General features: G+C 70.1%; 184 protein-coding genes, 2 tRNA genes, 8 pseudogenes and 3 riboswitches (2 of these 197 running past the window's edge). Of the genes and pseudogenes, 100 read left to right on the forward strand and 94 right to left on the reverse strand.

Annotated features, from left to right (window positions below):
• On the reverse strand, nucleotides 1-383 hold the 5' portion of the coding sequence (locus tag AB5J53_RS39320) for a glycosyltransferase (RefSeq protein ID WP_369250377.1). The gene continues 2080 nt to the left of window position 1, outside the view; only the first 383 of its 2463 coding nucleotides appear in the window; it begins with the start codon at nucleotides 381-383; its stop codon lies beyond the left edge, outside the window.
• 414 nt (nucleotides 384-797) lie between these two features.
• On the opposite strand from AB5J53_RS39320, the gene AB5J53_RS39325 reads away from it, so the two are divergent.
• A complete protein-coding gene (locus tag AB5J53_RS39325; RefSeq protein ID WP_369250378.1) occupies nucleotides 798-1169 on the forward strand; it encodes an ANTAR domain-containing response regulator in 372 nt (123 codons plus the stop codon).
• Nucleotides 1170-1226: 57 nt separating this feature from the next.
• On the opposite strand, the pseudogene AB5J53_RS39330 reads toward AB5J53_RS39325, so the two are convergent.
• Nucleotides 1227-1433, reverse strand: a pseudogene (locus AB5J53_RS39330) (DUF2254 domain-containing protein); the annotation flags it as partial.
• 301 nt (nucleotides 1434-1734) lie between these two features.
• Here AB5J53_RS39330 and AB5J53_RS39335 point away from each other — a divergent pair.
• Nucleotides 1735-1819 (forward strand) — tRNA-Leu (locus AB5J53_RS39335).
• A gap of 424 nt (nucleotides 1820-2243) precedes the next feature.
• Here the strand turns inward: AB5J53_RS39335 and AB5J53_RS39340 are convergent.
• Both AB5J53_RS39340 and AB5J53_RS39345 read right to left on the reverse strand, forming a co-directional pair.
• A pseudogene (locus AB5J53_RS39340) lies at nucleotides 2244-2609 on the reverse strand (hypothetical protein); the annotation flags it as partial.
• 61 nt (nucleotides 2610-2670) lie between these two features.
• A complete protein-coding gene (locus AB5J53_RS39345; protein ID WP_369252737.1) occupies nucleotides 2671-3879 on the reverse strand; it encodes an Ig-like domain-containing protein in 1209 nt (402 codons plus the stop codon).
• Between the two features lie 238 nt (nucleotides 3880-4117).
• Here AB5J53_RS39345 and AB5J53_RS39350 point away from each other — a divergent pair, with 238 nt between their 5' ends.
• Both AB5J53_RS39350 and AB5J53_RS39355 read left to right on the forward strand, forming a co-directional pair.
• The gene (locus AB5J53_RS39350; protein WP_369250379.1) at nucleotides 4118-4471 is read left to right on the forward strand and encodes a CocE/NonD family hydrolase; all 354 of its coding nucleotides are present in this window, start codon (nucleotides 4118-4120) and stop codon (nucleotides 4469-4471) included.
• 253 nt (nucleotides 4472-4724) lie between these two features.
• On the forward strand, nucleotides 4725-5138 hold the full coding sequence (locus AB5J53_RS39355) for a CoA-binding protein (protein ID WP_369252739.1): 414 nt from the start codon (nucleotides 4725-4727) through the stop codon (nucleotides 5136-5138).
• Between the two features lie 2 nt (nucleotides 5139-5140).
• Here the strand turns inward: AB5J53_RS39355 and AB5J53_RS39360 are convergent, their stop codons facing one another.
• Together AB5J53_RS39360 and AB5J53_RS39365 are read right to left on the reverse strand one after the other, a co-directional pair.
• On the reverse strand, nucleotides 5141-5371 hold the full coding sequence (locus tag AB5J53_RS39360; RefSeq protein ID WP_369250380.1) for a hypothetical protein: 231 nt from the start codon (nucleotides 5369-5371) through the stop codon (nucleotides 5141-5143).
• A 79-nt stretch (nucleotides 5372-5450) separates the two neighbouring features.
• On the reverse strand, nucleotides 5451-6365 hold the full coding sequence (locus AB5J53_RS39365) for an RNA repair domain-containing protein (RefSeq protein WP_369250381.1): 915 nt from the start codon (nucleotides 6363-6365) through the stop codon (nucleotides 5451-5453).
• A gap of 275 nt (nucleotides 6366-6640) precedes the next feature.
• Between AB5J53_RS39365 and AB5J53_RS39370 the strand changes: the two genes are divergently transcribed.
• Nucleotides 6641-8839: a hypothetical protein gene (locus tag AB5J53_RS39370; protein ID WP_369250382.1), complete on the forward strand. Its 2199-nt coding sequence runs from the start codon at nucleotides 6641-6643 to the stop codon at nucleotides 8837-8839.
• Between the two features lie 210 nt (nucleotides 8840-9049).
• Here AB5J53_RS39370 and AB5J53_RS39375 read toward each other — a convergent pair whose 3' ends face one another.
• The 3 genes from AB5J53_RS39375 to AB5J53_RS39385 all read right to left on the reverse strand — a co-directional run bounded on the left by AB5J53_RS39375 (nucleotide 9050) and on the right by AB5J53_RS39385 (nucleotide 17197).
• Nucleotides 9050-11419, reverse strand: coding sequence for an FUSC family protein (locus tag AB5J53_RS39375; protein ID WP_369250383.1), 2370 nt, complete (start codon nucleotides 11417-11419; stop codon nucleotides 9050-9052).
• Between the two features lie 105 nt (nucleotides 11420-11524).
• On the reverse strand, nucleotides 11525-12898 hold the full coding sequence (locus AB5J53_RS39380) for a hypothetical protein (RefSeq protein ID WP_369250384.1): 1374 nt from the start codon (nucleotides 12896-12898) through the stop codon (nucleotides 11525-11527).
• 222 nt (nucleotides 12899-13120) lie between these two features.
• Nucleotides 13121-17197 (reverse strand): discoidin domain-containing protein, encoded by a 4077-nt coding sequence (locus AB5J53_RS39385; protein WP_369250385.1) that lies wholly within the window; start codon nucleotides 17195-17197, stop codon nucleotides 13121-13123.
• 369 nt (nucleotides 17198-17566) lie between these two features.
• On the opposite strand from AB5J53_RS39385, the gene AB5J53_RS39390 reads away from it, so the two are divergent.
• The 12 genes from AB5J53_RS39390 (at nucleotide 17567) to AB5J53_RS39445 (ending at nucleotide 30984) form a co-directional block, all read left to right on the forward strand.
• Nucleotides 17567-19609, forward strand: a complete 2043-nt coding sequence (locus AB5J53_RS39390; RefSeq protein WP_369252741.1) for a glycoside hydrolase family 27 protein — start codon at nucleotides 17567-17569, stop codon at nucleotides 19607-19609.
• A 116-nt stretch (nucleotides 19610-19725) separates the two neighbouring features.
• Nucleotides 19726-21012, forward strand: a complete 1287-nt coding sequence (locus tag AB5J53_RS39395; RefSeq protein ID WP_369250386.1) for an ABC transporter substrate-binding protein — start codon at nucleotides 19726-19728, stop codon at nucleotides 21010-21012.
• 1 nt (nucleotide 21013) lies between these two features.
• The gene (locus AB5J53_RS39400) at nucleotides 21014-21949 is read left to right on the forward strand and encodes a carbohydrate ABC transporter permease (protein WP_369250387.1); all 936 of its coding nucleotides are present in this window, start codon (nucleotides 21014-21016) and stop codon (nucleotides 21947-21949) included.
• Nucleotides 21949-22797, forward strand: a complete 849-nt coding sequence (locus AB5J53_RS39405; RefSeq protein WP_369250388.1) for a carbohydrate ABC transporter permease — start codon at nucleotides 21949-21951, stop codon at nucleotides 22795-22797. Before AB5J53_RS39400 ends, AB5J53_RS39405 begins: the two co-directional genes overlap by 1 nt.
• Nucleotides 22794-24872: an alpha-galactosidase gene (locus tag AB5J53_RS39410; protein ID WP_369250389.1), complete on the forward strand. Its 2079-nt coding sequence runs from the start codon at nucleotides 22794-22796 to the stop codon at nucleotides 24870-24872. The genes AB5J53_RS39405 and AB5J53_RS39410 overlap by 4 nt, the downstream gene beginning before the upstream one ends.
• Before the next feature lie 70 nt (nucleotides 24873-24942).
• On the forward strand, nucleotides 24943-25716 hold the full coding sequence (locus tag AB5J53_RS39415; RefSeq protein WP_369250390.1) for an SDR family NAD(P)-dependent oxidoreductase: 774 nt from the start codon (nucleotides 24943-24945) through the stop codon (nucleotides 25714-25716).
• 35 nt (nucleotides 25717-25751) lie between these two features.
• Complete coding sequence (locus AB5J53_RS39420; protein WP_369252743.1) at nucleotides 25752-26489, forward strand: FadR/GntR family transcriptional regulator; 738 nt, start codon at nucleotides 25752-25754, stop codon at nucleotides 26487-26489.
• Entirely contained in the window at nucleotides 26486-27631 is a 1146-nt protein-coding gene (gene dgoD / locus AB5J53_RS39425) for a galactonate dehydratase (protein WP_369250391.1), read from the forward strand. Before AB5J53_RS39420 ends, dgoD begins: the two co-directional genes overlap by 4 nt.
• The gene (locus AB5J53_RS39430; RefSeq protein WP_369250392.1) at nucleotides 27628-28449 is read left to right on the forward strand and encodes a hypothetical protein; all 822 of its coding nucleotides are present in this window, start codon (nucleotides 27628-27630) and stop codon (nucleotides 28447-28449) included. Before dgoD ends, AB5J53_RS39430 begins: the two co-directional genes overlap by 4 nt.
• Before the next feature lie 29 nt (nucleotides 28450-28478).
• Nucleotides 28479-29111: a bifunctional 4-hydroxy-2-oxoglutarate aldolase/2-dehydro-3-deoxy-phosphogluconate aldolase gene (locus AB5J53_RS39435; RefSeq protein WP_369250393.1), complete on the forward strand. Its 633-nt coding sequence runs from the start codon at nucleotides 28479-28481 to the stop codon at nucleotides 29109-29111.
• Nucleotides 29108-29998, forward strand: a complete 891-nt coding sequence (locus tag AB5J53_RS39440; protein WP_369250394.1) for an SMP-30/gluconolactonase/LRE family protein — start codon at nucleotides 29108-29110, stop codon at nucleotides 29996-29998. Before AB5J53_RS39435 ends, AB5J53_RS39440 begins: the two co-directional genes overlap by 4 nt.
• Entirely contained in the window at nucleotides 29995-30984 is a 990-nt protein-coding gene (locus AB5J53_RS39445; protein ID WP_369250395.1) for a sugar kinase, read from the forward strand. The genes AB5J53_RS39440 and AB5J53_RS39445 overlap by 4 nt, the downstream gene beginning before the upstream one ends.
• Nucleotides 30985-31090: 106 nt before the next feature.
• Here the strand turns inward: AB5J53_RS39445 and AB5J53_RS39450 are convergent, their stop codons facing one another.
• Complete coding sequence (locus AB5J53_RS39450; RefSeq protein WP_369250396.1) at nucleotides 31091-33088, reverse strand: BTAD domain-containing putative transcriptional regulator; 1998 nt, start codon at nucleotides 33086-33088, stop codon at nucleotides 31091-31093.
• A 167-nt stretch (nucleotides 33089-33255) separates the two neighbouring features.
• Between AB5J53_RS39450 and AB5J53_RS39455 the strand changes: the two genes are divergently transcribed.
• A complete protein-coding gene (locus tag AB5J53_RS39455) occupies nucleotides 33256-34134 on the forward strand; it encodes an alpha/beta fold hydrolase (protein ID WP_369250397.1) in 879 nt (292 codons plus the stop codon).
• Nucleotides 34135-34260: 126 nt separating this feature from the next.
• Here the strand turns inward: AB5J53_RS39455 and AB5J53_RS39460 are convergent, their stop codons facing one another.
• Nucleotides 34261-35040 (reverse strand): SDR family NAD(P)-dependent oxidoreductase, encoded by a 780-nt coding sequence (locus AB5J53_RS39460; protein WP_369250398.1) that lies wholly within the window; start codon nucleotides 35038-35040, stop codon nucleotides 34261-34263.
• A 195-nt stretch (nucleotides 35041-35235) separates the two neighbouring features.
• On the opposite strand from AB5J53_RS39460, the gene AB5J53_RS39465 reads away from it, so the two are divergent.
• The 4 genes and pseudogenes from AB5J53_RS39465 to metE form a co-directional block, all read left to right on the forward strand.
• Complete coding sequence (locus tag AB5J53_RS39465; RefSeq protein WP_369250399.1) at nucleotides 35236-35838, forward strand: cation transporter; 603 nt, start codon at nucleotides 35236-35238, stop codon at nucleotides 35836-35838.
• 286 nt (nucleotides 35839-36124) lie between these two features.
• Nucleotides 36125-37033 (forward strand): Clp protease N-terminal domain-containing protein, encoded by a 909-nt coding sequence (locus AB5J53_RS39470; protein WP_369250400.1) that lies wholly within the window; start codon nucleotides 36125-36127, stop codon nucleotides 37031-37033.
• A 189-nt stretch (nucleotides 37034-37222) separates the two neighbouring features.
• On the forward strand, nucleotides 37223-37792 hold the full coding sequence (locus AB5J53_RS39475; protein WP_369250401.1) for an NUDIX hydrolase: 570 nt from the start codon (nucleotides 37223-37225) through the stop codon (nucleotides 37790-37792).
• A gap of 31 nt (nucleotides 37793-37823) precedes the next feature.
• Nucleotides 37824-39595 (forward strand): annotated as a pseudogene (gene metE / locus AB5J53_RS39480) (5-methyltetrahydropteroyltriglutamate--homocysteine S-methyltransferase); the annotation flags it as partial.
• A 62-nt stretch (nucleotides 39596-39657) separates the two neighbouring features.
• Here the strand turns inward: metE and AB5J53_RS39485 are convergent.
• Nucleotides 39658-40230 carry a histidine phosphatase family protein gene (locus tag AB5J53_RS39485; RefSeq protein WP_369252745.1) on the reverse strand — a complete coding sequence of 191 codons (573 nt, stop codon included), beginning with the start codon at nucleotides 40228-40230 and terminating at the stop codon, nucleotides 39658-39660.
• A 68-nt stretch (nucleotides 40231-40298) separates the two neighbouring features.
• Nucleotides 40299-40454, forward strand: a riboswitch (cobalamin riboswitch).
• 32 nt (nucleotides 40455-40486) lie between these two features.
• On the opposite strand from AB5J53_RS39485, the gene AB5J53_RS39490 reads away from it, so the two are divergent.
• From AB5J53_RS39490 to AB5J53_RS39500, 3 genes are all read left to right on the forward strand, one after another.
• The gene (locus AB5J53_RS39490) at nucleotides 40487-40711 is read left to right on the forward strand and encodes a CbtB domain-containing protein (RefSeq protein WP_189192273.1); all 225 of its coding nucleotides are present in this window, start codon (nucleotides 40487-40489) and stop codon (nucleotides 40709-40711) included.
• A 57-nt stretch (nucleotides 40712-40768) separates the two neighbouring features.
• The gene (locus AB5J53_RS39495; RefSeq protein ID WP_369250402.1) at nucleotides 40769-41533 is read left to right on the forward strand and encodes a CbtA family protein; all 765 of its coding nucleotides are present in this window, start codon (nucleotides 40769-40771) and stop codon (nucleotides 41531-41533) included.
• Nucleotides 41534-41691: 158 nt separating this feature from the next.
• On the forward strand, nucleotides 41692-41913 hold the full coding sequence (locus tag AB5J53_RS39500; RefSeq protein WP_369250403.1) for a hypothetical protein: 222 nt from the start codon (nucleotides 41692-41694) through the stop codon (nucleotides 41911-41913).
• Here the strand turns inward: AB5J53_RS39500 and AB5J53_RS39505 are convergent.
• The 4 genes from AB5J53_RS39505 to AB5J53_RS39520 form a co-directional block, all read right to left on the reverse strand.
• Nucleotides 41868-43313, reverse strand: coding sequence for a carboxylesterase/lipase family protein (locus AB5J53_RS39505; RefSeq protein ID WP_369250404.1), 1446 nt, complete (start codon nucleotides 43311-43313; stop codon nucleotides 41868-41870). The genes AB5J53_RS39500 and AB5J53_RS39505 overlap by 46 nt on opposite strands.
• Nucleotides 43314-43394: 81 nt before the next feature.
• Nucleotides 43395-44291, reverse strand: coding sequence for an MBL fold metallo-hydrolase (locus tag AB5J53_RS39510; RefSeq protein ID WP_369252747.1), 897 nt, complete (start codon nucleotides 44289-44291; stop codon nucleotides 43395-43397).
• Between the two features lie 143 nt (nucleotides 44292-44434).
• Complete coding sequence (locus AB5J53_RS39515) at nucleotides 44435-45403, reverse strand: SMP-30/gluconolactonase/LRE family protein (RefSeq protein WP_369250405.1); 969 nt, start codon at nucleotides 45401-45403, stop codon at nucleotides 44435-44437.
• Nucleotides 45404-45587: 184 nt separating this feature from the next.
• Nucleotides 45588-46487: a helix-turn-helix domain-containing protein gene (locus tag AB5J53_RS39520; protein ID WP_369250406.1), complete on the reverse strand. Its 900-nt coding sequence runs from the start codon at nucleotides 46485-46487 to the stop codon at nucleotides 45588-45590.
• Nucleotides 46488-46629: 142 nt separating this feature from the next.
• Between AB5J53_RS39520 and AB5J53_RS39525 the strand changes: the two genes are divergently transcribed.
• The 3 genes from AB5J53_RS39525 (at nucleotide 46630) to AB5J53_RS39535 (ending at nucleotide 51989) form a co-directional block, all read left to right on the forward strand.
• Nucleotides 46630-47130: an SRPBCC family protein gene (locus tag AB5J53_RS39525; RefSeq protein WP_369250407.1), complete on the forward strand. Its 501-nt coding sequence runs from the start codon at nucleotides 46630-46632 to the stop codon at nucleotides 47128-47130.
• 1367 nt (nucleotides 47131-48497) lie between these two features.
• The gene (locus AB5J53_RS39530) at nucleotides 48498-49322 is read left to right on the forward strand and encodes an intradiol ring-cleavage dioxygenase (protein WP_369250408.1); all 825 of its coding nucleotides are present in this window, start codon (nucleotides 48498-48500) and stop codon (nucleotides 49320-49322) included.
• 336 nt (nucleotides 49323-49658) lie between these two features.
• Nucleotides 49659-51989: a LuxR C-terminal-related transcriptional regulator gene (locus AB5J53_RS39535; protein ID WP_369250409.1), complete on the forward strand. Its 2331-nt coding sequence runs from the start codon at nucleotides 49659-49661 to the stop codon at nucleotides 51987-51989.
• A gap of 42 nt (nucleotides 51990-52031) precedes the next feature.
• On the opposite strand, the gene AB5J53_RS39540 is transcribed toward AB5J53_RS39535, so the two are convergent.
• From AB5J53_RS39540 to AB5J53_RS39555, 4 genes are read right to left on the reverse strand one after another with little or no spacing between them, the layout of a single operon-like run.
• Nucleotides 52032-53153, reverse strand: coding sequence for an ABC transporter ATP-binding protein (locus tag AB5J53_RS39540; RefSeq protein ID WP_369250410.1), 1122 nt, complete (start codon nucleotides 53151-53153; stop codon nucleotides 52032-52034).
• Between the two features lie 3 nt (nucleotides 53154-53156).
• The gene (locus AB5J53_RS39545; protein ID WP_369250411.1) at nucleotides 53157-53963 is read right to left on the reverse strand and encodes an ABC transporter permease; all 807 of its coding nucleotides are present in this window, start codon (nucleotides 53961-53963) and stop codon (nucleotides 53157-53159) included.
• A gap of 10 nt (nucleotides 53964-53973) precedes the next feature.
• Nucleotides 53974-54852, reverse strand: a complete 879-nt coding sequence (locus tag AB5J53_RS39550) for an ABC transporter permease (protein WP_369250412.1) — start codon at nucleotides 54850-54852, stop codon at nucleotides 53974-53976.
• Complete coding sequence (locus tag AB5J53_RS39555) at nucleotides 54852-55937, reverse strand: extracellular solute-binding protein (RefSeq protein ID WP_369250413.1); 1086 nt, start codon at nucleotides 55935-55937, stop codon at nucleotides 54852-54854. The genes AB5J53_RS39550 and AB5J53_RS39555 overlap by 1 nt, the downstream gene beginning before the upstream one ends.
• Before the next feature lie 774 nt (nucleotides 55938-56711).
• Between AB5J53_RS39555 and AB5J53_RS39560 the strand changes: the two genes are divergently transcribed.
• Nucleotides 56712-58157 carry a gamma-aminobutyraldehyde dehydrogenase gene (locus AB5J53_RS39560; protein ID WP_369250414.1) on the forward strand — a complete coding sequence of 482 codons (1446 nt, stop codon included), beginning with the start codon at nucleotides 56712-56714 and terminating at the stop codon, nucleotides 58155-58157.
• Nucleotides 58158-58243: 86 nt separating this feature from the next.
• Here AB5J53_RS39560 and AB5J53_RS39565 read toward each other — a convergent pair whose 3' ends face one another.
• The 5 genes from AB5J53_RS39565 to AB5J53_RS39585 form a co-directional block, all read right to left on the reverse strand.
• Nucleotides 58244-58921, reverse strand: a complete 678-nt coding sequence (locus tag AB5J53_RS39565; RefSeq protein ID WP_369250415.1) for a response regulator — start codon at nucleotides 58919-58921, stop codon at nucleotides 58244-58246.
• A complete protein-coding gene (locus AB5J53_RS39570) occupies nucleotides 58918-60252 on the reverse strand; it encodes a sensor histidine kinase (protein WP_369250416.1) in 1335 nt (444 codons plus the stop codon). The genes AB5J53_RS39565 and AB5J53_RS39570 overlap by 4 nt, the downstream gene beginning before the upstream one ends.
• A gap of 160 nt (nucleotides 60253-60412) precedes the next feature.
• Entirely contained in the window at nucleotides 60413-61261 is an 849-nt protein-coding gene (locus AB5J53_RS39575; RefSeq protein WP_369250417.1) for an ABC transporter permease, read from the reverse strand.
• Complete coding sequence (locus AB5J53_RS39580; RefSeq protein ID WP_369250418.1) at nucleotides 61258-62193, reverse strand: ABC transporter ATP-binding protein; 936 nt, start codon at nucleotides 62191-62193, stop codon at nucleotides 61258-61260. Before AB5J53_RS39580 ends, AB5J53_RS39575 begins: the two co-directional genes overlap by 4 nt.
• Nucleotides 62194-62383: 190 nt before the next feature.
• Nucleotides 62384-63223: a helix-turn-helix transcriptional regulator gene (locus AB5J53_RS39585; RefSeq protein WP_369252749.1), complete on the reverse strand. Its 840-nt coding sequence runs from the start codon at nucleotides 63221-63223 to the stop codon at nucleotides 62384-62386.
• 161 nt (nucleotides 63224-63384) lie between these two features.
• On the opposite strand from AB5J53_RS39585, the gene AB5J53_RS39590 reads away from it, so the two are divergent.
• From AB5J53_RS39590 to AB5J53_RS39610, 5 genes are all read left to right on the forward strand, one after another.
• Entirely contained in the window at nucleotides 63385-64146 is a 762-nt protein-coding gene (locus AB5J53_RS39590) for an SDR family oxidoreductase (protein WP_369250419.1), read from the forward strand.
• 142 nt (nucleotides 64147-64288) lie between these two features.
• A complete protein-coding gene (locus AB5J53_RS39595; RefSeq protein WP_369250420.1) occupies nucleotides 64289-65125 on the forward strand; it encodes a DUF429 domain-containing protein in 837 nt (278 codons plus the stop codon).
• A gap of 141 nt (nucleotides 65126-65266) precedes the next feature.
• Nucleotides 65267-66499, forward strand: a complete 1233-nt coding sequence (gene frc / locus AB5J53_RS39600; protein ID WP_369250421.1) for a formyl-CoA transferase — start codon at nucleotides 65267-65269, stop codon at nucleotides 66497-66499.
• 228 nt (nucleotides 66500-66727) lie between these two features.
• Entirely contained in the window at nucleotides 66728-69022 is a 2295-nt protein-coding gene (locus AB5J53_RS39605; protein ID WP_369250422.1) for an FdhF/YdeP family oxidoreductase, read from the forward strand.
• Between the two features lie 130 nt (nucleotides 69023-69152).
• Nucleotides 69153-69704: a beta-class carbonic anhydrase gene (locus AB5J53_RS39610; protein ID WP_369250423.1), complete on the forward strand. Its 552-nt coding sequence runs from the start codon at nucleotides 69153-69155 to the stop codon at nucleotides 69702-69704.
• Nucleotides 69705-69824: 120 nt separating this feature from the next.
• On the opposite strand, the gene AB5J53_RS39615 is transcribed toward AB5J53_RS39610, so the two are convergent.
• Nucleotides 69825-70517: a GntR family transcriptional regulator gene (locus tag AB5J53_RS39615; protein ID WP_369250424.1), complete on the reverse strand. Its 693-nt coding sequence runs from the start codon at nucleotides 70515-70517 to the stop codon at nucleotides 69825-69827.
• A gap of 204 nt (nucleotides 70518-70721) precedes the next feature.
• On the opposite strand from AB5J53_RS39615, the gene AB5J53_RS39620 reads away from it, so the two are divergent.
• Nucleotides 70722-71516 carry an acyl-CoA dehydrogenase family protein gene (locus AB5J53_RS39620; protein WP_369250425.1) on the forward strand — a complete coding sequence of 265 codons (795 nt, stop codon included), beginning with the start codon at nucleotides 70722-70724 and terminating at the stop codon, nucleotides 71514-71516.
• A 27-nt stretch (nucleotides 71517-71543) separates the two neighbouring features.
• Here AB5J53_RS39620 and AB5J53_RS39625 read toward each other — a convergent pair whose 3' ends face one another.
• Nucleotides 71544-72233: a GntR family transcriptional regulator gene (locus tag AB5J53_RS39625; protein ID WP_369250426.1), complete on the reverse strand. Its 690-nt coding sequence runs from the start codon at nucleotides 72231-72233 to the stop codon at nucleotides 71544-71546.
• Nucleotides 72234-72594: 361 nt separating this feature from the next.
• Here AB5J53_RS39625 and AB5J53_RS39630 point away from each other — a divergent pair, with 361 nt between their 5' ends.
• The 5 genes from AB5J53_RS39630 to AB5J53_RS39650 all read left to right on the forward strand — a co-directional run bounded on the left by AB5J53_RS39630 (nucleotide 72595) and on the right by AB5J53_RS39650 (nucleotide 79509).
• Nucleotides 72595-73074, forward strand: coding sequence for an NAD(P)H-dependent oxidoreductase subunit E (locus tag AB5J53_RS39630; RefSeq protein WP_369250427.1), 480 nt, complete (start codon nucleotides 72595-72597; stop codon nucleotides 73072-73074).
• On the forward strand, nucleotides 73071-74684 hold the full coding sequence (locus AB5J53_RS39635; protein WP_369250428.1) for a formate dehydrogenase beta subunit: 1614 nt from the start codon (nucleotides 73071-73073) through the stop codon (nucleotides 74682-74684). Before AB5J53_RS39630 ends, AB5J53_RS39635 begins: the two co-directional genes overlap by 4 nt.
• The gene (gene fdhF, locus AB5J53_RS39640) at nucleotides 74681-77497 is read left to right on the forward strand and encodes a formate dehydrogenase subunit alpha (protein WP_369250429.1); all 2817 of its coding nucleotides are present in this window, start codon (nucleotides 74681-74683) and stop codon (nucleotides 77495-77497) included. The genes AB5J53_RS39635 and fdhF overlap by 4 nt, the downstream gene beginning before the upstream one ends.
• Nucleotide 77498: 1 nt before the next feature.
• Complete coding sequence (locus AB5J53_RS39645; protein ID WP_369250430.1) at nucleotides 77499-77711, forward strand: formate dehydrogenase subunit delta; 213 nt, start codon at nucleotides 77499-77501, stop codon at nucleotides 77709-77711.
• Between the two features lie 382 nt (nucleotides 77712-78093).
• Nucleotides 78094-79509, forward strand: coding sequence for an OFA family MFS transporter (locus AB5J53_RS39650; RefSeq protein WP_369250431.1), 1416 nt, complete (start codon nucleotides 78094-78096; stop codon nucleotides 79507-79509).
• Between the two features lie 262 nt (nucleotides 79510-79771).
• Here the strand turns inward: AB5J53_RS39650 and moaA are convergent, their stop codons facing one another.
• From moaA to AB5J53_RS39670, 4 genes are all read right to left on the reverse strand, one after another.
• Entirely contained in the window at nucleotides 79772-80761 is a 990-nt protein-coding gene (gene moaA / locus AB5J53_RS39655; protein ID WP_369250432.1) for a GTP 3',8-cyclase MoaA, read from the reverse strand.
• Between the two features lie 87 nt (nucleotides 80762-80848).
• Nucleotides 80849-82237 (reverse strand): NAD(P)(+) transhydrogenase (Re/Si-specific) subunit beta, encoded by a 1389-nt coding sequence (locus AB5J53_RS39660; RefSeq protein ID WP_369250433.1) that lies wholly within the window; start codon nucleotides 82235-82237, stop codon nucleotides 80849-80851.
• Nucleotides 82230-82541: an NAD(P) transhydrogenase subunit alpha gene (locus AB5J53_RS39665; RefSeq protein WP_369250434.1), complete on the reverse strand. Its 312-nt coding sequence runs from the start codon at nucleotides 82539-82541 to the stop codon at nucleotides 82230-82232. The genes AB5J53_RS39660 and AB5J53_RS39665 overlap by 8 nt, the downstream gene beginning before the upstream one ends.
• Complete coding sequence (locus AB5J53_RS39670) at nucleotides 82541-83656, reverse strand: Re/Si-specific NAD(P)(+) transhydrogenase subunit alpha (protein WP_369250435.1); 1116 nt, start codon at nucleotides 83654-83656, stop codon at nucleotides 82541-82543. Before AB5J53_RS39670 ends, AB5J53_RS39665 begins: the two co-directional genes overlap by 1 nt.
• A gap of 112 nt (nucleotides 83657-83768) precedes the next feature.
• Between AB5J53_RS39670 and AB5J53_RS39675 the strand changes: the two genes are divergently transcribed.
• Entirely contained in the window at nucleotides 83769-84782 is a 1014-nt protein-coding gene (locus tag AB5J53_RS39675; RefSeq protein WP_369250436.1) for a 2-dehydropantoate 2-reductase, read from the forward strand.
• Nucleotides 84783-84973: 191 nt separating this feature from the next.
• Entirely contained in the window at nucleotides 84974-85906 is a 933-nt protein-coding gene (locus AB5J53_RS39680; protein WP_189190875.1) for a LysR family transcriptional regulator, read from the forward strand.
• A 15-nt stretch (nucleotides 85907-85921) separates the two neighbouring features.
• On the opposite strand, the gene AB5J53_RS39685 is transcribed toward AB5J53_RS39680, so the two are convergent.
• The gene (locus AB5J53_RS39685) at nucleotides 85922-87514 is read right to left on the reverse strand and encodes a FadD7 family fatty acid--CoA ligase (protein WP_369250437.1); all 1593 of its coding nucleotides are present in this window, start codon (nucleotides 87512-87514) and stop codon (nucleotides 85922-85924) included.
• A gap of 267 nt (nucleotides 87515-87781) precedes the next feature.
• On the opposite strand from AB5J53_RS39685, the gene oxc reads away from it, so the two are divergent.
• The gene (gene oxc / locus AB5J53_RS39690) at nucleotides 87782-89533 is read left to right on the forward strand and encodes an oxalyl-CoA decarboxylase (RefSeq protein WP_369250438.1); all 1752 of its coding nucleotides are present in this window, start codon (nucleotides 87782-87784) and stop codon (nucleotides 89531-89533) included.
• Between the two features lie 89 nt (nucleotides 89534-89622).
• Complete coding sequence (gene frc / locus AB5J53_RS39695; protein WP_369250439.1) at nucleotides 89623-90879, forward strand: formyl-CoA transferase; 1257 nt, start codon at nucleotides 89623-89625, stop codon at nucleotides 90877-90879.
• Nucleotides 90880-91495: 616 nt separating this feature from the next.
• On the opposite strand, the gene AB5J53_RS39700 is transcribed toward frc (AB5J53_RS39695), so the two are convergent.
• On the reverse strand, nucleotides 91496-94405 hold the full coding sequence (locus tag AB5J53_RS39700; RefSeq protein WP_369250440.1) for a SpoIIE family protein phosphatase: 2910 nt from the start codon (nucleotides 94403-94405) through the stop codon (nucleotides 91496-91498).
• A gap of 799 nt (nucleotides 94406-95204) precedes the next feature.
• Nucleotides 95205-95805, reverse strand: a pseudogene (locus AB5J53_RS39705) (transposase family protein).
• Nucleotides 95806-95930: 125 nt separating this feature from the next.
• On the opposite strand from AB5J53_RS39705, the gene AB5J53_RS39710 reads away from it, so the two are divergent.
• The gene (locus AB5J53_RS39710; protein ID WP_369250441.1) at nucleotides 95931-96638 is read left to right on the forward strand and encodes a PRC-barrel domain-containing protein; all 708 of its coding nucleotides are present in this window, start codon (nucleotides 95931-95933) and stop codon (nucleotides 96636-96638) included.
• Between the two features lie 445 nt (nucleotides 96639-97083).
• Here the strand turns inward: AB5J53_RS39710 and AB5J53_RS39715 are convergent.
• The 3 genes from AB5J53_RS39715 to AB5J53_RS39725 form a co-directional block, all read right to left on the reverse strand.
• Nucleotides 97084-97154 (reverse strand) — tRNA-Arg (locus AB5J53_RS39715).
• Nucleotides 97155-97595, reverse strand: a complete 441-nt coding sequence (locus AB5J53_RS39720; protein ID WP_369250442.1) for a PAS domain S-box protein — start codon at nucleotides 97593-97595, stop codon at nucleotides 97155-97157. It lies immediately after the preceding tRNA gene.
• Between the two features lie 74 nt (nucleotides 97596-97669).
• Nucleotides 97670-98356: a DUF2848 domain-containing protein gene (locus tag AB5J53_RS39725; protein WP_369250443.1), complete on the reverse strand. Its 687-nt coding sequence runs from the start codon at nucleotides 98354-98356 to the stop codon at nucleotides 97670-97672.
• 218 nt (nucleotides 98357-98574) lie between these two features.
• Between AB5J53_RS39725 and AB5J53_RS39730 the strand changes: the two genes are divergently transcribed.
• From AB5J53_RS39730 to AB5J53_RS39740, 3 genes are all read left to right on the forward strand, one after another.
• A complete protein-coding gene (locus tag AB5J53_RS39730) occupies nucleotides 98575-99930 on the forward strand; it encodes an MFS transporter (RefSeq protein WP_369250444.1) in 1356 nt (451 codons plus the stop codon).
• Nucleotides 99931-100005: 75 nt separating this feature from the next.
• Nucleotides 100006-100809, forward strand: coding sequence for a carbon-nitrogen hydrolase family protein (locus AB5J53_RS39735; protein ID WP_369250445.1), 804 nt, complete (start codon nucleotides 100006-100008; stop codon nucleotides 100807-100809).
• Entirely contained in the window at nucleotides 100806-101159 is a 354-nt protein-coding gene (locus AB5J53_RS39740) for a cupin domain-containing protein (RefSeq protein WP_369250446.1), read from the forward strand. Before AB5J53_RS39735 ends, AB5J53_RS39740 begins: the two co-directional genes overlap by 4 nt.
• Nucleotides 101160-101243: 84 nt before the next feature.
• On the opposite strand, the gene AB5J53_RS39745 is transcribed toward AB5J53_RS39740, so the two are convergent.
• Together AB5J53_RS39745 and AB5J53_RS39750 are read right to left on the reverse strand one after the other, a co-directional pair.
• Nucleotides 101244-101870 (reverse strand): GntR family transcriptional regulator, encoded by a 627-nt coding sequence (locus tag AB5J53_RS39745; RefSeq protein WP_369252751.1) that lies wholly within the window; start codon nucleotides 101868-101870, stop codon nucleotides 101244-101246.
• A 74-nt stretch (nucleotides 101871-101944) separates the two neighbouring features.
• A complete protein-coding gene (locus AB5J53_RS39750) occupies nucleotides 101945-102523 on the reverse strand; it encodes a TetR/AcrR family transcriptional regulator (protein WP_369250447.1) in 579 nt (192 codons plus the stop codon).
• A 324-nt stretch (nucleotides 102524-102847) separates the two neighbouring features.
• Between AB5J53_RS39750 and AB5J53_RS39755 the strand changes: the two genes are divergently transcribed.
• Nucleotides 102848-104299, forward strand: coding sequence for an MFS transporter (locus AB5J53_RS39755; RefSeq protein ID WP_369250448.1), 1452 nt, complete (start codon nucleotides 102848-102850; stop codon nucleotides 104297-104299).
• A gap of 125 nt (nucleotides 104300-104424) precedes the next feature.
• On the opposite strand, the gene AB5J53_RS39760 is transcribed toward AB5J53_RS39755, so the two are convergent.
• On the reverse strand, nucleotides 104425-105384 hold the full coding sequence (locus AB5J53_RS39760) for an ABC transporter substrate-binding protein (protein ID WP_369250449.1): 960 nt from the start codon (nucleotides 105382-105384) through the stop codon (nucleotides 104425-104427).
• A 343-nt stretch (nucleotides 105385-105727) separates the two neighbouring features.
• Here AB5J53_RS39760 and AB5J53_RS39765 point away from each other — a divergent pair, with 343 nt between their 5' ends.
• The 4 genes from AB5J53_RS39765 to AB5J53_RS39780 are packed head-to-tail and all read left to right on the forward strand — an operon-like array spanning nucleotide 105728 to nucleotide 109944.
• Nucleotides 105728-108415, forward strand: coding sequence for an ATP-binding protein (locus AB5J53_RS39765; RefSeq protein WP_369250450.1), 2688 nt, complete (start codon nucleotides 105728-105730; stop codon nucleotides 108413-108415).
• 2 nt (nucleotides 108416-108417) lie between these two features.
• On the forward strand, nucleotides 108418-108891 hold the full coding sequence (locus AB5J53_RS39770; protein ID WP_369252753.1) for a roadblock/LC7 domain-containing protein: 474 nt from the start codon (nucleotides 108418-108420) through the stop codon (nucleotides 108889-108891).
• A gap of 59 nt (nucleotides 108892-108950) precedes the next feature.
• The gene (locus AB5J53_RS39775; RefSeq protein ID WP_369250451.1) at nucleotides 108951-109382 is read left to right on the forward strand and encodes a DUF742 domain-containing protein; all 432 of its coding nucleotides are present in this window, start codon (nucleotides 108951-108953) and stop codon (nucleotides 109380-109382) included.
• A gap of 34 nt (nucleotides 109383-109416) precedes the next feature.
• Nucleotides 109417-109944, forward strand: coding sequence for an ATP/GTP-binding protein (locus AB5J53_RS39780; protein WP_369252755.1), 528 nt, complete (start codon nucleotides 109417-109419; stop codon nucleotides 109942-109944).
• Between the two features lie 41 nt (nucleotides 109945-109985).
• Here AB5J53_RS39780 and AB5J53_RS39785 read toward each other — a convergent pair whose 3' ends face one another.
• Genes AB5J53_RS39785 through AB5J53_RS39795 form a run of 3 tightly spaced genes read right to left on the reverse strand, consistent with a single transcriptional unit; the run spans nucleotide 109986 to nucleotide 112500 of the window.
• Nucleotides 109986-110660, reverse strand: coding sequence for an ABC transporter permease (locus AB5J53_RS39785; protein ID WP_369250452.1), 675 nt, complete (start codon nucleotides 110658-110660; stop codon nucleotides 109986-109988).
• Nucleotides 110657-111364, reverse strand: a complete 708-nt coding sequence (locus AB5J53_RS39790; RefSeq protein ID WP_369250453.1) for an ABC transporter permease — start codon at nucleotides 111362-111364, stop codon at nucleotides 110657-110659. Before AB5J53_RS39790 ends, AB5J53_RS39785 begins: the two co-directional genes overlap by 4 nt.
• Nucleotides 111361-112500: an ABC transporter ATP-binding protein gene (locus AB5J53_RS39795; RefSeq protein ID WP_369250454.1), complete on the reverse strand. Its 1140-nt coding sequence runs from the start codon at nucleotides 112498-112500 to the stop codon at nucleotides 111361-111363. Before AB5J53_RS39795 ends, AB5J53_RS39790 begins: the two co-directional genes overlap by 4 nt.
• A gap of 140 nt (nucleotides 112501-112640) precedes the next feature.
• Here AB5J53_RS39795 and AB5J53_RS39800 point away from each other — a divergent pair, with 140 nt between their 5' ends.
• Nucleotides 112641-113759, forward strand: coding sequence for a serine hydrolase domain-containing protein (locus AB5J53_RS39800; protein WP_369250455.1), 1119 nt, complete (start codon nucleotides 112641-112643; stop codon nucleotides 113757-113759).
• Between the two features lie 67 nt (nucleotides 113760-113826).
• On the opposite strand, the pseudogene AB5J53_RS39805 reads toward AB5J53_RS39800, so the two are convergent.
• The 5 genes and pseudogenes from AB5J53_RS39805 to AB5J53_RS39825 form a co-directional block, all read right to left on the reverse strand.
• Nucleotides 113827-114798 (reverse strand): annotated as a pseudogene (locus AB5J53_RS39805) (RNA polymerase sigma factor); the annotation flags it as partial.
• Nucleotides 114799-114863: 65 nt separating this feature from the next.
• A pseudogene (locus AB5J53_RS39810) lies at nucleotides 114864-115455 on the reverse strand (excinuclease ABC subunit A); the annotation flags it as partial.
• 4 nt (nucleotides 115456-115459) lie between these two features.
• Nucleotides 115460-116341: a DNA-3-methyladenine glycosylase gene (locus tag AB5J53_RS39815; protein WP_369250456.1), complete on the reverse strand. Its 882-nt coding sequence runs from the start codon at nucleotides 116339-116341 to the stop codon at nucleotides 115460-115462.
• Between the two features lie 262 nt (nucleotides 116342-116603).
• The gene (locus tag AB5J53_RS39820; protein WP_369250457.1) at nucleotides 116604-117446 is read right to left on the reverse strand and encodes a glutathione S-transferase C-terminal domain-containing protein; all 843 of its coding nucleotides are present in this window, start codon (nucleotides 117444-117446) and stop codon (nucleotides 116604-116606) included.
• 95 nt (nucleotides 117447-117541) lie between these two features.
• Nucleotides 117542-117607: a putative leader peptide gene (locus AB5J53_RS39825; RefSeq protein WP_369252757.1), complete on the reverse strand. Its 66-nt coding sequence runs from the start codon at nucleotides 117605-117607 to the stop codon at nucleotides 117542-117544.
• 36 nt (nucleotides 117608-117643) lie between these two features.
• Nucleotides 117644-117791, reverse strand: a riboswitch (SAM riboswitch).
• Nucleotides 117792-117919: 128 nt separating this feature from the next.
• Nucleotides 117920-118028, forward strand: a riboswitch (SAM riboswitch).
• Between the two features lie 333 nt (nucleotides 118029-118361).
• Here AB5J53_RS39825 and AB5J53_RS39830 point away from each other — a divergent pair.
• The 9 genes from AB5J53_RS39830 (at nucleotide 118362) to AB5J53_RS39870 (ending at nucleotide 129469) form a co-directional block, all read left to right on the forward strand.
• A complete protein-coding gene (locus tag AB5J53_RS39830) occupies nucleotides 118362-119342 on the forward strand; it encodes an amino acid ABC transporter permease (protein WP_369250458.1) in 981 nt (326 codons plus the stop codon).
• A complete protein-coding gene (locus AB5J53_RS39835) occupies nucleotides 119339-120127 on the forward strand; it encodes an amino acid ABC transporter ATP-binding protein (RefSeq protein WP_369250459.1) in 789 nt (262 codons plus the stop codon). The genes AB5J53_RS39830 and AB5J53_RS39835 overlap by 4 nt, the downstream gene beginning before the upstream one ends.
• A 62-nt stretch (nucleotides 120128-120189) precedes the next feature.
• Entirely contained in the window at nucleotides 120190-121224 is a 1035-nt protein-coding gene (locus AB5J53_RS39840) for an ABC transporter substrate-binding protein (RefSeq protein ID WP_369250460.1), read from the forward strand.
• A gap of 183 nt (nucleotides 121225-121407) precedes the next feature.
• Complete coding sequence (locus AB5J53_RS39845) at nucleotides 121408-121575, forward strand: putative leader peptide (protein WP_369250461.1); 168 nt, start codon at nucleotides 121408-121410, stop codon at nucleotides 121573-121575.
• Nucleotides 121576-121683: 108 nt separating this feature from the next.
• Entirely contained in the window at nucleotides 121684-122907 is a 1224-nt protein-coding gene (locus tag AB5J53_RS39850; protein ID WP_369250462.1) for an LLM class flavin-dependent oxidoreductase, read from the forward strand.
• A 20-nt stretch (nucleotides 122908-122927) separates the two neighbouring features.
• Nucleotides 122928-124304, forward strand: coding sequence for an NtaA/DmoA family FMN-dependent monooxygenase (locus tag AB5J53_RS39855; protein WP_369250463.1), 1377 nt, complete (start codon nucleotides 122928-122930; stop codon nucleotides 124302-124304).
• A 36-nt stretch (nucleotides 124305-124340) separates the two neighbouring features.
• Nucleotides 124341-125078: an alpha/beta hydrolase family protein gene (locus AB5J53_RS39860; RefSeq protein WP_369250464.1), complete on the forward strand. Its 738-nt coding sequence runs from the start codon at nucleotides 124341-124343 to the stop codon at nucleotides 125076-125078.
• A gap of 169 nt (nucleotides 125079-125247) precedes the next feature.
• Nucleotides 125248-128964 (forward strand): choice-of-anchor D domain-containing protein, encoded by a 3717-nt coding sequence (locus AB5J53_RS39865; RefSeq protein WP_369250465.1) that lies wholly within the window; start codon nucleotides 125248-125250, stop codon nucleotides 128962-128964.
• A gap of 49 nt (nucleotides 128965-129013) precedes the next feature.
• Nucleotides 129014-129469 (forward strand): hypothetical protein, encoded by a 456-nt coding sequence (locus AB5J53_RS39870; protein ID WP_369250466.1) that lies wholly within the window; start codon nucleotides 129014-129016, stop codon nucleotides 129467-129469.
• Here the strand turns inward: AB5J53_RS39870 and AB5J53_RS39875 are convergent.
• Nucleotides 129426-130199, reverse strand: a complete 774-nt coding sequence (locus tag AB5J53_RS39875) for a CDP-alcohol phosphatidyltransferase family protein (protein WP_369250467.1) — start codon at nucleotides 130197-130199, stop codon at nucleotides 129426-129428. The two genes, AB5J53_RS39870 and AB5J53_RS39875, sit on opposite strands and share 44 nt — an antisense overlap.
• A gap of 106 nt (nucleotides 130200-130305) precedes the next feature.
• On the opposite strand from AB5J53_RS39875, the gene AB5J53_RS39880 reads away from it, so the two are divergent.
• The 5 genes and pseudogenes from AB5J53_RS39880 to AB5J53_RS39900 form a co-directional block, all read left to right on the forward strand.
• Nucleotides 130306-131286 carry a zinc-binding alcohol dehydrogenase gene (locus AB5J53_RS39880; RefSeq protein WP_369250468.1) on the forward strand — a complete coding sequence of 327 codons (981 nt, stop codon included), beginning with the start codon at nucleotides 130306-130308 and terminating at the stop codon, nucleotides 131284-131286.
• 137 nt (nucleotides 131287-131423) lie between these two features.
• Nucleotides 131424-131822 carry a 6-pyruvoyl tetrahydropterin synthase family protein gene (locus AB5J53_RS39885; RefSeq protein WP_369250469.1) on the forward strand — a complete coding sequence of 133 codons (399 nt, stop codon included), beginning with the start codon at nucleotides 131424-131426 and terminating at the stop codon, nucleotides 131820-131822.
• Nucleotides 131819-133021: a glycosyltransferase family 4 protein gene (locus tag AB5J53_RS39890; protein ID WP_369250470.1), complete on the forward strand. Its 1203-nt coding sequence runs from the start codon at nucleotides 131819-131821 to the stop codon at nucleotides 133019-133021. Before AB5J53_RS39885 ends, AB5J53_RS39890 begins: the two co-directional genes overlap by 4 nt.
• Before the next feature lie 23 nt (nucleotides 133022-133044).
• The gene (locus AB5J53_RS39895; RefSeq protein WP_369252759.1) at nucleotides 133045-133971 is read left to right on the forward strand and encodes a class I SAM-dependent methyltransferase; all 927 of its coding nucleotides are present in this window, start codon (nucleotides 133045-133047) and stop codon (nucleotides 133969-133971) included.
• A gap of 596 nt (nucleotides 133972-134567) precedes the next feature.
• Nucleotides 134568-135452, forward strand: a pseudogene (locus AB5J53_RS39900) (lysylphosphatidylglycerol synthase transmembrane domain-containing protein); the annotation flags it as partial.
• 137 nt (nucleotides 135453-135589) lie between these two features.
• On the opposite strand, the gene AB5J53_RS39905 reads toward AB5J53_RS39900, so the two are convergent.
• Nucleotides 135590-136399, reverse strand: coding sequence for a creatininase family protein (locus AB5J53_RS39905; protein ID WP_369252761.1), 810 nt, complete (start codon nucleotides 136397-136399; stop codon nucleotides 135590-135592).
• 39 nt (nucleotides 136400-136438) lie between these two features.
• Here AB5J53_RS39905 and ribA point away from each other — a divergent pair, with 39 nt between their 5' ends.
• The 3 genes from ribA to AB5J53_RS39920 are packed head-to-tail and all read left to right on the forward strand — an operon-like array spanning nucleotide 136439 to nucleotide 139325.
• Nucleotides 136439-137146, forward strand: a complete 708-nt coding sequence (gene ribA, locus AB5J53_RS39910) for a GTP cyclohydrolase II (protein WP_369250471.1) — start codon at nucleotides 136439-136441, stop codon at nucleotides 137144-137146.
• A complete protein-coding gene (locus AB5J53_RS39915; RefSeq protein ID WP_369250472.1) occupies nucleotides 137143-138156 on the forward strand; it encodes an ornithine cyclodeaminase family protein in 1014 nt (337 codons plus the stop codon). Before ribA ends, AB5J53_RS39915 begins: the two co-directional genes overlap by 4 nt.
• A gap of 23 nt (nucleotides 138157-138179) precedes the next feature.
• Nucleotides 138180-139325, forward strand: a complete 1146-nt coding sequence (locus AB5J53_RS39920) for an NAD(P)/FAD-dependent oxidoreductase (RefSeq protein WP_369250473.1) — start codon at nucleotides 138180-138182, stop codon at nucleotides 139323-139325.
• 9 nt (nucleotides 139326-139334) lie between these two features.
• Here AB5J53_RS39920 and AB5J53_RS39925 read toward each other — a convergent pair whose 3' ends face one another.
• Genes AB5J53_RS39925 through AB5J53_RS39935 form a run of 3 tightly spaced genes read right to left on the reverse strand, consistent with a single transcriptional unit; the run spans nucleotide 139335 to nucleotide 142574 of the window.
• Entirely contained in the window at nucleotides 139335-140504 is a 1170-nt protein-coding gene (locus tag AB5J53_RS39925) for a serine hydrolase domain-containing protein (protein ID WP_369252763.1), read from the reverse strand.
• Entirely contained in the window at nucleotides 140386-141999 is a 1614-nt protein-coding gene (locus AB5J53_RS39930) for an MFS transporter (RefSeq protein WP_369250474.1), read from the reverse strand. The genes AB5J53_RS39925 and AB5J53_RS39930 overlap by 119 nt, the downstream gene beginning before the upstream one ends.
• Nucleotides 141996-142574: a TetR/AcrR family transcriptional regulator gene (locus tag AB5J53_RS39935; protein ID WP_369250475.1), complete on the reverse strand. Its 579-nt coding sequence runs from the start codon at nucleotides 142572-142574 to the stop codon at nucleotides 141996-141998. Before AB5J53_RS39935 ends, AB5J53_RS39930 begins: the two co-directional genes overlap by 4 nt.
• A gap of 74 nt (nucleotides 142575-142648) precedes the next feature.
• On the opposite strand from AB5J53_RS39935, the gene AB5J53_RS39940 reads away from it, so the two are divergent.
• On the forward strand, nucleotides 142649-143089 hold the full coding sequence (locus tag AB5J53_RS39940; protein WP_369250476.1) for a PPOX class F420-dependent oxidoreductase: 441 nt from the start codon (nucleotides 142649-142651) through the stop codon (nucleotides 143087-143089).
• A gap of 56 nt (nucleotides 143090-143145) precedes the next feature.
• On the opposite strand, the gene AB5J53_RS39945 is transcribed toward AB5J53_RS39940, so the two are convergent.
• On the reverse strand, nucleotides 143146-144363 hold the full coding sequence (locus AB5J53_RS39945) for an MFS transporter (RefSeq protein ID WP_369250477.1): 1218 nt from the start codon (nucleotides 144361-144363) through the stop codon (nucleotides 143146-143148).
• 423 nt (nucleotides 144364-144786) lie between these two features.
• On the opposite strand from AB5J53_RS39945, the gene AB5J53_RS39950 reads away from it, so the two are divergent.
• The gene (locus AB5J53_RS39950; protein WP_369250478.1) at nucleotides 144787-145137 is read left to right on the forward strand and encodes a VOC family protein; all 351 of its coding nucleotides are present in this window, start codon (nucleotides 144787-144789) and stop codon (nucleotides 145135-145137) included.
• Nucleotides 145138-145237: 100 nt separating this feature from the next.
• Here the strand turns inward: AB5J53_RS39950 and AB5J53_RS39955 are convergent, their stop codons facing one another.
• On the reverse strand, nucleotides 145238-146587 hold the full coding sequence (locus AB5J53_RS39955; RefSeq protein WP_369250479.1) for an MFS transporter: 1350 nt from the start codon (nucleotides 146585-146587) through the stop codon (nucleotides 145238-145240).
• A gap of 268 nt (nucleotides 146588-146855) precedes the next feature.
• The gene (locus AB5J53_RS39960; protein WP_369250480.1) at nucleotides 146856-147521 is read right to left on the reverse strand and encodes a TetR/AcrR family transcriptional regulator; all 666 of its coding nucleotides are present in this window, start codon (nucleotides 147519-147521) and stop codon (nucleotides 146856-146858) included.
• A gap of 207 nt (nucleotides 147522-147728) precedes the next feature.
• On the opposite strand from AB5J53_RS39960, the gene AB5J53_RS39965 reads away from it, so the two are divergent.
• Nucleotides 147729-148610 (forward strand): shikimate dehydrogenase, encoded by an 882-nt coding sequence (locus AB5J53_RS39965; RefSeq protein WP_369250481.1) that lies wholly within the window; start codon nucleotides 147729-147731, stop codon nucleotides 148608-148610.
• A 181-nt stretch (nucleotides 148611-148791) separates the two neighbouring features.
• Nucleotides 148792-150606, forward strand: a complete 1815-nt coding sequence (locus AB5J53_RS39970) for a bifunctional sugar phosphate isomerase/epimerase/4-hydroxyphenylpyruvate dioxygenase family protein (RefSeq protein ID WP_369250482.1) — start codon at nucleotides 148792-148794, stop codon at nucleotides 150604-150606.
• 155 nt (nucleotides 150607-150761) lie between these two features.
• Here the strand turns inward: AB5J53_RS39970 and AB5J53_RS39975 are convergent.
• Nucleotides 150762-152624 (reverse strand): annotated as a pseudogene (locus tag AB5J53_RS39975) (TIM-barrel domain-containing protein); the annotation flags it as partial.
• A gap of 949 nt (nucleotides 152625-153573) precedes the next feature.
• Between AB5J53_RS39975 and AB5J53_RS39980 the strand changes: the two are divergent.
• A complete protein-coding gene (locus AB5J53_RS39980) occupies nucleotides 153574-155058 on the forward strand; it encodes an APC family permease (protein ID WP_369250483.1) in 1485 nt (494 codons plus the stop codon).
• A gap of 10 nt (nucleotides 155059-155068) precedes the next feature.
• Entirely contained in the window at nucleotides 155069-156031 is a 963-nt protein-coding gene (locus tag AB5J53_RS39985; protein ID WP_369250484.1) for a hypothetical protein, read from the forward strand.
• 7 nt (nucleotides 156032-156038) lie between these two features.
• Here AB5J53_RS39985 and AB5J53_RS39990 read toward each other — a convergent pair whose 3' ends face one another.
• Nucleotides 156039-157418: a hypothetical protein gene (locus AB5J53_RS39990; RefSeq protein WP_369250485.1), complete on the reverse strand. Its 1380-nt coding sequence runs from the start codon at nucleotides 157416-157418 to the stop codon at nucleotides 156039-156041.
• Nucleotides 157405-160293, reverse strand: coding sequence for a peroxidase family protein (locus AB5J53_RS39995; protein ID WP_369250486.1), 2889 nt, complete (start codon nucleotides 160291-160293; stop codon nucleotides 157405-157407). The genes AB5J53_RS39990 and AB5J53_RS39995 overlap by 14 nt, the downstream gene beginning before the upstream one ends.
• A 375-nt stretch (nucleotides 160294-160668) precedes the next feature.
• On the opposite strand from AB5J53_RS39995, the gene AB5J53_RS40000 reads away from it, so the two are divergent.
• Nucleotides 160669-161961, forward strand: a complete 1293-nt coding sequence (locus tag AB5J53_RS40000; RefSeq protein WP_369250487.1) for a lipase family protein — start codon at nucleotides 160669-160671, stop codon at nucleotides 161959-161961.
• A gap of 17 nt (nucleotides 161962-161978) precedes the next feature.
• On the opposite strand, the gene AB5J53_RS40005 is transcribed toward AB5J53_RS40000, so the two are convergent.
• The 8 genes from AB5J53_RS40005 to tkt form a co-directional block, all read right to left on the reverse strand.
• Nucleotides 161979-162434 (reverse strand): tellurite resistance TerB family protein, encoded by a 456-nt coding sequence (locus AB5J53_RS40005; RefSeq protein ID WP_369250488.1) that lies wholly within the window; start codon nucleotides 162432-162434, stop codon nucleotides 161979-161981.
• Nucleotides 162435-162516: 82 nt separating this feature from the next.
• Entirely contained in the window at nucleotides 162517-163122 is a 606-nt protein-coding gene (locus AB5J53_RS40010; protein WP_369250489.1) for a histidine phosphatase family protein, read from the reverse strand.
• 5 nt (nucleotides 163123-163127) lie between these two features.
• A complete protein-coding gene (gene gnd / locus AB5J53_RS40015) occupies nucleotides 163128-164006 on the reverse strand; it encodes a phosphogluconate dehydrogenase (NAD(+)-dependent, decarboxylating) (protein WP_369250490.1) in 879 nt (292 codons plus the stop codon).
• Between the two features lie 6 nt (nucleotides 164007-164012).
• Complete coding sequence (gene pgi, locus AB5J53_RS40020; RefSeq protein WP_369250491.1) at nucleotides 164013-165662, reverse strand: glucose-6-phosphate isomerase; 1650 nt, start codon at nucleotides 165660-165662, stop codon at nucleotides 164013-164015.
• Nucleotides 165655-166590 carry a glucose-6-phosphate dehydrogenase assembly protein OpcA gene (gene opcA / locus AB5J53_RS40025; RefSeq protein ID WP_369250492.1) on the reverse strand — a complete coding sequence of 312 codons (936 nt, stop codon included), beginning with the start codon at nucleotides 166588-166590 and terminating at the stop codon, nucleotides 165655-165657. Before opcA ends, pgi begins: the two co-directional genes overlap by 8 nt.
• Complete coding sequence (gene zwf, locus AB5J53_RS40030; protein WP_369252765.1) at nucleotides 166587-168152, reverse strand: glucose-6-phosphate dehydrogenase; 1566 nt, start codon at nucleotides 168150-168152, stop codon at nucleotides 166587-166589. Before zwf ends, opcA begins: the two co-directional genes overlap by 4 nt.
• 500 nt (nucleotides 168153-168652) lie before the next feature.
• Complete coding sequence (gene tal / locus AB5J53_RS40035; protein WP_369250493.1) at nucleotides 168653-169798, reverse strand: transaldolase; 1146 nt, start codon at nucleotides 169796-169798, stop codon at nucleotides 168653-168655.
• Between the two features lie 19 nt (nucleotides 169799-169817).
• Nucleotides 169818-171905 (reverse strand): transketolase, encoded by a 2088-nt coding sequence (gene tkt, locus AB5J53_RS40040; protein ID WP_369250494.1) that lies wholly within the window; start codon nucleotides 171903-171905, stop codon nucleotides 169818-169820.
• 145 nt (nucleotides 171906-172050) lie between these two features.
• Between tkt and AB5J53_RS40045 the strand changes: the two genes are divergently transcribed.
• Nucleotides 172051-172938 carry an AraC family transcriptional regulator gene (locus tag AB5J53_RS40045; protein ID WP_369250495.1) on the forward strand — a complete coding sequence of 296 codons (888 nt, stop codon included), beginning with the start codon at nucleotides 172051-172053 and terminating at the stop codon, nucleotides 172936-172938.
• Between the two features lie 47 nt (nucleotides 172939-172985).
• Here AB5J53_RS40045 and AB5J53_RS40050 read toward each other — a convergent pair whose 3' ends face one another.
• The 3 genes from AB5J53_RS40050 to AB5J53_RS40060 form a co-directional block, all read right to left on the reverse strand.
• Nucleotides 172986-173282 carry a hypothetical protein gene (locus AB5J53_RS40050; RefSeq protein ID WP_369250496.1) on the reverse strand — a complete coding sequence of 99 codons (297 nt, stop codon included), beginning with the start codon at nucleotides 173280-173282 and terminating at the stop codon, nucleotides 172986-172988.
• Between the two features lie 15 nt (nucleotides 173283-173297).
• Complete coding sequence (locus AB5J53_RS40055; RefSeq protein ID WP_369250497.1) at nucleotides 173298-174707, reverse strand: glycoside hydrolase family 16 protein; 1410 nt, start codon at nucleotides 174705-174707, stop codon at nucleotides 173298-173300.
• A gap of 220 nt (nucleotides 174708-174927) precedes the next feature.
• The gene (locus AB5J53_RS40060) at nucleotides 174928-176175 is read right to left on the reverse strand and encodes an Ig-like domain-containing protein (protein ID WP_369250498.1); all 1248 of its coding nucleotides are present in this window, start codon (nucleotides 176173-176175) and stop codon (nucleotides 174928-174930) included.
• Nucleotides 176176-176416: 241 nt separating this feature from the next.
• On the opposite strand from AB5J53_RS40060, the gene AB5J53_RS40065 reads away from it, so the two are divergent.
• A complete protein-coding gene (locus AB5J53_RS40065) occupies nucleotides 176417-179098 on the forward strand; it encodes an FAD/NAD(P)-binding protein (RefSeq protein WP_369250499.1) in 2682 nt (893 codons plus the stop codon).
• A gap of 317 nt (nucleotides 179099-179415) precedes the next feature.
• On the opposite strand, the gene AB5J53_RS40070 is transcribed toward AB5J53_RS40065, so the two are convergent.
• A complete protein-coding gene (locus AB5J53_RS40070) occupies nucleotides 179416-181569 on the reverse strand; it encodes an MMPL family transporter (protein ID WP_369250500.1) in 2154 nt (717 codons plus the stop codon).
• A 584-nt stretch (nucleotides 181570-182153) separates the two neighbouring features.
• On the opposite strand from AB5J53_RS40070, the gene AB5J53_RS40075 reads away from it, so the two are divergent.
• Nucleotides 182154-182951, forward strand: a complete 798-nt coding sequence (locus tag AB5J53_RS40075; protein WP_369250501.1) for a carbon-nitrogen family hydrolase — start codon at nucleotides 182154-182156, stop codon at nucleotides 182949-182951.
• A gap of 69 nt (nucleotides 182952-183020) precedes the next feature.
• Here the strand turns inward: AB5J53_RS40075 and AB5J53_RS40080 are convergent, their stop codons facing one another.
• The 4 genes from AB5J53_RS40080 to AB5J53_RS40095 form a co-directional block, all read right to left on the reverse strand.
• A complete protein-coding gene (locus tag AB5J53_RS40080) occupies nucleotides 183021-183689 on the reverse strand; it encodes a response regulator (RefSeq protein WP_369250502.1) in 669 nt (222 codons plus the stop codon).
• Complete coding sequence (locus AB5J53_RS40085; protein WP_369250503.1) at nucleotides 183686-184948, reverse strand: sensor histidine kinase; 1263 nt, start codon at nucleotides 184946-184948, stop codon at nucleotides 183686-183688. Before AB5J53_RS40085 ends, AB5J53_RS40080 begins: the two co-directional genes overlap by 4 nt.
• An 85-nt stretch (nucleotides 184949-185033) precedes the next feature.
• Nucleotides 185034-185801: an IclR family transcriptional regulator gene (locus AB5J53_RS40090; protein WP_369250504.1), complete on the reverse strand. Its 768-nt coding sequence runs from the start codon at nucleotides 185799-185801 to the stop codon at nucleotides 185034-185036.
• Nucleotides 185798-186226 (reverse strand): MarR family winged helix-turn-helix transcriptional regulator, encoded by a 429-nt coding sequence (locus tag AB5J53_RS40095; protein ID WP_369250505.1) that lies wholly within the window; start codon nucleotides 186224-186226, stop codon nucleotides 185798-185800. The genes AB5J53_RS40090 and AB5J53_RS40095 overlap by 4 nt, the downstream gene beginning before the upstream one ends.
• A gap of 319 nt (nucleotides 186227-186545) precedes the next feature.
• On the opposite strand from AB5J53_RS40095, the gene AB5J53_RS40100 reads away from it, so the two are divergent.
• Genes AB5J53_RS40100 through AB5J53_RS40115 form a run of 4 tightly spaced genes read left to right on the forward strand, consistent with a single transcriptional unit; the run spans nucleotide 186546 to nucleotide 190377 of the window.
• Entirely contained in the window at nucleotides 186546-187463 is a 918-nt protein-coding gene (locus AB5J53_RS40100) for an SDR family NAD(P)-dependent oxidoreductase (RefSeq protein WP_369250506.1), read from the forward strand.
• Nucleotides 187464-187474: 11 nt separating this feature from the next.
• Nucleotides 187475-188347, forward strand: coding sequence for an amidohydrolase family protein (locus AB5J53_RS40105; RefSeq protein ID WP_369252767.1), 873 nt, complete (start codon nucleotides 187475-187477; stop codon nucleotides 188345-188347).
• A gap of 51 nt (nucleotides 188348-188398) precedes the next feature.
• Nucleotides 188399-189907 (forward strand): o-succinylbenzoate--CoA ligase, encoded by a 1509-nt coding sequence (gene menE / locus AB5J53_RS40110; protein WP_369250507.1) that lies wholly within the window; start codon nucleotides 188399-188401, stop codon nucleotides 189905-189907.
• Nucleotides 189908-189921: 14 nt separating this feature from the next.
• Nucleotides 189922-190377, forward strand: a complete 456-nt coding sequence (locus AB5J53_RS40115) for a MaoC family dehydratase (protein WP_369250508.1) — start codon at nucleotides 189922-189924, stop codon at nucleotides 190375-190377.
• 18 nt (nucleotides 190378-190395) lie between these two features.
• Here AB5J53_RS40115 and AB5J53_RS40120 read toward each other — a convergent pair whose 3' ends face one another.
• The 8 genes from AB5J53_RS40120 to AB5J53_RS40155 are packed head-to-tail and all read right to left on the reverse strand — an operon-like array spanning nucleotide 190396 to nucleotide 201997.
• A complete protein-coding gene (locus tag AB5J53_RS40120; RefSeq protein WP_369250509.1) occupies nucleotides 190396-191244 on the reverse strand; it encodes a hypothetical protein in 849 nt (282 codons plus the stop codon).
• Nucleotides 191244-192911 carry a histidinol-phosphatase gene (locus tag AB5J53_RS40125; protein ID WP_369250510.1) on the reverse strand — a complete coding sequence of 556 codons (1668 nt, stop codon included), beginning with the start codon at nucleotides 192909-192911 and terminating at the stop codon, nucleotides 191244-191246. Before AB5J53_RS40125 ends, AB5J53_RS40120 begins: the two co-directional genes overlap by 1 nt.
• Nucleotides 192912-192930: 19 nt before the next feature.
• A complete protein-coding gene (locus AB5J53_RS40130; protein ID WP_369250511.1) occupies nucleotides 192931-194799 on the reverse strand; it encodes a LamG-like jellyroll fold domain-containing protein in 1869 nt (622 codons plus the stop codon).
• Between the two features lie 60 nt (nucleotides 194800-194859).
• Entirely contained in the window at nucleotides 194860-197808 is a 2949-nt protein-coding gene (locus AB5J53_RS40135) for a glycoside hydrolase family 2 TIM barrel-domain containing protein (RefSeq protein WP_369250512.1), read from the reverse strand.
• Nucleotides 197808-198644 carry a carbohydrate ABC transporter permease gene (locus AB5J53_RS40140; RefSeq protein WP_369250513.1) on the reverse strand — a complete coding sequence of 279 codons (837 nt, stop codon included), beginning with the start codon at nucleotides 198642-198644 and terminating at the stop codon, nucleotides 197808-197810. The genes AB5J53_RS40135 and AB5J53_RS40140 overlap by 1 nt, the downstream gene beginning before the upstream one ends.
• 12 nt (nucleotides 198645-198656) lie before the next feature.
• On the reverse strand, nucleotides 198657-199619 hold the full coding sequence (locus AB5J53_RS40145) for a carbohydrate ABC transporter permease (RefSeq protein WP_369250514.1): 963 nt from the start codon (nucleotides 199617-199619) through the stop codon (nucleotides 198657-198659).
• A gap of 1 nt (nucleotide 199620) precedes the next feature.
• Complete coding sequence (locus AB5J53_RS40150; protein ID WP_369250515.1) at nucleotides 199621-200907, reverse strand: ABC transporter substrate-binding protein; 1287 nt, start codon at nucleotides 200905-200907, stop codon at nucleotides 199621-199623.
• Between the two features lie 43 nt (nucleotides 200908-200950).
• Nucleotides 200951-201997 carry a carbohydrate kinase family protein gene (locus tag AB5J53_RS40155; RefSeq protein ID WP_369250516.1) on the reverse strand — a complete coding sequence of 349 codons (1047 nt, stop codon included), beginning with the start codon at nucleotides 201995-201997 and terminating at the stop codon, nucleotides 200951-200953.
• A gap of 126 nt (nucleotides 201998-202123) precedes the next feature.
• Between AB5J53_RS40155 and AB5J53_RS40160 the strand changes: the two genes are divergently transcribed.
• The 4 genes from AB5J53_RS40160 (at nucleotide 202124) to AB5J53_RS40175 (ending at nucleotide 208444) form a co-directional block, all read left to right on the forward strand.
• Nucleotides 202124-202873, forward strand: coding sequence for a DeoR/GlpR family DNA-binding transcription regulator (locus tag AB5J53_RS40160; protein WP_369252769.1), 750 nt, complete (start codon nucleotides 202124-202126; stop codon nucleotides 202871-202873).
• Between the two features lie 52 nt (nucleotides 202874-202925).
• Nucleotides 202926-204263 carry a 6-phospho-beta-glucosidase gene (locus AB5J53_RS40165; protein WP_369250517.1) on the forward strand — a complete coding sequence of 446 codons (1338 nt, stop codon included), beginning with the start codon at nucleotides 202926-202928 and terminating at the stop codon, nucleotides 204261-204263.
• 28 nt (nucleotides 204264-204291) lie between these two features.
• Nucleotides 204292-207384 carry an alpha-mannosidase gene (locus AB5J53_RS40170; protein WP_369250518.1) on the forward strand — a complete coding sequence of 1031 codons (3093 nt, stop codon included), beginning with the start codon at nucleotides 204292-204294 and terminating at the stop codon, nucleotides 207382-207384.
• 175 nt (nucleotides 207385-207559) lie between these two features.
• Nucleotides 207560-208444, forward strand: coding sequence for a sulfotransferase (locus AB5J53_RS40175; RefSeq protein ID WP_369250519.1), 885 nt, complete (start codon nucleotides 207560-207562; stop codon nucleotides 208442-208444).
• A 4-nt stretch (nucleotides 208445-208448) separates the two neighbouring features.
• Here the strand turns inward: AB5J53_RS40175 and AB5J53_RS40180 are convergent, their stop codons facing one another.
• The 3 genes from AB5J53_RS40180 to AB5J53_RS40190 all read right to left on the reverse strand — a co-directional run bounded on the left by AB5J53_RS40180 (nucleotide 208449) and on the right by AB5J53_RS40190 (nucleotide 212538).
• Nucleotides 208449-209435: a D-cysteine desulfhydrase family protein gene (locus AB5J53_RS40180; protein WP_369250520.1), complete on the reverse strand. Its 987-nt coding sequence runs from the start codon at nucleotides 209433-209435 to the stop codon at nucleotides 208449-208451.
• Nucleotides 209436-209539: 104 nt separating this feature from the next.
• Nucleotides 209540-211228, reverse strand: a complete 1689-nt coding sequence (locus tag AB5J53_RS40185) for a carbohydrate binding domain-containing protein (RefSeq protein ID WP_369250521.1) — start codon at nucleotides 211226-211228, stop codon at nucleotides 209540-209542.
• A 125-nt stretch (nucleotides 211229-211353) separates the two neighbouring features.
• The gene (locus tag AB5J53_RS40190) at nucleotides 211354-212538 is read right to left on the reverse strand and encodes an ATP-grasp domain-containing protein (protein ID WP_369250522.1); all 1185 of its coding nucleotides are present in this window, start codon (nucleotides 212536-212538) and stop codon (nucleotides 211354-211356) included.
• 299 nt (nucleotides 212539-212837) lie between these two features.
• Between AB5J53_RS40190 and AB5J53_RS40195 the strand changes: the two genes are divergently transcribed.
• Both AB5J53_RS40195 and AB5J53_RS40200 read left to right on the forward strand, forming a co-directional pair.
• Entirely contained in the window at nucleotides 212838-213746 is a 909-nt protein-coding gene (locus AB5J53_RS40195; protein ID WP_369250523.1) for a metallophosphoesterase, read from the forward strand.
• Nucleotides 213694-214383, forward strand: coding sequence for a 4'-phosphopantetheinyl transferase (locus AB5J53_RS40200; protein WP_369250524.1), 690 nt, complete (start codon nucleotides 213694-213696; stop codon nucleotides 214381-214383). The genes AB5J53_RS40195 and AB5J53_RS40200 overlap by 53 nt, the downstream gene beginning before the upstream one ends.
• Nucleotides 214384-214469: 86 nt before the next feature.
• On the opposite strand, the gene AB5J53_RS40205 is transcribed toward AB5J53_RS40200, so the two are convergent.
• Nucleotides 214470-214706 (reverse strand): hypothetical protein, encoded by a 237-nt coding sequence (locus AB5J53_RS40205; RefSeq protein ID WP_369250525.1) that lies wholly within the window; start codon nucleotides 214704-214706, stop codon nucleotides 214470-214472.
• Nucleotides 214707-214943: 237 nt separating this feature from the next.
• On the opposite strand from AB5J53_RS40205, the gene AB5J53_RS40210 reads away from it, so the two are divergent.
• Entirely contained in the window at nucleotides 214944-215987 is a 1044-nt protein-coding gene (locus tag AB5J53_RS40210) for an alpha/beta fold hydrolase (RefSeq protein ID WP_369250526.1), read from the forward strand.
• A gap of 83 nt (nucleotides 215988-216070) precedes the next feature.
• On the opposite strand, the gene AB5J53_RS40215 is transcribed toward AB5J53_RS40210, so the two are convergent.
• Genes AB5J53_RS40215 through AB5J53_RS40230 form a run of 4 tightly spaced genes read right to left on the reverse strand, consistent with a single transcriptional unit; the run spans nucleotide 216071 to nucleotide 220001 of the window.
• The gene (locus AB5J53_RS40215; RefSeq protein WP_369250527.1) at nucleotides 216071-217549 is read right to left on the reverse strand and encodes an FAD-dependent oxidoreductase; all 1479 of its coding nucleotides are present in this window, start codon (nucleotides 217547-217549) and stop codon (nucleotides 216071-216073) included.
• Complete coding sequence (locus tag AB5J53_RS40220; RefSeq protein WP_369250528.1) at nucleotides 217533-218768, reverse strand: MAB_1171c family putative transporter; 1236 nt, start codon at nucleotides 218766-218768, stop codon at nucleotides 217533-217535. The genes AB5J53_RS40215 and AB5J53_RS40220 overlap by 17 nt, the downstream gene beginning before the upstream one ends.
• Before the next feature lie 13 nt (nucleotides 218769-218781).
• Entirely contained in the window at nucleotides 218782-219312 is a 531-nt protein-coding gene (locus AB5J53_RS40225) for a toxin-antitoxin system, toxin component (RefSeq protein ID WP_369252771.1), read from the reverse strand.
• Between the two features lie 32 nt (nucleotides 219313-219344).
• Entirely contained in the window at nucleotides 219345-220001 is a 657-nt protein-coding gene (locus tag AB5J53_RS40230) for a helix-turn-helix domain-containing protein (protein WP_369250529.1), read from the reverse strand.
• 245 nt (nucleotides 220002-220246) lie between these two features.
• Here AB5J53_RS40230 and AB5J53_RS40235 point away from each other — a divergent pair, with 245 nt between their 5' ends.
• Nucleotides 220247-220903 (forward strand): hypothetical protein, encoded by a 657-nt coding sequence (locus AB5J53_RS40235; protein WP_369250530.1) that lies wholly within the window; start codon nucleotides 220247-220249, stop codon nucleotides 220901-220903.
• Between the two features lie 29 nt (nucleotides 220904-220932).
• Here AB5J53_RS40235 and AB5J53_RS40240 read toward each other — a convergent pair whose 3' ends face one another.
• A complete protein-coding gene (locus AB5J53_RS40240; protein ID WP_369250531.1) occupies nucleotides 220933-221712 on the reverse strand; it encodes a cache domain-containing protein in 780 nt (259 codons plus the stop codon).
• Nucleotides 221669-222475 (reverse strand): FadR/GntR family transcriptional regulator, encoded by an 807-nt coding sequence (locus AB5J53_RS40245; RefSeq protein ID WP_369252773.1) that lies wholly within the window; start codon nucleotides 222473-222475, stop codon nucleotides 221669-221671. Before AB5J53_RS40245 ends, AB5J53_RS40240 begins: the two co-directional genes overlap by 44 nt.
• A gap of 125 nt (nucleotides 222476-222600) precedes the next feature.
• Here AB5J53_RS40245 and AB5J53_RS40250 point away from each other — a divergent pair, with 125 nt between their 5' ends.
• The 4 genes from AB5J53_RS40250 to AB5J53_RS40265 are packed head-to-tail and all read left to right on the forward strand — an operon-like array spanning nucleotide 222601 to nucleotide 226599.
• A complete protein-coding gene (locus AB5J53_RS40250; protein WP_369250532.1) occupies nucleotides 222601-223638 on the forward strand; it encodes an ABC transporter ATP-binding protein in 1038 nt (345 codons plus the stop codon).
• Nucleotides 223639-223663: 25 nt separating this feature from the next.
• The gene (locus tag AB5J53_RS40255) at nucleotides 223664-224875 is read left to right on the forward strand and encodes an ABC transporter substrate-binding protein (protein ID WP_369250533.1); all 1212 of its coding nucleotides are present in this window, start codon (nucleotides 223664-223666) and stop codon (nucleotides 224873-224875) included.
• A gap of 7 nt (nucleotides 224876-224882) precedes the next feature.
• Nucleotides 224883-225773: an ABC transporter permease gene (locus AB5J53_RS40260; protein ID WP_369250534.1), complete on the forward strand. Its 891-nt coding sequence runs from the start codon at nucleotides 224883-224885 to the stop codon at nucleotides 225771-225773.
• Nucleotides 225774-225783: 10 nt separating this feature from the next.
• Nucleotides 225784-226599, forward strand: coding sequence for an ABC transporter permease (locus tag AB5J53_RS40265; RefSeq protein ID WP_369250535.1), 816 nt, complete (start codon nucleotides 225784-225786; stop codon nucleotides 226597-226599).
• A 45-nt stretch (nucleotides 226600-226644) separates the two neighbouring features.
• Here the strand turns inward: AB5J53_RS40265 and AB5J53_RS40270 are convergent, their stop codons facing one another.
• Nucleotides 226645-228054: an aminopeptidase P family protein gene (locus tag AB5J53_RS40270; protein ID WP_369250536.1), complete on the reverse strand. Its 1410-nt coding sequence runs from the start codon at nucleotides 228052-228054 to the stop codon at nucleotides 226645-226647.
• A gap of 113 nt (nucleotides 228055-228167) precedes the next feature.
• On the opposite strand from AB5J53_RS40270, the gene AB5J53_RS40275 reads away from it, so the two are divergent.
• The 3 genes in view from AB5J53_RS40275 to AB5J53_RS40285 are tightly spaced (each overlapping or abutting the next) and all read left to right on the forward strand, a layout consistent with a single transcriptional unit that may run on beyond the window.
• Nucleotides 228168-229325, forward strand: a complete 1158-nt coding sequence (locus tag AB5J53_RS40275; protein WP_369250537.1) for an NAD(P)/FAD-dependent oxidoreductase — start codon at nucleotides 228168-228170, stop codon at nucleotides 229323-229325.
• Nucleotides 229322-229621, forward strand: coding sequence for a (2Fe-2S)-binding protein (locus AB5J53_RS40280; RefSeq protein WP_369250538.1), 300 nt, complete (start codon nucleotides 229322-229324; stop codon nucleotides 229619-229621). Before AB5J53_RS40275 ends, AB5J53_RS40280 begins: the two co-directional genes overlap by 4 nt.
• Nucleotides 229614-230686, forward strand: the 5' portion of a protein-coding gene (locus AB5J53_RS40285; RefSeq protein ID WP_369250539.1) for an FAD-dependent oxidoreductase. It continues 415 nt past the right edge of the window; the window shows 1073 of its 1488 coding nt (coding positions 1-1073); the start codon lies at nucleotides 229614-229616; its stop codon lies off the right edge, out of view. The genes AB5J53_RS40280 and AB5J53_RS40285 overlap by 8 nt, the downstream gene beginning before the upstream one ends.

Here is a 230686-nt window from a genome sequence, read left to right on the forward strand (position 1 = left end):
TCCATGACGAGGACCCAGTCACCGCGCGCGACACGGATGCCGGCGACCACCGCACCCGACAGACCTCCTCCGCGCAGACCCGGCGGGCGGTGCAGCAATCGGATCGGGACACGGCTGCCGGGCGCGAGGGCGGCGAGCTCCTCGACCGTGCCGTCGTCACTGTCGTCCACGAAAAGGATCTCCGCGCCGAGCGGCGCGACCGCGGGTGAGAGCCGGTCGAGGAGCAGCGGAACGCTCTCCTGCTCATTGCGCGTGGGCACCAGGACGGTCAGCCGGGGCGCGGCACCGTCGCCGTGCGCACCGCCGCCGAGATCCTGGACACCGGGATGTTCCGGACGGTCCCCCTCGCGGGCATCCGTACGGGAATTGATGACATGCGCCATGGAGTCCCCCCTGTACGCGTGCCCGCCGGCGGTACAGCGCGACGGACACCGAAACCGCCCGAGGGCACGGGCGGAGAAGTGAGCGGTGACCCTCGCGGCGTACGGTCTCGACGCGGCGCGGGGAGGTACAGGACGTGCCAGAGGTACGGGACGTACCTGGCTCCACGGTCAGGAGCGGAAGCCAGAGGCTAGCAGCGGGCGTGGATGGTTCGCCCGGCATTCGGCTCGCATCCGAGGGCAATTAGCCTGCTGTTAACCATAGTTGCTTCCCGATTGCCCCTTGAGTCGCTCGCCGTCCCACCTGCCCCGGTCAGACGTAGTCAGATCTACGCATCTATTGCATGGAGGTGAAAGTCTGCGCATTCTTCATGGAGGCCCTGCTGAAGCCACGGTTCCGCGACAACCATGGCCCGCATGCCTTCCGACGAAACAGCATCCATGCCGGAGGCCCCCACCGGTGCGCCCGGGGGCGCGCCGCCTTTCTCCACGCGGGACCACACGGTCACCCTGATGGACGCCATGCGTGCGGTCCTGGCCATGATCGACGACCTGGAGGCGCTGAGAACCGAGAACCGCCAGCTCAAGGAGGCCCTCGAGGGCCGCGCTCTGATCGAACGCGCCAAGGGCATCCTCATGGCCCGCCGCGGCTGCGACGAGGCGACCGCCTTCCAGATGCTCGTCGCCCTCTCCCGCGAACAGCACCGCAAGGTACGGGCGGTGGCGGCGGACTTCGCCGAGGGGTTCGGGACGGGTGGGGTGGATGTTGGGGTGCATCCGCTGACGTGACGCCGGGCCGCGACGCGGGGCCAGGGCTGGGGAGCACCCCGACTGGCTACAGGCCGGCTACCCGATGCCCTGTCGGTCGGGTCGCAGGGCGAAGGCGCGGTCCGCCGCCGCGGGGACCGTGCGCTCCAAGGTCTGTGTCAGCAGCTCGCGATGGCGCATCAGTGGCTCGCGCCGGTCCGCGGGAGCCACCAGCAGCAGATCGTCGAGCCCGGCGAGCATGCGCCGCGTGACCTGGGGACTGCCGGCCGCGCAGCCCCGGATCTCGGTGTCGACCTCCGACGCCACCGCCCACACCACGAAGACCAGCACCATCGCCGCGGTGGGCGCGAACCAGAACGTGTCCCGAAGATGCTCCCGCCACGGCGACAGCGCCCTGGGTCGCCGCCCTCCCCGCAGGCCCGTCGTAGTCAGCCAGTCACCCATGGTGAGACTGTAGGCGCACCCCCACCTCGTCCCGCGCATCCTCTCTGGCGACCCGGATACGCAGGTGAAAGGCACCCCGAAACCTTGGTATTGTTGTCCACGTCGCCGCGGGGAACGCCCCCGTCCAGGCGACAGACACCTAGTCCGGGTGGCGGAATGGCAGACGCGCTAGCTTGAGGTGCTAGTGCCCTTTATCGGGCGTGGGGGTTCAAGTCCCCCCTCGGACACTTGTAGTAACGGAATCGAGGGCCTCGACCTTACGGTCGTGGTCCTCGTTGTTTTGTCGTAGGTGATCGTGATGCCCAGGGCGTCGTAGAGGGGCTCTTTCGTGTCGGCGTCGGCGGTTTGGATGTGTTGTGCGTCGTTGATCCACCCCGTGACGACGGCTGGGTCGGCTCCGGCGTCGAGGGCGGCCTGGTAGCGGGTGAGCCGTCGCTCGCACTCTCTTGTGGCCTGGCGGGCTTGGGTCTGCTCGAGGGTGTCGGTCTGTGCGGCACTGGCTGCGATGCTCGCGTGACTGAGTGCTTCGTCGCTGGGGTTGTGGGTCATGGTGGTGCGGTGGCCGAGGGTGACGTCGTCGACGTCGATGAGGCGTTCTTCCTTGCGTTGTTTGTTCCAGACTTCGTAGCCGGTGTAGCGGGGGTTGATGAGGATCGCTCTGACCGCACCGGCCTGCCATCCGGTCTTCGTGCGGTGCGCATTCCTGGCCGCGTCGTGGGCGGAGTGGCAGGAGATGCCCTCGCGGTTGAGCAGGATGGCGATGGCCTCGTCACTCATGCCGTCGACGTACATGGTGAACAAGCGCAGCACGACGGGGTCGGTTGCGGGGTCGAGTTCGAGTTTGTGCAGGTGTTGTCCGGCCGCTGCCTTGGCGGGGTTGGGGTGGGGGCCGGCGTCGGTGACCTGGTAGCCGTAGGGCGGGCGCCCGCCGAGGTGTAGCGGCCTTGTACGGCGTGCGAGGACTCCCCGGGGCGAGGGCTGTTCGAGCGCCCTGACGCCGCAGGCGGCGGCCGACATGGTGTCGGACGCCGCCTGGCGAGAGGGATTCAGGTTCAGATGCCTGCAGAGTGACGTGGCGTCAGCTGGTCGCGCTCCCCGCGACCCACTCGCTCCACGGCATGTTCCAGTCGCTGAGGCCGTTGTCCGGGGCCAACATGGTCTTGTCCGCGGAGTTCTTGATGATCACGACGTCACCGATCATCGAGTGGTCGAAGAACCACGCGGCGGGCTGCCTGCTGTCGCCGCCGCTCCTGACGTCCTTCAGGCCCACGCAGCCGTGGCTGGTGTTGACCTTGCCGAAGACCGAGTCGGCACCCCAGTAGTTGCCGTGGATGAACGTGCCCGAGTCGGTCAGGCGCATGGCGTGCGGTACGGCCTTGATGTCGTACGAGGGCTTGCCGTCCTTCTCCGTGAGGCCGACGGTCGCACCGTTCATATGGATGTGCCTGAACTTCTCGGAGATGACCATCTGACCGTTGTACGTCGGGTGCTCGGGGCTGCCGGACGAGATCGGGATGGTCCTGATCGTCTTGCCGTCCCGTACGACGGTCATCTGCTTCGTCTTGGCGTCGACCGTGCTGATCTGGCTCCGGCCGATCTTGAACGTGACCGTCTTCTGGATGCCATAAGGGTTGAGCGTGACGGTGACGGTGGAGCCGGGCTTCCAGTAGTTCTTGGGGCGGAAGTCCAGGCGGCTGTCGTTGAACCAGTGGCCGACGACCTGCTGGCCGCTGCTGGAGCTGACCTGGATCTTCGACTCCATGGCGGCCTTGTTGCTGATCGCGTTGTCGAAGTTGACCGTCACCGGCATGCCCACGCCGACGGTCGAGCCGTCCTCGGGGGACAGGTGCCCGATGAAGTTGTTGGCCGGGGAGACCGTGGTGATCGTGGCGTTACCGGTGACGGAGCGACCCTTGGCGTCCTCGGCCTCTGCGGCGACCTGATACTTGGTGGCCCGCTCCAGCTGGCCGTTCGGCTTCCAGGACATGCCGTCCGCGGACAGGGTGCCCGGCACCTCGGCACCGGTCGCGACGGCGGTCATGGTCACCTTGGTGAGCTTGCCGTTGCTCACCGTGACTTTGACGGGGCCGTTGATCCCGACGTCGTAGGCACCTTGACCGGGCGTGATCTTTATTCGGGCGTCGGAAGCGTCCTGGGCGCCCGTCTGATCTACCTGCGCCTGCGATTTCGGGTCATTCCCAGGGTCGTTGTCGCTGGTGGCAGCGTTGCTGGTACCGCCTAGGGCCGTGAGTGCGAGTACGCCGCCAAGTACGCCGGCCGTAGCCATCAGCCCGCTGCGTCGCTTACGTACCGTGATCAAACGCTTCTCCCATGCCACTGGTCGTTGAATCCTCGGAGCTGGTTACCGGAGGAGTGCAACCAGCTCTAAAGAACTATTTATGCATTCGTCCGTCCTTAAGGGAGTAAATTGTGGCGAATTCCACGCGCGGTGAGAGCGTCGCCGAGGCTCTGCTCGAAGGCCGGATGGCGCGTAGTCGATCTGCTCTCGCCGATCGGTGCAGGCCATGGCAGGGACGCTGCGATGGGTGTGGTGCCGGTCACGGGCGACAGCCCGCACAGCTGGAGCCCGGCGTCGAGGGCAGCGGCAACGCCTTCATGAACGGTGCGCGCCGCCGCCCCAGGGTCAGGAGCTGTACTACCTCATCGAGTGGGTTGTCGCGCAGCCGTGGTGTGACGGCGACGTCGGCATGGTCGGCATCCCCTACTTCGGCTCCATGCAGGTGCCTGACTCGGCGACGCTGCTGCGACGGGGTCCTGACCTTGTAGTTCTGGGGTGCCGCCCGTCCATCGGCGCAGGCGTCGGCGACTTCGGGGGCCGGGGCTTGCTGCTGGCCTTCGGCGTGCCGGCCGCTGTGTAGAGAACCGTGCCCCGGGCCACCCATTCGACCGCACCCGCACCGGTCACTCACGCGCCTTGGGCTCACCCTCGCGGCCTGGATCAACCACCAGGATCGGGCTGGGTGCCCGAGGTGCTATTGCATACAGTATTCCGCCGAGTTAACGTCTACTCATGCGACTGACGAAGGCCACGGACCTGGCACTGCTCATGATCATGCGGTTGGCGGTAACTGGTGCGGAACTCACCACGGCACGGCGGTGCCGGGCATGACGATTTATGGCGATGACGCGACAATAGGGAAGATTCTCACCGCTGCCGGAGACACCTGGGCCGTGGTGGGCCTGTCCGGCAACCCCGAACGGGCCGCTTACCGCGTGGCCGAGAAGCTGCAGCGCATCGGCAAGAGGGTGGTGCCAGTGCACCCGAAGGCCGAGACGGTGCACGGTGAGCAGGGCTACGCCTCTCTTGCGGAGATCCCTTTCCCGGTGGACGTGGTGGACGTGTTCGTCAACTCCGCCCTCGCCGGAGGCATCGCCGACCAGGCTGTGGTGATCGGCGCCAAGGCGGTCTGGTTCCAGCTGGGCGTCATAGACGAGGCCGCCTACGACAGGACTCGCGAGGCCGGCCTGCTGATGGTGATGGACCGCTCCCCGGGACGGGAGATACCCCGGCTGGGGCTGGGCTGACGCTACCCAGCCAGCCACTGCCCGATCACACGGTGTTCGGCGGCCGGTCGGCCGCCGAGGCAGTCGTCGCAGGTCACCGAGGGTTGGGCGCCAGCGCGGCGGTTGACCAGGACGTACGGGACACCGTGCGTGACGATCTCGTCGAGGAACCGGCCGTCCGCATGGGCGTCGCCAAAGATCATGTGGATGGTGGCGAGCACCAGGTCGGACCGGCGGGATACGAGGCCCCCCACAGGTCCGCCGTACCGCCGAAACCGATGACAGCGGACGCGGCCTGGTCTGGGCCGGGCAACCTCTGCCGTGGCTATTGCCTCACCTGTCGGTGATCTCTGAGAGCCAGGCCGTGTCCTCCGGGCCCGGCGCTTCGGGGTCGGGCGCGGGCAGCCGGCGGACTGTTCCCGTGCGCAGGGCGACCGTGGCCCGTGGCCGCATCGGCCCGTCGCCCCTGCGTGAGAGCAGGACGAGTTCCCAGACTGTCGCCGTCATGGCGTCGAGCCGGGTGGCGCAGTCGGCGGTGACTCGCCGCGGATCCCGGGTCCGGCCCAGGGACAGATGTGGGGCGAAGTTCTTGGCGGACCCACGACAGCGCGGGAAACGCTGCTGCAGCACGCGGTGCAGGTCCGCCCACGGCGCCTTGCCGGCCGCCGTCGGGTCGAGCCACACGGTGAAGTACGCCCTGTGCCGGAAGGTACGCACCCCGTCCAGCCGGGCGGTGAAGACCGGCGTCTCGGCCGTCGCCGCGGCGAGCAGCGGGGCAGCCCGCTCGAAGTCGGACTCCGGCACGAAGCCGAAGAGCACATTGATGTGCGGCGGCCAGCGGTGGATCTGCGGATCGTAGTCCTGGCGGATGTCCTGGATCGGCGGCCACAGCTCCGCAGGCGGAATCCAGGCCACCGCCGTGCGGGCCGTCGGGGGCACGTCGAGGGTGCCGCCGGGCAGGCCCCAGCCGGGGCTCGTGTCGAAGCTCAGGTCCGCTTGCGGGTCCCGCACCCGGCCGGCGCCCGACGCGTCGATGCGGTCCACACCCGTGGCCCGGTCCCAGACCACCTCGCCGTCCGCCTCGATGAACACCACCCGGTGCCACGGGATGTCTCCCCCGGGCACGAAGGAAGGCAGCGGGATGCGTTTGAGGGCATCCCCGCGCTGGCTGATCCCCAGCACGAAGCGGGCCGGGTCGAACCGCGGGTCCCACCGGACCCGGTGATAGATCTCGTCGCTGGTCCGCATCACGCCTCCTCTCCCGCGTTCACACCTTCTCTTCCTCCAGGGTGCCGCCCACCCTGTCCTCGATGGTTGTTCCGCTCGCACCGCGACGCATCAGGTGCGGTGCCTGACGGGGGACGGCAGAGAGAACCGGTGCGCCTGTGTGGTGAGGACCCGCGGCAGTGCTGCGGCACCCGTTCCCGGTGTGCTGTCGGTTCTGGGACCGGCTTGTTCGTCATGGCCGGTAGCGTGGGCAACGAGACAAAGCCCTGCGAAGACAAGAGCGGGAAACCATGCGGATGATCTTCAATCCCGCGGAGGAGAACGAGTACGAGGCCGTTCGTGGTCTTCTTGTCCACCGGTTCGAACGGTGGGCCTGGGAGAACGGGATCGACGCCGATCCGTTCGTCGTCGAAGCCGCGCTGGACTACCGCCATCTCGGTACGCCGGACGGCAGGCTGGGGCTGTGGGACCAGCGGCACATCGAGGAGTTCCTGCTCGACTGGGTCCCGCGGACGGTGACCGTACTTCCCGACGAGGAGCCCGCCGATGCGCCGGGCACTCTGCGGTGCCTGCTGCGGTATCTGGACGACGTCCATCTCACCGATCCCCGAGGGGCGTCCCTGCCCGAGGTGCTGGAGGCCGTCGACGCGGCGGCGCCCCGCTACGCGGAGGCGATGGCCGACCGCAGCCTCTGGGGCCTGGCGAAGTTCTGGATCACCACTGCCGCGGAGCAGGGCGTCGACGTCTACGACGGGCAGGCGTTGCAGGACTTCGTGGGGCGGGCACAGGGTGGCCAGGTGCCCTACGACCCGGAGGTGCATCAGACCATCGTCGAGCGGCACGTGCGGAGTTCCGAGCCCGTACGGTCCGAGCCTCAGCTTCCGGTCGCGCTCCCGGGCGACGACGTCCTGCGGGAGCAGGCCGGCCGGTCACCGGTTCTTCGGCAGTTGCGTGGCCTGGCCGAGTGGGCGGGGCGCGACCGCAGAACGCTCACCGGTTCCGGCAGGCTGCGTCTGTCAGATGCCCGGGAACTCGTAGAGCGGCTGGACACCGGAGACGATACGGACTCGGTCCGCTCGTCCGCGGACCTGCCGCGCCTCAACCTCCTTGTGGAGTGGGCGAAGAGAGCCAGGCTGATACGAGTCGCCAAGGGGAGGCTGTACGCGGTGGCCAAGGCCGAGCCTGTGCTGAACGACCCGCTTGCACTGTGGCGGCGCGCGTTCGACGCGTTCCATGAGCTGCCCAGCCCAGTGAGGGGCGGGCGCGGCGGCAGGTACGGAGGATCCGTGCCGTTCGACGAGTACGACGTGTACGACATCGTCCTGCCCGACGTACTGGCAACCCTCTACAGCCTGCCGTACCCCATGCCCTGGCCCGGGCTGCGGGACACCGTCCGCCTCGCCTACCGCTCGAGTTCCCCGCTCGAGGTCTTCGCCAGGGGCTCCATCGGGTTCGAACAGGCCGATGACGATCTGCGCACCGTGCTGGGTGTTTTGGAGGACCTGGGGGCGATCGACTGCCGCCAGGGGATGGCCGACCCCGTCTTTGCCGATCTGGCGATGAGCGAGAACGACGTCGAGGAGTGGACCGGAGTACCGACCGAGGACGATGACGACCTCGAGACGCCGTCCGGCATACTGCCAGGGATGCCGACCGGACTTGCCGGGCTGCTGGACGACGCCCTGCTGGACGAGACCCTGTCGGGTGACGCCCTGTTGGACGGCGCCGCGCCAGACGACGCCCTGTTGAGTGACGCTCTGCTGGACAACGAGGCCACCCAGCGGGCCCGCAAACTGAAGTCCGAACTGAGCTCGGGCCCGGTCGAGTTGATCCGTCTCACTGACCTCGGAACGGACTCCGTGCGCCGTCGGCTGCTGGCCGAAGGCCGGGATGCACCCCTGATCGGCGAGCTTGCCCAGGCCTCGCCGGCCGGTGTGCTGGGCGTCCTCTCCGATCACTACGATCCGGAGTCCGCCCGGGCGGAGCTCGCCGCGTGGATCGCCGTCCGCGGCGACCGGTCCGCGGCGCTGGACCAGCTCGTCCGCGCGGTGCGGTCCATGCCGTTCCGTACCCGGGCCGAGGCCATGCTGGACGTCCTCGCCTCATCGCTCGACGACGGGGAGCTCCTGCTGCGAAGCCTGCGTTCGGACCCCTCGCTGGCTCCCACCGCGCTGAGCCTCCTGGCCCGCCGGGAGATTCTCACCCCCGAGGACCTCACGGAGCCGGAAAGCCTGCTCATGGTCGCTGAAAGCCTGTTGCAGCTCTTTGAGGCGACCGGCGCCGACGGGGTGAGGGAGGTACTACGCCAACAGGGTCGCGAGGCCGAAGAAGCCCTCCGGGCGGCTCTGACCTCCGCTCACCCGGACCTGGTGGGCCTCGCGGACCTTCAGGCCCTCGCCGAGGGTGTGGCCCGGGAGCGCAAGGCCCACGTCGGCCTCGTTCAGCAGCGCGGCCACCGAAAGAACGGCAGACGGGGCGGCGGACGGCGCCGCTGAGGACTTGGGGCTCAAGGGCGATGTCTGCGTCCGAGTGACCACATGACTGGGATGCCGGCTGCCTTGAGGGACTCCGCCCGCGAAGGGAGCTCAGTAGCGGTCGGCAGTGTCACCGGCTCATGCTCAGCCGGTGACGAACCAGTCCAGTGCCGCGATCGGTTCCGCCGGCTCGGCCGAGCAGCGGCAGCAGGCTGCCGAAGCTTTCCCTGTTCAGGACGGACCGTCCGGCCTCGCAGCCGTGGCCAGGCTCGGTTGGAGGCGGCGGGCGGCGTTGAGGTGGTCCGCGGTCCAGATGATGCGGACGGCGGTGTCCGTGGCCTGCCCGCTTTCGTCCCACAGATCGCGGCGGAGCGAGTCGACCAGGCGTGCCTCGGCCGCAGGGTTGCGTGGCAGTGGATCCGGGAGTGCGGTCTGCCGGCCCAGGCTCGCGGCCAGGTCGCGGTACCAGGCGGACACTCGATCGGCGAAACCCAGAAGTACGAGGCGAGCCTCGGCCCGGTCCGCTTCGGCGTGCTGCTCGCCGCTGCGTTGCCATAGTCCCAGCACCGCGTCGGCGGCGAGGCGCAGTCCGACGATGCCGGTGACCAGGGTGGTCATGTCAGCGAGCGGCAGGCTCTTGGGTCCGCGTTCGGCGAGGTAGCTGCGGAAGGCGTCGTCAAGTCTTCGGGCCGCGGCGGCCGCTTGGCGTTTCTCCTCCAGGGGGACATCGGCCGGCACGGGGCTGAAGCCGCAGCGGCCGACCGCGTACTCGACCGCGCCGGTCAGATAGCGGGCGCTGTCGGTGTACGCCTCGGCGAGCGCCTGGGTCACGGCGGCCGCGGCGCCGCGCGGCCAGAAGAACAGGCCCACCAGCACGCTCACCGCGCAGCCGATGGCGATGTCCTGGATGCGCAGCAGCGCGATGTGCCAGTCCGGGTTCTGGCCGATGTTGAACAGGATGACCAGGGTGATGGTGAAGGCTGCCTGGCCGGCGGCGAAGGAGATGACGGTGGGGGCGATCCCCGCGACCAGTACGGCGAGGGGGAGCAGGAACCACAGCGCGGTGCCGTGCCGGCCGATGAGGTGCAGCAATCCGGCCCCGATGAGCGACCCGACGATGGTGCCGCCCACGGCGCGCACCGCGTTCTGCCCGGTGTTGAGCGCGTTCGAGCGCAGCACCGAGAGGGTCCCCAGGAGTACCCAGAATGAGTGCTGAACGCTCGTCAGATTCGCCAGGGCGACCGCGATGCCCAGGCCGACCGCTCCCCGGAGGCTGTTGTGCAGCCAGACCGAGTGCGGCTCCAGGTGGGCGACGGCCCGTTCGCGGGCCGAGGCCAAAGGGCGGGTCAGGGCGCCGGGCTCGCGGCCGAGCATCCGGTCCGGCCAGCTGCGTCGTTGGGCCGCCGCGGCCAGGTCCACGTTGCCCGCGATCTGGAGGGTCGCGAATCCCAGTTCCTGGGCGCGGAATGACAGGTCCAGGACTTCGATGAAGGCGCGGGGCTCCCACTGCGTGCCAGGTCCGGGTGGGTGCATGGGCAGGCGGGTGGTGGCGCTGCGTTCCATGCCGGTCATGGCCTTGTCCAGGTCCGCCGACGCGGTACGGAGCGCGTCGGGTGCGCCGTAGGGATCTTCGAGCAGGTCGGCCGCCTGGTCCAGGACCGCGGCGGCGACCCGCCGTACGGCGTACGCCTCGGGGTCGCACGTCACGTGGTCGCTGTCCGGGGGGCCGCTGTCGGCCACGATGGTGCACAGCCAGGTGAGTTCGTCGACCAGGCGGACCAGGGCGCGGGAGCTGGTGGACAGTCCGGTGGGGCGGTACGGGGTGGCGTCGAAGGCAGTACGGAGGTCGGACGCCGCGGCGGTGGCCTGATCTGCGGTGGCCTCGCACTGCTGGGCGCTCGGTGCGTCGGGCTCTCCCGCCAGATGAGATGCGTCGGCGCGTAGCTGCGCTGCGGCCGTGCGGCAGACACGGGCGGCGGGCGCGCAGAGCGGGTCGGCCGTGGGCCGGGGCCACAGCAGGGAGATCGCGAGCATGGAGCCGGCGGCCGCGAGGCCCGCTCCGGCGAGCCGGTCGGGCAGCTGCGACAGCGGCGCGGGCGAGGTCACCGGCAGGATGAAGGCCAGCAGCAGGGCGGTGGCCGCCCCCGCGAGGACGGAACTGACCACGCCCGAGAAGAGCACAAGGAAGCCGACCACGACGGTGACGGTGACCGCGAGCCAGGTCTCGCGGGCCACGAGCGTGCCCAGGCAGATGAGCGCCGCCCACGCCACCGCGAGGCCCACGTGGGCGCGCAGCCGCTGCACCATCGGGCCGGTGAAGTCGACCAGCAACAACATCGAGAACGAACCGAAGGCCGCGTAGGTCGCCATGGTCGGCGCGTGCAGCACCTGGCTGCACAGGGCGAACAGGGCAGGCATCACGAGCGCAGTGCGTGCCGCTCGGCGGGTCGCAGCCAGCTCCGGATCGCGCGTACGCAACCAGGTGAGGCCCCGGCCAGATGTCCGCATCCGCTCGCACACCTCCTGCCGCCCGGCACCCGCGTACCCCATCCTCGCGAGTATCTGCCCGCGCCGGGGCTTGCGCAGGGTCAGTGACGCCAAGCAGGGCAAGCGACCGCCGCCGGTCGGGTGATCGGCGTGGCGGGGCCGCCACTGGGCGCGTCTCGCCGCTTGACGCGTCGGCGCACCCTCCCGGGGCGTGACGTCCTACGGGGCTATGCCGACACCTTCGATACGGCTCCAGGCTCTCTCCTGTGCCGAGGTCATGGCCGGCCAGTCGAGGCCGCCCGGGCGGGCGGCGACGCGTGAGGCGTAGGGCGAGGGGTGGAAATCCGGGTCGTAGAAGCATCCGGTGCCGTAGACGCTGTCGAACGTCGCGCACGACGCCGCGATCGACTTCGGGGTTGGCTTCTTCCCGGTACGCCCCCACGTGTCCAGGGCCGAAATGGAGTCGGCGTATTCGGAGTCGCTCAGTTGACTGTGGTCATGTTCCCCGGTGAACGTCTGCACCAGGTACTTGTCCCGGTGGCTGCCTTGCAGGGTGGCGCGGTAGGCGGCCTCGTGTTCGACGAATGCCGTCGGGTCGTCGATCGCGTGGAGCGTGAGGACCGGGATGTCGACCTTGCCGGTGAGATCGCTGTCGTAGGACAGGTCCCGAACGGCGGTCGGGTCGGCCGAGAAGCGCTCGACACCCGCGTTGAGGGCCTTGTCGTCATGGGAGCCGGAGTACCGAACGCCCTGGTTGCTGAAGGGGTTACGGCCGCCGAGGCGGTTGTGGACGATGTCGCGGAAGGTGAAGGTGGCGAAGCGCAGGTGGGACTCCAGGGTGCGCTCCGGAATCTTCGTGACGGCGAGGATGTCATCGAGGTTGCGCTGCTGCTGTGCGGTCCGCTCCTGCGGGGCGGAGGAAAAGCCGGTGCACTCCTGGAGGCGGGCGCGCAGACCGTTGGTGGTCATGGTGGAGTCGACCCGCAGCCCTTGCCACAGTGGGTACTGCGCTTCGGTGGGCCTGGGATGGTTCCGGCAGTAGTACTGGTAGACCACTCGCAGGTCGACACGGTAGTCGTAGCCGCGGGAACCGCCGGCGAGAACCCCATTGGTGAGCAGGGCCCCGTCGTAGGGGCCGTTCTTCTTCCCATAGAGTTCGACGACTTTGGCCGCGACGTCTCCGCCCCAGGACTGGCCGTGCACGTAGGTCCGCTTCGGCGTGCCGAAGTGCGAGACGAACAGGCGGCGCACGTTCTCGGTGTCGGCGGCGGCCATGCGAGTGCCGTAGCCGCCGCGGCGGTAGGACGAACCGGCCCAGGCGTAGCCCTGGTCGACCATGACCGCCCAGCGGCCCAAGTCGTCGAGACTGCGCCCGGGGTCGGAGCCGTCGCCCAGGTCGGGCCCGCCATGGGCATGTACGACGAGTGATCCGTTCCAGTGCTCGGGGACGGCGATGGCGTAGTAGGCGCCGTCCGCGCCCTGCCCGGTGTAGCACTCGACGCTTTCATCGAGACCGGACGGGCACGCGACGGTCGCGGGGCCTTCGGTGTCTGCTGCCGAAGGCGTTGTGCCGGCGAGCGCGCCGATGGTCATGCTCAAAGAGACGGCGGCCAAGGCCGCGCGAAGTCCCCTGCGTCTCTTACCTGCTTGCCGTGATGGGTTTCGCCTGATCAAGGTCGGCCCCTTGCGTTCGTTGGCGCGTCTTTGCGCTGCGATGCTAGGAACGGGGGTCGCACCGGACCATGGCTCGATCAATTCTGTTCATAGTGTTCGGACAGTCCTCGGGCGACTGGGGCGCGCTCTGTGCGCTCGGCATCAGGGCCGTGCCGAGGTCTGTCTCACGTTGTAGCCCTCCAGACGGAGTTTCGGGTTGTTCGACGTAAGAGCGTCGGCGGGCCATGACGCGGTGATGGTCCTGGACTCCCCGGGGAGCAGCCACAGGTAGTTGTCGCTGTAGAGAGTCGGCAGCACCCGGTGATCGGTCCCGGCGTCGCGCAGTGAGACACGCACCATGGCCGCGACCGACGAGCCTGCGTTGCGCAGCCGGGCCGTGAGCCCATGGCGATCGCCCGAGTGGTCCGTTTCGGTGATGTCGAGGAACACCCGGGCCTTTTCAAGGTCGTTCAGCGCCCGCATGTCGCGGGCACTCCGGTAGCGCCAGTACGTGTTCTCGGACAACGATCCGCCGCGTGCGTCGGTGAGGCGTACCCGCAGCACATGGAAGTCGGGCAGGTCATCCGTCCAGCCGGCGGTGAACGCATACGTGGTGGCAGAGGGGGCGATGTCGACGGTCTTGTGCTGTTCCGGGGCGAGCGGGCGGCCGGAGAGGTCGTAGCAGCGTGCGGAGACCGTGGCGCCGGCGATGGCCGTCGGCGTGTGGTTCACCGCGATCACTCGTCCGTCCGTGGGGCCGGCCTGCACGTGGACGGGCTCGCCCGCCTTGCGGGCGCCGTAGTAGGTGCCGTTGACGTCGAAGTCGTAGTCGTACGTCTGCCACACGGTGCTGTACCAGGCGGGGTGGGACATCCACAGCATCAGCCCGCTGGCGTCGTCCCACAGGTGCGCGTTCCAGGCCTCGAACATGGCGCGGGTGTTCTCGTAGTTGACGAACTGCGCCTTGCGGCAGAAGTCCTCGAGGTCCGCTGCGACATCGAGCCGGCTTTCGATGGCGGCCCGGTAGTTCTGCGGCGCCTGGTTCCCCCTGGTGCTCCAGTCGTGGTAGTACCAGGGGCCGCCGATGGGCCACTCGGGCTCGTCGCCGACGAGGCGGCGCATCGTCTCCGCCGTCGACACGACCGGCATGCCGATCTCGGTGTGGAAGCCGAAGCTCCCGCTGCCGTACGTGGACGCGGAGTAGTACCGCTCCGGCTCGATCCAGCCGTAGGGGCCGCCGCCGGAGACGATTCCGCCGGCCGAGTTGTTCTGGTAGAGCAGATCGGGTGCTTCGGCCCGCACCGCGGCCCGCATACCGTCGTCGACCGGGCCCGGAGGGTTGCCCTCGTTCGCCCCGCACCACACGACGATGCTGGGGTGGATGCGGTAGCGCCGCACGGTGTCCTGCGCAAGGTCGACGAAGGCCTTGTGGTCGGGTGGGTCCATGGCCCAGGCGTTGGGGAAGTCGTTCCACACCAGAAGGCCGTGCTCGTCGCAACTGGCGTAGAACTCCTCGCGGTTGCTGCTGCCCACCCAGTTGCGGATCATCGTGAAGTTCATGTCCCGGTGCATCCGGACGGCGGTGTCCATCCGCTCGGCGGGCATGCGCCGCAGCAGTTCGTCCCAGCCCCAGTTGCCGCCGCGGCAGAAGACGCGGACCCCGTTGACACTGATCTTGAGCGGCACGGGGGAGTTGTCGACCGACTTCACATCCGTCCAGCTGTCGCCGTCGTCGGAGACCTGGATGGTGTACGTCTTGGCGTAGGCCTGCTCCCACAGGATGACGACCCGGTCGAACGAGACCCTGGACCCCAGGTCGAGCTGGACCCACTGGTCGTCCTCGAAGGCCGAGGACCAGCGGGTCGCGGGATTTCCGTCCACCGCGTTGCCCGGCTGGTTCCCGGGGTCGTCCACGGAGGACGCGGTGGCAGGCTTGTGGAGGGCCAGATCCGTGTCCGGCGAAGCGCTGTCCACGACCGACAGCCCCCACATCGACGATCCCCAACTGGTCGCCCGCGTACGGCAGAAGATGCGCAGATGCCGTGCGGTGGTGGCGGCGAACTCCACACTCTGCAGGCTCGCGGAACCCGACGTCCGGAAGGGAAGCGGCACCGCGGTGTTGTCGACCGCCGCCGCATCCGTCCAGGTGTCGCCGTCGTCCGAGACCTGGACGGTGTACGTCTTGGCGTAGGCCTGCTCCCATGTGAGGACGACGCGGTCGAAGGACAGCGAGGACTCGAGGTCGACCCGGATCCACTGGTCGTCCTCGAAGGCGGAGGACCAGCGGGTGCCGGCATCGCCGTCCGTCGCGTTGCCGGGCTGGTTGGCCGCGTCGTCGACGGAGGAGGCGGTGGCCTTCTTGTGCAGGGCAAGGTCGGTGTCGGGTGCGGAGCTGTCCGAGACCGTCAGACCCCACATCGACGCCCCCCAACTGGTGGCGCGCGTACGGCACATGATCCGGACGTAACGGGCCTTCTGACGGGCGAAGGTCACGGTCTGCGCGTACGCGTCGCTGCCGGACTGGAACGTCAGCGGCACGTCGTACTCGTAGCCGTACTGACGAATCCCGAAGCGGGTGGTCCGCCGGTCGCTCTCCTCGCCCGCGAGGGAGGCGGCGAGGGTCAGCTTGTGCAGGGCGGGGTCGCCGTAGCCGTTGGGCCACCACAACTTGGGGTTGTGCAGCCGAAGTTGGAGGTGAGTCGCGGCGGTGAAAGTGACGTCGACGCTCTCGCCCGCCGGAACGGTGACCGACTGGCTCAGTCGTATGCCGTCGAAGGCTGCCGACACGGTGACGCGTCTGGGCTCCGCGTCGGCGTTGCGCACGGGAACCACGATCGTCAGTTCGGCCGCGTGGGTGTCGGGCAGGTCCGGGAGCCTGGTGTCGACGCGGGGGTCGCCGAGGACGGCCGCTCCGGTGGAGCGCAGCCGGACGTGGTTCCAGATGCCGGCGGCGCGGTCCCGCACGGCCGGCATCCAGTCCCAGCCCGACGAGGCCAGGTAGGTGGGTGAGTTGCGGTTCATCATGTTCGCGCCGGCGTCCACGAAGGCGAGGCCGGCCGGGCCCTTGTCGCCGGGACTGCCCGGGTACGGCATGGGGGTGATCTGCACGGCGAGGGCCTGCTCGCCGTCGGTCAGCAGCTCGGTCACGTCGTACACGGCGCGGGCGAAGGGGAACTCGAGCTCGCCGACCCTGGTGCCGTTGAACCAGATGTCGGCGGTGTGGTTGATGCCCTCGAACTCGAGCCAGATGCGGCGTCCCTCGCCGGTGCGCAGGTCCTTGGGGAGGCGGAAGGCGCGCCGGTACCACCAGGCGTGGCGCGAGAGGGCCTCCGGGATGTGCAGGTTGTTGAACCCGGCGACCGGATCAGGCAGATGTCCCTGGTCGACGAGCGAGGACAGGACGGTCCCGGGGACGGTCGCGGGCAGCCAGCGGCTGGTGTCCGCCGACGGCCCGGACAGCGCGGCGCCGTCGCCGCCCGCCCAGTCGTCCATGGTCAGGTCCCAGCCGGACTCCAGCGGTACGGTGCCGTCCTCGGCGATCTCGAGAGCCGGAGGGGTCCGGTGGTGGGTCCCCCAGTCGGTCCAGCCGGTGGCGTCGGGCCGGGCGGTGCGGCAGGATCCGTACACCTGAAGGCCGTTGAGGCCCAGCGGGTTGGTGTTGGAGCGCTTGTACACGGTCATCCGCACCCAGCGGGCGGTCACGGGCTTCGCCAGGGTGATCTCCATGACCCCGCCCGTACCGGAGTCGGTACGGTGGACGGCCGTCCACGCCTTGTGGTCCCGAGAGGTCTCGATGACGAAGTCGACCGCGCAACTGGACAGGATCTCCTGCCCCGTCGTGTTGTCCCGCGGGTTGCCGCCGGGGGCGTCGACGTAGGGCGGGTCGCCCGCCGTCGCCTCGAAGGTGAGGCGCAGCGACTCGACCTCGCACGGTGCCTGGAGGTCGACGGATATCCACTGGGGGTCGCCGGAGGCGGCGCGCCAACCCGTGCCGCGCACTCCGACGGTGTCGACCCTGTCGACCACGAACTCACCCGGTGTGGGGGCGTAGTCGGTGGAGGACACCGAGATGGGGCGACAGGCCGCGAGTTCACCGGGCGCGGCGGGCCGGTTCGGCTGTCCGGATTCGGCCGCGAATCCTTCGGCGGGCAGGGCCATACCGAGCCCGAAGCCCGCGAGCAGGGTGGTGCCGGCGGAGAGGACGGTGCGACGGGACGGTCGGGGCGACTGATCAGACATCAACTATGGCTCCGATCAGGGAAGTTCGGGGAGGAGGGGAGACCTGCAACAGGTGGAAGACAACGTTGCCACAGCGGCTCTGACAACGTTGCCGAACACTGCACCCCGGGACGAGGGCTGTCAAGGATTCCGGCGTGAGCGCGAGAGGTCTTTGAATAAATTAGTAATAAATATTGACAGGGTTTCGGCCGCGCGCCACAGTCTTCGCCGTGACGCCGACGGCCCCCGTTGCAGCGCGGCCCGCGTCACGTCCTCCTGCTTCCCAACCCTCGGGAGAGGCAAGTGACTTCACACCCGCAGGCCCGCACATCCGCAGGTCGCAGACATACGCGCCGTGCCACCACGGCCGCGATCGCGACGGTCCTCGCCGTGACCGCGGCCCCCACCGCCACGGCACGGACCGCCGTCGACCAGGGCGCGCCCGACTACTACGACAGCGGTCTCGCGCCGACGCCCTACATGGGCTGGAACACGTACTACGGGCTGGGCGCGCCCACCGAGAAGGAGGTACGGGCCGTCGCCGACAAGCTGGTCAGCAGCGGTCTGCGCGACAGCGGCTACAACATCGTCTGGCTCGACGGCGGCTGGCAGGCCGACAACCCCCGTGACACACAGGGGCGGTTGGTGGCCAACCCGGACCGCTTCCCCTCCGGCATCCCGGCGCTCGTGTCCTACCTGCACAAACGCGGTCTGCGGGCGGGCATCTACACCGATGCCGGCACCTACGACGGCGGCAGGAGCTGCGGCCTGGGCAGCCGCGGCCACTACACCGAGGACGCACGGCAGTTCGCGGGCTGGAAGATCGACGCGATCAAGGTCGACTTCCTGTGCGGAATCGGCGCGAAGCTCGATCCGGGGCCCGCGTTCAAGGAGTTCGGCGACGCGGTCGCCAAGTCCGGCCGACGGATGCTGCTGAACCTGTGCAACCCGCTCACCGACGACTGGGGCCTGCCGCACACGCCCGAGCAGGACGCGCACAACACGTACGTCTACGCCCCGACGATCGCCGACTCCTGGCGCACCGGCACCGACATCGCGTGGGGCACCCCGAGTCCCGGCCAGTGGCCCAACGTGCTGCGCAACATGGACGCCAACGCCTGGCATCCCGAGGCGCAGGGACCAGGACACTACAACGACCCGGACTACCTCATCCCCATGCGCCGCATGACCGACGGGTCGTACGAACTCACGCAGGAGGAGTCCACCACCCAGTTCGTGATGTGGGCCGAGATGGGCTCGCCGCTCGTGCTCGGCTCCGACCCGCGCACCCTGTCCGACGCGATGATCGGCACGCTCCGCAACCCCGAGATCATCGCCGTCGACCAGGACCCGCTCGCCGTCCAGGGCGTACGGGTGGCGACGGACTCGGTCGGCGACGCGTACAGCAAGGTCCTCCAGGGGCACGGACGGCGCGCGGTCGTGCTGCTCAACCGCTCCGACCAACCCGCCGAGCGCACGGTGCGGTTCGCCGATGTCGGGCTCGGCGGGCCGGTCCAGGTCCGCGACCTGCGGGCACGCGCCGACCGGGGCACGCATACGGGGTCGTACACCGTCGAGGTTCCCGCGCACGGCACCGCGTTCCTGAAGCTGACCGGGGCGGACACCCTGCCCGGTACGAGCCTGGGCGAGAAGGCCACGGCAAGCCCGGCCTTCGTGCGCGACGGCGACACGCTGACCACCTTCCTGCGGGGACCGCACGGCTCGCTCGTCCAGCAGACCGACGGCAGGACGAGGGACCTCGGCGGTCCCGCGCAGGGCGGGATCCTGGGCCAGCCCGCCGCGTACGCCTCCGCCGACGGCCGGATCGACGTCTTCGTGCGCGGCGCGGACTCCCGGGCGTACCGGCGGGTCTTCGTCGACGGGCGCTGGGGTCAATGGGAGGGCCTGGGTGGGCAGTTGACCGACGCGCCGTCCGTCGCCTTCACCGACCCCGCGCACTGGACGCTGTTCGCGCGCGGTGCCGACGGGCGGATCGTGCAGCGTGGGCCGACGTCCGGCTGGTCGTCGCTCGGCGCGCCAGGCGATCGCCCGACGTACGGCAGGCCGTCCGCCGTCGTCGACAGTCAGGGCCGCGTGCAGGTGGCCGTGCGCACCGCGGCGGACGACGTATGGACGCGGACGCGGGAGACGTCGGGGGAGTGGTCGGCATGGAGCTCGCTCGGCGGGACCGTCAGCGGCAGTCCGACGCTGGTCGCCGTGGGAGACGGCGTGGTGCTGTACGCGCGAGCCGCCGACTACACGCTCTGGCAGCAGCGCTACCACGACGGCGCCTGGCAGGGCTGGACCAAACGGCAGGAGTTCCCCAGTGCCGCCTTCGACGGTGCGCTGGGTGCGGTTGCCGGGCCGGAGAGCACGGTCGACGCCGTCTTCCGTGGCGTTGACGGCTACGTGTACCGGACCCAGTTCAAATAAATTAGTAATTATTCTTGACGTGGCCGGAGTGCCACGCGAATCTGGATCCGCCGCGAGCGGGGCCCCGGCCGTCAGGGAGGGCCGGCCCCGCCGCGCGGAGCCACAGGGAGTCCTCCATGACGAACCATCAGCCCAGCCGACGCCGGCTCCTCGCCGGACTCGGTGCCGCCGGGACGGCGGCACTGCTCAGCGGCTGTGTCACCTCCACCTCCTCCGGCAAGAGCTCCTCCAAAGGCGCGGTGACCCTCCAGTCCAACCTCTCCGCTCCGCAGGCCAAGGCCGCGATGGAGGACATCGTCGCCGCCTACGCCAAGCAGGGATCCGGGCACGCCAGCCTCAACACCGTCGCCGCGGAGACCTTCCGCACCCAGCTGCCGACGTATCTGACCTCTGCCAACCCGCCGGACGTGTACACCTGGTACCCCGGCTCGGTGGCGGACGCCTACGCGAAGAAGAACCTGCTGCTCGACCTCGACGACGTCTGGGCCTCGCCCGACCTCAAGCGCTACTCCAAGGCGCTGCACTCGCTGTGCACCGCGAGCTCGGGCAAGAAGGTCTTCGTGCCCACCACCTACTACTGGTGGGGCATGTTCTACCGGAAGTCGAACTTCGCCAAGTGGGGCGTGAGCGAGCCGAAGAGCTGGGACGACTTCCTCGACCTGTGCGACAAGCTCAAGAGCAAGGGCATCGCCCCCATCGGGCTCGGCGCGGGCGGCAACACGGCCTGGGTGGCCTCGGCCTGGTTCGACTACCTCGACATCCGGATCAACGGTGCCGACTACCACCGTCAACTCCTGGCCGGGAAGCACCGGTTCGACGACCCCGAGGTGCGCAAGGTCTTCGACCGCTGGCAGGAAGTGCTGCCGTACTTCGACCCGGACGGCACCGCCGTCGCCTTCCAGGACGCCACGACCTCGCTGCTCAACGGCCGCAGCGGCATGATGCTGATCGGCACCTTCTTCGCCGACGCCGCCCCCAAGGACGCCCTCGACGACATCGACTTCTTCCGCTTCCCCGTCATCGATCCGAAGGTCCCGCTCGCCGAGGAAGCGCCCACCGACGGCTACTTCGCCAGCGCCCGCACCGGCCGCCACGACCAGGTCGTCGACCTGATGCGCTACCTCGCCACGGCCGAGGCCCAGGAGATCTACATCAAGGGATCGTCGGGCACCGTCCTGCCGTGCCACCCCGACGCCAAGGACGCCGGAACCGCCCTGGTGAAGAAGGGCCGCAAGCACATCGAGGAGGCCGTCGAGATCACCCAGTTCTTCAACCGGGACTCCAGCGACGCTCTCCAGCCCACCGCGGACACCGCGCTGACCAAGTTCCTGGCCAAGCCGAAGTCCATCGGCTCGATCCTCACCGACTGGCAGCGCGACGCCGAGAAGATCTGGCAGGCCTGACGTGGCCGTCCTGACCGCCCCCGAACGGAAGACCCCGGCCCCGCCGCGCCCTCGTGGCAAGCGGGCCCGGGGCCCGGGCCGCACACCCCCGCTGGTGCTCGCCTTCGTTCTCGTCCCGCTGCTCGCCGAGGCACTGTGGGTGTTCTGGCCCGCCCTGCAGGGTTTCTACCTCGCCCTCACCCAGTGGGACGGCGTCTCGGCGCCGCAGTTCATCGGCCTGGACAACTTCCGGGAGATGGCCCACGACGACACCTTCCGCAGCGCGGCCGGCCACACCGTGCTGTGGCTGGTGCTCTTCGGCGGCCTGTCCGCGCTCCTCGGCCTGGCCGCCGCGCTGCTGCTCCAGCAGGAGCGGCGCGGCGTCGGCTTCTACCGGGCCGCCCTCTTCCTGCCCGTCGTCTTCTCCCTGGTCGCCACCGCCCTGGTCTGGCAGGCGATCTACCAGCCCGACGGCGTCCTCAACCAACTCCTGGAGTCGGTGGGCCTCGGCAGCCTGCGCCACGCCTGGCTCGCCGACCAGGACACCGCCCTGTACGCGGTGATCGTGCCCGCGCTGTGGCGCCAGATCGGCTACGTCATGGTCCTCTACCTCGCCGGCCTCAAGGGCATCGACCCGGCCCTGTACGAGGCGGCCAAGGTCGACGGTGCCGGAGCGTGGCAGCGCTTCCGCCACGTCACGCTGCCCCAGCTGCGCAGCGTCAACGCCGTCGTCCTGTCCGTCATCGTCATCGACTCGCTGCGCTCCTTCGACGTCGTGTGGTCGCTGACCCGCGGCGGCCCCTACCACTCGTCCGAGCTGCTGAGCACGTACATGTACTCCACCGCCTTCCAGTCCCTGCGGCTCGGCTACGGCTCCGCCCTGGCCGTCGTCATCTTCGTCCTGGCCTTCGGTGTCATCTGCTCCTACCTCGTCCGCGCCTTCCGGGAGGCCGACTGATGTCCGCCACGTCCACGGCGCTGCGCCGCAAACGAGCCGCGACCGCGGGCTTCCACCTGGGCGCCGGCACCCTGGCCGTCCTGTGGCTGCTGCCCATAGCCCTGGTCCTGGTGACCAGCCTGCGCTCCTTCGACGACATCGCCGCACATGGCCTGGGCAGTTGGCCCCGCTCCTTCACCCTCGGCAACTTCCGCCAGGCCTGGGTCGACGGCGGCCAGCAGCGGGCCCTGATCAACAGCCTGGCCGTCACCGTGCCGTGCGTCCTGGTGACACTGGCCCTCGCCGCCATGGCCGCGTTCGCCCTCAGCCGCTACGAACTGCCCTTCCGCCGCTCCCTGTTGCTGCTCATGCTCGGCGGCAACCTGCTCCCACCGCAGATCCTGCTCATCCCGGTCTCCAAGCTGAGCGAGCTGATGGGCATCTTCGACACCCTGCCGGCCCTCGTCGGCGTGCAGATCGGCTTCGGCGTCGGCTTCTACGTCTTCGTCCTGCACGGCTTCATGCGCGCCATACCGCCCGAGATCCAGCAGGCAGCGGTCGTCGACGGCGCGGGTCCCTGGCAGGTCTTCTGGCGGATCATCCTCCCGCTGACCCGCCCCGCGCTCGCCGCGCTCAGCGCGCTGTCCTTCACCTGGATCTTCAACGACCTGCTCTGGGCGATCACCGTGCTGCGCAGCGACACCAAGATGCCGATCACCGCCGCCCTCATCGGGCTCCAGGGGCAGTACGTGTCGATGTGGAACGTGATCGCCGCCGGGTCGGTCATCGCGGCCGCGCCCACCGTGGCCGTGTTCCTCCGGTTCCAGCGGCACTTCGTGGCCGGCCTCAACCTGGGAGCGGTGAAGTGACCTCGTACCGGCGCTGGACCCTGCGCACCGAGAACACCAGCTACACCGTCCGTCTCTCTGCGGACGGCCCGTGGGCCGAGCTCGACGCCTGGGGGCCGCTCGGCGTCGAGCACGGTCCCTCTGCCCTCGACTGGTCGAGGCGCACGCACTTCATCACGCCCGCCGACGCGGCACCCGCCGAGTATCTGCCGTACGGGCTGCGGCCGTTCACCGGCGCCGAACTCGTGGCGGCTCGCCCGGGCGAGGAGCGGGGTGTGTGGTGGGACTTCGACGGGGCGGAGGAAGGGGAGGGGACGCTGCGGCTCGCCTTCACCGACGCCGTGCTGGGCCTCCGTACGGTCCTCTGCTACGAGACCGTGCCGGACACGGACGTGATCCTCCGCTGGACCGAGCTGACCGGTATGGAGGAACTGCGCCTGGAGCGGTTCGACTCGGCCGCCGTGAACATCCCCGTCACCGGCGCGGCCCGGCTCACGTACCTCGCCGGCCAGTGGTCGCAGGAGTTCCAGCGCACCCAACTCGACCTGAGCAGAGGCACGTTCAGCATGAGCAGCCTCCAGGGCGTGCCCGGACACGCGTACGCGCCCTGGCTCGCCGTGCAGGACTCGGACGCGGAGGCCGCGTATGGCGTCGCCCTCGAATGGCCGGGCAACTGGCACATCACGGCGGAGGCCGAGCCGGGTGGCGCCGTGCGCGTGCGCGCCGGGCGGGTCCCGCACGAGGGTGCGGTGCGTCTGGTTCCCGGCGACACCCTGGTGACGCCCCGCCTCGCATGCGCGTTCAGTCCGGACGGCCTCGACGGGCTCTCCCGCGTCTGGCACCGCTACGAACGTCACCTCGCCGGCGCGCGGCTGCACCGCCCCCGCAAGGTCCTCTACAACTCCTGGGAGGCCACCGGCTTCGACGTCGACGCGGCAGGTCAGCTGGAGCTGGCCAAGGCGGCCGCGGACATCGGCGTCGAACTGTTCGTCGTGGACGACGGATGGTTCACCGGCCGCGCCGACGACACCGGGGGACTGGGCGACTGGTACCCCGACCCGGCGGCGTTCCCGCAGGGCTTCGACCGGTTCGTCGAGGATGTACGCGCCCTCGACCTGGACTTCGGCCTGTGGATCGAGCCGGAAGCCGTCAGCCCGAAAAGCCGCCTGTACGCCGAACACCCCGACTGGGTCTACCGGATCGGCGACCGTCCCGCCCGACTGGTCCGCAATCAGCTGCTGCTGGACCTGGGCCGCACCGACGTCCAGGACTTCGTTATCGGCACGCTCGACCGACTGCTGACCGCGTACGACATCAGCTACCTGAAGTGGGACATGAACCGGCCGCCCACCGAACGCGGCCGCCCGGGCACCGAACGCGCCGACCGGCTCGACCTGGACGCCGGGCACGTCACCGGGTATCTGCGCGTCCTGGACCACCTGCGCGCCGCCCACCCCGCTGTCACCGTCGAGGGCTGCGCGGGCGGCGGCGGTCGCATCGACCACGCGACCCTCGCGCGGACGGATGTCGTCTGGCCCAGTGACAACACCGCCCCACTGGACCGGCTGTCCATCCAGTACGGCTTCCTGCACGCCCATGCCCCGCACGTCATGAGCTCCTGGGTCACCGACGCCCCCGGCGTGTTCGACCCACGCCCTCGCAGCCTCGCCTTCCGCTTCGTGAACGCCATGTGCGGCGTCCTCGGCATCGGCGCCGACCTGCGTGCCTGGACCGGGGAACAGCAAGCCGAGGCCGCCCGGTGGATCGCCCGCTACAAGGAGGTGCGCCAGATCATCCACGAGGGCGAGGCCCGGCTGCTCGGCACCCCCGAGGACTCCACCTGCGGTGTGCAGTACGACGCCCCGGACGCGGGCACCACCGTCGTCGCCGCGCTCAGCACGGGACGCCTCGACGGCGCTCCGCTCGTGCCCGGCCGTCCCGACCGGCTCAGGCTGCGAGGCCTGGACCCCGATGCCCGCTACCGCGACAACGCCGCGGGAACGACGTACAGCGGAGTCCATCTGCTCCACTACGGGGTGCCTTTCAGCTGGAGCGCCCACCACGACGCCGAACTGGTGGTGCTGACACGGCAGTAGACCCGGCGGCATATGTTGCCCAGCACGGCAGACCAGCAGTCCCGTTCCCGCAAAGGAGTCGAACCCCACGATGGACCAGTCCGCACGACGGTACGGTGCCCGCTTCACCGGCCGCACGGCCGTGGTCACCGGCGCGGCCTCCGGGATCGGAGCGGCCACGGCCGAACGCCTCGCCCTGGAGGGAGCCGCCGTCGTGCTCGCCGACATCGCCGAGGAGCGCGGCGAGGCCGTGGCCGAGCAGATCACCAAGGCCGGCGGCCTCGCCCGGTTCGTCGGAGCCGACGTCGCCGCGGCGGACGACTGGACACGGATCGTGGCCGCCGCCCACGACTTCGGACCGGTGGACGTCCTCGTCAGCAACGCCTTCACCGTCGACGTCGCCCCGGCTCACGAGATGTCCCTCGCCTCGTGGCAGCGGCAGTTCGCCGTCAACGTCACCGGCAGCTTCCTCGGCTTCCAGGCGGTCGTACCCGATCTGCGGGCCCGCTCGGGGGCGGTGGTGCTGACCTCGTCCGTCCACGCCTACAAGGGCATCCCCGGACATCCCGCCTACGCGGCCTCCAAGGGCGCTCTGCTGTCCCTGTGCGGTCAACTCGCCGTCGAATACGGGCCCGAGATACGGGTCAACGCCGTCGTGCCCGGACCGATCCTGACCGCCGCCTGGGACAGGGTGCGTCCCGAGGACCGGGAGCGCAGCATCGCCGAGACGGCCGCCCGTCGCTTCGGCACCCCCGAGGAGGTGGCCGCGGCCATGGCGTTCCTCGCCGCCGACGAAGCCTCCTACATCACGGGCACGAGTCTCGTCGTGGATGGCGGCTGGAGCGTCGTCAAGGCCTCCGCATGACCACGCTCACCTCTGAAGCAGAAAGGCTGTACGACATGACGCCCTACGCCCGTCGCGGCGTGCACGGTCAGACCGTGGAAGCCCTCGCCCGCCGCATCCTGAGCGGCGCGATCCCCGAGGGCGCCACGCTCGACCTGGTGGCACTGCAGAGCGAGCTGGACGTGAGCCTCACCGCGCTGCGTGAGTCCCTCAAAGTGCTCGCCGCCAAGGGCATGGTCGACGCCCGCCAAAAGCGCGGCACCTTCGTACGCGCCCGGGCCGACTGGAACCTGCTCGACGCCGACGTACTGCGCTGGCAGTTCGAAGGCGGCCGTACCACCGAGGCCGAGCGCGCGCTGCTGCGCAACCTCGCCGAAGTGCGCGCCATCATCGAACCGGCCGCCGTGCGCCTCGCCGCCGAGCGGCGCACCGACGCCGACCTCGCCGCCCTCGACAAGGCCCTGGAGGCGATGGGGGAGCAGGACGCCGATGCCGCACACGCCGTCGAAGCCGACCTCGCCTTCCACCGTGCCCTGCTCGCCGCCACCCACAACGAACTCCTCGAACGCATGGAGATGGTGATCGAGTCGGGCCTGGCCCACCGCGACCGCATCGTGCACAGCCACCCCCACAGCGAGGACCCCGTACCGGCCCACCACGCCGTCCTGGACGCCGTACGGGACCAGAACCCGCTGGCCGCCGAGGCCGCGATGCGTGCCCTGCTCGACCAGGCCGGCCGCGATCTGGACCGCATCGGCGGCTCCGACGAGACGGAAGGCCCCCGCGCTCAGTGAAGATCACTCGCATCGAAACCTTCCTCGTCCCGCCACGCTGGCTGTTCTGCCGCATCGAGACCGACGACGGCGTGGTCGGCTGGGGCGAACCCGTCGTCGAGGGACGCGCCGAGGTCGTCCGCGCCGCCGTCGACGTCCTGGCCGAATACCTCGTCGGCCAGGACCCGCTGCGCATCCAGGACCACTGGCAAGTACTCACCAAGGGCGGCTTCTATCGCGGCGGCCCCGTCCTCTCCAGTGCCGTCGCCGGCCTCGACCAGGCCCTGTGGGACATCGCGGGAAAGACCTACGGCGCCCCGGTGCACGCTCTGCTGGGCGGCCCCGTGCGCGACCGGGTCCGGGTCTACGCCTGGGTCGGCGGCGACGAACCCGCCGAGCTCACCGAGCAGATATCCGCCCAGGTGGAGGCCGGTTTCACCGCCGTCAAGATGAACGGTGCCGGGGCCACATCGCCGGTGGCCACCGCGGCCGAGACCGCGGCGGTCGTCGCCCGCGTGACAGCCGCCCGCGAGGTCCTCGGCCCGGACCGCGACGTCGCCGTCGACTTCCACGGCCGCTTCACCGTCGCCAGCGCCCGCCGGGTCCTGGCCGAACTCGCCTGTCTGCACCCGCTGTTCGTCGAGGAACCCGTCGTCCCTGAACAAGGGCACCTGCTGCCCGGCCTGGTCGCGGCGACCGACGTCCCGCTCGCCACCGGCGAACGGCTCTACGAGCGCGGCGAGTTCCTGCCCGTCCTCGCCGCGGGCATCGCGGTCGCCCAGCCAGACCTGTCCCACGCCGGCGGCATCTCCGAGGTGCACCGCATCGCCTCGCTCGCCGAGACCTACGGCGCCCTCCTCGCCCCGCACTGCCCGCTCGGCCCGATCGCCCTGGCGGCCAGCCTCCAGATCGCGTTCGCGACGCCGAACTTCCTGATCCAGGAGCAGAGCCGAGGTATCCACTACAACAAGGACGCCGACCTGCTCTCCTACCTCGTCGACACCGAACCGTTCCGGTTCGTGGACGGGTACGCACCTCGCAGCGAGGCACCCGGCCTGGGCATCACCGTGGACGAGGCTGCCGTACGCGCGGCCGACCGCACCGGTCACCGCTGGCGCAACCCGGTGTGGCGGCACGCCGACGGCTCCTTCACGGAGTGGTGACGGTGCCCCTGGAAATCGTCACCGACCCTGCCCATGGCGGCCGGTGGACGTCACTGCGGGCAGGCGGCCGCGAATGGCTGTGGAGACGCGAGGCCCCAGGACGCGAGAGCGTGTCCCCCGGCGATGTCTTCGTGGATGCGGGAGGGCTGGAGGAATGCGTCCCCACCGTGCGGGGTGCTCCCGACCACGGAGATGCCTGGTCGCGGCCCTGGACGCGTGACCAGCACGGCACGGAAACCGTGCGGGCGAGCCGATTCGTTCTGACGCGCGCGATGCGGCCCACGGCCGACGGCGTAGAGGCCGACTACGTCCTGACCGCCGACCCGGATTTCCGCTTCGTCTGGGCCGCCCACGCCCTGCTCGACCTGTCCGAGCACGCCACCCTGCATGCCCGCGCGGGAGCGAGCACCCGTCTCTTCCCGGAAGCGGCCCCACTCTTGGGCCGGACGTGGCCGACAGGCGCCCCCTGGGTGGAGGGAAGCTGGCCCGCCCCCCGCGGACTGAGCCTGGACCGGCTCGGCCCGGACGACGGCACCGCGGTCGGAGCCGTCGTGGACGTATCACGCTGCTGCGTCCACGACCACGAGGACCGCCTCGCGCTGACCCTCGAAGCCGACGGACAGCCGCTGTCGATGGGTCTGTGGCGCAACCTCGGCGGCTTTCCCGCCGAACACCCGTATCGCAGTACGGGGGTCGAGCCGATGCTCGGCCGGGTCTTCGACCTCGCCGAGGCGAGCCCCGGTGACGCCGCCCGCGTGCCGGCGTCCGGGGAAGTCCGCTGGCGGCTCACGCTGACCGCGGACTGCCGCTGCCCCTGAACCGACCTGTGAGACAAGGAGCCTCGTCCATGGATCTTCGAGCGGCCCTGACCGCCCACCGCCTGGTCGCGATCGTACGCGGCGCCGACCCTGAGGCCGCGTTGCGCACTGTGCTGACCCTGGCCGACGCGGGCATCGAGCTGATCGAGGTGTCGCTGACCGGCAAGGACGCCCTGTCCGTCATCGAGCGGGCGCGGAGGGATCTCGGCCCCGACCGGCCCCTCGGCGCCGGCACCGTCCTGACCGCCGACGACGCCCGGGCTGCCCACCGGGCCGGGGCGGACTTCGCGGTCACCCCCGCGCTGGGAGACGGTGCCGAGGCCGCACGCGAACTGGGCATGCCTGTCCTGGCCGGCGTCATGACGCCGACCGAGATCCTGACCGCACGCACCCTCGGTGCCGCCGCACTGAAGATCTTCCCCGCTGCCCAGGCCGGCGGCCCCGCCTACCTCAGGGCCCTGCGAGGACCGTTCCCGCACGAGCCGTTCGTCCCGGTGGGCGGCATAGACGATCTGGCCGCCCGCGCCTATCTGGCCGCGGGAGCAACCGCCGTCGGCGTCGGCTCACCCCTCGTGGGCGACGCCGCCGACGGCGGCAGCCTCACCGACCTCCGTGCCCGCGCCCGCGCCTTCCGAGCCGCCGTACAGGAGGTCACGCGGTGACCGAAGCCCTCCGTCCCGACCGACTGGAACTCGGCGAAGGCATCCGCTGGACGGAAAGCGGCATCGTGCTCGTGGACATCCTCGCGGGCCGGCTGCTGACCGCCCCCGACGATCCCGGCGCGCCCTTGAAGGAACTGGCTCAACTGCCGGAACCCCTGGGAGCGGTGGCGCCCGTGGCCGACCGTCCCGGCACCTGGATCGCCGCGGCCGGGACGGGGATCTGCCTGCTCGCCCCCGACGGCTCCACGACGTGGCTGGCGCGCCCCGAGGCGGCGGCTGCGCTGCCCATGCGCATGAACGACGCCACCGCCGATCCCTCCGGCCGGTTCTGGGCGGGCAGTATGGCCTACGGGGCCGACGAGGGCGCCGGCGCGCTCTACCGGGTGGACCACGACGGCACGGTGGTCCGCGTCCTTGACGGGATCACTGTGCCGAACGGGCCCGCGTTCACGGCCGACGGCCGCACCATGTACCTGGCCGACAGCGCCCGGGGGATCATCCGGCGATACTCCGTCGACCCGGTGACCGCCCGCCTCGGCGCACCGGAGGCGTTTGTCACCGTGGACGAAGGCAGCCCCGACGGCATGGTGGTCGATGTCGAAGGAGCCGTCTGGGTCGCCGTGTGGGGCACGGGAGAGGTACGCCGGTATCTGCCGGACGGCCGCCTGGACCGCACCTTGAAGCTGCCGGCGAGTCAGCCCGCCGGTGTGTGCCTCGAACACGACATCCTTCACGTCACCACCGCCCGCGTAGGTCTTTCCGCACCTGGCGTGCACGATGGCGCACTCTTCGCCGTGCCGGTCGACGTACCGGGGACACCGGCGCCCGCCTACCGGCTCGACACCGCTGGGCGAATGCGGCCGACGGTCGCGGCGGAGCCGGCATGAACACCCCCTGGCTTCCCCTCACCGGACCGGTCGTGTGCATCGGCGAGACGATGGCAGCCCTGGCCCCCGACCCGCCCCGGCCGTTGCAGGACGCCGAGTCTCTGCGCCTGTCGGTTGCCGGAGCCGAGTCGAACGTCGCGATGTACCTGGCGGACCACGGCATCCCCGTCGCCTGGCTCTCGGCCCTCGGGGATGACGCACTGGGGCTCCGTGTCCGGACTGCCGTCGCAGACGCGGGAGTTGACGTCTCGCACGTGCGTATCGACCCCCACCGCCCCACGGGCCTTCTCGTGAAGAACCCGCTGACAGCCGGTACCCGTGTCCACTACTACCGGAGCAATTCGGCAGCCTCCGCCCTCGGTCCCGAACTCCTGGAACAGGAACCGGTGCGCACGGCCTCCGTACTTCACTTCACCGGCATCACACCGGCACTCTCCTCGTCCTGCCGGCGCCTGGTCACGCGTGCCCTGGCCGCTCCCGCCGGCGAGCGGCCGTATGCGATCAGCTTCGACGTCAATCACCGCGCCGCGTTGTGGCCGGCCGGCACGGCTCCGGCCATGCTGCGTGAGCTGGCGGACCGGGCGGACATCGTCTTCGTCGGTCTCGATGAGGCGCAGGACCTGTGGGGCGCGAAACTGACGGCCACGAGCATCCGTGAGCTGCTCCCGAATCCCAGGATCCTGGTCGTCAAGGACGGGGCCCGCGCCGCGTCCGCTCTCACCGAGGAGGGCATCCGGACGGTGCCGGCACTGCGGACGACGGTCGTGGAGCCCGTCGGCGCCGGTGACGCTTTCGCGGCCGGCTTTCTCGCGGGCCTGGTACGAGGACTGACCATGACGCAAGCCCTCCGGCTGGGTCACGTCACCGCCGTGTCCGCTCTCAAAGTGACGGGAGACCACGGCACCTTGCCCGGGACCGAAGAGATGGAACGGCTCCTCCAGATCCCGGCGCGGGAGTGGGAAGTGCTGGATGCCGACCAGCTCTGAGGGAGTTTCCGGTGGGAGAACCGAGCCTGCTCGACCTGTTGGAGGGGCGGCCCCAGCGGACTCTGCAGCCGGCGCCTGGCGTTGCGGCCACCCATGCCGCGAGGCGCTATGGACGGGCGAGTGCCGAGGCCAGAGCGTCCAGCTGTTCGGACACCGGGCCGAGGGTGATCAGGCCGCTTCCGGCTCCGGCGAGTTCGGAGGAAGCGGGCTGCAGTTGTGTATACGCACGCTGCATCATCGTGTGGTCGCCCACACGGATCGCCGCCTGCGCGAGAAGACACCAGAGTGCCTCGAACAACAGATCGCGCGGTGGGGAGGCGATGTCCCGCAGAGCGTGGCGGGCATCGTCGTCATGTCCTTGGGATACGAGCAGGACGGGACGCACCCAGGGTTCGTAGGGGCCCCAATCGGTCTGCCCGTCCATCCGGCCGATGAGTGCCGGCCGGCTGTGGCGGACGTAGAGACTCAGCCGGGCCAGGGGCAGCAGGCCGCGTTGCAGCCCCGGCATACCGGACCCGTCCAAGCAGCCGGCAGCCTCCTCGTACGCGGACTCGGCCGCCCGCAGGGGCTGCGTCATGGAGGCGCGCAATGCTCGGTACCACGTGGTGAAGACGGACACGAGCGGTAGTTCGTGTCGTTCGGACAGCGTGTTCGCAGCCTCCGCGTGCCGGTCGGCTCCGGAGAAGTCGGCGAGCGCGCATCGTGACTGCAGGCGAATCAGGTGGCCCAGTACCTCGTACGTGACGAGGTTGTTGTGCGATGACAGGGACACCACTTCGGCGCCGATCGCATCGCGTCGGGCAGCCAGACCGGCCCGGTGAAACGTCTGCATGAAGAGGCCGTTCAGGGCGAAGGCCAGCAGCGACGGGTTGTTGAGGCGCCGTGCGATCTGCTCCGCCTGCCGGGCGGCCTGAAATGCGTGCGCACCTGCCCCCGTAGCCGCTGGTTCGGTGGGGAGAGTTCCGCGGGACTCCACGGCGATGGTGGCGAGCAGCCGCCCATATACCGCCCCGTGGTTAGCGGCCGGCAGGAGCCGCAAGGTCCGTTCCGCCGCGCCCACCAACCACTCGGCCTGCACCGGGTCGTCCGACCGGGTCCAGATCGCGGGCACGTCGTAGATGCCGATCACCCGGGCCGTGAGTTCGGGGTCGCCCAGCTGCTCCGCCGCGGCCACGGCCGCCACCCGGTGGCGCCGGGCGGCCTCCAGTCCGCCCCCTCCCGTCACCGCCAGGTCGCGCATCAGGCCGGCGGTGGACTCCAGCCGCGTCCGGGCACGGGAGGCGACGGCGCTCTCGTAGGCGGCTGCCGCCTGAGCCCAGACCTGGTCCGCCGTTCCGCCGGGCCCGGGGTCCAGGTGATCGGCTTGCTGCAGCACGTCCGTTTCCAGACGGCGCAGCCTCGGGCCGGGATCCACTCCCAGGTGATCTCTGAGCATCTGCCGCGCGCGACGGACCACGGACAGCGCGTCCGCCTGCCGTCCGGACCGATACAGGGCTAGTGCGAGAAGGTGCCAGGCGTCCTCGCGCCACGGATGCTCGGCAACATGGGCATCCAGATCCGGTACGGCCTCGGCGGCCGCGCCCAGGGCGATCTGCGCTTCGGCACGGCGCTCGACGGCATGGAGGCGCAGTTCGGTCAGGCGGGAGCGTTCTGCGCGGACCCACTGCTCGTCCGCGAAATCGACGTAGGCCGGCCCCCGCCACGTGCCCAGCGCGTCGGTGAGCCGGGACACGAGGTCCGCGGGACGAAGACCGGCCCCGGAACCCACGGCCTTCTCGAACCGCCAGGCATCGACATCGTCGTGTGCTGCCCGGAGCGCGTAGCCGGGGCCTTCGGTGACCAGAAGCCGGGCCGGGGCCCGAGGTGGCCGGTCGGGTTCGAGGGAGCGGCGCAGGCCGGCGACGAAAGTCCGGATCGTGCCGACCGCGTCCGCGGGCGGCTCCTCCCACAGATCCTCCACCAGCCGCGAGACCGGTACGACGTGGCGGCGGGCCACGATGAGACGGGCCAGCACCGCGCGGTGCATCGGTCCCTTGAGGGAGACGGCTTCTCCGGTCTCGTCCCAGGCCAGGACGGGCCCCAGGACCCCGAAGTCCATGCGCATGCCGGCGTCCGTCCTTCTCCGCTGCTCCCGCTCCTGGCTCAACGTACAGCGTGTCCGTCGTTCATTGGCTGCTCATTGAGGCCCCGCACGCTGGACGCATCGAGTGACCGGGACACGTCGCGGACAACCGGATGACCAAGCCCCACCGGAACGAAAAGAGCCCAGCCATGGAACCCACCATCACCGGATTCGACTATCAGCGCGTAGCGGTGACCGACGATGTCTCGCTCAGCGTCGCCGTCGGCGGCTCCGGCACACCGATCGTGCTTCTCCACGGCTTCCCCGAGACCCATCTGATGTGGCGGCACGTCGCCACGGACCTCGCTGCCGACCACACCGTCATCTGCCCCGACCTGCGCGGCTACGGAGACAGCGGCAAGCCGGCGGCAGACGGCCCCGACACCTACGCCAAGCGGACCATGGCACGCGACATCGTCACCCTGGCGAAGAAGCTGGGACACGACCGCTTCGCTCTGGCCGGTCACGACCGCGGGGCCCTGGTGGCCTTCCGGGCGGGGTTGGACCACCCCGACGCGATCACTCACCTGGCCTGCCTCGACGTGCTGCCCACGGTCGACATGTGGGAAGCGCTGCACGGCACGACCGCGGCCGTCGGCTTCCACCTGTACCTCATGGCCCAGCCGGCCGGTCTGCCCGAGCGGATGATCGCCGCCAGCGCAGACGCGTTCTTCGGTCATTTCCTCGATCTGTGGGCCAACGACCCCGAAGCCATTCCGGGCGACATCCGCGCCGCCTATCTGCGGGCCTGCCGCAACGCGGTGCCCTCGATCGTCGCCGACTACCGCGCTTCCGCCGGTATCGACGTCGAACACGACCAGGACGACCGCGCGGCCGGCAACAAGCTGACCATGCCCGTGACCGTCCTTCAGCAGGACTGGGGCGCCGCGCTCGGCTATGAAGCCGCCACCGTGTGGGGAGCGTGGTCGTCCGACCTGCGGCACTCCACCGTCTCGTGCGGCCACTTCATGGCCGAGGAGGCTCCCACCGACATCGCCGAAGCACTGAGGGACCTGCTGGCGCGTTAGCCGCGGGGAGCCCGGCTTCTTCCTCATGCTCGTGCTCCCGTCATGACGGTGCACCGCATCGTCGACGACGTCCTGCTCCCAGGACGTACGCGGCGGGCTCGCAGAGACTTTCACGCGATGTCGGGCTCAGTGAACGGAGAACCCGCCGTCGACGAAGATCGACTGTCCTGTGACGTAGCCGGAGGCGCGGCCGGCCAGGAACACCGCCGCTCCGGCGAAGTCCTCGGCCAGGCCGTTGCGCCCGACCATCGTGCGCGCGGCCAGCGCCGCCACCTTCTCCGGGTCGGACGACAACCGCGCGTTGAGCGGGGTCATGACGAATCCGGGCACCAGCGTGTTGCAGGTGACGCCGTGTGGCGACCACGCCTCGGCCTGAGAGCGGGCCAGCGACTCCAGCGCCCCCTTGGAGACCCCGTAGGCGCCGCTCTGGACGAACGCCCGGTGCGCCTGCTGGGAGGTGATGTGGATGATCCGCCCGAAGCCCCGCTCGGCCATGCCGGGCCCGAACCGCCGGCCCAACAAGTAGGGCGCCTCCAGGTTCACCGCCATCGTGGTGTCCCACACCTCCTCGTCCAGCTCGCTCATCGGCGGCCGCAGGTTGATCCCGGCGCTGTTGACGAGAATGTCGGGCTCGCCGAACACTTCGGCCGCTTGCTCCGCCGCCGCGCGCACCCCATCGCGGGTGCTCAGGTCCGCGCTCACCCAGGCCGCCCGGCAGCCGTCGGCCGCCAGCTCGTCGACCGTGGCGGCCAGTTCCGACTCCTTGCGCGCCACGATCACCACGCTCGCCCCCGCTCGCGCGAGAGCCCCGGCGATGGCTCGGCCGATGCCGGAACTGCCGCCCGTCACCACGGCGACCCGGCCGTCCAGCGAGAACAGTTCGGAGAGGTAGCTATGCGAGATCATGCCCGCACCCTAGACGGTGGCCGCCGATGAGAACTCTGGCGGTTCCGTGGGGCACCAGCCCGATGACGTGTCGCCGGCCTGCATTCGCCGTAGCCGTCACGGACACGCAGTCAGAACCAACTCAACAGCGGGGTCACGGTTCGGCTGGACGGGGAAGTGGACGATCGGGCGATCGGGCCTGCGAAGATGCCCGTCATGGCCTCGAATTCTCCTGCAGCGTCCGCGGGCACCGACCGCCTGTTGCGGAGGGGGTTCGCCCTCGAATGGGCCACCTTGTTCTGGAACGTCATCGGAATCGTCGTGCTCGCGTTCGCCGCCGTCGCGGCGCGCTCAGTGGCCCTGGCAGGCTTCGGCCTGGACTCCCTGATCGAGATCGGCGCCTCGACCGTGGTGATCTGGGAGCTGTCGGGCACCGGAGTGGACCGGCAGCGCAAGGCCATGCGCTTGATCGGCGCGGGATTCATTGCGCTGGCGCTCTACCTGCTGGTGCAGTCGACCTGGGTCCTGGCCACTGGTTTTCACGCCCACCGCAGCCCGGCAGGGATCGCCTGGACCACGGTCACCGCCGTGGTGATGTTCGCCCTGGCCTGGGGCAAGGCCCGTATCGGCGCGGCGATCGACAACCCGGTGCTCAAGACCGAAGGCCGTGTCACCCTGATCGACGGCCTGCTGGCCACCGCCGTCCTGCTCGGCTTGGTCCTGAACTCGACCCTCGGCTTCTGGTGGGCCGACCCACTGGCCGGCTACGTCATCGTCTACTACGGGATCAAGGAAGCGCGCGCCGCCCTGACCCACTGAGCTGCTCCTGTCGATGGCGATTCGATGGCGATGTGGAGAAAGACTGCGGGTTTGCTCGGCGCATCCCGCGGGCGTGGGTTCGATGATCCTGGCGGAGGCGAGCCCCGGGTGTTCGACGAGCGGTTCGCGCAGGGCGCAGGGCGGGCAGACCGCCGACCCGCATCGCCTCGGTCGTGGAAACGGCAAGGCTGCACGGACGCCCACATCCGCAGCATCATCGGCGGCCCAACCAGCAAGTGACAACGAGGGGTTGTCGCTCCGTCAGTGACAACCTACGGTTGTCGGTATGAGCGAGAAGCCCACTGTGGAGCAGCTCATCGCAGCGGCCCACGCCCGCGCCGGCAGTGACGACGAACTCGCGCTCCTGGACGCCGTCGTCGCCGTCACCCAGGACCTGTCGGGTCAAGCGGACGAGGCCGTCGACCAGGTCGTACGGCAGGTGCGCGCCGCCGGACACTCCTGGACGGCGATCGGCGAACGTCTCGGCGTCTCCCGCCAGGCGGCGCGCCAGAAGTACGCGGACCGCGTCGACCGTATCCAGGAGGCGCCCGCGACGGTCGGTCTGATCCGCGGCCGCGACCTCAGCAACGGCCTGGCGGCCGCGCTGGCCGAGGCCGAGACCGAGGGTCTCACCGAGGCCGGCACCGAGCACCTCCTGCTCGGCCTGCTCACCGACGGCGTGGCCGCCGCCACGCTGGAGCAACTCGGAGTCACCCGCGACAAGATCCGTGACGCGAGCCGCCGCCTCTTCGACTACCCCACCCGTGCGGCAAGGACCGGGGAGCCGGTGTTCTCCGCCGAGGCGAAGGCGGCTCTCGCCGTCGCGGAACAACTGGCCACCGAACGTACGCCCGTCTGTGCCCCGGTCGTGGTCAACACCGCACAGCTGCTCGCCGTCATCGCCACCAACCCCGGCTCCCGCGCCCGCCGAGTCCTCAACGACATCGGCATCGACCCCGCCGACATCAAGCGTCAGCTCCACTGCTACATCGACATCCCCCGTACCGCCTTCGGCCGTCGCGCCCGCCGCAAGCGCCGCCCCGACGACACCTCCGCCCGCTGCTCCTTCTGCGGCCACCCGCGCAGCGCCGAGCGCCGCCTGGTCGCGGGACCGGACGTGTGGATCTGCGCGGACTGTGTCGCCCTGTGCGGCGAGATCCTCGCCCAGCCCGCGGACGTCGGACCCGCTCACTGAATCGCCCCTCTCGGCCCCGGGGGCCTCCCACACCTGCACGCGGGCTGTGGGAGCCCGCAGTTTCGGTCATTTGGGACGATGGGCCGCGATGCCCACCCCGACACGTCGGTGTGCGGATCCGGATCTGCACGCCGACGGACCGGACCAGCCGCACCGAATCCGGTCGGCCTCGACAGTGAAGGAGGACCCGTGCCCGACGACCTCGTGTCCACCACGGCCGGAGATCCGGGTGGTCCTGTCGATCCGCGTATCGGTCCGCAGCCCGTCGACGACGTCGACCGGCCCGCCGCCTTCACCCTGATGGCGTCGGGCTGGTATCCACCCGGACGGCTCGTCACCCAGTCCTACGGCTTCTGCTTCACGCCCGAGGGACAGGTCGTGCTGGTCGCCACCGACGACGGATTCTGGAATCTGCCGGGCGGCCAGGTCGAGCCGGGCGAGGAGCCCGCCCAGACCCTGGTCCGCGAGGTCGCCGAGGAAGCGTGTGCCCGGGTGATCCGCAGCCGCTACCTCGCCTGCCAGCACGTCTGGGATCCCCAGGCACCGTCCGGCCCCACCAGCCACTACCAGACCCGCTGGTGGGCGAGGATCGAGTGCGACCCGTGGCGCCCCCGACACGAGACCGTGGACCGCCGCCTGCTCCCGCCGCACGAGGCCATCGACGCCCTGTCCTGGCGGCGCAAGGAGATCGTGACCCTCCTGCTGGACCTGGCACTCGCCGCCGAGCACAGCGACGTAGCCGAAGAGAACGGGCGCTGAGGCGGAGGATTTCAGCGAACCGCCTGTACCGCAGCCGCTGACCCTGCTGGACCGGCTGCTCCCCGTGTACGCCGAGGTGCTGGCAGACCTGCGGGCAGCCGGCGCTGACTGGGTTCAGCTCGACGAGCCCGCCCTCGTCCAGGACCGCACCCCGGCCGAACTGAAGGCCGCCGCCCGTGCCTACCGCGAACTCGGCGCCCTCGCCGACCGGCCAAAACTCCTCTGATCGCCTCCTACTTCGACCGGCTCGAAGAAGCCCTGCCCGTCCTGGTCAAGGCCCCGGTCGACGGGCTCGCCCTCGACTTCACCGGACCCGCCGCGGCCAACCTCGACGACCTGGCGTTCGTCGGCGGCCTGCCCGGCAAGCGCCTGGCCGCGGGTGTCGTGGACGGCCGCAACGTCTGGATCAACGACCTCGGAAAGTCCCTGTCCACCCTGGGCACCCTCCTCTGCCTCGCCGGCCGCGTGGACGTGGCCGCCTCCTGTTCCCTCCTGCACGTCCCCCTGGACGCCGCCGACGAACCCGGCCTGGACCCGCGGACCGCCCGCTGGCTGGCCTTCGCCCGCCAGAAGACCACCGAGATCGCCACGCTCGCCCGCGGCCTCACCGAGGGCACCTGCGCGATCGCCGCCCAACTCAAGGCCAACCGTGCCGACTTCGCCTCCCGAGCCGGATCCGCCCTCACTCACGATCCCGCCGTGCGCGCCCGGGCCGCGGCGATCACCGGCGCTGACGCCCGCCGCTCCCAGCCATACTCCGAACGGGTCACGGCTCAACGTGCCCACCTGCGCCTGCCGCTGCTGCCGACGACCACCATCGGCTCCTTCCCGCAGACCGACGAACTGCGCTTCTCCCGCGCGGACTTGAGGGCCGGACGAATCGACGCGGTGGCGTACGAGCAGCGCATCGAGGCCGAGATCCGCGAGGTCATCACCTTCCAGGACAAGGCCGGCCTCGACGTCCTGGTCCACGGCGAAGCCGAACGCAACGACATGGTCCAGTACTTCGCCGAACAGCTCACCGGTTACCTCGCCACCCAGCACGGCTGGGTCCAGTCCTACGGCACGCGCTACGTACGCCCGCCGATCCTGGTCGGCGACATCTCCCGCCCCGACCCGATGACGGTGCGCTGGACGACGTACGCCCAGTCCCTCACCGACCGCCCGGTCAAAGGCATGCTCACCGGCCCGGTCACCATGCTCGCCTGGTCCTTCGTCCGCGACGACCAGCCGCTCGCCGACACCGCCCGTCAGGTCGCGCTGGCCCTGCGGGAGGAGGTGGGCGACCTTGAGGCGGCCGGGACTTCGGTCATCCAGGTCGACGAGCCCGCGCTGCGGGAGACGCTCCCACTGCGGGTGGCGGACCGGCCCGGCTACCTGCAGTGGGCCACGGAGGCGTTCCGCCTGACGACGTCCGGCGTTCGCCCGGACACCCAGATCCACACGCACATGTGCTACGCCGAGTTCGGCGACATCGTCCAGGCCATCGACGACCTCGACGCCGACGTCATCAGCCTGGAGGCCGCCCGCTCCCACATGCAGGTCGCCGACGAACTCGCCGCGGCCGGTTACGCGCGAGGTCGGCCCCGGCGTCTACGACATCCACTCACCGCGCATCCCCAGCACCGACGAGTCAACTGCCTCGTTGTACAAGGGACTTGAGGCCATCCCGAGCGAACGGCTCTGGGTCAACCCCGACTGCGGCCTGAAGACCCGCGGCTGGCCCGAGGTCCGCGCCCCCTGGAGAACCTCGTCACCGCCGCCCGCCAGGTCCGCTCCACCCTGACCGGCACCGAGTCCTGACACACGAGGGGCCGCCGTGATGGAGCGAACGGTCCCACGGCGGCCCCTCCCCCCTGCGCCTTTTACTCGGCTGCGGTCAACGGCCGCCCGCAGCGCAGATTCCACCGTCCTGACCGGCCGCTGAGCTCCGTCACGCTCAACGGGGCGACGTCGAGCCGCCAGAAGGTCTGCGCGGGGACCGCGAGCGCGTGCACCAGGCCCGCCCGTACGACGGCGGGCTCGGCAACCGCGAGGATCCGCCCGCCGTGCCCGGACCACGACTCCAGCCAGTTCCCGACGCGGTCCACCAGATCCACCACCGACTCACCGCCGTGCGGCGTCACGGCCGGATCGGCCAGCCACTCGGCGATCCCCTCCGGCGCCTCCTGGGCGAGCTCGTCCAGCGACCGGCCCCGCCAGCGACCCACATCGAGATCCCGCAACTCCCGTACCACAGCGGCATCCAGGCCGAGGGCTTCGGCGGTACCGCGGCACCGCTCCGACGGGGCGGTGAGCATCACTTCGTGCGGTGGCAGGGCATCCGCGGCCGCACGGGCCCGCCGTGCGGCCGACTCGTCCAGCGGCGCGTCGTCGAACCGGACCTGTCGCAGGGCCGCGTTGACCGCCGGCGACACCAGGGTGATACGCGCCACCAACATTCCCTTCATCTGCACCAATTCGCCCAACTAGGGGCGCGCATTGCGCCACATGCGCCGTAGCGGCCGTGGCCGTCGCGCGCTACGGTCTCATGGACATCGACGGCGTATGGAAGTCCGGTGAGAATCCGGCACGGTCGCGCCACTGTATGTCCGGCACAGGACCCGCACTCCGGGGCCCATGTCGGACGAGTCAGACCCAGGCCGTCGGACGAGCACCAATGACCGGGACGCGTTGTTCCCAGGAGGTTCCGCCATGGCCCAGTCCGCCATTCCCGCGCCGAGCGCACCCCAGGTGTCGGAGATCACCCCCATCTCCCTCAAGGCGATCGCGCCGTGGGCGGCCTTCATCGGCATCCTCGCGCTGATCCTCCTGTACTTCGTCGGAGCCGAGCAGGGCGCCACCGCCCTGATCTCCGGCGAGAACGTGCACGAGTGGGTGCACGACGGCCGCCACCTGCTCGGCTTCCCCTGCCACTGACACAGCTGACACCGCTCACCAGTCTCGGCCTCGTCCCCAGGGGAATCGAAGAAGACCATGAACTCCATATCGGTAAGGGCGCTACTCGTCCGCGGCATGCTCGCCGGCCTCGCCGCCGGCGTGCTGGCGCTGATCGTCTCCTACCTGCTCGGCGAGCCCCGCGTGGACTCCGCCATCGCCTACGAAGAGGGCCACAGCCATGAGCACGGCGTGGAACTCGTCAGCCGCACCATGCAGTCGACCGCCGGTCTGGCCACCGGTGTCCTGATCTACGGCGTTGCCATCGGCGGCATCGCGGGCCTGGCCGTCTGCGTCGCCCTGGGCCGCATCGGCCGCTTCGGCCCGCGCGCCACAGCGGCCCTGGTCTCCATGGCCGCGCTGATTGCCGTATACGTCGTCCCGTTCCTGAAGTACCCGGCCAACCCGCCGTCCGTGGGCGACCCCGACACCATCGGCAAGCGCACCACTTTGTACTTCCTGATGGTCGCGCTGAGCGTGCTCCTCGCCGTCGCGGCGACGATCCTCGGCAAGCGCCTGGCCCCGCGCCTGGGCAATTGGTACGCCACGGTGGCCGCGGCGGCGGCCTTCGTCGCGGCCGTCGGTCTCGCCTACGCCTTCCTGCCCGCCATCAACGAGGTACCCAAGGACTTCTCGGCAACCCTGCTGTGGCAGTTCCGCCTGGCGGCCCTGGCCATCCAGGCCACCCTGTGGGTGTCCTTCGGCCTGGTCTTCGGCCACCTCGCCGAACGCCTCCTGTCCCCTCGTCCGGTGGCGAAGACCAGCACCGGCACGACGACCGGCGCCGCAACCGCGGCGCACTGACACCCCCGCTGAACGCTGAACTCCGTTGCGCCGTCAGGCCTGCCATCTGGCACGCCGGACGGCCCAACGGCGTTGAGCGAGAGGGACTTGTAGGCCGCGGTGAGTCTCTCGTGGCCGAGCTCGACCGGCCACATCCAAGTTCGTAGGGTTCGGGCTTCATGGTGTACGAGGCCCGCAGCGACCATCCCTCCCTCGACGTCACCTACTTCCGCAACCGGCGGTTCTCCGCGTCCGTCGCCGCCATCGGCTCGGGTATCTTCGCGGCCACCGGCCACCGGCCACCGGCCACCGGCCACCGGCGCGCAGTGCGCGGCGCCTTGCCCACGGTCGGCGGTCAGGCGACGCCGATGTGCTGGACGTGGCCCTCGGCCGGTTCGTAGACGGGCCAGCCGGGATTGCCGGTCTCAGCGAACCGTATCCACGATCGGTGGATCCGGGCGGCGAGGGGGGCTGACGGTTCGGCGTTGCCGAGGAGCCCTCGTGGGCCGCGCAGTGATGGCAGGGACAGGCGGTCGAAGACGAACGGCAACTCCATGACATGGCTGGCGCCCAGTCGCCCGTCGATCGCGTCGGAGCGCCAGACGAATTCGTAGCAGTACGTCCGTCCGGCCGCAGCGCTCGCGTGTGCGGCGGCCATCTGCCGGGAGCCGGCTGTGAACAGCCCGTCGCCGAGGATGGTGGTGCGCAGGTCGGCGGCTGAGGCGGATGGGTGCTGTGCTCGGTAGGCACGGACGGCTTCGTCGGGGTCGGGGTGGAACTGCGCCGCGGTGTCCCGGACATCGGCATCGGTGGTGCTCGCCAGGAGTCCCAACGGGGCAAGGTAGAGACTGCCCTCGTCGAGATTGGCGCCGATCAGCAAGTCGACCTCGTCTCCCTGGCCGGCGGCGACCGCGGTGGCCGGCTGGCGCTCGCTGACCAGGCTGAAGGAGGTGATGCCGCCGAGCGGGTCGTGGTGGGTGGACGTGCGCAGGTCCAAGCCGGTCAGGCCGGCCATGACGGCGACGAGGCGCTCGTCGGGGATCTCGGCCAGGGTTTTGACTGTGGGTTCAAGGTCCAGCTCGCGTCCGACCGCCGCGGTGACAATGCCGGCCTGGTCGGGAGTGAAGGCGCCGGTGCCGGTGCCGCTCTGGATGATCGCCCGTCGGACGAGGCCGGCCGAGGCCGGGTCGGCGAGGATGCCGCCGACGATGATGGCTCCGGCGGACTGGCCGAAGAGCGTGACGTTGCCGGGGTCACCGCCGAAGCGGGCGACGTTCTCCCGGATCCAGTGCAGGGCGGCCAGGACGTCGAGCATGCCGCGGTTGTCCGGAGCGTCAGGCAGGTGCAGGAAGCCGGGGATGCCCAGGCGGTAGTTGACGGTGATCAGCACGACGCCGTCGCGGGCGAAAGCCGTTCCGTCGTAAAGCGGTGCACGGCTGGAGCCCGCGACGAACCCTCCGCCGTGCACGAACACCATGACCGGCCGGGTCGGTCCATCGGATTGCGGGGCCCAGATGTTCACGGTGAGGTAGTCGTCCCCGCGCTGCCAGCCCGGGCCGAAGTAGGGCGACATGTCGAGGGTGCCGAAGGAGTCCCGGGTGGGCTGGGGCGCGGTCGGTCCCGGCCGCGTCGCGTCACGGATCCCGGTCCACCGTTCGTGCGGGCTCGGCGCGGCGAAGCGCCTGCGTCCGACAGGCGGTGCGCAATAGGGCACATCGAGGAAGACAGTCCCATGTCCGTGGCGGCGACCGCGGATCGGGCCTGAGGTGGTGGTGACGGTGGCGGGATCGGCGGGTGCCATCTCGGATCTCCTCGCTGCTGGTTGCTCACGTGGATGCCGCCGCTCCGGGGTGGCCGGAGCGGCGGCGGGGTGGAATCGGGGTCAGTACCGGGTGATCGGCGCCCACTTCTTGATCACGAATCCGCTGCCCTTGTCCTCGACTTCGAGGGCGCTGTGGCCGCTGAAGTGGGCGGGCAGGACGAGGGCGTTGGCGTCGGCGGCCCAGCCGAGCAGCCTGCGGCGGGTTGTGCGGGCCTGGTCCGGGTCCTGGCAGAAGCAGCTGTTGTGGTCGGGCTGCATGACCTGCAGGGGAGTGTGCATCAGGTCGCCGGCGAACAGGGCACGGTCGCTGCCGGAGGCCAGCTTGACGACGCTGGACCCGGGCGTGTGGCCGGGGGCTGCTTCCAGGCGCAGGCTCGCGTCGATGCGGTGGCTTGTCTCCCACAGCTGGACCTGTCCCGCGGCGTGCACGGGGGCGACGCTGTCCTCGAAGACGTTCTCGTTGACGCCGCCGGCGATGTCCGGGTTGTTCTCCGGGTTCCAGAAGTTGAAGTCGGCCTTGGGCATCAGGTGGGTGGCGTTCGGGAACGTGGGCACCCAGGCGCCGTCGATCAGGCGGGTGTTCCAGCCGACGTGGTCGACGTGCAGGTGGGTGTTGACCACCAGGTCGACGTCTTCGGGCCGCACACCGGCGCGGGCGAGGTTGCCGAGGTAGTCCAGCCGCAGGTGGTCCCATCCGGAGACGGCCGGGCGGGACTTGTCGTTGCCGACGCCGGTGTCGACCAGGATGGTCCTGCCCTCGCTGCGCAGCAGCCAGGTCTGCATGGCGACGTGGACCATGGCGTCGTCGGCACCCAGATGGTCGGGCACCAGCATCTCGCGGTGTTCCTGCCAGGCATGCTCGGGCAGGTCGGGGAAGAACTGGTCCGGGGGCATGATCGGACCGTGCATCTCCTCGATGCGGGTGACGGTGACATCGCCGAGTTCGAGCTCGTGCATGGTCTGCATGGCGTTCTCCTGACGTGCGGGTCTTCTCGGGAGACCGGGGGTGGCCGTGACCGGCCGACCCGGGTGTCGACAGAGCGGGGCGGCCAGGGGAGCCGGTGTGCTTCCCCGGGTGTGCGCTTCCGGCCGACGCGGTGCTAGTCGTCGTTCAGGTGGGCGAGGAGAAGGTTGGGGTCCTTGGCGGTGACGTAGGCGGCGCTCAGCACGTAGACGGTGTCGCCGCGCAGGGCGATGGACGTGGGGTTCTGCAGGCCGTCGGCCGGGGTCAGCACGATGGAGTGGCTGCCGTCGGGCTGGACGAGCGCGACCTCGCCGGGGCCGTTGAGGGCGGCCAGCAGCTGGTCGCCGTGGCCGGTGAAGGCGAAGTCGTCGATCCCTGGCAGGCCGGTGGCCTCGGTCCGGACCGAACCGGCGCGCCCGTCTTGGAGGATGGGGATGCGCAGGATGGTGCCTTTGTCGAGGTTGGTGGCCCAGACCGCGCCGTTGTGGATCTTCAGGCCGTTGGCGCCGAGGAAGCCAGTGGAGGCCAGTTCGGGGGCGGTGGACCAGGCGGTGGGGGTGCCGCCGGTGGTGGGCAGGCTCCAGACGGTGCCCAGCACGGAGTCGGTGACGTAGAGGGTGTGGGTGCGCGGGTCCAGGGTCAGGCCGTTGGGCAGGCCGTCCGCGGGTAGCGCGGCGATGCGCTGCGCTTGGCCGCCGGGGCGAAGGCGCCACACGCCGGTGAGGTCGGGGGTGCCAGTGGCGTACAGGAAGTACAGGGTGCCGTCGTGGGCACGGACGATGCCGACGGTCAGCGGGAAGCCCAGGACCGGGGCGTGGATACCGCCGTCGGCGGGCTTGGGCAGGGTGGCCAGGATCCGGGTGGTGCCGTTGGGGGAGACCTCGGCGACCTGGCGGCCCTTGGCGAAGGTGATGTACGCGGCGCCGCCCGGTGCCAGGGCGATGTTCTCCGGCGTCTGGCCCTTGGCCAGGTCGAAGCGCATGGCGATCCGGGCGCTGCTCAGCGGGGCGGACTCCGCCGACGCCGCAGCCGGGCTGAGCGCTGTGGCAGCGGCCGCGACAAGGACAGCCGCCGACACGGCGGACGCGGAGAGCTTCTTGAACATGGTTCCTTCACTGGTTTTCGGGCATGCGGCAGCAACACGCCGACGCACGCGTGGGGACAGGTGGATTCCGCTCGCGGCCATGAGGCCCCGGGGGGCTGATGCCGGCGGCTGGTCGTCGGCTGTGCCCGGGGTGGGGACGGGTGCTCGCAAGTGTCGGCCGAGCGCCTGGTGGCGTTGTGTGAGGTCAGCCGGCGCCGGCCCGTGGCGCCGTCTGCGCCGGGTCGGCCGGGATGGTGTCCTGAGTGATGGCCTGGGCGAGCAGGGCCAGCGCGGCCCGCGAGGTCGAGCCCGCCTCCGTGGTGGCGACCACCATGGTGGGGCCCGGCCCCTGACTCAGGGTCTGCTGAACGACGGTCAGCGGGCCGACCAGCGGGTGCCGCATCTCATAGGCGGCGACGGTGCACGCCTTGACCCGGTGGTCGGCCCACATCGAGGCGAACTCAGTGCTCTTGGCGCTCAGTTCACCCAGAAGCGCATGCAATGCTGTGTCCTGCGGATGCTGGGCCGCCACCAGGCGCAGATTCCCCACCACCGCCCGGGCCTTGCTCGGCCAGTCCGCGTACAGGTCGCGGGTATGACAGTCGAGGAACACCAGTCTGGCCATGTTGGGACGCTGCGCCGACAGGTCCGGGGCACCAGGGTCCAGGTGCCCGGCGAACAGCGCGTGACCCAGGCGATTCCACGCCAGCACGTCACTGCGCAGACCTAGCACGATCGCGGGAACGTCCGCCAGCACGTCCATCAACTGAGCCGTCGCCTCCGTCACACGCTCCGGCGCAGGCCGCCGGCCCCGAGTGCGATTCCTGTCCGCCCGGGCCAGGGCGTGCAAGTACCGCCGCTCGGACTCGTCCAACCGCAGAGCCCCGGCGATCGCTTCCAGCACCTCGGCCGACGCGTTCAGTGACTGCCCCTGCTCCAGCCGGGTGTAGTAGGAGGCGCTCACACCCGCCAGCAGCGCCAACTCCTCGCGCCGAAGACCCGGCACACGCCGACGCTCCCCGTAGGTGGGCACCCCGACATCCTCGGGACGCAGCTGGGAGCGCCGCGCCTGCAGGAAGTCCCCGAGCTGCGATTTTCCGGTCATGGATCCGAGTATGGGCCGACTCGAAACGCACAGCCTGCCCCGGCTGTGGATAGGCACCAGCGGGTCTGGCTCCCCAGCAGGACTGGTGATGACGTGGGCGTCGCCGACCCGGCACCATCCCGCACGCACCCAGGAGGACGCCTTGAGCGCCACCACCAGCGAACACGACCTCTCCGAGGCTCTGGACGCATCGGGCTTCGCCTTCACCAGACGCGCATGGGTCGATGCCGCACCCGCCCGGGTCTATGACCTGGTCAGTGACGTGTCCGCGATCGGCCGCTGGAGCCCCAACGCGACCGACGTCACGTTCGACCAGGGCGCCGGGCCTCGGGTCGGCGCCTGGTTCAGCGGCCGTAATCAGAAGGACGGCAGGGAATGGACCACCCGCTCCCAGGTCGTACGAGCCGACCCTGGCGACGCCTTCACCTTTGTGGTCGGCGGCGCCGAAGACGGCATCGTGCAGTGGAGTTGGACCTTCCACCCCCAGGGACGCGGAACCGTCGTCGAGCAGTCCTGGCAACTCCTCCGCCTCGACCCGGTGCTGGGCACCACCCGCGGCGACCTCGACGCACTCCGCGACTACATGACGAACAGCGTCGAAGCCACCCTGATCTCCCTCGCCCAATGGATCGCCGAAGAGTGAGGTTCCCAGGTGTGGCTTCGTCGACGGCGGCCGGCGTCGAGGAAGCGCCTTCAGTGGCTCCAGCTACCGCCCATTAGATCAAAGGACGCAAACGACACCTGATCACCGACACGCTCGGCCTGGTCCTCGCCAGGTTGCAGGGCCTGCCGCTGCGAGTGCCACTACCGGTCGGCACCGACCCAACCACCGACCAAGGAGCCCGACCAGGATGACGAAGCAGATACAAAAGCCATGGTTGCACTCGTGGTCGCCCGACCACGGCCCTGACCAAGACCGATTCAGTGCGTGACCGGTAGATCCGTGTGTCTCGTGGCCAACTCGTACGCAGAACGACGGCTAGCTCAGATGGGCGCGCTCCTATGAAGCTATCGATAGCCATGTTGGGATGCCCAGCGCAGCCCAATGAGGAAGTCGCAGTCGCCTCCTGGCAAACGGGTCGTGCACTGCGCAGCTGCGCAGTCGTCTCCGGCGCCCAGTGCACACGATGCACACGCCGTTCTGTGGTCGAGTGCGCAGCGTTCGTCTGATGGTGCGCAGCACGGTGTTCCCGGTGATCCGGATGAAGCGGGTCCCGGCGGTGTGCCCGATCTGCTCGGGTTCTCGCCACGCAGCGCGGCCACGGTCCCTCCGCATCCGGCAGGCCGAGCGTCGGGCTGGGACAGGGAGAACAGCGAGCCATCTCCCATGAGCAGAGGTGGTGAGGCGACAACGGTTGAACCATCTGCTGCGACAACTCTTGAACTTAACTGTTGCGTCAACCGTTCCCTACCTTCTCTCAGCGCCTGTGTGTAGGCCCAGGTCAGCCCCCTAATTTGGCGTGGTCGGGAGTCTGACATCCCCTCTGCTGCCCCTGCTCCCATGCCCGGTGGAGAAAAAATACGGGTGGTGGGCGGGCTGGGTCGGCGCGGCGGCCTCGCGGATCGGGGCCGGTTCAGCATGGTTGCGCGTCGGCGGCGGCCTCCGCGCTGGCCGCTGACGCGGCTTGAGAGGGGCGAGCGGTGAGGCGTTGGAGAGTGGGTGCGATCCTGGGTGCTGGGGGCAGTGGCAAGGCTGCTTGAGCCGGGCTGTTCGAGCGACGGCCCTAGACCGACTCCGTGGCCGAGCGCAAGCAACGGCTCGCCCTTCTAACCGACTGAATTGGCGACCTCGATGGTCCGCACTGCGACCCGGTGGGGCGGTAGGTCGTCCACAGCCAGACAGCAGCTCGCAGCACCCTGCAGTCCCGAACCCTTGCGGCACCCCCAGTGGCCGCACACCTCGACCCATCCGCAGGCGGTCGGACGTCGGCGCGGTGAGTTTCGTAACGCGCCCAATTCACCGGTCATTTGATCGATCCCGTGGACCGCCACACACGCCACTGTCGAAGCATGACTGATACCCCCCACCCCATTTCCACGGAACCGGAGCGCGCCCCTGAGCCCGCCGACGGTCCGGCCCGCGCAACCCGCAGATCCGTCATCGCCACCCTGGGCGGCGCGACCCTCGGAGTGGCCGCCCTCGGGCTGACGGGCTCCGCGACGGCACAATCAACCGCTGCCACGGACCGGAACGCCGCAGCCCAGTCACCCGCCCGGCCGGCCGCCGCCTGCGTCCTCACGCCCGAACAGACCGAGGGGCCTTACTACCTGGACCTGGAGACGGTCCGCAAGAACATCACCGAGGGCAAGGCCGGCGTACCGCTCACCCTCCGCATCACGGTGATCGACATCACGACCTGCACCCCTCTGCCCAACACGGCGGTCGACATCTGGCACTGCGACGCGCTGGGGATCTACTCGGGATACGTGGCCGGCGGCTCCACCCCGGATACGACCTTCCTGCGTGGCGTGCAACTGACCGACTCCGCCGGTGTCGCGGAATTCACCACGATCTACCCGGGCTGGTACGTCGGCCGTGCCCTGCACATCCATGTCAAGACACATGTCGGCGGGACCGTTTCCGGCGGGGTGTACCGGGGAGGCCATGTCACCCACACCGGCCAGCTCTACTTCCCGGAGACGTACAACACCAGGGTCGCCGCCCTGGCTCCCTACAGGAGCAATACGGCCACCCGCACGCTCAACGCGAGGGACGGCATCTACCGCAACGGCGGATCCTCGACCCTGTTGACCATCACACCGGTGGGCAGCGACCTCGGTAAGGGAGTGATCGGCACCGTCGTGCTCGGTATAGATCCCGCCGCCACACCCTGACGCACACCCACGAGCGGTGGTCGGTTTCCCTTCGAAGGTCCCGGCTACCGCTGGTGTGTCGTCAACGGCCGCCGTGCGCGCGCGAAGGGACACGCAGATGGACGCGATGGTTTCGTCCCTGGAATGTGCGGCCAGGAATCGAGGATGAGCCGGAGTCGAACGTGCGAGGTGTGCGGCGCAGCGCTGACCCCGAGACCGCACGGCGGTCGCCCGGCTCGCTACTGCTCCAACGCGTGCAGACAACGGGCGCTCAGGCAACGGGCGGCGCGCGGGGATTCCCGCCGGCCCCTGTCAACCGCGTCACCTGCCTCACCTGCCGCGTCGACCGCTGTCTCCTTGATCGCCCAGGGCCGCGACCTGCCACGGGCGCTCGACTCCTTTGTCGGCCGACAGCAGGAACTGTCGAGCTTGCGCACCCTGCCGAGGACCTCGCGGTTGGTCACCCTGACCGGTGTCGGCGGCGTCGGAAAGACGCGCCTGGCGCTGGAGTTCGCCAAGGGACTGCCCGGCCGCGACGGACAGGTCGACCTGGTCGAACTCGACTCGCTGCAGGACGGCGCCTTGCTCGCGCAGTCTGTGGCCGCCGCGCTGGCCGTGGGTGAAGGGGCGGGGCAATCCGGCCTCGACGTTCTGGTCCGCGCGATCGGCGACGCTTCCCGGCTTTTGATTCTGGACAATTGCGAGCATCTGGCCGAGCCGTGTGCCCGACTGACCGCGGCCCTCCTCGGCCGCTGCCCTCGGCTACGGATCCTGGCCACGAGCCGGGAGGCCCTGCGGGTACCCGGCGAGATCGTGTTCAGGGTCGGCGAGCTGTCCCTGCCGCCGGCTGACGCCGGGGAGGATCCGATAGCCCTGCTGCGATCGGATGCCGTCCGGCTGTTCGTCGAACGTGCCACAAGTTGCGCACCCGGATTCACGCTCCGCCGCGGCAATGGCCGGGCCGTTGCCGAGATCTGCCGCCGACTGGACGGCCTGACACTCGCCATCGAACTGGCGGCTCGCCGGGTCGGCACCCTTCCACTGAATGACATCCTGGCCGGACTGGACGACCAGCTGTCTCTTCTGACCGACGGAAGCAGAATCGGGCCGCCGCGCCACCGGGGACTGGCCGCTGCGATCGACTGGAGCCATCGGCTGCTTGATCCGGCGGAGCAGGCCGTCTTCCGGCGCCTCGCGGTCCTCGTCGGTGGCTTCGACACCGCTGCGGCGCAGGCGGTCTGCGCCGCCGACGGCATCGCACCGCGGCAGATACTCCGCGTCCTGTGCGCGCTTGAGGCCAAGTCCCTCATCGCACGTGTGCCAGGAGACGCGCAGCCCGCGCGATTCAGACAGTTGGGCGCGATCCGTGTCTACGCGATGGAGCGCCTGCACGCATCCGGCGAGCTGCACACCACTCGGGAACGGGCCATCGAGTGGCTGATCGGGCTGGCGGACGGGGTGGGCGACGAGGTGTTCGCCGACCAGGCCGGCGGCCCCCTGACCGTGGAACGGGACAATCTCGCGGTGGCCCTGGCCTGCACGACCGGCCGCGACGGCTCCTCCCACCTGCGGCTGACGCTGGAACTGGCTCGGGTCCACTTCCAGCAGGAGCAGCCGTCGGCCGCCCGTTCGCTGCTGAGCGGGCTGCTGCGGGAAGCCGACGGCCGGGCGCTCGGTGGTGCGGTGCCGGCGCTCGCCGCGCGCGTGGCATGCCAGCAGGCCGACCTGGCGCAAGCACTGCGCCTGGGCGAGCAGGCGGTCGACATGGAGCGCACCCGCAACCACCCCGCCGGCCTTGCCAACGCCCTGGACGCGCGGGCCGCGGCACGGCTGTGCCGCGGCGAATTCGCCGCCGCCGTTGCGGACCTGCGCGAGTGCCTGGACATCGTCGCCGCGCTCGGCAATCCGCACGACACGGCATGGTGCACGCATCATCTGGCGTGGGCGCTGCTCCAAGCCGGTCACGAACTCGAGGCCGACGCGCTCATGTCCCGCTGCCTGCCGGTGCTCAGGCAGCACGCGCCGTGGAGCCGGGTCGCGGCCGCTCTGCACACCGCAGGCGCCGTGCGGCTGGCTCTGGGCCGACTGGAAAGTGCCGAGGCTCTGTTCACCGAAGTGCTGCGGATCGTCCCCGAAGCAAGTTTCCACGCTCTGTACCCCATTGAGGGCCTGGCACTCGTGGCCGCCGAGAGTGGCGACCTGCAGCGAGCCTTACGGCTTTACGAGGCGGCTGTGCAGGCACGCCGCCGGTTGGACACCGAGCCCGAGGCTCCATGGCGACGCCAGGTGGAGCAGACGGCGACTCGTGCGCGAAAGCGGCTGTCGCCGGCCGCGCGGGAGGCGGCCGTCAGCGGCGGTCACCGGCTGCTCGGGGATCGGCTTGTCGCGTACGCCCTGCGGAACGGGCGCGGTGACCACCGAACGGCGACGGACGCGGTACAGCTCGTCGACGACCGGTCCACGCTCACCGCAAGGGAGTTCATGGTGGCCGAACTGGTCGCCGACGGACTGACCAACCGGCAGATCGCGGACCGGCTCGGTCTGTCGATACGTACGGTTGCCACGCATCTGGACAAGGTCCGCGACAAGCTGGGCGTACGATCTCGCACGCAGATCGCCTTGTGGGTGGCCGCACGGCCACGGACGGGCGCATCTCGTTGCGATGAGTTCCGCGATGGGCCCAGGTGACCCGCTGCAAAATCACCTCGAAGCGCCCCGGCCCAGCGGCCCTCAGGGTTCCAGGACGAGCAGCTGAGCCTCCTCCGGGGACCAGCCGACCGTCACTTCGCTGTCGAGGATGCCCGTCGCGCGCGAGCCCGTGCCGAGTTCGCGCATGACCACGTCCTGGCCGCTCACGTGCAGCCGGTGGCGGATCGTGGCGCCGAGGCTGGTGGACGACAGCACCCGGCCGGAGCCGCGGTTCTCGGTGCGGTCGGCGTCGACGAACCGCAGATGCTCGGGGCGGATGGAGACCGCGTACGCGTCGCCCTTGGCCCCGCGGTCGCGTACCCGGCCGACTCCCCATGCGCCGAGGTCGACGACGGCCTCGCCGTCCCCCCGTTCGAGCACCGTGCAGGGCAGCAGGTTGGTGTCGCCGAGGAAGTTGGCCACCCAGTCGGTACGCGGATGTGCGTACACGTCCTCGGGGGCGCCCTCCTGCACGATCCTGCCGTCGCGCATGACCACGATCCTGTCGGACATGGACATGGCCTCGTCCTGGTCATGGGTGACGAACAGGACGGAGATACCGAGCGATTGCTGCAGTGTCTTGACCTCGTCCTGCATCTGCTCACGCAGCCGCTTGTCCAGGGCGCCCATCGGCTCGTCCAGGAGAAGGGCGGCGGGGTTGAACACCAGGGCGCGGGCGAGCGCGACGCGCTGCTGCTGGCCGCCGGACATCTGGCGCGGACGACGGTCGCCGAGCCCGGCCAGACCGACGCGGGCGAGTGCCTCTTCCGCGCGCCCCCGCCGCTCGCCGCGCTGGATCCCTCGCATGCGCAGCGGGAACTCGACGTTCTCGGCGGCGCTCATGTGCGGGAACAGGGCGTAACTCTGGAAGACGACGCCGAGGTTGCGGTCCTTGGGAGGCAGCCGGTCCACCGGTTCGCCGTCGATCAGCACGGTGCCGGAGGTGAGTTCCTCGAAGCCGGCGACCATCATCATCGTCGTGGTCTTGCCCGAACCGCTCGGCCCGAGCAAGGTGACGAACTCGCCGGGTTCGACGGACAGATCGAGATCATCGACGGCGGCGACATGCCCGTACATCTTGCGGACGCCCCGCAGCTCGATGGCGCCACGCCGCTCCTCGTGGGGAGCCGAGGCGGATGTCTGCTGTGTGGTCGTGGTCGTCATGGATCACCCTGTCTGTTCGGGGGCGGTCAAGGGGAGCAGCCGCGCGACGGAGCGGCGGCGGATGGTGAAGCAGACCTGTACGAGCAGACCGAGGGTGGCGACGGTGACGAGCATCGCCGAGGACACGGCGATCTTCGGGGTCAGGTTGTACTGGATGTCGGTGAACATCTTCACCGGCAGCGTCGTCGCGTTCGGGGACTGCAGGAACAGCGCTATGACCGTCTCGTCGATGGACACCGAGAAGGCGAACAGGGCCCCCGCGATCAGCCCCGGCCGGATGACCGGGAGATAGACGAACCGCATGACGGAGAACGCTCCCGCGCCCAGGCTGCTCGCCGAGCGGACCAGCGCCGGGTTCAGCCCGGCGAGGCTGGCCCGCACGGTGAGGAAGGCGTACGGCACGGCGATCACGGCATGGGCGAGGCCGATCGGCAGGACCGTCCCCACCATGCCGACGGAGATGAAGAACTGGTAGAACGCCAGAGCCAGCACCACCGCGGGCACGATCATCGGTGCCAGCAGCAGGCCTGTGATCGCCGCCTTCCCGGGAAACGTACGCCCGTGCAGCGCCACCGCGGCCGTCCCGCCGAGCAGTACCGCGATCGCCACCGCGACACCGGCCGCCTGGAGGCTGGCGGACAGGGCCGACATCCACGCCTGGTCGCTGAAGAATCCGGTGACCGCCTCGGTGGACAACTGCTGGGGTGGAAAGGTGATGTAGCGGCTGCCGGTGAACGCCATCGGCAGCACGATCAGCGTCGGTACGACCAGGAAGACGAAAACCGGCACCGAGGCGATCAGCGAGGACACATGTCGAGGTCTAGCCGGCCTCATATTCGCCTCCTGCACGAAGGATCCGCTGGTATATCGCGACAAACACGCTGACGATGACGGTCAGCAGCAGCGCGAGCGCCGACGCACCGGCGAAATCGGTCAACTGCCTTGCGTAGAAATCGATCTGATTGGCGATCATCATGTCGCCGGGACCGCCGAGCACGACGGGCGTGATGAAGAATCCCGTGCTGATGATGAACACCAGCAGGCCGGCAGCGGAGACGCCCGGCACGGTCAGCGGCAGGATGATCCGGCGGAAGATCGACGCCTCGCCCGCCCCCAGCGACCGCGCAGCCAGTTCGAGCCGGTCGTCGATCGCGGCAAGGGCCGCGAAGATCGGGAAGACGGCGTACGGCAGCAGGTAGTGCACCATGCCGACCACCACGGCGAAACGGTTGTGGAGCAGGGCCACCGGGGCATCGGTGATACCGAGCCCCTGCAGTGCGGTGTTCACCAGGCCGTTGTCCTGCAGCAGGACCGCCCAGGCGAAGTTCTTCACCAGGACGCCCGTCCAGAAGGGCAGCAGCACCAGAGCGAAGAGAATGACCCGGGCCAGCGGCCCGCGCCGCCAGATCACCACGGCCAGCAGGTAGCCGAGCACGACCGTGGCGAGCGTCGACAGCGCGCTGATCTCAAAGGTGTTGAGCAGCGACCGCGACACCAGAGGGTCCTTGAGCACGCGCTGGTAGGCGTCCCCGTGGGTGCTCGCCGCGACAAGTTTGCCGAGAGGCGTCAGGAAGAGTACGGCGTCGAAGGCGAGTACGGGTGCGAGCAGCAGCAACCACGTGCCGCGCGGGCGCCGCCGCCGCGGCGCATCGGCGCCGGCGGAAGCGGACGCCGCGGCAGGTGTGACGGTGGACGTCATCAGCTGCCCGCCTGCCACAGCTTGAAGCGCTGCTCGGTCGCCTTGAGGTTCTTGGCCCACCAGGCGTCGTCGCGCACCAGGATGGAGCCCGCCAGCTTGGGGCTGGTGGGCAGGGAATCGGCCACCGAGGAGGGCAGCTTGGCCAGGGCCGGGGTGTTGGCCAGGGTGAGGTTGGTGGTCTGGATGAAGTCGGCGCCGGCCGCGGCGTCGTTGCTCATGAAGTCCAGGAGCCGGAAGGCCGCCTCCTTGTTCCTGGCGCCCTTGGGGACCACGAAGTAGTCGCCGGCGACGACACTGTTGTTGGCGGTGAAGTTGAGCCTTGCCCCGTCCTTGCGGGCGGCGCTGATCCGGTTGTTGAAGCTGGTCGAGAGCGCGACCTCGCCCGAGGTCAGCTGCTGGATCGGCTCCTGATTGGCCGTGTGGTAGATCAGCCCGTCCCGCCCGGGGTGCTGGGCCAGGTATGTGAGGGCGGCATCGACGTCGAGGGGGTAGATCTTGTCGAACGGCACGCCCGCCGCGAGCCGTGCCGCCTCCAGGATCGAGCTGTCGGACAACTGCGAGTAGACGGATCGCTTGCCCTTGTAGCGCCCCTGGTCCAGGAACTGCTCCCAATTCTTGGGTGCTTGCACATCGGGGATGTGCTTTTGGTCCCAGGCCATCACGAAAAGGAAGCTCAGATACTTGATGCCGTAGTCGGCCTTCGCATAGGCGGGCAGCCCCTTGTCGCTGATGACGCCGTAGTCCAGCTTCTCCAACAGCCCCTCGTCGACGGCCTGGAGGTATTCCGGTGCCGTCAACTCCACCAGATCCCACTGGACATCGCCGGACTGGACCTGGGCCTTGAGCCCGGCGAGGCTGGTGTTGGCCAGCAGCGACGGACGCACACCCGACTTCTTCTCGAACGGCTTGAGCAGGGTCTTTGTCAGCTGGTCGTTGTATGAGCCGCCGTACGAGGTGACGGTCACAGTCGTGTTCGGTTTGGCCGACGGGGTCGACTTGGTGCTGCACGCGGTGAGCAGACTCCCCGCCAGGGGCGCCGCCAGCGCGGAGGCTCCGGCCGCCCGCAGGACCGACCGGCGGCTCATGCTTCTGTCTGACTGCTCGTTCATTGTGGCCATGCCTTTCTTGGAAACGACTTGGAACACGAGGGCCCCGCGTCGGAGCGCACCGATGACAGGTGCGGGGCGTGGTGAAAACGGGGTGCGGCAGGAATCAGCACCAAAGGGGCGAACAGGGGAATCTGCGATGTGTGTCATGAACGATCAGGCCGAAATGTGACCTGGGGAGCCCATAGCCGTCGCCAACGGCCATTACATTCCGGAACCCGTTCGCATCCGCCATCACGATCAGGCGATCCGCGGAAAAGGGAACGATCCGGTACACGCGGTCTGCCTCAGCCCGGCGACCGCGTGGCGCAACAGTAGGGACATGTCCTCTGGGCGTCAATGAGTGATTTCCCGGTGGGCGCGCCCATGTCCAGGAGACAGATGTCGCCTTGCCCTACCCGGACCGCATGAACCCTCGCTGGTGTGCAGATCATCCATACGGCGTCGGGACTATGGATGAATCCGCCACTTCTTGGCTGTTCGGGTCGCGGATAGCGTCACTGGCCTGGAACGGAGACCAGGCCTGGTCAGGTCATCCGTGCCTCAGCTGCTGTCCCTCAGGCGTGGCCCGCCGGCGCGGAAGTCGCCAATTCCGCGCCGTTCGGGTCGGCCCTCTCACCCGGCACGACCGGAACGCAATCCCACGGCCGCCCTCCACCCCTGGGGCGCTGCGTCATCGCCGACCTCAAGCCGGCCTCCCAGCAGATCTCTTGTATCCCTACGATTCTCAAGCCACGAGGAGCACGGAACGTCGTGAGCGAAATCCTTACGCTGCGCAATTACATCGACGGCGAATTCGTCGACGCGAAGGACGGTCGCACGCTGCCGGTCGTCGACCCCACCACCGGTGAGGTGTACGCGAGTTCACCGCTCTCGGGGACGGCGGACGTGGACACGGCGATGGCAGTCGCAGCGGCGGCCTTTCCTGTGTGGCGCGACTCCACCCCCAGTACCCGGCAGAAACTGCTCCTGAAGATCGCGGACGCCGTCGAGGCACACGCTGAGGAGCTGGTCGAGGCGGAGTGCCGCGACACCGGCAAGCCGCGCGCCGTGACCAGGACCGAAGAGATCGTTCCCATGGTCGACCAGCTGCGCTTCTTCGCGGGCGCGGCGCGCCTGCTGGAGGGCAAGGCGGCAGGGGAGTACACGGAGGGCCTGACCTCCATCATCCGGCGAGAGCCGATCGGTGTCTGCGCGCAGGTCGCGCCCTGGAACTACCCCATGATGACGGCCGTGTGGAAGTTCGCACCGGCGATCGCCGCGGGCAACACCGTGGTCCTCAAGCCCTCGGACACCACCCCCGCGTCCACGGTGCTGCTCGCCGGGATCGTCGGCGACGTACTGAGGGAGCTGGATCTGCCCGCCGGTGTGCTCAATGTCGTGTGCGGCGACCGGACCACAGGCCAGCTCATGGTCGAGCACCCGGTTCCGGCCATGGCCGCCATCACCGGTTCCGTACGCGCCGGAATCCAGGTCGCCGAGAGCGCCGCCAAGGACGTCAAGCGCGTCCACCTGGAGCTCGGCGGCAAGGCACCCGTGGTCGTCTTCGGCGACGCGGACATCGAGCAGGCCGTCGAGGGCATCACGACGGCGGGCTTCTTCAACGCCGGCCAGGACTGCACGGCCGCCACCCGCGTCCTCGTCCACGAGTCCATTCACGATGAGTTCGTCGTGGCGCTGGCCAAGGCCGCCGCCGACATCAAGACCGGTGGCATCGACGAGGAGGGCGTCCTCTTCGGCCCACTCAACAACGTCAACCAGCTCGCCCAGGTGAGCGGCTTCGTCGACCGGCTCCCCTCGCACGCCAAGGTCGAGGCGGGTGGCCACCGGGTCGGTGAGATCGGCTACTTCTTCGCGCCGACCGTCGTCTCGGGCCTCGAGCAGGACGACGAGATCATCCAGAACGAGGTCTTCGGCCCGGTCATCACCGTCCAGTCCTTCACCGACGAGGACCAGGCCGTGGAGTGGGCCAACGGCGTCGACTACGCACTCGCCTCCTCGGTCTGGACGAAGGACCACGCCCGCGCGATGCGCATGTCCAAGCGCCTCGACTTCGGCTGCGTATGGATCAACACCCACATGATCCTGGTCGCCGAGATGCCACACGGCGGCTACAAGAAGTCCGGCTACGGCAAGGATCTTTCGGCGTACGGCTTCGAGGACTACACGCGGATCAAGCACGTCATGACATCACTGTGAGGTGCTTGGTACGCGGTGCCCGACCTTCCGGGGGCTGCGCCCTTACACGCTGAAAGCCGTCGGCCGTCAGCGTCCTCATCGTCGCGCTACTCGGGAGCGTTCGGCCGCGTCAGCCCCAGGTCATACGCCAGGATCACGGCCTGGATCCGATCCCGCGCTCCCACCTTCGCCAGCACCCGGCCCACGTGGGTCTTCACCGTCGATTCCGCCACGACCAGGCGCTCGGCGATCTCGCGGTTGCTCCAGCCCTGGCCGATGGCGACCAGGATTTCGTACTCGCGTTCGGTCAGGGCCTGCACCCTGGGGTCGTCGGCGGCCTTGCGGCTCGACGACTCGTGGGGGAGGTGGCGGGCGTAGGCGTCCAGGAGGCGGCGGGTCAGGGTGGGGGCGATGACGGCGTCGCCGCCCGCGACCGCGCGGATCCCGGCCAGGAGTTCTTCCGGGTGGGCGTCCTTGAGGAGGAAGCCACTGGCTCCTGCGCGCAGCGCCGCGTGGGCGTACTCGTCCAGGTCGAAGGTGGTCAGGATGAGGACGCGGGAGCGGTCACCGGAGGCGACGATGCGGCGGGTGGCCTCGATGCCGTCCATCCCGGGCATCCGTACGTCCATGAGGATCACGTCCGGGCGGAGTTCGGCGGCCTTGCGGACGGCGTCGCTGCCGTGGGCCGCCTCGCCGACGACCTCGGTGTCGGGGGTGCTCTCCAGGAGCATGCGGAAGCCGAGGCGTTGCAATGGCTGGTCGTCCACGATGAGCACGGTGGTCACGCGACACCGCCCAGGTCGGCAGGCGGGGTGAGGTCGAGGGTCGCCCGCACCGTCCAGCCGCCGCCGGAGACGGGGCCCGCGGTGACGGTCCCGTTGTAGAGGGCTGCGCGTTCTCTCATGCCGGCGAGTCCGTGTCCTTCGTCGTGGGGCGGTCCGGGCCGCACGGTCGCGCCGGCCCGGCCGGTGTCGTGGACGTCGATGTGCAGCCGCGTGTCCTCGACGCTCACCTTCAGGTCGACGCGCGTGTCGTGGCCCGCGTGCTTGAGGGCGTTGGTGAGGGCCTCCTGGACTATGCGGTAAACGGTCAGCTGGACGCCGCGGTCCAAGGTGTCCAGCTCGCCGCCGGTGCGGTAGAGGACCTGTGGGCCGGCGGCGCGGATCCGGGCGCACAGGGCGTCGATGTCCGCGATGCCGGGCTGCGGGCTGAGCTCGGGGGCGGCGGGGGTCTGGGTCTGCTCGCGCAGGACGCCCAGCATGCGACGCAGCTCACCCAGCGCCTGCCGTCCGGTGTCACCGATGAGGACCAGCGCCTGCTTGCCGCGTTCGGGGGCGCGATCGGTCGCGTACGCGCCACCGTCCGCGAGCGTGATGATGACGGAGAGGTTGTGGCCGACGATGTCGTGCATCTCGCGGGCCACCCGGGTGCGTTCGGCGGCGGCGGCCAGCTTGCTGCGCTGGTCGCGTTCGATCTCCAGGCGGGTCGCGCGGTCGCGCAGGACGGCGAGCTGGGCGCGCCGGATCCGTACCGCCAGACCGAGCGCGACCGCCGCGGTGATGGTGCTGAACAGGAAGAACAGCGCGTCCAGGACGGATACTTCGGGCGGCAGCCGCAGAGCGAGCAGACCCAGGGCGCCGGCGGTGACGGCGCAGGCCACGGGCAGCCGCCGGAGCTGTCCGTGCAGCACCAGGCTGTAGAGGGCGATCAGCAGGGCGACGTCGGCGCGCAGCCAGACTCCCAGGGCCAGCTGCAGGAAGAACACCGCGGCGATCACGGCGAAGGCGAGCGACGGCCTTCTGCGCCGCCACAGCAGGGGCAACACCAGTCCGGCCTGCAGCGCGAGTGTCCCCGGCCAGGACAGGTGAGTGAAGCTGATGTCGACGGCACGTCGTTCGTGGTCGTGGTCGTGCACCAGGTCCGGCACGCAGAACATCAGCACCACGACAGCGATCACAGCCGCGTCCAGGATCCACGGGTGGTTCCGGTCGCCCTGCTTGAGCCATCGGCCGAGGCGGGAGAGCCCACTGGCCAGGGGGTGATTCCACGGGAGGTCCGCCTCCGCGGACGGCGGGTCGGGAAGTACCCCCAGGTGGGCGGTGTCGTCGATGCTCATGGGTGTCACTGGTCCGGGCTCATGGGGGTCACCTGTCCATTGTGGGGCCGTCCGCGCGGTTGCGACGGAGCGGCCGACCGGCGCGGCACCCGGCCAGGTGACCCGGCCGGGTGCCGCGCCGTGTCACCGCGCCGGTCGCGAGGACAGTACGCGTCAGGCGTCAGGCATCGGTGCGTACGAGTCGGTAGGCGGCGCCGGCCAGCGCGAGCGCCGTCCAGACGAGGAAGACCAGGAGCCCGGCGGTGGGGGACAGGGCCGTCGAGTCGTGGGTGAGTGCGAACATCGACTCGCCCGCGTTGCTGGGCAGGTACGGGCTGATGTTGTCCTGCCACGAGGTCGGCAGCAGCGAGATCAGACCGGGGACCAGCATCAGCGTGGCGACCAGCACCGCGATGCCGCCGGCGACCGAGCGGAGCAGCGCGCCCAGGGCGGTGCCGATCACGCCGACCAGGCCGAGGTAGAGACCGGCGCCCAGCAGGCTTCGTACGACACCGGAGTCGGAGAGCGTGAGGTCCGCGGACGTGCCGGAGAGGATGCCGCCTGCGATCGGGAACGCGATGAAGGCGCCGAGGGTGGCCACGGCCAGCGCGACCAGGCCGAACACCGCCGCCTTGGACCACAGCACCGGAAGGCGGCGCGGGACCGCGGCCAGCGTAGAGCGGATCATGCCGGTGGAGTACTCACCTGCGGTGACCAGCACGCCCAGCACACCGAGGGCCAGTTGCGCGAAGTTTGTGCCGAACAGGGAGAGGCTGAGCGCGGTGGCCCCGGCGTCGTCCGGGCGCAGGGGACGACCGGAGTTGAGCTCGGACTTGTAATGCGCGGCGGCGATCACGCCGAACGCGATCAGGAACAGCAGGCCCAGACCCAGGGTGATCCAGGTGGAGCGCAGGGAGCACAGTTTGGCCCACTCGGAGCGCAGGACGCGACGCCCGGTGACCTTGTACTGCGGACGCGGCGTCCCCACCGGCGCGGGCGCGGAGCTGTCGGTCACGGTCATGGTGCTCATGCGACCCTCCCAGGGGCCTCGACGGTGGCGGTGGCGTGGTACTCGACGGCGTCGCGGGTCAGGTCCATGAACGCCTGCTCCAGAGAGACGGTCCTGGAGCTGAGCTCGAACAGGGGGATGCCGTACTCGGCGGCCTTGAAGCCGATGGCACGAGCGGACAGGCCGGTCACGTGCAGCTCCTCGGAGCCGACCTCGCCGGTGATCTCGACGCCGGGGCCGGCCAGCACCTCGCGCAGCCGGGCGGGCTGGTCGGACGCCACGGTCACCGTGTCACCGCCGGCCGTGCGGATCAGGTCCTGCACGGTGGTGTCGGCCAGCAGGCGGCCGCGTCCGACGACGATCAGGTGGTCGGCGACCAGCGCCATCTCACTCATCAGATGCGAGGAGACGAAGACGGTACGGCCGTCCGCCGCGAGGGCGGTCAGCAGGTTGCGGATCCACAGCACGCCCTCGGGGTCGAGACCGTTGACCGGCTCGTCGAGCATGATGGTGGCCGGGTCGCCGAGGAGCGCCGCAGCGATGCCCAGCCGCTGGCCCATCCCGAGGGAGAACGCGCCCGCGCGCTTCTTGGCCACGGACTGCAGCCCGGTCAGCTCGATGACCTCCTCCACCCGGCTGCGCGGAATGCCGTGGGTGTGGGCCTGCGCCATCAGGTGATCGAACGCGGACCGGCCCGGATGGATCGACTTGGCCTCCAGCAGCGCGCCGACCTCCTGCAGCGGCGCGCTGTGCTGCGCGTAACGCCTGCCGTTGACGGACACACTGCCACTGGACGGCGCGTCCAGCCCGACGATCATCCGCATGGTGGTGGACTTGCCCGCGCCGTTCGGGCCCAGGAAGCCGGTGACCGTGCCGGGCTTGACGACGAAGTCCAGCTGGTCGACCGCCGTCTTCTCGCCGTACCGCTTCGTCAGCTGATGTGCCTCGATCATCGATCTTCCCTCGCGTTCGGGGGGCCGGACCCCACCTGGCTTCCTCACCTGCCACGTTATGAGGCCGAGGGCCGGGATCCGTCGTACCCGAGGGGTCAATGAAGGGAAGTCGGTAGTACTCCGGTACCACTCGGGCCGGGCGCGGCGCCCCCCGAGGCACGCCGTACCTCCGCAGGGCGGCGCCGCTCCGTCAGACCGCCGGGGTCGCCGCCCAGCTGGCCAGGAGCCTCAAGCGCTCCTCCGTCTGCGAACCCGGCTCCGGCGTGTAGACCACCAACATCTGGTCCGGCTCTCCGGACACCGTCAACGTCTCGTACGGCATGATGAGTTCGCCCACCACGGGGTGCGTCATGCGCTTCGCCCCGTACGTCTTCTCCTTGACCTGGTGGTCCGCCCACAGCCGGCGGAAGTCCTCGCTCCCCAGCGACAACTCGCCCACCAGCGTGGCCAGTTGTCTGTCCTGTGGATGGTTCCCCGCGTCCAGGCGCAGATGGGCGACCGTCTCGGCGGCCACCGCGGGCCAGTCGGGGTACAGCTCGCGCGCCTGCGGGTTGAGGAACACCTGGCGCGGCATGTTCCGCTCCTTGGGCGGCATCCGCGAGAACCCGACGACGGCGTCACCCAGGGCGTTCCACGCGAGCACGTCCATACGGCGGCCGAGCACGAACGCGGGAGCCTTCTCCATCGTGTCGAGAAGGAGACGCAGACCGGGGCGGACCTTCTGGGTGGGCCCTGCTGCGGACTTGCGGCGGGCGGTGGCGGCGGGTCGGGCCACCGTACGCAGATACTCCTGCTCGGTGTCGTCGAGGCGCAGGACGCGCCCGATGGCGTCGAGTACGGCATCCGAGACGGAGGGACCGCGGCCCTGTTCGAGGCGGATGTAGTAGTCGACGCTGACACCCGCGAGCTGGGCGACCTCCTCACGGCGCAGCCCCGGCACCCGCCGCCTGCCGTGGCCGGGCAACCCGACCTCTTCGGGCTGGATGCGGGCGCGCCGCGAGCGCAGGAAGTCGCCGAGTTCCCCGTCCATGGATATGTCCATGGACGAAATCCTAGGTGCCGGGCCCGATCCGATCCTGGTACTGCCGGACCCAGGAAAACCTCAGCCCTGGGTAAGGGCGGCGGCCGGGCACAGGGTGGTGGTCGTCGCCAGGACAGGCCCGGTGACAACCACCGACCCAGGAGTTCCTCATGCCGTACGACACCCTCACCGGACGCACCGCCGTCGTCACCGGAGCCGCCAGCGGTATGGGCGAGGCCACCGCCCGGCTGCTCGCCTCGCACGGCGTGCGGGTGGCGCTGCTCGCCCGCCGGGCCGAGCGGCTGACGGAGCTGGCCGCCAAGATCGTGGCGGACGGCGGGCAGGCCCTCGCGGTCGCGGCCGACGTCACCGACCAGGCCTCCGTGGACGCGGCGGCGTCGCGGGTGCACACCGCGTACGGAGAGGTCGACCTGGTGGTCAACGCGGCGGGCGTGATGCTGCCGAACCCGATCACCGAGGGCCGTGCCGACGAGTGGCAGCGCATGCTGGACACGAACGTGGCCGGCGCGCTGCGCGTCATCCGCGCGTTTACGCCGGACCTGATCGCGGTGGCGGCGGCAGGCCGGACGGCGGACCTGGTGAACATCTCCTCGATCGGCGCGCACATCGCGTTCCCCAACTACGCGGTGTACGGCGCGACGAAGGCCGCGCTGACGCACCTGTCGCAGTCCCTGCGCACGGAGCTGGGCCCGCGCGACGTCCGCGTCACCAACATCGAGCCGGGTCTCACGGACACGGAGCTGGGCGCCCACATCGACAACGCTGAGCTGTCCGGCCAACTGGACGGCATGTTCGACGCCCTGATCGGCCTGACGGCGGACGACATCGCGGACCTGATCGCGTACACGACGAGCCGCGCCCGCCATGTGAACCTCCGCCAGGCGATCGTGCTGCCGACGCGACAGGCGTGACATCTGGTGGCACGGGCCGACACGGCGGCGCTCCCGCGACCAAGGCGCGGGAGCGCCGCCGCATACGCGGTGCGAACGGTCGGCCTCATCGCTGCCGACCGCACTTCTCCGGTACTGCCGCCTTCTCTGGTACTACCGATGCATGGCGATTGAGCGGTTCATCGGTATCGACCTCGCATGGGCGGCGGGTGGACCCCGAACCAGACCGAATGAGACGGGCGTCGCCGTCATCGACGGATCCGGCGAGGTGATCGACTGCGGCTGGACCCGCGGGCTCGAGGAGACGATGTCCTGGCTCGGCGAGGTGGCCGCGGACGGAGCGTCCCTGTGCTTCGTCGACGCGCCCCTGGTCGTCGACAACCCGACCGGCCAGCGGCCGTGCGAGCGGGAGGTCGGCCGACGGTACGGACGCTGGAAGGTGAGCGCGAACAGCACCAACCAGAGCTCTCCCCGTCTGGCGGGGGTGCTCCTGCGTGAAAGCTTGCGGGCGACGGGCTGGGTGTACGACGACGGCAGGGCCGGACCACCGACGGGCGGCTCGGTCCTCTCCGAGTGCTACCCGTACACGACCCTGGTCGGAGCGGCCGAGTTGGGCTACGACCGGGAGCGCCCCACGTACAAGCGCCGGCCCGCGCGCGTCCCGCAGGCCCAGTGGCGAGCGGTGCGCGCGCAGGAGTGCGACCGGCTGATCGCGCGCATGGCGGCCCTGGCCACAGCCGATCCGCCCCTCGTGCTCGCCTCCCACCCGGTGTCGGGCCGGCTGATGGATGAGCCCACGCCTATGGCGTCGGGAGAGTACAAACACCGCGAGGACCTCGTCGACGCGTTGCTGTGCGCGTGGACAGCGGCGCTGTGGTCGCGCCACGGACTGGCGCGCTGCCAGGTCCTGGGCGAGGAGAGCCTCGCACCTTCGGGGGCCGCCGCGACCATCATCGCGCCCGCCCGCCCCGAGCAGCGGCGTGACCGAACGGCTGAGTGAGGGCGGAGGCGAAATCTTCCAGGCGCCCCCTGGACATCCTTTGCGTCTGCCGCAACCATGAGAGCAACTCCATACGGTATGCAATCTACAGTATGGATCGAGGGACTCAGATCACGGCGGCTACGTATACGTGAGGTGGCGATGATGACGAAGGCTCTTGAGGGCGTGCGCGTCCTCGATATGACGCATGTGCAGTCCGGCCCGTCCGCGACGCAGATCCTCGCGTGGCTCGGCGCCGATGTGGTCAAGCTGGAGGCGCCGACCGGTGACATCACCCGCAAGCAGCTGCGGGACATCCCGGACGTCGACTCCCTCTACTTCACGATGCTCAACAGCAACAAGCGGAGCATCACCCTCAACACCAAGACCGAGCGCGGCAAGCAGATCCTCACCGAGCTGATCCGCCGCTGCGACGTCATGGTCGAGAACTTCGCCCCGGGCGCGGTCGACCGCATGGGCTTCACCTGGGACCGCATCCGCGAGATCAACCCCCGTATCGTCTACGCCTCCATCAAGGGTTTCGGCGACGGCCCCTACACCAACTTCAAGGCGTACGAGGTCGTCGCACAGGCCATGGGCGGGTCCATGTCGACCACCGGCTTCGAGGACGGACCACCACTGGCGACCGGAGCCCAGATCGGGGACTCGGGCACGGGCATCCACGCGGTGGCGGGGATTCTCGCGGCGCTGTTCCAGCGGGAGAACACCGGGCGTGGTCAGCGGGTCAACGTGGCCATGCAGCATGCTGTGCTCAACCTCTGCCGGGTGAAGCTGCGGGATCAGCAGCGGCTCGCGCACGGTCCGCTCGCCGAGTTCCCGAACGAGGACTTCGGCGACGAGGTTCCCAGGTCGGGCAACGCGTCCGGCGGCGGTCAGCCCGGCTGGGCGGTCAGGTGCGCACCGGGCGGCCCGAACGACTATGTCTACGTCATCGTGCAGCCCGTCGGCTGGAAGCCGATCGCTGAACTCCTGGGCCGGCCCGAGCTGGCCGACGACCCAGAGTGGGCCACCCCCGAAGCCCGGCTGCCCAAGCTCGGCAAGATGTTCCAGCTCATCGAGGAGTGGACCAGCACTCTCACCAAGTGGCAGGTGCTGGAGAAGCTCAACGACCACAACATCCCCTGTGGTCCCGTCCTGTCCACCAAAGAGATCATCGAGGACGAATCACTGGTCGCCAACGAGATCGTTGTCGAGGTCGAGCACCCCGAGCGCGGAACGTACGTCACGGTCGGCAACCCGCTGAAACTGTCCGATTCCCCGGTCGAGATCGAGCGGTCCCCGCTGCTCGGCGAACACAACGAAGAGATCTTCCTCGGCGAACTCGGCCTCTCCCACGACGAGTTGCCGTTGCTGAAGGCGCAGGGAGTGATCTGATCGACGGCGGCTGGTGCCGCACCTGCACTCCGTCCCGGGCCCGGCGTCAGCCGCCGCGCCCGGGACGGCTTGCGTTTCCCCACCCACCGCTTGATAGGCGGCGTTTATCACATGGAAGTTGTTCTCTCTTTGACTACCTCTCACGGCCTGTCCGAAGCTGATCTCCGAGCGGCCGCGGCGCCGGATCCGTCGTACGCGCGGGAGCGGTAGAAAGGCACAGGCCAGATCATGAGCAACATCGAAGACCCGGCGGACGACCGTCTGGAGGTCACCCCGCCCAAGACCTGGGCGACCGGACTGCCCGCGGTGACGCACGCCATGCAGTACTCGCTCGGCCAGACGTCGGTCCGGCGGACGGCGCTGACCCTGCTGAACATCAACCAGACCAAGGGCTTCGACTGCCCCGGCTGCGCTTGGCCGGAACCAGCTCCGGGCCACCGGGCGAAGAACGAGTACTGCGAGAACGGCGCCAAGCACATCAACGACGAGGCGACCTCGCGCCGGGTCACCGCGGACTTCTTCCGGGAGCACTCCGTCTCGGAGCTCGGCGAGAAGTCCGACTACTGGCTCAACCAGCAGGGCCGGCTGACCGAACCCATGGTCAAGCGGCCCGGTGCGGACCACTACGAGCCGATCGGCTGGGACGACGCGCTCGCCCTGATCGCCGAGGAACTGCGCCGGCTCGACTCGCCCGACGAGGCCCTCTTCTACACCTCGGGCAGGCTCAACAACGAGGCCGCCTTCCTCCTCCAGCTCTTCGCCCGGGCCTACGGCACGAACAACCTGCCCGACTGCAGCAACATGTGCCACGAGTCCAGCGGCTCGGCACTGCAGGAGACGCTGGGCATCGGCAAGGGCAGCGTGAGCCTGGACGACATCCACCACTCCGACCTGATATTCGTGGTGGGCCAGAACCCGGGGACCAATCATCCGCGGATGCTCTCCGCCCTGGAGGAGACCAAGCGCAACGGCGGCCACATCGTCGCCGTGAACCCGCTGCCCGAGGCCGGGCTGATGCGGTTCAAGCATCCGCAGAAGGCCCGCGGAATCGTCGGGCGCGGCACCCCCATCGCCGACCAGTTCCTGCAGATCCGCCCCGGTGGCGACCTCGCGCTCTTCCAGGCGCTGAACCTGCTGTTGCTGGAGGCCGAGGACGCCAGCCCGGGAGCGGTGCTGGACCACGGGTTCATCGAGGCGTACACGACGGGCTTCGAGGACTTCGTCGAGCAGGCCCGCAAGGCCTCCTGGGACGACATCCTCGACGCCACCGGGCTGACCCGCGAAGAGATCGAGGCCGTGGGCGAGCGGGTGCTGCGGAGCGAGAAGATCATCGTCTGCTGGGCGATGGGGCTGACGCAGCACAAGCACGCCGTCCCCACCATCCGTGAGGTCGTCAACTTCCTCATGCTGCGCGGCAATATCGGCAGGCCCGGGGCCGGCGTCTGCCCGGTGCGCGGCCACAGCAATGTGCAGGGCGACCGGACCATGGGCATCTGGGAGCGGATGCCGCAGAGCTTCCTGGACGCCCTGGAGCGTGAGTTCGCCTTCACCCCGCCCACCCGGCACGGCCTGGACTCGGTGGACGCCATCCGGGCCATGCGCGACGGCGACGCCAAGGTCTTCGTCGGAGTCGCGGGAAACTTCATCCGGGCCACGCCCGACAGCGACGTCACCGAACGGGCCATGCGGCGGTGCCGGCTCACCGCGCACATCTCCACCAAGCTGAACCGCTCCCACACCGTCTGCGGCGAGACCGCGCTGATCCTGCCGACGCTCGGCCGCAGCGACCGCGACATCCAGGCGGGCGGGGAGCAGTTCATCACCGTCGAGGACTCCATGAGCGAGGTGCACGCCTCGCGCGGCCGCCTGCATCCGGCCTCCCCGTACCTGCTCAGCGAAGTCGCGATCATCTCGCGGCTGGCCCGGCGGACCCTCGGCGACCACCCGTCCATCCCCTGGGAGAAGTTCGAGGCGGATTACGGAACGATCCGGGACCGTATCTCCCGGGTCGTGCCGGGCTTCGAGGACTTCAACGCCCGGGTGGCCCGGCCGGGCGGCTTCCGGCTGTCCAACCCGGTCAACGAGGGGGTGTTCCCGACCCCGAGCGGCAAGGCCGTCTTCACCCGCAACGACTTCGAGATGCCGCACGTCCCCAAGGGCCATCTCCTCTTGCAGACCCTGCGCTCGCACGACCAGTGGAACACCGTTCCGTACGCCATGAACGACCGCTACCGGGGCATCCACAACGCCCGCCGGGTGGTGCTCGTGAACCCCGCCGACCTGGAGGCACTCGGGCTCGCCGACCGCGGCGAGGTGGACCTGGTGAGTGTCTGGCGTGACGGTGTGGAGCGCCGCGCGGAGAAGTTCCGGGTGGTCGCCTATCCCACCACTCCCGGTTCCGCCGCGGCCTATTACCCCGAGACCAACGTCCTGGTGCCGTTGGACAGCGTGGCCGACATCAGCAACACGCCTACGTCGAAGGGTGTCGTGGTCCGCCTGGAGCCCGCCGTCGCTGTGGGCTGATGCAGGGGAAAGCCCTGCGTGGACCCTGGACAACGTGTCGAGCGACACCGAGAATACTGACTACCCCATACTGTATGCATCTCCATGCCCGGCAGGCGGTTCGAACTCGACCGGAGTGAGGTAGCCCAGCATGTCGACACCAGTAACCCGTTTCGTCCAGCCCACCCGCAGCGCGCCCGGCTCCGAGACGGTCATCGACCGTCTCGTGGAGTCCAACCGCGCCTATGCCGCCGGATTCGTCGACCCCGGCATGGACGCCCGCCCTGTCCAGCGGGTGGCCGTCGTGGCCTGCATGGACGCCCGCATCGACCTGCACGCCGCACTCGGCCTGGAGTTGGGCGACTGTCACACCGTCCGCAACGCGGGCGGTGTGGTCACCGACGACACGATCCGCTCCCTGACGATCAGTCAGCGCGCGCTGGGCACCCGCAGCGTCATACTCATCCACCACACCGGCTGCGGCCTGCAGAGCCTGACCGAGGGCTTCCGGCACGAACTCGAGATGGAGGTCGGCCAGCGGCCCGCCTGGGCGGTGGAGGCTTTCGCGGACGTCGACCAGGACGTACGCCAGTCGATGCAACGGGTGCGCACCTCGCCGTTCCTCCCGCACACCGACGACGTACGCGGCTTTGTCTTCGACGTGTCGACGGGGCTGCTGAGGGAGATCGACCCGCGGTCCTGAGCGCCGTTTTCGGGCGCCGGCGCCCTGTCTCTCCAGTCGAGGGCGGAGTCTCTGTCTCCGTAGTCGGGCGCCTGGGCTCACTGTCTCCGTGGCCAGGCGCCCCCGAGTCGCGCCCCGTGATCAGACGCCGCGGCCGGCCACCGCGGCGATCTGCTTGCAGTAGAAGTCGGTGGTGTTGCTGGTGTGCCGGCGCATGAGCTCTTCGGCGCGGTCGGGGTCGCCGTCGGCGATGGCCTCGATGATCCGGGCGTGCTCGCTCCAGGCGTCCTTGCCGCGGGGTCTGGCGATGGGCATGTAGTACCAGCGCACGCGTCGGTCCACCTGGGGGATGAGCTCGGCGAGGACCGTGTTGCGGGAGAGGTGGGTGATGTGGGCGTGGAGGGCGGCGTTCGCCTCCACGATGGCCCGGGCGTCGCCCGCCGCGAGGGCGGTGAGGCCCGTCTCCTGCAGTTCCCACAGCTGGGCCACATCGTGGGGAGTGGCGTGTTGGGCGGCGCCGCGCGCGGAGTGGGTTTCGAGAAGGGCCCTGACGCTGAGGAGCTGGGCGCATTCCTCCGTGGTGGGGGAGTGGACGAAGGCGCCCTGTGCGGGGCGCAGATCGACCCAGCCGGCCGTGTGGAGCCGTTGGAGCGCTTCGCGTATCGGCTGGCGGCTGACGCCGAGTCTTTCGGCGAGCTCGGCCTCGACCAGGTGCTGGCCGGGTTTGAGGGAGCCGTTGATGATCAGTTCGGTCAGGGCGTCGTAGACGGCCTGACGCAGCGGGGCGGGCCGGATGATCGGGCCGCGGGCTGCCACGGTGGGTGTCTCGGGCATGGGCCCTCTCCCTCGTTCGACTGCTGACGCCAAACCCTCGGCTTCGGGATACTGAGTTTAGTATGCAATAGCCACTCGGGCGTGTGGCCTGCGCCGCGAAGTTCGCGGAAATTACCCAGCCGCACCTCTGGCGCCGAGAAAGGGATGCAGAATACTGTATGCAATCATCGTTGCACCGGCAACCGCTCCCGAGGGGGTCACCCCGTGTCGTACCGCACCGCTCTCTCCGAAGTCCTGACCAGTGTCATCGCGCCCTCGGCCGAAGCGACCGGCAAGAAGGGCAAGTTCCCCCGCGAAGCCGTGACGGCCCTCGGCCGTTCCGGGCTGCTGGGACTCACCGTCTCCACCGAATTCGGCGGTGGCGGAAGGGGTCTGCCGGAAGCCGTCGAGGTGGTGGCGCTGACGGCGCGCGTCTGCCCGGCGACGGCAGCCGTGCTCCAGTCCCACTACACGGCGGTCGCCGTCCTCGAGTCGTACGGCAGTCCCTGGGTGCGCGGCGAGATCGCCGCCGGACGTCATCTCAGCAGCCTCGCTCTGGTGGAGGACGGCACCGGCGAGCAGGGGGTGGAGGCTCAGCTCCTGGTGTCGCGCTCCCTTGCCGCCCGCTCCGGTGACGTGGTCGCCCTGCGCGCCCGCAAACACCAGGTGGTCGCGGCGGGAGAGGCCGACAGTTACGTGTGGTCCTCCCAGCCGCTCGCCGCACCGGACGGCCTGACGCTCTGGGTGGTTCCGGCGCACGCCCCGGACCTGTTCGTCCCGGCGCGGCCCGGCGGGGCGGGGCCGTACGGCAGTGGGACGTCCACGGTGTTCGCCGACCCGGTGCTCGTTCCCGCCGACGCGATGCTCGGCGGCGACGGCGGCGGACTCGACATCGTGCTGCGCACCGTCCTGCCGTGGCTGCTCGAACTGCGGGCCGCCGCCGGCGTCGAGGCCCTCCGTCCGCCGGCTGTCGACGTCGGGTCCGCTCGGCGCCCCGCCGATTCCCTCGCCTCGTCCTGAACCGGGCCCGGACGACGGCCCGTGCGGTCAGCCCTGGCTCGACCCGGCGGCGATCTGCTTGCGGTAGAAGTCGGTCGTGCGCTCGGTGTGCTTGCGCATGACCTCGCCCGCGCGGTCCGCGTCGCCCTTGGCGATGGCCTTGATGAGCTGGCTGTGCTCGTTCCAGGCTTCCTTGCCGCGGGGTTTGGCGATGGGCGTGTAGTACCAGCGGACCTTCTGGCCCACCTGCGAGATCAGTTCGGCCAGTACGGCGTTGTCGGCCACGGAGGTGACGAAGGCGTGCAGAGCGGTGTTGGCCGCGACCAGGCGTTCGACGTCGCCCTCGGCGAGAGCGTCGACGCCGTCCTTCTGCAACTCCCAGAGGCGTTCGATGTCCTCGGGCTTCGCGTGCTGGGCGGCGAGCTGGGCCGAATAGGTCTCCAGTACCGAGCGGACGCCGAGGAGCTGGGCGGCCTCTTCTTCGGTGGGGGAGTGGACGAAGGCGCCCTGGGCGGGGCGCAGGTCCACCCAGCCGGCGGTCTGCAGCCGCTGCAGCGCTTCGCGCACCGGCTGACGGCTGACGCCGAGGTGTTCGGCGAGCTCGGCCTCGACCAGGTGCTGGCCGGGCTTGAGGGAGCCGCTGACGATCAGCTCGGTCAGGGCGTCGTACACGGCCTGGCGCAGTGGTGCCGGGCGGGTGACGCGCCGGGCCGCGGCGGCCGTGAGTGCCTCGCGCATGGTTGCCCCGTTCTGCCACCGGGTCCGCGAGGGCCGACGGCTCTGCCAAGTGGTGGCCGCCGAGAGGGTTGCCGACGGCAGCGTCAGCATACAGGTTTTGGTATGCAAGATGGTGTGGGCTGCCGGTCGTGAGGCCCTGGTCGGCAGGGGTCCCCGTGGGCGCGCCGGCCTCCGGCGCGCCCACCCCGGTTCTTCGAGTGCAGGCACGTGCCGGAGCAGGCCACGTTCCTCGGTGCGCGCACACCCGGGATCGAGGAACCTTCTTTGCGATCGAGTTCTGTATACAGAAGCCTGTATGGGGTAGTGTCCAAGTCTCCTGCAACCCTCGCCGGGGACCCGCGTGACGGAAGGCGGAGCGATCATGACGACCAGCGGGAGTGACGTGACGGTCGAGGACGTGGTCCGGAGGGTGGTGGCCGGTCACCGGGGCCGGCGCGGTGCGCTGCTCCCCGTACTGCACGCCGTTCAGGCCGAGTTGGGCCACGTACCGCAAGAGGCGATCCCGGTGCTCGCCGACGAACTCAACCTCTCCCGGGCGGACGTCCACGGAGTGGTGACCTTCTACCACGACTTCCGCCGCGAGCCCGCGGGACGCACCACGGTGCGCATCTGCCGTGCCGAGGCATGCCAGGCCCTCGGGGCCGAGGGCCTGGTGGGCTACGCCCGCGAGGCCGGACTGACCCTCGGGGAGACGACGGCGGACGGTTCGGTGACCGTCGAGCAGGTCTTCTGCCTCGGCAACTGCGCACTCGGGCCGTCCGTGGAGGCGAACGGTCGGCTGTACGGACGAGTGGGCCCGGCCCAACTGGGCTCGCTCCTCAACGGGACGGTCTCATCATGAACAACTCTTCGCACTCCGCGGCGACGGTCTACGTCCCCCGCGACTCGGCGGCCAGGTCCGTCGGCGCGGACGAGGTCGCGAACGCACTGCAACGCGCGGCCACACGTGGGGACTTCGCCATCGACGTGGTGCGCAACGGATCGCGCGGCATGCTGTGGCTGGAGCCGATGGTCGAGGTCGTGACCCCACGGGGCCGCGTCGGCTACGGGCCGGTGGCACCCTCGGACGTGGAGGGACTCCTGGCCGCCGGCATGCTCGACGGGGCGGACCATCCGCTGCGGCTCGGCCTCGTCGACGAACTGCCCTGGCTGGCACGCCAGACGCGCGTCACCTTCGCCAGAGTCGGGGTGACCGACCCCCTGTCGACGCGGGACTATCTGGAGCACGGCGGGCTGGTGGGGCTGCGCGCCGCCCTGCAGCGCGCACCCGCGGACGTGGTCACGGAGGTCACCGCATCCGGACTGCGCGGTCGCGGCGGAGCCGGCTTCCCGGCCGGCATCAAGTGGAAGACCGTGCTCGACTGCGCCGACGAGCTGAAGTTCGTCTGCTGCAACGCCGACGAGGGCGACAGCGGGACCTTCGCCGACCGCATGGTCATGGAGGGCGACCCGTTCCTGCTCATCGAGGGCATGACGATCGCCGCGCACGCGGTCGGGGCGAGCGAGGGCTATCTCTACATCCGCTCGGAGTACCCCGACGCGGTGGCCACGATGCGCGCGGCGATCGAGATCGCGCGTGAGCACGGCTGGCTCGGCAAGGGCATCCTCGGCTCCGCGCTCGACTTCGACCTGCATGTCCGCGTCGGCGCCGGCGCGTACATCTGCGGCGAGGAGACCTCCATGCTGGAGAGCCTGGAGGGCAAGCGCGGCATGGTGCGCGCCAAGCCGCCGATTCCGGCGATCGAGGGCCTGTTCGGCAAACCGACCGTGGTGAACAACGTCCTCACGCTGGCGACCGTGCCCGTCGTCCTCGCCGACGGCGCGAAGGCGTACCAGGAACTCGGCGTCGAGCGGTCGCGCGGCACTCAGGTCTTCCAGCTCGGCGGCAACATCGCGCACGGCGGCATCGTGGAGACAGCGTTCGGCGTCACCCTGCGCGAACTGGTCGAGGACTACGGAGGCGGGACCTTCTCCGGACGCCCCGTGCGCACGGTGCAGGTCGGCGGTCCGCTCGGCGCCTATCTGCCGACGTCGATGTTCGACCTGCCGATGGACTACGAGGCCTTCGCCGCGGCCGGCGCCATGGTCGGCCACGGCGGCATCGTGGTGTTCGACGACACCGTCGACATGGCCGCCCAGGCTCGCTTCGCGATGGAGTTCTGCGCCGAGGAGTCCTGCGGCAAGTGCACTCCCTGCCGGGTCGGTTCGGTGCGCGGCGTCGAGGTGATCGACAAGATCGTGGCCGGCACGCACCGGGACGAGAACCTGGCGCTGCTCGAGGATCTGTGCGACCTGATGACCGATGGCTCGCTGTGCGCGATGGGCGGGCTGACACCGATGCCCGTACGCAGCGCCCTCGCTCACTTCCCCGACGACTTCCTCGGCGGCCGTCGACTCCTGGAGATCCAGCCCGTACAAGCGACTGGCGTGAGGACGGAGGGCACGGCATGACACTCCTCAAGGAGCCCGACTTCGGAACCCCGGAAAGGCCCGGCCCGGCGACGGTGTCGGTGGAGGTGGACGGCCTGCCGGTGACCGTCCCGGAGGGCACGTCGGTGATGCGCGCCGCCGCACAGGCCGGCGTCGACATACCCAAACTGTGCGCCACCGACAGCCTTGAGGCGTTCGGCTCGTGTCGGCTGTGCGTGGTGGAGATCGACGGACGGCGCGGCACCCCGGCGTCCTGCACCACACCGTGTGCCGACGGCATGAAGGTGAGCACCCAGACGCCCAAGGTGGAAAAGCTCCGCCAGGGCGTCATGGAGCTCTACATCTCCGACCATCCGCTGGACTGCCTCACCTGCCCGGCCAACGGTGACTGCGAACTGCAGGACATGGCCGGCGTGGTCGGGCTGCGGCAGGTCCGGTACGGCTACGAGGGCGAGAACCATCTCGACGCCGAGAAGGACACGTCCAACCCGTACTTCGACTTCGACCCGTCCAAGTGCATCGCCTGCTCCCGCTGCGTGCGGGCCTGCGGCGAGGTGCAGGGCACGTTCGCGCTGACCATCGAGGGGCGCGGCTTCGAGTCCAAGGTCTCGGCGGGCGCCGGCGAGACCTTCATGGACTCCGAGTGCGTCTCCTGCGGGGCCTGCGTGCAGGCCTGCCCGACCTCGACGCTGCAGGAGAAGTCGGTCGTCGAACTCGGCATGCCGACCCGGTCGGTGGTCACGACCTGCGCGTACTGCGGTGTCGGCTGCTCCTTCAAGGCCGAGCTGCGTGGCGACGAACTGGTCCGGATGGTGCCGTACAAGGACGGCGGAGCCAACGAGGGCCACTCCTGCGTGAAGGGCCGGTTCGCCTTCGGCTACGCCACGCACCCCGACCGCGTACTGAAGCCGATGGTCCGCGAGAAGATCACCGATCCATGGCGCGAGGTCGAGTGGGACGAGGCGATCGGCACGGTCGCCCGGCGGATGCGCGAGATCCAGGACCGCTACGGATCGAGTGCGATCGGCGGCATCACCTCGTCGCGGTGCACGAACGAAGAGGTCTACGTCGTCCAGAAGATGGTGCGCGCGGCGTTCGGCAACAACAACGTCGACACCTGCGCCCGCGTGTGCCACTCCCCGACGGGATACGGGCTCAAGCAGACCTTCGGCGAGTCGGCCGGCACCCAGGACTTCCGGTCGGTGGCCGAGGCCGACGTGATCATGGTGATTGGGGCCAACCCCACGGACGGACACCCGGTGTTCGCCTCCCGGATGAAGCGCCGGCTGCGCGAGGGCGCGAAGCTCATCGTGGTCGACCCGCGCCGCATCGATCTCGTGCGCTCGCCGCACATCGAGGCCCAGCACCACCTCCAGCTCAGGCCGAGCACCAACGTCGCCGTGGTCAACGCCATGGCGCACGTGGTGGTCACCGAGGGTCTGGTCGACCGGTCCTTCGTGGACCAGCGGTGCGAAGGGTTCGACGAGTGGGCGGAGTTCATCGCCCGCCCGGAGAACAGCCCCGAGGTCGCCGAAGCGATCACCGGGGTGCCGGCCGAGGAGCTGCGGGCCGCCGCCCGGCTGTACGCCGAGGCACCCAACGGCGCCATCTACTACGGCCTCGGCGTCACCGAGCACAGCCAGGGCTCGACCATGGTGATGGGTATGGCCAACCTGGCGATGGCGTGCGGCAACATCGGCCGGGACGGCGTCGGCGTGAACCCGCTGCGCGGTCAGAACAACGTGCAGGGCTCGTGCGACATGGGCTCGTTCCCGCACGAACTCCCCGGCTACCGGCACGTCTCCGACGACGCCGTGCGCAACGTGTTCGAGAATCTCTGGGGCGGCACCATCCTCGCCGAGCCCGGACTGCGTATCCCGAACATGTTCGACGCGGCGATCGACGGAACCTTCCGCGGACTGTTCGTGCACGGCGAGGACATCGCCCAGTCCGACCCCAACCTCAAGCACGTCACCGCCGCGCTCGAAGCCATGGAACTGGTGGTCGTGCAGGACTTGTTCCTCAACGAGACGGCCAAGTTCGCGCACGTCTTCCTGCCCGGCGCTTCCTTCCTGGAGAAGGACGGCACCTTCACCAACGCCGAGCGCCGGATCAACCGGGTGCGCGCGGTGATGAAGCCGAAGACCGGCAAGCATGAGTGGCAGATCGTGAGCGAGATCGCCACCGCCATGGGCTATCCGATGTCGTACGACCACCCGAGCCAGATCATGGACGAGATCGCCTCGGTCACCCCCACCTTCACGGGTGTGTCCTTCGAGGTGCTGGACAAGCTCGGCAGCGTCCAGTGGCCGTGCAACGAGTCGGCTCCGGAGGGAACGCCGGTCATGCACGTGGACGAGTTCGTCCGGGGCAAGGGCAAGTTCGTGGTCACCGCCTTCGTGCCGACGAACGAGCGCAGCACCCGGCGCTTCCCGCTGGTCCTGACCACGGGGCGGATCCTCAGCCAGTACAACGTCGGCGCGCAGACCCGTCGTACGGGCAATGTCGCGTGGCATCCCGAGGACGTCCTGGAGCTGCACCCTCACGACGCCGAAGTGCGCGGCATCACCGACGGTGACCTGGTCACTCTGGCCAGCCGCGTCGGACAGACGACGCTGCGCGCGGAGATCTCCGACCGGATGCCGACCGGGGTCGTGTACACCACGTTCCACCACCCCGTGACCGGCGCCAACGTGGTGACCACGGAGAACTCCGACTGGGCGACCAACTGCCCGGAGTACAAGGTGACCGCCGTACAGGTCGGGCTCGCGCACCCGCTCCAACAGGCGGACGCGGAGCCGGCGGCGGACGACCTGGTCACGGTGGTGGACTGAGATGGCAGCCGCCGTGCCACCGGAACGACGGATGGCCAACGACATCGCCGCGAACCTCGGACACCTGCCGGGGGAACAGGCCGCCGAGGCGGTCGCGGGCCACATCGGCAGGTTCTGGGACCCACGCATGCGCAATCGCCTGTACGAGTTCGTCGACGCCGGAGCGGATGGTCTCGACCCCTTGGTGGTCGCGGCGGTGAAGCTGCTGCGCTGACCCCTGGGTTTCGCCGGCCCCGTGTCCGGCCCCGGGCTCGGGGCCGGGGCAGGTTCACGAGCGGAGAACCCAAAACGCCTTCTGAGCTGGGACGACGAGACTTTTCAGAGCCTCTGTCGTCCCGGCACGGGAGGCGTTTTTCGCTTGCGCGCGACCGGACAGCTACGGGCCGCGATCGGGCCATAACCCTGGCTGGTAATGGCCTAGTCAATCTTCCCGAAACACTCTGGACATCTACTTTCGTCTCTCCATACCGTATGCAATCTCACCATGGGAGCTTCGGTCACGGTCCGGGATGCCGCCCCGGACCACCCCCCACCGCATGAAGAGAAAGGCACAGGGAGCGCACGCCACACTCTTTTCACGCAAGGGAAGACACACAATGTCAGCAATACCTGAGGTGACTCCCCCCGCTTATCGGGAAGTCACCGACGTGAACGGCCGCGTGTACCGGATCGGCGAGAGCGACCGCTCCATCCTGGGCAGGCCCCGGGCCTGGATGGTCTGGCTCCCGTGGTTCGCGATGATGGGTGTCAGTGTCTTTGAGTACGGCTACAGCTCCGCGGAGTCGACGCTGGAGAACGTCCACGGGTGGACGCTCACGGAGGCGTTCTGGATCGCCAGTATCTGGGCGGTCTTCCAGGCCGGGGTGGCCTTTCCCGCCGGCCGGCTGAGGGAGAAGGGAGTCGTTTCGGCCAAGACCGCCATGCTGACCGGTGCGCTCCTCTCCGGCCTGGGCATGGTGTCCCTCGCCCACTTCGGGAGCCCCGCCGTCGTGATCATCGGCTACTCGGTGCTGGGCGGCACGGGTGCGGGACTGGTGTACGCGACCTGCATCAACATGGTCGGCAAGTGGTATCCGGACAACAAGGGCGCCCGCACGGGCTTCGTCAACGGCGGCTTCGCCTACGGAACCCTGCCGTTCATCTTCGTCTTCAGCTACTGGTTCCACCCCGGGAACTTCAAGCTCGTGCTCGACCTGATCGCGCTGTTCATGGTGGTCACCGTGGCCGTCTGCGGCATGTTCTTCAAGGACCCGCCGAAGAGCTGGTGGCCGCAGGACGTGGACCCGCTGAACCGTGGCGCGAGCGAGGATGCCGCGCGGGTCGCCAGGCGGCTGGCCAAGAACCCGCCCGCGGCACGCCAGTTCACCCCGATGGAGGCGATCCGGACCGGTCAGCTGCCGCTGATGTGGTTCGCGCTGGTGTGCATCGGCGGGGTGTCCCTCTTCGGCATCAACTTCCAGGTGCCGTTCGCCAAGAGCCTGGGCTTCGGGCCGCTGGTGGCCGCGTCCTCGGCGGGTGTGCTCGCCGTGGTCAACGGCGTCGGCCGGGCGGCCGTGGGCTGGCTCTCCGACACCCTGGGCCGCCGGCAGACGCTGACGCTGGTGCTGCTGGTGGCTGGCGTTGCGCAGTTCGGCGTCCTGTGGTCGGGCAAGGCGCACAACGAACCCCTCTTCCTGTTCTTCGCCTTCCTGAACGGATTCGGCGGCGGCGCCTTCTACCCGCTGTTCGCCGCGCTCGTACCCGACTACTTCGGCGAGAACAACAACGCGCAGAACTACGGCCTGGTCTACAGCGCCAAACTGGTCGGCGGTGTCGGCGGCGGCGGTCTGGCCGCCTCCGTGATCAGCGCCTGGGGCTACACCGGCGGCTACACCCTGGCCGGAGGCATCGCCTTCCTCTCGGCGGCGATCACGATGTTCCTACGGCAGCCCGGGCGCAGGCGCGGGGAACGCGGCCTCGACCAGGAGGTCAGCAGGATCCCCGCACGGACCCGCGCCGACGCGACGGGTTGAGCGGGCCGACCTCAAGGGGATCTGCGCCCTCATAAAAGGGAATCTGTGCCCTCATAAATCGTGCGCGGGCGAACGGATCCAGGCTCGGTTCAGCGGCAGTTCCGCGCCGGGTCGTCCGCGACACGGGGCGAGGCCGGTCGGTGGGATGCGCTCCCTGCTCCGACCGGCCTCGCCCAATTCCTGTGCCCGTCCAACGCGCACTCCCGCAGCGCCTACACCTCGCCCAACTCCTTTGAGGGCGTGCCTACTCGGGGCCGGATCGTCAGCCGCCGATGGCGGACATCGGGCGCTCGGGCTGCAGGAACGCCGGGTCGTCGAGCCCGGAGCCGGCCTTCTTGCCCCACATCGCGGCGCGCCACAGCTCGGCGATGTGCTGATCGGACGCACCGGAACGTACCGCCGTGCGCAGGTCGGACTCCTCGCGCGCGAACAGACAGTTGCGCACCTGCCCGTCGGCGGTGAGGCGGGTGCGGTCGCAGGCGCGGCAGAACGGCCGGGTGACCGAGGCGATCACCCCGACCCGGGCCGGTCCGCCGTCGACCAGCCAGCGTTCGGCGGGCGCGGAGCCGCGTACGGAGGGGACCTCGGGGGTGAGGGTGAAGCGGGCGGAGAGCTTCTCGAAGATCTCGACGGCAGTTACCAAGTCGCTTCGCCGCCAGCCGTGTTGGGCGTCCAGCGGCATCTGCTCGATGAAGCGCAGCTCGTAGTCGTGCGCGACGGCCCAGGCCAGCAGGTCGGGGGCCTCCTCATCGTTGATGCCGCGCATGAGTACGGAGTTGACCTTGACCGGGGTGAGGCCCGCCTCGCGGGCCGCGGTCAGGCCGTCGACGACGTCGTGGTGCCGGTTGCGTCGGGTGAGGGTTTTGAAGACGTCGGGGCGCAGGGTGTCGAGGGAGACGTTGACCCGGTCGAGGCCCGCCGCTTTCAGGGCAGTTGCGGTGCGCTCGAGACCGATGCCGTTGGTCGTCAGGGAAATCTGGGGGCGCGGCTGAAGGGCGGCGACCCGCTCGACGATGCCCACGAGTCCGGGGCGCAGCAGGGGCTCGCCGCCGGTGAAGCGGACCTCGGTGATGCCGAGGCAGGTGACGGCTATGTCGATGAGACGGACGATCTCGTCGTCCGTGAGCAGATCGGGCTTGGCCAGCCACTGCAGACCTTCTTCGGGCATGCAGTACGTACACCGCAGATTGCACCGGTCGGTCAGCGAAACCCGTAGATCGGTGGCGGTCCGACCGTGGGTGTCGATCAGCACGGGTTACACCTTTCCCTTTGTTTTCTGGGCACAACGGCGTTGTGGTGGGGGGAAGGTGACGCTTCCCCCCCACCACGTGATGAGCGATTACAGGGCCTTGAGTTCCTCGGTGATCTCCGCGACGGAGGTCTTCGCGTCGCCGAAGAGCATCGTGGTCTTCGGGTCGTAGTACAGCTCGTTGTCGATGCCGGCGAAGCCGGGGCTCATCGAGCGCTTGAGGACGATGATCGAGTGCGCCTCGTCCACGTTCAGGATGGGCATCCCGTAGATCGGCGATCCCGGGTTCGAGCGGGCGGCCGGATTGGTGACGTCGTTCGCACCGATCACGAGCGCCACTTCCGTACGGCTGAACTCGCCGTTGATGTCGTCCATTTCCTTGAGCTGCTCGTACGGTACGTCGGCCTCGGCGAGCAGCACGTTCATATGGCCCGGCATCCGCCCCGCGACGGGATGGATGGCGTGCTTGACCTCGATGCCGCGTTCCTCCAGGTGCTTGGCCATCTCCCGTACCGCGTGCTGGGCCTGCGCGACCGCCATGCCGTATCCCGGAACGATGACCACCTGGCTCGCGTACGCCATCTGGATCGCCGCGTCCGCCGCGCTCGTCCGGCGCACCGTCTGGTCCACCGGACCGGTGCCGGGACCGCCGGCCGCCGCGCCGCCGCCGAAACCGCCGGCGATGATCGAGGGGATCGAGCGGTTCATGGCCTTGGCCATCAGGTTGGTCAGGATCGATCCGGACGCGCCGACGATCATGCCGGCGACGATCATCGCGATGTTGTCGAGGGCCAGGCCCGCGGCCGCGGCGGACAGTCCGGTGAACGCGTTGAGCAGCGAGATCACCACCGGCATGTCCGCACCGCCGATCGGCAGGACCACCATCACACCCAGCACCGCGGCGAACAGCAGCACGCCGATGATCAGCAGTTCCGAGTCCGCTCCCGTACCGATGGCCGTCGCGCAGGCGACGGAGGCGAGGAACAGCACGATGTTGAGCGGCTGTTGACCGCGGCCGAGGCTGATCGGCCGGCCGGGGAGAATCTCCTGCAACTTGCCGAAGGCGATCAGGGAGCCCCAGAAGGAGACCGAGCCGACGACCGCCCCGAAGAGCGAGGCGATGGCCACGTACGCGGCCTCGGAGGCGTAGGCGTGGGTGTCCCTGAACTCCACCCAGGCGACCAGTGCCACCGTGCCGCCGCCGACGCCGTTGAACAGGGCCACCATCTGCGGCATCGCGGTCATCTTGACGCGTTGCGCGCTCGGCACGCCCAGGACCGTGCCCAGGCCGATGCCCAGCGCGATCAGCGACCAGTTGCTCGTACCGGGCGTGAGCAGCGTGGCGACGACCGCGATCGCCATGCCGGCCGCGGCGATGAGGTTGCCGCGCACCGCCGTTCGCGGTCCGGTCAGGCCCATCAGGCCGTAGATGAAGAGCGTGAACGCGATGATGTAGAGAACGTCGATCAGATCACTCATGGTCGCCGGCACCCTTTGCTGCAGGGCTCGGCTTGTTCTTGAACATGCCGAGCATCCGGTCCGTCACCAGGAAGCCGCCGACCACGTTGATCGTGCCGAACGCGATCGCGATCACCAGCAGAAGCTGGTTGAGGAAGCCGGACGCGGCCTGACCCACCAGGATCAGACCGCCCAGCAGCACAATGCCGTGGATGGCGTTGGTGCCCGACATCAGCGGCGTATGCAGGGTGTTGGGCACCTTGGAGATCACGGCGAAGCCGACGAAGCCGGCCAGCACCAGAATGGCGATATTGGCCAGGAACATCAGGCCTCCTTGTCACGGGTGACGCAGGAACCGGCGAGTATCTCGTCGGAGAAATCGGGGGCGATCTTGCCGTCGACCACCATCAGGTCCAGCAGGGACTGCACATTGCGGGCGTACAGCTCGCTGGCGTGCTCGGGCATCGTCGCGGGCAGGTTGAGCGGTGCCGCGACGGTGACGTCGTGGCGTACGACGGTCTCGCCCGGCTCGGTGAGTGCGCAGTTGCCGCCCATCTCCCCGGCGAGGTCCACCACCACGCTGCCGGGCCGCATCCGCTGCACCGCCTCGGCCGTGACCAGCTTCGGTGCCGGGCGCCCGGGCACCAGCGCGGTGGTGATCACCACGTCGAAGCCGGAGATCGCCTCGGTCAACCGGCGCTGCTGCTCGGCCTGTTCCTCCTCGGTCAGCGCGCGGGCGTAACCGCCCTCACCGGAGGCCTGGATGCCCAGGTCCAGCCACTTCGCGCCGAGCGACCGCACCTGCTCGGCGACTTCGGGCCTGACGTCGAAGCCGGTGGTGCGGGCGCCGAGACGCTTCGCGGTGGCGAGCGCCTGCAGCCCGGCCACGCCCACGCCGAGCACCAGGACGGTGGCGGGCTTCACGGTGCCGGCGGCCGTGGTGAGCATCGGGAAGAAGCGGGTGGACCGCTCGGCGGCCAGCAACACCGCCTTGTATCCGGCGACGTTGGCCTGCGAGGACAGGGCATCCATCGACTGCGCGCGGGAGATCCGCGGTACGGCTTCCATGGCGAAGCCGGTGATACCGGAGCTGCGCAGTTTCGCCGTGGTCTCCGGCTGGGTCAGCGGCGCCAGGAAGCTGATCAGCGTGGAACCGGAGCCCAGCGCGTCGATCTCCCGAGCCGTCGGCGGGTTCACCTTGACCACGACGTCGGCGTCCCACGGATCACCGATGGAGGCCCCGGCCTGCTCGTACTGCTCGTCGGGAATCAGTGCCCCGGCTCCCGCCCCGGCCTCGACCACGACGGCAAGACCGGCGGCTCGCAGCCGTTCGACGACGTTGGGGACCAGTGCTACGCGGCGTTCGCCCGCCGCCGTCTCCAGCGGCACCCCGATCAGTGCCGTGGGGCCGGCTTCTGCTGCTGCGGTGTCCAGGTTCATGTGGTGTCCCTCATGGCTCTCCAAGGGGTCTGCGAGTCGGGTGCCACGAGACTGTACATCCAAGAAGGATACTGCATACAGTATTCATCACTTCCCTTCGAGAGGAGCCGCCGTGAGAATTGCAGTCCTCGGAGCCGGTGCGATCGGCGCCTATGTCGGAGCGGCACTGCACCGTGGTGGCGCTGACGTCCACCTCATCGCCCGAGGTGAGCACCTGCGGGCGATCCGTGCTCATGGGGTCCGGGTGAACAGCCCGCGCGGTGACTTCGTGGCGCGGCCCCACGCCACGGACGACCCGGCCGAGGTCGGGGTCGTGGACTACGTGTTCCTGGGGCTCAAGGCACACGCCTACCCGTCCAGCGGTTCGCTGGTCGCCCCGCTGCTCGGCGACCGGACCGCGGTGGTGGCCGGGCAGAACGGCATCCCGTGGTGGTACTTCCACAAGCTGGCCGGTCCCTACGAGGGGCGCCGGATCGAGGCGGTCGACCCAGCCGGCGCCACCAGCAAGGTCCTGCCGCCGGAACGGGCGGTGGGCTGCGTGGTCTACCCCGCCACGGTCATCGAGGCCCCCGGTGTCATCCGGCACCTGGAGGGCACCCGCTTCTCCATCGGCGAGCCCGCGGGCGAAGTTTCCGACCGCTGTACGGCCTTGAGTGAGGCCATGGTCGCGGGCGGGCTGAAGTGCCCGGTGGAGCCGAACCTGCGCGACGACATCTGGATCAAGCTGATGGGCAACGTCGCGTTCAACCCGATCAGCGCGCTGACCCGGGCGACGATGGTCGAGATCTGCCAACATCCGCTCACCCGGCGGCTGGTCACCCAGCTCATGGAGGAGACCCTCGAGATCGCGGCCAGAGTCGGCAGCACCCCGGACATCTCGATCGAGAAGCGGCTGCGCGGTGCGGAGGGGGTCGGCCACCACAAGACGTCGATGCTCCAGGACCTCGAGGCGGGCAAGCCGCTGGAACTCGACGCCATCGTGACCGCGGTGGTGGAGATGGCCGACATCTCCGGCGCCGACGCACCCACCCTGCGTGCGGTGCACGCCGCCACCGACCTGCTGTCGCGACGCAGTACGGCGGGTGCGGAGAACGCCGGCACAACGCAGAATCCAGTGCCTGCCTGACAGGTGCCGGCGGTGCCCGGGCGGGAGCCCGGCGAGGACGGGGCGACCCCCGCGTGCTCGCCGCGGCTGCCGTACCGGCTGCGGGGGCAGGAACGGAGGGCGCGGCATGCCACGCTCGGTAAGCTTGGCTGGTCACATGGCATCCAGTCGGCTCCAAGCGCTGGCGCGGCGCCAGGCAGAGAGGAGTCGTCATGCTGTTCCGCCAGCTCGAGTACTTCGTGGCGGTGGCCAGGGAAAGGCACTTCGCCCGGGCGGCAGAAGCCTGCTATGTCTCGCAGCCCGCGCTCTCGGCGGCGATCGCCAAGCTGGAGCGTGAATTGAACGTCACGCTGATCAACCGTGGCCACAACTACCAGGGCCTCACTCCGGAGGGCGAACGGCTCGTCGTGTGGGCCAAGCGCATCCTCGCCGAGCAGGACGCGTTCAAGGCCGAGGTGGCCGCCGTACAGTCCGGCATCACCGGGACGCTGCGGCTGGGCACGGAACCCACCGCGTCGACGACCCTGGCGCTGCCCGTCGCCGCGTTCTGCTCGGCGCACCCCCTGGCCAAGGTGCAGGTCCGCTCCCGGCTGTCGACGAAGGAGCTCCTGCGCCAGCTGCGCGAGTTCGAACTGGACGCCGCGATCGCCCACTTCGCGCCGGGCGACCGGGAGAACCTGCAGGTGATGCCGCTGTACGAGGAGCGGTACATGCTGCTGGTCTCGGGCGACCAGCTGATGACCCAGACCAACACCATGACGTGGACGGAGGCGGCCCAGCTGCCGCTCGCGCTGCTGACACCCGACCACCGGATCCGCGAGCTCATCGACAGCGTGTTCGCGGACAAGGGCGTCGTGGTGACCCCGCAGGTGGAGACGGACTCGATCGCCTCCCTCTACGCGCATGTGGGCGGCGGCGAGTGGGCCAGCATCGTGCCGCACTCGTGGCTGCGGGCGATGCCGGTCATCGGCAGGACCAGAGCCGTGCGCCTGGTCGACCCGGACGCCAGGGCCCAGGTCTCGGTGGCGATCCACGCGGCAACTCCCGGTTCGATCGCCGCCCGGGCGTTCGTGAACGCGGCAACGGGCCTGTCGCTGGACGACTTCTTCGAAGAACCCCTGCCGACCGAGCACCGCGTGAGGTGAGCGGGACCCTCCAGGTCACTGGGCGTACCGGGCCTCCACCGCCCGTCGGTCGAGCGCTCCCTTGGCGGTGTGCGGCAGCGCGGCGACGACCTCCAGCCGGTCGGGCACCTCGTACGCGGCCAGCCGGTCACGGCAGTACTGGAGGATCTGCTCGGACCCGAGCCCCTCGCCCTCGCGTACGACGACGGCGGCGCCGACCCGTTGCCCGTACGTCGCGTCGGGCACGGCGAACACGGCCGCCTCGGCGACTCCGGGACAGCCGGCGAGGATGTCTTCGACGTGCTCGGGCGAGATCTTCTCGCCGCCCCGGCTGATCAGGTTCTTGATGCGTCCGGTCAGGGACAGGTAGCCGTCCTTGTCCAGTGAGCCCAGGTCACCGGTGCGGAACCAGCGGTCGGCGAAACTGCGCGCCGTCTCGGCCGGGTTGCCGAGGTAGCCGCGGGCGACGGTGGGACCGTGCACCCACACCTCACCCTCCGTGCCGACCGGACATGGAGACCCGTCCTGGTCGACGACGCGGAGGTCCACCCCGGTCGGCCGGCCGACCGAACCGTGCTTCAGCGGACCCCGCTGCGACAGCGGCTCGCTGGTCGCCTGGTGCGTGGACTCCGTCATCCCGTACGCGGACAGCAGCGGTGCGCCGAGCGTGCGCTCAAGAGCCCGCTGCGTGGCCGTGTTGAGGGGCGCACTGCAGCTGCGTACGAACTTCAGGGGCGGGACCTGCGGACCCGGGTACTCGATCTCCGAGCGGTCCAGCAGGATCTCGTAGATGGTCGGGACCGCGGTGAACCACGTCGCGGACGCGGCCCGCATGTCGTTCCAGAACGTGCGCGCCGAGAACCGGCCCCGCTCGGGCAGCAGGACGCACCCGCCGCTCGCCAGCGACGCCAGAAGTGCCGCGAACAGCCCGTGGCCGTGGAAGAACGGCATCACCGCGACCGTCGCGTCACCGGGCCCCAACTCGTAGGTGGCGCAGATGTTCCGCACCGAGGCAGCCACGTTGGCGTGCGTCAGCGGGACCATCTTGGCCCGGTCGGTGGTTCCCGCGGTGAACAGGACGAGGGCGTCGTGGCTGGACAACTCGGCTGCCGCGCCCCGAACCTGGCGCACCACACCCGCGCCGGTGTCGAGCACCGCTGCCGCCGTTCCCGCCCGGGAGGCGTCCACGCGCAGCGGCCAGGTCGGGAGGGGGAGCCGTGCGACCGGCGGGGCGCCGGCCGCGGAGGGACCGAGGAGCACCGCCTGCGCACCCAGCGCCTCGAGCCGCGCGGACAGCTGCGACTCGGGCAGCGCCGGGTCGATCGGAGCGACCACCAGACCGGCCCGTGCCGCACCCAGCAGCGCGACCACGAACTCGGCGTTGTTCGCGCAGACGAGACCCACCGCGTCCCCGCGGTGCAGCCCCGTGCCGCCGAGCCGGGCGGCCACGTCGTCGGCCAGCGCGGCGAGGGCGCGGTACGACAGGTGCACCCGGTCGCCGGTGACGACAAGCGCCCTGGCATGCGGGCGCTCGCGAACGTGCCGATCGAGAAGATCGACGAGACCCGTGACCGCCGGGGGCCGGTACCGGTCCGCGTCGCGCACGGACGCCGCCGCCGGAACGGCCATGACTCCACCTCCTCGCGCCCAGCCTGATGAAGCAGTCCTCTGCGAGCCTGCGGCGGCGTGCGGAGCGCGTCCAATACCCACTGGTGAACGGCCGATAGCAGGCGTCTATCAAGGGAGCTGCGAGGCGACATCGCACCCCTCCACCAGCCATCGATAGATGCTGTTTATCAGTTGGTCGTCGATGGGTCTTGGACGCGGGCAGGCGCGCTTACGAAGGTGAGAGCAGTAGCCGCACAGGCAGGACCTGCCCAAGGAGGACCTCGGACCATGACCGCCCCCTCGACAATGGAGACCGCGGCAGCAGCCGACGTTCCGACCGAGCTCACCGACGGGTACCACCTGGTCGTCGACGCGCTCAAGATGAACGACGTCGACACCATCTACGGGGTGGTCGGCATCCCGATCACCGACCTGGCCCGCCTCGCACAGGCACAGGGCATCCGCTACATCGGCTTCCGTCACGAGAGCAACGCCGGACACGCGGCCGCGGCCGCCGGCTACCTCACGAAGAAGCCGGGCGTGGCCCTGACGGTGTCCGCACCGGGCTTCCTCAACGGGCTTGTCGCGCTGGCGAACGCGACCACGAACTGCTTCCCGATGGTCCAGATCTCCGGCTCCAGCGAGCGCCACCTCGTCGACCTCAAACAGGGTGACTACGAGGAGATGGACCAGCTCGCCGCCGCGCAGCCGTTCGTGAAGGCCGCGTACCGGGTGAGCCGGGTGGAGGACATCGGCCGGGGCATCGCCCGCGCGCTGCGCACCGCGATCTCCGGGCGCCCCGGCGGGGTCTACCTCGACATCCCCGCCGCGGTGCTCGGCTCCATCATGGACGCGGAGGCGGGCGCCAGGACGCTGAGCCGTCTCGTCGATCCCTCGCCCCGCCAACTGCCCGCGCCGGAGGCGGTGGACCGCGCGATCGAGCTCCTGGCAGGCGCCGAGCGGCCGCTGGTGGTGCTCGGCAAGGGCGCCGCGTACGCGCAGGCCGACGCCAAGATCCGTGAGTTCATCGAGTCCACGGGCATCCCGTACGTACCGATGTCGATGGCGAAAGGCCTGCTGCCCGACGACCACCCGCAGTCGGCGGCCACCGCCCGCTCGCTGGCGCTGAAGAAGGCCGACGTCGTCATGCTCGTCGGCGCCCGCCTCAACTGGCTGCTGAACCACGGCGAAGCACCGCAGTGGAACCCCGACGCCAAGTTCATCCAGGTGGACATCGAGCCCAAGGAGATGGACAGCAACCAGCCCATCGCCGCCCCGCTCGTCGGAGACATCGAGTCGGTGCTCGACGCCCTCGCCGAGCGGACCAAGCCGGGCCAGATCGCGGCTCCCGCGGCCTGGAAGGACGAGCTGGCGGCGCGCTCGGCGCAGAACGTCGCGAAGATGGCGAAGCGCCTAGAAGCCGACCCGCACCCGATGCAGTTCATGGGCGCCCTGAAGGCGGTGCGTGACATCGTGCGCGAGCGCCCGGAGACGTACATCGTCAACGAGGGCGCCAACGCGCTGGACATCGCGCGCAACGTCATCGACATGCACGTACCGCGCCACCGCCTCGACAGCGGCACGTGGGGCGTCATGGGCATCGGCATGGGTTACGCGATCGCCGCCGCCGTCGAGAGCGGTGCCCCGGTCGTCGCCGTGGAGGGCGACAGCGCCTTCGGGTTCAGCGGCATGGAGCTGGAGACGATCTGCCGCTACAAGCTGCCCGTCGTCACGATCATCATGAACAACGGCGGTGTCTACCGCGGCGACGACGTCAACCCGCTCGACGACGCCCCGTCGCCGACGACCCTCATGCTCTCCGCCCGCCACGACCTGATGATCGAGGCGTTCGGCGGCAAGGGCTACCGCGCGACCACGCCCGCCGAGGTCACCGCCGCTCTCACCGAGGCACTGGCCTCGGGCGGACCGGCGCTCATCGACTGCGTGATCGACCCCTCGGCCGGCACCGAGAGCGGCCACATCTCGCACCTCAACCCGAAGGGCATCACGGTCGGCAACATCACGCCGGCCAAGAAGTGACCTCCTCGGAAGTGACCGTCTCCACCCCGAACTCCAGCTCCCGCACAGCCCACCCTCGCACCGAGATCATTCACGAGAAGGAAGCCACCATGAGTGAAAAGCCGCTCGCCGGAATCAAGGTGATCGACTTCACCGGGGTCCAGGCCGGTCCCGCCTGTACCCAGATGCTCGCCTGGTTCGGAGCCGACGTCATCAAGGTCGAGCGCCCCCAGGGCGGCGACGTGACCCGCAATCAGCTGCGGGACATCCCCGACCTCGATGCCCTGTACTTCACCATGCTGAACAGCAACAAGCGCTCGCTGGCCATCAACACCAAGACCCCCGAGGGCAAGGAGGTCATGGAGAAGCTGATCCGCGAGTCGGACATCCTGGTCGAGAACTTCGCGCCGGGCGCCATGGACCGTATGGGTCTCGGCTGGGACTACATCCACGAGCTGAACCCGCGCCTGATCTTCGGCTCGGTCAAGGGCTTCAACGACGACTCGTCGTGGTCCGACCTCAAGGTCTACGAGAACGTCGCGCAGGCGGCCGGTGGCGCCGCGTCCACCACGGGTTTCTGGGACGGCCCGCCGACCATCAGCGGCTCGGCCCTCGGCGACAGCAACACCGGTATGCACCTGTTGATCGGCCTGCTGACCGCGATCATCCAGCGCAACGCGACCGGTCTGGGCCAGAAGGTATCGGTGTCCATGCAGGACGCCGTGCTCAACCTGACCCGGGTCAAGCTCCGTGACCAGCAGCGCCTGGAGAAGGTCGGCTACCTGGAGGAGTACCCCCAGTACCCGCACAGCGAGTTCGGTGACGCGGTGCCCCGCGGCGGCAACGCCGGCGGCGGCGGTCAGCCGGGCTGGATCCTGAAGTGCAAGGGCTGGGAGACCGACCCCAACGCCTACATCTACTTCACGGTCCAGGAGCAGAACTGGAAGCGCACCGCTGAGGCCATCGGCCACCCCGAGTGGGTCGACGACCCGGAGTACACGACCGCCCGGGCCCGCCAGCCGCACATCATGGACATCTTCGGCGAGATCGAGAAGTGGCTGGCCGACAAGACCAAGTACGAGGCGGTCGACATCCTGCGCGAGTGGGAGGTGCCCTGCGCCCCCGTGCTCAGCATGAAGGAACTCGCCGAGGACCCCGACATGCGCAGGAGCGGCACGATCGTCGAGGTCGAGCAGAAGGAGCGCGGCACTTACCTGACGGTGGGCAGCCCGATCAAGTTCTCCGGCTTCAAGCCCGACATCAAGGGTGCGCCGCTGCTCGGCGAGCACACCGACGAGGTGCTCGCCGACCTCGGCTACGACGCGGACGACATCCGCAAGCTGCACGAGGGCCAGGTCGTCGCCTGACCCGGAACAACACGGTGCCCCGCGTACGGTCCTCGTACGCGGGGCACCGGCATGTGAGGGGGTGTCAGCGGGGGAGGAGCCCTCCGCTGAACGCCGGAAGCGACCGCGGCTGCGATGGGCCCTTGATACCCGGACGACGCAGCAGGTCAGGCACCGGCCCGTGACAGATCAGACAGGTCGAGTCCATGGATGGTCCACGGCCTGCTGAGCACCACTTTAGGAGAGAGGTTTGAGACTCCGTCCGCTGACCTGGGGCTTCGATACCTGGTGAGGTGGACGGCAACGCGACTGTAGGACGCCCTCGTTGACCGTGGCTGACCCCTGTTTCTGGCACGGTTGTGGCACGTGTATCTGGCACGGTTGTGGCACGACCTTCACCCGACGACAGTCAGCCACGATGGCGGGTGCGCCGTCCGACCAGGCGCGCGTATGTCTCGCTGTACCCCCACCGGCCTTAGCCACGCCACCGGCTTGTGTCGTCGGCCGGACGCCACGGCCGTCTCGTGACGGGAGTGCCAGAGCGCCGTCCCTCGGAGCTCCCAGCTTGGGAATCTGCGATCATTCGCGGCCAGTTCAGGCGGTTACCTGGGCGAACGGTGACGTGCGAGCTTAAAGATCAAACTGAGGCGGTGGGGAGGGGCTGTTCGGTCCAGATGGACTTGCCGGTGCGGGTATGGCGGGTGCCCCAGCGCTGGCAGAGTGCGGAAATGAGCTGGAGGCCGCGGCCGCCCTCGTCGGTGGCGGAGGTGTGGCGGATGTGCGGCGTGGTCAGGCTGGCGTCGGAGACCTCGCAGATCAGTGCGCGGCTGCGGAGCATGCGCAGCCGGATGGGGCCGCAGGCGTGCCGGATGACGTTCCCGACCAGCTCGCTGACCAAGAGTTCGGTGGTCATGGTCAGGTCCTCATCGGCCAGGTCCCAGTCGGTGAGCTGGGCGCGGACCAGCTCCCGGGCCTGGCCCGCCGCCACCGGGTCCTCCGGCAACGGCCACTCGGCGACGTTCTCCGCGTCCAGCGGGTGGGTGCGGGCCAGCAGCAGGGCGGCGTCGTCTATCAGCGCGCCGTGGGCGGGGAGGAGAGCGGAGGTGAGGGTGGCGCAGAGGGCGTCCAGGTCGGACGAGTCCGCCGGTGAGGTCGGCATGGCGTTCACGGACTGAAAGAGGAGCTCGGCGAGGCGTCTCATGCCGGTGGTGATATCCCTGTCCTTGCTCTCGACCAGGCCGTCGCTGTAGAGGGCGAGCAGGCTGTCGGCGGGCAGTAGGGTCTCGAGGGTTTCGAAGGGCGGAGCGGCCACCCCCAGTGGCGGGTCCGGGGTCATGGACAGGAAGGTGACGGTGCCGTCGGGGTGGGTCACCGCCGGGGGTGGATGACCGGCGCTGGCGTACGACAGACGCCGGGTCACCGGGTCGTAGATGCCGTACAGGCAGGTTACGAAGGCATCGGTGCCCAGCTCGCCGACGATGTCGTTGAGGTGGCCGAGGATTTCGTCGGGCGGCAGCTCCAGCTCCGAGAGGGTACGGACGGCCGTGCGGAGCCTGCCCATGGTGGCGGCCTCGGCCATGCCGTGGCCCATGACGTCGCCGATCACAAGCGCCACCCGGGCCGAGGAGAGCGGGATCACGTCGTACCAGTCGCCGCCGACGTCGGCTCCCTGCTTGGCCGACTGGTAGCGCGCCGCCGCCGTCACCTCGGGCAGCTTGGGCAATGCCTGCGGCAGCAGGCTGCGCTGGAGCGTACGGGCCCGGGTCGTCGCCTCGTCGTAGAGCCCGGCCCGCTCCAGGGCCTGCGCGATCAGTCCGCTGAGCGCGGTCAGCAGCGTTCGTTCGTCATCGTCCAGCACCCGCGGTCGGCCGAAGCCGATCACCGCCGCGCCGATCCCGCGCCCCGATACCGCCAGCGGCAGAAAGGCCCACGCCTGCTTGCCGCCCTCCCGGATCAGGGTCTCCGTCCCCGGGTAACGCTTCAGGAACTCCTCCGGGGAGGAGATGCAGAGGGGGGTGCGGGTGCGCAGGGCGTCCCCCACCGGGCTCGTGGTGTCCCTCACTGTCCACTGCCCGTCCAGCAGTCGGGTGAAGCGCTCCGAATATCCTCGGGAGCCGACCACGGTCAGCCGGTCGCCGACCACGCCGAGCATGATGAGTCCGGTGGCCCCGACGGGTGTCATCACGCCGTCGGCCACCGCCGCCATCACATCCTGGGCCGTGACAGCCTCGGCCAGCTCCCGCGTGATCCGCTGCACCAGGGCCGCCCGCTCCGCGGCCGCCCGCTCCGCGGCGGCCCGCTCGGCCTCGCGCAGATGCCGCTCGGTGGTGTCGGTGATGTAGAGCGTGAGGCCTTCCGGCACCGGCACCAGCCGCAGGTGGTACCAGGACGTCCCGTCCGGCCCCGGTACGTCGAATCCGGCTGGCTGGCCCTCGGCCGCCGTGGCCCGGCACCGTTGCTCCAGCCCCGGCACGGCACCTACCGCGGGAATGTCCCAGAGCAGGGCTCCGGCCACGTCTCCCGCGGCGCCGAAGAGCCGCTCGGCGGCCTGATTGAGAAATCCGATGCGCCAGTCCGTGTCCAGGGAGACGAAGCCGTCGCTCATGTGTCGCAGCGCCCGCCCCACCGACTCGGCGGCGGCGTGCGTTTCGCTGCTGTCCCGGAGGGTGCCGATCACCTTCACCGACGTCCCCTCTTCGTCCGTGATCGTCCGGGCACGAGCCTCGATCCAGAGGTATGTGCCGTCCTGGCGCCGGATCCGGTACTCGTTCTGGAAGCCGCCGCGCAGCTGGATGCCCGTGTCGAAGCCGGCTACCGCCCCTGGCAGGTCGTCCGGGTGGATCAGCGCCGCCCACGCCTCGATGCCGCCGCTCATCACCTCCGGATCGATGCCGGTCAGCACCTGCTCGACGGGCCGGTCGGAGGTCAACTCGCCGGTGCGCAGGTCCCAGGTGTACGTGATGGAGGGCATCCCTTCCACGTCCCACAGGGGGGCGGCCTCCCGCGGTTCTGGCCCGTTCTCCAAGGCGTGCAGCAGGGTGGGGGACGGATTGAGGATCCCGGACGACTTGAGCCTCCCGGACATCCAGGCCGCCACCTCGTTCAGAAACGTGCGCTCCGCCGCGCCGGGCTCGGCGCCCGGGGCGAAGAGGACGGAGAGCGCGCCGCGTCGCCGGCCACCGCCCGGAATGGGGATGGCCAGGTGACCGATGCCGGCAGGGAGTCGGGAAGGCCACAGGGCGGCCGGGTCCCGGCCTGGCACCGGGTCGGGCGGGGCCAGGTCGGGCTGCCAGGTGATGGTGTCGTTGCGGGCGGCCCTGCTGGGCGGTGCCGTGCCCCGTGCCGGGATGATCAGCCAGGGCCGGGTCATCGACTCCGGCAGGCCACTGTCGGCGACCAGGTAGAGGATGCCGCTCATGCCGCCGCCCGGGAGGTGCACCATGCCGCCCAGGCCGTGCACTTCGGCTACCGCCTGCTGGAGCGCGGTCAGCAGCCCTTCGACATCGCGCCGGTCCTCGTCCACGGCGTCGAGCAGCCGCATCCGCATGCGGTGTCGCTCCAAGGGCCGTTCGGTCTGTATGGTCCGCAGGCCCTGCGGCTGGTGTAGCGGATGGGGGACGTGGGGCATGGACGGGCCGGTGTTGTCCGCATCGCCGCCTCTGGTATTCACCACTGCCGACTGTCGCCTCCGCTCACCGCTTGGGCACCCGCTGGGCCGCATGTGATCGGATGTGGACCTGCAACGATCCACATCCGTCCGTTTCATACTAATTGGAATAACTTAGGCGATCTCATCCATCCTGGTGATCCTTTCGTATCCGATCAACTGTATGCGGCGTTAGCTCACCCTCCGTTGCCACTGAGGCCTTATCCGCCGGCTTGGCGCGGTGGCATTACCAGCAGTTCGTCAAACCCGACGGTAGAGATCAAGGCCGTGTCCCGTAGTGACCGCGTCGATCAGGGCTTGGAGCGGCACGCATGTGGCACGGCGCCTGAAACAGCGAAGGGGTCAGCCTCGGGAGGGAAACCCTCCTGAGCTGGCCCTTTCTTCTGTGCCCCCGGCAGGATTCGAACCTGCGACACCCGCTTTAGGAGTTCGATCATCCGAATCTTCCGCCTGGGTGCCGAGCCCGCGGTAGAGCACGATCAATGCTCCGGGAGGCGCTCAAGGTCGATGCGGCCTGCCGACGTTGCCGTCAGAACCTGCCGTCAAGACCTCTTCGTCCCGAAGCAACTTGGGCGGGGGCTCTGCCCTAGGCGGTGTGTTCCTCACCTGCGTTGGCGGTCCGTTTGGCGTCCATGCTCGTCCGCCGCCGTTCGTCGGCGTTGTCACTCAGTGAGTCCTTTCAGCGTTGCCGCTCGAGGGTGAGGACAGCCGCGGCGATTGACGACATTCGATTCGGGCTGCACCGGGCTTTGCGGAGGATGCGCCAGGACTTCAGGCGAGCCACACCCCGCTCCACAGGCGCCCGCGCCGCCGAGAGCGCGCGGTTGATCGTTGCCTGGGTTGGTGTGAGACGCCCTGGCGTTCGCAGATCCGAATGATCCGGTGGGTGCGGGCCGCGGTCAGGTCGTGGGCACGGCCGGGCGGCGCCGACGAGATCCACAGCAGTCGCCCGGCTGGATCGGTCACTACCTGCACGTTCACCCCGTGCCGGCGGTGCTTGTGGGAGTAGTCGGCCCGGCTGTCGCCGACCCGGGGGTGCCGTCGATCAGGACGTAGTCCGGGTCGGCTTCGCGCAGGGCGCGCAACAGGCCCGGCGCGCGGCCGGTGAGCAGGTCGACGACGGCTGCCGCGTAGGCGTGGGCGGTTCCGACGGAGATGCCGAAGCCGCCAGCGAGCTGGGCGAGGGTGTCATGCCTGCGCAGGTACACCAGGCCGACCAGGGCACGCTGGTGCGGCGGGAGCTTGCAGCGGCGGTCACCCTCACGGGTGACGATGAGCATGGTGACCCACTCGACCAGCACTTCCAATCCGGCCCTGGCTCACGATGACTCACCCACCCCAGCAGGGTGATAATTAGACAAAAGGGTGTTTCCTGCAGTTCTGCGCTTACGCGAACGATCAACACATGGGAAGCAGGAGTGCCGAGATGATCACCCAAGAGCAGATTCCAGCCGTGCTGGACCATCCCGTCCACGACGCCGAGGGGAACAAGATCGGCGACGTCAAGCATGTCTTCCTCGACGAGGTCACTGGCCAGCCGGAATGGGTCAGCGTCAAGACCGGCCTGTTCGGCACCAGTGAGTCCTTCGTCCCCATCCGTGAAGCCACCATGGTCGAGGACCACCTCGAGGTCCCCTACGCCAAGGACACGGTCAAAGACGCCCCCAACGTCGACGTCGACGCCGGCGCCCACCTCTCTGAGGACGAGGAACACCGCTTGTACGAGCACTACGGCATCGCCTGGGACGAAGCCTGGCAACAGGCCAACCTGCCCGGCGGCGGTTGGGCCCACACCAGCCCCCGGCCCTCCACCGACACCACCACTGACGGCACCGCGCTCGACTATGACGACACCACGGCCTCGGGCATCGCCCGCAGCGGCCAGGAGAACGTCGACACCACCGGCACGCAGAGCGACTATGACGACACCACGGCCTCGGGCATCGCCCGCAGCGGCGAAGAGAACGTCGACACACTCTCTGCCGGCTCCAAGAGCGCCCCAGACGATGAGGCAATGACGCACTCGGCTGAGCAGATGCACCTCGGCACCGAGCGCCGTGAAACAGGGCGGCCCCGGCTACGCCAGTACGTGATCACCGAAGAGCAGCAGTAGACCGCCCCCGTGCGCCATGAGGAAGTCCGCGTGGAACGCGCGCCGATCACCGACGCCAATGCGGATCAGGCCAAGTCCGGGGTCGGAGATCCCCGAGGCCGAGCACGAGACCGCACCAGTCGAGCGCGCGGCTTTGAAGCTGCCCGCAATGTGCACTGTCCGGTCCCGGGAGATGTCTGTCTTGTCTCGGTTGATGCTTGACGTTGTGGCTTCACCTGATGCTTGACACCGCTTGCCTCGGCTTGGCTGTGCGCGTCTGATCGGCGCGTGCAGGGAGGGCCGGGGCCGACGGGGGTGCTTCCTCGAAGGCCTGCAAGATCAAGACGCTACTACAACGTGATCATTGGCAAACGGCTGCTCCCGGCGGCATCCGCCTGCACATACGCGAAGACCCCGACCGCAGCGTTTCCGCCGGTGACGGGGTCTTTGGGCATCTCATACACGGTGCCCTCGGCAGGATTCGAACCTGCGCACACGGCTCCGGAGGCCGCGAGCTCCTTTCCTGCTCAGCGCGGCTCAGACCGTCGTACGGTCCCCGGTGGTCTCGGCCCGCCGGCGCATCATCTCCCGCTCCCGCGCTCGTCGCGCGGTGACGTCTCGGATGACCGCTCCGACGTGGGCGCCGCCGTCGGGAGCGGCGAGCAGTACCACGCTGAACTCGATGGACAGGGTGCTGCCGTCCGCCGCCAGCGCGGGAACCGTCAGGAGGTCGGCATCCCCGTACTTGGTGGCTCCTCGGTCCATGGCGGTCCGAAAGCCGTCCCAATGACGCTTCCTGTGCTTCTCGGGAATGATGACGTCCAGACTGCGACCGGCCACGTCGGCCGCCGAGAAGCCGAAGATGCGCTCCGCACCCCGGTTCCAGTAGCGGATCAGTCCTTCGCCGTCGATGATCACTATGCCGTCGGGTGCCTGGGCAGCCATTCCCAGCACCACCTCGGGGTCGAGCTCTGCCATGTTTCCTCCGAATTGGAGCCATGCGAGTGGCGTCAGTATACGGAATACAGTCGGCAGAAAGAATGCCCCGTTCCTCAGCCGATCGGCTCGGGCATCGGCACCACGTCGTAGGCCAGGCCGATCGTGTCCCCGGTGACCGGATCGCCCAACTCCACCCGCCACGCCTCGGCGAACTGGTCCACGTTCTCGGTCATCGGGATGGTCCCCGAGATGAGGACGGTGCCGGGGGTCAAGTCGCCCCGCGAGCGCAGTACATCGGCCCAGTAGCCCGGGGTGAGCAGCTCGGCGAGCGTGCCGCGCTGGATCTCGGTCTCCGTGCCGCCGTGGGTGACCCAGGCCCGCAGGGTGAGGTCGTCGACGCGTGCCGCGACGTCGTCCAGGCGCCAGGCGCGGCGGGCGAGTACGTCCGGGCCGGCGTTCTTGCTCCACGCGACGCCGTGTACTTCGAGGTCCCGGTCGGTGTGGTCGCAGGCGGCCGTGAGCAGCAGTTCCCCGTCCGCGGCGACGACCAGGGCCCACTCGGCCTCGCCGGAGGTGCGCCCGTGCTGGGCGGCGACGCGGTCGGTCTGCTGGGCGAGATAGGGGGAGACGGGGTAGAGCGCCGGGGTCACGGACGGCGCGGGCACGCCGAGCTCGGCCAGCTCGGCGACGTGCGCGGCGACATCGTCCTGGCTGCGCCCGGCGTATCCGGCGTTGAGCACCTGGCGGACGTCGACATCACGGGTGGAACCGTCGGGCAGCTCGAAGGTCAGCACGGCCACGGGAACTCCTGAAGGGGTCGGTCTCGAGTGGAGGGGCGGTCTCGGAAATCGGCCTCGGGTCTGTCTCGGAGGCCGGTTTCGAAGCGGTTAACTTCCTGCGCTGGGGTTGCGCATACGACCTGTATACAAGAAGTATGCCGATAGGTCGATGCTCCTCGACACGAGGCCGATGCTCCCCGACACAAGGTCGATGTCCCCCGACGCAAGGAACAGGCAGCATGCAGCACGCCCAGCAGGCCACCGAGGCGCCGCCCGCCGGCCGCTCCGGTATCCGCCGCGCCTTCTTCGCCAGCCTCACCGGCACCGCTCTGGAGTGGTACGACTTCGCGGTCTACTCCGCCGCCGCGGCGCTGGTCTTCGGCGACCTCTTCTTCCCCTCGGGGGACCCCCTCACCGGCACCCTCCTGGCTTTCTCCACCTACGCCGTCGGCTATGTCTCGCGTCCGCTCGGCGGCTTCGTCTTCGGCCGGCTCGGCGATGTGATCGGCCGCAAGAAGGTCCTCATCGCCACGCTGGTCCTTATCGGAGCGGCCACCTTCCTGATCGGTCTGCTGCCCGCGTACGGCACGGTCGGTGTGGCGGCGCCCATCGCCCTGGTCGTGCTGCGCTTCGCGCAGGGCGTCGGGGTGGGCGGCGAGTGGGGCGGCGCCGTCCTGCTGTCCAGCGAATTCGGCGACCCGCGTCGCCGCGGCTTCTACGCCTCCGCGGCCCAGGTCGGACCGCCCGCGGGCAACCTGCTGGCCAACGGCGTACTGGCCGCGCTCGGCGCCCTGTTGACGGAAGACCAGTTCCTGTCCTGGGGCTGGCGAGTGGCGTTCCTGATGTCCGGCGTCCTGGTCGGCTTCGGCCTGTGGATCCGGGCGAAGCTGGAGGAGACGCCGGTGTTCAAGGCCATGGAGGCCGAGCACAGCCGGCCCGAGGCGCCGATCCGCGAAGTGTTCACCACCCAGCCGCGCGCCCTGCTCGCGGCCATCCTGTGCCGGGTCGGCCCGGACGTGCTCTACGCGATGTTCACCGTCTTCGTGCTCACGTACGCCACCGACGAGTTGGGCATGGCGCGCGGCTCCGCGCTGACGGCCGTACTCGTCGGATCGTCGCTGCAGGTCTTCCTCATCCCGCTCGCCGGCGCCGTGTCCGACCGAGTGAACCGACGTCTGCTGTACGGCTGTTCCGCCGTGGCGGCGGGCCTGTGGCCGTTCCTGTTCTTCCTCGTGGTCGACGGCCGCAGCTGGATCCTGCTCATGTGCGGCGTGGTCGGCGGCCTGGCCATCCACTCCTTCATGTACGGGCCACAGGCGGCCTTCGTCGCCGAGCAGTTCTCACCCCGGCTGCGCTACACCGGCTCCTCGCTGGCCTATACGCTCGCCGGCCTCATCGGCGGCGCGGTCGCACCGTTGCTGTTCACCGCCCTGCTCAGCTCCTACGACAGCTGGGTTCCCCTGGCGCTGTACATCGCCGTCGCGGCAGCGGTCACCATCGCCGGACTGTGCCTGGGCCGCGACGCTGACGACGTCGAGGACGAAGAGGTGCAGCGCGTGGCGTACGTGACCGAGTCCGCGGCCGAGGTTTCCTGATCCCACCCGGGTACCACCGACTCCCACCCACGCGACCCACTCCCACCGACTCCCATCGACACAGAAAGGCCGCCCGTGCGTATCGCCCTGAGCCAGTTCACCAGCGGACCCGACCCCGAGAAGAATCTCGAACTCATCGAGGACGGCGCCCGGCGCGCCGCCGAGGCCGGAGCCCGCGTCGTCGTGTTCCCCGAGGCGTCGATGGCCTGCTTCGGCACCCCGTTGGCGCCGGTCGCGGAGCCGCTCGACGGCCCCTGGGCGAACGAGGTGCGCGCGCTCGCTGTCGCGGCGGGCATCGTCGTGGTGGCGGGCATGTTCACCCCTGCCCCCGAGGGACGGGTCGCCAACACACTGCTCGCCACCGGCCCGGGAGTCGAGGCCGCGTACGACAAGATCCATCTGTACGACGCCTTCGGCTACGCCGAGTCCGACACCGTCGCCGCGGGCTCGCGGATCGTCACGATCGACGTCGACGGCGTCCGTATCGGTCTCGCCACCTGCTACGACGTCCGCTTCCCCGAGCTCTTCCGGGCGCATGCCGACGAAGGCGCCGTGGCGACGGTGCTCGCCGCCTCCTGGGGTGCCGGGCCCGGCAAGCGCGAGCAGTGGGAGCTGCTGGTGCGGGCCCGCGCCCTGGACGCGACCGTGTGGGTCGCGGCGGTCGACCAGGCCGACCCGGCGGCCGGGGGAGTGGTCGCCGACGCGTCGGCCCCGACGGGCATCGGGTACAGCATGGTGGCCGGTCCCGACGGAACCGTACGCGACTGCCTGGGCGCGGAACCGGGCCTGCTGCTCGCCGACTTGAGCGTCGACGAGGTCGCGGCGGTCCGGGAGAAGACGTCCGTGCTGGCCAACCGCCGCCTGGGACGGGCCTCATGAGCAAACCGGAGCTCGAATTCCACCGGCCCACCGGGCCATGGACGGCGCCCGCCGGTGCCGTACCAGGGGTCGCGCAACGCGTACTCGCCGAGGACGCGTCCGGCGCTCACAGCACCACGCTCGTCCGCTGGGAGCCGGGCACCGACACTTCCGCACAGGGGGTGACCCGGCACGACTTCTGGGAGGAGGTCTACATCCTCCAAGGCGACCTGCACGACCTGACGCTCGACGAGACCTTCCCGCAGGGCTCGTACGCGTGCCGCCCGCCGGGGATGCCGCACGGTCCGTGGACGACGGCCGAGGGCGTCACCATGCTCGTGTTCACCTATCCCGCGGACCAGCGGGCCTGACAGCCGGACAGTCGGGTCGGGCCTGACAGCCGTACGGCCGGGTGGGGAGGGACCGGACCCCGGTCCCTCCCCACCCGTACCCGCCTAGCCGGCGAGCAGGATCTTCAGGGTCGAGTCCAGATGACTGTCGATCGCGGCGCGCGCGGCCGACGCGTCACCGGCCGCCAGCGCGTCGAGGATCTCCCGGTGCTCGTCCAGCACCGCGGCCTGGCGGCCGTGCTGGTTGAAGAGCGCCACGACTCCGGCACGGACCTGGCGGCTGCGCAGCCCGTCGTAGTGCCGGTCGAGCAGGGTGTTGCCCACCGCCGAGACGAGGGTGGCGTGGAAGAGATGGTCGACGGCGATGAACTCCTTGGCCTGGTCGGGGCCGCTCAGCGTGCTCTGCCGGTCCAGCAGTTCGCCGAGTTCCCGCACCGGGGTCCGGCCGGCCGCGATGACGTGCTCGGCCGCGTATCGCTCGACGATCCCGCGCAGCTGCATCAACTCGGAGATCTGCCGGCCCGACAGCGGTGCCACCCGGGCACCGCGCTTGGGCACCAGCTCGACGAGATCCTCGGCAGCGAGCAGCAGGAGGGCCTCCCGGATCGGGGTGCGTGACACTCCGATCCGGTCGGCGATGTCCTGCTCGGAGAGGAACTCTCCCTGCATCGCCGGGTCCGTCAGTACCGTGTCCTTGAGGTACGCATACGCCTTCTCCCGACCGGACGCCACCGCTACCCCCAGAGATCGCATACCGCTTGTATACAGAAGTTACCACGGGGTGTGCCGGTAGCGGTGGCCGCTCGTCAGCGGGCGGTATGGACCCCGTCCAGGGCGACGGTCAGGACGCGGTCGCGCTGGGCGTCGTCGAGGAAGTTCGTCGCGGTGATGCCCGCGACCATGCGCAGCAGGTCGTCGAAGTCCATGTCCTCGCGCGCCTCGCCGGCCTTCTGGGCGCGTTCGAAGAGCGGGCCGCCCGCCTGGTACATCGAGTCCCGGCAGGCCAGGAAGATCTCCGACTCGTCGTTGAGTGCCTCGCGGATGGCCCTCTTGGTCACGGTGTAGTCCACGAACCGGCGCAGCCATGAGCTCAGCGACTCCCACGGCTCCAGCTCGGCGACCTCGTGTGCCACCCGGCACAGGTCGTTCACCTCGCTCGCGTAGACGCTCTCGAACAGGTGGCGGCGGGTCGGGAAGTTCCGGTAGAGCGTGCCGATGCCGACGCCCGCGCGACGGGCGATGTCCTCCAGGGAGGCCTCCGCGCCGTTCTCCGCGAACGCCTCGCGCGCGGCCGCCAGCAGTGCGTCGTAGTTGCGGGCGGCGTCTTTTCGGTGCGGCCGCTGGGACGCGACGATCTCGCTGATGGGGAACGGCTGAGCCGTCACTGCTGCCTCCCATGGCGGGACGAGGGTTGAAGCGGAGGTGTGCCTCCGCTACAGTGGAGGAGTACCTCCACTTTACCAGTGCGGGGTGCGTTCGCCGGGAGGCGTGCGGCCGCACGCCTCACCGACGCGACAGCACCGCCGTATCGGACGCATCGATCTCGTCGCGGGCCCTGCGCCGGCCGCACCGCCCGTTCACCCACGCCCTTTCGCGACCGCTCCCCGCGGCCGTCGCCGTGCCTTGTGCTGCCCCGCAGCGCGCCCGGCCCGTACGACCGCACGAACGAGCTCGGCCGCAACCTGTTCGCCTGTTCGGAGAGGCTTTTCATGCCCCGCACGTCCACCCGCCTCACCTTCGCGGTCCTCGCGACCGGTGCCGGCGTGTTCGCCATGCTGCAGTCGCTGATCGCGCCGGCCCTGCCGACCGTTCAGCACGCGCTGCACACCTCGCAGTCCACCGCGACCTGGGTGATGACGGCCTATCTGCTGTCCGCCTCGGTCTTCACCCCGATTCTCGGCCGGGTCGGCGACCTGATCGGCAAGAAACGCACCCTCGTCGCCGTCCTGGTGATCGTGACCATCGGCTGTCTGCTCGCCGCGCTCGCGCCGACCATCGGCGTACTGATCGTCGCCCGGGTCGTCCAGGGCATCGGCGGCGCCCTGTTCCCGCTGTCCTTCGGCATCATCCGGGACGAGTTCGCCCCGTCGGAGGTGGGCGGCAGCATCAGTAACCTGTCCGCCGTGATCGCCGCCGGAGGCGGTGTCGGCATCGTGGCGGCCGGCCCCATCGTGACCGCGCTCGACTACCGCTGGCTGTTCTGGCTCCCCGTCGGCATCGTGGCGGCCACCACACTGATCGCCCTGCGCTACGTCCCCGAGTCGCCCCGCCGGGCCGAGGGGAGCGTCAACTGGCTCGGCGCCGTCCTGCTGTCGGGCTGGCTGGTGGCCCTGCTGCTGCCGCTCAGCCAGGCGAGCCACTGGGGTTGGGGATCGGGCAGGTCGATCGGTCTGTTCGTCGCCGCCGCGCTGCTGTTCGCGCTGTGGCTGTTCGCCGAGGCGCGCTCCCGCAGCCCGCTGATCGATCTGCGCATCATGCGGCTGCCCGCCGTGTGGACCACGAACGCCGCCGCGCTGCTGTTCGGCGCGGGCATGTACGCGATCTGGTCGTTCCTGCCCGGCTTCGTACAGACGCCGAGCTCAGCCGGTTACGGCTTCGGCGCAAGCGTCACCGCGGCCGGACTGCTCATGCTGCCGATGCTGATCGCGATGTTCTGCTCGGGTGTGCTGAGCGGCCGGCTGGAGCCCGTGCTGGGTGCCAAGAAGCTCCTCATCGCCGGGTCCGCGCTCGGCGCGGTCGCCTGCGGCTTCCTCGCCCTCTGGCACGACCAGCAGTGGCAAGTGGCCTTCGCGGCGGGCGTGTTCGGCCTCGGCATCGGTCTGGCCTTCGCCTCGATGGCCAACCTGATCGTCGGCAGCGTCCCGGCCGAACAGACCGGCGCCGCGACCGGCATGAACGCCAACATCCGTACCATCGGCGGGTCCATCGGCGCCGCGGTGACCAGCGTCCTGGTGACCAGCCGCCTCCAGCCCTCGGGCCTGCCGTACGCGTCCGGGTACACCCATGGCTTCAGCCTGCTCGCGCTGCTCTGCCTCGCCGCGGCACTGGCCGCACTCCTCGTCCCGGTCCAGCGCACCGGCCGCAACTCCGGCATGCGCCGCGCTTCCTCCGACTCCTCCCGTGCGGAGCCGGAGACCGTCGCGCAGGCCGCGCGGAGCTGACGACCAGGGGGTTCTGGATGGACCCGGCGTCCGGCCCGGTCAGCACCCTGCGGCGAGTTCGGCGAACTCGTCGGTGCACCGGGCCGGAGCGGACGCCCGCCCCGGCCGTCGGGCAGTGGCACCCGTCAGTTCAGGCCGGCGGTGGACAGCCACGCCTTGGCGACGTCCAGCGGGTCCTTGTTGTCGTCCTGCACCTGGCTGTTGAGCTTGACCAGGGTTTCCGTGTCGAGCTTCGCCGAGACGCCATTGAGTACGGAAACTCCGGCCGACGTGAGACCGCTCTTGTATGTCAGCGGAGTTACGTTCTCGAAACCGAAGAGATTCTTGGGATCCTGCAGGACCACAAACTTGTTCTTGCTGATTCCCGGGTCCGTCGTGAAAATATCCGCGGCCTGGATGTTGTTTCCCTTGAGAGCCGCGACGGTCAGCGGACCACCCGCGTCCAGCGCCTTGAAGGACTTGAATTCGAGGCCGTATACGGACTTGAGGCCCTTCAGCCCCTGCTGCCGCGTCTGGAACTCGGGCGAACCTCCGATGACCAGGTCCTTCGCCGCGTCGGCGAGGTCGGCGATCGTCGACTTGTCCGTCAGGCTGTACTTCTTGGCCGTGGCCTCGTTGACGGCGACCGCGTCCTTGTCCTCGGCCTTGGACGGGTTCAAAAGGCTGAGCTTCGCATCGAGTTTGGCCGATATGGCCTTGCTGGTCTCCTCGACGGTGGTCGGTGCGGCCTTGGCGTCGAGGTAGGCGAGCAGGGCCCCGTTGTACTCGGGCAGGACCGTGATCGTACCGTTCTTGATCAGACCGTACGTGGTCTCGCGGCTGCCGATGTTCAGCTTGTAACTGACCTTGATGCCCTTGGACTTGAGGGCCTCACCGTAAATGTCGGCGAGCAGGATGCTCTCGGGGAAGTTGTTCGAACCGACAACGACCGTACCGCCCTTGGCGGTGTCCCCCTTCAACGGGTCGCTCTTGCCGGAGTCGTCGGAGGAACCGCAGCCCGTCAGTGCGGCCGTGGCCACAACGAGCAGGGAAACAGCGTATGTTGCGGACGTTCTGGTGCTTCTGGTGATGGTCACGTTGGTCATCCAGACTTGGCATCGGGTGGGGCGGTGGTGGCCGGAAGTCGCGGGTGGTGACGGTCCGGACCGATCCAATCTAGCCCTGTCACGGACCGTCAAGACACGAATAGATCACCGATGGGGGCCGCGCGGCTGCACCCCGTATGCGCAACGCGGCCAATATGTGCGCGAATCCGGCGTCTCCACATGTCACTTTTTGGTTGATCATGGCCGTACTCTTGCGGCAGCCGCTAATGTTGGCCGCGTCGAGGGCCCTGTTCCACTTGTCGGCCTGAGCGCGCTGTCGCGATTGCTGAACCACACAGCCCGGGCAATGGGCTTCCACGGGGAACAAAGTCGAGGAGGTTGGGTGCCCGCGCACAGAAAGGTCGCCCCGGAGCCGCCGACCACGGCTCCCGGAACAGGCCGGACGCCGTCTCTCCTCGACCGTTGGCCTTTCCGCCGCAAACTCAACGTCCTGGTGATCGTGCCGCTCGCGGTCGTCTCCGCGATGCTCTCCTATGTCGTCTACGGCCAGGTCGACCGTGCCCGGTCCGCCGCCGACACCGCCCAACTCGTGCGGGACAGCGCGCAGGTGACCAAACTCATCGACGGCGTGCAGACCGAGCACCGACAGGCGCTCCTGGTCTCCCTGCGCCACGAGGCCGCCCGCTCCGGTGACAGCCCGCCCGACACCTCCGCTTACCTCCAGGCGCAGCAGAGGGTCGGCACGCAGATCGAGGCCGTCCGGTCGACCTACGGGGACCGGCTGCCCGACGCCGAGGCCCAGGCGCTCAAGGAGTTGGAGGGCCTGGACAGCCTCCGCAAGACCGTAGAACAAGGCCCCATACCCGCCGACAACATCGACCCCGCGTACGGATCGGTGATCGAGGGCCTCATCAACGGCCTCGGACTCGGCCAGTCGGGCAGTGAGTCCTCGTCGTCCGCGGGCAGTCTGCTCGACGCGCTGCTGCGTGCCGACACCGCCCACGCGTCCTTCGAGACCAGCGTCTTCGCGGCCCGGACCCGGGACCCCAACGCGCTCATCGAGTTCACCGGCGCGGTCGGCGACTACGACCAGTACACCTACCAGGCCGAGCGGTTCACCCGGTTCGCCACCCAGGAGCAGGGCAGCGATCTCGCCGAGATCGAACACAGCCCGTACCAGAGCGTCATCACCCAGCACTGGGCCGCGCTCCAGGTCGACCCCAGCGCTCTGGTCGCCGAGAACTCGGCGCAGCTGCGTGCCGCGCTCGACGACGCGCTGCAGGCCGACCCCACCTATGAGCGCCAGGCCCAGAACCGGCTGAAGATCGTCCAGGAGCTCATCGGCGAGATCGCCACCGACACCCAGGACGCGTCGAACAGCGCCTGGTGGCAGGTGGCTTGGCTGATCGTCGGCACCCTGCTCGCCTTCGGAGCCTGGTTCCTGTTCTCGGTGCTGATGCGCCGCTCCGTGGTGCGGACCGTGCGCAGCCTCACCACGGCGGCCCAGCACGTGGCCACCGCGGCCGGGACGGAGCTGGCCCGGGTCGCGGACGACGACGCCGACGACGCGAGTCCGCCGCGCCTCGAAGCCGTGCCCGTGCCGGTGCGCGATGAGATCGGTGAACTCGCCGAAGCCTTCAACCAGGTTCAGGTCACCGCGACCGCCCTGCTGGAGCGCCAGGTCATCAGCCGCCGCAACATCGCCGAGATGTTCGGCAACGTCGGCCGCCGCGTCAGCAACCTGACGGCACGTCAACTCGCGCTGATCGACTCGGTGGAGCGTGGCGAGACCGACCCCGAGGTACTGGACCGGCTCTACCGCATCGACCACATCGCCGTACGTCTGCAGCGCAACGCCGACAGCCTGATGCTGCTCGCGGGGATCAGCGAGACGGGCCTGAACACCGAACCGATGCGGCTCAGCAACATAGTCCGCGCCGCGCTCGGCCAGATCGAGGGCTACCAGCGTGTCACTCCGCACGCCGAGGGCGATGTCACCGTCGCCCCCGACATCGTCGGCGATCTGACGCTGATGCTCGCCGAACTGCTGGAGAACGCGGTGATGTTCTCCCCGGCGACCAGCGGCGTCGAGGTGGTCCTGCGCCCTCGGCACGGATCCGCCGGTGCCCTCGTCGAGATCATCGACCACGGGCTCGGCATGAGCCCGGAACGGCTGGCGGAGGAGAACGCCCGCCTGATCCGCCGCGAACGGCTCGACCTGGCGCCGACGGAGGTCCTCGGCCTGTTCGTGGTCGGCGGACTGTCCCGGCGCTGGGGCATCGAAGTCGTCCTGTCCCGCACCCCGGGCGGTGGCGTCACCGCCACCGTCGCCGTCCCCTCCTCCCAGCTCCTGCTCACCGACCCGGCACAGGCCGCGGCACGAGCCCCGCACATCCTGCCGCCGGCCCGCCATTCCGCGGGGAGCGAGCCGCGCCCCGCGAGGGTCGAGTCGCCGCCCGGCCCCTCGGGCCTGCCCCGCAGGATCCCCGCACACTCCCGCGGCGGAGAATCCCCCGGCCATGCCCGCCGCACGGAACCCGTGCGGGAGGCCGTCGGCGAGGACGCCATGGCCCACCCGGTGGGCGGACCCGGCGGATCCCGGCCCAGGCAGGGCGGCAACCCTGGAACCTCCGTGCCGAATACGGGCGTTGGGCCACGGCAGGCGGCCGGGCGCGGTACGGCCCCGGGTGCGGCCGACGGGTTCGGTGCGCGGCCAAGCAGCGGCGCGGACCGCGGCCCCGGCACGGCGGCTCCCGCGGGGCCCGGCGACGCCGGCCCGCTGCGGCGCCGGGTGCGCGGTGCGACCCTGTCGGCCACGACCGCCTCGAGCCGGCGGCCCGAACGGACCGTCACGAACAAGCCGCGGCCCCCCGCCTGGCAGCCCACCGACGCGGAGGCGGCACGATCCGAGATCGACGAGTTCGAGGCCGCCGTCCGGCGAGCCCAGCGCGAGAGCACGACCGAGGGCCGGACCACCGGGGCGACCCGACCGGGCGGCCGGCCCGGCGCCCCGACCGAATCCAGCACAGAGAACAGCAGACCCTCATCCCCGGAAGGCATGAGCAAGTGACCATGTGGACAGGCGAGCCGGAGACCGGAGCCGTGGAACAGGTGACGGACGTGAAGGCGGCCGCTGCCGACTTCAACTGGCTGCTCAATCGATTCGCCACCGAGACGGCCGGGGTCGTCGACGTGATCGGTGTCTCCTCCGACGGACTGCTCATCGCGGTGTCCCAACTGCGCGGACAGGCGGACTCGGAGCGGCTCGCGGCGATCGTCTCAGGTATCACCAGCCTTGCCATGGGGGCGTCCGGCAACTACGGCCTCGGCGCGCTGAACAAGGTCATCATCGACCTGGAGGAAGGACACGTCCTGGTGTCGGCCCTCGGCGCGGGCGCGGTACTCGGCGTGGTCGCCTCGAAGGAGGCGAAGCTCGGCAACATCGCCTACGAGATGACCCTCTTCGCCAACCGCGCAGGTGCCGTCCTGAGCCCGCAGCTCGTCATGGAGCTGAAGAACACCGTGGGCATCGCGCCGACCGGTTGACGTCCGACGGGACGTCACATGACCGGTGACGGCCCGCGAAGCGAAGGGGGGAGGACGTGATGACGGCCGGCGAGCCATCAGCCACCGACGACGCCGGGTGGGGAGTGGAGCCCCCCGCGTCGGTGGTCCGGCCATTCCTGCTGACCGCGGGACGGATCGCCGGCGGCGACAGTCTCGTACCGCCGATCCCGATCGAGACCCAGGTGGTCGCGACCGATCTGGGGCTGGCCGCACTGGACGCCTTCGTCTTCGATCAGCACCGCGACATCATCACGGTCTGCCGCCAGCCGCAGTCGCTCGCGGAGATCGCGGCGAAACTGCGGATGCACTTGAATGTGATCCGGGTGCTCGCCGACGATCTGCGCGCCGACGGTCAGCTGGCCTTGTACGCACCGCAGGCCGATTCCGCCCGCGATGCCACCGTATTGCGAAGGGTTATCGATGGTCTCCGAGCTATCCCCGACTCCCGGGGCGCGATCCGTGAGGGCTGACGCCGAGGGGCCCCGGCCGCCGTTGCCGGTGAAGATGGTGATCGCCGGCGGCTTCGGCGTGGGCAAGACCACCACGGTCGGCGCCATATCCGAGATCGAGCCGCTGACCACCGAGGCGTCCATCACCTCGGTCGCGGCGGGAGTCGACGATCTCACGCACACCCCGGAGAAGATGACGACGACCGTCGCCATGGACTTCGGCTGCGTCACCCTCGATCCGACGCTGAAGCTCTATCTGTTCGGAACGCCCGGCCAGGAGCGGTTCGGGTTCATGTGGGACGACCTCGTCGAGGGCGCGCTCGGCGGGCTCGTCATCGTCGACACCCGCCGGCTCGACGACTGCTACGCGGCCGTCGACTACTTCGAGCACCGCGACATCCCCTTCGCCGTGGCCGTCAACGCCTTCGACGGCAAGGTCGAACACAATCTGGACGACGTACGGTGGGCCCTCGACGTCGCCGACCACGTGCCCCTCACCGTGTTCGACGCGCGGGAACGCGGCTCCGTACGGGACGCACTCCTCGTCGTCCTCGAACACGCCCTGGCCACCGCCCAGCGGTGAAGCGGGGACGGGCCCGCGCCCGTCCCCCATCGGCACGGCCGTCAGGCCGCCCGGCGCCTGCGCACGCCCGGGGACACCGTCACCCGGCCCACGGCCCAGAACAGCACGAGGACGAACAGCGCGAGGATGGCCGTGAGGGCGGCCCCGCCCGCCACCTTCTCGTAGTTGCGCTGGTAGAGGCCGTCCAGGATGTACCGGCCGACTCCGCCCAGGGCCACATAGGCCGCGATCGTCGCGGTCGAGACGATCTGGATCGCCGCCGAGCGCAGACCGCTGAGGATCAGCGGCAGCGCCGCCGGCACCTCGACCTGGAACAGGATCTTCGCCTCCGGCATACCCATGCCGCGGGCGGCGTCGACGGGCGAGGGGTCCACGGTGCGGATCGCCTCGTACGTGGTGATCAGGATCGGGGGGATCGCCAGCACCACGAGCGGGATCATCACGGGCACGATGCCGAGGCCCAGCCAGACGAACATCAGCACCAGCAGCCCGAAGGTCGGCAGCGCCCGGGCCCCCGAGGACACGAACGCCAGCGTGTTGCCACCGCGGCCGGTGTGCCCGGTGACCAGGCCGATGGGCAGGCCGATGGCCGCGGCGACGGCGAGCGCCCCGACGGTGTACTGGACGTGCTCCCACACGCGCTGCGGTATGCCGTCGTAGCCGTGCCAGTGAGAGCCGTCGCTGAAGAAGGACTGCATGAAGTTGAGTACGTTCACGAGACGCCCTCCGGTGTGCGGGCGGCGCCCGAGATCGTGGCCGCGAGGCGCCGGGCCTTGCGGCGGGACGGCGGCTCCCAGGGGGTGAGCACCCGCCGGAGCAGGACGAGCACGGCGTCGACCAGGATCGCGAGGACGGCGGTGGTGACCACCGAGGTCACGGCGAGCTGAGGGCGGTGGTAGAGCATCGCGGTGGTCAGCAGATTGCCGAGCGCCCCTTGGTTGCCGATCAGCGAGCCGACGCTCACCAGGCTGATGCTGGAGGCGATCGCCACCCGCAGCCCGGCCATGATCGCGGGTACGGCGATGGGCAGTTGGACCTGGAAGTAGCGACGTACCGGGCCGATGCCCATCGCCGCCGCGGCGGCGTTCGTCTCCTGCGGAACCGAGCGGATGCCGTCGACGACCGCCGGCACGAGGACGACCAGGCTGTAGAGGCACAGCGGGATCATCACCGTCAGCTGGGTCAGCCCGGTGTAGTCGATGAGCACCACGAAGAAGGCGATCGACGGGATCGCGTACAGCACCGTCGAGCTCCACAGCACCGGCGGGTAGAGCCAGTCGTAGTGGACGCACAACAGGCCGATCGGCAGCGCCAGCAGGAGACCGACCAGCACCGGGATCAGTGCCTCCTGCATGTGCAGGGCGATCAGGCCGAGATAGCTGTGCTGGAGGTCGCTCGGTATGTCGAAGAAGCCGTTCATCGGGCGGCCTTCAGCTCGGACTCGTCCTGTGGGGCGTCCGCCGCCCGTCGCTGCCGGGCCAGCCGGATCGCCGCGGCGATCGTCTCCTGACCGGCGACCCCCAGCACCTGTCCCGCGCTGTCCACCGCGACAGCCTGACCGTTGCTCGACAGCACGGCCCGGTCCAGGGCGACGCGCAGCGAGTCCCGGCCCACCTCGAAACTCTGTCCGTACGGCTCGAGGGCCGTGACGTCACCACTCCAGGTGGCGAGGTCGGCCCAGCCGAGCGGCTTGCCTGCGGCGTCGGTGACGAGCACCGAGGAGGAGGCCTCGTCGCGCCCGGCGATCCGCTTCCAGTCGGAGTCGACAGGGAAGACGCGGGAGCGGTCGAGCTCCAGCTCGTGGGTGGACAGGAACGACAGACCGCGGATGCCCCGGTCGGCGCCCAGGAACTCCTCGACGAACGGGTCGGCGGGCGACGACAGCAGCTCGTCGGGGGCGGCGAACTGGGCGAGTTTGCCGCCGGTGCGCATCACGGCGATGCGGTCGCCGATCCTGATGGCCTCGTCCATGTCGTGGGTGACGAACACGATCGCCTTGCCGAGTTCGCTCTGGATGCGGAGCAACTCCTCCTGCAGGCCCCGGCGGACGACCGGGTCGACCGCGGAGAACGGCTCGTCCATGAGCAGGATCGGCGGGTCCGAGGCCAGCGCGCGGGCGACGCCGACACGCTGCTGCTGGCCGCCGGAGAGCTGGTACGGATAGCGGCGGGCCATGCCCGGGTCGAGGCCGACCCGTTCCATGAGCTCGGCCGCACGGGCCCGGGCGCGCTGCTTGGACCAGCCGAGCAGCCGCGGCACCGTCGCGATGTTGTCGAGAATCGTGCGGTGCTGGAAGAGCCCGGCGTTCTGGATGACGTAACCCATCGAACGGCGCAGGGCGTTGACCGGCTGGCGCAGGATGTCCTCGCCGTTGACCCGGATGGTGCCGCTGCTGGGCTCGACCATCCGGTTGATCATGCGCAGTGTGGTGGTCTTGCCGCAGCCCGAGGGTCCGACGAGAACGGTGATGGAGTGGTTCGGTATCTGCAGAGACAGGCGATCGACGGCCACCGTGCCGTCGGCGTATCGCTTGCTGACCTCTTCGATGGCTATCAAGCGTCGAAACCCTTCGGGAACGGCTTTGCTCGTACGTGGCGCGATCGCGTGCACGAGGGTGCGTAGTCTAGCCAGTTGATGTTCGTTCGCGGTCGCCGCAGGTTACGGATTCGAAAGCGGACCGATGCCATGATGCCCACGTGAGTCACAGCGTGGGTGCGGATGTGCGGGCGCGGGTCGGCGCGATGCTCGAACGGCTCGTGGAGTCGGGCGAGGAGAGCGGTCTCCAAGTGGCGGTCTATCTGCACGGCGAGCCGATCGTCGACGCCTGCGCGGGCGTGGCCGACGCGTCCGACGGCCGCCCGCTCGGCCCCGACACGCTGATCCACAGCTTCTCCCTCGGCAAGGGTTTCACCACCACCCTCGTTCATGTGCTCGCCGAGCGCGGGCTGATCGACTACGACACCCCCATCGCCGAATACTGGCCGGAGTTCGCCGCCCACGGCAAGGAACGGGCCACGGTGCGCCACGCGTTGACCCACACGGTCGGCGTACCGCAGTTGCCCTCCGCGATCACACCGGCCGAGCTGTGCGACTGGGACACCATGTGCGCGATCGTCGCGGAGCAGGAGCCGCTGTGGGAACCCGGCTCCGACAGCGGTTATCACGGCTGGACGTTCGGCTGGATCCTCGGTGAGGCCGTGCGCCGGATCACCGGCCTGACCCCGGCCGAGGCACTCCGCACCTACGTCACGGAGCCGCTCGGTGTGTCCGGCGAGCTGTTCTTCGGCGTGCCGGAGTCCGAACTGCCACGTATGGCACCGCTGGTGGAAGGGAACTGGGCGGCGTATCTGGAGAGCCTGCCGCCCTCCGTGCCCTTTCGCCGGCTCGTCGCGCCCAACCGCGCCGTGTGGACCGTCGCCGAGCTGGCCAATCGCCGCGACTATCTCCTCGCGGACACGCCGGCGGGCGGTACGACGACCGCGCGGGCGGCGGCGCGCATGTACGCGGCACTGCTGGGCGAGGTCGACGGCGTACGACTGCTCACCGCGGAGCGCACGGAGCTCGCCTCGGCCGTGGCCGTGAACGGCAAGGACCGGATGCTCCTCGCCAGGCACGCCAAGGGACTCGGCTACTTCCTCGCCCTGCCCGAAATGGCCGGTGAACTCACGGCCTTCGGCCACCACGGCAGCGGCGGCAGCATCGCCTTCGCCGACCGCGAGCGCGGTCTGAGCTTCGCCCTCACCCGTACGCGCCTGGTCTCCACGGCGGACACGGGCCGATTCCTGGCGAACGAGGTCCGCTCGCTCGTGGCGTAGCCCGTGGGCGCCCCGCACCGTCGCCGACTGGGCCGATGGGCGCCAAGGAGCCCCCCTCGCCTCTGGATCACATGACGTCGAGATAGTCCCGCAGTACCTGCGAGCGCGACGGGTGGCGCAGCTTGGACATGGTCTTGGACTCGATCTGGCGGATGCGTTCGCGGGTCACCCCGTACACCTTGCCGATCTCCTCCAGGGTCTGCGCCTGACGGCCGAACAGGCCGTACCGCAGCGAGATGATCCCGGCCTCGCGCGGGGTCATGTGGGCGAGGATCGACTGGATGGTCTCCTGGAGGAGGCGGAACGTGACCATGTCCCACGGGGTGGCGGAGTCGCTGTCCTCGATCAGGTCGCCGAATTCGCTGTCGCCCTCCTCGTTCAGGGCCGCGTGCAGGGAGATGGGTTCCTTGGTGTGGCGGTCGAGTTCGTCGAGCTTCTCCAGGGGGACGTCGGCTCTCTGCGCCAATTCCTCGCGCGTGGGCTCGGTCCCCATTTCCGCCAGCAGTTCGCGGCGGGTTCTGGCCACGCGGTTGATGACCTCCACCATGTGGACCGGAATGCGGATGGTCCGGCCCTGGTCGGCGAGGGCGCGCGATATCGCCTGGCGGATCCACCAGGTGGCGTACGTCGAGAATTTGAATCCCTTGGTGTAGTCGAATTTCTCGACGGCGCGCATCAAGCCGGTGTTGCCCTCCTGGATCAGATCCAGGAACAGCAGTCCGTGGCCGGTGTAGCGCTTGGCGACGGAGACGACCAACCGCAGGTTCGCCTCGGTGAGATGGGCCTTGGCCCACCGCCCGTCCTCGGCGAGGACGCCCAGTTCCCAACGGAGCCGGGAATCCATGTCCGGCTCCTCCGAGAGCTTCCGCTCGGCGTACAGACCGGCCTCGATCCGCTTGGAGAGATCGACTTCCTGCTCGGCGCTGAGGAGGCGGACACGGGCGATGAGCCTGAGGTAGTCGCGCACCTGGTCGACGGTGCCGCCGCCGGCGGGGAGCTGAGGGTCGGGTGCGTCGGCCTCGTCGTCGGGGGAGAGCAGAAGCTCCTCCTCCTCTTCTTCCTCCGGTGCGTGGGTGTCCTTCTCCCGCTCGATCGCGCTCACCGTCATTCACCCTTCTCCAGAAGCCGGCGCAGGAACCGGCCGGTGTGGGACCGCGGTGGGGCCGTGACCTGCTCGGGAGTGCCTTCGGCGATGACCTCGCCGCCGTGCGGGCCGCCTTCCGGTCCCATGTCGATCAGCCAGTCCGCCGTCTTGATGACGTGGAGGTTGTGCTCGATCAGCACGACCGTGTTGCCGGAGGCGACGAGCTGGTGGAGGACGGCCGGCAGTGTGCGTACGTCGTCCATGTGCAACCCGGTCGTCGGCTCGTCGAGCACGTAGTGGGTGTGCCCCCGGTACCGTCGCTGCAGTTCGCTCGCGAGTTCGACGCGCTGTGCCTCGCCATCCGGACAGGGTGGTCGCGGGCCGGCCGGGTTTGACTTGGCCGAGCCCCACGTCGTGCAGGACGCGGAGGTGCTGGGAGATGACCGCGTGCCCGTCGAAGAAGTCCAGGCCCTCTTCGATGGTCATGGCCAGGACGTCGGCGATGGACTTGCCCTTGTAGTGTACTTCGACGGTCTCGCGGTTGTACTGGGCGCCGTGGCAGACCTCGCACGGCAGGTGGACGTCCGGGAGGAAGTTCATCTCGACCTTGACGAGCTCAGCAAGCCGCCGGTGCTGGGCAAGCGTTCATGCGCTCGGCGCGCAGGACGCGCAGGTGCAGTGCGGCCCAAGTGCGGTAGGGGCGCCAGTTCTCGGAGACTTCGGTCAGGCTGTGGCCGGGCCCGTACTGTTCGGTGATCTCCGCCTCCAGCCGACGTTCCTGGGTCGGCAGGGTGTCGGGGTGGTTGGCTCCGCGTACGACGACGAGCTCGGCGGAGAAGGCGCCCAGCCCCTTGACCCGCTGGACCTGCCGCACCGCCTCCTCAGGGCTCAGGGTGCGCAGCCGGGTGCCGTCGAGGAGCCCGTCGAGCGCGGCGTGGGCCACGGAGTGCAGGTATTCGGTCTTGCGCCAGGGCAGTTCGAAGTCCAGGTCGAGCAGGGCCCCGGGGGAGGGGAACGCGCTGCCTGTGCCGTAGCGGCCGATGAGGTCGTCGCGCATGCGCCGGGCCGAGGTCATCCCTGTGCGCTGGGTCAGCACCGCCCAGGTGGCCGCCTCGTACGGCGAGTGGAAGCCGCACGGGCGCAGGCCCGGCCACCGGGTCTGGACCTCGGCGATCACGGGGTCGCGCTCGGCGACCGCAGGCCAGCCCCGGGCGTCGACGTCCAGGGACAGGAAGCGGCGCACCTGCTCGGCGGCGGCGTCCAGATCGCCGTCGCCGGCCACCACGACCCGGGCCGTGGTGCCGTCCTGGGTGATCTCCGCGGCGACGCGCCGCCAGTCGGCGTCGGCGTGGAAGACCGTGCGCAGCGCCCCGTCGCTCCCCAGCAGGGAATCCGCCGCCGAGGCCGGCGCCAGCGGCGCGAACTCCTCCCAGAACTCCCGGCTCGCGTCCAGCGACCACGGACCGGCCACCTCGAATTCGACCGCGTGCTGTGCCATGACCGACCTCCCGCTCGGGACACCGGCACGCGCGGACGGACCAAGAGGCGCCGGGCGCCGGTGCACTGTCTGTGCACACCACCTTGGGCTCAATACCTGACAGATTCCGTCAAGTATTTTCGCGAGCGACGCCGAGCGGTCGCCCGATCCCGGGTTGGGTGACATCCAGCCGCTCGCCGCCATCGGTCGGATGACCGATGGCGGCATCCGCCGCCGACCAAGCCGGAGAGTCTCTCCCGCTCCGGGACTGCCCGACCGTCGCCTACTGGGCGCCGTGGAAGGCGGGATGCTCGTCGAGGCGGCGCACGTAGGCGCGAAGGTGGCTGTGCCGGGAGAGGGGGTCTGCCGTGTCGAGGTGCGTGAGCGCCACCCAGAGGTCCACGTCCGCGGCTGTCAGTTCGTCGCCCAATACATAGGTGTGAATGGACAGTTGACGGTCCAACAGATCCAGCGTCGCCGACAGGGCTTCCGGCCGTGCGGCCGAGGTGGCGTCGCGGTCGAGGAGTTCGCGCAAGGCGTCGATGTCGGCGGCGAGGGCCGGCGGGTGCAGCACGGGGACGCATGCTCCGTCGTGGCAGGTCAGCAGGCCCGCGAGGTCGCGAAGGATGTCGGGGGTGTGATTGCTGACGATACGTCCGCTCCAGCGGTCGCACAGTGCGGGCGCGGTCAGCGGTCCCTCGTAGTGGTGCCAGGTGGCCTCGTAGGCACTGCGGAGCGAGGCGAAGGCTTCGGGTGTCTCGGCGGGGAGCGTCAGGATCGTGGTGGCGACGGAATCCTTGAGGCCGAGCAGATCGAGGGTGATCGAAAGGCGCAGCGAGCGCGGACAGCCCTCGGACAGGTACAGCTGATAGCGGTGCGGCGCCGGGTAGAAGCCACCGGCGGCACCGACACCGATACGGCTGCGGATGCCGTGCGGCCGAGGGGACTTGGACGGTCCGGCGGGGCGACTACTCGCAGGGGACGCAACTGGGCCCGGAATGCGCGAGGTCGAGGCGCACTCGCCCGAGGTGCCTGCGTCTGCGGCGTATGCGTTGGACGTGGCTGCGCTCGTGGCGCACGTGCCTGAGCCGCCTGTGTTCGAGGCGCGCGAAACTGTCTTGGGCATGACTCTCCATGGGAACGACGAAGCCCTGGCCGCCTGTTGGGCGGCAGCGGCGGAACGGAGTGACTGCGCTTGCGTACCGGCTCGGAGCGGCCGGACTAGTACGCGCTGGAGACCCGCAACAAGTCGATGTGCAGGCGTCTCGTCAGGTAGTTCCTGGGCATTCCCACCGGTCCCGCCTCCAGGGCCCGCGAGTTGCGAGACCACGCTTGCCCCGCCGCACCGGCGGGACCCGGTCGTCACCCGGGGCACCCCGTCGCGGTGGAAGGGTTGCCTGTCAGCGGGCCGGGGCCGATGAACCTCGTCGCACGGGAAAGTCCGTGTCATGAGGCGCTGACAATCGTGACCGTCCTCGCCAGTGTCAGTGCGCCGTACGAAGCCGTCAAGAAGGCCTCTACCCGGTCTCACCACGTGGTCATTCGGGCCGGAACACGTTGACATTGGATTCCGCGCGTGCCTAACTTACGCCGCAGATCGGTCATGAGCGTCAGCGAAAAGCCCTGGCTCGCTGGCCGGCAACCCTCGCGACGCGGTGGGGTGCCCCAGGTGACGACCGGACCGGAAGACTTTCGGTAAGCGCGAGCCGCCCACGGGCGGGAACAGTGACGGAGACGGCGATGGACGTAGCGTCGAGGAAGGCCGCACGGCGGCCCCGCGGCTGCGTACTGCTGTGCGCGAACCGCTGCGTCGATCTGCTCCGCGTCAACAGCGCCCTGTGTACCGCTTCGGGCTGTGCCCGCTGTCAAGGCTGACGGCGTTCTGAATCTCTGACGCGCACCGCCGCCGCGGTGTGCCCTCTGCCAAACCAGCCCCCGGTACCGGCGTCCTCCCGTTCTTCGACATCCGCAGCCGTCCCCGTTGTGCTGCGGTGCCGTCGCGTACGCCGCGCCCGGGGTGTCCCTCCCCGCTGGAGCCCTCATGAGTCAACCCCCTGGCGCCGCCGTGTCCCTGGCCGAGGCACCGCCCGCAGAATCCCCGGCGAAGCCGCTCACAGCCCAGCGCGTGCTGCCGCTGCGCAGGCCGGGCCGCTGGATCGCCACAGCCGTCGTCCTGGTCGTGGTCGCCCAGATCATCCACGGCCTGGCCACGAACCCCTTCTACCAGTGGGACCGCTTCCGCTACTGGTTCCTGCGCCCCACCATCCTCGACGGCCTCGTCATCACCCTCGAAGTGGCCGCGCTCAGTGCGGTGTTGGGGTTGCTCGGTGGGGTCCTGCTCGCCCTCGCCAGGCTCTCCGGGAGCCCGGTGCTGCGCGCGGTGAGCTGGGTGTACACGTGGCTGTTCCGCTCCGTACCGCTGATCGTCGTCCTGATCTTCCTCTACAACTTCAGCGCCCTCTACAAGACGTTGAGCCTCGGTGTGCCGTTCGGGCCGGCCTTCGTCACCTTCGACGAGTCGCGGCTCGCCACCGACATGGCGGTCGCCGTCATCGGCCTGAGTCTCAACGAGGCGGCGTACGCGTCCGAGGTCGTCCGCGGCGGAATCCTCTCCGTCGACCAGGGCCAGCACGAGGCGGCTGCCGCGCTCGGCCTGCCGAAGACGTACCAGTTCACCCGGATCGTCTTCCCGCAGGCGCTCAGGTCCATCACCCCGAACTACGTCAACCAGCTGATCGGCCTGATCAAGGGCACGTCCCTGGTGTTCTACGTGTCGCTGCTCGACCTGTTCGGCTCGGTGCAGACGATGGGCAGCACCTACCCCGGCGACATCGTGCCGCTGCTGCTGGTCGCCACCGTCTGGTACCTGATCCTCACGAGTGCCGTGTCCGTCGTCCAGTTCTACGTCGAGCGGTACTTCGCCCGGGGCGCGACGCGCACCCTGCCGCCGACACCGCTGCAGAAGGTGCGAACCGGCCTGAGTGATCTGCGGGCCCGGCTGCGCAAGGAGGCCGCCGTATGACCACCGCCCAGACCCTCGACGCGCGTCCCGCCGCCCTTGAGGTCCATGACGTGCACAAGTGGTACGGCGCCCACCGGGTGCTCGACGGGGTCGACCTGACCGTGCGGCCCGGCGAGGTCACCGTCATCCTCGGTCCCTCCGGCTCCGGCAAGTCGACGCTGTTGCGGGTGATCAACCACCTGGAGAAGCCCGAGGTCGGATACGTCAGCGTCAATGGCGAGTTGATCGGCGTACGACGGCATGGCGAGCGTCTGAAGGAACTCAGCGAACGCGCCATCCTGACCCAGCGCAGCCGCATCGGCTTCGTCTTCCAGAACTTCAACCTCTTCCCGCATCTCACCGTCCTCGACAACGTGGCCGCCGCACCCGTGGCCACCGGGAAGCTGACCAAGCCCGAGGCCCGGGAGCTGGCACGGGAACTGCTCGGCCGGGTGGGCCTGGGAGAGAAGTCCGGCGCCTACCCGCGCCAGCTGTCCGGCGGCCAGCAGCAGCGCGTGGCCATCGCCCGCGCCCTCGCCCTGCGCCCGGGGATCATCCTGTTCGACGAGCCCACCTCGGCGCTCGACCCCGAACTCGTCGGCGAGGTCCTGGCCGTCATCAAGGACCTGGCGACCAGCGGCACCACCCTCGTCGTCGTCACGCACGAGATCGGCTTCGCCCGCGAGGTCGCCGACCGGATCGTCTTCATCGACGGTGGCCGCGTCCTCGAACAGGGCCCGCCCGCCCAGGTGTTGGACCACCCGCGGCACGAGCGGACCCGGGACTTCCTCAGCAAGGTGCTCTGACCGGCGCCTCCCTTTTTGCCACGTCACCGCAGTCACACCCTCACCCAGCGACAAGGACAGCCATGCCTACGCACTTCTCTCGACGCAGCCTGATACGACGCAGCCTGATACGCGGAATCACCGCGGCGAGTGCCGTTGCCTCACTGGCCGCCGGGCTCGCCGCCTGCGGGGGCGACAGCGACGCCGCCACCACGACCGACGTCGCGGGCACGGTGACCGTGGGACAGCTGTCCAACGGGGCCGCCCAGCAGACCGAGTTGAAGGTCTCCGAGGTGAAGTCGATCAGCGCCGAGCTGCCCGCGTCGGTCCGCAGGAGCGGCAAGCTGGAGATCGGCGTCGGCGCCCTGCCCGACGGCTTCCCGCCCCTGGCGTACGTCGGCTCGGACCAGAAGACCCTCACCGGCGCGGAACCCGACTTCGGCCGCCTGGTCGCCGCGGTGCTCGGCCTGAAGCCGGAGCTGAAGAACTCCACCTGGGAGAACATGTTCGTCGGTGTCGACAGCGGCAAGGTCGACGTGGCCTTCGCCAACATCACCGACACCGAGGAGCGCAAGAAGAAGTACGACTTCGCCTCCTATCGGAAGGACAACGTCGGCTTCGAGGTGCTCAAGAAGAGCACGTGGAACTTCGACGGCGACTACGAGAACCTCGCCGGAAAGACCGTCGCCGTCGACAACGGCACCAACCAGGAGAAGATCCTTCTGGAGTGGCAGACCAAGCTCAAGAAGGAGGGCAAACAGCTCACCGTCAAGCATTTCGCGAGCAAGAACAGCACCTACCTGGCGCTGACCGGCGGAAAGATCGACGCGTACTTCGCCGCCAACCCCGGTGTCGCCTACCACGTCACGCAGACCGCCAAGTCGCCCAACCCGACGCGCAGCGCGGGCACGTTCTCCGGCGCCGGCGCGTCGCTGCAAGGCCTGATCGCGGCGACCACGAAGAAGGACAGCGGCGTGGCCGCACCGATCGCCGACGCGATCAACTACCTGATCAAGAACGGCCAGTACGCGAAGTGGCTGTCCGCCTGGAACCTCTCCGACGAGGCCGTCGCCAAGGCCGAGGTCAACCCGGCCGGCCTGCCGCTCGACAACTCCTGACCCTCCGCCCACCGGACTCCACCGCCGTCGGTCGGGGAGTCCGGTGGCCGGTCGCCCGCCCGCGCCCCGTCACGCAGACCCCGCACTCCTCTGTCCACCAGCGTCCGTGCCGCCCTGCCGCACTCGCACGTCCTCACTTCGTCCTGGTGGCGAAGTCCGGGCCCGCCGGCCGGAAGAAACGGCGTGGCCGTGCCGTTGTCCTACATGATGCCGAACTCCGTGGAGGTGATGGACATGCTCAGCGCGTCCCGCCTTCCCGTGAGGGAGCTCGCGCCGCGCCGCCGCGTGCGCCTCCACACCCGGCCGCACATCGATCTGCTGCGCGTGGCCGGCGCGCTCTGTTGCGCCTGACGCTCCCCCCAGCCTGAGGCTGGGGCTCCCTTCGCTGCGTTCCCCCAGCCGCCGGACCTTCCCCGAGGGTCGGCGATCTCGTACGGACCTCCAGGAAGGCACCCATTCGTGTCCTCATCCAGCTCTACCCCCCTGCATCTCGCCGTCGCGCTCGACGGCGCCGGCTGGCATCCGGCCGCGTGGCGCGAGCCGGTGGCCCGCCCGCGGGAGCTGCTCACCGCCGCCTACTGGACCGACCTGGTCGCCGAGGCCGAGCGCGGGCTGCTCGACTTCGTGACGATCGAGGACGCGCTCGGGCTCCAGTCCTCGCACTTCACCGAACCCGACGGGCGGACGGACCAGGTACGCGGACGCCTCGACGCCGTCCTCATCGCGGCCCGCGTCGCGCCATTGACCAGCCACATAGGACTGGTGCCGACGGTGGTGGCCACCCACACGGAGCCTTTCCATATCTCCAAGGCGATCGCCACCCTCGACTATGTGAGCACAGGCCGCGCGGGCGTCAGGGTGCAGGTGTCGGCGCGCGCGAACGAGGCCGCGCACTTCGGCCGCCGTACCTTCCCCCCGTTCCGTTTCGAGGACCTGGAGAGCCCGGCCATCAGGGAGTTGAGCGTCGAGCTCTTCGACGAGGCCGCCGACTACGTCGAAGCGGTGCGCCGGCTGTGGGACAGCTGGGAGGACGACGCGGAGATCCGGGATGTGGCCACCGGCCGCTTCGTCGACCGCGACAAGCTGCACTACATCGACTTCGAGGGCAGGCACTTCAGCGTCAAGGGCCCCTCGATCACCCCCCGCCCGCCGCAAGGCCAGCCCCTGGTCACCGCGCTGGCCCACGAGAGCGGGACGGGCGCGCCGTTCCGGCTGGTGGGGCGTTCCACCGATCTCGGATACGTCACCCCGCACGACGCCGAGCAGGCACGCGCCGTCGTCGCCGCGGTGCGCGCCGCACAGGACGCCTCCGGGCGTGCCGCGGAGCCGCTGCACCTCTTCGGCGACCTGGTGGTGTTCCTGGACGACGACCCCGCTGCCGCGGTGGCGCGCCGCGAGCGTCTCGACTCGATCGCGGGTCACCCGTACACCAGCGACGCGCGGATCTTCACCGGAACGCACGTCCAACTGGCCGATCTGCTCCAGGAGTTGGCGGAGGCAGGGCTGTCCGGCTTCCGGCTGCGCCCCGCGGTCGTCGGCCACGACCTGCCGGCCGTCACCCGGGGCCTGGTTCCCGAACTCCAGCGCCGCGGCGCCTTCCGGGAGTCGTACGAGGCCGACACCCTGCGCGGGCTGCTGGGACTCGCGCGCCCCGCCAACCGCTACGCCGCCACCACCGTCTGAGCCGGAGGGACCGTACGACCATGAGCAAGCCGCTGAAGCAGATCCATCTGGCCGCCCATTTCCCCGGCGTCAACAACACCACCGTATGGAGCGACCCGCAGGCCGGCAGCCACATCGAGTTCAGCTCCTTCGCGCACTTCGCGCGGACCGCCGAACGCGCCAAGTTCGACTTCCTGTTCCTCGCCGAGGGGCTGCGGCTGCGTGAGCAGGGCGGCAAGATCTACGACTTGGACGTCGTGGGGCGGCCCGACACCTTCACGATCCTCACCGCGCTCGCCGCCGTCACCGAACACCTCGGTCTCACCGGCACCATCAACTCCACCTTCAACGAGCCGTACGAGGTGGCCCGCCAGTTCGCGAGCCTCGACCACCTCTCCGGCGGGCGGGCCGCGTGGAACGTCGTCACCTCCTGGGACGCCTTCACCGGCGAGAACTTCCGCCGCGGCGGCTTTCTCCCGCAGGAGGAGCGGTACTCCCGGGCCAGGGAGTTCCTCACCACCGCGCACGAGCTCTTCGACTCGTGGCACGGCGACGAGATCGTCGCCGACCAGGAGACCGGCACCTTCCTGCGCGACGCGAAGGCCGGAGCCTTTGTGCACAAGGGGCAGCACTTCGACATCGAGGGGCAGTTCAACGTCCCGCGCAGCCCGCAGGGCCGGCCGGTGGTCTTCCAGGCGGGCGACTCCGACGAGGGCCGCGAGTTCGCCGCCTCCCACGCCGACGCGATCTTCAGCCGGTACAGCACCCTCAAGGAAGGCCAGGCGTTCTACACGGACGTCAAGGGCCGCCTGGCCCGCCACGGCCGCAGCCGCGACCAGCTGCTGATCCTGCCCGCCGCGACCTTCGTCCTCGCGGACACCGACGCCGAGGCGCGCGAGCGCGCCCGCGAGGTGCGCCGGCAGCAGGTCAGCGGCGCCACGGCCATCAAGCACCTGGAGTTCGTCTGGAACCGCGACCTGTCGGCGTACGACCCGGACGGCCCGCTCCCCGACATCGATCCCGACCTCGGCGAGCACACCATCGCCCGCGGCCGTGCCCAGGTGCGCATGTACCGCGACCCGCTGGCCACCGCCCGGGAGTGGCGGGAGCGGGCGGCGGCCAACAACTGGTCGATCCGCGACCTGGTCATCGAGACCGGCAATCGGCAGTCCTTCGTCGGCTCCCCGGCCACCGTCGCCGAGACCATCAACTCCTTCGTCCAGGCCGACGCCTCCGACGGATTCATCCTCGTCCCGCACATCACCCCCGGGGGCCTCGACGCATTCGCCGACACCGTGGTCCCGCTGCTCCAGGAGCGCGGGGTCTTCCGCACGGAGTACGAGGGCACTACTCTGCGCGATCACCTCGGCCTGACCCATCCCGACGAGAGCGCGCCGGGCGAACGGGTCGCGTCGTGAAGTGGTCACGCGGGGCTTCTTGCGAGGGAGGGCGGCATGAGGCGATCGGCCCGGGCTGCCGTGGTGCTCCTGTGTGCCGGAATACCGGTGCTGGGGGCCTGCGGTGACGGCGACACCGGTGGCAAGGCGACGAAGACGACCACGACAAAGGCCACGGCCAACGACTTCGGGTGTCTTGCGGGCAAGCAGCTCAAGCACTCGGTGACCTTCAAGGACACCGAGGGCAACGACGTCGACGGCTACGAGGCAGGCACCGGCGCCACCGGCATCGTCCTGTCCCACCAGTCGAACAACGACGTCTGCTCCTGGATTCCGTCCGCCGACGAGCTCGCGACCGCCGGCTATCGGGTGCTCGCCGTCAACAGCAACTCCTCCGAAGTCCCGGAGATCGAGGGCGCCGCCGCCCGGCTGCGGAGTGAAGGAGCGAAGAAGATCCTTCTGATGGGTGCCTCGAAGGGCGGCACCGCCTCCCTCGTCGCCGCCTCGAAGATCGAGCCGGCCGTCGCGGCGGTGGTGTCCCTCTCGGGTCCTGGCCTCTACAGCGACATGGACGCCACGAAGGCGGTCCCGGACCTGGCCATGCCCGTCTACTTCCTCGCGGCGGCGGGCGACGGGCGCTTCGCCCAGGACGCCAAGGATCTCGACAAGCTGGCGAAGAAGTCCCACGGCGAAAAGCTGGAGATGGTCTCGGGCGCTGCCCATGGAAGCGACATCCTGCTGCAACAGCCGTCCGTCTGGGACGAGGTCAAGGCCTTCCTCAAGACGTACGGCTGACCTCGGCCGCCCGGTGATCACCGGAGTCGTCCGTCCTTGACCTATCGGGGTGAACAACGCCGCACCCGCGGACCGAATACGTACGTATATAGGCCCATCCCGCTGACGATGATCGCCGGCGGGACCGGCCGGTCTCCGCCCTCGCGCACTCACGCACCGAGGTGGAGACATGCGCAGCACGCGCGGACGGCGCACAGGGCACCGGCTGCTCGCGCTGCTGACGGGTTGTCTGCTGCTGGGGACCGGCGGCACGTTGCCCGTGCTCGCGGCCGCGCCCGCCCGGGCCGACGAGTCGACGGTCTCGGTCGACAATCTCCGTACCGGATGGGACCAGAACGAGCCGGGCCTGGCGCCCGCCCAGGTGTCCAGCTCCGACTTCGGCCAGCAGTTCTCCACCACCGTGGACGGTCAGGTCTACGCCCAGCCGCTGGTCGTCGGCAAGACGGTCGTCGCTGCCACCGAGAACGCCAAGGTGTACGGGCTCGACTCGGCGTCCGGAAAGGTCAACTGGACGAAGAACCTGGGTGCGCCCTGGCCCGCGTCGGCGATCGGCTGCGGAGACCTGGTGCCGAACTTCGGGGTGACCTCGACCCCCGTCTACGACCCGGCCACCAAGACCGTCTACCTCACCGCCAAGATCAACGACGGTGCGGACACCAACCACCCCAACTGGTACGTCCACGCGCTGGACGCGACGACCGGTACCGAGCGCAGCGGCTGGCCGGTGAAGGTGCAGGGCGCGCCGGTCAACGACCCCGGACATCCCTTCAACGCGTTCACCGCCGCCCAGCGCCCCGGCCTGCTCCTGATGGGCGGCTCGGTGTACGTGGCCTTCGCCTCGCACTGTGACATCGGCCCGTACGTCGGTTATGTCCTCGGCGTCAACACCACGACCCGCAACACCACCCTGTGGGCCACCGAGGACTCCTCCGCCAACGGCATGGCGGGCATCTGGATGAGCGGCGGCGGCCTGGTCTCCGACGGCCCCGGCCGGATCTTCCTGTCCACCGGGAACGGCATCTCCCCGGCGCCCGGCCCGGGTTCGAAGCCGCCGGGTCAGCTGGCCGAGTCGGTGGTCCGCCTCGGCGTCAACAGCGACGGCACGATGTCCGCGCAGGACTTCTTCAGCCCCAGCAACGCCCCGACCCTCGACCAGAACGACACCGACTTCGGCTCGGGCGGTCCCGTGGCGCTGCCCGGTCCGACCTTCGGCACGACCCAGCACCCCCGTCTCATGGCGCAGATCGGCAAGGACGGCCGCCTCTTCCTCCTCGACCGGGACAACCTCGGCGGCCGCAGCCAGGGCCCCGGCGGCACCGACGCGGTGGTCGGCACCTTCGGCCCGTACGAGGGCGTCTGGGGGCACCCGGCCGTGTACGGCGCCGAGGGCGGCTATGTGTACACGACCGGCAGCCGAGGTCCGCTGCGGGCCTTCGCGTACGGCGTCAACGGCTCGGGCCAGCCCACCCTGACCAACACCGGCACCAGCACCGGCACTTTCGGCTACACCTCGGGCTCGCCCGTCGTGACCTCCACCGGCACCACGCCGGGCTCCGCCCTGGTCTGGGCGATCTACTCGGACGGCTCCAACGGGGCCAACGGCCAGATCCGCGCGTACGACGCCGTGCCCTCGAACGGGACGCTGAGGCTGCGCTTCTCGGCCCCGATCGGCACCGCGTCCAAGTTCGCCGTGCCCGCCACCGACGGCGGACGGGTCTACGTCGGCACCCGGGACGGCCACGTCCTCGCCTTCGGACGCCCGTCCAGCGGGGCGCTCACCGGCAGCGCGGTGGACTTCGGCCGGGTGGCCGTGGGCAGCACCGGCCACGCCACGGCCAAGGTGACCGCCACCCAGGACGTCACGATCACGGCGGTGACCACGCCGTCGGGCAGTCGGTTCTCCGCCGCGCCCACCGGTCTGCCGGTCACGCTGCACTCGGGCGACACCTACTCGGTGCCGGTCTCGTTCGCGCCGACCACACCCGGCGCGGACAGTTCCGTGCTGAACTTCACCACGAATACCGGCAGTTTCGGGCTCGGCCTGAACGGCTACGGCACCCAACCCGGCCTCGTGGCCGCCCCGTCCAACCTGGCCTTCGGCACCGTGGCCACCGGAACGTCCAAGACCCTGGGCGTGAGCTTCACCAACACCGGTACCGAGGCCGAGACGATCTCGGGGAGCAGCGCGCCGAACGCGCCGTTCAGCGCCGTCGGTATGCCCGCGAGCGGGACCGTCGTCCAGCCTCAGCAATCCGTCACCGTGCAGGTGAAGTACAGCCCGACGGTCGCCGGCGACAACAGTGGGACGCTCTCGGTCACCGGGCAGAACGGCACCGCGACCGTGAGTCTGACCGGCACGGCGGTGACCGGCCAGGCACATCTGACGATCACCCCGACGTCCACCGGCTTCGGCAATGTCGCGGTCGGGCAGTCGGTCACCAAGACCTTCGACATCAGCAACACGGGCAACATCCCCCTCACCATCACCAAGGCGGCACCGCCTGCGGCGCCGTTCCACGTGACCAGTCCCGTGAGCGAGGGTCAGGTCGTCGGCCCTGACGACGTGATCCACCAGGCCGTCACCTTCTCGCCGACCGCCCTCGGCGCGGTCACCGGCACCTACCAGCTCACCTCCGACGACGGCCGTGGACCGCAGAACGAAACGCTCACCGGCACGGGGGCCGCACCCAGCAAGGTCACCGTCCCGGCGCCCGGAGCGGGTGGCTGGAAGCTCAACGGATCCGCGCAGCTCTCCGGCAACGACCTCCAGCTCACCCAGACCGGCGGGCACCAGGCAGGCTCGGGAGTCTTCCCCGTCCCGGTGGTCACCGACGGCCTCAAGGCGGCGTTCACCACCGTCATCGGCGGCGGTACCGGCGCCGACGGCCTCACCTTCGGCCTGCTGGACCCGGCCAAGGCCACCCCCAGTGCGCTGGGCGCTGACGGCGGAGGCCTCGGCTGGCGGGGGAAGCCCGGCGTGGCGATCACCTTCGACACCTACCGCAACCCGGGCGACCCGTCGTCGAACTTCGTCGGCATCGCCACCGGGGAGAGCGGTGGCGCCTTCACCTACGCGGCGACCACCACCAACGTGCCCAACCTGCGCTCCGGCCCGCACGCCGTCGCCGTCTCCATCTCCGGGAAGACGATCACCGTCTCCATGGACGGCATCAAGCTGCTGACCACGACGGTGGCCTCGCTGCCCGCGACCGCCCTGCCGGCCTTCACCGGCGCCACCGGTGGGCTGACCGACATCCACACGGTCCGGGACACGGTCATCACCGCGGCCTCGTACGCGGTGCCACCGCCCGGGCCCAACGGGTGGACCTACAACGGATCCGCCGTGCTGTCCGGCACCGACCTGTCGCTCACCAAGGCCGTGCAGAACACCAAGGGGTCCGCCGTCCAGGCCACCGTCGTACCGTCGGCGCGGCTGAAGGCCACCTTCACCGCCGAGATCGGCGGCGGCACCGGCGCCGACGGCCTCGCCTTCCTGCTGCTCGACTCGACCAGGGCGACTCCCACGGCGCTGGGCGGGGGAGGCGGAGGCCTCGGCTACGCGGGGCTGCCGGGCATCGCCGTCACCCTGGACACATACCGGAACACCGGCGACCCCTCGGCCAACTTCGTGGGGGTGGCCATCGGCGGGAATGGATCCCCCTTCCAGTACGCCGCCACCTCGACGGCCGTTCCCGCCCTGCGGACCGGCACGCATGTCGTCGACGTGAGCGTGACGACCGCCGGGCACATCCTGGTCAGTGTGGACGGCACCCAGGTCATCGACACCGCGGTGACCCTGCCGCGGAACGTGCTCGTCGGGTTCAGCGGCGCCACCGGCGGCTCCACGGACAACCACACGGTCAGAGGCGTCAAGATCACTTACTGAGAACCCACCGCAACACATACCGAGGACGCGACAGACTGAGGAGAACATCATGCGTCGACGGGTTGCCCCCCTGCTGGCCGCGGTCGCGATCGCGTCCTGTTTCGGCCTGCCACACCCCGCGGTGGCGGCGCCCGAACCCCCGCCGCTGACCGTCAATGTCGCCGACACCGACACGATGGGGCGCGTCCTCACCGATCCGGACGGGCGCACGCTCTACCGCTACGACCTGGAGAGCGCCGGGACCGCCGGCTGCGTCGGCCCCTGCACGAACACCCACAAGCCGCTGCTCAACCCGCCCGGCGCCGAACTCCGGCTGCCGCCCGGCATCGCGGGCACACTCGGCACCGTCGCACGGCCCGACGGCGGCGACCAGGTGACGTACGACGGCTCCCCGCTGTACTGGTCCACCGCGGACCTCGAGCCGGCCGACACCAACGGAGCCGATCTGCACTGGCATGTGATCAACCCTCGGAACGCGCCGGTACCGGCAGGGACGAGGGGCTGACGGATCCCGGTAGCCTCCGGCCGCCCCGGCGCCACAGCCACGTGATGTCGCGGCCGAACGACCAGACGAGCAGCGCGAGGGCCAGCAACACGGCCCCGACGGTCGCCTCGTGCGGCAGGATCCCGGCGCCCGCGACCAGCAGCACGATGCCCTGCAGGGCCGCCACCGTCTTGCGCGCCATGCTCGGCGGCAGCGCGGCGTTCAACCACGGCAGCACGCGGGCGGCGGCCACGAAGGCGTACCGCATCGTGCCGATCAGCAGCACCCACGGGCCGAGCGACATCGCGACGTACACGCTCAGCACCAGGATCAGGAACGCGTCGACCTCCATGTCGAAGCGGGCACCCAGCGCCGAGGACGTTCCGGTGCGGCGGGCGACCTTGCCGTCGACGCCGTCGAGGATCAGGGCGACCGCCGTCAGACCGACCAGCAGGGTGACCGGGGGCGAACTCTGGAAGGAGTCGGCGACCAGGGCGGTGACGCCGCCGACCAGGATCGCCCGGCCCAGCGTCACCCGATTGGCGGGGCCGAACGAGCGGGGCTGCGAGCGGCGCAGAGCGCGGGTCAGGACCGCCCAGGTGGCGATCGCGAAGGCCAGGCCGGTCAGCCAGCCCGCGGGCCCCATCCCGATCGCCGTGCCCAGCAGAGCCAGCAACAGGAGCTGCACACCCGCTCCCACCGTGGTCTCCTGCGCCAGGAGCCTCGCGTCGTACGTGTTGTTCAGGGCCACCGCACATCCTCCGGCCGTATGACAGAGTCGATCAACGCCGCGTACAGTGCGCGGCTTGTCACCGCTCCGTACGTGAAGATCTGCTGAAACGTTCAGGGGGACGCTCATGGAACTCACAGCTCGCGCCTTCTGGCTCCGGTCGCCCGGGCACGGCGAGATACGGGAAGTCGCCCTTGCGGCGCCCGCCGAGGGGGAGGTGCTGGTGCGCACGCTCTGCTCCGGGGTGAGCCGGGGCACCGAGACGCTCGTCTTCCGCGGGGGCGTTCCGGAAAGTCAGCATGCTTCGATGCGTGCACCGTTCCAGGACGGCGATTTCCCCGCACCGGTCAAATACGGCTATCTGAGCGTCGGCAGAGTGGAGGAAGGACCCGTGTCGCTGCGCGGGCGGACCGTCTTCTGCCTGTATCCGCACCAGACGCGGTATGTCGTCCCGGCAAGCGCCGTCACGGTCGTACCGGACTCGGTGCCCGCCTCGCGCGCCGTGCTCGCCGGGACCGTCGAGACCGCGGTGAACGCCCTCTGGGACGCCGCGCCGCTGATCGGCGACCGGATCGCCGTGGTGGGCGGCGGCATGGTCGGCTGCTCCGTCGCCGCGCTCCTCGCCCGTTTCCCGGGCGTCCGTGTCCAGTTGGTCGACGCGGACCCGGCACGCGGCGACATCGCCCGCGCCCTCGGCGTCGACTTCGCGCTTCCCGAGGACGCCGCCGGCGAGTGCGACCTCGTGGTGCACGCGAGCGCCACCGAGGCGGGGCTCACCCGGGCGTTGGAACTCCTCCGCCCGGAGGGGACCGTGCTCGAACTGAGCTGGTACGGCGACCGGCGCGTCAGCCTGCCGCTGGGGGAGGCCTTCCACTCCCGGCGCCTTGTCGTGCGCAGCAGCCAGGTGGGTTCCGTTTCCCCGGCACGCCGGGACAGCAGGACGTACGCCGACCGGCTCGCCCTCGCCCTCGAACTGCTCGCCGAACCCGCCTTCGACGCCCTGATCACCGGCGAGTGCGGCTTCGAGGAACTGCCGGACGTGATGGCGAAGCTCGCCTCCGGATCGATACCCGGGTTGTGCCACCGGGTGGTCTACGACGACGTTTGAGCACACAACAGCCTGCCTGACCTCCAACGACTCCAAAGAAAGGGGAACAGGCAGCTGAACAAGGAGAACGGGGCAGCCGTACTACACGGCGTGCCCCCGGCAGGGGATCAGACGCACCGCACCTGGAGGGTCGTCCGTTGTTCAGCATCACCGTCCGCGATCACCTGATGATCGCCCACAGCTTCCGTGGCGAGGTCTTCGGCCCCGCGCAGCGCCTGCACGGGGCGACGTTCCTGGTGGACGCCACCTTTCGGCGCGCCGAGCTGGACGACGACAACATCGTCGTCGACATCGGTCTGGCCACCCAGGAACTCGGCGCCGTCGTGAGCGAGTTGAACTACCGCAATCTCGACAGCGAGCCGGCCTTCAAGGGCACCAACACCTCTACGGAGTTCCTGGCCAAGGTCATCGCCGACCGTCTCGCCGACCGTGTGCACGCCGGGGCGCTGGGCGAGGGCGCCCACGGCCTCGCGGGCATCACGGTGACGCTGCACGAGTCGCACATCGCCTGGGCGAGTTACGAGCGTGCCCTGTGACCGACACGACCCTGGACCAGGCGTCCCTGAACAGGGGCAACGCATCCCTGAATTACGTGCCCGTACAGAACGCGGCTCTCAAGAACGCCGAGATCATCCCCATGTCCCTGCGCTCCGTGCACTTCGTCATGCCGGGCGGCGTCGACGACCCGGCCGCGCCCAGCGGCGGCAACGCCTACGACCGGCGGCTCTGCCTGGACCTGCCCGGCTTCGGCTGGCAGGTCCACCGGCACGCCGTCGCGGGCAGCTGGCCCAGCCCCGGATCCGCCGCCCGTACGGAACTCGCCCGTACGCTCCGTGACTTGCCGGACGGCACGGTCGTCCTGCTCGACGGACTCGTCGCCTGCGGCGTCCCCGAGATCATCGTCCCCGAGGCCGAACGGCTGTGCCTCGCCGTTCTGGTACATCTGCCGCTCGGCGACGAGACGGGACTCGCGCCCGCCGTGGCCGCCGACCTGGACGCCCGGGAACGTACGACACTGCGGGCCGTGTCGGCCGTCGTCGCCACCAGCGACTGGGCGGTCCGCCGGCTCGTCGCCCACCACGGGCTCGCCCCCGATCGCGTCCATGTCGCCGCGCCCGGCGCCGACATCGCGCCGCTCGCCTCCGGCACCGACGGCGTCTCGCGGCTGCTGTGCGTCGCCGCGGTGACCCCCCGCAAAGGGCAGCACCGCCTTGTCGAGGCCCTCGCGACCGTCACCGACCTCCCCTGGAGCTGCGTCTGCGTCGGTGGACTCGGCCAGGATCCGGCGTACGTCGCCGGGCTGCGCGCCCTGATCGAGAAGTACGGCCTCGGCGACCGGCTGCACCTCGCCGGACCGCAGGCCGGGGCCGAACTCGACGCGAGCTACGCCGCGGCGGACCTCATGGTCCTCGCCTCGTACGCCGAGACGTACGGCATGGCCGTCACCGAGGCCCTCGCGCGCGGTATTCCGGTCCTCGCGACGGACGTCGGCGGCCTTCCCGAGGCGGTCGGGCGCGCACCCGACGGCGGGGTGCCCGGCATCCTCGTACCACCGGAGGATCCGGCGGCCCTCGCCGCGGAGCTGCGCGGCTGGTTCGGCGAGGCCGACGTACGCCGCCGGCTCAAGGCGGCCGCGCGTGGGCGCCGGGCCGCGCTGGACGGCTGGGCCACGACGGCCCGCAGCCTGGCCGGCGTGCTCGGCCGACTGCCCCGGGAACCTCGGAGGGCGGCGTGAGTACGGCGACGACTCCCGCGGGGGTGCCGGGGCGGGACGCGGCGGTGCCCGACGGGTCCGGGGAGATTGCGAGGACTGGTGTGCCTGGTCAGCGAGTCGATGCGACCGAAGCCGACGACGTGCCTCGATACGCCCCCCAGTGGCTCCAGTTGCGCGAGGGCGCCGACGCCGGCGCGCGGGCGCCCGAGCTGCTCGACCCGTTGCGCATCCGGCTGGCGAACCGGCCGGGGCGCGGCGGCGACCTGGTGATTCACGATCTCGGCTGCGGAACCGGCTCCATGGGCCGCTGGCTCGCCCCCCGTCTGGACGGCGCCCAGCACTGGATCCTGCACGACCGGGACCCGTATCTGCTGCACTTCGCGACGGTGGGGGCGCCCCGGGCGGCCGCCGACGGCAGCGGCGTCACGGTCACCACGCAGCGCGGCGATATCGGCCGGCTGACCGTCGACGCCCTGGCCGGGGCCTCACTGGTGACAGCCTCCGCGCTGCTCGACGTGCTCACCGGCGAGGAGATCGACCGGCTGGCGGCTGCCTGCGTGGGCGCCGGCGTCCCGGCCCTGCTGACACTGTCCGTCGCGGGGCGGATCGAACTCGCGTCGGCCGACCCGCTCGACGCCGAGTTCGCCGAGGCGTTCAACGCCCACCAGCGGCGCGGCGAGCTGCTCGGCCCCGACGCCATCACGGCGGCCTGCGAGGCCTTCGGCCGGCACGGCGCGACCGTACGGGTGCATCCGAGCCCTTGGCGGCTCGGCCCCGACGACGCCGCGCTCATCGAGGAGTGGCTGCGCGGCTGGGTCGGCGCGGCCTGCGAGCAGCGGCCCGACCTCGCGGCGCACGCGGAGTCGTATCTGCGCTCCCGCCTGGCGGCGTGCGCCGCGGGCGAGTTGCGGGCAGTGGTCCACCACAGCGATCTGCTGGCGCTGCCCCGGCCGACGGGTGGTGCGACGTGAGCGCGGGGGCGGAAGCAGTGGGGGTGGACGCGGGCGCCATCCGTACACATACGAAGGACACGAGCACGGGCGTGGCCCGCAGGCGCAGGACTCGTGCCCGGGCGGGCGTGGCCCGCACCCTCGGCAAGGCGGCCGTCCTCCGCATCCGCGGCGAGGCGGAGCCGATCCCGGCCCCCAGCACGGCGGGCCTGCCTCACGCCCGCGGCGCGGCGGAGCCGGTCGAGGGCGACGGCGGGGCGGGGTCGCCCTCCGCTCGCAGCGGGGCGGGCTCGACTCCTGCTCGTGGCGCGGCAGATCAGGCTGATGTCCGTAGCCTGGCAGGCCGGGCTGCCGCCCGTGGCGCGGCGGAGCCGGTCCGGGCCGACGGCGAAGTGGGCTCGACTCCCGCCCGCGGCGCGGCAGATCGGGCTCACGTCCGCAGCACGGCAAGCCAGGCTGCTGTCCGCGGGCCGGCGGAGCCGGTCCGGGCCGACGGTGGGGCGGGCTCGACTCCCGCCTGCGATGAGGCGGCCCCGACCCGGGCCAAGAGCGCGGCGGATGCGCCGGCCGTCGACAGCGAGGCGGCCTCGGCCCGTGTCCAGAGCGCGGCGGCTTCGATGCCCGTCGGCAGCAGCGAGGCAGCACCGCCCCGTACCCGACCCACGGCCGGCCTGCGTGCCCGGCTCGGCTCTCGCAAGGTTCGTACCCACCTCGGCACCGTCGCCGGTGTCGTCATCCTCGGTGTGCTGCTCTGGCGGCTCGGTACCGGGGTCTTTCTGGACGGGCTGCGGCGGATCGACGGTGTGACGCTGCTGGCGGCGGTCGGACTCGGGCTGCTCACCACGGTGTTGAGCGCGTGGCGGTGGAGTCTGGTGGCCCGTGGACTGCGGATCCGGCTGCCGTTGGGGTCGGCGGTGGCGGACTACTACCGGGCGCTGTTCCTGAACGCGGCTCTGCCCGGCGGGGTTCTCGGCGATGTGCACCGTGCCGTACGGCACGGGCAGAGCGCCGGGGACTTGGGGCGCGGAGTGCGGGCGGTGGTGCTCGAACGGACCGCGGGACAGGCGGTGCTGGTGGCCGTCGGGGCGGCGGTGCTGCTCACAGAGCCGTCTCCGGTGCTCGCCGACACCCGGCAGTTCGCGGTGATCCTGGCGACCGTTTCGGTGTGCGGAGTGGTGACCGTGGGCGCCGTGCGCAGGGGCCGGGCACCCGGCCGCTCCCAGCGGTACGGGGCCGTCCGCGCCGCGCTCACCGAGGCGCGGGGCGCTCTGCTCGCCCGGGGGAGCTGGCCCGGTGTGCTGCTCTCGTCGGTGCTGGTGCTGGCCGGACATCTGGCCATGTTCGTGCTCGCCGCCCGGGTCGCTGGATCCACCGCGTCCGCCACCCAGTTGATGCCGCTGGCGCTGCTGGCCCTGCTCGCCATGGGGCTGCCGCTGAACGTCGGCGGCTGGGGCCCCAGGGAGGGCGTCACCGCCTGGGCGTTCGGCGCCGCGGGGCTCGGCGCGAGCATGGGCCTGACCGTCGCCGTGATCTACGGAGTGCTCAGCTTCGCGGCGAGCCTGCCCGGCGCCGTTGTCCTGGTCGTCCGGTGGTGCGCGGCGCTCCGGCGCCCCCGCGAGGAGAGCGCAGGAGGGCACGATCAATGCCGACGATCAACGACCGCCGAGGTTCCCGTTTCCGAGGCGTCCGAGGGCAGCGTCTTGGACGTCACCAGGGAGAAATACGCACCGAAGGAATCGGTGAGCGCCGCCAGCAGTTCCTTCCCCTTCTCGGCGGAGGCCATCGAGGGACGGCCGATGACACCGGACTCGGTATAGCCGGACATGCCGAGGGTGAGCAGATGCCGCCGGTCGTCGGCGAGGAAATCGGAGGTCTCGTAACCGGCTTTGACGAATTCCGGATGGGCGTGCAGAAGAATGGAGGTCTCGATTTCTCCCGCATGCATATCGCTGAGCAACGAGGTCTGCACACCGGCCCGTTCGCGCGCCGCTTCCCAGTCCTCCATGGCCGGGAAAAGCGCCATGCGGGTACCGCTGCCGGTGGATTCCTGAACCACATTGCCCAGGACGTAATTTCCGCCGTGCCCGTTGACCAGCACCAGGGTGTCGACGCCCGAGCCGCGCAACGAGTCGGCGATGTCCCGTACCACCGCGTGCAGCGTGACGGAGGAGATGCTGACGGTCCCCGGCCAGGCCGCGTGCTCGTGCGAGCAGGAGATCGTCACCGGAGGAAGGAGATGGACCGGATACGCGGCGGCAACCTCCCGCGCGATGGCGCACGCGACCAGTGTGTCGGTCGCCAAGGGCAGGAACGGACCGTGCTGTTCGAAGCTGCCGACGGGAAGGACGGCGACCTGACGGGCGACACCGGCCCCCCGCTCCCGCACATCCTCCGTGGTGTCCAGCGGCAACAGACCGGATACCGTCGAGCGCGTTCCCGAACTACTCATGTTTTCACGGCCCTTTCGACTCTGCTTAGGAACCAGATCATGACAGATAACTTTGGCGTACTCGGCGGGAATGCCCACCTCACAGGTGTCGAACGAGTCGTGATTGCCCCCTTGCCCACCAAGTACGGCGATTTCCATGCCGTCGGCTACCTCGACCACGATCGGGGCGAGGAACAAGTGGCCCTGGTGTACGGGGACTTGGACGCCATTGCGGAGGGCGATGTGCTCACCCGGCTTCATTCGGAATGCCTGACCGGAGACGCCTTCGGATCCACGCACTGCGAGTGCGGCCCCCAGCTCGCCGCCGCACTGCGCGCCATCGTCGCCGAGGGCCGTGGCATCCTCGTCTACCTCCGGGGCCACGAGGGCCGGGGGATCGGCCTGCTCGCCAAGCTGCGCGCGATGAAGCTCCAGGCGGAGGGACTGGACACCGTCGAGGCGAACCTCGCCCAGGGCCTCCCGGTGGACGCCCGCGACTACGGGGTGGCGGCGGAGATACTGCACGACCTCGGCGTACGGTCCGTACGGCTGCTGTCGAACAACCCGCGCAAGCGGGAGTCGCTGCTGCGCAACGGCATCAAGGTCGCCGAGCAGGTGCCGCTGCTGATCCCGCCGTGCGAGGAGAACCTCAGCTATCTGCTGACCAAGCGGGAGCGCCTCGACCACTACCTGCCCCACCTGGACGGCGGCGATTGGGCGCAGGCGATCTTTTGCGGATCGGCGAAGACGGTTATCACTGAGGAATGACCGAAGACGACGAACACGACGGACCCGACGAAGACGCCGTCGGCCCGCTGTACCTCTCGGGTGAGCAGGTCGGGGAGCTGCTGGACACCGACGCGGCGATCGCCTCGCAGCGCGCGGCCTTCACCGCGCTCGGTGACGGCACCGCGGAGCTCCCGGGGAAGATCATGCACCCCAGCCGCTTCGACGACAGCGTCGTCTTCGCGTATCTGGCCCGGCTGTCCGCGGACACCGGCGCGGTCGCCAAGATCGGCAGTGTCAATCCGGGCAACACGGCAGCCGGGCTGCCCACCATCCACGCGGTGATCAACGCGCTCGACCCGGTCACCGGGCAGCTCGTCGCCGTCATGGACGGCACCGCGGTGACGACCCTGCGGACGGCCGCGGCCAGCGCCGTCGCCTTCGACGCGCTGGCCACCGCCGACAGCGCGGAGCTCGGCCTCCTCGGCTCCGGCACCCAGGCCGTCGCCCACGCGCGGGCCGTCGCCCGGGTGCGAGAGCTGCGGTCCGTACGGGTGTGGAGCCCGAACCCGGGGCGACGGGCGCACGCGGCGCGGCGTCTCGCCGCCGAGCTCGGTGTCGCCGTCAAGGCCGTCGACACGGCCGAGGAAGCCGTGGCCGGCCTGCCGATGGTCGCGGCCTGCACCCTCAGCGCCACGCCCGTGGTGCGCGGCGAGTGGCTGGCGCCGGGCTGCACGGTCGTCAGCGTCGGCTCCTTCGAACCCACGCGCAGCGAGGTCGACGCGGAAGTCGTACGGCGAGCCGCCGCGGTGGTCGTCGACGATCCGCGGACCGCGGCGCAGCACGCCGGACCGGTGGTCGACGCCCTGCGGGACGGCCGGCTCAGGCGGGCTGACCTGATCCCGCTCGGCGGCGTGCTCACCGGCCGGCACACCGCTCGTACGAGCCCCGACGACATCGTCTTCTACAACAGCGTCGGTATCGGCATCCAGGACGCCGCCGCGGCCTGGGCCGTGATCGACGCGGCCCGGGCGAGGCGGGCACGCCGATGAACCCGAGCCGGGCGGACGCGCCGATGAACAGGACCGCGCAGGTCGTCGTCATCGGCGGCGGTGTGATGGGCACGAGCATCGCCTACCACCTGGCCCGCGCCGGGGTGCGGGACGTGGCGCTCGTGGAGCGCGACGAACTCGCCTCCGGGTCGACCTCGCGAGCGGCGGGCGGGGTCAGGGCCCAGTTCTCCGACGAGCTCAACATCCAGCTCGGCGCCCGCAGTCTGGAGGCCTTCGCCCGCTTCGGCGAGGAACCGGGCCAGGACATCGGGCTGCACCGGGTCGGCTATCTGTTCCTGCTCTCCACGCCCGACGAGGTCGCCGCGTTCGAGGCCGGCGTGCGGCTGCAGAACACGCTCGGTGTGCCCAGCCGCATGATCGAGGCGGCCGAGGCGCGCCGGCTGTCACCGCTGATCACCACCGACGGGCTGCTGGCCGCGGCCTTCTCGCCGGACGACGGCCACTGCACGCCCGAGTCCGTGGTCCATGGCTACGCGGCCGGGGCCCGCCGCCATGGCGCGACCGTGCTGCGGCACTGCGAGGTCACCGGCATCGAGACGCACGGCGACACCATCACGGCCGTGGTCACCGACCGGGGCCGGATCGCCACCGACACGGTCGTCTGTGCCGCGGGCGCCTGGTCGCGGGCCGTCGGCGCGATGGCCGGCGTGGACCTCCCGGTGCAGCCGCTGCGCCGCCAGGTCGCCGTCACCGAACCGGTCCCGGGACTGCCGCCCGAGCTCCCCATGACCATCGACTTCACGACCAGCCTCTACTTCCACACCGAGGGCCCCGGTCTTCTCCTCGGCATGTCCGACCCCGACGAGACCCCCGGCTTCTCCACGGAGACGCACGACCGCTGGATCCCACACCTCTACGCGGCGATGGAGCGTCGCGCCCCCGCCCTGCTCGACCTGCGCAGGACGGGCGGCTGGGCGGGCCTGTACGAGATCACCCCGGACCACAACGCGTTGATCGGTGAGGCGAGTTCGTGCTCGCGCTTCCTGTACGCGACCGGCTTCTCGGGCCACGGCTTCCTGCAGGGCCCGGCCGTCGGCGAAATCGTCCGCGACCTGTACCTCGGTCGCGCCCCTTTCGTCGACATCGGCCCCCTGAGCGCGGACCGCTTCGCCACGGACGCGCTGCGCCCGGAGGTCAACCTCGTGTGAACCGCCGAGTCAGTCGAGCATCGCCTCGTGCACGAGCCGCTTGAGCTCGGGGAAGAGCGAGTTGGACGTCGTCGGGCGGACCTGGGTGAAGAACTGGACGGTCAGGTCGCGGCGCGGGTCGACCCAGAACGTCGTACTGGCCACTCCGCTCCAGCCGAACGCGCCCTCGCCGGCGGGGGACCGGGTGACGTCCGGGTCCACCACGACGGAGACGCCGAGGCCGAAGCCGAGGCCCGCGTTGCCGGGTTCCTGGTGGACGGGGCTGCCGAAGGTGCGGCGGTCGGCGTTGCCGGGGAGGTGGTTGGAGACCATCATGTCCACGGTCTCGGGCCTCAGCAGGCGCGTTCCGTCGAGTTCGCCGCGGCGGCGGAGCATCTCCGTGAAGCGGTGGTAGTCGTGAGCGGTGGCCACCATGCCGCCGCTGCCGGACAGGAAGCGGGGGCGACCGTGCAGCGGCAGCCCGGCGATCGGGGTGATCCCGCCCTTGTCGTCCTCCCCGTACAGCTCGGCGAGCCGGCCGGCCTGCTCGTCGGTGACGCAGAACCCGGCGTCCGCCATCCCGAGCGGGGAGAAGATCCGCTCGCGGAGGAAGTCGTCGAGATCCTGGCCGGACACCACCTCGATGACACGGCCGAGGACATTGGTGGCGACCGAGTAGTTCCACTGGGTGCCCGGCTCGAACTGGAGCGGCAGGGAGGCGTACACGTCGATGGTCTCGGCCAGGTTCGCGCCCGGTGGCACCGACGACTCCATACCGGCGTCCCGGTAGAGGGCGTCGACCGGGTGGGAGTAGTAGAAGCCGAAGGTCAGGCCCGCGGTGTGGGTCAACAAGTGGCGGAGCAGGATCGGTTGTCCGGCCGGGCGGGTCTTCGTGTCGGGGCCGGATCCGCTGACGTAGACCCGCGGGTCGGCGAAGGCGGGGAGGAAGTCGCCCACGGGATCGTCGAGTCCGAGTCGCCCCTCTTCGAGGAGCATCAGCGCGGCGACCGAAGTGACCGGCTTGGTCATGGAGTAGATCCGCCACAAGGTGTCGCTCTCCACGGGGAGCCGGGCCGCGCGGTCACGACAGCCGTACGTGGTCAGGTGCGCGATACGGCCGTGCCGGGCCACGGACACGAGGTAGCCGGGCAGCCGGCCGTCGTCGACCAGGTGGGTGAAGTGCTGGTCGAGGCGGGCCAGCGCCTTCGGATCGAGGCCGGCCTCGCGCGGCTCGACCTCCTGTCGCAGGTGTCCCATGACTCTCCTCCGAGCTGCGGCTCCAGTCCTTCATGGTCTCGTACGGATGGTGGAAGCGTCCCCCCGGGGGACCTTGACCGGCGGTCACGACACCCGCGCGACCCGGAAGCCTCAGGGCGAGCAGCACACCGGTCGCGGACACCGTCGCGAGCACCGTCAGCGGGGGACCCGTCGCGACACCGGTCGTGAGCGTCATCAGCGTCGCCGCCGCGGCGACCCCCAGCGTGGGCCCGACGTTCATCGCCGTCTGCTGGAGCCCGCCCGCCACGCCGGCCGACTCCGCCGAGGCATGGCGTACGACAACCGCCGTCGCGGCGACCATCACCGCTCCGAAACCGGCGCCCAGCAGCAGGAAGCCCGCGCCGATCGGCACCGCGGTCGACGCCTCGTCGAGCCGGGACAACACAACGACGCCCAGCGTGAGGACGCCCATCCCGGCCAGGGTCGTCGGCCGTGCGCCGAACCTGCGCAGGAGTACGGCGGAGAGGGGAGCGCCGAGCACCATCATCACGGCGCCGGGCAGTGCCCTCAGGCTGGTCTGCAACGGGTCCAGGCCCAGGGTCTCCTGGAGGAAGTAGCTGCCGACGAACAGCGTGCCCAGCATCGAGGCCGACGCGGCCACCAGAATGCCGAGGGCGGCGCCGATGGCCGCCGAGCCGAGGACGTCGGACGGGACCAGCGGGCTCGCGGTACGGCGTTCATGGCGTACGAACGCGGCTCCCGCGACCGTGACGACGACCAGCCCGAGCACGGTCGCCGCCGTCCAGCCCGCCTCCGGTATCCCGACCAGCGTGTGCACCAGACCGGCCAGGACCAACGCGAGCAGACAGGCGCCGGGCACATCAGGTCCGCCCGCCGGGGTTCCGCGTCGGACCGGGCCGCGGACGGCGAGCGCCAGTGCACCCATCACGAGCGCGGGCACCACGTTCAGGAAGAAGACGGCGCGCCAGTCGAGATGGGTGACGAGCGCCCCGCCGACCAGCGGACCGGCGGCGGCGAGACCGATGGCGCTCGTACGCAGCGCGATGGGCATCCCGAGCCGGTCGGGAGGATACGCGGCGCGCAGCATCCCGAGCGTGGCCGGTTGCAGCAGCGCGCCGAAGACGCCCTGCGCGACCCGCAGCCCGATCACCCAGCCGATGCCGGGCGCGAAACCGATCCCGGCCGACGTGGCGCCGAAGCCCAGAATGCCTGTGGCGAAGACCCGTTGATGGCCGTACCGGTCCCCGAGCCGGCCCGCGAACACCAACAGGCTTGCCACCGCGATGAGATAGCCGGTGCTGGTCCACTGGACCTGCGCGAATGAGGCGTGCAGATCACGTTGCAGCGTGGGCTGGGCGACGGTGAGCACGGTTCCGTCCAGGGCCACGATCACGGCCCCGAGGACGCTGCTCGCGAGGGTGATCCGGCGATGGACCGCCGAGCCGGGTGGGTTCACCGCTCCTCCGGCCCGAGATGCGCCTGAATCGCGGCATGCAACAGGGGTACGAAGTCGTCGGCGCCCGTGGCGAGTTGGAGGCTGCCCCAGCCCCACAGCTGGGCGATCCCGTGCAGGTTCGCCCAGAGCGCGCCCGCGACGACCGGGCCGTCGGCCTCGGGCCGCACCCGGCCGACCAGGTCCACCAGGACACCGAACAGCGGCAGGCTCGTCTCCCGCAGCCCCAATCGTCCGCTCTCCAGCAGATCGTGACGGAACATCAGCTCATACATTCCGCTCTGGGTGACCGCGAAGTCCAGGTACACCCTGCTCAGCGCCATGAGTTGGTCGCGAGGGCTCGCCTCGCCGTCACCGATCGCCGTCGCGGCCCGGGCGCCCAGGTCGGCGAAGCCCCGGCGCGCGATGGCGGACAGCAGATCCAGGTGCGTCGGGAAGTAGCGGCGCGGGGCCCCGTGGGAGACGCCGGCGCGCCGGGCGATCTCCCGCAAGGTCAGGACCTGTGCGCCCTCCTTGGTCACCAGATCGACACCGACCTCGACCAGCCGGTCCCGCAGCCCCATCTCCGATTCGCTCATAGACACTGTCTACCAGGTCGCGTAGACAGTGTCTACGCGGGAATGAGGATCGGCTCCCGGAGGTTGATCGAGACATGACTCAGGACGCGACGCAGGACGCACTGCTCAAGCTGCTCTCCGAGTACAAGGGCGGGGTGCTCGTCACCCTCAAGAAGGACGGGCGGCCACAGCTGTCGAACGTCAGCCACGCCTACTACCCCGACGAGCGGATCGTCCGGGTCTCGCTCACCGACGACCGTGCCAAGACCCGCAATCTGCGCCGGGACCCACGGGCCTCGTATCACGTGACCAGCGAGGACCGCTGGGCGTACACGGTCGCCGAGGGCACGGCCGAGCTGACGCCGGTGGCCGAGGACCCGCACGACGAGACCGTCGAGGAGCTGATCCGGCTCTACCGTGACGTCCTGGGCGAGCACCCCGACTGGGACGACTACCGAGCCGCCATGGTCCGCGACCGCCGTCTCGTGCTACGGCTGCATGTGGACCGGGCGTACGGCATTCCCCGCGGACGCTGAGCCGTTGTCGTTGCCGGTGCCCCCTGCTGGATCGGTGCGCGGGCGGCGGACAGGCCTTAGGCCACGCTGCCGCGCCGCTTCGGAAAGCCGTGCGCGCGAGCCGCGCTCACCACGGCCAGGACCGGCAGCAGGAGACCGAGGACGGCCCACGGAAAGGACGTCGACCCGAAGAGGTCGAGGAGGACTCCGCCCGCGACGCCTCCGCCCGCCATCGCCGCGTTCCACAGGGTGACGAGCATGGCCTGCGCGGCGTCGGCCGCGTCGCCGCCCGCATCGGCGACAGCCGTCTGCAGCAGGGTGGGTACGCCACCCCAGCCGAGACCCCACAGCGCCACCGCGACGAACACGAGCGCGGAGCTCTCCGCGAGGAGCGCCAGAGTGGTGGCCGCCACCGCGACCAGCAGTGTGCTCGCGACGGTGAGAGCGCGCAGCCGCCGGTCGATGTGCGCGCCCACGATCCAGATGCTCACCATGGACGCGCCGCCGAAGACCAGCAGTACGAGGTCGGTCGAGCCGCCCATGCCCAGGTGTGCGAGGAACGTGGCGATGTACGTGTACAGGATCGTGTGGGCCAGCACGAAGACCAGCGTCACGAACAGGACCGGGACGACGCCCGGGACGCGGAGGGCACGGAGCATCGGGGGCCGCCCTTCCTGCCGCTGCCCCGGCTGCTCTGGAACGACCGCCGCGATCCACCCGATCAGCGCGACGGCGAGCGCGGTCATCAGAGAGAACGTCACCCGCCAGCCCAGCAGGTCCCCGAGGAACGTCCCCGCGGGCACCCCCAGCGACAGCGCCACCGGGATGCCGGTCATGACGATCGCGATCGCCTTGCCCTGCAAGTGAGGTGGCGCCAGACGCCGTGCGTACCCGGCCAGCAGCGCCCAGGCCAGACCCGCGGCCACCCCGGCGACGAACCGGGCCACCATGGTCAACGGGTACGCCGTCGAGGCGGCCGTGACCGTGTTGGCCGCGGCGAACCCCGCCATTGCGGTGAGCAGCAGTCGTTTGCGTCGCCAACCCGAAGTGGCCGCCGACAGAGGGATCGCCGTGAGGGCGGTCCCGACCGCGTAGATCGTGACCGACTGCCCCATGGCGGACTCCCCGACACCGAGGTCGGCACTCATCGCGGGCAGCACTCCCGCGGGCAGTGTCTCCGTCAGGCTGGTGATGAACACGGCGGTCGCCAGCGCGAGGAGGGCCCCGAGAGGGAGCTTGTCGTGGTCAACTCGACTGTGCGGAAGGGTTGGTTGTGCCGTCGTTTCGCTTCGCATGCCGCGTATGGTCGAGCCTGACATTGGTGTCAGGTTCAAGACGCCGGCCGTGCGGATGCGGCGGAAGCGGGGAGTGCGGGGGGATGCTGGATCCCGTCTCGTTGGCGGCCATCACGGCGATGTTCGGCGCCGTCGGACTGCGATGGATCTCCCGGACGGCGGAGGACGTCTGGTCGGGTGCCGGGTGAAGCGCTGGGCGGGTCCCGGGTCGAGGTGCGCGGGACGTCAGGTCGGGTGCCGGGTGAAGCGCTGGGCCGGGTCCCGGGTCGAGGTGCGCGGGGCGTCTGGTCGGGTGCTGAGTGAAGCGCTGGGCCGGGTCCCGGGTCGAGGTGTGCGGGGCGTCTGGTCGGGTGCCGAGAGAAGCACCAGGCCTAGGCGCGCGTCGCGCTTGCCACCGGCTTTCGAGCCCACTAGCCTCCGCGCGTGATCAATGGGGCACATGTGGTGATCTACAGCCGTGACGCGGAGGCCGACCGCGTCTTCTTCCGGGACGTCCTTGGCCTTGCGCACGTGGACGCGGGGCATGGCTGGCTCATCTTCAAGGCTCCGCCGGCGGAGTTCGCCTTCCACCCTGCCGAGGGCGAGCCGTCGCACGAGCTGATGCTGATGTGCGACGACGTCGAGACGACGATGGTCGAACTCGGCGAGAAGGGGGTCGAGTTCACGCGGCCTCTGACGGAGGCCCGATGGGGACGCCTGACGGGCTTCCGGTTGCCCGGTGGCGGCGAGATCGGTCTGTACGAGCCGCGCCATCCCCGGGTGCACGACCTTTAGCCCAGCGCCTCCTGGCCACCCGTGGCCTCCCACGGCATGCCCAAGTCCCCGAACAGCCCTGTGCAGTCGGGGACTTGGGCGATCATGGGGTGGGCCGGCGTCAGGCCGTCACCGCCTCACGCTGTGCGGCTTCCCCCGGCACACGCTCACCGAGCCGCTCGGTCGGCACCTTGTGCGTCTCGCGGGCGCTGAGCGCGGCGAGCACCGGCGGGAGGCACAGGGCCGAGGTGAACAGGGCCACGGACGACCAGTCGTCGCCGCCCGGGCCGGCGATCTGCGCGGCGAAGGTGACGGCGAACCCGGCGACGGCGAAGCCGATCTGGGTGCCGATCGCCATGCCGGAGAGCCGGACGCGGGTGGAGAACATCTCGCCGTAGAAGGACGGCCAGACACCGTTCGCGGCGCTGTAGACGACACCGAAGGCGAGGATGCCGAAGAGCAGGACGAGCGGGTAGGAGCCCGTGGAGATCGCCCACAGGTAGGCGAACATCAGGACCGCGCTGCCCGCGGCCCCGATCAGGTACACCGGCCGGCGGCCGATGCGGTCGGAGAGCGTGGCCCACGCGGGGATCGCGCCGAGGGCGACGAGGTTGGCCAGGGCGCCCACCCACAGCATCTGCGAGCGGGACAGGCCGACCGAGTCGCTGGTCCCGTACGCCAGCGCCCACACCGTGAAGATCGTGCTGACCGAGGCGATCAGAGCGCCCGCGACCACCCGCAGGACGTCCGCCCAGTGCTCGCGGAACAGCACGGCGAGAGGCAGCTTGGCGACGCCCTCGTTCGCGGCCTGCCGCGTGAAGGCCGGGGTCTCCTGGAGCGTGCGGCGGATGACGTAGCCGACGACGGCGACCGCGACGCTCAGCCAGAAGGGGACGCGCCAGCCCCAGGAGAGCAATTGGTCCTCGGGCAGCGCGGCGACCGGGAGGAAGACCAGCGTGGCGAGGAGCTGACCGCCCTGGGTGCCGCTGAGCGTGAAGCTCGTGAAGAAGCCCCGGCGGTTCGGCGGCGCATGCTCCAGCGTCATCGAGTTGGCACTCGCCTGCTCGCCGGCAGCGGAGATGCCCTGCAGGACGCGGCAGAGGACCAGCAGGACCGGGGCGAGGCCGCCGACCTGTGCGCGGGTGGGCAGACAGCCGATGAGGAACGTCGACAGACCCATCAGGATCAGCGTGAAGACCATGATCTTCTTCCGGCCGACGCGATCGCCGAAGTGGCCGAGGAACAGCGCGCCGATCGGACGGGCGGCGTAGGCGACGCCGAACGTGGCCAGCGACAGCAGGGTCGCGGTGGCCGGGTCCGACTCGTCGAAGAAGACCTTCGGGAAGATCAGGGCGGCGGCGCTGCCGTAGATGAAGAAGTCGTAGTACTCCAGCGCGCTGCCGATCCAGGCGGCCATGGCGGCCTTCCGGGGCTGGCCGGGAGGCGCGTCGAGCGGGGCGGGGACGGACACGGCGTGCTCCTTCGAGGGAACTCCGAGAACGGAGGGGACTCCGGGGACGGGAGTGGCGGAGGGGGAGAGGTGCCGGGGCCCTGGGGGTGTACGGGTCGGCTGCGCCGGGTGCGGGCTGCTTGGCGGCCACGCGCTCCGGTTAATTAACCCACTGGATAGTTAGTAGCGGATGGCTACGGATGTTGCGCCGACGTTTCCCGGGTGTCAAGAGGTTGTGCCGAAGGATCTTCGTGTTCTTGGTCCACGGAGTGGTCCCCGCAGGGGGTTCTCAGTCCGTCGCGCGGTCCGCGGTCAGATAGGCGATGACCATGTCGCCGAGCATGGTGCGGTAGTGCTCCCGCTGGTCGGCGGCGACCAGGTCGCGGCCGAAGAGTGCGCCGAAGGTGTGCCGGTTGGAGACCCGGAAGAAGCAGAAGGCGCTGATCATCGCGTGCAGGTCCACGGCGTCGACGTCGGCCGTGAACAGGCCCGACTTCCGGCCGGTCTCCAGGATCCGGCGGATCACGTCGAGCGCCGGCGAGCCGATCCTGCCGAGCTCCTCGGAGGCGGCGATGTGCTCCGCCTCGTGGATGTTCTCGATGCTCACCAGGCGGATGAAGTCGGGGTGCGCCTCATGGTGGTCGAAGGTCAGTTCGGCGAGCCGGCGGATGGCCGCGACCGGGTCCAGATGCTCGACGTCCAGCTCCTGTTCGGCCTGCCGGATCACGGAGTACGCGCGCTCCAGCACGGCCGTGAACAGCTGCTCCTTGCCGCCGAAGTAGTAGTAGATCATCCGTTTGGTGGTGCTGGTGCGGGCGGCGATCTCGTCGACCCGGGCACCGGTGTAACCGGCGCGTGCGAACTCCTGGGTCGCCACGTCGAGAATCTCGGCCTTGGTGCGGGCGGCGTCGCGAATGCGCCCGTTGGGTCGTGCCGGTTCTTCGACGCTGGTCATCGGATTCCTTCGGGCGAGAGGGCCGCGGCTCGTGATGGTGGGCCGGTGTCCGCGATTGTAGAAGCAGGGCCCCGCAGCGGCTTTCCTGCCCAGTCCTCAGGCCCCAGCCCGGGAGCCTTCCTGTCCAGGCCTTCCCGAAGGCGCGACATCCTGGTATCACTTACTAACGAACCAGTTCGTACATTAGCCAGGCCCCGGAGGCCCGCCGTGCCCCAGAACTCGTATCTCGTCGGCCTCATCGGATCCGGCATCGGACCCTCGCTCAGCCCCGCGCTGCACGAGCGGGAGGCCGACCGGCAGGGTCTGCGCTGTCTGTACCGGCTGATCGACATCGACACGCTCGGCGTCGGCCCGGAGGCGGTGGGCGATCTCGTACGCGCCGCACGCGACCTCGGCTTCAACGGGCTGAACATCACCCACCCCTGCAAGCAGCTGGTCATCGACCACCTCGACGAGCTCTCCGTGGGGGCGAAGGCGCTCGGCGCGGTCAACACCGTCGTCTTCGAGGGCGGTCGTGCGATCGGGCACAACACGGACGTCACCGGGTTCGCGGCCTCCTTCGCGCGCGGCCTGCCCGACGTCTTTCTGGAACGGGTCGTCCAGCTGGGCGCGGGCGGCGCGGGCGCGGCCGTCGCGCATGCCGTGCTCACGCTGGGCGCCGGGCACATCACCGTCGTCGACGCGATGCCCGAGCGGGCCGCCGACCTCGCCGCAGCGCTGAACCGGCACTTCGGCGAGGGCCGGGCCGCCGCCGGCACGCCGGGCGCGCTCGGGTCCCTGCTCGCCGGTGCCGACGGCGTCGTGCACGCCACGCCCACCGGGATGGCCGCCCACCCGGGGCTGCCGTTCCCGGCCGAGCTGCTGCATCCGGGGCTGTGGGTGGCCGAGGTCGTCTACCGGCCCCTGGAGACCGAGCTGCTGCGCACGGCCCGTGCACTCGGCTGCGCGACGCTCGACGGGGGTGGCATGGCCGTCTTCCAGGCCGCGGACGCGTTCAGGCTGTTCACCGGGCGCGAGCCGGACAGTGTGCGGATGCTGGCCGACATCGCCGAGCTGGCGGGCGCGGGCGCGGCGGGCGTCCGGAGCTGAGGGCGCCTTGGGGTGGGGTGGCTGAGGTGATGGGGATGGGGCGGGTGCGTCTGTGGGGGTTGCTCGCGCCCACGCGGCGGAGCCGCAGATGTCACGGCCCCGCGCCCCTGACGGTGCCCGCCCCGAGCTCGCGTTTCCCGAGCCGTTCGTTGCAGTGAAGCAACACCGAAGGAGCATCAACGTGCGTACGTCCATCGCCACCGTCTCTCTGAGCGGATCGCTGACCGAGAAGCTCACGGCCGCGGCGCGGGCCGGCTTCGACGGCGTCGAGATCTTCGAGAACGACCTGCTCGCGAGTCCTCTCACGCCCGAGGAGATCCGCGCCCGCACCGCCGACCTCGGCCTGAGCATCGACCTGTACCAGCCGATGCGCGACATCGAGGCGGTGCCCGAGGACGAGTTCGCCCGCAATCTACGACGGGCCCGGCACAAGTTCGAGCTCATGCGCCGGCTGGGCGCCGACACCGTCCTGGTGTGCTCCAGCGTCTCCCCGCTCGCCGTCGACGACGACGCCCTCGCCGCGGGGCAGCTGCGCCGACTGGCCGATCTGGCCGAGGACTTCGGCATCCGCGTGGCCTATGAGGCGCTGGCCTGGGGCCGCCATGTGAGCACGTACGACCATGCCTGGCGCATCGTCGAAGCCGCGGACCACCCCTGGCTCGGCACCTGCCTGGACAGCTTCCACATCCTCGCGCGCGGCGGCGACCCCAAGGGCATCGAGGACATCCCCGGCGAGAAGATCTTCTTCCTGCAACTGGCCGACGCCCCGCTGATGGCGATGGACGTGCTCCAGTGGAGCCGCCACTACCGCTGCTTCCCGGGCCAGGGCGGCTTCGACATCGCGGGGCTGCTGGGGCATGTGATGCGCGCCGGTTACGAGGGGCCGCTCTCCCTCGAAGTCTTCAACGACGTCTTCCGTCAGGCCGAGGCCGGGCCGACCGCCGTCGACGCCCGGCGCTCGCTCCTCGTCCTCCAAGAAGCGACCGGACCCCTGCTCCAGGAGCCGACCGGACTCGCGACCCCGCCCGCCCCCGTGGTGCCGACCGGTGTCGCCTTCGCCGAACTCGTCACGCCCGACGTCGCACCCGTCGCCGCGGTGCTCGGCGCCCTCGGCTTCACCCGCACGGCCCGCCACCGCAGCAAGCCGGTGGACCTGTGGCAGCAGGGCGAGGCGCGCGTCCTCGTCAACACGGGACCGGCCGCCCGCCGTGACGGCACCGCGCTCGCCGCCATCGGCCTGGAGTCACCGGACCCGGCCGCCGCGGCCCGGCGCGCCGAAGCCCTGCTCGCCCCCGTGCTGCCGCGCCGCCGCGCCCTCGAGGACGCGCCCCTCGACGCGGTGGCCTCCCCCGACGGCACCGAACTGTTCTTCTGCGCGACCGACCGGCCCGAACTCCCCAGCTGGACCAGCGACTTCAGGCAGGTCGAGCACGACCGGGACCCGCGGCGGGTGACCCGTATCGACCACCTGGCGCTCACCCAGCCCTGGCACCAGTTCGACGAGGCCGCCCTCTTCCACCGCAGCGTGCTCGGGCTGAGCGCACAGGAGAGCGTGGACGTCGCCGACCCGTACGGGCTGCACCGCAGCCGCGCCGTCACCAACGCCGACGGCAGCGTCCGCATCGCCCTCGGCGTCGGCCCCGCCCCCACCGACGAGGGTGCCCGCGCCCAGCACATCGCCCTCGCCACGCAGGACGTGGTCACCGCGGCTCGCCGTTTCCGCGAGGCGGGCGGCCGCCTGCTGCCGATGCCCGCGAACTACTACGACGACCTGGCCGCTCGGCATGAGTTCGCCGACAGCGAGCTGGAGACGTACCGCGAACTCGGCATCCTCTACGACCGCGACCAGAACGGCGAGTTCCGTCACTGCTACACCGAGACCATCGGGCGCGTCTTCTTCGAACTCGTCCAGCGTGACGGCGGCTACCGCGGCTACGGCGCGCAGAACGCCCCGGTGCGCCTCGCCGCGCAGCACGCGGTGCGACCGGGGCGTTGAGCGCGGGGTTACCGCGTGAGCCGTACGGAGAAAGCGTGGTCCAGCGACAGGCTGGGCGTCCTGACCGTCGTCACCCCGGTGTCCGTGTCGTACGACCAGGCGTCACGCGACAGCGGTCGCCCGTTGAGGAGCACTTGCTCCGGTGCGGACTGGCCGTGCACGGTGAAGCGGTACGAGCGGGCCGTCGGCTTGTCCTCATAACTGCCGACGCTCGCACTGACGTTGACATCCGTGAACCGGGAGGAGGAGTTCACAGTGACGCGCTGCGTCGCCGACGCACCCGCTGTGAACCGACGTGTCACGCCGTCGTCCTCGTACAGCGTGTAACTGCTGTCGCCTTTCGGGTACAGGTCCCAGTCCAGCTCGTGCCGGTCGCGGGTCTGCCAACTTGTCGTCCCCTTCGGCCACATGGGGACGATCGCGCCCTCCTTCACGAACAGGGGAAGGGTGTCGAGCGGCGCGTGGTAGCCGTTGACGGTCGTCGGGCCCTGGTAGGTGCGGCCGGTCCAGTAGTCGGTCCAGGTGCCCTTGGGCAGATAGATACCGTCGCGGGTCTCGGAGTCCTTGTAGACGGGGGCGACCAGGAAGTCGGAACCTGCGAGGAACTCGTACTTCGCATTCGCGCCCAACGTCCCAGGGTCCTGCGGGTACTCCAGCCACAGCGGACGGACCGCGCCCACGCCCGTCTTCGACGCCTCGGCGGAGAGCGTGTACATGTAGGGGAGCAGGCGCTCCTTCAACTGGAGGTACTTGCGGTTGATGGAGGTGTACGGCTCGCCGTCCAGCCAGGGCTGCTGGTCGGCGGGCTTGCCGGTGGTGATGTCGGAGGCCCAGCCGTCCATGGTCATGATGGCGGGCAGGAACGCCTTCCACTGGAGGTCGCGGGCGTACATCTTGGCGTCGTGGCGGTAGATCGAACCCACGTCACCGGTGTTGTACGCGATGCCGGACATGGTGGCCCCGGCGTACGTCGGGATCTGCCAGCGGATGTAGTCCCACGACAGCTTCTGGTCGCCGCTCCACAGGACGCCGCAGCGCTGGGCGCCCGCCCAGGAGACCGGGAGCCAGACGAAGCCGCGCGCGTCGCTGTTCTCCTCGATCCCCGCCTTGGCCTTGTCGCAGGCGTCGAGCGCGAAGTCGTAGCCGTTGCCGACCCAGGCCACATCCAGCTTGGCCACGCGCTGACCCGCCTTCACCTGGTCGGCGAGCTTGTCGATGCCGTCCTGGGTCCACAGGCCGAGCTGGGCGTGGTGGTCCTGCAGGCCCTTGGCCGTCTCGGCGAGGTTCTCGTAGCCGCAGCCGTAACCGTCGTTGACGAGCATCCAGCCGAGCGGCATGTCGTGTGCGGTGTAGCCGTCGGCGATCTTCAGCGCGTCGAGGGTGTGCCGTTCGCCGCGGTTGGCGTTGTGCAGGTAGCAGTCGGAGTCGCCCGGTTCGAGCCCGTACACCGGCGGCATGAACGGCTTGCCCACCAGAGCCGTGTACTTGCCGATCACCTTCTTCGCGTCGCCGAGGAAGTAGTAGGCGTCCAGGCGCCGTTCCTGCTGTCCGGTCCGCACGGGTGAGCCGAAGTCGTAGACGCCCGGCGCGAAGGTGTTGCGGAAGACGCCGTAGCCCGCGCTGGAGAGGTAGAAGGGTTGCGAGTTGTTGTAACCGCCCTCGTTCCAGTCGAAGTTGTTGGCCACGTACATCGTCTGATCCCGGTGCGCGAAGCTGCCGTTCTGCTCGCCGCCGCCGAAGAACTGCTCGTCCGCGCTGCGTGCCAGGCTCTGCCGCATCCCGCTCGTCGACCAGCGGAGGGGCTTGTTCTCCTGCCAGATGGCGGTGCGGTTGTCCGCCTTGTAGAGGCCGAAGCGCAGCGGCTTCTTGTAGACCCGAAGGACGGCGTCGGGGGAGCGGATGCCGTAGTACGCGCCCGCGTCGAAGGACGTCGTGTGCTTCTGAACGGCGGGCTGCCTGCGGACGATGGCCGTGCCCGCCGGGTCGGAGAACGTTCCGGACGGATCGGCCTGGAGGCGCAGTTGGCCACCCGCCAGGAAGTCGGCCTTCGCCGTGAGTTGCCCGGCCTCGATGGTGTAGCTGCCGTCGCCGCCGCTGAAGGACGTGAGATCGCCCGCGTCCGTCGTCTCGGGCAGATAGGCCTTGCCGGTGTACGAGTTGTCGTGCACGTCGTACGGCACGACCAGCACGTGGTAGGTCCCCGACGCGTTCGGGATCACCGTGGCCTCGGGGTCGGCGGTGCCCGCGCTGGAGGCGACCTGCTTGCCCGCGTCGTCGTAGATGTACAGGTCGAAGTCGTCGGTGGGGTGCTGCCACTGGATCGAGACCGGTACGCCGCCCTCGGGGTTGTCGGCCCAATACCCCTCGGGTACCGAGACGTTCACGTCGAAGCGGTCGCAGACCTTGTCGTCCGGGTCGTCGGCGGCGGACGGACAGGTCTCGGTGCCGCCGGACGTGCCCTTGGCGTAGACGGGGCTCTGCCAGCTGACGCTCCGGTGGGTGTCGTCGAGGACGGCGCTCGGCGGGGTCGCCGCGAGCGCGGGCCGCGCCGGGGCGCTCAGCACGGTGACGGCCAGGGCGGTGGCGAGGCCCGCCATGGCCCAGGAACGGTGTCGGAGTCTTCGCACGGTACGCATCTCCACTCAAACCAACGGTGTTGTGTTTGCAGGTGCTTGAAATCGCGTTGGATCGTGCATCTTCAAGCATGAAGGGTGGCCGCGCGTGCAGGTTCATGTCAATGGATCCCACCTGAGGTGTCGCCGCGGTCCGCGCAGTGGACGGCCGCAAATTACCGGCCAGTTGACATTGAAAGGCGAATCGCCACCGCTATCATCACCTCACCTGCGGAGCGACCCTCTGCCCGATGACGGCGGTTGTACGGCATCGACCTTCACACCCCCCACTGAACACATGGCGTTGTCGGGCGTGTCTGCCCGCGCGTCGTGCAGGACGGAAAGCAGCGCGAGCATGAGCAACAACAGGGGCAGAGGGCTTCAGGCCAATGCCCTAGGTACGTTCGACACGGTGGTGATGGCGGTCGCGGGCAGCGCCCCCGCGTACTCGCTGGCCGCGACCACCGCGGTCCTCGTCGGCGCGGTGGGCCTCGCCAGCCCCGCGGCGCTCCTGTACTGCGCGATACCCATGCTGGGCATCGCGCTGGCCTTCAGCTACCTCGGCCGGATCGACGTCAACGCGGGTGCCAGCTACTCCTGGGTCGGCCGCACGCTCCATCCCTTCCTCGGCTTCATCAGCGGCTGGGCCCTGGTCATCTCCGCGACCATCTTCATGGTGGCCGGTTCGCTGCCCGCGGGCGCGATGACGCTGTCCCTCTTCGACGAAGGGCTCGCCGACAACACCGCGTTGGCCACGGCGGTCGGCGCGGCGTGGTTCCTGGTCATGCTGTTCGTGGTGCTCGGCGGCGCCCGGCTCACCGTGCGCGCCCAGCTCGTCATGTCCGGTGTGGAGCTGGCCATTCTGGCCGTTTTCGCGGTCGGCGCCCTGCTGCACAGTGGCAACGCCCGTTCCTTCGAGTGGTCCTGGCTCGGCTTCAGCCACTTCGGCGGGGTGAGCGGCTTCGCGTCCGGCGCGCTCATCGCCGCCTTCTACTACTGGGGTTGGGACGTCACCAGCAACCTCAGCGAGGAGACCCGCGACAGCCGCCGCACCACGGGCCTGGCAGGCCTGATCGGTGTCGGTATCGTCTTCCTGCTCTTCGAGGTGTTCACCATCGCGGTGAATGTCATCCTCACCGACCAGCAGATCCAGGACAACGACGCCAACGTCCTCGGTGTGCTGGGTGAGGAGATCTGGCCGGGCTGGGGCGGCAAGCTGCTGATCGTCGCCGTGATGCTGTCCACCATCGCCACCCTGGAGACCACGCTCATCCAGGTCACCCGCTCTCTGTTCGCGATGGGCCGAGACCGCACGATGCCGACCGCGCTGGGCCGCGTGCACCGCAAGTGGAACACCCCGTGGGTCGCCATCGTCGTGGTCGGCGCGGTGGCCCTGGTGATGTTCGTGACCTCCAACGCCCTCGGCTCGGTCGGCGACATCCTCTCCGACGCCATCGCCGCGATCGGCCTGCAGATCGCCGTCTACTACGGCCTCGCCGGCATCGCCGTGGTCGTCGCCTACCGCAAGATGCTGCTGAAGTCTGTGTCCAACTTCCTCTTCGGCGGGCTGTGGCCCTTCCTCGGTGCCCTGTTCATGTTCTGGATCTTCGTCGAGTCGCTGGGCGACCTGAGCAGCGCGTCGATCGCGATCGGCATCGGCGGCATCGCCGTCGGCCTGATCCCCATGCTCTGGTACTGGAAGCGGGGCAGCGACTACTACCGGCCCGCGAAGCTCGACGCCACCCAGGTCGTCGAGACCGACTACATCCCCGACGGCTACTCCACCGCGGCGGCGACCGAACGGTCCCGCGTCCACGAGGGTCTCCCCACCGACTTCTGAGAGGGACCCGATGGCGGGAGACCGCTTCACCCCCGACTTCGACCCCGACTGCGGGGACAGACCCCTCACCTCGGCCCGCCAGGACATCGTCATCGGCCGCTGGCAGGGACTGCGGGAGCTGCTGCGGGCCGGCAGCGCGGACTGGACGGTGCGCAGCCACCGGATCCGGCTGCTCGCGCCGGCCTGCGCCGGCAACTCCACGGTCGAGTCCTGGCTGGCCGCCGAACCCCGCAGCGCCGACGCGCTGGTGCTGCGGGCCGCGACCGACGTGGCCCGGGCCTTCAACCTGGCCATCGCCGCGGGCCGGGGCGTGCCCATCGACCAGAACCGCATCGACCGGGCGGTGATGGCCTGCCTCCAGGCAGCCGAGGCCCACCCCGAGGACCCCACGCCCTGGATTTCCCTGATCTCCGTCGCCCGGCTCTATCCCTCCGGCGTACGCCGCCAGGAACTCGGCCGCTGGTGGGACGAACTGCACACCCGCGACCCGTACAGCATGGAGGGCCATCTCCAGATCCTGCACTACTACTCGTCCCGCTGGCACGGTACGCACGGCCTCATGTACGACTTCGCCCGCGACGCGGCGGGGGTGGCACCGCCGGGCTGCGCGCTGCCCGTCCTGGTGCAGTTCGCCCGCGTCGAGGAGTACCGCTACATCCTCGACGGGGCGAAGGGACAGCGGGACGCCGTCGTCGGGCTCGGCCAGCACTGGAACCACGACGCGGCCGTCAGCGACGTACGGCGCACCTGGCAGCGCTGGATCGCGGCGCGTCCGGACGGCCCGGTGGCGCCCTGGGAGGTGCGCGACCTCAACTATCTGACGCATGCCGCCTGTTACGCCGGCACGGCGGACATCGCCACCGCGCTGTTCGCGATGATCGGGCGGCGGGCCAGCCGGACGCCGTGGTCGTACACCGGTGAGCCGGAGAAGGAGTTCGTGAAATGGCGTGAGCGGCCCTCGCGCGGGGTGTGAGCCGCGGTCAGGTGTCCCAGAGCTCGGCGTGCCCGCGATGCGCCGGGGTCAGCCCGTTCACGAAGAACCGGTCGTAGTACTCGCTCTCCACATGGTGCGCCTGGAGCCAGATGCCCGGGACGTGGATCGCGTCCGTGTGCGCCGGGAAACGGCGATGCGTGCGGAGGATGTATTCGCAGATGTCCCGGGCGCAGTCGATGACTTGCTCGTCGTACTCACTGGCCTCGGCGAGATAGCGCTGCCCGTAGTCATCCTTGTAGATCCGCGCGAAGACGTCCTTGTCGGAGTACGTCCCGCCGGTGCCGAACTTGGCGGCGATGACCGCGTCCACCGCGTCCGACATCGACTTGTGCGTGGGCGGGCAGGCGGCGGCGATGAGCGGCTCGCCCTCGCGCGAGGTGAGCCCCACCGGATGCGAGCGCAGCGTCGCGTACGTGGGCAGCGGGACGTGCCAGCGCCACAGGTCGGCGAGGCGCCAGCGCGGGGTGACGAAGGTGAAGCCGAGCATCCTGCCGTACGCCCGCGAGAACTTGGGGTCGCCCAGGGCGATCTGCGGATTGATCGAGGCGTGGATCCAGGCGCCAAGACCCATCGCCTCGGCCGTGAGCATCAGGTTCTGCAGCAGCAGGTCCGCCTCGATCTGGGTGCGCATGGGGCCCAGCGCGCCGAGCGGGAGCTTCAGGTCCTTGTTCAGGAAGCCGTTTTGGACCCACTTCTTCACCCCGGCCGGGCGGTACAGGTTCCGGTCGTCGACGAGGGTCGGACGCGCTCCGTCCGGCTGCGTCAGCAGGTACATCAGCGCGTTGATGTACTGGTGGGACAGGTCGACCACCGGCAGGAACACGGTGGTTCCGGGCAGGTTGGACAGGAACCGGTTCGAGTCGAGGTACGCCGGGAAGTCGCGCAGCCCCTGGGCGACGTCGAGGCGCTGGTCGAGGACCCGCACCTTCGACTCGCGGGCCCGCGCGACCAGGGTCTCGGCGTCGAACGGTTCGTGGGGTGCGGGCGGCAGCCTGCGCAGGAAGTACGTGCCCGTGTCGTTGATGAGGAAGAAGTGCGTGCCCTGCGCGTTGTCCGGGCTGCCGGCGGTCCGGCCCGTCATGGTCAGGTTGGGCTTGGCCATGATGGGCTTGCCGTCCCGCGGGTCCTCGAAGGGCCGGTCGGGCATGGTCAGCCCGGTGGAACCGGTGAGCGCGATGAGCACCGCCTCCTCCAGCTCCGACAGCGGCTGCTGGGTGTGAGTGGAGCGGTGGCTCATCGATCCGGCGGGCACCGACGCACCCCGGCTGACCCGGTGGGTGCGGCGGTGATACACCGTGTCCAGGAGTGGCCGTGTGAGGAGGTCGTCCAGTCCCGCGTGACCTGTCTGTACGTCAGCCGACGTCATCCGAGCCTCCGTCGCCGCTCGGCCGCACCGACCGCCACGGCGCGAACGCGCTCGCCCCGCGCGGCATCAGCGCCGCCAGCTCGGGGCAGTGCCGCAGGATGACGGAGTTCATGCCGCCCTTCTCGACCCAGTCGATGCCGAGCGGTGTGTAGATCTCCGGCCGGTAGTCGACGTTCAGGAAGCGGTCGCTCTGCAGGCGCCGGGTGGCCATCAGGATGAAGATCCGGAACGCGGTGTCGCTGAAGCCGAAGCCCTCCGGCGGGTTCTCGGCGAAGAGCCCGACCACGGTGTCGATCTCGTCGACCGAGCGGTAGACCTCCTTGAGCCGGGCCAGCGTCTCCGCGTTCTGCGTCAGCTCCTCGAAGGAACGGATGCGCTGTTTGTGCAGGCCCGCGCGGAAGTCGTTGTAGCGCGGGACACCGCGCCGCCGGGTCCGTACGAGGTCCACGACCGACAGGTCGATGATCTCGCCGTCCCGCTCGAACTGCTGGAGCGAGCGGGGGTAGTTGTGCAGCGTGATCGCGCCCGGGTGGGCGATGCCGAACGAGTACAGCGTGTTGGCGAGCCCTGTCTTGCGGATCTGTGACTCGGCCGCACCGCCCTGGATGTCCAGGAAGCCCACGGTCTCCAGGCGCTGCCCGAAGTGGTGCTCGCGCAGCTCGAAGTCGTCCGGGATCAGTGGGTGCATGCGGTAGACGGTGACGAAGTCCTCGGTGAGCGAGTACGGCGCCGCGTGGTGGTCCGGCAGCGTCTTCGGGATACCGGTCAGCGAGTGCGCCTCGAAGAGCCACAGGCCCAGCTGGTTCAGCCAGTTCTTCGGCGGGCCCTGCCAGTTGGTGTGCAGCCCGATGTCGATCGCCTCGGTCGCGAGGATCGCCGGGGTCCATTCCACCGTGTGGATCTTCGCGATCAGCGCGGAGACCACCAGCCGCGCCGTCTGATAGATCCGCTCCTCGCTCAGCGACGGATACTCGGCGCGCAGCGCGTCGCACACCGCGTTGTGCTCGCGCGCGAAGAGCGTGTGCATCGCGCTGAGCCCCATCCACCAGCTCTCGTTGAAGCCGGTGAGCGGAATGCCGTTCGAGCCCGACGGCAGGTGGCCGTCCTCAAGGCGGAGTTTGGCACCGCCGTCCGGCTCGCGCAGGAACCGCGCGGTCTGCTCGTCCTCGCCGTACACCTCGGAGCCGTCCCACCAGTGCGAGGCGACGTTGCCGAAGAGGATCGGCGGCCGGTTGCCGGGCTGTTCGAGGCCCTCGTTCTCCGCGAACCGCATGACATTCTCGGGCGGCCCGCCGGGCGTGTTGTGCCAGCCTCCGCCGCCGGGCGGCAGCGGCACCTCGACCTGGCGCTCGCCGGGCTTGTAGCGGCGGTGGTTGACCCAGTCGTGCACCTGGAACTGGATCCACGCGGCCGCCAGGATGTTGAGCGACGTCGCGGGCACGAAGCTCTCGCGGTGGAGGAGTTGGCGGCTGACCGTGACCGGGTTGGGCGTGTCGAACAGGTCGGGGCGGTAGTCCGGCTTCAGATTGCGTCCGAAGGCCGAGCCGACGGCACCCATCCTCGGTGCGGACAGATCGTTGTACGCCCCGTCGTAGGAGCGCTCGGAGCGCAGCCGCTCGGGGATGGGCTCCGGCACGGGCTGCGCCTTCGGCGGTGCCTCCCGGACCTCGGTGTCGATCAGGTTCAGCCGGCGCAGCACCTTGCGCAGGAACACCAGGTTCAGCAGGCTCAGCTGCAACGGCAGGCGGTGCCAGGGCACATACCGGTTCAGCAGCGCGAAGGCCGCACCCATCGGCGGGCCGAGCAGCCTGTTCTGCAGGGGTTCCTCCGTCACGAACCGCAGGCCCAGCCGATGTGTGCTGCTCGCCTGGTACGCGGCCTTCCTGGCCCGGTTGATATTGCCGAGCGGGCGGAAGTCGTCGGTCGTGTACCAGGGGTTGAAGGCGAGGTCCTCGATCCGGCGGGCGGCGGCGCGGGCCTCGGCGCTGTTCAGGTCCTGGCCGGGGATGGTGAGCCGGGCGATGGCCACCGCGGGCGCGAGGGCGTCCTTCCACTCCACCGAGGCGTCCTCGATCGGGGTGTGCCGTTCGTCGACGTAGCGCTGTACGCACAGCTCGAAGACGACGTCCGCCTTGGCCAGCCGTGCGGCGATCTCACGGTGCAGGAACTCCGGGTCACTGCGTTCGGGGGTGGCCGCCGGTGGGCTCCCTGGTGCCGGACGCAGCAGATAGCGCACCGGACCCGCGTCGCCCCACAGGATGGCGCCCCGGCTCCAATACGTCTCACTGGCAAGAGAGTTGACCGTGTGCCGCGTCGCCGCCTGGACATTGCGGCGCATCCGGTTCGCGGTGCCGAGCCCCACCGCGAGCGGCAGCTTCACGAACAGTCCGAACGCCTTCTGCAGGGGACTGCGGGCGCCCGCCATCGCCTTGGCGAAGGCCACGAACTCACGGGCGTCGCGGGCGTGCGAGACCGGATAACTCGTCGCGAGGAGGTCATGGCTCTCGCCCTCCGACACCCGAACCCGCACGGCCGCGCCCCGCAGGTCGGGCGATCCGTCGCCCTGCCGGACGCCGCTCGCGTTCGACAGCCGTACCGTCGCCGGATACTCGGCGCCCGGCTGGGCGAAACCGCTGCGCAGGGCCGCGGGCAGATCGTCGTGGAAGCGCAGCCGCGCGTTCTCCACGGCCACCGGGGCCTTGGCATGGAAGGCACGGGAGATCCCGCCGCCACCCGCCCGCCGGTTCTTGACCTGCACCTCCATCAGCTCGCGGGCCAGCCGCTCGAACACCAGCCGTTCCGCCTCGGGACTGCCGCCTTCGTACCGCTCGTACTGCTGTTCGCGCTGCTGTTCGTACTGCCCGGTCTCGGCCATCGGTCGTTTCCTTCGTACGGATGCGTACGGGACAGGGGCCAGCACGCTACCGGCGGCCCGGAGCGCCCACAGCGGGGGTTCCCGCCGATGTGCGCCCCCTTGTCACCTCTACGAACAATTAGACGAAAAGTGACGTGCGCGCACGTCAAGGAGGCGAGGGCGCGGGCGGCCGGCCGGGGTGCGCGCCCCGTGAACGCCGTTGCTCCCCAGCAACCCCACCCGGCGGCCGGCGGGGTGGCCGGGGAGCGATGGGTGACCGGGGGTACGCCGGTCGACGGATTCACAACGCGGGGGTGCGCTCGCCAGGCTGGACACCCACCCCGGCACGCCGCGGGAGCGCGCCGGGGCGTCCGCTGTGATCCGGGGGAGAGCGCCATGCGCGACGACGACTACGCCAAAGGGCCCGGCTTCGCCGAGCTGCGCCCGCTGAAGCCCGACATCGAACCGGGCCCGACCGGCTTCCCGGTCTACCCCGACCTGGTGGAACGCCTGGTCGAGGACAAGGCCCAGCCCGACCCCGACGGAGTCGTCCCGCACACCCTGGCGACCTGCGCGGCGTACTCGTACGCGGGATTCGCCCAGCGGAGTGACCCACGGACCGTCGCCACGATCATGGCGCGGCTGGGTCTGGAGGAGAACAGCTGCCGCGTGTTCGAGCAGCGCGTGGACGCGATGTACATCGCCTCGGCCGCGTATCTGATCCAGGACAAGGACCGCCGGGTCGCGATCCTCTGCTACCGGGGCACCCAGCCCGAGGACATCATCAGCATCCTCACCGACGCCGATGTACGGCCCGAGATGCTCTCCGTGGAACTGGAGGGGCAACGGTACGAGGTCCACGCGGGCTTCTACCGCAACATCCGCGCCACCCGCCATCTGATCGTCGAGGCCCTGGAGCGCGCACTGCGCGGCGAGTCGGTGATCCCCGGCGAGGAGGGCACCCGCGGTGACGGTCTGGAGGCGCTATACATCACCGGTCACAGCCTCGGGGGCGCGATGGCCGCCCTGATGGGTGTGGTGCTGGCCCACGAACCCCGTTACCGGCGCATCGCCGAGAAGCTCAAGGCCGTCTACACCTTCGGCCAGCCCATGGTCGGCGGCCCCGATTTCGCCCGCGTCTGCGAAGAGTCGATCGGGCCCCATGGCGTGCATCTGCTGCGCGACCGGCTGATCCGCTACATCTTCGACCGCGATGTCGTCCCCGCGCTGCCGCCCCGGCCGGTCGGCCCCTACGCGCCGTTCGGCCGGGAGTTCCACTACCGCAGGCCGCGCGGACCGATGGACACGGCCCTCACCTTCGCGGCCGACGCGGCGATCGAGGCCGTCTCACTCCCCGGCGAGCTGCTGCGCACCATGGCGAGCCGGCCGATGGCGGGCTGGGACGAACTCGGCGTCCGGGTCACCGAATCGGTCCGGCGGTCGCTGCGCCCGCTGCTGGGCGCGCGTGCGGACGGCTGGAGCGAGAACACTGCACCGGGCCTGCACTATCCGCAGATGGACAGCCTCGCGGGCCTCGCCGTCGTGGCGCCGCTCGCCTTCTTCGCCACCCGGCTCGCGCTGACCCGCACCCTCCCGTTCAAGTACTCCTTCGACGACCACGGCCCCGGCCACTACGTCAACGCACTCGCCCCGCCGGGGGTGTTGAGCGAGTTCGGAGACGTGCTGTAGCCGGGGCCGCCCGAGGCCTACAGGTCGAACTCGTGCGGCGGCAGGTCGAGTGCGAAGCACGCCTCCCGCACGACGGCCTGCTCGGTCTTGTCGAAGTCGCCGTCGGCGCCGCCGATGACGATGCCGATCTGGATGACGGCACGCGCCTCGGCGGGCTTCTTCTTGGCCTTGGCGATCTCCTGGAGCACGCTGACCTTGCCGAAGGCGAAGTCGGCCGTCAGCTTGTTCAGATTGTCGTCGAAGCGTCGCTGGAGGTCGGTGGCGTCGAAGTTCTGCAACACCTCGTTCGTGGCGATGAGCTGGGCGACGCGCTGCCGCTCGGACGGGTCGATCGATCCGTCCGCCGCCGCCACGAGTGCGCACATCGCCATGCTCGCGTCGCGGAAGGCACCGCTCTTGAGATCGTTCTTCTTCGCCACGAGCTGGGTCTGCATCGTCGACGCGGACTCCTTGATGCGGTCCCACAGGGCCATGAGAACTCCATACGTAGTCGAAGGCCCGGCCCGCCCGAGCGGGCGGGCCGGAACCTCTTCGGTTTCTACAGCACCGTAGAAACTAGTGGACGGCCGCAGAAGTTCCTGTGGCATTCCACTCGGCGATCACGGGACGCCCGTGCTCGGTGGAGAGCCGGCTGACCGTGCCCGTGGCGAGCTGGAACAGCCGTCCGTCCGCCGGGGGAAGCCCGAGCCGGCGTGCCGTGAGCACCCGCAGGAAGTGGGCGTGCGCCACGAGGATCACGTCACCGTCGCCGAGCGCCGTCTCGATCCGGGACAGCACACGGTCGGCGCGCTGTCCCACCTGGGTCGGTGACTCGCCCGGGTGACCGGCAGGACCGGGCGGCACTCCGTCGTCCCACAGGTACCAGTCGGGCCGGGTGCGGTGTATCTCGACGGTGGTGACGCCTTCGTACGCGCCGTAGTCCCACTCGTGCAGATCCGGGTCGGCTACGGCCCCGTAGATGCCGGCGAGTTCCGCGGTGCGGACCGCGCGGCCCAGCGGGCTGGTGAGCGCCAGGGCGAAGGTCCGGCCGGCGAGCAGCGGGGCGAGGGACTTGGCCTGCTCCTCGCCGCGCTGGGTGAGGGGCAGGTCGGTCCAGCTGGTGTGCTGTCCCGACACACTCCACTCGGTCTCGCCGTGGCGGACCAGCAGGAGGTCGCCCATGGCCGTTACTTCGCGGACTCGACGGCGTGGCCGCCGAACTGGTTGCGCAGCGCCGCGATCATCTTCATCTGCGGGGAGTCGTCCTGGCGGGACGCGAACCGCGCGAAGAGGGAGGCCGTGATCGCCGGGAGCGGGACGGAGTTGTCGATGGCCGCCTCGACGGTCCAGCGGCCCTCGCCCGAGTCCTCCGCGTAGCCGCGCAGCTTGTCCAGGTGCTCGTCGCCGTCGAGGGCGTTGACGGCCAGGTCGAGCAGCCAGGAGCGGATGACCGTGCCCTCCTGCCAGGAGCGGAAGACCTCCCGGACGTCGGTGACGGAGTCGACCTTCTCCAGGAGCTCCCAGCCCTCGGCGTAGGCCTGCATCATGGCGTACTCGATGCCGTTGTGGACCATCTTGGAGAAGTGGCCGGCGCCCACCTTGCCCGCGTGGACGAAGCCGAAGTCGCCCTCGGGCTTGAGCGCGTCGAAGACCGGCTGGACCTTCGCGATGTTCTCGGCGTCGCCGCCGACCATCAGGGCGTAGCCGTTCTGCAGGCCCCACACGCCACCCGAGACGCCCGCGTCGACGAAGCCGATGCCCTTGGCCGCCAGCTCCTCGGCGTGCTTCTCGTCGTCGGTCCAGCGGGAGTTGCCGCCGTCGACGACGGTGTCGCCGGGCTCCAGGAGGTCGCCGAGCTCGTCGACGACGGACTGGGTGGGGGCGCCGGCGGGCACCATCACCCAGACCACGCGCGGGCCCTCGAGCTTGCCCACGAGTTCGGCGAGGCTGCTCACGTCGGCGAGGTCGGGATTGCGGTCGTAGCCGACGACGGTGTGGCCCGCGCGGCGTATCCGCTCGCGCATGTTGCCGCCCATCTTGCCGAGGCCGATGAGTCCGAGCTGCATGTCAGTTCACTTCTTCCGGAGAGTGCGGTAAGCGGCCACAAGGGCGGCGGTGGAGGGATCGAGGCCGGGGACGTCCGCGCCCTCGGTGAGGGCCGGTTCGACGCGCTTGGCGAGAACCTTGCCGAGCTCGACGCCCCACTGGTCGAAGGAGTCGATGTTCCAGATCGCGCCCTGGACGAACACCTTGTGCTCGTACAGCGCGATCAGCTGGCCGAGGACGGAGGGCGTCAGCTCGCCGGCGAGGATCGTGGTCGTCGGGTGGTTGCCCTTGAACGTCTTGTGCGGCACCAGCTTCTCGGGCACCCCCTCGGCGCGCACCTCGTCCGGCGTCTTGCCGAAGGCCAGCGCCTGCGTCTGCGCGAAGAAGTTCGCCATCAACAGGTCGTGCTGGTCCTTCAGTTCCTCGCTCAGCTCGTCGACCGGGTTGATGAAGCCGATGAAGTCGGCTGGGATCAACTTCGTGCCCTGGTGGATGAGTTGGTAGTACGCGTGCTGCCCATTGGTGCCCGGTGTGCCCCACACGACCGGCCCGGTCTGCCACTCCACGGGGTGGCCGTCGCGGTCCACGGACTTGCCGTTGGACTCCATGTCCAGCTGCTGCAAGTACGCGGTGAACTTGGACAGGTAGTGCGAGTACGGCAGCACGGCGTGCGACTGGGCGTCGAAGAAGTTGCCGTACCAGACGCCCAACAGGCCGAGCAGCAAGGGCGCGTTGGCCTCCGCGGGAGCGGTCTTGAAGTGCTCGTCGACGATCCTGAACCCGTCGAGCATCTCGCGGAAGCGGTCCGGCCCGATGGCGATCATCAGCGACAGACCGATCGCCGAGTCGAAGGAGTACCGTCCGCCGACCCAGTCCCAGAACCCGAACATGTTGGCCGTGTCGATGCCGAAGTCCGACACCTTCCCGGCGTTCGTCGACAGCGCCACGAAGTGCTTCGCGACGGCCTTCTCGTCGCCGCCGAGCCCGGCCAGCAGCCATGAGCGCGCCGAGGTCGCGTTGGTGATGGTCTCGATCGTCGTGAAGGTCTTCGACGCGATGATGAAAAGCGTCTCCGCCGGGTCCAGGTCGCGGGTGGCCTCGTGCAGGTCCGCCCCGTCCACGTTGGACACGAACCGCACGGTCAGCGACCGGTCCGTGAAGGCGCGCAGCGCCTCGTACGCCATCGCGGGGCCCAGGTCGGAGCCGCCGATGCCGATGTTCACGACGTTCTTGATGTGCTTGCCGGTGTGTCCGGTCCACTCGCCCGAGCGGACGCGCTGGGAGAAGTCGGCCATCTTGTCGAGCACGGCGTGCACCGCGGGGACGACGTTCTCGCCGTCGACCTCGATGTCCGCGTCGCGCGGAGCGCGCAGCGCGGTGTGCAGCACCGCGCGGTCCTCGGTGACATTGATCCTCTCGCCGCGGAACATGGCGTCGCGCAGCCCGAACACATCGGTGGCGGTGGCCAGTTCCTGGAGCAGGGCGAGGGTCTCGTCCGTGATCAGGTGCTTGGAGTAGTCGATCCGCAGGTCGCCGACCCGCACGACATAGCGCTCGGCGCGCGCGGGGTCGGCGGCGAACAGCTCACGCAGCCGCGGGTGGAGCAGGCCGCCCGCGCGGTGGTCCTCCAGGGCCACCCACTCCGGACGGCGCGTGAGCTTGGGGGAGTCAGACATGACCGGGGGTCTCCTTGGTGCCCTCGCCCCGCAGGGCGACGGCGTACATCTCGTCCGCGTCGAGGCGGCGCAGCTCCTCGGCGATCAGCTCGGAGGTGGAGCGCACCTTCAGCGCGAGGGTGCGGGAGGGCTGCCCGGGAAGGGACAGCGTGGCCAACGGGCCCTCGGGACGGTCGATCACGATCTCGCCGTTCTCGGTGCCGAGCCGTACGGCGGTCACGACGGGCCCCGCGGTGACGACCCGCTCGACCGGCACCCGCAGCCGGGCCTCCAGCCAGCGGGCCAGCAGCTCGGCGCTCGGGTTCTCGGCCTCGCTCTCGACGGCCGCGGAGGTCACCTTCGTACGGGCCTGGTCGAGCGCGGCCGCCAGCATCGAGCGCCACGGCGTCAGCCGGGTCCAGGCGAGGTCGGTGTCGCCGGGGGCGTACGAGGCGGCGCGGGCCTCCAGGGCCAGGAGCGGCGCCTCGACGGCGTACATGTCGGTGATCCGGCGCTGCGCGAGGGCGCCCAGCGGGTCCTTGACGGGGACCTCGGGCGCGTCCACCGGCCACCAGACCACGACCGGGGCGTCGGGCAGCAGCAGCGGCAGGACCACGGAGTCCGCGTGGTCGGTCACCTCGCCGTACGTCCGCAGCACGACCGTCTCACCGGTACCCGCGTCCGAGCCGACGCGCACCTCCGCGTCCAGGCGGGAGTTGGTGCGGTCGCGGGGTGTGCGGGCGACGCGCTTGATGACGACCAGGGTGCGCGAGGGGTGCTCGCGCGAGGCCTCCTCGGCCGCCTTGATCGAGTCGTACGCGTTCTCCTCGTCGGTGACGATGACCATCGTCAGGACCATGCCCACGGCGGGGGTGCCGATGGCCCGGCGCCCCTGCACGAGCGCCTTGTTGATCTTGCTTGCCGTGGTGTCGGTCAGGTCGATCTTCATGGCCTGCGCCAGCTCCGTCCGTCTCGTGCGAGCATCTCGTCGGCTTCCTTCGGGCCCCAACTGCCCGAGGGGTACTGCGCGGGCTTGCCGTGCGTCTCCCAGTACCCCTCGATCGGGTCGAGGATCTTCCAGGACTCTTCCACCTCTTGGTGACGGGGGAAGAGATTGGCGTCGCCGAGCAGGACATCCAGGATCAGCCGTTCGTACGCCTCCGGGCTGGACTCGGTGAACGACTCGCCGTAGGCGAAGTCCATCGTGACGTCCCGGATCTCCATCGACGTACCCGGCACCTTCGATCCGAAGCGCACCGTCATGCCCTCGTCCGGCTGGACGCGGATGACGATCGCGTTCGCGCCGAGCTCCTCGGTGGCCGTGGAGTCGAAGGGGGAGTGGGGCGCGCGCTGGAAGACCACCGCGATCTCCGTCACCCGTCGGCCCAGGCGCTTGCCGGTGCGCAGGTAGAAGGGGACGCCCGCCCAACGGCGGTTGTCGACCTCCAGCTTGACGGCCGCGTAGGTGTCGGTCGTCGACTCGGGATCGATGCCGTCCTCCTGCGGATAGCCGCGCACCTTCTCGCCGCCCTGCCAGCTCGCCGCGTACTGCCCGCGCACGGTGTGCTCGCCCAGGTTCTCCGGCAGCTTCACGCCCTTGAGGACCTTCAGCTTCTCGGTGAGCAGCGACTCGGCGTCGAAGGCGGCCGGCTCCTCCATCGCGGTCAGCGCCATCAGCTGCAGGAGGTGATTCTGGATCACATCACGGGCGGAGCCGATGCCGTCGTAGTAGCCCGCCCGGCCGCCGATGCCGATGTCCTCGGCCATGGTGATCTGTACGTGGTCGACGTACGACCGGTTCCAGATGGGCTCGTACATCTGGTTGGCGAAGCGCAGCGCCAGGATGTTCTGGACGGTCTCCTTGCCGAGGTAGTGGTCGATTCGGAACACCTGGTCCGGGTCGAACACCTCGTGCACGATCTTGTTGAGCTCGCGCGCGCTCGCCAGGTCGTGGCCGAACGGCTTCTCGATGACCGCGCGTCGCCAGGAGCCCTCCGGCGCGTCCGCAAGGCCGTGCTTCTTGAGCTGCTGGACCACCTTCGGGAAGAACTTCGGCGGTACGGAGAGGTAGAAGGCATAGTTGCCGCTGGTGCCGCGCGAGGAGTCCAACTCCTCGACCGCGGAGCGCAGTTGCTTGAACGCCGTGTCGTCGTCGAAGTCGCCCGGAATGAACCGCATGCCCTCGGCGAGCTGCAGCCAGACCTCCTCGCGGAACTCCGTGCGGGAGTGCTCGCGCACCGAGTCGTGGACGACCTGCGCGAAGTCCTGGTCCTCCCACTCGCGGCGGGCGAACCCGAGGAGCGAGAAGCCCGGCGGCAGCAGACCGCGGTTGGCGAGGTCGTAGACGGCCGGCATCAGCTTCTTGCGGGACAGGTCGCCGGTGACGCCGAAGATGACCAGGCCGGAGGGGCCCGCGATGCGGGGAAGGCGGCGGTCGCGCGGGTCGCGGAGCGGGTTGTCCCAGTCGGACACCGGGAGGCCGAGCGCCTCGGCGAGGGCCTGCGGCGTCACGTCGGCCGGATCCGCGTTCGCGCGCCCGGATCCCGCCGTCGCGTCGGCCGTCTCCGGGTCGGCGTGACCGGCTCCCACCACGTCGGCGGGCGCCGTGCTCGCGGCGCCGGATCCCGCCGTCACGACGGCTCGTTCCGTGTTCGCGGCGCCGGATGCCGCCGTCGCGTCGGCCGTTCGCGGGTCGGGGTGACCGGGTCCCACCACGTCGGCGGGCGCCGTGCTCGCGGCGCCGGATCCCGCCGTCACGACGGCTCGTTCCGTGTTCGCGGCGCCGGATCCGGCCGTCGCGTCGGCCGTCTCCGGGTCGGCGTGACCGAGTCCCACCACGCCGGCCGGTTCCGTGTTCGCGTCACGGGATCCCACGATCCCGTCGGCTGTTTCCGTGTCGGCGTCACCGGATCGCGCCGTCACCACAGCCGGTTCCACGGCCGCGTCACCCAGTCCCTTCGCCGCGGTGGCCGCATCCTGCGCGGCGCTGTCGGGAAGCGCTTCATTCTTGGTCATTCCCCCTCGACTCCCTTGCCGCTGAGCGAGGTCGCCACGGCCTCCAGCAGCTCCTGCCAGGCGGCCTCGAACTTCGAGACGCCCTCGTCCTCCAGCTGCTTCACGACCTCGTCGTACGAGATCCCGAGCGCCTCGACGGCCGCCAGGTCGGCGCGGGCCTGCTCGTAGCCGCCGGTCACCGCGTCGCCGTGGATGTCGCCGTGGTCGGCGGTGGCGTTCAGGGTCGCCTCCGGCATGGTGTTGACCGTGCCGGGCGCGACGAGCTCGTCGACGTACAGCGTGTCCTTGTACGCGGGGTCCTTGACGCCCGTCGAGGCCCACAGGGGGCGCTGCTTGTGGGCGCCGGACGGGGCGAGGGCGGTCCAGCGGGCACCGCCGAAGACGTCCTCGTAGGCCTCGTACGCGAGCCGGGCGTTGGCGAGCGCGGCCTTGCCCTTGAGGGCGAGCGCCTCGTCGGTGCCGACCTTCGCCAGCCGCTTGTCGATCTCGCTGTCGACGCGGGAGACGAAGAAGGAGGCGACGGAGTGGATGGTGGACAGGTCGATCCCGGCCGCCTGCGCCTTCTCCAGGCCCGCCAAGTAGGCGTCCATGACCTCGCGGTAGCGCTCCAGCGAGAAGATCAGCGTGACGTTGACGCTGATGCCGAGGCCGATGACCTCGGTGATCGCCGGGAGACCGGCCCGCGTCGCCGGGATCTTGATCATCACGTTCGGGCGGTCGACCAGCCAGGCGAGCTGCTTGGCCTCGGCGACCGTCGCCTCGGTGTGGTGGGCGAGGCGCGGGTCGACCTCGATGGAGACCCGGCCGTCACGGCCGCCGGTCGCGTCGTACACCGGGCGCAGGATGTCGGCGGCGGCGCGCACGTCCGCGGTCGTCATCATGCGGACGGCCTCGTCGACCGTCACGCCGCGCACCGCGAGGTCGGCCAGCTGCTCCTCGTACCCCTCTCCGGAGCCGATGGCGGCCTGGAAGATGGAGGGGTTGGTGGTGACGCCCACCACGTGCTTGGTCTCGATGAGTTCGGCGAGGTTGCCGGACGCGATCCGCTTGCGGGAGAGGTCGTCGAGCCAGATGGAGACGCCTTCGTCGGAGAGGCGCTTCAGGGTTACCGCGGTCGCGGTTGCTTCGGTCACAGTGATCATCTTCCTTTGTGCGATCGGATCAACCGCGGACTGCGGTAAGAGATTCCCGCGCGGCGGCGGCGACGTTCTCGGAGGTGAAGCCGAACTCGGCGAACAGGGTCTTGGCGTCGGCGGAGGCGCCGAAGTGCTCGAGAGAAACGATGCGTCCGTGGTCACCGACGTACCGGTACCAGGTCAGGCCGATGCCCGCCTCGACCGCCACGCGGGCCCTCACGGACGGCGGGAGGACGCTCTCGCGGTACTCCGCGGACTGCTCCTCGAACCATTCCACCGACGGCATCGACACGACACGCGTACCCACGCCCTCGGCCTCCAACTGCTCGCGCGCGGCGACGGCGAGCTGTACCTCGGAGCCGGTGGCGATGAGGACGACGTCGGGCGTCTCGGTGGAGGAGTCGCGCAGGACGTAACCGCCCTTCGCCGCCTCGGGGTTGGCCTCGTAGGTGGGCACACCTTGACGGGTGAGCGCCAGACCGTGCGGGGCCGGCTTGGTGGCGTGCCGCTTGAGGATCTCGGCCCAGGCGATCGCCGTCTCGTTGGCGTCGGCCGGGCGGACGATGTTCAGACCGGGGATGGCGCGCAGCGAGGCGAGGTGCTCGACCGGCTGGTGGGTGGGGCCGTCCTCGCCGAGGCCGATGGAGTCGTGCGTCCAGACGTAGGTCACCGGGAGCTGCATCAGCGCGGACAGGCGCACTGCGTTGCGCATGTAGTCGGAGAAGACCAGGAACGTACCGCCGTAGATACGGGTGTTGCCGTGCAGCGCGATGCCGTTCATCTCGGCGGCCATCGAGTGCTCACGGATGCCGAAGTGGACGGTGCGGCCGTACGGGTCGGCCTCCGGCAGCGGGTTGCCCTTCGGAAGGAAGGACGAGGTCTTGTCGATGGTGGTGTTGTTCGAGCCGGCGAGGTCGGCGGAGCCGCCCCACAGCTCGGGGAGCACACCGCCGAGCGCCTGGAGGACCTTGCCGGAGGCGGCGCGGGTCGCGACGGAGGTGCCCGGCTCGAAGACCGGCAGCGCGGCTTCCCAGCCCTCGGGCAGCTGACCGGCGACGACACGGTCGAAGAGCCCCGCGCGCTCGGGCTGCGCGGTGCGCCACTCGGCGATCTGCTTGTCCCAGGCGGCGTGCGCCTCGGCGCCCCGGTCGAGGGCGGTACGGGCGTGGTCCAGGACCTCGGCGTCCACCTGGAAGGTCTGCTCCGGGTCGAAGCCCAGGATCCGCTTGGTGGCCGCGATCTCCTCGGCGCCGAGCGCCGAGCCGTGGGAGGCCTCGGTGTTCTGCGCGTTCGGGGCGGGCCAGGCGATGATCGTGCGCATGGCGATGATGGAGGGGCGCTGGGTCTCGTCCTGCGCCGTCTTCAGCGCCGTGTACAGCGCGTGGACGTCGATGTCGCCGCCCAGCGCGGGCTCGATCCGCTGCACGTGCCAGCCGTACGCCTCGTAGCGCTTCAGCACGTCCTCGGAGAACGCCGTCGCGGTGTCGCCCTCGATGGAGATGTGGTTGTCGTCGTAGACGAAGACGAGATTGCCGAGCTTCTGGTGGCCGGCGAGGGACGAGGCCTCGGCGGAGATGCCCTCCTCCAGGTCGCCGTCCGAGACGATCGCCCAGATGGTGTGGTCGAAGGGGGACTCGCCCTCGGGGGCCTCGGGGTCGAAGAGGCCGCGCTCATAGCGGGCGGCCATCGCCATGCCCACGGCGTTGGCCACACCCTGGCCGAGCGGTCCGGTCGTCGTCTCGACGCCCGCCGTGTGTCCGTACTCCGGGTGGCCCGGCGTCTTCGACCCGTGCGTACGGAACGCCTTCAGGTCGTCCAGTTCGAGCTCGTAGCCCGACAGGAAGAGCTGGGTGTACAGGGTCAGCGAGGTGTGGCCGGGGGAGAGGACGAAGCGGTCGCGGCCGGTCCACTCCGGGTCCGCGGGGTCATGACGCATCACCTTCTGAAAGAGGGTGTACGCGGCCGGGGCCAGGCTCATCGCGGTGCCCGGGTGGCCGTTTCCGACCTGCTGTACGGCATCGGCCGCCAGGAGGCGGGCGGTGTCGACGGCACGCCGGTCCAGCTCGGTCCACTCGAATCCGTCGGAGAAGCTGTCGGGTGTCTGCGTGCTCATCTTCAAGAAGTCCTCGATAGGAGCGGGGTAAGTGCTCGGACGCGTTCAAAACTAAAAGTCTGACTTTTGCCGGGGAAGGTGCCCGTGTGTCAGCCTTCGGTGAAAGTGGGACACGGAGTGCCGACCGAGGCGACGCGAGAAGGACATGGCAGACAGAACCACCCAAGACGGTGACGGGATCAGAACGTTTCCCTTCCCCATCGACCTGAGCGTGAGCGGCGTCGGCATGCAGGTCCGATCGATGGAGCCCGACCGCGCCTGGGCCGAGGAGGCACCCCTGGACCGCGTCCACCGCATCGACTTCCACGTGGTGATGTTGTTCCGCGGGGGTCCGGTGACGCACATGGTCGACTTCACCGAGTACGAGGTCACAGCCGGCGACCTGCTGTGGATCCGGCCGGGGCAGGTCCACCGTTTCTCCAGGGGAGGCGAGTACCGGGGGACCGCCCTGATCATGCAACCCGGCTTTCTGCCCCGCGCCACGGTCGAGGCGACCGGTCTCTACCGCTACGACCAGCCCCCGCTGCTGCACCCCGACGCGGCCCAGCTCGCCGCCCTGGAGGACTCCCTCGCTCAGTTGGGACGCGAATACAACGACACGACCACGCTGCCGCTCAGCCTGCACACCGCGGTGCTGCGGCACTCCCTGACCGCGTTCCTGTTGCGCCTCGCCCACCTCGCGGCGAGCTCCGCCGAGGCGGCCCGCGAGCTGACCGACACCACCTTCACCCGCTTCCGGGACGCGGTCGAGAAGGGCTTCGCCACCAACCACAGCGTCAGCGCGTACGCCGACGCCCTCGGCTACTCCCGCCGCACCCTCGTCCGCGCGGTGCGAGCGGCCACCGGCGAGACCCCGAAGGGCTTCATCGACAAGCGGGTGATCCTGGAGGCCAAGCGGCTCCTCGCGCACACGGAGATGCCCATCGGCCGTATCGGCGTCGCCGTGGGCTTCCCCGACTCGGCCAACTTCTCCAAGTTCTTCCACCAGCACACGGACACGACCCCGGCGGCATTCCGGGCTGAGCTGCGCTGAAAGGGGGCGGGCCGCAGGGCCCGCCCCCTTCCCGCACTACTTCTGGATCACCGGCCGATGCCGAGCGTCAGCCCGGTCGGCGGGTTCGCGGCGCCCGGGATCTGCACCGACGAGTGGTCATCGAACATCGACCAGGGACGCGGGTGTGGTCGGCGTGAACCAGATCCGGACGAGCCGGAGCCGGTCGCGTCGACGCCTTGGGTGTGGTCGGTGGCGGCCTTCGCGGGCACCGCCCCGGCCAGGCCGAGCGCCGGCACCGTGAGGAGGGCGGTCAGGACGGCGGTCACCAGCCGCCTGACCTCGCAGCGTGGCACGACGGACCTGGCCGGGGAGCCTGTGATCACCGGTCAACTCCCCTGTCAGTGACCGAAGTCGAACCAGTTGACGTTGACGAAGTCCGCCGGCTGGCCGCTGGTGAAGGTCAGATAGACGTCGTGGGTTCCGGTGACCGAGCTGATGTTCGCGGGCACCGTTCTCCAGGACTGCCAGCCACCGGTGTTGGCCACCGAGAAGCTGCCGATCGGCGCGTTCGTACGGCTGTCGAGACGCACCTCGACGAGTCCGCTGACGCCACCCGCCGCGCCGCTCGCGACCCGGCCGTAGAACTGATGGGCCGCCGTGGAACCGAAGTTGACACCCTTGTAGAGCGCGTAGTCGCCGTTCGCGAGCGCGCTGATGTTCTGGCCGCCGCCGGTGTCGGTGGTGGTCTCGGTGCCGACGCCGGACTGACTGTCGTACGACTCGGCCTGGATGGCGCTGTAGGCGTCACGGTTGCCGGAGGGCGGCGGGGTCGTGCCGCCACCGCCGGCCGACTGCAGGACCTGGACGTAGTCGACGACCAGCGAGTGGCCGGGGTCCGTGCCGCCGTCCGGGCCGCCGCCGAAGGCGTCGGGGAAGCCGCCGCCCATCGCCACGTTCAGGATCAGGAAGTAGCCGTGATTGGTGGCGTTCGCCCAGGTGGTCGCGTCGACCTGATTCGCCCGCACCGTGTGGAAGTTGACGCCGTCCAGGTAGAAGCGCATTTCTTCGGGGCTCGTCGACTTGTCCCACTCGACGGCGTACGTGTGGAAGCCGGCCTGACACGTCGTGCCCGTGCAGGGAGTGTTGCCACCGATGCCGGAGGTCTCGTTGCAGGGGCCGCCCGGAGAGGTGCCGCAGTGCATGGTGGCCCACTCGGTGTTGAGCCCCTGGACGTTCTCCATGATGTCCAGCTCGCCGATGCCCGGCCAGTTCCAGTAGTTGCCGCGGAAGGGCGCGCCCAGCATCCAGAAGGCGGGCCAGTAGCCCTTGGCGGCGGCGCCGGTGACGTTCGGCATCTGCAGGCGGGCCTCGACGCGGAGCTTGCCGCCCGCGGGTGGCTGGAAGTCGGTGCGGACGGTCTCGACGCGGCCCGAGGTCCAGTTGCCGGAGGCGTCGCGCCGCGGAGTGATCCGGAGGTTTCCGGCCCCGTCGAGGGAGACGTTGTTCGTGCTGGAGGTCATCGTCTCGACCTCGCCGGTACCGAAGTTGGCGGGTCCGCCGGGGTAGCTCGTGCCCGTCGTGTACTGCCAGTTGGCGGTGTTGACGCCGGATCCGGCGGCCCCGTTGAAATCGTCGAGGAAGACCTGGGACCAGCCGGCCGGGGGTGTGGGGGCGGAGGCGTTCGCGGGGAGGGTGGCGGCCGTGGCGGCGGCGGCCGCCAGGCCGATGGTGCTGAACACGGCGATGAGTACGCGCCGCAGGGGGCGGCGTCTGCCGGATGCGCTGGGTGTGCCGGAAGTTTCACTCATGGGTGCCTCTTCGGGTACGGAGTGGGGTGCGCGGGTGGTTGGGGGAGCGCTCCCATGGGAATTGAGAGCGCTCTCACAGCAGCTGCGCGGACAATGTGCTCTCTGTCACTCCGGTCGTCAAGAGGTAAAGCCGAGAAACTCCCTTCCGTGGAAGGGAGTTCACGATGTGAAGGAAGCGCCTGCGAAGTCCACGGAGGCCCCGAAGTCTCTGGAGGGGCCGCTAGAGAGCGCTCCCCGCCGTCCAGTCCGCCCAGGACAGGTTCCACCCGTTGAGGCCGTTGGCGGGGTCCACGGTCTTCTCGCCCGAGTTCTCGACGATCACCACGTCGCCGAGCATCGAGCCGTTGTAGAACGTGTAGCCCGGCACGGAGCTGTCGTTCGCGCCCTTGGCGTCGTGCAGGCCGACACAGCCGTGGCTGGTGTTGCTGGTGCCGAAGACCGATGTCGAGGCCCAGTAGTTGCCGTGGATGAAGGTGCCGGAGGTGGTCAGACGCTGGGCGTGCGGGACGTCCTTGATGTCGTACTCGTCGCCGAGGCCCACGGTCGAGGACTCCATCCGGGTCTGCTTGAAGCGCTCGCTGATGACCATGATCCCGGACCACGTGGTGTGGTCGGCGTCGCCGCCGCTCACCGGGTAGGTGGCGAGGGTCGAGCCGTCCCGCTCGACCGTCATCGTCTTCTTCGCCAGGTCGACCGTGCTGACTTGGCGGCGGCCGATGTGGAAGGTGACGTCCTTGGACTGGGTGCCGTAGACGCCGTCCGTTCCCTCGACGTCCTTGAGACGCAGGCTCAGCGTGACCTTCGTGCCCGAGGCCCAGTACTCCTCGGGCCGGAAGTCGAGCCGGGTGTCGCTGAACCAGTGGCCGACCACCTCGACCGCGGGCTCGGCCGTCACCGTGATCGCCTTTTCGACGGCGGCGCGGTCCTTGACGGCCTGGGTGAAGTTGATCGACACGGGCATGCCGACGCCGGAGGTCGAATTCGCCTCCGGAGTGAAATAGCCCACGAAGGTCTCACCAGGGGACTTCGTGACGAAGGCCGCGGTGTGCGCGTCGGCGCCCTGTGGTTTCGCTGTGACCGTGTATTTGGTGCCGGAGTACGGATTCTTGGCGGAGGTCCATTTCGTACGGGCGTCGTTGAAGGACCCGGCCAGGGTGGAGCCGTCGTTGCCGGTGACCTCGACGGTCGCCAGGGTGCCGTTCACCACGGTGACCTCGACCGGGCTGGTGAAATCGGCCTTCTTCGTGCCGTCGGCGGGGGTGACGGTGACGGTCGGTGTCTTGACCTTGGCCTGGGCCTTTGTGCCCGCGGCCGCGGTCGCCGTCGCACTCGTCCCCTCCGAGGCGTCCGCCGAGCCGCTGCAGCCCGTCAGGGCGACGGCGGGTACCGCGGCGCCGAGCGCCGCCAGGATCCCGCGCCGTGACCAGGCCGGCCGCTCGGATCGGTTTGATATCTGAGGGACGCCCACGGCATGCCTTTCTCGGGTTCTTCGATCACCACCACTGCGGGTGCATCCTGCGCCCGTTTCATGGGTTGACCCTTTGAATCCGAGGGGCTCCACCTGAGATTCCTGTGAAGGCACCCTGAGAGAAGGCCTGAAACCACGGTTGTCCGGTCGGCTCCGCTTGTGAACAGAGTATGAGCGGCCGACCGGAACAGTGCAGAAGGAGTTCCGCTCACCGACCCCGCACACCCCGCCGGAGGTATCTGTGAATCCAGCCCGCAAGCGGCACACCGTGGCCATCGTCGGAGCGGGCGCGGCCGGCACGCTGACCGCCGTCCAGCTGTGCGAGACGGCGGCACGCCGCCGGGCGCCGCTCGACCTCGTCCTGGTCGACCCGGCCCCGGAGGCCGGGCGCGGTACCGCGTACGCCACACCCGACCCACGCCACCGGCTCAACGTGCCCGCGAGCGGGATGAGTTGCTACCCGGACGACCCCGGACACTTCACCCGTTGGCTGTGCCGGCACGGCGAACCCGCCGTCAGGGGCGCCGACTTCGCCACCCGGTACAGGTACGGCGCCTATCTGGCCGACACGCTGGCCCAGGCGATCGTCCGCGCCCACGGCACGGTCGCCGTACGGCGGCTGCGGACGCGGGCGGAGAGCTGTACCGGCACCTCCACCGATGGGGTAGAGCTCCAACTCGCCGACGGGCAACGCCTGATGGCTGACAGCGTCGTACTCGCCACGGGCCCCGCCGCCGCGCGGAGCGACTGGGCCCCGCCGGGACTGCGTACCTCCGAGCGTTTCATACGGGCTCCTTGGGGGCCGGGAGCCCTCGACGGTCCGCTCGCCGACCCGGCCGACGTCCTGCTGGTCGGGACGGGACTCACCGCGGTGGACCTGGCCCTGAGCCTCGACCGGCCCGGGCGCACCGTGCACGCCGTCTCCCGGGGCGGCCTGCTGCCCCAGCCGCACGCGATCGGCCCCGCCGCGGCGATGGCCGCTCCCGACGGGCTCGACGCGCCGTCGCTGTCCGCGCTGCGCAGGACCGTCTACCGGCACATCGGCCGGGCCGTCCGCACGTACGGGGACTGGCGCCCGGCGCTCGACAGCCTGCGGCCGCACACCGCGCGGCTGTGGCGCAGCCTCACCCCCGAGGAGCGCGTCGCGTTCCTGGAGCGCGAGGGCGCGCTGTGGAACACCCATCGCCATCGGATGGCGCCCGCGACGGCCGAGTCGGTGACCCGTGCCCGTACGGCCCGGCGACTGCGGGTGCACGCCGGAGCGGTCACGGACGCCGCCGTACTGGACGACGGCTCGGTGCTGGTCACGCTCTCCAACGGCCAGGAGGTGCGCGCGGGTTGGGTCATCGACTGCACCGGCCCCGGCCCGCGTCTCGAAGACCCCTTGTGGCGTTCGCTGTTCGACTCCGGTGCCGCGGCGCGCGGCCCGCTGGGCATGGGCGCCGCGACCCGCGACGGCCGTCTCCTCGACGCCGAAGGCCTCAGCGAGCGCCCGCTGTTCACGCTCGGCGCTCCCCGTCGCGGCGAGCTGTGGGAGACCACCGCCGTCCCGGAGATCCGCGTCCAAGCCGCCGTGCTGGCCCAGGAGTTGCTCGCGCCGCTGTCGACGCCTCGACGAGCCGTGCGCCGCCGGCCCGTCGACGGGCACGGGCTCGCGCTGTCCACCCACGCCGAGGCGGCCGCCGCCTATCGCACCGGGCTCGACCGGGTCCTCAAGGTGAGGGCCGGAGCCGAGGACGCCTTCGGGCGCGCGGTCCGCCTCGACCCCGGTTTCGCGCTCGGGCACGCCGCGCTCGCCCTGCTCGGTCACGAGTGCGGCGCCGAGGTCGACGTACCCAGGGCCCTCGCCGACGCGCAGCGCTCCGCGCGCGAGAGGGCCGACGAGCGGGAGCGTTCCTTCGTGGACGTCGTCACGCGGCGCGTCCACGGTGATTCCGCGGACGGGGGTGCCGGCGCCCTGCTCGGACATCTCGACACCCACCCCGCCGACGCGCTGGCGCTCGCCGCCGCCGTGCCCACCATCGCCTTCTCCGGTATCAACGACCTCGACGACGCCTACGCGCTGCGCCTGGTCGAGCGCACCTCGCCCGCGTACGACGGGCACTGGTTCCACACCTCGCTGCTGGCCTTCCTGCGCCAGGAACAGGGCCGCTTCCACGAGGCCGCCGAGCTGGCCCACCGCGCCCTGGCCACCGAGCCCGCCTCCGGGCACGCCGTGCACGCGCTCGCCCACGTTCACTACGAGTCCGGCGCGCACGAGGTGGGCCGCGACTGGCTCGACGCCTGGGTGTCGGGGCAGGGCCGGGGCGCCGTCCACCGGGCGCACTTCTCCTGGCACATCGCGCTGCACGAACTCGCCCTGGACGACCGCGCCGCCGTACGCAGGCGGTGGTTCGCGCAGCTCGCGCCGGGGCGGGTGACCGGGGTGCGGGCGCTGGTCGACTCCGGGTCGCTGCTGTGGCGGGCCCGGCTGAGCGACAGCTGGCGTGGGCAAGTGCCCGCGGCGGACGTTCTCGAGACCGTCGCGCGCGAGGTCGTCGAGCGGCCCGCGACCGCGTTCACCGCACTGCACGCCGCGGTCGCTCTCGCCGCCGCCGGGGACCTGGCGGCCCTGCGCCGTCTGCGCGACCACGCCGCGGGCGCCGATCCCGTCCAGCGCGAGGTCATCGTCCCGCTCTGCCAGGCCTTCGCAGCCCTCGTCGAGGAACGCTTCCACGAAGCCGCTCGCGGCCTCGACGCCCTCCTGCCGGTGCTCCGCAAGGTCGGCGGCAGCGCGGCCCAGCGCGAGGTCGTCGAGGAGACCCTGCTGTACGCCCTTGTCGCTGCGGGTCGTTGCGACGCGGCCCGACGACTGCTGGACGCCCGCCTCGACCGCGGCGCGGCCCCTAGGGACCGGCGGTTGCTCGCCGCGCTGCCCGGCTGAGCGGGCCGTCTCGTACCGGGTCCCGTTCGATCACGTGGACGGGACCCTGTCGGACGCGGAGCTGAAGCGGGCTCTCGCGATGCAGCAGACGGACGAGGGGGACGAACTCTGGTACGACGCCCCGGTCGCCGTGCCCGGTCAGCGTCGAGTGGTCGCCGTCCGAGGTGGTCGTGTTCGCCGAGGTCAACCCCTGGCAACCACCGACGTGGGCGTGGGCTGCTACGAATTCCGCACCCGTCTCACGAAGCAGTCCGTCAGCCGCCGCCGGGCGGCGGGTGACGGACTGCTTCGACCAGCTCTCAGACTTCGACTGGCTCTCAGACACTGGTCAGTTGAGGCTGAGGCGGTGCTTCCTCACTCACCCCGAACCGGTCGTGCGCCCGACGCATGGCGCCCGGTGCCCACCACGCGCGCCGCCCGAGCAGTGCCATCGTCGCCGGTACGAGGAGCATGCGTACGACGGTCGCGTCGATCAGGACCGCCAGAGTGAGCCCGAGGCCGATCTGCAGGATGGGGGAGAAGCCGCCGGTCATGAACGCTCCGAAGACGATCGCGAGGAGCAGTGCGGCACAACTGACCACGCGTCCGGAGCGGCGCAGACCGGTGATCACGGCTTCCTGGGCGTCGCCGGTCCGCAGCCAGGTCTCGCGCATCCGGGCGAGGATGAACAGCTCGTAGTCCATGGCGAGTCCGAAGGCGATCGCGATGATCAGCGGCGGAGCCGTCAGGCTGAGGGAGCCCAGGCCTTCGGCGCCCAGCGCCCCGGCCAGATGGCCGTCCTGGAAGACCCAGACCACCGCGCCGAGCGCGGCGCCCAGGCTGAGCAGGGTGGTCGCGATGGTCCGCAGCGGGATGAGGACCGAGCCGGTGAAGGCGAAGAGCAGCGCGAAGATGCCGAGCAGAACGGTGGCCGCCGCCCAGGGCGCCCGCTCGGCGAGCATCTCGCGGAAGTCGACCAGCCGGGCCGCGACGCCGGTGACCTCGACGGGCTCGTTCCCGCGTACCTGCCGTACCCGCTCGACCAGGTCGGTGGCCGCCTTGCCGTCGACGCTGCCGGTCGGCTGGAGGTGCACCAGCGTGGCGCCGCCCGGAAGGGTGCGGGAGTCGGTGGTGTCGGAGAGGGCACGGATCCGGGCCACCGTGTCCGGGGCGGCGCCGGGGCGCACGACCACGGTCACCGGCGAGACCCCGGTGCCGGGCGGGAAGTGGGCGTCCACGGTGTCGTACAGCTGCCGTGCCTCGGTGTTGGAGGGCAGTTGCTTCGCGTCCCCGATACTGATCTTCATTCCGGCGACGGGCAGTGCGAGGACGAGCAGGGCCGGGACGAGGGTGGCCAGGATGACGAGCGGACGGCGCGCGGCGAACCGGGCGAGGCGGGCGAAGAGGCGGCCTTCGTTGTCGGGGTCGGCGCCGGACTTGAGGCCGAACCTGGAGCCGGCTTTGGAGCCGGCGTCCGCTCGGGGGTCGCGGGCCGGTGCGATGCGGGCGCCGAAGCGCGCGAGCAGCGCCGGCAGCAGGGTGACCGCGGCGAGCATGTCGACGACGACCACGGCGGCCACGGCCAGGCCCATGCTGCGCAGGAAGGGGCTGGGGAACACCAGCAGCCCGGTGAGGCTGACGGCCACCGTGAGCCCGGAGAACAGGACGGTCCGCCCGGCGCCGGCGACGGTGCGGTGCACGGCCTCGATGACGTCGTCGGTGTGCCGTCGCTCCTCGCGGAAGCGGACCACCATCAACAGCGCGTAGTCCACGGCGAGTCCGAGTCCCAGCATGGTGGTGACCTGGATCGCGTACACCGAGATGTCGGTGAACTGGCTGAAGGCGAAGAGCGCCAGGAACGCGCCCGCGACTCCGCTGATCGCGATCAGCAGGGGCAGCCCGGCCGCCCGCAGCCCGCCGAAGACGACGAGCAGCAGCGCCAGCACGACCGGCAGTGAGATCAACTCGGCGCGCTGTACGTCCTCCTGTGCGCGCCCGCTCATCTGCTGGCCGAGCAACAGGCCGCCGCTGACGTGGACTTCGGGCGCGTCGACCTGCCGGATGCGCTCGGCCGCCGTGTCCACGGCCTTCTTCTCGTCCTTGAACTTCATGTCGCCCTTGAGCGTCACCGGAATGACGAGGGCCTTGCCGTCGCCGGAGGTGAGGCCGTGGGTGGTGTACGGGTCGGGCACGTCGGCGATTCCCGAGACCGTACGCAAGTCGGCGACGGCACGTTCGACTTGGGACCGCAGTCCGGGGTCGGAGACCGAGGTGCCCGCGACGACGGCGGTGATCGACTCGCCGCTCTTGTCGACGCGGTCGAGGTAGGCGGCGGCGCGGTCCGACTCGGTGCCCGGGACATCGGGCACCGAGTCGACGAGTCGGCTGAAGACGCCGGTGCCGAGGCCGAAGCCGATCAGCAGCATGAGCAGCCAGACGAGGATCACGGTGAGCGGGCGGCGGGTCGCCGCCCGGGAGATCGTGGCGAGCACGGTACGCCTCCCGGCGGTGGGTGCGGTGGATGACGTCGCCACTCAGCGTCGTGCCGGACGGGGAGTCACCGGATCGCCGGGGGGAGCGGTATCGGGGACTCCCCCGTACGACGGATACGGGACGCGGACTCACTCGGGGGAGGGAGTGCGGGACGGTTCGGCCGGTCGGCAGTCGACGACAACGCACGGGGGCAGCCCGGCTCGATGAGCTCCCGACCTGGGGCGGGTCCCCTCCGCGCCGTCACTCGGCGCTCGCTCCCTGCGGTCGGCAGCCGACGTCCGAGTTCGCGCCGTCCCGCCAAGGTCCGCACCCGTGGCCGCGCTCCTCGTCTGCCGCCCCCCCTGACGCGCACGACGAGTCCACGGCCGTGCACAACCTGTCACATGACGGACGGTGCTGCTCCCCCGCGGTCCGTCGTCGCGCCGGACATGCCGTCGTGTGGTCCCGCCGGACACCGGGGGGAGGACACGGTGCGCTCGGAAGGCCGCCTCGCACAGGACGCGAGATGCGCATGTGGTTCCTTACGCTCGTAGGGAACAGGTTCCCCTTGGGCCGTGCGACAACGGTCCCGGAGGTGACAGCCATGCGTGCCTCACTGATACAGCTGTCCGTGGACTCGTCGGGCTCCGCCGACGAGCGCCGTCACAGGGCAGCTTCCCTGGTCCGCGACCGGATGGGCGACGATCTGGTGGTCCTGCCGGAACTGTGGACGGCCGGCGCCTGGGCGTACGACGACTGGGGGCCCGACGCCGAAGGGGTCGATGGCCCCACTGCCGAGGTCATGTCCGCCGCTGCCCGTGAGGCCGGGGCGTGGCTCCATGCCGGATCGATCGTCGAGCGGGACGGGGACGGGACGCTGTACAACACCGCTCTCCTCTTCGACCGGGTCGGCGACCTGCGCGGCAGCTATCGCAAGATCCACCGATACGGCTTCGACACCGGCGAGGCGACCATGATGGGCGGCGGCGGCGACATCGTCACCGTGCCCACCGACTTCGGTGTGATCGGCCTCGCCATCTGCTACGACCTCCGCTTTCCCGAACTCTTCCGGGGCCTGCTCAACGCGGGCGCGGAGCTGATCGTGGTGCCTGCCGCATGGCCCGCGGCCCGTCTCTCCCATTGGCAGCTCCTCACTCGTACGAGGGCCCTGGAGGAACAGGTCTTCCTCCTGGCCTGTGACGCGGTGGGCACCCACGGCGGTATGCAGCAGGCCGGACACAGCATGGTCATAGACCCCTGGGGAACCGTCATCGGTGAGGCCCGCACCGGAGAGGAGACGGCGACGGTGGATTTCGACATGGCTCAAGTCGCCCGGATCCGCTCCGATCTCCCTGTCCTTCGCGACCGTGTTCTCGCGATCGAGGCTCCTGGGGGACGATGATTCCGGTGGCACGCCGCAGCGCTGGTGGCGCCGCAGCCGGCCAGGATCGGGCGAGCCGAAGAAGCACTGTCAGGCGGAGCCCGGCGTCACCAGACCCGTCTCGTACGCGCAGATCACCGCCTGCACCCGGTCCCGCAGTCCCAGCTTGCTCAGCATGTTGCTGACATGGGTCTTGACGGTGTGTTCACTCACGAAGAGCGTCGTCGCGATCTCCGCGTTGGACAGGCCGCGGGCCAGCAGCCGGAGGGTCTCCTCCTCGCGGGCGGTGAGGATGTCGAGCCGGGCCGGCGTCGGTTCCTGGGTGGCGTCGGCGTGGCGGCGCCGGATGATGTCGGCGACCAGACGGCGGGTCACCGAGGGTGCGAGGAGCGAGTCGCCCGCCGCGACGACACGGACCGCGTGCACCAGGTCGTCCCGCCGAACATCCTTGAGCAGGAAGCCACTCGCTCCCGCGTACAGGGCCTCGTACACGTACTCGTCGAGGTCGAACGTGGTCAGCATGACGACCTTGCAGCCCGACTCCGCGCACACCAGGCGGGCCGCCTCCAGGCCGTCCATGTGCGGCATGCGGATGTCGAGCAGCAGGACATCGGGCGTGTGCTGCCGTACCGCGGCCACGGCTTCCACGCCGTCCCCGGCCTCCGCCACCACCTCGATGTCCGGCTGCGCCTCCAGGATCATGCTGAAGCCACTGCGCACCAGCTCCTGGTCGTCGGCGACCACCACGCGGATGCTCACCCCAGGGCCGCCTGCCGGTCGGCGCCGGCCGGCAGGCGTACGGCGACACGGAAGCCGCCGTCGGGACCGCGGCCCGAGTCCGCGCTGCCGCCGCAGGCGGCGGCCCGCTCACGGATGCCGATCAGCCCGTGACCGCCGGGTGGCGAGGAAGGTCCGCGGGTACCCGGCCCTCGCCCGTCGTCCGTCACCGTGAGCGTCAACGCGTCCTCCGTCCAGTCGAGTTCAACCCGTGCCGTGGAAGCGTACGCATGCTTCACGGTGTTGGTGAGGGCCTCCTGCACCACCCGGTAGGCGGCGACCTCTGTGTCCGCGGGCAGTGGACGGGGCGCGCCGGTCGTGCTCAGGTCCACCCGCAGCCCGGTGGACTCCGCGACCTGGCCGACCAGTTCGGCGAGGGCGGCGATGCCGGGCTGCGGCAACCGGGCCGAGGTCCCGTTCAGCTGCTCCTCCTTGAGCACCCCGAGGATCCGCCGCAGCTGGCGCATCGCGTCGCGCCCGCTCGTCGCGATCGCGTCGAAGGCCGCCTCGGCGCGCTCCGGATCGCTGCGCACGACCACCGGGCCGGCCTCTGCCTGCACCACCATCAGACTCACCGCGTGGGCCAGGATGTCGTGCATGTCCCGGGCGATCCGGGCGCGTTCCTGCGCCGTCGCCCGCGCCGTGTCGGCCGTGCGCTCCCGCTCCAGACGGCGGGCCCGGTCCTCCAGCTCCGCCGTGTACGCGCGCTGGACGCGGGTGAGGATCCCGAGCGCGTACGCGCTGAGGAAGCTCGTCAGATGGAAGGCGTACTCGAAGGGCTGGGCGTGTTCCTTGGCCATCATCGTCAGTGAGGCGCCGACCAGCCAGGTCACCAGCATGAACCGGCGCTGTGCGGGCGGGCAGAGCGTGGCCACGGTGTAGAGGACGACGAGTCCGCCGTAGGCGACGTTCGGCGGTGGCGCGTGGTACAGCGCCATGGCGGGCGTACAGATCGACACCGCCCATGCGGACAGGAAGGGCGCCCGCCGCCGCCAGATCAGCGGCACCGCCGTGCCGACCGCCAGCAGGAACCCCTGCCAGGACAGCCGGTCGTCGCCCTCGTCGGGGAACATCCACTGCAGCGAGGCGGCGAACAGCACCAGTGCGGCGAGCGCGGTGTCGACGACGTAGGGATGCGTCGTGCGCAACCGCGAGAAGGCCGACCGCCATCGGACCGCGGTGGGCGAGAACACCGCCCGCCATCGTGAGACGGCGGGCGCGAACCAGGACTGAGCGGACATACACGGCTCCTCTGGGCAAGGGCCGTCCCAGTATCCCGACCGCCGGGCGGCGAAGTCCTCACCGATGAGAGGGATATCCGGCGTCCTACGAGTCCCGCGCGGCCCGCGTTTCGGGCTGCCAACCGAGAGCCCGCGAGATCCCGCGCGCCGCCAGCCGCACCGCCGGGATCAACGCCGGTACCTGCGCGTCGGCCTGGGGCACGACCACCGAGACGGCCGCGACGACCGTCCCGCCCGCGCCGCGTACCGGAGCGGCCACCGACAGGGCGTCGTCGGTGACCTGACGGCTGCTCACCGCTACTCCCGTGCGCCGCACTTCGGCCAGCAGGCGGCGCAGCCGACCCGGATCCGTGATGGTGTGCGGGGTGAAGGAGGCGAGCGGGCGGTCGCAGTACGCCTCCTGGAACCCCGCCTCGCCGTGTGCGAGCAGCGCGAGTCCCACACCCGTGGCGTGCAGCGGCCAGCGGGCGCCCACCTGGATGCGGACGCCGACCGCGGAGCGCCCGGAGATCCACTCGATGTAGACGACCTCGGAGCCGTCGCGGACCGCCAACTGCACGTTCTCGTGGGTCGCTTCGTACAGGTCCTCCAGGTACGGCAGCGCGATCTGCCGCAGCGCCAGGCCCCGCGGAGCGAGCGCCGCGATCTCCCACAGCCGCAGGCCCACGTGGTAGACGCCGTCCTCGTCCCGCTCCAGGGCGCCCCACTCGGTGAGAGCGCCCACCAGCCGGTGGGCCGTGGTGAGGGTGAGCCCGGCCCGGCGGCTGATGTCCGACAGGCACAGCGCAGGGTGCTCGTGGTCGAAGGCGGCGAGCACGGCGAGGAGGCGGTCGGGCGCGGACAGGGTGGTCATGAGGCGAGTTCGGTCTCCGCGACCCGTTGCAGAAGGGCGTGCAGGGTGGCCCGCTCCGCGGGGTCGAGGGGCTGGAGCAGATCGTTCGTGACGCGCAGGCCGGCTTCGTCGGTGTCGCGCAGGAAGGCCCGGCCGTCCTCGCTCAGCACGACGATCCGGCTGCGGCGGTCGTCCGGTGAGGGGCGGCGCTCGGCGAAACCGAGCTTCTCCAGGTCGTCGACGAGCCCGACGATCGCGCTCGGGTCGTAGCCGAGCCGCGAGCTGAGCTCCCGCTGCAGCGCGCCTTCGGAGGTGGCGAGGAAGCGGAGCAGCGCGTAGTGGCGCAGGCGCAGCCCCGACTCCTGCAGGAACGTGTTGAACAGCTGCCCCGAGCGCAGCCCCAGCCGGTACAGGAGGTAGCCGGTGTCGGCGTGCAGTCCGCGCATCCACGGCTCCTGGGCGTCGATGGGGGCAGGGCCTCCGGCAATTTCTGTCGCGCGCTGCTGACCTGCGATGACGGGCTCCCTGGGCCGGGCCCCGGGCGGGGCGGTTCGGATGTGCTTCCGCACAGCGTGACGCCGTACCGCGCACTCCGTGTCGCCGTACCGCGCACGGCTTCACGCCGTACTACGCACAGCATGACGCACGGATCAGTCGGCAACAACTATTGACGTCAACAATTATTGTCCTTAGCTTCGATCTCAATAGCCGCAGCTCGGCATTCCAAGCCGCGCTTGCTGATCCGAAGCTTTGAAGGGACCCCTCGTGCCCAGCATCGATCTCACCGGCAAGGTCGCCGTCGTCACCGGCAGCGGCCGTGGCCTCGGCCTGGCCTACGCACACGCCCTCGCGGCCGTCGGCGCCTGCGTGGTCGTCAACGACGTCGACGAGGCCGTGGCCGAGCAGGCCGTCAAGTCCATCACCGAGGCCGGCGGCAAGGCCGTGGCCGAGGTGGTCGCGGTCGGCACGTCCGAGGCCGCCGACCGGCTCGTCGCCCGCGCGGTGGAGGAGTTCGGACGGCTCGACGTCCTGGTGACCAACGCGGGCATCCTGCGCGACAAGGTCCTGTGGAAGATGACCGACGAGGACTTCGACGCGGTGATCACCACCCACCTCAAGGGCACCTTCACCTGTGCCCGCGCCGCCGCCGTGCGGATGCGCGAGCAGGGCGAGGGCGGCAGCCTGATCCTGGTCGGCTCGCCGGCCGGGCAGCGCGGGAACTTCGGCCAGACGAACTACGCCGCCGCGAAGGCGGGCATCGCCGCCATGGCCCGTACCTGGTCGATGGAGCTGGGCCGCGCGGGCATCACCGTCAACGCGATCGTGCCGGTCGCCGCGACCGCGATGACCGAGACCATCCCGGCCTTCGCCCCCTACATCGAGGCCATGAGGCAGGGCGAGCCGCTGCCCGACTTCCTCCGCAAGGGCGAGGGCTTCGGCACCCCCGAGGACTGCGCGGCCCTCGTCCCGTTCCTCGCCTCAGAGGCCGCCCGCGGCGTGACCGGACAGGCCATCGGCATCGGAGGCGACAAGGTGGCACTCTGGTCGCATCCGCAGGAGATCAAGGCGGCCTACGCGGACGGCGGCTGGACCCCGGACACCCTGGCCGACGCCTGGGCCACCTCGGTCGGTGCCGAACCGCAGACCGTCGGGATCCCCGCGCCGAAGCTGCCGGAGGCGTGATGGCCCTCGCCATGGACCTGAGCGAACTCGTCGCGATCGACGTCCACACCCACGCCGAGGTGTCGTCGAAGGGCCACTCCTCGCTCGACGAGGGCCTGCACGACGCCTCCAGCACCTACTTCAAGGTCGAGGGCAAGCGGAAGCCGACCCTGGAGGAGACGGCCGCCCACTACCGTGAGCGCAAGATGGCCGCCGTCATCTTCACGGTGGACGCCGAGTCCGCCACCGGCACCGAGCCCGTCCCGAACGAGGAGGTCGCCGAGGCGGCCGCCGCCAACCCCGACGTACTGATCCCCTTCGCCTCCATCGACCCCTTCCGCGGCAAGGCGGGGGTCAAGCAGGCCCGCCGTCTGGTCGAGGAGTACGGGGTGAAGGGCTTCAAGTTCCACCCCAGCATCCAGGGCTTCTTCCCCAACGACCGCTCGGTGGCGTACGACTTGTACGAGGTGATCGAGGAGACCGGCACGATCGCCCTCTTCCACACGGGGCAGACGGGGATCGGCGCCGGGGTGCCCGGCGGGGGCGGGATCCGGCTCAAGTACTCCAACCCGCTGCACGTGGACGACGTCGCCGCCGACTTCCCGCATCTGAAGATCATCCTGGCGCACCCGTCCTTCCCCTGGCAGGACGAGGCGCTCGCGGTGGCCACGCACAAGCCGGGCGTGCACATCGACCTGTCCGGCTGGTCGCCGAAGTACTTCCCGCCACAGCTGGTGCAGTACGCCAACACGCTGCTGAAGGACAAGGTCCTCTTCGGCTCCGACTATCCCGTCCTGACCCCCGACCGCTGGCTCGCCGACTTCGAGAAGCTGCCGATCAAGGACGAGGTCAAGCCGAAGATCCTCAAGGAGAACGCCGCCCGCCTGCTCGGGCTCACGCCGTAAGGGGCCACCCCATGTGCCATCCCATGTGCGACGACGGACAGGGGCAGACAGATGCGCAATGAGGGACTGGGATCATGGCCCGCACGCCGGGCCCGCAAGACCCCGCACCGCACCGCCCTGATCCACGGCGACAGCCGTGTCGGTTACGGCGAGCTGTACCTGCGCACCACCCGGCTGGCGCACGCCCTGCGGGCGCTGGGCATCCGCCGCGGCGACCGGATCGCCTATCTGGGCCCCAACCACCCGTCCTACCTGGAGACATTGTTCGCGTCCGGCGTCCTCGGTGCGGTCTTCGTGCCGCTCAACCCCCGCCTCGCCGGGCCCGAAATCGCCTACCAGTTGGGTGACTCGGGCGCCAAGGCCCTGGTGTACGCCCCGACGTCGGCGGGGCTCGTCGCGGGCCTGCCGGGCAACACCGACGTACGGACCTTCGTCGAAGTGGGCGCCCGGTACGAGGAGTTGATCGCCGATGCCTCCGACGAGCCGATCGATCAGCCCGTCACCGCCGACGACACCTGCATCATCATGTACACCTCGGGTACCACGGGCCGTCCCAAGGGCGCGATGCTCACCCACGGCAATCTGATCTGGAACGCCTTCAATGTGCTGGTGGACCAGGACGTGACCGCCGACGAGGTCGCCCTGGTCTCGGCCCCGCTGTTCCACACCGCCGGGCTCAATATGCTCACGCTGCCCGTCCTGTTGAAGGGCGGGACCTGTGTCCTGGTCGAGGCCTTCGACCCGGCCGCGTCCTTCGACCTGATCGCGCGGCACCGGATCACCTTCATGTTCGGGGTGCCGACCATGTTCGACCAGATGGCCCGTCAGCCGGACTGGGCGGACGCCGATCTGTCGAGTCTGCGCATGCTGTCCTGTGGCGGATCACCGGTGCCGACCCCGCTGATCGAGACCTACCAGGCCAGGGGCCTGACCTTCCTCCAGGGCTACGGCATGACCGAGGCCTCGCCCGGCGTACTCTTCCTGGACGCCGAGCACGCCGTGAGCAAGGCCGGGTCGGCGGGCGTGCCGCACTTCTTCAGCGATGTACGGGTCGTACGGCCCGACTTCACGCCGGTCGACCTCGGGGAGACGGGCGAAGTGGTCGTCCGCGGCCCGCACGTCATGCCCGGGTACTGGGGCCTGCCCGACGAGACGGCCGCCGTCTTCGCCGACGGCTGGTTCCGCAGCGGGGACGCCGCCCGGATCGACGAGGACGGCTATGTCTTCATCGTCGACCGCATCAAGGACATGATCATCTCCGGCGGCGAGAACATCTACCCCGCCGAGATCGAGGACCTGCTCCTCGCCCACCCCGACATCGTCGAATGCGCGGTCATCGGCGTCGCCGACGACAAGTGGGGCGAGGTGCCGCGCGCCGTCGTCGTCGCCCGCGAGGGGGTCGACCTGGACCCCGACGCCGTCCTCGCGTCGCTCGCCGGACGCCTCGCCAAGTACAAGATCCCGAAGTCGGTCGTCGTCGCCGACGAACTCCCGCGCACCGCCTCCGGAAAGCTCCTCAAGTCCCGTGTCCGTACGCGGTACGGCACCACCAACTCGTAAGCAGGGAAGCGCATATGAGCATCACCGTGAACGGCCTCGACGAACTCAAGAAGCTCGCGGGCAGCGACCTCGGCACCAGCGAGTGGATCGAGATCACCCAGGAACGCATCAACACCTTCGCCGACGCCACCGGCGACCACCAGTGGATCCACGTCGACCCCGAGAAGGCCGCGGAGGGCCCCTTCGGCGCACCCATCGCGCACGGCTATCTGACCCTCTCCCTCTTCATCCCGCTCTTCACCGCTCTGCTGGAGGTCGAGGGCGTGTCGACGAAGGTCAACTACGGCCTGAACAAGGTGCGTTTCCCCTCGCCGGTGAAGGTCGGCTCGCGGATCCGTCTGGTCGCGAGGCTGGCCTCGGTCGAGGATGTGCCCGGCGGGGTGCAGATCGCCGTCGACGGCACGATAGAGATCGACGGCGGCGGGAAGCCCGCCGCCGTCCTGCAGAGCCTGTCGCGTTTCTACGCCTGAGGGTTGCGCCCGACGGTCCTACCCCTGGCGGTACGAGTACACGGTCGTCGCCACCGCGCAGGCTCCGGGCGAGATCACCTCGGCCCGGAGCGTGCCGCGCACGGCGTCGTAGTCCACGCCCTCGGTCTCGTACGTCCCGTCCGTGCACAGGCTGCGCTGCGGCAGGGCGAAGAGGCTGGTGACATGGCCCGTGATCGGCTGACCGTCCAGCTTCCGGTCCAGGTCGACCTGGAGCAGCGGCCGGTCCTCGGGGAAGAGCGTGCGCGAGCCGTCGTCCGAGGCGCACAGCAGCCGGGTGGAGTTCACGAAGTCGCAGCCCTGGATGTCGCGGACCGGCTTGTCGAGGGTGATCTGCCAGACCTCGGGCAGGGCACCGCCCGTGCGCGGGGTCGACGGATTGAGCAGAGGAGCGGGGAAGACCTGGAGGCGGTTCTGCTCGCCCCACTCGCCCGACACCAGCCACTGCCCGTCGGGCGACACGGTGGCGAAGGAGTTGTTCAGCTTCTCGCCCGGGTCGAGCTGGTGGACGTACTCGTAGCGCTTCCCGGCGGGTGTGGTGACGGCGAACATCTTCGACGGCGCCGTGTCCGGTCCCTGATAGGCGTCGAACACATAGCCCTGCGCGATGTCCGGGTCGCCCACGTGGTTCCAGCCCTTGATCCGCAGGTCGAGGGGGATGGAGGCGAGCCCGCGGTACAGCAGTGAGCCGTCCGCGCGGCTCGCCAGCCCCTGACCGCCGCTCAGCGAGTCGACGTACGCCGTGCCGGTCTGGGTCCAGTGGAGCTCACCGGCGACGGCGGACGACGTACTCATACCGACTGTGAAGGCACCTAACAGGGAGGCCAGAGCGAGAAACTGACGCTTCATCAAACACCTGCCACATCGACGAAGACCGGGTTGGCATAGAACCACGTATCGACCCACGGGTCACCGTTGCCGGGCACATGCGGAATCGGGCCGTGCGGGTCGATCGAGGCGCCGAGATACCCGGCACCATTGCGATGGCCGTCGCTGCCGCGCAGCCGGACGTAGAAGGACTCGTCACCGGCGACCAGCGGGATGCGCAGGGTGTACGTCCCCTTCCGGCCGCTCACGTCCCGCGTGTGGACGACCCTGGTGTCGGGCGCCCGCCAGTCGTCGCGGTCGGCCGCCGGGCCGCGCACCGCGCCGCGGATCACGTCGACATGCGCCAACTCGGGCAGGATGCCATGGGGGTTGGGGCGCGAGGCGGTCGTCACGGTGACGCTCAGCGTGAGCTTCTCGCCCTTGCGGACGCGCAGCCGGCCGCCCATGGTCACCCCCGGGCCGTGGTCGCAGTCCCGCTTCAGCCGGACGTCAAGACCGTCGAGCAGATGGCCGTGGTCCAGCCAGACCCGGCCCGCGCGCAGGCCCGCCATCACCGCGCGGTAGCCGTAGCGGGTCACGCCCACATGTGTGCGGCTGAACTGGCCGGGCCAGAAGTCGCCGCCCGGCTGCTGCGTGTCGGTGTTCACCGGGTCGGGGATGTGCCCGGTGTTGTCGAAGTTCTGCCCGGGCGCCCAGTCGCCGTTCTTCCAGGTGTCGAAGACGACCCGGTGCACATCGGAGTTGGTGGTGATCGTGAAGAGCCGCCCCTCGGCGAGCATCGCGTCCCACATGCCGCCGACGGTCGCCGTCATCCAGTCGAAGCCGCCGTACAGGACGTACGCGTCCTCGGGGTACCCGGCGAAGGAGTTCTCGGACGGCTTGTTGACGTACTCGCCGCGCTGTTGGCCCGAGCCGACCCAGCCGGGGATGCCGCCGCCCTGGGCGCCGGGCGCGCCCTCCATGCCGATCATGATCTCGGGGGCCGCGTCCCGCCAGTTCCGCATCTCGTGCGGGGAGTCGATGCCCAGGCGCAGCGGGTGGTTGGCGAGGACGAGGACGTCGTCGACGTATCCGGTGCGGCGCTGTGCGGCGAGCCACTGGATGGCCTTGACCGCGTGCGCCTCGTTGCGGGCCGTGTCGGGGTTCGTCGGGGAGCCCGCCGTGTAGCCCAACAGTTTCCCGTCGTAGGCGAGTTCGAACTGGGTGAGCAGGTCCACCTCGTGCGGGCCGGGAGCGGCGAAGACGGTGGCGTGCTCGGCGGCCGGGATGTACCACTCCAGGCCCTGGAAGATCAGCTGGCGCGGGTTCTCGGCGCGCGCCTTGACGATCTCCTGGTGCTCCAGCTGCGCGCCGTAGTTGGCGTGCCCGAAGTTGGAGTGCTCGTTGAAGACCATCCAGTCGAGCCCGTACTGGGCGCTCGCCCGGGCGAGTTGGGAGAACGTGTACTTCGCGTCGTGGCTGTAGACGGAGTGGATGTGGTGGTCGCCCACGAGGTAGGCGAGGCGCGGATCGTTGCCGCCGTAGCGTCCGGAAGAGGCCGCGGCGGGTGTCGCGAGCGAGCCCACCGCGAAGGCCGCCCCGAACAGGCCCGCACGGCGCAGCAGCCCGCGCCGCGACATGCCCTGCGGGTCCAGCGCGGCGGGGGAGACGGACGGATCGGCCCAGGCGGGCAGTTGCTGCTCGGTCATGGTCGTCTGGTCCCTCGGGTCAGTGATTCATGAACGACGTGACGGGAAGGGCGCGTTCGACGATCCGGACGTCGCCGAGCCGGCCGTGCAGAATCTGGTCGACCTTCCCCGCGTACTCGTAACCGCCGAGCAGCCACGGCAGGCCGAGGGAGGTGAGCCCGACGGCGGAGGCGTGCGGATTGCGGGCGACCGGGCAGCCCTGGACGTACATCGTGGTGTGCGAGCCGTCATTGACGACGGCGACGTGCCACCACTGCTCCCGGGCCGTCTCGTCACCCCAGTTGGTGGCGATGCCCTGCTGGTTGAGCGGCCGGACCGCCCACTGCGGGCCGGGCCCGTCGGACAGGGAGAGCGTGGCGAGCGGCTCGTCCGGGTCGTCCGCGGTCTTGCCCGCACCGCCACCGGTACCGGTACGGCTGATCAGCGAGGCCCAGGCGTTGTGCGAGGCGTCCCAGTCGGCGGGCAGCTGGTAGAAGGCCTCGATGGTGTAACCGCGCAAGAAGGTCGCCGAGTTGAGGGGCGCGCCGTCGACCGTGCGCAGATACGCTCCCTTGAGGGGAGGCTTGCCGCCCTGGAAGGTGAGGCTGCCGTGGCCCGGCTGGTCCGGGTGGTGGGCCGGCGAAAAGGTGAGGGCGCCGTCGGCGACCTTGACCACGGTCAGGTCGTTCCCGTGCCCGGACAGATCGCGGAGCGTGCCCTCGGCCGCCGCGCCGTCGTCGTGTCCGTCGAAGCGCCAGTACGCGACCGTGCCCCGGACGAGCATCTGTGCGGCGGGCCGCGACGGCCGGGCGGGCACCGGTGCGAAGCCCGAGAAGCGCTCCTCGAAGTCGAGCGCGACGGAGAACCGGTCGGCGTCGCCGCTGAGCTCGATCTCCTGCCGCTCCAGCTCGTTGAGACCCTTGGCCGCCCGGCCCAGGATCCACGGCGAGATCGTCTCGACGTCGATCGTGTTCCGGTCGAGGTCGAAGCGGTAGAGGCGGATCATCGCCGCGCCGCCGTAGTAACGGTTCTGATAGTTCGTCAGGTGCAGATGTACGTCGTTCCCGGCCGCGTTCTTGCGGGTGGCGCGGGCGGCGGGCCAGTAGTGCCCGTTGAGGGTCAGGAAGATCTGGTCGTGATCGTGGACCAGCTCGTCCCACAGCCGCTGCCCGTACGAGGAGAGGGTGTCGTCCTCGACGACCAGCTCGTGCGTGGTGAGGATGACGGGCGTCTTCGGGTGCTGGGCGATGACCTCCTTCGCCCACGTGTACCCCTTCGCCGACAGCCGCCAGTCCAGCGCGAGGACGAGCCATTGCCGGCCGGCCGCCGTGAAGAGGTGGAAGGTGTTGTAGCCGTCGGGCGAGGCGCCGCCGAAGGTCCGCTTGCGCGCGAAGCGCTGCGGCCCGAAGACGTCGAGGTAGGGAGTCGCGCCGCGCTGGTCGTCCGTGGACGACCTGACGTCGTGGTTGCCCGCGAGCACGCTGTAGCCCACACCGCGCCGGTCGAGCAGCTCGAACGCCTTGCCCGCGGCGTCGAATTCGGCCTGCGCGCCGTTCTCGGTCAGGTCGCCCAGATGCGAGAGGAAGACGATGTTCTCGTCCTTGCCGTGCTCCAGGAGGTAGCGGAGCGACGCCTCGATCGGCGCGGGGTTGATGCTCGGGCCGTCGAAGAGGTACTGGGTGTCGGGCATGACGGCGAGGGTGAAGCGGCGGCTCTCGGGGTCGGGCCGCCAGCTCGCGTCAGAGTTTGCCGCCTGCGCCTGCGCCTGGGCGGCCGCGGGCAGCGCGACGGTCGTGGCCGCCGCGCCGATCAGCGCCGTGGCCCGCAGGAAGTTGCGTCTTCCGGCGTCGGCCTGGCCGGCTTGGGCGGCGGCCTCGTCGGCCTGCGTCCGGGCATGCGAAGTACACACATCTGCTCCATAGAAGAGGCATCGAAGAGGTGGGGTGCGAGCGAGGTCAGAGCACGGAGGTCACAGCACGCGCAGCGTCCAGGACCAGTGGTGGGTACCGGTCCCGACGAGGTACTCGGGCGAGGTGTCGGGCCCGCACGAGGCGGTGCCCAGGCCCCGGTGCGCGGCGTCGATGTGCACGACGCAGCCGGGCCGCGGCACCAGCTCGTCGTGGTGGGCGGCGGCGGCCAGGTCCTTGGCCCGGTACCGGGTCACGGACACCTGGCGGGGTTCGTCCAGCGCGACCGAGAGGCCGGTGGCGTCGGGCGCCGACAGCGTGAACTGCCGTACGCCGTACCGCCCGCCGCTCTCCTGCGGACGCAGATACGGGGTGAACAGCTCGTCCACGGGCAGGCAGTGGTGGCCGACGGGCGCGCCGGCGCAGCGGTCCGGGTACGACTCCCAGGGGCCCGGCCCGTACCACTCCAGGACATCGAGCCCCGTGACGGTCTCGAAGACCGAGCCCACCCGCGCCACGTCGTCGAGGCCGTCCGGCAGCTCGGCCGTCTCCTCGACCAGCACACCACCCTCGACGCGCGTGAACACCTGCTCGTGGCGCACAGTGCCCGCCCAGGTGTCGTACTCGGCGAGCACGGTGACGTGCTCCTTTTCGCGGCGTACGGCGACGACCTTGCGTACGAGCGTGTCGAGACCCCAGGCGCGCCAGCGCGCCGCGACGCCGCCCAGTTCGTCGTTGTCGGTCGGGGTCCGCCACAGCGAGAGCACGGGGGCGGCGGTGAGGAGCGGATGGACGAGGAGCCCTTCGTCGTCGACCTCCGCGACAGGGCCGTCGGCCGTCATCTCCGCCATCGGATCGGCCGCCCGCAGCTGGACCTGAGGCAGGCACACCTCGGTGCCTCGCGGCGCCCAGGCCTCGTCGTCCGCCGTCGTCACGCGCAGCGTCAGCCAGGCCTCGCCGCCGTCCTCCGGCAGGTCGAGGGGAAGCGGCAGGGAGGCGGTCGCGCCCGGTCGTACGGCGGGCAGCTCGGCCGGAACCGTCAGGATGTCGCCGTCCGCGAGGGACAGCTCCCACTCGGCGGCCAGCCACTCCAGCCCCCGGAAGTGCTGGTGGTTGCCGAGCACCAGCTCGCCGGCGGAGTACTCCAGCCGCACCGGCGCCGCGATCTCCCGGTGCTCGTACATCACCGGCTTCGGGGTCCGGTCGGGAAAGACGACCCCGTCGGCGATGAACGCGCCGTCGTGGATCGCCTCGCCGAAGTCGCCGCCGTACGCCCAGCGGTGGCCCGGCGCCGCGACACCGTTGTCATACAGCCCGGCGCCACCGCGCCCGGCCGGTCTTCCGTCGTTCACGCGTTGCAGAATGCCGTGGTCCCAGAACTCCCAGATGAAACCGCCCTGAAGCCCCGGGGTTGACTCGATGGCGGCCCAGTGGTCCGCGAGCGTGCCATTGCTGTTGCCCATGGCGTGCGAGTACTCGCACTGGATGAGCGGCTTGGTCTGCTCGCCGGACAGGGCGTGGGCGACACAGTCCTCGATGGGCGCGTACATGGGGCAGGCGATGTCGGACGCGACGGTCGGGTCGGCCCAGTCGAGCTTGGCCGCGCCCTCGTACTGCAGCGGTCTGGTCGGGTCGTGGCGGCGCAGCCACCCCGCGGCGGCGTCGTGGTTGGCGCCGTAGTCGGACTCGTTGCCGAGCGACCAGATGATGACGCAAGGGTGGTTCTTGTCGCGGAGGACCATGCGCGCGACGCGGTCCACGAAGGCACTCGTGTAGCGCGGGTCGTCGGCGATCTCGTGCGCGTGATCGTGCGCCTCGATGTTCGCCTCGTCGACGACGTAGAAGCCGAGCTCGTCGGCCAGGTCGAGGAGCGTCGGGTCGTTCGGGTAGTGGGCGGTGCGGATCGCGTTGAATCCGAAGCGCTTCAGCAGCTCCAGGTCCGCGCGCATGTCCTGCCGCGACACCGTCCGCCCCGTCAACGGATGGAAGTCGTGCCGGTTGACGCCGTGGAGGTAGACCCGCTCGCCGTTGAGGAGCAGGTCCCGGCCGCGGATCTCGACCTCGCGGAAGCCCACGCGGTGGTGCGAGGCATCGGCGACCGAGCCATCGACGCGGTGCAGCCGTACGGTCAGGCCGTACAGCTCGGGAGTCTCCGCCGTCCAGGCGCGCACGTCGCGGACGACCGTGCCGAGGCGCGCCTCGCCGAGGAAGTCGGAGACCCGGCCGTCCTCGGCGTTGAACCGGTCGAACTCCGCGTCCTGGGCGAGGAGCTGACCGTCCAGCTCCCCGGTGACGTACCAGCCCTCGGGCAGGGCTCCGGAAGCCTGCCGCACCTGGCAGTCCACCCGCAGCTCGCCGTCGAGCCGCGTCCGCACGGTCACGTCGGCCAGATACAGCGGATCGGTGGCGTACAGCAGCACCGACCGCGTGATGCCGCCGTGCCACCACTGGTCCTGGTCCTCGATGTGCGAGGCGTCCGACCACTTCACCACGGTGAGCCGCACGGTGGCGCGCTGTCCGGGCCGTACGACCTGCGAGAGATCGAACTCCGCCGCGAGGTGCGAGTCCTTGGAGATACCGACCGGCCGCCCGTCGACATGGACCAGCAGGACGCTCTCGGCGGCACCGACCTGGAGGACGATCCGGCGATCGGCCCACTCGGCGGGGACGTCCACGTCACGCTCGTACACGCCCGTCGGGTTGGCGGCGGGCGACGCGGGCGGGAACTCGCCCCACGGCATGCGGAAATTGGTGTACTGCGGCAGGTCTTCGGTGCCTTGCACGGTCCAGGCGCCGGGGACGTACAAAGAGGACCAGTCGGGTCCGGGCCGAGCCGTGGGTGTCGACAGCAGCTGGAAGCGCCAGTCCCCGTCCAGAGACAGCGCGCCGGTCCGCCGGTCCACGGCGTTCATCGGCAACCGCCCCCAGGAGGTCACCTCAGGTGCCTCCCAGGGGCGCAGGGCGATCAGGGGATCGGCGGGCAGTGGCCCGCGGATCGACGGATCGGTCATCAGCGGATGGCCCCCTTGCCGAGGTCGCCGATGATCTGCTTGGCGCCGATCGCGAAGACGATCAGCAGGGGGATGAGGGCCAGCAGCGCGCCCGTCATGACCATCCCGTAGTCGGTGGTGCCGTGGACGCCGTTGAGCTGGGACAGGGCGACCTGGAGGGTCACGTTGTCCGGGTTGGTGAGGGCGATCAGGGGCCAGGCGTAGTCGTTCCACTGGCCCATGAAGGTGAAGATGCCGAGGAAGGCGAGGCCGGGCCGGACGACCGGGAGCGCCACGTGCCAGTACTGGCGCAGGAATCCGGCGCCGTCGAGCTTGGAGGCGTCGAGGAGTTCGTCGTGGATGGCGCTCTTCATGTACTGGCGCATCCAGAAGATGCCGAACGCGTTGGCCGCCGCCGGGACGATCAGCGCGGTCATGGAGCCGATCCAGCCCAGCTTCGCCATGATCACGAACTGCGGGATGGCCTGGAGCTGGGCCGGGACCATGAAGATCGCCATCATCAGCGCGAAGAGCACCCGGCGGCCGGGGAAGTGGAACTTGGCGAAGACGAAGGCCGCGAGGGAGTCGAAGAACAGGACCAGGACCGTCACCGTGCCCGCCACGAGCAGCGAGTTGAACATCGACCCGAAGAAGTCGACGTTGTCGAAGAGATGGCGGACGTTCTCGAAGAAGTGCGAGCCGGGCAGCAGCTTCGGCGGGTAGGAGAAGATCTCGGTCGACGAGTGGGTCGACATGATCACGGCCCAGTAGAACGGGAAGACCGAGAGCAGCAGCCCGACGATCAGGACCAGGTGGAGCGCGATGCCCCGCTGCCGTGAACCCTTGATGGATGCCATGGTGGCGGGCTCCTATTCTTCGCCCCGGCGCTGCACCAGGCGCCAGTTGATGATCGAGAAGAGGACGACGACGAGGAAGATGCCCCAGGCCACGGCGGCGCCGTAGCCGAAGTCGTTGTTGTCGAAGGTCTGCTGGAAGAAGTAGAGGACCATCGTCTGACCCGCGTGGCCGGGGCCGCCCGCGAACGACGAGTTGTTGTCCGTGGTCTGGAGCAGCACTTGGGGTTCGGAGAAGCTCTGCAGTCCGGTGACGGTGGAGATGACCAGCACGAAGAGCACGACCGGGCGCATCATCGGCAGCGTGATCCGGAAGAAGGTCTGCACGGGCCCGGCGCCGTCCATCCGCGCGGCCTCGTACAGCTCGCTCGGGATCGTCTGCAGACCGGCGAGGAAGATGATCGCGTTGTAGCCGGTCCACTGCCAGGTCATCAGCGTCGCGATGGCGACCTTGATGCCCCAGGGGGTGTTCAACCAGGCCACCTGGTCGAGACCGACCGCCTGCAACAGGGCGTTCATCAGGCCGAAGTTGGTGGAGAAGACCGAGCCGAAGATGATCGCGACGGCCACGATCGAGGTGACGTTCGGCAGGAAGAAGGCGAAGCGGTAGACGTTCTTGAATCGGACCGCCGAGTTGAGCATCACGGCCGTGACCATCGCCAGGAAGAGCATCGGGAAGGTGGCCAGCGCCCAGATGACGATCGTGTTCCCGATCGCGCTCCAGAACTGACTGTCCGACAGCAGATAGCGGTACTGCGACAGGCCCGCGAACTCCATCGAGCCGAGCCCGTCCCAGCGGTGGAAGGACAGATAGAGCGAGAAGCCGACCGGGATCAGCCCGAAGGCGAGGAAGAGCAGATAGAAGGGGGAGATCGCGGCGTACAGCCGCCAGTAGCTCAGGATGCCCTTCTTGGCATGGAGGACGGGGGTGGCGGCCACGGCCGCCGGGGGCGTCTCGACCACAGGTGCGGTAGCCATGTCAGTAACTCACCCCCAGGTGGTCCGCGATGCGCCGGCACTTGCTCATGGCGTCCCTCCAGGCCTGCTTCTCGTCCTTGCCGAGGACGGAGAAGTTCCGCAGCTCGTCGTCGATCGGGGTCTTGAGCGCGACGTCGTACGGGCTGTTGTAGGCGACCGGGATCTTCTCCGCCGCCGGTCCGAAGACGTCCATGGTGATCTGGTTGCCGAAGAACGCGTCGGGTTCGCGCAGCTTCTTCATGCGGTACGACGCCGGAGTCGACGGGAAGAGCACCGAGTCGACGAAGCCCTGGGCCTGGTTGCTCGCGTCGAGCATCCAGGTGATCATCTCGAAGGCCTGCTCCGGATCCCGGCAGGCCTTGGTGATCGACAGGAACGAGCCACCGATGTTCGAAGGGCCGCCCGGACAGCTCGCCACCCGCCACTTGCCCTTGGTCTTCGGTGTGTTGAGCTTGATGTCTCCGGCCGCCCAGGAGGCGTTCAGCTGGCTGGGCAGCAGACCCCGCTCGGTCGCCGATATGTTGTCCGGCGTCCCGTTGACGATCTTCGAGACCAGGCCGCGCCGGGTGGCCTCGACGGCACGGTCCCAGGCCGTGCGCACATGCTCCTGGTCGCCGATGAAGTGCCGGTCCTTGTCGACGAAGCGCTTCGTCGTCTGGTTGATCGAGATGCCGTAGATGCTGAGGGCGTCGGTGAGGATGAAGGCGCCGGGGACGCGCTTCTTGAGCTGCTCACCGGCCGCCATGAACTGCTCCCAGGTGGCCAGCTCCTTGGAGACGTCCTCGGGCTCGTAGGGCAGTCCGGCCTTCTCGAAGGCGGCCGGCTGGTAGTAGTGGGCGACCGGGCCGCAGTCGATCGGGAAGCCCACCATCGAGCCGTCCTCGGCGATGCCCTCGTCCCACTTCCAGGGCAGGTACTGGTCCTTGAGCTTCTCGGCGCCGAGCGTGCGCAGGTCCACGAACTGGTCGGAGTTCGGCAGGTACGAGGCCATGTCCTCGCCCTTGAGCCCGGCGATGTCCGGGATGTGGGCGCGTCCGGTCATGGTGGTCATCAGCTTCGAGCGGTAGTAGCCGCCGATCTGGATGGCCTGCAGGTCCACCGAGCTGTCGTAGCGGGTCCTGGCGTCCTGGACGACCTTCGGGCTCAGCCCGCCGCTCCAGTACCACATGACCATGTTCCGGCCGGTGGAACCGGTCGGAACGGCACAGCCGGTCGCCAGGCCGCCGAGCGCCGTGGCGGCCGTACCGGCCAGGCCCGCGCGCAGCAGGCCTCTTCGTGAGAGCCGCACAGCTCCCACCGCCTTTCGGATCTTTGATTTCGGGGGGTGCGGATCATTGGGGGGTGACGGGTGCGTAGCGGACCGGCGGCCCCGGGTCGGCCGGGATCCGGTCGGCCAGGAAGCCGTACGCGCGCCGCAGTTCGGGGTCGTCGAGGGAGTGCCACCAGCGGTGCACGCCGTACCAGCCGGGCGCGGCGAGCGCACCTCCGTGCCGCTGTACGGAGAGGCCGGCGGCAAGGACTGCGAAGCGCAGACGTTCCTCAAGTGGCCAGCCGCCGAGCGAGGCGGCGACGAAGCTCGCGCCGAAGACGTCCCCGGCGCCCGTCGCGTCCAGGACATCGATGTCCAGGGCGGGTACTTCGGCGTACTCGCCCGTCGTCTGGTCCACGGCCACCGCGCCGTCGCCGCCGCGTGTGACCACGGCCACCGGCACCAGTTCGCTGAGGGTGCCGAGCGCCGCCACCGCGGTGTCCGTGCGCGTGTACGCCATCGCCTCGGCCTCGTTGGGGAGGAAGGCGTGGCACAGGGAGAGCTGGTCGAGCAGGTCGGTGGACCACTGCTGGGTGGGGTCCCAGCCGACATCGGCGTAGATCTGCGTGCCGTTCGCGGCCGCCTTGGCGAGCCAGGCGCGTGGTTCGGCCTCGATGTGCACGAGGGCGGTGCGCGCCTCGGGCGGGTCGCCCATCAGCGCGTCCTGCGAGTACGGGGGTTCCTGGCCGTGGGTGACCAGCGCGCGGTCGTGGACGGGAGTCCCCCCTGCTCGAGCCGAGCCGAGAGCTTGGGGGAGCGCGAGCGAGACGGTGACCGGGGTGTGCCAGCCGTCCGCGGTGCGGGAGAGGGAGAGGTCGATGCCCTCCTGGTCGGCGAGGACTTCACGGCAGTACGCGCCGTAGTGGTCGTCGCCGAAGACCGTGGCCAGGGAGGTGCGCAGGCCGAAACGGGAGGCTGCCACGGCCAGGTTGGCGATACCGCCGGGGCTCACGCCCATGCCCTCGGTCCAGATCTCCTCACCCGGCGTCGGCGGCTTGCCGAGTCCGGTGAGGACGAGGTCGTAGAAGAGCAGCCCGGTCAGCAGGACATCGGGCCGTTCGTCGCCCACGGGCCCATCCTCTCGTCAAAAGTCTGCAAGCGGTGCACAGGATCGTGCGCGCCCCGCAGGGATTTGGCAAGAGTCGAGCAGAACTGAGCATGGAAATGATTGAAGATGACGAGTACTGTTCACAGCGTGCTGGCAGAGCGACGACATCAACTCATCCTGCGGGCCCTGCGCTCCGGCGGTCCCGCGGCCGTGACCGATCTCTCCGAACAACTGGGTGTGAGCCCGGCCACGGTCCGCCGTGACCTGTTGAAACTGGAGGAGGAGGGACTGCTGACGCGGGTGCACGGCGGCGCGGTCGTGGACGAGGGCGACCAGCCCTTCGCCGAGGTCGCCGAGGTGCGCGTGCCCGAGAAGGACGCCATAGCCGCGAAGGCCGCCTCACTGATCGAGGACGGTCAGTCCGTCCTCCTCGACATCGGCACCACCGCGTACCGGCTGGCCCGGCAGCTGCACGGCCGCCGGATCACCGTGATCACCAGCAACCTGGTGGTCTACGAGGAACTCGTGGACGACGAGGGCATAGAGCTGGTGCTGCTCGGCGGGATGGTCCGCCGCGAGTACCGCTCCCTGGTCGGCTTCCTCACCGAGGACAATCTGCGTCAACTGCACGCCGACTGGCTCTTCCTCGGCACCAGCGGGATCCGGCCGGGCGGCCAGGTGATGGACACGACGGTCGTCGAGGTGCCGGTCAAGCGCGCCATGATCAAGGCCGGCGAGCGGGTGGTTCTGCTCGCCGACCGGGCGAAGTTCCCGGGGACGGGGATGGCGAAGGTCTGCGGCCCCGAGGATCTGGACGTGGTGGTGACGAACGCGCCGGTGGACGCGGCGACGCGGGCTTCCTTGGAAGAAGCGGGCGTGCAGGTGGTCGTGGCGTGATCCCTCGCCGCGTGTCCTGCGTCGATGCACGAACTGCAAAGGTGGTAATTGCGTGAGGCTGACCATTCTGGGCGGCGGCGGATTCCGTGTCCCGCTCGTGTACGGGGCGCTCCTCGGGGACCGCGCCGAGGGCCGCGTCACCCAGGTCGTGCTGCACGACCTGGACGCGGGACGGCTCAACGCCGTGGCCCGCGTCCTCGCCGAGCAGGCGGCCGGCGTGCCTGACGCGCCCGAGGTGACCGTCACCACCGACCTCGACGAGGCCCTGCGCGGCGCCGACTTCGTCTTCTCCGCGATCCGCGTCGGCGGCCTCGAAGGGCGCGCGGCGGACGAGCGGGTCGCCCTGGACCAGGGCGTCCTCGGCCAGGAGACGGTCGGCGCGGGCGGCATCGCGTACGGCCTGCGCACGGTGCCCGTCGCCGTCGACATCGCGCAGCGGGTGGCCCGCCTCGCCCCCGACGCCTGGGTCATCAACTTCACCAACCCCGCGGGCCTGGTCACGGAGGCCATGTCCCGGCATCTCGGCGACCGAGTGATCGGCATCTGCGACTCGCCGGTCGGCCTCGGCCGCCGTATCGCCAAAGTCCTCGGCGCGAACCCGCGCGAGGCGTGGATCGACTACGTAGGCCTCAACCACCTCGGCTGGGTACGAGGGCTGCGCGTCGCGGGCCGCGACGAACTCCCGCGGCTGCTCGCCGACCCGGAGCTGCTCGGCTCGTTCGAGGAGGGCAAGCTCTTCGGCCCCGAGTGGCTCCAGTCCCTGGGCGCCGTCCCGAACGAATACCTGCACTACTACTACTTCAACCGCGAAGCCGTCCGCGCCTACCAGGAGGCGGAGAAGACGCGCGGCGCCTTCCTGCGCGACCAGCAAGCCCGGTTCTACGACGAGATGAAGCGCCCGGACGCGGCCGCGCTGACCGCCTGGGACCGGACCCGCGCGGAGCGCGAGGCCACGTACATGTCCGAGAACCGGGAGACGGCCGGCGCGGGCGAACGCGACGCCGACGACCTCTCCGGCGGCTACGAGAAAGTGGCGCTCGCCCTGATGCGGGCCATCGCCCGCGACGAGCGCACCACCCTCATCCTCAACGTCCGCAATCGCGGCACCCTCTCCGTCCTCGACACGGAAGCCGTCATCGAGGTGCCCTGCCTCGTCGACGCCAACGGCGCGCACCCCGTCGCCGTCGACCCGCTGCCCGACCACGCCACCGGGCTGGTGTGCGCGGTCAAGGCGGTGGAGCGCGAGGTGCTGTCCGCGGCCGAGTCGGGCTCGCGCACCACCGCGGTGAAGGCCTTCGCCCTGCACCCGCTCGTGGACTCGGTCAACGTGGCACGCAGACTGGTCGACGGCTACACCTCGGTCCACCCAGGCTTGGCGTACCTTAAGTAAGCGCTTTCCACCTTCCTGGAGACTTCTTATGCACGACGAACGCCGCCGGATCGAAGAGCGCGTACAGCGCATCCACGACCAGCGCATCAAGCCCGCGATATACGCCGCGTCCACACCCTTCGAGGTCGAGGCCTGGCAGGCCCCCGGCGAGCCCGTCCCGTACGAGGAGGCCGCGGCCGCCTCGTACCAGCCCTTCGCGATGGACACCCCATGGGGTCCGCCGTGGGGGACCACCTGGTTCCGGATGCGCGGACAGGTCCCTGCCGAGTGGGCCGGGAAGCGCGTCGAGGCCGTCATCGACCTGGGCTTCGTCGGCGACTGGCCGGGCAACCAGGCCGAGGCCCTCGTCCACCTCACGGACGGGACACCGCTGAAGGCGGTCAACCCGCTCAACCAGTACGTGCCGATCGGCAATCCGGTGGTGGGAGGAGAATCGGTCGACTACCTCGTCGAGGCGGCCTCCAACCCCGACATCCTCGCCAACGACTTCGCGTACCCGACCCCGCTCGGGGACGTCCGGACCGCCGGCGACAAGCCGCTGTACATCTTCAAGCGGGCCGACATCGCGATCCTCGACGAGGAGGTCTGGCACCTCGAGCTGGACGTGCAGGTGCTGCGCGAGCTGATGCTCGAACTCGGCGAGCACGACCCGCGCCGCCACGAGATCATGCACACCCTGGACCGCGCGCTCGACGCGCTGGACCTCGACGACATCTCCGGCAGCGCGGCGGCCGTCCGCGAGGTCCTCGCCCCGGCCCTGGCCAAGCCCGCGCATGCCAGCGCCCACCAGATCTCCGGCGTGGGCCACGCCCACATCGACTCCGCCTGGCTGTGGCCGATCCGCGAGACCAAGCGCAAGACGTCCCGCACCTTCTCCAACGTCACATCGCTCGCCGACGAGTACGAGGAGTTCGTCTTCGCCTGCTCGCAGGCCCAGCAGTACGAGTGGGTGCGCGACAACTACCCGCAGGTGTGGGCCCGCATCCAGGAGTCCGTGAAGAAGGGGCAGTGGGCGCCGGTCGGCGGCATGTGGGTCGAGGCCGACGGCAACCTGCCCGGCGGCGAGGCGATCGCCCGCCAGCTCATCCACGGCAAGCGGTTCTTCATCGAGCACTTCGGGATCGAGACCAAGGGCGTCTGGCTGCCGGACTCCTTCGGCTACAACGCGGCCTACCCGCAGCTCGCCAAGCTCGCCGGCAACGACTGGTTCCTGACCCAGAAGATCTCCTGGAACCAGACCAACAAGTTCCCGCACCACACCTTCTGGTGGGAGGGCATCGACGGCACGCGCATCTTCACGCACTTCCCGCCGGTCGACACCTACAACGCCCGCTTCAGCGGCGAGGAGATGGCCCGCGCGACGCGCAACTACCAGGAGAAGGGCGCCGCCACGAGATCCCTTGCCCCCTTCGGCTGGGGCGACGGCGGTGGCGGCCCCACCCGCGAGATCATGGAACGGGCGCGCAGGCTGGCCGACCTGGAGGGCTCGCCCAAGGTCGTGGTCGAGCACCCCGACGCGTTCTTCGCGAAGGCCCGGGAGGAGTACCCGGACGCCCCCGTCTGGGTCGGCGAGCTCTACCTGGAACTGCACCGCGCCACGTACACCTCCCAGGCCCGCACCAAGCAGGGCAACCGGCGTAGCGAACACAAGCTCCGCGAGGCCGAGTTGTGGGCGACGACCGCCGCCCTGCACGCACCGGACTACACCTACCCGTACGAGAAGCTCGACCGCCTCTGGAAGACGGTCCTCCTCCACCAGTTCCACGACATCCTGCCGGGTTCGTCGATCGCGTGGGTGCACCGTGAGGCGGAGGCGGAGTACGCACGGGTGGCGGAGGAGCTGGAGGAGCTCACCCAGGAGGCGGTCGCAGCGCTTGCCGCAACCGCTGGTCCCGCGGCAACCGCCGCCGGCGCTGCTACTGCTGTGCCCGGCGCCCATGTCTTCAACACCAGCCCCTGCCGACGTGCCGAGGTGGTCCGCGCACCCGACGGCACCCTGGCCTACGCACAGGTTCCCGCCAACGGCAGTGCCCCTCTCGGCTCCGCCGAGCCCCCTCAGCCCGTGACGATCACGGGCCGCACCCTCGAAAACGGCCTCGTCCGCGTCGAGTTGGCCGAAGACGGAACCCTCGCCTCGGTCCGCGACCTCACAGCGAACCGCGAAGTCCTGGCCGACAAGGGCAACCTGCTGCGCCTGCACACCGACCTGCCCAACTACTGGGACGCCTGGGACGTCGACAAGCACTACAAGAACCGCTACACGGACCTCTTGGACGCCGACTCGATCACGGTCGTCGACCAGGACCCCCTGCTCGGCGCGATCCGCGTGGAGCGGTCGTTCGGCAAGGGCTCGAAGATCGTCCAGACGATCACGGTCCGGGCCGGCAGCCCCCGTATCGACATCGAGACGGAGATCGACTGGCACGAGGCGGAGAAGTTCCTCAAGGCCGCCTTCCCGGTGGACATCAGGGCCCCGCACTCCTCCGCGGAGATCCAGTTCGGCCACGTCCAGCGCCCCACCCACACCAACACGAGCTGGGAGGCGGCCCGCTTCGAGGTGTACGGCCACCGCTGGGTGCACATCGGCGAACCGGGCTACGGCGTCGCGGTCATCAACGACTCGACGTACGGCCACGACGTCTCCCGCACGGTCCGCGAGGACGGCGGTACGACGACGACCGTACGGCTGTCGCTCGTGCGCGCCCCGCGCGTGCCCGACCCCGGGGCCGACCAGGGCAAGCACCGCTTCACGTACTCCCTCCTCCCGGGAGCGAGCATCGAGGACGCGGTGGCGGAGGGCTACGCGCTCAACCTGCCGCTGCGGGTGGCCGATTCCGCCGGTCCTGCCGAGCCCGTCGTCTCCGTCGACGGCGAGGGCGTGACGATCGAGGCGGTCAAGCTCGCCGACGACGCCTCGGGCGATGTCGTCGTACGCCTCTATGAGTCCCGCGGCGGCCGCGCCACCGGCACCCTGCGCACCGGCTTCCCGCTCGCCGGGGCCCAGGTGACCGACCTCCTGGAACGCCCGCTCTCGGATGGGGGCACCGACGGGAACGCGGTCCCGGTCGCGCTGCGCCCCTTCGAAGTGCAGACACTGCGCCTGGCCGTGGAGAAGAAGTGACCGTGCTGCCATGAACGTGACCGCTGTTCCCATGAAGAATTAAGGAAGCGGTAAGAGGCCTGGTCACGGCGGGTGCGCCACCCGCCGTGACCACGGCACGTTCCCTGCTCGACACCTGGAGTTCTCCCTTCCCCCCTGTGATGCGGGGGAGACGAGAGAGAAGAGAGGTGCCACCGTGCGAGACCCGCGTATGGCCGCGATCGGCAAGGGGCTGAGGCGCAGGGGGAAGCTGATGGCCGAGGCGGTGCGCCCGCCGCGGCGGATCCTGGACGCCGTGCCGTCGCCCCGGAGTCCCGGGACTCCCGACGGGGGGTCGTACGTCGCCCCGCGCGCCCCGCGCCTGGTGGACTCGCCGGTCTTCGTGCTCTCGTCCGTCCGCTCCGGATCGACGTTGCTGCGGGTCCTGCTCAACAGCCACAGCCAGATCCGCGCCCCGCACGAGATGCATCTGCGTACCGTCCACGTCCACTTGTCCCGCGACTTCACCGCGGACGCCATGAAGGCGCTCGAACTGGACAAGGACGAGCTGGAACACGCCCTGTGGGACCGGCTGCTGCACCTCGAACTCACCCGCAGCGGCAAGCGGATCATCGTCGACAAGACCCCGCCGAACACCCTCGTCTGGCCCCGCCTGCACCGATGTTGGCCGAACGCGCGCTACATCGTCCTGCTCCGTCACCCGGGCGCGGTCGTCACCTCGCTGACCAACCGCCGCGCGGACCCCGACCACGAGGCCATCACCGCCGAGGTCCTCGACTACAGCGAGAAGCTGGAAGAGGCCCGCCAGAACCTCGACGCCCACGTGATCACGTACGAAGAGCTCACCGCAGACCCGGAGACGACCACCCGCGGCCTCTGCGACCACCTCGGCGTCCCCTGGGAGAGCGGCATGCTCGACTACGGCACCCAGGACCACGGCACCTTCCGCCCCCAGCTCGGCGACTGGAGCGACACCATCAGGTCGGGCCGTGTGCAGCCCGCCCGCGGAGCCGATCCGGCGGTCGAACTGCCGCCCAGACTGGCTGAGTTGGCGCGTGCGTGGGGGTATCCGGCGGGCTGACCGGTCACTCGCCGAGAAGGGCGGCCTCCGCCCGCGCGAGCGTCGTGGGGTGGCCGAACAGTCCGGGCAGACCGCCGGTGTGCAGGAAGACGGTGCGTTGCCCCGCGGTGACGTCGCCGTCCTTGACGGCCGCGACCAGTCCCGCCATGGCACGCCCGGTGTAGATCGGGTCGAGGACGATGCCCTCGGCGCGCGCGGCCAGCGTCAGGGCGCTCATCACCGGTTCGCTGAGCGTGCCGTATCCCTCTCCGACCTGGTCGAGCCCGATCCGCAGCGCCTGTGGTGCGCAGGGCCTGCCGGTCAGTTCGGAGGTCAGGTCGGACACCGTCCGGGCGGGGTCGGCGACGGCGCCGCAGTGCACGCCGAGGACGCGTGCGGTGCCGAGCTCGGCGACGAGTCCGGCCATGGTGCCGCCCGAGCCGAGCGCGACGACGACGGTCGCCACGTCGGGTGCCTGGACCAGGAGTTCGCGCGCGCACTCGACGTAGCCGCGGGCGCCGAGCGCGCTGGAACCTCCGAAGGGGATCAGCGCCGGGACCTCGCCCCGCCGCCGCAGCTCCTCGACCACCTGCCGTGCCCGGGGCTCCAATGCTTCGCCGTCGCCCGCCCAGACGACGGTGGCGCCGAAGAGCCCGTCGAGCGCGAGGTTGCCGGAGGCCGACGATCCGGCCGTCCCGGCGAGCACGAGGACGACACGGAGCCCCAGCCGGGCGCCCGCCGCCGCGGTCAGCCGCGCGTGGTTGCTCTGCGGCGCGCCGGTGGTCACCAGGGTGGTGGCGCCCTCCGCCAGGGCCGCCCCGCACGTCCACTCCAGCTTGCGGATCTTGTTGCCGCCGCCGCCCAGTCCGGTGAGGTCGTCGCGCTTCACCCATAGGTCGCCCGCACCGAGACCCAGTGCGCGGGCCAGCCGGGGAGCGGGTTCGAGCGGGGTGGGCCAGCTGCCCAGGCGGGCGCGCGGCGGGGTGTTCTCGTCGGAAGGCGTCGTCGTCACCTCGTGAGTATGACCGCCGCGGCCTTGGCGGCGGACGGGGTGGTGCGGTGGGCCGTCCGGAAGTCCCGGACGGCCCACCGCACCCTCGCGCCGTCAGCCGTACCTCAGCCCGTGAAGCCGGCCGTGATGGACGTGAACTGCCAGTTGTTCTGGCTGATCCCGGAGCAGTTGCTCACCACGCCGCCGCCGGGGCAGGGCCGGTCGCGGTTGACCGCCCAGTAGGCGAGCCGGGCGATGTGATGGGAGTTCGCCCAGTCGCGGATCTGGGTCCAGATCGCCGGGGTGGTGTTCTCCTGCTGGTCGGACAGACCGTTCATGCCGGAGATGCCGATGTGGGAGTAGGCCGTCGCGTCGTCCCACCCGAAGGTCGACTTCAGCTTGGCCTTGAGCCCCTCGGTGGCATTGACGGTGTTGCCGTACATGTCGGAGCCGCCGCCGAAGTCGAACGGCATGATCGTGAAGACGTCGATGTTGGCGTTCAGCGACTGCGCCTGCTCGATGAGCCGGTTGCCGTAGTAGGTCGGGCCGGTCGTCGAGGTGCCGAAGGTGACGATGGTCTTCAGGCCGGGGTTGTTGGCCTTGACGGTCTTCAGCGCGGTCAGGATCTTCGCCTGGACGGCCTCGTTCTCGAACTCGTCCGTGTTCTCGATGTCCATGTCGATCGCCTTGAGGCCGTAGGCGTCGATCACCTTCTGCAGCGCACCGGCGAGAGCGCTCGCCGACGAGCAGTTGGCGCCGAGCTTGCTGCCCTGCCAGCCGCCGAACGACGGGACGATGTCACCGCCCGCGGAACGGATCTGGTTGATCACGGTCTGGTCGTTGCCGCCGGTGAGCGGCCGGGCGCTGTCCCACATCGGGTTGCAGCCGCCGCCGTCCAGCATGAACGCCATCGTGTACCACTTGATCCCGGTCGAGCTCATCACCGAGGTCGCGCTCGGCGGATCACCCCAGCCGAGGTAGAGGTAGGGCGCCGCCTGCTTGAAGCCGGTGCCGCCGCCACCGCCCGCGTTCGTCGTGACGCTCACGGAGTTGGAGGCCGCCGAGGTGTTCCCGGCCGCGTCCCGCGCCTTGACGGTGAACGTGTAGGCGGTGCTCGGCGAGAGCCCGCTGACCGTGGCGCTCGTGCCCGACACGCTGAGCACCTGGTTCGAGCCGCTGTAGATGTCGTAGGCACTCACGCCGACGTTGTCGCTCGACGCGCCCCACGACAGCGACACGCTCGAGGAGGTCTTGCCGGTGGAGGTCAGGTTCGTCGGAGCCGTCGGTGCCTGGGTGTCGGAGCCACCGCCGCCGCCCGGACCGTCCAGGCTGATGTCGTCGGCGTAGTAGGTGCCCTGCGCGTACCAGCCGTGGACATAGATCTTGGCGCTGGTCTGCGAGGCGCCGGTCGTGAAGGACACGGTGAGCTGGCTGTACGCCGACGGGGACGTCGTCCAGGTCGAGGCACCGCCGTCCACGCCCAGGTACACATAGCTGCCGCGCACCCAGCCGGAGAGGCTGTACGTCGTGTTCGGCTGGACCGAGACGGTCTGGCTGCACTGGGCGTTGTCACTCGAACTCGCCGCCCCCGCGAGGGCCTTGGAGCCGCCGTGCACGGGGCTGGAGACGACCGAGCCCAGGTTCCCGGTGCAGGTCCAGGGGGAGAGGCTGCCCGACTCGAAGCCGGGGTTGGTCAGGATGTTGGCCGCTTGGGCCGTACCGGGGAGGGCGACCGCCCCGGCCAGGGCCAGGGCGGCGGTGCCGAGCAGAGCGAAGAAGCGATGTCTGGAACGTCTGAAGTGTGTGATGCGCACGCGATCTCCCTGCGGAAATGGGGGTGTTCGGGAGTGCTGAGAGGTGCGCAACCAAGTTGGTATGGACCAATCTCGCTGTCAAGGGACTGGGCGAGAATTGGTCCAGACCGGTAGTGGGGGTGGGCCTAGGCGGGGGCGATCGCGGCGCCGGCCGTGGCGGTGGCGGCGGAGGTGCTTTCCGCCGCGGGGGCGGGTGTCGCGGCGGGGGACGGTGACGGTTCCACTGCCGGGGAGGGCACGGCCGGCAGCGGGGCCGCGGGCGAGTCGGTCCGCTGCTGCGGCAGCGACACCGCGCGCACCGGACGGGGGCCCGAGACCACCGTGTAGTCCTGCCCGAGGAACGGTGGAACCACCTCGCCCGTCTCCTCGCCGAGCGCCAACTGCACAGCCGCCCAAGGGGCGTTGACCCCGCACTGCGAGAGCTGGTGCAGTCCGCCCGCCGGGCGGGTGTTGACGTCCATGAGGACCGGCTCGTCGCCGTACATGCGGAACTGGATGTTCGTCAGATAGTGCAGTCCGAACGCCTCCGCGAGCAGGCGCGCGGGCTCGATCCACGAAGGATGGAGGGTGAACCCGCGGCGGCGCCCGTTCTTGGTGCGTCCCACCGCCATGCGGACCCGCCCGTCGGGCCCGGTGAGGCAGTCGACGGACACCTCCGGCTCCTCCAGGCGCGGCATCACCAGCCAGTCGACGGGGTGGTCGGCCGCGCGCAGCGCGTCCACGACCAGATCCAGCGGCACGTACGGACTGGGAAATCCATTGAGGTGCATGAGCGAGAAGGGGGCACGCGTGATCACGCGGAAGCCCACCCCGCCCGCCCCCGCCGCCGGCTTGAAGCACGCCTTGTGGCCCGCGGATTCCAGCGCCTCGACCGCCGCGACCAGCTCCTCCTCGGTGCGCACCCGCCACCACGGCGGCACCGGCACGCCCACCGCCTGGACCGCCTCATAGGCGGTGACCTTGTCCTGGAAGACGGCCACGGCCTCGGTGGGCGGAGCCAGCAGTGCCGTACCGACCGCGGCGAACTCGGCGCGCTGCGCCACGACGGCGGCCTGGTACAGCACCGGCACGAACACGTCGATGGAGTGGCGGGCGCAGTGGTCGAGGGCGTACTCGACGTATGCGCGCGGGGACAGTCCCTCGGGCTCCATGGAGGCCACGTCGGCGGCGGCCAGCACGGGGGAGTCGGGGTCGCCGTGGGTGGCATGGATCTCGACCGCGCGATGCTGCGGATTACTTCGCAGCTGATCCATGAAGAACACGTTCTCCGCGTACGTGCGGTTGAGCCAGACGCGTACGCGAGAGCCCATGCAGGCCACCTTTCACGGTTCGCGGGCACGGCGGAGCAGGCCGCGCCCGGCCAGGGGAATGGGAGGAACACCAAGCCGCCGTACGCCAAAGGGAGGTTCCTGGCGGCCGTGTTGGGGCGATCATAGGGGGCGTGGGGCCCCGTGCTGCTACGGGCGTGTTACGGATTTCGGAAGTGCTCGACAAGAGGTCATGGACACCGGGTCGCGGACCGGGGGAGGGCCGGCGGCGGGCCGTTCTTGTCCCGTGGGGGGCGGATGTGTTCTTGTGTTTCCATTCGTCTTCTTCGGGGGTGTCACGGGTGCGGTCGACAGACGGCGGTCACGGGAACCTGCTGGCCATCAGCGATCTGCACATCGGATACGCCGAGAACCGTGCCATCGTCGAGAAGATGCGCCCCCAGTCTGACGACGACTGGCTCCTGGTGGCCGGTGACGTCGGGGAGGTCGTCGCCGACATCCGATGGGCCCTTCAGACGCTCAGCGGCCGTTTCCGCAAGGTGATCTGGGTGCCCGGAAACCACGAGCTGTGGACGCACCCGAAGGACCCCGTGGAGCTGCGGGGGGTCGCCCGCTACGAGCATCTGGTCGCCCTGTGCCGGGAGTTGGGCGTCACGACCCCCGAGGATCCGTATCCGGTCTGGCACGGGCCCGGTGGCCCCGCGGTCGTCGCGCCGCTCTTCCTGCTCTACGACTACTCGTTCCTGCCGCAGGGCTGCCTGACCAAGGACCAGGGGCTGGCCTACGCCCACGAGACCGGAGTGGTCTGCACCGACGAGCACCTGCTCCATCCCGACCCCTACCCGAGCCGCGAGGCCTGGTGCCGGGCCCGGGTCGCCGAGACCGAGCGCAGGCTCGCCGAACTGCCGGACGATCTGCCCACGATCCCGGTCAACCACTACCCGCTGGACCGTCACCCGACGGACATCCTGCGCTACCCCGAGTTCGCGATGTGGTGCGGCACCAGGCTGACCGCCGACTGGCACCGCAGGTTCCGTGTCGAGGCCATGGTCTACGGTCATCTCCACATCCCGCGGACCACCTGGCACGAGGGCGTCCGCTTCGAAGAGGTCTCGGTGGGTTACCCCCGCGAATGGCGCGGCCGACCGGGAACACCGGGCACGCTGCGCCGCATTCTGCCGATGGAGGTCGGAGCCGGTGATGGAGGAGCTGCTCCCGGAGTCGGTCGTGGTCGTGGAGAGCTACGGTGACGACGGGGTGGAGGGCGCGACCCTGTACCCCGAGGAGCAGGCGCTCCTGAGGGGCGCCGTGCAGAAGCGGCGCCGCGAGTTCACCGCCGTGCGCACCTGCGCCCGGCGGGCCATGGAGAAGCTCGGCATGCCCGTGGGGCCCGTCCTGCCGGGCGAACGCGGAGCGCCGCAGTGGCCGTCGGGCCTGATCGGCAGCATGACGCACTGCGACGGCTACAGCGCCGCCGCGCTCGCCCGCGCCACCGATCTGGCCTCCCTCGGCATCGACGCCGAACCCCACCTGGCGCTCCCGGCGGGGGTCCTCGACGTCGTTGCCCTGCCCACGGAGGTGGGCCGGCTCGACCGCCTCGCCGCCGAGACCCCCGACGTGCACTGGGACCGGCTGCTGTTCAGCGCGAAGGAGTCGGTCTACAAGGCGTGGTTCCCGCTCACCAGGAAGTGGCTGGACTTCTCCGAGGCGGACATCGACCTCGTCCAGGGCGCCGGGTCCGCCGGCCCTGCCCTGTCAGGGCGTTTCCACGCCCAACTCCTCGTGCCGGGACCGCTGGTGGACGGCCTGCCGGTCGAGGCGTTCGACGGGCGCTGGACCGTCCAGCGGGGGCTGGTCGCGACGGTGGTCACGGTGCCTCACGCCTGAGCCGGCCCTGGGCCACCGTGCCGCACGTCGGAGTCCGGCTGTGATCATCGTGTCGCATGCCGGAGTCCGGCCGTGATCGTCGTGTCTCACGCCTGAGTCGGCTCTGGGCACCAGGTGTGCAGCAGCCGGAAGAACGCCTCCTCGTTGCCCGCGAGCCCGGCCGCCGCCAGCGCGCGCTCCGCCTCGGCGAGCGCGGCGGGCGGCACCATGGGTGGTCGGCGCCCGTCCGGCGGGCTGTCGAAGGCGGCCCGTACGGTGTGCAGGAGACGGAGGTAGGCCTGCACGGCGGCGCGTTCGTGGTCGGTCAGTACGGCGGTCGGCATCGGACGGCTCTCCCCGGGTCGGATTGTCGAAGCGGTACATGGCGGTACATGCAGTGGTGCATGGCGGTACGTGACTCCAGCTTGCCGTCTGCCACTGACAATCCCGTTTCGGTGCGCGGTGGTTCGCCCGCTTAGCGGAGGCGAAACCTCACGGAAATCCCTTGTGGGACAGGGGCCCTAGGCTGGACTGAAGAGCTGGGGCCGCCCCAGGGCGGCCTGTGAACAGGAGGTGGGCCCGTGGTCGACGTACCGCCTCGGCGTCCGCGGCGCACCCTGCGGCTGCGCTCGGTGGGCGACGGGGAACTGCGCCTGCACCACCGCGTCGTGCACGGCTACCGGCGCGCCTACCGGATGGCGGGCGAGGGCCCGGCGCTCGTCCTGATCCACGGCATCGGCGACTCCTCGGCGACCTGGGCGGAGCTGATCCCCGACCTCGCCCGCACCCACACGGTGATCGCGCCCGACCTCCTCGGCCACGGAGCCTCCGACAAACCGCGGGCCGACTACTCGGTGGCCGCGTACGCCAACGGGGTACGCGATCTGCTCGCCACGCTCGACATCGAGTCCGCCACCCTGGTCGGTCACTCGCTGGGCGGCGGAGTCGCGATGCAGTTCGCCTACCAGTTCCCCGAGCGCACCGAGCGGCTGATCCTGGTCAGCGCGGGCGGTGTCGGGGGCGAGGTCAACCCCGTACTGCGGGCCGTCTCGCTGCCCGGCGCGCACCTCATGCTCTCCACGCTGCGACTGCCCGGAATGCGCTTCCAAGTGGGCCTGTTCGCCCGCCTGATGAGACTTCTCGACACCGATCTGGGGCAGGACGCACCGGAGTTGCTGACCCTGGTGGACGCGCTGCCCGACGCGACCTCCCGCAGCGCCTTCATCCGCACCCTGCGCGCCGTGGTCGACTGGCGCGGCCAGGCGGTCACCATGCTCGACCGCTGCTATCTGACGGAGGGCATGCCCACGATGCTTCTCTGGGGCGACCGGGACAGCGTGGTGCCGGTGCGCCACGCCTACGGGGCGCACCAGGCGATGCCGGGCAGCCGCCTGGAGATCTTCGAGGGCGCGGGCCACTTCCCCTTCCACAGCGACCCGGCGCGCTTCCTGGCCCTGGTCGAGGAGTTCACGAGCACGACGCACCCGGCCGACTGGAGCCGCGAGCGCTGGCGGGAGCTGCTGCGCGCCGGCCGCCCCGGCAGCGCGGCAGGGCAGCCGGACACCGCCCAGAACCGCGCGGTGGAACGGGACCTGCGCGAGGCGAGCGAACGCAGCGCGACGTGACACCCACGCGTCGGTGAGCCGAGGCGCGGGCCCGGGGAGGCGAGCGGCGCGTGGTGAGGTCCGCTCGCTCCCGTGGTGCGGTATCAGCCCCTGGCGGGTGACTCCTCCGTGCGGACCATGGCCCGTTCCTGGTCCGTGAACGGCGGCTCGGCCAGCGGCGGGCGCCGTGGGCCGCGGAGCACCGCGAAGGCGACCTCGGGCTTGAAGAGGGCCGGGAGCGGCCCGGACAGCGTCATCACGGTGAGCAGTGTCCGAGTGACCAGCGGGCGTCCGGTCGCCGTCAGCATGAGCCGGTTCACATAACGGCCGAGCAGATTCTGCGCGCTCCCGGGCTGCTTGCCGATCGCGCCCGGGTAGCGGATGTCCGTGCCCGTGGCGAGCTCCCAGGCGACCGCCACCGGCCGGGACACCGCACGCTGTGCCCGCCGCGCGAGCCCCGGCGCCGTCAGCCCGTGCTCCGCCACGAGTCCGCGCAGCGACACGGCGCCCTGCGCGGCCACCGACATGCCGTGCCCGTAGACCGGGTTGTACGTGGCGACGGCGTCGCCGAGCGCGACGAACCCCTCGGGCCAGTCCTTCATCTTCTCGAAGAAGCGCCGCCGGTTGACCGTGCTGCGGCTGAGCACGACGTCCGTCAGCGGCTGGGCGTGCGCGATCAGCTCGCCCACGACCGGATGTCTGACGCCGCGCGCGAACGTCTCGAACTCCTCGGCGGAATCGGTCGGTTGACCGTCGCGCGTGCCGGAGAGCGTCACCAGCCAGCGGCCGCCCTCGATGGGCACGATCGTCGCTGACTGGCCCGGCACCGGCTGCGCCGCGTCGGGCTGCACGTTGACCACGGGGAAGTCCTCGGTGCCCGCCGGCGCGCGGAAGATCCGGCTGGCGTAGGCGAGTCCGGAGTCCACCTCGTCCATCGGCGCCTCGGGCACGCCCAGCGCGTCGAGCCAGGTGCTCGCCCGTGAGCCGCGCCCCGAGGCGTCCACCACCAGGTCGGCGTCCAGGACGAGCTCCTCGCCGTCGGACGTCCGCACCCGCACGCCCGTCACCCGGGAGGCTCCGCCCTCCAGGCCGAGGAGCTCGGTGCGCTGCAGAAAGGTGACGCGCTCCTTCGTGGCGAGCCGCGCGCGCAGGACCGAGTCGAGCAGATCCCGGCTGCACGCGATCATGAACTGCATTTCGGGGAAGCGTCGCAGCCAGCCCTGAGCCGAAAGGGAGACGAGGCCGGTCGGCAGCGGGATGCGCCGGGCGCCCGCGGCGAGCCAGGCGTCGGTGACCCCGGGCAGCAGGTCCTCCATCGCGCGGGCGCCGCCGGACCACAGCAGATGGGCGTGCCGGGCCTGCGGGAGGCCCTTGCGCGGCTCGGGCCCGTCGGGCAGCGCGTCGCGCTCGACGACGGTGACGTCGGCGTACTCGTGCAGGGCGGCCGCGGCCAGCAGACCGGCCAGCCCGCCGCCGACGACGACGGCCCGCCGGGCGGCCCCGCCCGGAGACAGACGGTGTGTGGTGTCGGCGGGTCTGCTCGGTGAAGCCGAGTCCCGGGAGGCGCTAGCTGGTTCGTTCATGGAAGTCGCTCTCTGACCTGGTCGGGGCCTGCCCTCGGGCGGCCGCGACGACGGGTGACTGACGCAGCGCGATGGACATCCGCACGAGGTCGCGCGGGCCATCGGTGTACGCGTACGCGGCGGCGGATCCATCCGCCGCCGGCGCGGCGGTGGCTGCCTCCGCCGAGCTGATGACCCTGCCTTCCGGATCGGCGGCCCTGGCCCGCACCGCCGCCGTCACCATCGCCGCGTCCGCCTCGGCCTGCGCCTGGGTGGGCGAGGAACCCGCCGCCACGGCCGTGTCGTAGGCCTGGGAGCGCACCTGGGAGTCGAAGTAGGGGTACAGGCTGAGCATGCCGTCGTGGATGTCGGACTCCCGCTGGGTGACCCGGAGTTCGGCGGGCGACCACCAGGAGATCCGCACCGCGCGGTCTTCGTGCGCGGAGACCGGCTTCAGCTCGCGCCACAGCGGACCGAGTCGGCGGTACGTCGACCAGGTGTTCCAGCTGTCCCCGATGCGCTGGCAGGCCAGCGGGACACAGAAGCCGACCGCGGTGATCTGTGCTCCGACGGAGGCCACCACGGGCGCCACATTGGTGCTCAGGCCGTCCAGGTTCCCGCCGTTCCAGCGGGCGATCACGGCGGTGAACTTGGCCGCCGCGTAAGGGATGTTGCACAGCGAGCCGAAGGCGATGATCAGCAGCCCGGCCCGCAGCCAGCCGTGCACCTGGACCGCCCAGCGCCAGCACATGATGTTCATCGCGACGCCCGCGACGGTGAGCGACACGAGGTAGAGCACGATCATCTCGCGGATGAAGGGCGTGTTGGCGTAGTACGTGTCGAGATCCCGCAGCCGCTCCTCGGGGGCGTCTCCGAGGGCGAAGAACACGATCAGCGCCACGCCCACCACGCTGTACCCGGTGATCCAGCGGCGGGTGAGCCGGCGGGTCACCTCGGGCGGCCCGCCGCGCCAGTTGATGATCAGCACAAGGCAGGACGCGCTGAAGGCGCTGAGCAGGCAATAGACCATTGGCGCCGAGATGTTGGGGACGCCGGTGAGCTCGTTGACCTCGGCGATGGTCGGCGGGGCCGCGAAGAGGAACACCAGGCCCGCGAGCGCCAGCAGCACGCCCACGGAACGCAGCAGCGGGTCGCGCCAGCCGCGGATCAGGGCGGGCCCCTTGAAGGCGATGGCGGCGCCCATGGCGACGGCAGGGATGTAGTAGCTCGATCCGTCCATGTCCTCGGGACCTTCAGCCCTGCGGCCCGCGATAGCCCAGGGACGCCTCGATACGGCCGGCCAGACCGTCCCGCTGCACCGGTCCGCGCAGCGATGAACCGGCAAGCCACGTACGGCACTTGCTGGCAAGCAGCAGACCGAAGCTCTCGGCCTCCTTCTCGTCGGCGAGGTCGAAGCGGGTGCGCGCGGCCACCTTCAGGACGGTCGCCTGCAGATCCGCGGTGTCGCTCAATAAGCGGGCCGCGACGGCCGCGCCCTCGACGTGGTGACTGCAGTGCCCGGCCTTCATGTGCCACAGCTCGTGGCCGAGGATCACCAACTGGTGGTCGGGGGCGGTGCGTTCCTCGATGACGACGAGGTCCTGCTCGGCCATGTCGAGCCACAGCCCGCTGGCGGTGCCGGGCGGGAACGCGGCCGTACGGAACTGGACGGGACGGCCGCGGCGCCTGCTCATCGCGTCGCACAGCGCCGCGTAGAGGTCGGCGGGTTCCGCCGGTGCCGGGAGCGAGAGCTCCGCGACCAACTCGCCGCACAGGCGGCGCATGTCCTTTCCGATGCCCACAGTTCTCCCCCGGCTCACGACTCGGGCCGCTTGACGCTCTCCAGGAGCATGTCCAGCCACTCGGCGACCTTGTCCCGGTGCTGGTCGGTGGGCAACTGTGCGGCCCGCCAGGCGATTCCGCGGACGCCGTGGTCGAGGAGCAGCCGCTCCAGCGGGTCGTCCGCGACCGAGGCCGCGGCGCGCTCGCGGTCGGCGAGTCGCTGAAGGAGCTCCTGTTCCGAGCGCTGCAGGGCACCCACGAGCGCCTCGGAGTCCTCGGCCGTCAGGAACCCGGCATGCACCCGGAAGAAGCGCTGAATGGCGTCGCAGTGCTCCATCGTGGGCCGCCGGTCGCCATTGATGAGGGCCCCCGCCTGCTGCCGCGACATCCCGGCGCCGTCGGCGATCTCCTGCTGGGTGTACCGGCGTCCGTTGGGCTTGAGCCGGGTGCGGCGCAGCAGATCCAGGCGTTGCAGGAAACGGGCCTGCAGATCGGGCTCCCCGGCGGGGCGGCCGCTGAGCATGGCCTTCACCACGGGTTCGGGGACGCCGGACTCGGCCGACAGGCGCCTGACGTCGAAGACCTCGGCGTGGTCCACACCGAGCCGGTCGGCGAGTGCGGTGACCCGGGCCACGACGGCCTGCAGCAGAACCGTCGCCGTGGCGCCCGGAACTTCGAAGCCATCCGTCACCGACAGATCTCCTACGTCTCTCTCAGGTCTCTCTCACGAAGGTCAGGAAACATCCGGACACGAAGGTCAGGAACCACCCGGAGACTAGCCCCTCGCTCGAACTCACATCCAGGTCTCGCCACAACTGTGGCGAGATTCAGCCGTCAACAGGCGCCAAATGCCACGATAGTTGACACGACTACTGCCTGGGCAGCAGGATCGGGGCGCCGCGTGAAGGCCGCAGAGGCAAGAGGGGTGACCTCCCGATGGCGTACCAGGCAGGAAGGCAGCGGTCCCAGCCGCGACCTGTCCCCGAGAGTCTCGAAGCTCAGGCGTATCTCCAGGACTACGCCGCCCTCTTGGAGGCCGTACCGTTCCCCTCCGTCGTCTTCGACCACCGTTGGGACGTCGTTCTGTCCAACGCCGCGTTCGAGACACTTTTCGACGGCGTCGGCCCCCATCCGACGGCTATGCCCGGCGACAACTTCCTCCGGTTCGTCCTGTTCCATCCGGATGCGAGCACCGTGCTCGGTGAGCACGAGTCGAGCTGGTGCCTGCCGATGCTGGCCCACTTCGCGGCCGCCGTGGAGCGGCACGGCCAGGACCGTGGACTCCAGTCGATCCGCCGGGACATCGCCCAGGACCCGATCATGGACGCCGCCTACCGGCACGGACTGCCGCACTGGATCCGCGCGGTCGGCCCGGACGCCGTGGAGCACGACGGCGCCGTACGCCCGCTGGTGCACCCCGACCCGCGCTGGGGCAGCACGCACTGCCGGATCGTCGGCGACACCCCCAAGACCCTTCAGGACATGGGCTATACGCGGATGACGCTGGTCCTTCGCGAGGCGCGGAACGCGGTGGCCGGACCGCGCAAGGCGCGCAAGACCCGCAACGGCGCGGCGGAGCTGCGGGCGGTCTGAGCCCGCCCGGCCCTGCCGTCCCACGAGGTTCAGTCGGCCGGCACCACGAGCACCAGCGGCACGCCGTCGCACGGAACCAGCCGCATCCCCTCGAAGCGCGCGCTCCGCGCCGCCGCCAGTACGGCACCGAAGTCCGGGCCCTTGGTGAGTGATCCGGCCAGATGCGCGGGATCGGCGGACGCGGCCACCCGCCCGCGCGCGTTCACCAAGTGGGCGGCGCCCGGCAGCCGTTGCAGCAGCGGGACGACCGCCGCCTCGAAATGCCGCAGATACACGTCGGCCGCGGCGACCCCCACGAACCGGCCCTCGGTCTGGACGGGCGCGGACAGCGTCAGGCTGTACTCGTCGGAGCAGAGGTAGTCGACGTAGGGCCCGGCGACCGCGCGCTGCCCCGTGTCGCGGGGGAGGGCGAACCAGTCCCAGTGCGTGTAGTCGGAGTACGCGGAGTGCCGCGGATCGAGGTCGAGCAACAGCGGTCGTACGTCCCCGTCGGAGCCCTGCTGCCACCACTCCAGCCACGCAGGTACGTCACCGAGCAGCCCGGGCGCCGCGACGAACCCCACGCCCGACACCAACTCCTGCCGGGCGAGCCGGAGATGGAGCCCGGGGCGCAGTGCGGCCAGATCCACGCTCGCGGGGCGACGGCCCTGCGCGGCGACCCGGGTGAGCAGGGTCGCCGTATCGGCCCGGGTCTCGGCGACCGCGTCGAACACGGCCTCCAGCGTGGAGCGGACCTGGGCGGCGACGGCCGCCTCCGGTGTCGCGTCAAGCGTCGCCGTGGCGCCGAGGGGGCCGGGGCTCCTGCTCATGGGTGCCCTCCAGCGGACGGGGACCGGACACGGTGCGCGGCATCGCGAGGCGGAGGGCGATGAGCCGCGCCGTCGAGTCCTGGACGCACCGCTCGGCCAGCGCTCTGGCCGAATCGTGGGCCCCATCTTGCACCGCCGAGATTACGGAGCGGTGACGGTCTGCGACTTCTTCACGATATTCGTCGTCCCCGAGCACGAGACACAGCAGCGCCCCCACCTCGGTCTGCAGCGCGACCTGTTCCCGGGTCAGCCGGGCGGACTGCGCCGCCGCGGCGAGCTCGACATGAAACCGGCCGTAGACCCGGCTGCGCGCCGCCGCGTCCTCGGCGGACGCCAACTCCTCAACGGTGCGTCGCAGCTGCTGAAGATCGTCCGGTTCCGTGCGCTGTGCCGCCAGCCGCGCGGCCACGCCCGACACCGCGGCCCAGTGGTCGCCCAGATCGCGTAGCTCCTCGGTGCTCCAGCCGGCCAGCCGGGCCTTGAGCCGCTCCTCGCCGGGGACCTCGGGGAGGGACACGAAGCTGCCGCCGCCGCGCCCTCTGCGGGTGGTCACCAGACCCTGCTGCCGCAGCGCCATCAGCGCTTCGCGCAGGGTCACCGTCGACACGCCGAGCTGTCCGGCCAGCTCCATCTCACCGGGCAGTTGCTCCCCGTCCGCGAGCAGTCCGAGCTCGATGGCATCGCCGAGCCTGCGGACGACCGTCTCCACTCGCGCCCGGTTGTCCAGCGGAGTGAAGATCGCCCTCCGGGCGCCGCCGTCCATCTGTTGCTTCACGGTTACCACCTTGTGCGATGACTCAACCTTTACCTTAAGGGGGTCTTGAGCTTTGAACTATGACTTCATATCTTTCCGGTCAACGTAAGAGTGCACCAGAAAGGTTCCCGTCCATGGAGGGAAGCGCGATCCGGCTGCAGGATCTGCGGAAGTCGTTCGGCGAGACGACCGCGGTGGCGGGGATCGACCTGGAGATATCCGACGGCGAGTTCTTCTCGATGCTCGGCCCGTCCGGCTCCGGAAAGACGACTGTCCTGCGCATGATCGCGGGGTTCGAGAGCCCCGCCGCCGGGCGGATCGAGCTGGCCGGTCAGGAGGTCACCGGGCTCGCCCCCTTCGAGAGGGATGTGCACACCGTCTTCCAGGACTACGCGCTCTTCCCGCACATGAGCGTGGAGCAGAACGTCGCCTACGGCCTCAAGGTCCGCAAGGTGCCCAAGGCCGAGCGGCTGGTGCGGGCGCGCAAGGCGCTCGCCGACGTACGCCTCGAAGGGTTCGGCAGGCGGCGCCCCGGCCAGCTCTCCGGAGGTCAGCGCCAGCGCGTCGCGCTGGCCCGCGCCCTCGTCGGCCGCCCCCGCGTGCTGCTGCTCGACGAACCGCTCGGCGCCCTCGACCTCAAGCTGCGCGAGCAGATGCAGGTCGAGCTCAAGGCGATCCAGCGCGAGGTCGGCATCACCTTCGTCTTCGTCACCCACGACCAGGAGGAGGCGCTGACGATGAGCGACCGCATCGCCGTCTTCAACCAGGGCCGCATCGAACAGGTGGGCACCCCGGCCGAGATCTACGAACGTCCCGCCACCCCCTTCGTCGCGGGCTTCGTCGGCACCTCCAACCTGCTCGAAGGCCAGTCCGCGCGGCAGGTCGTCGGCGCCCCGGGCACCTACAGCATCAGGCCCGAGAAGATCCGGGTCCTCAAGGAGTCCGCCGAGGCCGACGAGCCGGAGCACTCCACCGCCACCGGCACCGTCGCCGAGGTCGTCTATCTCGGGGACGCCACCCGTTTCCTCGTGGACCTCGACGCGGGAGGGCGTCTCACCGCGCTCCAGCAGAACCTGGAGACCTCCTCCGAGGACGTCGCCGCCTACCGCGGCACCCGAGTCCGGCTCCAGTGGCACCGCCGCCACACCTTCAAGGTCCCCGACCCCCGCTGACCCCCACGCTCAGTCCCCATCACGTATGGAGTACGTCGTGCGCCTCACCCGAACCTTCAAGGCCGCCGCCGCCGTCGCGGTGCTCGTCGCGGCCACCGCCTGTGGATCGTCCGACTCGGGCGGCTCCTCCTCGTCGACCGGGCTCAACCCGCCCGACCTGAAGGCGCAGTCCAAGCTCGGCAAGACCGAGGGCCAGGTCAACCTCATCGCCTGGGCCGGATATGTCGAGGACGGCTCCAACGACCCCAAGGTCGACTGGGTCAGCGACTTCGAGAAGCAGACCGGCTGTCAGGTCAACTCCAAGGTCGCGGCCAGCTCCGACGAGATGGTCAAGCTGATGAAGACCGGCCAGTACGACGCCGTCTCCGCCTCCGGCGACGCCTCCCTGCGTCTCATCGCCTCCGGCGACGCGGCCCCGGTCAACACCGGCCTCGTACCCAACTACAAGGACGTCTTCAGCGGCCTCAAGGACGGGGCCTGGAACTCCGTCGACGGCCAGATGTACGGCATCCCGCACGGCCGCGGCGCCAACCTGCTGATGTACAACACCCAGAAGGTCACGCCCGCCCCCACCTCCTGGTCCGCCGTCTTCGACGACGCGGGCAAGTACAAGGGTCACGTCACCGCGTACGACTCGCCGATCTACATCGCCGACGCGGCGCTGTATCTCAGGGCGACCAAGCCGGAGTTGAAGATCAAGGACCCCTACGCGCTGGACCAGAAGCAGTTCGACGCGGCCGTCGCGCTGCTGAAGAAGCAGAGCGCGAACGTGGGGGAGTACTGGAGCGACTACCTCAAGGAGATCTCCGCCTTCAAGAGCGGTGACTCCGTGGTCGGCACCACCTGGCAGGTCATCGCCAACCTCGCGCAGGACGAGGGCGCCAAGGTGAAGGCCTTCGTGCCCAAGGAGGGCTCCACGGGCTGGTCGGACACCTGGATGATCTCCGCCAAGGCCAAGCACCCCAACTGCGCCTACAAGTGGATGGACTGGATCATCTCGCCGAAGGTGAACGCCCAGGTCGCCGAGTACTTCGGTGAGGCCCCGGCGAACTCCAAGGCGTGCGACGAGACCAGCGACAAGTCCTTCTGCGACACCTTCCACGCCGCCGACGAGAGCTACTGGAAGAACATCGCCTTCTGGAACACGCCCATCGAGCAGTGCCTCGACGGCCGCACCGACGTCAAGTGCGTGCCGTACGCCAAGTGGGTCCAGGCCTGGACCGAGATCAAGGGCTGAGACTCCGATGACGACCACCGCGCAGACCGCCGGACGCTCCCCCGTCCGGCGGCTCGCCGGGACCCTGCACCGACACCCCCGGCTGCGGCTGTCCCTCCTGCTCACCGCGCCGCTGCTCTGGCTGGCCGTGCTCTACCTCGGCTCGCTGACCGTGCTGTTCGTCTCGGCGTTCTGGACGACCGACTCCTTCACCTCCGAGGTGGTGAAGGTCTGGTCGACCGACAACTTCCACGCCCTGTTCACCACGCCCGTCTTCCGCCAGGTGATCCTGCGCAGCATCGGCGTGGCGCTCGCGGTCACCGTCCTGTGCGCGGTGATCGCCTTCCCGGTCGCCTTCTACACGGCCCGTATCGCCAAGCCCAGGTGGCGCCCGCTGCTCGTGGTCGCCATCCTCACACCGCTGTGGGCGAGTTACCTCGTCAAGGTGTACGCCTGGCGGCTGATCCTCTCTCAGGGAGGGCTCGCCGACTGGATGCTGAAGCCCTTCGGGATGAGCGGACCCGGGTTCGGACTGTTCGCCGCGGTCATCGCGCTGACGTACCTCTGGCTGCCGTACATGATCCTGCCGATCCACACGGCCCTGGAACAGCTGCCCGCCAACCTGCTCGACGCGTCGGCGGACCTGGGCGGGCGCCCCGGACGCACCTTCCGCTCCGTGGTGCTGCCGATGGTCCTGCCGTCCGTGGCCGCCGGCTCGGTCTTCACCTTCTCGCTCAGCCTCGGCGACTACATCACCGTGCAGATCGTCGGCGGCAAGACCCAGCTCATCGGCAACCTCGTCTACTCCAACATCGAACTGAACCTGCCCATGGCCGCCGCGCTCGGCACGGTCCCCGTCGTCGTCATCGTGCTGTACCTGCTCGCGATGCGCCGCACGGGCGCCCTGAGCAGCCTCTGAGGAGCCCGCTGTGCAACTCTCCCGTTCCGCGCGCATCGCGCTGCGCGTCGCCGCCGGGCTCGGCTTCGCCGTCATCTACGTTCCGCTCGCGCTCGTCCTGGTCAACTCCTTCAACCCGGACCGCAGCGCGAGCTGGCCGCCGCCGGGACTCACCTTCCACTGGTGGTCGGTCGCCTGGGAGAACGAGGGCGCCCGCGCGGCCCTGTGGGTCTCGGTCAAGGCGGGGCTCGGCGCCACGGCCATAGCCCTGATACTGGGCACGCTGATCGCCTTCGCGGTCGCCCGGCACCGCTTCTTCGGCCGCGACGCCATCTCCTTCGTGGTCGTCCTGCCGATCGCGCTGCCCGGCATCGTCACGGGCATCGCCCTCAACTCGGCGTTCAGCACGGTCCTCGAGCCGCTCGGCGTCGGCCTCGGCCTGTTCACCGTGATCGTCGGCCACGCCACGTTCTGCATCGTCGTCGTCTTCAACAACGTCGTCGCGCGGCTGCGCCGTACGTCCGGCTCGTACGAGGAAGCGGCGATGGACCTGGGCGCGGACACCTTCCGGGCCTTCGTCGACATCACCTTCCCGCTGGTGCGCTCCGCGCTGCTGGCGGGCGGACTGCTCGCCTTCGCGCTCTCCTTCGACGAGATCGTGGTGACGACGTTCACGGCCGGGCCCGGTGTCGAGACCCTGCCGATCTGGATCTTCAACAACATGACACGGCCCCAGCAGGCACCGGTCGTGAACGTCGTGGCGGCGGTGCTCGTCCTGCTCTCGGTGGTTCCGATCTACGTGGCGCAGCGACTGTCCGCCGACACGGCGACCGAGAGCAGGATCTAGCGCCGGGCCCCGCCAACCGGGAACTCAGACGTCCGCCGGGCCCCGCTAACCGGCGAACTCCCGCATCCAGGCCTCGACCTCGTCGGACGAGCGGGGCAGCCCGGCCGACAGGTTCTCGTGGCCGTCCGCCGTGACGAGGAGGTCGTCCTCGATCCGGACGCCGATGCCGCGCCATTCCTCGGGCACCGTCAGATCGTCCGCCTGGAAGTAGAGGCCCGGTTCGACGGTGAGGACCATGCCCGGCTTCAGCACCCCGTCGACATACTCCTCGTTGCGGGCCCTGGCGCAGTCGTGGACGTCGAGCCCGAGCATGTGCCCGGTGCCCGCCATGGTGAAGCGGCGCTGCAGACCCAGTTCGTACGCCCGCTCGGCCGGGCCCTCGATGAAGCCCCACTCCACGAGCCGTTCGGTCATCGAGCGCTGGGCGGCCTCGTGGAAGTCGCGGTAGCGGGCGCCGGGCCGCACCGCGGCCATGCCGGCCTCCTGGGCCTCGTACACCGCGTCGTAGATCTCGCGCTGGAGCGGCGTGAACATGCCGCTGATCGGGAGCGTGCGGGTGACGTCGGCGGTGTAGAGGGTGCGGGTCTCGACGCCCGCGTCCAGCAGGAGCAGTTCGCCCGGGCGGACCGGGCCGTCGTTCTGCATCCAGTGCATGATCGTGGCGTGCTCGCCGGCCGCGCAGATGGAGCCGTAGCCGACGTCGTTGCCCTCGACGCGGGCGCGGCGGAAGAAGGTGCCCTCGATCCAGCGCTCCGAGGTGGCGACCGCCTGCGACAACTCCCGTACGACATCGATGAATCCGCGGACCGTGGCGTCCACCGCCCGGCGCATCTCGCCGATCTCCCAGGCGTCCTTCACCAGCCGCAGCCCCGAGACGGCCTCCTCGAACCCGGCGTCCCGCTCCTCGTCCGTGGCCAGCGCCGCTTCGATGACGGGGTCGTGGCCGCGTACGACTCGGGTCGGTACGCCGGTGTCCTTGAGGTCCTCGGCGATCGTACGGATGTCACGGCAGGGCAGTCCGAGCACCCGCTCCGACTCGGCGAGGGAGCGGCGTCGGCCCATCCACAGCTCGGCCGTCATGCCGGTCCAGAACTCGTCGCTGTCCCGGCTGTCGCGGGGGAGCTGATAGCAGTGCGCGTCGTGGCCGCTGTCCGCGCGGGGCTCCAGCACCAGGGCGCCGTCCCTGGCTTGATCGCCCGTCAGATGGACATAGCCGGAGTACGGGCGGAACGGGTAGTGGGTGTCGTTCGAGCGGGTCTTGAGGCTCCCGGAGGGGATGACGAGCCGCTCGCCCGGGAAGAGAGCGGAGAGCGCCGCGCGGCGCCGGGCCGCGTAGGGCGCCTGCTCGGTCGCTTGCAGATCTCGCTGCTCGGTGTCGGCCCAGCCCGTGCGCATCAGGGCGGACAACTCGCCGGAGATTCCTCGGTACAGCCCGTTCTTTCGGCCCTTGGCCACGTCAGGCACCCCTTATATGCGTCTGTGTGTGTCGTCCGAAGTCGTCCGACCATGTCGTCCGCGTGTGTCGTCGACCTGTTCCAGGCTAGAGAAGCATGTGACATAGTACTGATGTGAGCAAGGCATTTACCTGCGATGTCGTGGTCGTCGGGGCCGGAATGGTGGGCGCGGCCTGCGCCCTGTACGCGGCTCGGGCGGGCCTCGACGTCGCCCTGGTGGACCGCGGTCCGGTGGCCGGCGGAACGACCGGCGCGGGCGAGGGGAACCTGCTCGTCTCCGACAAGGAGCCCGGGCCCGAGCTCGACCTCGCCCTGCTCTCGGGGCGCCTGTGGGCCGACCTCGCGGGGGAGGCGGGGCTCGGACCGGCGATCGAGTACGAGGCCAAGGGCGGCGTCGTCGTGGCCGCCACGCCCGAGGGGCTGACCGCACTGGAGACCTTCGCGGCGGGGCAACGCGCGGCCGGAGTCTTGGCCGTGCCGGTCACGGCGGACCAACTCCACGACCTGGAACCGCAGTTGGCGCCCGGGCTCGCGGGCGCCGTGCACTATCCGCAGGACGCCCAGGTGATGCCCGCCCTGGCCGCCGCACATCTGGTGCGGGCGTCGGGGGCGCGGCTGCTGACCGGGCGGACCGTGACCGAGGTGCTGCGCACGCCGGACGGAACGGTCCTCGGCGTGCGGACCGACCGGGGCGACATCCATGCCCCGGCCGTCGTGAACGCGGCCGGTACGTGGGGCTCGGCGGTGGCCGCGCTGGCCGGAGTCTCCCTGCCCGTCCTGCCCCGCCGCGGATTCGTCCTCGTGACCGAGCCACTGCCGCGCCTGGTGCGCCACAAGGTGTACGCCGCGGATTACGTCGCCGACGTGGCCAGTGACTCGGCAGCGCTCCAGACGTCGCCCGTCGTCGAGGGCACGGCCGCGGGGCCGATCCTGATCGGGGCGAGCCGGGAGCGGGTCGGCTTCGACCGGTCGTTCTCGCTGCCGGTCCTGCGGGCGCTGGCCGCGGGTGCGACGCGACTCTTCCCGTTCCTGTCGGAGGTGCGTGCCCTGCGTACGTACCTGGGCTTCCGGCCGTACATGCCCGACCACCTGCCCGCGATCGGCCCCGATCCCCGGGTGCCCGGGCTCTTTCACGCCTGCGGGCACGAGGGCGCGGGCATCGGGCTCGCCACCGGTACTGGCCATTTGCTCGCGCAGCTCCTGAGCGACAAGACCCCCGACCTCGACCTCGCGCCGTTCCGGCCCGACCGCTTCCCGCAGGAGGCCGCGTGAATCCCCTGGAACTGGTCCGGGCCCAGCCGGGACCCGGGTTCACCGTCACCCTCGACGGCCGCGACATCGAGGCACTGCCCGGCCAGACCGTCGCCGCCGCGCTGTGGACCGCGGGCGTCACCTCCTGGCGCAGCACCCGTGGCGCGGGCCGTCCGCGCGGCGTCTTCTGCGGCATCGGCGTCTGCTTCGACTGCCTCGTGACCGTCAACGACCGCCCCAACCAACGGGCTTGCCTGGTGCCGGTGCGGCCGGGCGACACGATCCGGACGCAGGAAGGCACGGGCCACGATGACTGACCGACCGCACCTCGCGGTGATCGGCGCGGGCCCGGCGGGGCTCGCCGCGTCCCTGGCGGCGGCCGCACGGGGCATCCGCGTCACACTGATCGACTCGGGCTCGGCGGCGGGCGGGCAGTTCTACCGCGGGCCCGCGCCCGGGCTCGGCGCGCGCCGGCCGCAGGCGCTCCATCACCAGTGGCACACCTGGGACCGGCTGGCGAGGGGACTCGCCGGGCATGTGAGAGCGGGCAGGATCGAGCACCTGACGGATCATCATGTGTGGTGCGTGGAACGGCAGTCCGGGCGCTTTGCCGTACACGCGCTGCTCGGTCCGGAGCAGGAGCGCCCGGCCACCGTCCACGCCGAGGCCGTGCTCCTTGCCACCGGTGGGTACGAGAAGGTGCTGCCGTTCCCCGGCTGGACCCTCCCCGGTGTCGTGACCGCCGGTGGAGCCCAGGCCATGCTCAAGGGGAGCCTCGTCGTGCCGGGGCGGACCGCCGTCGTGGCCGGGACCGGGCCGTTGCTGCTGCCTGTGGCGACCGGGCTCGCCGCGGCCGGGGTCGACGTCGCCGCGCTCGTCGAGTCGGCCGATCCGAACGCGTTCTGGCGGGCGACGCGCGATCCGAACCCGCTCCCGCCAAGGACACGCGATCCGAAGGCGTTCCTGCGAAGGACACGGGCGTTGGCCGCTCAGCCCGGCAAGGTCGCCGAGGGTGCCCAGTACGCGGCTCAACTCGTCCGGCACCGCGTCAAAGTGATGGCACGTCACACCCTCGTCGAGGCGCACGGCGAGGCGCGGCTCGAAGCCGTGACCATCGCCGCGCTCGACAGCGACGGGCGGGCAAGGCCCGGCACCGAGCGGCGCATCGCCTGCGACACACTCGCCGTCGGGCACGGCATGCTGCCGCACACCGACCTCGCCGAGTCGCTCGGCTGCCGCATCGACGGGCTGAACGTGCACGTCGACGAGGAGCAGCGGACCGATGTGCCCGGCGTCTGGGCCGCGGGCGAGACCACCGGCATCGGCGGCTCGGCGCTGTCGCTCGCCGAGGGGCACATCGCGGGCCGCTCCGTCGCCGCCCG

Origin of the sequence: Streptomyces sp. R41 (assembly GCF_041053055.1) — a bacterium.
GTDB lineage: Bacteria > Actinomycetota > Actinomycetes > Streptomycetales > Streptomycetaceae > Streptomyces.

Coding starts and splice junctions, on each gene's coding strand:
- AB5J53_RS39960 (WP_369250480.1), bottom strand. CDS start 147,521: ATGACCAGCGTCGAAGAACCGGCACGACCCAACGGGCGCATTCGCGAC.
- AB5J53_RS40240 (WP_369250531.1), bottom strand. CDS start 221,712: ATGAGCAGGAGCCCCGGCCCCCTCGGCGCCACGGCGACGCTTGACGCG.
- AB5J53_RS39520 (WP_369250406.1), bottom strand. CDS start 46,487: ATGACCGGAAAATCGCAGCTCGGGGACTTCCTGCAGGCGCGGCGCTCC.
- AB5J53_RS39710 (WP_369250441.1), top strand. CDS start 95,931: ATGGGAAGCAGGAGTGCCGAGATGATCACCCAAGAGCAGATTCCAGCC.
- AB5J53_RS39815 (WP_369250456.1), bottom strand. CDS start 116,341: ATGGCACAGCACGCGGTCGAATTCGAGGTGGCCGGTCCGTGGTCGCTG.
- AB5J53_RS40135 (WP_369250512.1), bottom strand. CDS start 197,808: ATGACCGATCCGTCGATCCGCGGGCCACTGCCCGCCGATCCCCTGATC.
- tkt (WP_369250494.1), bottom strand. CDS start 171,905: ATGAGCACGCAGACACCCGACAGCTTCTCCGACGGATTCGAGTGGACC.
- AB5J53_RS40125 (WP_369250510.1), bottom strand. CDS start 192,911: ATGACCGAGCAGCAACTGCCCGCCTGGGCCGATCCGTCCGTCTCCCCC.
- AB5J53_RS40090 (WP_369250504.1), bottom strand. CDS start 185,801: ATGACCACCCTGTCCGCGCCCGACCGCCTCCTCGCCGTGCTCGCCGCC.
- AB5J53_RS39790 (WP_369250453.1), bottom strand. CDS start 111,364: ATGAACGGCTTCTTCGACATACCGAGCGACCTCCAGCACAGCTATCTC.
- AB5J53_RS39505 (WP_369250404.1), bottom strand. CDS start 43,313: ATGGCACCCGCCGATCCCGCCACCGTCACCACCACCTCAGGCCCGATC.
- AB5J53_RS39830 (WP_369250458.1), top strand. CDS start 118,362: ATGAGTCAACCCCCTGGCGCCGCCGTGTCCCTGGCCGAGGCACCGCCC.
- AB5J53_RS39700 (WP_369250440.1), bottom strand. CDS start 94,405: ATGCGGATGCGGCTGCTCGACGCCGTGGACGAGGACCGGCGCGATGTC.
- AB5J53_RS39820 (WP_369250457.1), bottom strand. CDS start 117,446: ATGCCCAAGACAGTTTCGCGCGCCTCGAACACAGGCGGCTCAGGCACG.
- AB5J53_RS40250 (WP_369250532.1), top strand. CDS start 222,601: ATGGAGGGAAGCGCGATCCGGCTGCAGGATCTGCGGAAGTCGTTCGGC.
- AB5J53_RS40215 (WP_369250527.1), bottom strand. CDS start 217,549: ATGAACGAACCAGCTAGCGCCTCCCGGGACTCGGCTTCACCGAGCAGA.
- AB5J53_RS39720 (WP_369250442.1), bottom strand. CDS start 97,595: ATGGCAGAGCTCGACCCCGAGGTGGTGCTGGGAATGGCTGCCCAGGCA.
- AB5J53_RS39415 (WP_369250390.1), top strand. CDS start 24,943: ATGGACCAGTCCGCACGACGGTACGGTGCCCGCTTCACCGGCCGCACG.
- AB5J53_RS39470 (WP_369250400.1), top strand. CDS start 36,125: ATGAGCGAGAAGCCCACTGTGGAGCAGCTCATCGCAGCGGCCCACGCC.
- AB5J53_RS39770 (WP_369252753.1), top strand. CDS start 108,418: ATGTGGACAGGCGAGCCGGAGACCGGAGCCGTGGAACAGGTGACGGAC.
- AB5J53_RS40095 (WP_369250505.1), bottom strand. CDS start 186,226: ATGCGCGGACTGCACGCCGACACCGGCTACCTCCTGTACCGGCTGGGG.
- AB5J53_RS39670 (WP_369250435.1), bottom strand. CDS start 83,656: ATGAACCTGGACACCGCAGCAGCAGAAGCCGGCCCCACGGCACTGATC.
- oxc (WP_369250438.1), top strand. CDS start 87,782: ATGACCGCCCCCTCGACAATGGAGACCGCGGCAGCAGCCGACGTTCCG.
- AB5J53_RS39345 (WP_369252737.1), bottom strand. CDS start 3,879: ATGGCTACGGCCGGCGTACTTGGCGGCGTACTCGCACTCACGGCCCTA.
- AB5J53_RS39660 (WP_369250433.1), bottom strand. CDS start 82,237: ATGAGTGATCTGATCGACGTTCTCTACATCATCGCGTTCACGCTCTTC.
- AB5J53_RS40245 (WP_369252773.1), bottom strand. CDS start 222,475: ATGGACGGCGGCGCCCGGAGGGCGATCTTCACTCCGCTGGACAACCGG.
- AB5J53_RS39605 (WP_369250422.1), top strand. CDS start 66,728: ATGAGCAACATCGAAGACCCGGCGGACGACCGTCTGGAGGTCACCCCG.
- ribA (WP_369250471.1), top strand. CDS start 136,439: ATGACAGATAACTTTGGCGTACTCGGCGGGAATGCCCACCTCACAGGT.
- AB5J53_RS40190 (WP_369250522.1), bottom strand. CDS start 212,538: ATGGGCTCTCGCGTACGCGTCTGGCTCAACCGCACGTACGCGGAGAAC.
- AB5J53_RS40225 (WP_369252771.1), bottom strand. CDS start 219,312: ATGCGCCGCCTGTGCGGCGAGTTGGTCGCGGAGCTCTCGCTCCCGGCA.
- AB5J53_RS39595 (WP_369250420.1), top strand. CDS start 64,289: ATGGCGATTGAGCGGTTCATCGGTATCGACCTCGCATGGGCGGCGGGT.
- menE (WP_369250507.1), top strand. CDS start 188,399: ATGCGCAATGAGGGACTGGGATCATGGCCCGCACGCCGGGCCCGCAAG.
- AB5J53_RS40005 (WP_369250488.1), bottom strand. CDS start 162,434: ATGGCCCTGTGGGACCGCATCAAGGAGTCCGCGTCGACGATGCAGACC.
- AB5J53_RS39985 (WP_369250484.1), top strand. CDS start 155,069: ATGGCGGGAGACCGCTTCACCCCCGACTTCGACCCCGACTGCGGGGAC.
- AB5J53_RS39550 (WP_369250412.1), bottom strand. CDS start 54,852: ATGACGTCCACCGTCACACCTGCCGCGGCGTCCGCTTCCGCCGGCGCC.
- fdhF (WP_369250429.1), top strand. CDS start 74,681: ATGACACTCCTCAAGGAGCCCGACTTCGGAACCCCGGAAAGGCCCGGC.
- AB5J53_RS39995 (WP_369250486.1), bottom strand. CDS start 160,293: ATGGCCGAGACCGGGCAGTACGAACAGCAGCGCGAACAGCAGTACGAG.
- AB5J53_RS39420 (WP_369252743.1), top strand. CDS start 25,752: ATGACGCCCTACGCCCGTCGCGGCGTGCACGGTCAGACCGTGGAAGCC.
- AB5J53_RS39835 (WP_369250459.1), top strand. CDS start 119,339: ATGACCACCGCCCAGACCCTCGACGCGCGTCCCGCCGCCCTTGAGGTC.
- AB5J53_RS40120 (WP_369250509.1), bottom strand. CDS start 191,244: ATGAAGCGTCAGTTTCTCGCTCTGGCCTCCCTGTTAGGTGCCTTCACA.
- AB5J53_RS39540 (WP_369250410.1), bottom strand. CDS start 53,153: ATGACGACCACGACCACACAGCAGACATCCGCCTCGGCTCCCCACGAG.
- tal (WP_369250493.1), bottom strand. CDS start 169,798: ATGATCACTGTGACCGAAGCAACCGCGACCGCGGTAACCCTGAAGCGC.
- AB5J53_RS39780 (WP_369252755.1), top strand. CDS start 109,417: ATGGTGATCGCCGGCGGCTTCGGCGTGGGCAAGACCACCACGGTCGGC.
- AB5J53_RS40235 (WP_369250530.1), top strand. CDS start 220,247: ATGGCGTACCAGGCAGGAAGGCAGCGGTCCCAGCCGCGACCTGTCCCC.
- AB5J53_RS39865 (WP_369250465.1), top strand. CDS start 125,248: ATGCGCAGCACGCGCGGACGGCGCACAGGGCACCGGCTGCTCGCGCTG.
- AB5J53_RS40010 (WP_369250489.1), bottom strand. CDS start 163,122: ATGGGCGACCTCCTGCTGGTCCGCCACGGCGAGACCGAGTGGAGTGTG.
- AB5J53_RS39445 (WP_369250395.1), top strand. CDS start 29,995: ATGAACACCCCCTGGCTTCCCCTCACCGGACCGGTCGTGTGCATCGGC.
- AB5J53_RS39380 (WP_369250384.1), bottom strand. CDS start 12,898: ATGACCATCGGCGCGCTCGCCGGCACAACGCCTTCGGCAGCAGACACC.
- AB5J53_RS39775 (WP_369250451.1), top strand. CDS start 108,951: ATGACGGCCGGCGAGCCATCAGCCACCGACGACGCCGGGTGGGGAGTG.
- AB5J53_RS39585 (WP_369252749.1), bottom strand. CDS start 63,223: ATGGACGGGGAACTCGGCGACTTCCTGCGCTCGCGGCGCGCCCGCATC.
- AB5J53_RS39325 (WP_369250378.1), top strand. CDS start 798: ATGCCTTCCGACGAAACAGCATCCATGCCGGAGGCCCCCACCGGTGCG.
- AB5J53_RS39730 (WP_369250444.1), top strand. CDS start 98,575: ATGCAGCACGCCCAGCAGGCCACCGAGGCGCCGCCCGCCGGCCGCTCC.
- AB5J53_RS39435 (WP_369250393.1), top strand. CDS start 28,479: ATGGATCTTCGAGCGGCCCTGACCGCCCACCGCCTGGTCGCGATCGTA.
- AB5J53_RS39760 (WP_369250449.1), bottom strand. CDS start 105,384: ATGACCAACGTGACCATCACCAGAAGCACCAGAACGTCCGCAACATAC.
- AB5J53_RS39870 (WP_369250466.1), top strand. CDS start 129,014: ATGCGTCGACGGGTTGCCCCCCTGCTGGCCGCGGTCGCGATCGCGTCC.
- AB5J53_RS39570 (WP_369250416.1), bottom strand. CDS start 60,252: ATGAGCATCGACGACACCGCCCACCTGGGGGTACTTCCCGACCCGCCG.
- AB5J53_RS40045 (WP_369250495.1), top strand. CDS start 172,051: ATGGCAGACAGAACCACCCAAGACGGTGACGGGATCAGAACGTTTCCC.
- AB5J53_RS40085 (WP_369250503.1), bottom strand. CDS start 184,948: ATGTCCGCTCAGTCCTGGTTCGCGCCCGCCGTCTCACGATGGCGGGCG.
- AB5J53_RS39905 (WP_369252761.1), bottom strand. CDS start 136,399: ATGAGTAGTTCGGGAACGCGCTCGACGGTATCCGGTCTGTTGCCGCTG.
- AB5J53_RS39450 (WP_369250396.1), bottom strand. CDS start 33,088: ATGCGCATGGACTTCGGGGTCCTGGGGCCCGTCCTGGCCTGGGACGAG.
- AB5J53_RS39860 (WP_369250464.1), top strand. CDS start 124,341: ATGAGGCGATCGGCCCGGGCTGCCGTGGTGCTCCTGTGTGCCGGAATA.
- AB5J53_RS39920 (WP_369250473.1), top strand. CDS start 138,180: ATGAACAGGACCGCGCAGGTCGTCGTCATCGGCGGCGGTGTGATGGGC.
- AB5J53_RS39855 (WP_369250463.1), top strand. CDS start 122,928: ATGAGCAAGCCGCTGAAGCAGATCCATCTGGCCGCCCATTTCCCCGGC.
- AB5J53_RS39935 (WP_369250475.1), bottom strand. CDS start 142,574: ATGAGCGAATCGGAGATGGGGCTGCGGGACCGGCTGGTCGAGGTCGGT.
- frc (WP_369250439.1), top strand. CDS start 89,623: ATGAGTGAAAAGCCGCTCGCCGGAATCAAGGTGATCGACTTCACCGGG.
- AB5J53_RS39460 (WP_369250398.1), bottom strand. CDS start 35,040: ATGATCTCGCATAGCTACCTCTCCGAACTGTTCTCGCTGGACGGCCGG.
- AB5J53_RS39385 (WP_369250385.1), bottom strand. CDS start 17,197: ATGTCTGATCAGTCGCCCCGACCGTCCCGTCGCACCGTCCTCTCCGCC.
- AB5J53_RS40055 (WP_369250497.1), bottom strand. CDS start 174,707: ATGAGTGAAACTTCCGGCACACCCAGCGCATCCGGCAGACGCCGCCCC.
- AB5J53_RS40170 (WP_369250518.1), top strand. CDS start 204,292: ATGCACGACGAACGCCGCCGGATCGAAGAGCGCGTACAGCGCATCCAC.
- AB5J53_RS39455 (WP_369250397.1), top strand. CDS start 33,256: ATGGAACCCACCATCACCGGATTCGACTATCAGCGCGTAGCGGTGACC.
- AB5J53_RS40145 (WP_369250514.1), bottom strand. CDS start 199,619: ATGGCTACCGCACCTGTGGTCGAGACGCCCCCGGCGGCCGTGGCCGCC.
- AB5J53_RS40140 (WP_369250513.1), bottom strand. CDS start 198,644: ATGGCATCCATCAAGGGTTCACGGCAGCGGGGCATCGCGCTCCACCTG.
- opcA (WP_369250492.1), bottom strand. CDS start 166,590: ATGAAGATCGACCTGACCGACACCACGGCAAGCAAGATCAACAAGGCG.
- AB5J53_RS39980 (WP_369250483.1), top strand. CDS start 153,574: ATGAGCAACAACAGGGGCAGAGGGCTTCAGGCCAATGCCCTAGGTACG.
- AB5J53_RS39495 (WP_369250402.1), top strand. CDS start 40,769: ATGAACTCCATATCGGTAAGGGCGCTACTCGTCCGCGGCATGCTCGCC.
- AB5J53_RS39880 (WP_369250468.1), top strand. CDS start 130,306: ATGGAACTCACAGCTCGCGCCTTCTGGCTCCGGTCGCCCGGGCACGGC.
- gnd (WP_369250490.1), bottom strand. CDS start 164,006: ATGCAGCTCGGACTCATCGGCCTCGGCAAGATGGGCGGCAACATGCGC.
- AB5J53_RS39615 (WP_369250424.1), bottom strand. CDS start 70,517: ATGCCCGAGACACCCACCGTGGCAGCCCGCGGCCCGATCATCCGGCCC.
- AB5J53_RS39665 (WP_369250434.1), bottom strand. CDS start 82,541: ATGTTCCTGGCCAATATCGCCATTCTGGTGCTGGCCGGCTTCGTCGGC.
- AB5J53_RS39350 (WP_369250379.1), top strand. CDS start 4,118: ATGGCAGGGACGCTGCGATGGGTGTGGTGCCGGTCACGGGCGACAGCC.
- AB5J53_RS39465 (WP_369250399.1), top strand. CDS start 35,236: ATGGCCTCGAATTCTCCTGCAGCGTCCGCGGGCACCGACCGCCTGTTG.
- AB5J53_RS39915 (WP_369250472.1), top strand. CDS start 137,143: ATGACCGAAGACGACGAACACGACGGACCCGACGAAGACGCCGTCGGC.
- AB5J53_RS40220 (WP_369250528.1), bottom strand. CDS start 218,768: ATGGACGGATCGAGCTACTACATCCCTGCCGTCGCCATGGGCGCCGCC.
- AB5J53_RS39490 (WP_189192273.1), top strand. CDS start 40,487: ATGGCCCAGTCCGCCATTCCCGCGCCGAGCGCACCCCAGGTGTCGGAG.
- AB5J53_RS39610 (WP_369250423.1), top strand. CDS start 69,153: ATGTCGACACCAGTAACCCGTTTCGTCCAGCCCACCCGCAGCGCGCCC.
- AB5J53_RS39630 (WP_369250427.1), top strand. CDS start 72,595: ATGACGACCAGCGGGAGTGACGTGACGGTCGAGGACGTGGTCCGGAGG.
- AB5J53_RS40000 (WP_369250487.1), top strand. CDS start 160,669: ATGCGCGACGACGACTACGCCAAAGGGCCCGGCTTCGCCGAGCTGCGC.
- frc (WP_369250421.1), top strand. CDS start 65,267: ATGATGACGAAGGCTCTTGAGGGCGTGCGCGTCCTCGATATGACGCAT.
- AB5J53_RS39645 (WP_369250430.1), top strand. CDS start 77,499: ATGGCAGCCGCCGTGCCACCGGAACGACGGATGGCCAACGACATCGCC.
- AB5J53_RS39590 (WP_369250419.1), top strand. CDS start 63,385: ATGCCGTACGACACCCTCACCGGACGCACCGCCGTCGTCACCGGAGCC.
- AB5J53_RS40075 (WP_369250501.1), top strand. CDS start 182,154: ATGCGTGCCTCACTGATACAGCTGTCCGTGGACTCGTCGGGCTCCGCC.
- AB5J53_RS39370 (WP_369250382.1), top strand. CDS start 6,641: ATGATCTTCAATCCCGCGGAGGAGAACGAGTACGAGGCCGTTCGTGGT.
- AB5J53_RS39515 (WP_369250405.1), bottom strand. CDS start 45,403: ATGTTCAAGAAGCTCTCCGCGTCCGCCGTGTCGGCGGCTGTCCTTGTC.
- AB5J53_RS39650 (WP_369250431.1), top strand. CDS start 78,094: ATGTCAGCAATACCTGAGGTGACTCCCCCCGCTTATCGGGAAGTCACC.
- AB5J53_RS39990 (WP_369250485.1), bottom strand. CDS start 157,418: ATGACGTCGGCTGACGTACAGACAGGTCACGCGGGACTGGACGACCTC.
- AB5J53_RS40260 (WP_369250534.1), top strand. CDS start 224,883: ATGACGACCACCGCGCAGACCGCCGGACGCTCCCCCGTCCGGCGGCTC.
- AB5J53_RS39740 (WP_369250446.1), top strand. CDS start 100,806: ATGAGCAAACCGGAGCTCGAATTCCACCGGCCCACCGGGCCATGGACG.
- AB5J53_RS39530 (WP_369250408.1), top strand. CDS start 48,498: ATGACTGATACCCCCCACCCCATTTCCACGGAACCGGAGCGCGCCCCT.
- AB5J53_RS39500 (WP_369250403.1), top strand. CDS start 41,692: ATGGTGTACGAGGCCCGCAGCGACCATCCCTCCCTCGACGTCACCTAC.
- AB5J53_RS39580 (WP_369250418.1), bottom strand. CDS start 62,193: ATGATCGAGGCACATCAGCTGACGAAGCGGTACGGCGAGAAGACGGCG.
- AB5J53_RS40205 (WP_369250525.1), bottom strand. CDS start 214,706: ATGCCGACCGCCGTACTGACCGACCACGAACGCGCCGCCGTGCAGGCC.
- AB5J53_RS39685 (WP_369250437.1), bottom strand. CDS start 87,514: ATGGCCGTTCCGGCGGCGGCGTCCGTGCGCGACGCGGACCGGTACCGG.
- AB5J53_RS39945 (WP_369250477.1), bottom strand. CDS start 144,363: ATGCGAAGCGAAACGACGGCACAACCAACCCTTCCGCACAGTCGAGTT.
- AB5J53_RS39840 (WP_369250460.1), top strand. CDS start 120,190: ATGCCTACGCACTTCTCTCGACGCAGCCTGATACGACGCAGCCTGATA.
- AB5J53_RS39365 (WP_369250381.1), bottom strand. CDS start 6,365: ATGCGGACCAGCGACGAGATCTATCACCGGGTCCGGTGGGACCCGCGG.
- AB5J53_RS40115 (WP_369250508.1), top strand. CDS start 189,922: ATGAGCATCACCGTGAACGGCCTCGACGAACTCAAGAAGCTCGCGGGC.
- AB5J53_RS39625 (WP_369250426.1), bottom strand. CDS start 72,233: ATGCGCGAGGCACTCACGGCCGCCGCGGCCCGGCGCGTCACCCGCCCG.
- AB5J53_RS39395 (WP_369250386.1), top strand. CDS start 19,726: ATGACGAACCATCAGCCCAGCCGACGCCGGCTCCTCGCCGGACTCGGT.
- AB5J53_RS39575 (WP_369250417.1), bottom strand. CDS start 61,261: ATGAGCACCATGACCGTGACCGACAGCTCCGCGCCCGCGCCGGTGGGG.
- AB5J53_RS39680 (WP_189190875.1), top strand. CDS start 84,974: ATGCTGTTCCGCCAGCTCGAGTACTTCGTGGCGGTGGCCAGGGAAAGG.
- AB5J53_RS40105 (WP_369252767.1), top strand. CDS start 187,475: ATGGACCTGAGCGAACTCGTCGCGATCGACGTCCACACCCACGCCGAG.
- AB5J53_RS40255 (WP_369250533.1), top strand. CDS start 223,664: ATGGAGTACGTCGTGCGCCTCACCCGAACCTTCAAGGCCGCCGCCGCC.
- AB5J53_RS39635 (WP_369250428.1), top strand. CDS start 73,071: ATGAACAACTCTTCGCACTCCGCGGCGACGGTCTACGTCCCCCGCGAC.
- pgi (WP_369250491.1), bottom strand. CDS start 165,662: ATGTCTGACTCCCCCAAGCTCACGCGCCGTCCGGAGTGGGTGGCCCTG.
- AB5J53_RS39940 (WP_369250476.1), top strand. CDS start 142,649: ATGACTCAGGACGCGACGCAGGACGCACTGCTCAAGCTGCTCTCCGAG.
- AB5J53_RS39555 (WP_369250413.1), bottom strand. CDS start 55,937: ATGAGCCGCCGGTCGGTCCTGCGGGCGGCCGGAGCCTCCGCGCTGGCG.
- AB5J53_RS39510 (WP_369252747.1), bottom strand. CDS start 44,291: ATGCACGAGCTCGAACTCGGCGATGTCACCGTCACCCGCATCGAGGAG.
- AB5J53_RS39755 (WP_369250448.1), top strand. CDS start 102,848: ATGCCCCGCACGTCCACCCGCCTCACCTTCGCGGTCCTCGCGACCGGT.
- AB5J53_RS39405 (WP_369250388.1), top strand. CDS start 21,949: ATGTCCGCCACGTCCACGGCGCTGCGCCGCAAACGAGCCGCGACCGCG.